Origin of the sequence: Peribacillus sp. S4, from assembly GCF_046715815.1 — a bacterium.
Classification (GTDB): Bacteria; Bacillota; Bacilli; order Bacillales; family DSM-1321; genus Peribacillus; species Peribacillus frigoritolerans.
Map to the genome: position 1 here is coordinate 2,664,532 of NZ_CP175708.1, position 230,686 is coordinate 2,895,217.

Below are 230,686 nucleotides of genomic sequence, written 5' to 3' on the forward strand. Positions count from 1 at the left end.
CGGGATCAAGATATAGATAATGGCCAAAACGGCAACTGCGACCCGCAGGCCGCCAAACGTTTTCATCATCGGAATACCTCCTTGAATTTCCCTTTTTCAAACGCTCTGGTAAAGACTGTTACCGATATGACAGTGGTTGCTAATAGAATATAAGAAAGAGCAGATCCGAATGTCCAATGCAGCAGGTTATTAATTTGATCATAGATGACAACAGGCATCACGGGCACGTTGGCTCCCCCCATTAGTGCAGGCGTCACATAAGCACTCATTGACAAACTGAATACGAGAATGCAGCCAGATACGATACCTGGGATGCTTAGCGGCAATGTAATGGAAAAGAACCTTCTGAATGGGTTTGCCCCAAGTATGGCTCCTGCCTTATCAAGAGAAGGATCGATATTATAAAGACTTGCTACGATGGATAAGATCATGAAAGGAAGATATGCATTGGAAAGTCCAATCACAACTCCTATCTCCGAAAACAATAGTTTCAATGGTGCATCTATTATGCCAAGGGCCATCAAGGTTTGATTAATCGTTCCATTAGGCAAAAGCAAAAGGTACCAGCCAAAATTACGGACAACTATACTTACCAAGAGCGGTGACACGATCAAGAGAGTGATATACCCTCTGATCCGCGCTGAACTTTTGGCCATTGTCAAAGCTACTGGATATCCAAGAAATAAAGCAACCAAGACCGAATATAAACTGATCTTCACTGTCAGCCATAATGAAGATAAGTAATAGCTATCGGAAAATAATTGTGTATAGTTTTTTATGCTATAAACTGCCTCCGCTCCTCCAAGATTATCTGTGGATATGAAGCTTAAATATAAAATGTATAACATCGGTATGACAAAGAAACCAAATATGAAAAGCAGAATCGGCGTTAAAAGAAGTAATCCCGGCACCCAGACTTTCCTTTTCTTGCTTTTAGGCTTCTTTTGCGGCTCGATAGGACTCGTTTGCTGTTCTATTTCTTGACTAGCATAACTTCTGATGGGCTCCATCCAATCAACACCTCACTTCCATTTTGCCATGATGAATCGAAAGCGGAAGTCAATACTTGAATACTTTTCCCCTGTAACAGAACATTGATTTCCCATGAGGTACCGAGATAGTTCATTTGGCTGATCTTGGCACGATGGAAATCCAATGGAGATGAAGATTTTTCATCGAGAGAAACAATTTGCAGTTTTTCCGGTCTAATATAAAGTTTTACCTCATCCCCGGTTTTCAGATCACTTGCATTTCCCATGACGTTATTTGTGTCGACATGAGTGATATCAGAACCGATTTTGACTGCAACTTTCCGCTTATCGATAGCAGACACATTCCCTTCAAAACAATTCGATTTCCCGATGAATTGAAAGACGAACTCTGTCTTCGGATGATTGTATATTTCAGTCGGAGTACTGATTTGTTCAATTTTCCCTGCATTCATGACCACGACTCGATCAGACATGGATAGAGCTTCTTCTTGATCATGAGTCACAAAAATGGTCGTTACGCCAATTTCCTTTTGTAAACGCTTAATCTCGGCCCTTAGTTCATGACGCAGCTTTGCATCAAGGTTTGAAAGCGGCTCGTCAAGCAAAAGGAGCTCCGGTTCAACAACAAGTGCCCTTGAAATCGCCACACGCTGACGCTGACCTCCTGATAATTCCCTTGGATAACGATTCTCCAATCCTGACATTTTCACTAATTCAAGCGCTTTACTAATCTTCTTTTTTTGCTCAGCTTTCCCGACTTTGCGCAGTTTCAAGCCAAAACTGAGATTTTCATAGACTGTCATATGGGGAAAAAGCGAATAGGTTTGAAAAACCATTCCTAAATCACGCTTGTAAGGCGGAACCTTCGTAACATTATTGCCTTTAATATGGACCTCGCCCCGATCCGGATCGAGGAACCCGGCAATAAGGTTTAAGGTTGTGGACTTTCCGCACCCGGAAGGACCAAGAAGAGTGAGTAACTCTCCTTGTTTCACCTCCAAATCAATGCCATTCAGGACAACATTCGCTCCAAATTGTTTAAACGCGCCTTTTATCTCTACATCATTTTTATTTGAGCCAACCCCCTGAACTGCCTCCAGGTGTTGCCTATTAATTTCCACATCTTTTTTTAATACTTCCATGTGATCAACACGCTCCTTTTTATTTGAGTTTTTTCCCTAATTCAGGAGTAACCTCTTTCGCCCATCTGTCTGACACCTCTGCACGGATCTCGGCAAACTTGGCGAAATCAGGTTTGAATGTTTTATCACCTGCTTTAAGCCCGATTGACTCTTCATATTTTTCTGGAATTTTCATGCCTTCCACGGTCGGATAAAATCCTTTTTCGGAAATTAATGCTTGTGCTTCTTCACTGATTACATAGTTGATGAATTCTAGGGCTTCTTTGCTATTTGGCGTATTTTTCACTAGACCAGCGCTGAAAGCTTGAAGCGGCACCCCTTCTTTAGGCACGGCCATCTTAATCGGAATACCTGAAACGGCTAATTCACCGATGGAATAACTTCCCATGACCGTTACGTCAGCAGCTCCTTGTTGGATCGCTGGCATCATTTGCGTTGAGTTTTTATAAAATGTATTGGAATACGCTGCAAGATCTTTTGCCTTTTCGAGACCTGGTTCCATGTCTTCCGTACTGCCGCCGTTTGAAATCGCCAGACCATTAAGGGTATTGAAACCCCAATCATTCGTAATATCTGAAAATGCCGTTTTACCCTCGTAATCAGGAGAGACAAGATCATTCCATGATTCAATTGATTTTAAGCCTTCCTTTTTAAAGGTTTCCGTATTATAAGCTGGTGCAATTACCAAACCAAATGCTGGAGCGGCCGCATTTTCAACCGGAATGAACCGTGAATCCACCGATTTCATATTGGGAACATTGGACTCATCAATTGGTACGATCAGTTCCTTCTCCTTAGCGCGTATAACATCAACCGGTACAAAAAGGGCAACATCTATTTGCGGAGCATTCTTCTGTAATTCCACTTTGGATAGGATTTCACCTGATAAACCGGAAATATAATTAACCGTGATTCCCGTTTCTTCTTTGAATTTTGGGGCAATCACATCTCGGATAGCACTTTCGATGACACCGCCATTACCGGCTATCGTTATTTTTTTCTCTCCTTTTTCACCTGCACCCGTTTGTACGGATTCCCCCGGTTTTTGCGGAGTAGGATTACCACATCCCGCAAGAGCGATCAATACTATTATTGATAAAAGACTCATCAGCTTTTTCATAATCATTACCTCCCGTTTTTCATTGATTTCCAATAATTCCTTGTTCGGTGAAATAATTCACGGCCCCTGGATGAAAATCCAAGGGAACTTGTTTAGTTGCTTCCGTTATTGAAATATCAGAAGCAGCTGGATGTGTATGCTGCAGTTCAGGCAGATGTTCATATAATGTTTTCACAAGATTGTAAGCATGAGGATCAGACATTTCCTTGTAGGTTACCAGGACATTTTTAATTGAAATCGTTTGGACATTTTTTTTCATCCCCCTGTATGTATCTCTGGGAATTTCATTATGAGTATAAACTCCATATTGTTTTTGAAGGCGTTCAATGATGTCTCCCGGTATTGGAATGAAAGTTAGTTCCGTCTGCTTGGATATGAAAGCGATTTCATTATTAGGGATACCCGAAGAAAAGAAAGCTGCATCAATGGTACCATTTCGTAATGCTTCTGCAGATTGAGAAAAAGAAAGATAGGATAAATTCAATTGATCAGTCGGTAAATCGGATTCTAACAGTATCCGCTCTGCAATAAGCCTTGTACCGCTTCCAGCCGTTCCTACACTAATGCGTTTACCCACTAAATCTTCCAAGGAATCAATATCATTTTGTTTAGTAGAAACAATTTGAACATAATTGGAATATAGGGCCGTTAAAGCTCTTAACTTGGATTTATCCGTTTCAGGCAAATCCAGTACATCCACTGAGGTAAAACCAATTTCTGCCCGATGACGGCTAACCAATTCAGTATTTTCGATGGAAGCATCGGTGACTTGGGTACCTGACACAGCCCCGTTGTATTTTTCATACATATTTGATAATCTTTGTCCCAATGAAAAGTAAACACCTGTCATATCTCCGGTTCCAATGATTAACATCCTGTTATTTAAATCCTGTCCTTCAGAAGTTAGTTGCCTCTGGATCAAGGTAGTAGCAGGTTTAGATATTTCCTGCTGCTCATTCATAAAAGAACATCCTGTCATGAAACAAAATAACAAAGCGACTTTTATAAAGAGTGCTCCATTTTTCATCGTGACCCTCCTTTCTTAATGTATTTAGATGCAAATGCCATGCCAAGTCGATTTTCTGCTTTAAAACGCAAATCCTGCCGATTTCAAGAATGTCATACAAGGATAAACCGGCAATTTTTTCCGGTTTTCCAGAAAAAATTGCCGGTTTACGCGATGAACCCTTTATTCTTCTTTTGAAATGAGCTTGATTTTATCACGAAGGCTCCTTTCAGAAATTTTTAGGATTTGGGCTGTTTTTTGCCGATGATTATTACAATATTGAAGAGTGGCCGTTATGACCTTTTCTTCTATCTCTTTCATGGAAATGCCAATGGGAATCCTGAAACTGTTGAAATCGTCGTCCGTGCCATCCGGCTGAAGAATGAACTTCTGTTCTTGAACATATTGCGGCAAGTCGGTTTCTTCCATTTTTTTTGAGTTTGATAGGGCAACAGCATATTCTATAATGTTTCCAAGCTCCCGGACATTCCCAGGGTAATGATAATCCAGTAAAATCCGACGTGCGGTTGCCGAGAACATCTTTTCTTCACGATTCATATCCTTCGCGTGTTTTTTTATAAAATAATCCATAAGGATCGGTAAATCTTCTTTTCTATCTCTTAGTGGCGGCATCGAGATAGGAATGACATTTAGCCTGAAAAACAAATCCTCCCTAAATTCCCCTTCCATCACCATTTGTTCAAGGTTTTTATTGGCTGCACTTATAATACGGACGTCCAATGAGATTTTTGTATTGGATCCCAGAGGAGTCACTTCCCGTTCCTGCAATACCCTTAATAATTTGGCTTGAAGTGGAAGGGGCATTTCACTGATTTCATCCAGAAAAAGAATCCCTCCATTAGCAGCAACGAATTTCCCTTCCTTCCTCTGAGTTGCACCCGAAAATGCTCCCTTTTCATAACCGAACAATTCAGATTCCAGCAGCATCTCAGGAATTGCTGCACAGTTGACGATCTGCATTGGATTGTTTTTCCTTCTTCCCAACGTATGGATATTTCGGGCTACAAGCTCCTTTCCAGTACCACTTTCACCCGTGATGAGAACACTGGAATCAATATCTTTCACTCTTTCGATCATTGAGAAAATACGCTGCATCGCCTTGCTGTTACCAAGGAAGTTACCGAATCCCTTTTGAATCTCTAATTCTTCATGTAATGTCTCCAATTGATTGGACATCTGTTTGAATTCGGCTGCCCTCATCAACAACAAAGAAAGTTCTTCTATATTAATTGGTTTTTCAATATAGTAGTAGGCTCCTTTTTTTATGGCCTCAATGGAAGTTTCAATGGATGAATAGGCAGTCATCATGATGACTGTTACGTTAGGTGATATTTGTTTGATTTTCTGTAGGACATCAAGTCCACTTTTATTTCCTATTCTCAAATCAAGTAACACAATATCAAAGTGCTGATTTTCGATTTTCCGTAGACCCTCATCCGGGTCTGTAGTTGTCATGACATCATAAGAATCTTCCAATGCAAAGCTAAGAGCGGTGCAAATAGCAGGTTCATCATCAATCACCAATACTTGCATTTTCATATGACTCCTCCTCTTTCCAGGCTTCTATTCAATATATATAGGGAGTAAAATGGTGAATGTCGTTCCTGAATTAGGATAACTTTTCACATGGATATCTCCGTTATTTTCTTTAATGAGCCTATACGATAACGTAAGTCCCAAACCGACGCCCTTTTCTTTATTTGTGAAAAAAGGCTCGAAAATATGGTTCAGTTCTTCCTGCTTCATCCCTTTTCCCGTATCCGATATGGCAATCCGCCCTGTCTTTTCGTTCACTTTATCAATGGTGATTTTAATGGTCTTTTCCTTTGTTTCTTCAACGGCATGAATCGAATTCAACACCAAGTTAAGAAGTACTTGTTGAATTTGTTGTAAATCTATATAAAAAATAAAGTCCTCCTCAATCATCTGCTCGAAATTTATTTGGTTTTTTTCCATTGTCACCTTATGAAAAGCAAGTAAGGATATAAGCTCATGGGCGTGGCAATTTGTAATATTTGGCGGCCGCGGACGTGCATATTCAATTAAATCGGTAACAATCCCGTTCAAGCGGTTAACTTCAGTAGGTAAGTGTTCCATTAGAACTTGTCGGAATTGAGGATTATCATATTTACTCGGAAGTAAATCAATGAATGTTTTAATCGATGTTAATGGATTCCTTATTTCATGTGCGACACCTGCAACGAGTTGACCAAGAGCGTGCAGCTTTTCTTGTGTGACCAATTTTTTCTCCAATGTTTTCTTTTCCGTCTCATCATTCATGGAAAGTAAGTATCCGGTTTGTATATCTTCAGTATTGAACATCTTATGAAACGAATAAGAAATCACCTTCTGTTCATTTTCCTCATTTAATACCAAGATTCGAAAAGAACCCGTACAATTATTCTCATTTTGTTCCTGGTGTAAAGCTTCGAAATTCTTCATCAATTGCGAATGATTCGTAAGATTCAGAATCATTTCCTTGGAAATGTTAAGAATGTCCGATGCCTTTGCATTGCAGCTGGTAATCATGAAATCGAGATCGAATGTTATGATGCCATTATTGATATTGTTTAAGATTTGATCTTTGAACGCTTCAGCATTAGCGATGTTTTGCCGTTGTTTCTCTAAATCCTTATTTAATAAATGTAATTTCAAAGTCTGGTTATGTACGGATTTTTTTAGCTTTTGATTCCATATGTAAATGATTAGAAGGATAAGGGCCACGGCAGTTAAGATTATGATCAACCAAAATATGAATTGTTCGAGTCTGGCAATTTTCTGATTGGATTGCGGCATTACCCATTTATCGATTATCCCATTGATATTTCGGTTTGCCTTAAGTTCTGTGAGTGCATTGTCCATCATGAAAAGAAGCGATTGATTTCCCTTTTTCACTGCAATCGTATAATCCGCAGGTTCAATGACTTCATCAAGAATGATGTAATTCTTTTCTTGGCGGAATTTTTTTAAATAGAAATCAGCAGTCCATTTGTTTCCGATGAACACATCAGCTCGGTTGTTCAATAATGTTAAAATTCCGGAGTATTGATTTGAAACGGTCGTTAAGTTTGTATTCCTCATATTGAGAAATGTACTGATAACTGGTGTGTTATGGTCAAGGACAACATGTGAATCACGTAGATCCGTTAACGTATGAATATCCTGTTTCCTTTTACTAGGAATGATTATGGATTGGGACATTGTAAAATAGGATTGCGTGAAATCAAATTGGTTATCTTTTTCGGTATTATAGGTACTTCCAACAATTGCATCAATTGTTCCGTTACTTAAGGCTTTTTCGGCTTCTTCCATCCTCATCGGAATATATTTGAAATCTACGTCATTATATTTCGCTATTTCCTCCATTAAATCAATATTGATGCCTGTCAGTTCACCAGCTTCATTTTCAAATGAAAATGGAGGAAGGGCACTTTCTCCAGCAATTATAAATGTTTTTTCTTCAGCAAAAACAGCGGGAGACCATAATGTTTGAACAAAGATTATAAAGCAAAATATACTTAGTTTAAGCAGCTGCCTTTTAATTAAGAGCCCTCCTTCTACGTCAAAATCCTTGCAGTCAGTAATCCTTTGCTAAAAACATCATAATTATATACTTCTCCAATTAAGACTTGAACCCTTTAATATGTAAAGAATTCTTAGTATAATCTGACACAATATAACAATAACCTACAAAAGAGTGTGCTTCTGAATGCATAAGCTGCGATATCCAATAAGGATGGCAGTAAAAAACATGAAGGTTACTCTTGTCTTGTTTTTAGACATATACGAAGAAAACGCGTTTGCCTGCAGTTTTTTTCTTAAAAAAAATTTCACTTGATTTCAGAAATCCGCTCCCTTTCCGCCGACTGTCTGCTGAGCCTCCTCGACGCAAGCGCCTGTGGGGTCTCGGCTAGCCAGTTATTCGGCAGGAGTGTCGCAAATTTCTTCCATCCAATAAGGATTACAGTAAAAAAACATGAAGGTTACTCTTGTCTTGTTTTAGATAAGTACGAAGAAATCGCGTTCCCCTGCGGTTTTTTTCTTGAAAAAACTTCCCTTGATTTCAAAAATCCGCTCCCTTTCCGCCGACTGTCTGCCGAGTCTCCTCGACGCAAGCGTCTGTGGGGTCTCGTCAAGCCAGTTATTCGGCAGGAGTGTCGCAAATTTCTTTCATCCAATAAGGATTACAGGAAAATAACATGAAGGATAAACTAGTCTTAAACATGGTTCGGCATAAGATCAGCCTGCATTTTTTTCATTTAAAACACGTTAGTTGATAGGAATGGGTGTTCGAGACTCCTGCGGGAAAAGCGAGTCCAGGGGAGACCCCACAGGCGCAAGGCGCCGATAGGGCTCCCGGACCGCCCGCGGAAAGCGAGTGCCTGGAGTTCTCAAAAGAACTGTGGACATCTTTTAACACAAAGTTGATTGGAGCGGGTGTTCGAGAACCCTGCGGGAAAAGCGTGCCCAAGAATACAAAGATTGCCTAATTTTCCAATCATGTTAACCATCAAATTGTTATCTTATTTTTCCATTTCAAGGGTTTTCATCATTTGCCGTAACGTTCCAAGATGATACGCGAAGTGGGCCATGGTCATTACCATTTTCCTGAATTGAAATATTCGAAAAAAGCCCAATTTCTCAGTAGTAAAATTGAGAAATTGGGCTTTTTTGCTATTCCATAAAAGTACCATATTTTATTGGTGTTATGTTGAAATCATTACTTAAACCTTGTTCAAGATAAGCACCCGTTAGCCCAAAAAAAGTGACCTTTAAGCAAAAAACAAGGTACACTTTGGTGTGCAGTTTTTTTCTTTCCTTAGCTGCAACAAGTAGGCCTGTTACACGGCAGATCGCTTACACTCTATGGGTCACTTTTTTGTTTTTATCCATTTTATTATTCGGTTGAGTGGTTACTTGCGTTCCAAAAAGGAGTTCGAATGAACGCAAAGTGGGATGAAATCCAAAACATGATTAATTTATTTTCTCATCAAATATATTAATCTTTTAAACCCTTCCCATCGAGAATTTTCTGCATGCATTTTTCGATTCTTGACTCTCGGGTTTTGGATTGTTTGGCTTGTGAAAAATAAAGGATGTATGCTCTTTGCCTTCCTGGGGTCAATGCTTCAAAAGCAGTTTTCAAGGCAGGGATGTCATCGAATTTATTGTGAAGTTCTTTAGGGATTATGAATTCTTCGTTCTTTTTAAATTCCACTTCCAACCCGGCTTTTTCAACTTCAATGGCTTCATGAATATAGGCTTTCAGAATGGATTCCGTTGCAACTATTTCTTGAACATTAGTGAACCGAATCTGCCGCGCTCCCTGTACATTCTCCGTTTGTTGAATTAGAAGCCCGTGGGCATCCTGTAACAAGGCACCTTTGTGAAACAGAAGCGCACAATATTCTTTAAATCCATGTATTAAAACGATGTTTTTATTCTCAAACGTGTAACAGGGATGCATCCATTTAAATTCTTCAGTCAGTTCACAGTCAAGAACGATATTTCTTAATGTCTCATATTCTTCTTTCCACTTATTAGCTTTACCTAAAAATTCATCAACCTTAGGATTCGTTCTACTTCTTGTCATCACGGAACACTCCTCTTTCCGAGCAGTTTGCTTTTTTCTTATACGTTAGCTAAATACTAAAAAACAAGGCAGCGGTTTGGTCTTACAATACCTCTAACACGTTATTAAGTTCTTCGCCCATTTTCGCCCAACCATATTTCGCACCATTGAACGCTTGATCTTCTTTTTCGAATCCTGTTTGTTCGAGATGTAAGTGGGTTGTTCCATCCTCGTGCTTTAAGGTCCATGTGACTGTAGTGTTTATACCGCCACCTACCCAGGTGTAAGATAACTTATAAGGCTCCTCGACTTCAAGAACTTCGGAATCAATAATTAATTTCCACTGTTCATTTCGAAACTGGAATTTATGTCCGACGACAGGTTTAATATCATTAGCCATTACCCATTTCCCAAGAGTATTTGCATCCGTTAAGGCAAGCCATACCTTCTCGATCGGGCTCTTAAAATTAAAATCTTGTGTTACTGTTAAACTCATTTTTATTCCTCCTCTAATATTTGATTTAAAAGTGATATTCTTTCACTCCAGAATCTTCTGTAAAACGATACCCAATCCTCAATTTCTCTCAACGGACCAGCATTCAGTCGATAACGGGTTTCCCTGCCGACTTTTCTGCTGATTACTAGACCTGCCTCTTTAAGGATTGCCAAATGCTTTGAAACCGCAGTACGGCCCATTTCAAAATGTACGGTCAACTCATTTAGTGGCAATTCCTCCACGTCCGCCAACAAACGTAGCAATTTACGTCTTGTTGGGTCAGCAATGGCTATATAAATATCACGTTCTTGATTTTTCTCGTTCAAAATCACCCACCCTTTTAATTGGACACCAATTGGTGTCTTTTATTATATGACACTGATTGGTGTCCTGTCAATTTTATTATTGACACACTTTATTTGTTTTATTCTAATATCATCAAGTATATTATTAAATCCTTTTACAACTAAATTGGCCCCGTCAGTTAAAGTGATTCATATATGATCAATTGCTATTTTTGAATATTGGATATGCTCGTGTTTCAGCAAAGGAGTATTTTGGAATTATATCTTCATTGATAAGCAAAGCGGAAAAGAGTTTTATTGGTTTCCATATCTGGGATGCACTTAATCATTCGTGAAGGCGTTTACTATTCCTTGATTCACTAGACGGATTGGGTAGGGATTATGATGATTCATTCGGAGAATGGAAGTATATTACTTGAGATCTGAACTCAGATATTATGTATGGTACTTAAAAAAGAGATTCTTTTGATTGCGGAAATTCAGAGATATGGGTGTTACTGGGGATTTTATAAGGAGGCCCAATTTTTAACTCTGCTTTCATATGGGCTGAGCAAGAAAGTAAAAAAGCAAATGACAGGCAAATGGAATTGAAGGAGAAGAATTACGGCACGAGATTCGGACGAAGTAATATGAATCAATAATGGCTCATTCAAAAATATGAAACAGGAAATAAACTATCTGATATTATAAACCCTCAACTTAGGGATGAGATCGTTTGAACCCCTCTTATTGACTAAAACTAAAAGTATCTATCTGGGTTTTTCAAAAAAAGTTGATTGGAACGCGTGTACCTGACTCCCGCGGAAAAAGCTTGTCGAAAGGAGAATCCAGGCGCAAGAGTGCCGAGGGCGGACTTCCTTCGGAAAGCGAGTGCCATACGTTCCAATCAGTTTAAAAACTCTCAATATATTATATTATTTTTCTATTTCAAGGCTTTTTATCATTTGCCGTAACGCTCCAAGATGATAAGCTGAGTGGGCAATGGTCGCATTTACATTTGTCAGCCATTTTCCTAAATCGATTGTTTCGATTTCTGCGAAAAGAGATACATATTCTTTATGTAATTCCTCTCTGATTTCAGCCCATTTCACCTCATCAACAGTAGTGATGGTCCAGCTTTCTTCCCAATCTTTTTCAAAGTCTGTGCCATTGATCATCGATTGGATCACCCATAAATAATACCGGGTGTGGTCTGCGTGTGCCGCAATTGTCGATCCGTTTATGGAACGTGAAGCATCTACTGCGGTTAAACCATCAAGTGTACCAAAAACCCCGGTATTCGGTTTTGATTCAGTATAATAGCTTCCTTCATTTCCCGGTCCTTCAAACGTTTCCTTCAAAAGCGTTTTTATTGAACTTGCCAATGTCTCGCTCATCTCATTCCTCCCCAATGTTTAGTCGACTTCATTACTCTATAATATACTAAGACAAACCAATAAACATTTATATTTTGTTAAATTAATCCAAAAATATCGCGAGTTTAAAGAGTTACTCGCTTAACTTGCATAAGATAAGGGTTTCAATTACTTTCGAGTACAGTTAACATGTGGTATTGACGACTCTCTTAACGTGATGAAAAAAATACCTTAAAAAGGCCATTCCACTGGAACGGCCTTTTTAAGGTATTTTTGAAAATTTGATTCAGTTTTAGTAGCTTTTCAAACGCTCTTCCAGGGACACAATTCTAAACTTTAACTCTTGATTCGGATCCAAGCCCCCTATTACAATTTGATTATCTTCCGTAATGGTGACATATCTGAAGGTTTCTTCTCCATGAATCTTGATTTTAGTCTCCGATGTCGTTTCCATTTTTGCAAAAACTTCATCTGTGTATGTAAGCGGGAGAAGATCATCTAAACCTTCTTCGGGGCTGCCGAGCCACTTAAACATGAAATCTTTCAATGAATATTGTTCAATCATCGATAAATGATTTTTAAAAATTAATTTGTCAATTGTTATCTCTTTCAACTTAACCACTCCTCAATAGTATCTAAAGTTTATATGGATAAACTCCTAACATCAAGGGCATTCCAATGACAAACCATTACATTTTGATTACTTGCTTACTGAATTATCCCTTTCCTTCCGTAAAATGGAGTTCGCTAACCTTGAAAACCAATTTTAGATTGATATTTTCGGTAGAATACCCTCGGATTACCATGAGAGGGATTATCTCCTGTGGTTTGCACGTTTTGGTATAGATGATTATTCTTGAAATGAGGATGTTCATTTCAGTCAAAACAGCCCCATGTTCAAAAATGGGGCTGTTTTTATTATACGGATGTAAAACAACTTCCTGTTTAACAATAGTCCTTTAAATTACATATTATATGTCTTGTGTTCCTTTAACACCATTTATTGAATAGCTGATTTTAATGTTGGCATTTAATGAGTGATACACTGAACAGTACGTATTTTTGGATAATTGAATCGCACGGACGACTTTATCTTCAGGTAGATCTCCCTCTAATAAATAATGGATATGAAAATCGGTAAAACGTTTAGGATGATTTTCTGACCGTACCCCCTCTATTTCTATTTGAAAGGCCTTTGTTTCAAATCGCATTTTCTTTAAAATCATGACAATATCAATTCCTGTACAGCCGGCAAGAGAGTGTAAAAGTAATTCTGTGGGTCTTGCTCCACTATTTTTACCTCCTGCTTCTTCGGCGGCATCCATCTTTATTTCATGTCCCGACGGAGTTGTGCCAGAAAAGGCCAGTTCCCCTGTCCATGTAATCATTGTCTTCATATATTTCGATTCCTCCCTTTCTTGTTGCTTTGTTCTAAAAATGGACTACATTTCAATTAATGTAAATTTATATCATTTAAGTATTAAAAAATATTGCCGTAATGGGGTCAGTATGCAAATATACATCACTTGGATTCTGGATTTTTTATACCCTAACTTGTGATGTTTTCCATACCTTATATTCTTCCCACAAGTCCTGCTTAGTTAGTCATACTGTAAAATTTGAACGTTGATTACCTCTTCAGGCTTTAAAACCTAAAAAAATATTCCAGATGATTTCAGAAATCCGCTCCCTTTCCGCCAACTGTTTGCCGAGCCGCATCAAAGCAAAGCGGCTTGGCAGACAGTTATTCGGCAGGATTGTCGCAAATTTCTTTAATCTATTAAGGGATTGATGTATACAAAGCAGTAAAAAAACAGAAGGATATTAAGTTTACCAATCATGGTTGTGAGAGCATTCCGAACCACCTTATGTCGTCTGAATTTTAAATCATAGCCCTATTAACCCATTTACCATGCAGTTTTATAGTTTCCTTCTCCATTCAAAGGAGTTTTATACCTATTATTTTCGCCATCTTGCCAAGTGATATTGCCATTCTCATCTTTCAGAACGAACTTGAATTCATAGAATCGATCTGCAGCTAAACGAAATGTTCCACTCCAGCTGCCTTCTGTGTTTTGAGTGAGTTTATATTCGTAATCTTCAGGATTCCATCGGCCGATTTCCCCTCTGTTCCCAATTAAGTAAACTCCCTGTGTGGAAGGTACATTTTCAACTGTGAATGTAACGGGAATCGACTTGCCTTCCAATTTATCAGCCATCATCCTGAACTCATTAGTTGGATTTCCTTCATCGTCGAATAAATAAGACATCCTAAGCAATGTAAATCCCTCAAAACCATGGTTAAAAAGCATTTCTGCTACATTGTCAAAGCCCCATTCATTATCGATGAGAGGGAGTGCGTTTTCCCCGTTTAAAGAAATTCCTTTTTCATTAGCTAAAGAGGCAATATGGGTCACCAAAGTCTTAGGGGCGCTATAGGACGGTGCAGTATGTGCGTCTTGATCTCCCATTTCCAGACAGGTGAATGTGAGGGCCATATTCGATTTCTTAAATTGATTCAATAATTTGGAGTAGTTATGGTACCCGGCACTATATTCTGCTGAATGCGGCATTACTGGATCATTCATTTTCCAATGGACTCCTGAGATTTTAGCTCCAATTGGCACGCCAAAGACTTCATCAAAATGTTTATGGGCAAACTTCGAAATTTTTGCAAGATGCTTTTCGAGTGCCCCTTGATACCACTGCATAAAATCGTATCCAAATTTAGTGTCGATTGCTCCTCCCTTGGTGAAAAATTCATCCCCATTTCCTGGCGGCTGAATCTCATTCCAGTTTTTATACGTTTTGCCCCAAGCAGCATTTAATTTTTTTATCGTGGAATATTTTTCTCTCATGGCAAGCCTGAAATCCCGTTTTGCTCCTTCTGTATAAACTTGAAGCTGTCCCCTCTCAGGATAATCCCAGCCATCGGCATTTTGGTAGGAGGGATATCTTAATTCCCCTGCCGGTCCTGCACTTAGATATATTTTTGCTATTAAATCCTTCTTATCAGCAAAGTTCTCTGCAAAGGATTTGTACAATTCATTGTACTGACCGGCTGTGCCCTCCCACCAAGGAGCAAGTACTTCCTTATTCCAGAAACCACTTTCACTCTTGAAAGCCATGTTTTCGGCAGTGTCTTTATTCCAGAGCCAACTTGGGATGGGATAGTTGCAATCATCCCCCACATTACCGCCGCATTGATGCGTAGACAAAATGGGCACCCATTTTAAACCGGAAGCTTTCACGGTTTCCGCATATTTTTTATAATAGGACCAATCAAACTGATTATCTTTTTTACTCTCGACCAATCCCCACCAGATATCTGTCGTTATTGCATATACTCCATTTTCCTTCAACTGGGTCAGCTCTGCTTTAAATGCCTCCCAATCTGTTATTTCACCCAAGGGGGCCATCACATAAAGCTTGTAATCTGGTTGTACTTCTGCCATTCCAGGTGTATTTGATAAAGGAACAAAATACAGCATAAAGGTAAAAACGCCAACCGATAATTTGTTCATAAAACGCCAACCTTCCCCTATAACTTTATTCATTTGTTCTTCGAAATCGCTTACATTCATTCGTTTTAATAAAAGAATTCCTATACTTGAAAGTATATTGCCTTTGGAAATATTTATCAATTATTCTGCCGGGTAAATTTAGTTCAAAAAACTGCAAAGAAAAATGGATAGTCTTAGAGACTATCCATAGCAGCTGGTTATAAAACTATATAAACATTACCATCTTCTATTTCAACATGGAATGTCTTTACACAACCATTATCAGGTTTTTGGACTTCTCCATTTTTGACACTGATTTTCCAGTCATGCATCGGGCAAAATACGTGATCACCACTCACGATGCCTTCCACAAGTACCCCACCTTTGTGTGGGCAACGATTTTCAATAGCCCGGAATTCACCATTTGCTAAATGAAAAAGAGCAATTTCATGAGATCCTATGGTTACTGTTTTCCCCAGGTTTTTTGGCATTTCATTTACGGTTGAGACCTCTATCTTTTGAAGTGTTTTCCCCATTTAGGCTGCCCCCATATTCATTTATTTGATATAGCCGGAATTTTCACTTTTTGAAATAAACCGGTTTGGATCGCATTGCTCTCAATGATTTCTTTCCACGGTTCTTGCAATACGGATAAGGCCTCATCCAAACGTAGGTTAAGCTCCATCCTTTTTTGCTTATCACCAATAATCGCCTTAATGGTATCGAACCCGACACGCTCAACCCAGACCGACGTTCTTTCTAAATAATTGGCAGTCTCTCGATAATGTTGGATGTACGCACCCGTAATTTCAATTACCTCATCACTTGTTTTCACTTTACATAATAATTCAGCAGCTCGTAAATGGGTACCGCCATTGCCGCCAATATAAATTTCCCATGCACCGTCAACACCGACAACACCAAGATCTTTGATACCTGATTCAGCACAATTACGAGGACATGCCGACACAGCCATCTTAACCTTATGCGGTGTGCCAACACGTTCGAATTTCTTCTCCATGGCAATACCCAGACCGATTGAATCTTGGGTGCCAAACCGGCAAAAGTTTTCACCGACACATGTTTTCACAGTTCGAAGCGTTTTTCCATACGCATATCCAGAAGGCATATCCAGGTCGGCCCATACGCTTGGAAGGTCCTCTTTTTCAACGCCGAACAAATCTATTCTTTGACCGCCTGTTACCTTAAGTAACTTAACATTATACTTATCGGCAACATTTGCTATTTTCCGTAATTGATCGGGATTTGTGACGCCGCCATACATTCTTGGCACAACGGAAAATGTACCATCCTTTTGAATATTTGCATGTAGCCTTTCATTGACATAGCGGGATTCTTTTTCATCTTCATAGTCAACAGGATGGATCATGCCTAAGTAATAGTTCAGTGCCGGTTTACATTTCGAGCATCCATCACTTGTATTCCAGCCGAGAACATTCATGACTTCACGAGTATGTGTCAGATTTTTTTCGCGTATTTCGGCAACAACCTCATCTCTTGATAAAGTGGTGCACGTACATATGGATTCCTTCTGGTTTGACTTACTGAAATCAGCGCCTAATGTCAGCTCGAGAATATCACCGACTAACGGCTTACAACCACCGCATGATCTCGAAGCACTTGTGCAGCCTTTTACTTCCTCAATGCTTGTTAAACCATTAGATTCGATAGCCGTCACAATATCACCCTTCGTTACACCATTACAACCACAGATGATTTCTTCATTTGACATCGAAGTGACAAGGCTGACACTGGGTTCACTTGTTCCAACATTCAAGTATTCCGAAACGTCGGCATTTTTATTGATCATGCTCAATAGGATATTGCTTTCCTTTGTATCCCCGAATAATACCGCCCCAGAAATTTTCCCATTTCGAATCATTACTTTTTTGTAAGTAACATTCCATTCATTAAATTCCTTGATTGATTTGGCTTGTTCATCCTCGAAAATTTCTCCAGCCGAAAATACATCAACACCAGATATTTTTAACTTAGTAGAAAGCACGGACCCCTCGTAAGGTTTGCTTTCCAGTCCGCAAATCCTTTTGGCTAATACTTTGCCCTGTTCATATAGGGGAGCGACCAAACCATACACCATCTCACGGTGTTCCGCACATTCACCAACCGCAAAAATATTCGGGATCTTTGTCTCCATATAATCATTCACGATAATTCCTCGATTGACAGGGATGCCGGAATTTTGGGCCATTGCAACATTTGGTTTAATCCCAACTGCCATGACCACTAAGTCGGCGCTAATTTCCTCGCCATCACTAAAGCGTAATCCTTTGACATCAATTTCACCTAAAACCTCTTGAGTCTGTTTCCCGAGATAAAAATTCATTCCCTGGCTTTCAAGTTCCCTTTGCAGCATTTTTCCTGCTGCTGGATCTAACTGCCTATCCATCAAATATTCCGAAAGGTGAATTACATCTACCTGCATACCTAGATTCAAAAGCCCCCTTGCTGCTTCAAGACCCAGCAATCCTCCCCCAATGACTGCAGCCTTTTTGTTATTTTTCGAATATTCAATCATCTTTTCGCAATCTTCAATATTTCGAAAGGCGGTCACTCCTTTTTTATCAGCTCCCTTTATCGGAAGTATGAAAGGGATTGATCCGGTAGCTAAAATTAATTGATCATATGCGACTTCGCTATTAGCATCTGAATATATGATTTGCTTAGTGGTGTCGATGTTCTTGACTGTTTCACCTGAAAAAAGTGTAATATTGTTCTCTTTGTACCAGTTCCAATCATTTATTGTAATATCATCTATCGTCGTAGCCCCTTGCAATACATTCGATAGTTGGATTCGATCATAATTCGGATGCGGCTCACTTCCGAAGACAGTCACCTCAAACCTTTCCGGTTGAATTTTCAAAATTTCTTCTATACATCTTACTCCAGCCATACCATTCCCAATGAGCGCCAATTTCTGCTTAGACATGTTTTGTCCTCCAATAAGATTTTTTTGAAAGGATGATATGATTGATTATAGGTGACGTCACTTTTTATCGCCACAATCATGTAATAAAATCTTACATAGTTTTTAAAAATTAATATTTAATGTTAGTTTTTATTACAAATATTCAGAAAATTAGGATATAATATCCTTATTGATTCAGCATAAATCCAAAATGAGGTGATTTTCATCGTCCAGCAAAAAGAATCTTATATAGATAGAAAGGTAATTTCCATAGGTGTGGTCAGAGAATTAACCGGACTATCCGATAGACAAATCCGGTATTATGAAGAAAGAAAACTAGTTTTCCCCGAAAGGTCTAAGGGTGGTAACCGTAAATACTCTTTTTCCGACGTCAAGGCATTAGTGGAAATCGCCGATAAAATAGAGGATGGAGTGCAAACCCATGAAATTAGACAGGAAAAATTAAAAGAGAAAAGAAAAATTGAACAGGAAAAAATGCGAAAAAAAATGCTGCAGGGCCAATTAAATGCACACTTTGGCCTGCGTAATTGATTTTCGCCTAGAAACCCGAATTATTAGCTGTTCTATGTCCATATTTCACTCTTCGACAAAATTTTCACATTGCAATATTAAAATAGCTGTTAACATTTTTAAACTGGACATGATGACTTTCATGTCCAGTTTTCCAGTTTCATTACAGTAAAAGTTTTTTAGGTAATCATTCCTCTCTAAGCGAACTCCTTATCTTTTGTTTTCTCGGAAAACCATGATAATTTCCCGGATAAATTCACCACTTCTCCTATTACGATCATGGCGGGATTGGCAACCTGCTCTCTTGTAACGATCGCCACTATTGAATCGATTGTTCCTGTAATAGTTCGTTGAAAACCTGTCGTTCCTTGTTCGATGACTGCAATGGCAGTTTCAGGCTTCATTCCGCAGGAGCGTAATTGTTTACAGATATATGGAAGGTTTTTCATACCCATATAAATAACAATGGTGTCAACACCATGTGTTAAATGATGCCAGTTGATGTTATCAGGTTTGCCAGTCACGCAGTGTCCTGTGACAATTGCGAAGGAACTCCCCCATTCCCTGTGAGTCAGGGGAATTCCAGCATAAGCTGGCGCAGCGATTCCAGATGTGATTCCAGGGACTATTTCAAATTGAATTCCGTGCTTTGCCAGCGCTTCTGCTTCCTCACCGCCACGGCCAAAAATGAAAGGATCTCCCCCTTTTAGACGAACAATCGTTTTTCTCTCCATTGATTTACTTATTAACAATTGATGAATGTCCTCTTGGGGGACACAATGTATACCAGGCGCTTTACCGCAATAAATGTATTCAGCTTCAGGTTTGCCGTATGAAAGCAATTCACGATTTACCAATCGATCATACAAGATGACATCCGCTGCCGCGATGCATTTGATTGCCTTGACAGTAATTAAGTCCGGATCACCAGGTCCGGCACCAACAATATAGACCTTACCTTTTTCCATCCTTTATCCCCTTTTGTTGTTTAGTCATGAAATGTGATTAGGCTCCATTTTTCGATTATGATTGAATCAAAAAAATATGGTGAAGGGGAAGATACCTTCCCCTTAATGAGACGTTAACTCTAATATAGGATGTACTTTTACAGCGCTGACTTTAAACCCGGGCATTTTGCATGTCGGGTCTAAATCCTGTGAAACGAGGCGATTGACATTTTGGGAGTCTGCCCAATGAAAAGGAACGAATATAGTATCATGGCGAATCGTTGCGGACCATTTGCTTCTTACAACAATACTTCCGCGCCTTGATTCAATTTTCACCAAAGTATTGTCTGAAATATGATATTTCTTGGCTGTTTCCGGATGGATTTCCATATATGATTCAAAATTTCTTGCGGCTAATGATGAGCTTTTTCTCGTTTGTACTCCAGTTAAATAGTGTGACATGATTCTTCCTGTTGTTAAATAAAGCGGAAATTCCGTACATGGCTTTTCTTTTGGAACATGAGGCACGTTATTAACCACAACCATGGCCGCCTTTCCGTCCGGGTGGGCAAAAGACGATTCGAATAACCTTTTAGTCCCTTTATGGTCAATGGATGGACATGGCCACAAAATACCTCCTTCTTTTCTTAACCGATCATACGTTATACCATAATAATCGGCGGTTCCCCCGCGGCTTGCCACTCTTAGTTCTTCAAATATCTCATTTGCAGATTGAAAGGGAAAATGCTCCCCTTTCCCAAGAGCTTTAGCTATATCACAAATGATTTGCCAATCATGCTTCGCTTCCCCAGGTGATGAAAAACTTGCTTCCCGCAACGTTACCCGTCCTTCCAAATTCGTCATCGTTCCTTCATCCTCTAAATAAGACGAAGTAGGTAAAATCAAATCAGCCAATCTAGCAGTTTCAGAAACGAACATATCTACTGCGACAAGAAACTTTAATTTTTTCAAAGCCTTTTTGACAAAGTTAGCATTGGGATTTGAAACAATTGGATTGGAACACATTAAAAACATGCCGGTAATTTCACCTTCATTTATCTTCTCTAACATTTCGTATGCCGACACACCTTTACGCGGCAAATCAGACTCATCAATTCCCCATATACTTGCAATATGTAATCTATGTTCCTCATTTTCAATCATGCGATACCCCGGCAGCTGGTCTGCCTTTTGGCCATGCTCCCTTGCTCCCTGCCCATTTCCCTGTCCGGTGATAGCTCCATAACCCGAATTCACTTTTCCAATTTTCCCTGTAACAATAAGAATATTAAGGAAATTACGGACAGCAGCCGAACCATCTGTTTGCTGCTCAACTCCCCTTGCTGTAAAAATCATTCCTGATTCTTCTTTCCCGAACATGGCAGCCGCTTTTTGGATTTGTTCACTTGGAACCCCTGTCATTTCTGCAATTTCCTCCAACTCTAAAGATGTGACATACTCTTTAATTTCTTTATAGCCATTTGCACGTTCCCGGATAAACGCTTCATCAATAAGATCCTCTTCAATGATCACTTTCAATAATCCGTTTGCCAAGGCGGCATCCATCCCAGGTTTCACCTTTAGATGTAAGTCGGCCATTTTCGTTGTTGCGGTTTCCCGGGGATCTACAGCAATGATATATGTCCCATTTTGTTTCGCTTGCTCAAAGTACGGCATGATTGTGGGCTGGCATTCCGCAATATTCGTACCCGCCAAGATTATGCACTTTGTGAACGGAACCTCTGATAAGCTGTTGGTCAGGCCCCTGTCGATACCAAATGTTTGGTTGGCTGCCGAAGCAGCTGCAGACATGCACAAACGGCCATTATAATCTATATACTTTGTTTTTAAAGCCACCCTTGCAAACTTCCCAAGCAAATAGGCTTCTTCATTTGAAATGGATGCACTCCCATAAACAGATAATGCATTTACACCATCTTCTGCTTGTATTTTAGTGAAATTCTCCTTAATGTGGCTTAATGCTTCCTCCCATGATATTCGAACAAATTCTCCATTTTTTTTCAATAATGGGTATTTAATTCGATCTTTATGCAAAGCATGTTGATGTGCATTCATTCCTTTAATGCATAAGCGCCCCTCTGAGGTTGGATTATCTTTTCCAATCGTCATATACTTTTTTCTTGTTACTATTGTTTGTTCCAGCAGCTGCATCTTACATTGCATGCTGCAAAATGGACATTGTGTATCATATCGTTTTTCTGATTGGACCTCTTGTTGCTTCGTGCGGAAATACTTTAATAATAATTCGGTCAAGGCTCCTCACCCTTTACTCATGGATTTCTATGGATTTTTCATGGCACAAACATTTAACCGCTTACTAAGACTTGCATCTAGTTCTCCCCTTTGTTCACTCCCTGATCTAGGCCAGTTCCAATCGTTGAGATAGTTGCTGATTAAGTTCATCATCAAACAATATTTCTCTAACATGAATTAAACCCAATCGTTCAATCCATTGCCAAGTCCGTTCTAAATAGTTGGCTGTTTCCCGATAATATTGAATAAAGCCGATGATGATTTCAATGGCTTCTTCATTTGTGCCGGCTACACATAATAGTTCACCTGCACGTGCATCACGCCCGCTGCTTCCGCCCACATATATTTCCCAGCCCCTGTCAATGCCCATAACACCTATATCTTTCGTTGTTGATCCTGCACCGTTATGCATACAAGCGGATATGCCCATCTTTATACGGTATGGTGTTGATACTTGCTCCAATCTTTTTTCCAAATCTACAGCAAGTAATAGGGATTGCTGTTTATCACAAGAGCAAACATGTTCACCGATACATGTTTTGACGTTTTGAACGGTGTTACCATATTTCGAACTTAACGGCATATCTAAATCAGCCCACACACCTGGGAGATCTTCTTTTTTCACCCCCATTAAATGAATCCTTTGTTCACTTGTTATCGCAACCTGGGATATTTCATATTTATCGGCAACATTAGCAATTTTTCGCAAGTCATTTGCATTCGTCATCCCGCCGTACATTTGCGGGATAACTGAGTATCGGTTATCACTTTGAACTGTTGCATTCTTTTTTTCGTTTATGAAAAGAGTTTGCTGTCTGATCTCGTACTCTGGATGAATCATCCCTAAATAATAGCTCAATGCAGGCCTGCAAGTCGAACAACCTTTTGTATTTTCCCATTCAAGAGCATCCATCGCTTCTTGGACAGTCGATACGTCTTGGAGCTGCATTTTATACACAACTTCATCTTCCGTTAATTTCGTACATGAGCAAAATGCAGTTTGTTTCTCATCCTGAGTAGTAAGATTACTTTGAATATAGGTCAAAAGCTCGGTCACTGCCGGCTTACATCCGCCGCAAGAACCGGAAGCCTTTGTGCATTGTTTAACTTGTTCCACTGTCGTTAACCCCTTATTTTGAACCGCTTCAATGATTCCGCCCTTTGAAACAGCATTACAATGGCAAATGATTTCATGATTTGCCATCGAAGCGATTAATCCCTCAGCCGTATTTGGTGACTGGAACATTGAACGCCTTTCCTCTGACGATACTTCTTGCCGCTTTACAATCATATCGAGTAATCGTGAGCTGTTGTTTGTATCTCCATAAAGTACAGCACCTATGATTTTTCTTCCTTGAAAAACCAACTTTTTATAAACACTATCCAATTCATCAAAAGTTGTGATGGATTTCGTTGTTTCGTCACCAAGGAAATCACCAACAGAAAATAGCTCAACTCCTGATATTTTCAACTGGGTCGAAAGGACCGAGCCTTGGTATCCGCTGCATTTCATCTCACAAATATGCTTTGCCAGCACTTCACCTTGTTCGTAAAGAGGTTTAACAAGCCCATAAACCATGCCTTGATGTTCAGCACATTCGCCAACCGCATAAATATCTGGGATGCTGGTTTCTAAATAGTCATTTACAATGATTGCACGATTTGTATCAATTCCGCTTTCTTTGGCCAATTGAATATTCGGTCTGACTCCCGCAGCCATAACGACCAAATCTGCATCCAGCTCCGTTCCATCTTTAAAACGGACGCGCTCTACACGCTCGTTACCGATTAACTCCTGTGTTTCCTTTTTTAAAAGAAAGTTCATTCCCTGGTTTTCCAACTCTTTTTGCAGTAAAAGTGATGCCGTTGAATCGAGCTGCCTTTCCATTAAATAGTCAGCGATATGAACGACATGCACTTCCATACCAAGGTTTAACAGCCCTCTCGCTGCTTCCAAACCTAACAAACCGCCTCCGATTACGACTGCTTTTTTATGTTTGCGTGAAGTTTCAATCATCTTTTGGCAATCTTCAATCGTCCGAAATGCAATGACGCCTTCTTTATCTACACCTGTGACAGGAAGAATGAACGGGACAGAACCTGTGGCAATTATCAGCTTATCATAGTAAACTTCCCGTTCTTTGTCTGTTTTTATTTTCCTAGTCTCTTTATCGATTTTTACTACCGTTTCACCTGTGAACAATTGGATATTATTCTCCGTATACCAGTTTCGATCATTTATCGTAATATCTTCAAAAGAGCTGTTGCCTTGAAGCACAGTCGACAATAAGATTCGGTTATAGTTAACGTGCGGTTCACTTCCGAAAATAGTAATCTCAAAGGCAGTCGGATCCTTACTAATGATGGATTCAACACAACGTAATCCTGCCATTCCGTTCCCTACTAAGATCAGTTTTTGTTTATACATTTTATCCCCCCAAAAACAAGTGCTGTAAAAAGCCAAACTAAGTAAACAAAGTTCTAGATCTTAACTGAATTCTTTCCGAGTACCCACGTTTTTCTCCATGAAAGCTGAGCTAGGCCCAGGATAAGCAAAGCCACGATTCCAACTGCGGAAAATACTAAAAATCCTGTAGCATATGTGCCAGTGATCTGTTTCAACGTACCTAGTATGTTTGGAACCAAGAATCCGCCAACACCTCCAGCAGCTCCCACAATCCCTGTGATAAAACCTATTTCTTTAGAAAATCGCTGTGGAACTAACTGAAAGACAGCTCCGTTGCCCATACCGAGAAATAGCATTCCGATGAACAGAAGGATCGTAACTGCAGTAAGAGAATAAAGAAAACTAATTCCAAACATACATATAGTGAGTCCAATAAATAGAAACATAAGCAGTTTAACTCCACCTATTTTATCGGCAATAAATCCTCCGACGGGACGAAAGAAACTTCCGGCGATGACACATAATGTTACGAATTCCCCCGCCCTTATTCGTGTTAACCCATACTCATCAACAAAAAAGATGCTTAAAAAGCTAGTGAACCCGACAAAGCCCCCAAAAGTCACACTGTAAAGAATACAAAAATACCAAGTGTCCGTTATTTTAAATACGTTGAAATATTCCTTTAGTGGTTTTGCCGGCGGTTGAGATGGCGCGTCTTTTGCGATTAAAATATAAATGATAAACACGATGGTTAAAGGAATCAAAGCTAATCCCATAACATTATGCCAGCCAAGAGATTCTGCAAGACGAGGTCCGAACAATGTCGCAAAAAGAGTTCCGCTGTTACCGGCACCTGCAATGCCCATCGCAAGACCCTGCAAATGCGGGGGATACCAACGACTGGCCATAGGAAGTGCTGCAGCAAAACTTGCTCCTGCCACCCCTAGTAATATCCCTATTAAATAAAGCTCTGCTAAACTTTCACCGAATAACCATCCCCAAAAAAGTGGAATCATCGTTACAAGCATCCCGCCGATTGCGGTTTTCCGCGGGCCGATGCGGTCAGTCAAAAAACCAAGGACGATTCGAAAAAACGAGCCTCCCAAAATCGGAATAGCCACAATCAAGCCTTTTTCAGCTGGGGAAAGTCCGAAATCCTTTGTAATATAGACACCGAGTGCCCCTAATAATACCCAAATCATAAAACTGATATCAAAATAAAGGAATGAAGCTAATAATGACGGAGCATGACCGCTTTTTTTCAATTCAGATATTTTCATTTTTCATCTCTCCAATACTTTATTAATTGAATATTCGTTTATTTTACTCTTATAAAAGTAAGATTTCTTTGTTTATGTAAGAAAACATCACACACTTTTTTTGTAAGTTATTAAATTGTTTAAAGTAGTTATTGGTCAAAATTTAATAAATTCATTTCCTTTTTCTTATAAAAATCGCATGATATTGTGGTTTACTTAGGTGATGTAAAGTTACAGGCTTGTTTAACTTTTCATTTATGGCCGCAATAAACTCCAAGAACATTTTGAAATATTCTCCATACAAAAAAAGAGAAGCCTAATGCTTAAGCTTCTCTTCCGGCCTGTAGATAAACCCGACTATAATGGAGTTTTTTTTTCAGTTTTATATTTGTCCGTTAATTCATTCCAGCCACCCGCTCCCAAACAACTTTGTTTAACATAAGATAGAACTCCTTTTACCTACAGTCTTTTTAGTTTAGGCTGTTTTCGCATACTTTGTTGCTATTTACTAAGTAGTGCGGTGTGGTTGATTTCCCCTCCAGATGCTCGCTTTCCTTGGTTGCGGGCGGTGAGCCTCCTCGGCGTAAACGCCTGTGGGGTCTCACCTGTCCCGCTGCTCCCGCAGGAGTCTCGCACTTCCGCTCCAATCACCCTTAAATAGTTTCGTTTTAAAAACAACAATCTTTACGAAAAGAGCCTTTGTTTAAAATAGAAGAAATAAAACTTGAGGTGATATCCATTCAGCGAGATCAACTTTAAATGATGACTGCCTCTTCTTTAGAGGCGGGTTCTTCCCACGGCACGAAACAAGGACCTCTTTCATATGATGTGTTATGAACGGTATGAGATATTTAATAATCTGATTCTATCCGGGGAAAGGTTGGGTACGATAATATGAAGCAATATCCATTTCAGAACATCCCATTTCAAAATCTTCAGAAAAAAGATATGTCCTTTGAAGAGGTATTCGTTCATATTGTTGAGTTTATGGAATTAAATCCTTCCGGTAACTATCAATTAATGGTCGGGACAGATTCGCAAGTACATAAAAAACATACGGTTTTCATTACAGGCATCGTAATACGGCAGGTCGGAAATGGTGTATGGGGTTGTATAAGAAAAGTGATGATCCCTAGAAGGATGCTGCATTTACATGAACGTATCTCTCAAGAGTTGTCGTTAACAGAGGAAATCGTATCACTGTTTACGGAAGAAAGAAAAAATCAATTAATCGATATTGTCCTGCCTGCTGTATATCAAGGTGCGACGTTCACAATGGAAGGTCACATTGATATCGGGGTTGGAAAGCGAAACAAAACCAGTGAGTTTGTAAAAGAAATGGTAGCCAGGATGGAATCCATGGGGGTGGAACCAAAAATCAAACCGGATGCTTTCGTAGCTTCAAGTTATGCCAACCGTTATACAAAACAAGAGTGAATGTTTACAAAAATATGTAAATGCACAATATGGTTTGGGAATTTTCAGACGGCAAAGCGTTACATACTTTTTTTCGGTATGCAATTTTAAATAAGCAAAAAACCGGCCTCAGACCGAGACCGGCTTTAACATTTTAAGATATAAGCCGCCAATGCCGTATTCAGTAAGAAAGTTTTAAACCACCACTCCTCAAAGTGGGTGTTTGCAGAAAAAATCCTGTTGTCCAAGTCAGTGACGAGGCATAACATTCCTGTTTCAATATAAAACTCCCTATTACAGCTTAAAGGTTAAAACTTTATTATCATTACGAACAGTGCAGCTTGTATAATTATCATACCTGAATTACTCACATGTTACAATGTTAATAATTACCATTTTAAAATCGCTTATGGCTATGGAATGGATGGAAGCTGGATTCGTTATAATCAACTATTGATCAAAATAACCGATAAAATCCCCTTGGTCCTCATTTTGAAGATATAATACCGTTTCTTTGTCAGAAATGGTTGGCAGTCCGAATTTTTGATCATACCTCTCAATTCCTTTACCTGTAATGATAATCCAATCCCCTTCTTTTCCTGCTTGTAACGCCTCCTGGATAGCAAAGGTACGATCATGAATAACCTTTCCATTTCCAGTTGAGTAATCGCTAAGCAGTTTATTTAGTGTGGATTCCATCCCGTCCGAATTCAGATCATCCATTGTCAAAATCAAAACATCACTATGTTCCGAAGATACTTTAACCATTTCAGCCCTTTTGGTTGTATCTCGTCCACCCCGGAAACCAAAGATATGATTTGAAGCATGTGATGAATGGCATCTGCAGTATGTGCATAATCGATGACTATAGTCGGCCCAGATGCTTTCTTATATATTTCAAACCTTCCTGGTACACCGGAAAATCGTTTCAATGAAGTGAGAATTTCCTGTTTTGAAATTGGAAACATCTTCGCTACGGAATAGGCAGCTGTTGCGTTATATAAATTATGAAGTCCAGGTAAAGGTAACTCAATTTTCACAAAGTCTTGTTTCTCATTCAATAAAATAAAGGGGTTCGTTGCGGTATTATAATTGGTTATGGCTAAATCGCAGCGATTGGATTTTCCAAAAACAAAGGCTCTGACATTCTTCTCCCATAAGTATTCTTGCAGTTTCCCCCCCCAGAAATCATCTCCATTAATAACCGCAAGACCACTAGGTTTCAATTTTTCAAAAAGCAGTAATTTTGCCAGGAAATAATCCTCCATCGTACCGTGGAAGTCAAGATGGTCATGATACAAATTCGTGAAGACACAGAAATCAAATTCAATTCCTTCTAAACGGTATTGAGCTAATCCATGTGAAGACACTTCCATTATGACAACCATGTCCCTACTTTCAACCAGCAAGGAATTCAATTCCATGGTACCTGGAGTCGTATTATGCGAATCGACTTTGTTCCCATTGATAATATGCTGTAACGTACCAATGACTGAACAGGTTACTCCATTCTCTTCTAATATTTGCTGAAGCATATAGCTAGTTGTAGTTTTTCCATTTGTGCCCGTAATTCCTATCATTATTTTTTGATTGCTGGGATCTCCATAAAACCTTTTGGCGATTTGTCCTAATGCTTTACGGCTGTTCTCCACTCTTAAATAAGGAACTTCCAAACCCTTAATATCTCGATTGCCAATCACAGCCGATGCCCCTAAGCGAATTGCATCATTGATGTAATTATGGCCATCGGACTTATATCCGGTTACGGCAACAAAAAGGAATCCTTTTTTTATTTCTTTAGAGTTATCGGTTACACCTGTTATGGATATATGTTCAACGTCCTTCGGCAAATCCCCGTTTATCGCTTCTTTCAATATGTCTTTAAGGATCATTAACTTTTCTCCTTTGTAAGCTATTCACTTGCATAAGTACAATAAGCCCATTTTTAGTATTAACCAGTACTCCTAAAATAAATGAAAATCCAGAATTTGTCAGTTTCAATGACAGTATGAAAAAAAAAGAAAGAAAAGCAGCCAATTTTGGCTGCTTTTCTAATGGTTGTAGCTGTATTTGGGTGCTGGCACACCGCAAGATGCTTACGATTGAACTTCCAGAGGTTTCGTTTCGGCCTTCTGATTGTACAATGGCAATATGAAAAACATTCCTAGAATAAAAAAGAAAGCGGCGGTTTCAAATATGGCGACGAGTGAAAATTGCTCTTTCAGCACGCCTGCCGCGCTCATGGTCAACACCATCGATCCAGTGAATAATGGGCTTAAGATTCCATTGACCCTTCCGATGAACTCTCCCTCGGTCCTCTGCAAAATCAATGTATTGATCCCGATTTGGATACAAGGAAGCATTAGCCCATTAAAGAACTCGGCAGTAAGTGTAATCCAAAGATTTGTCGAAAGCCCCATTACCGCCAACCCTATGGCATTCACAAGCATTCCGAAAGCTAATAATCTTTGAGGTGCCACCTTTTTGGCAAAGATCATTACACCGGCTCCGCCTAAAATCATACCAAACCCATTCACCATAAATAACCATTGGAGATTTTCCTTAGGCAGTTCCAGTTGTTCTGTAACAAGGAATATCGAGAGCGGCTGAATGAAACCCAGTCCGAGCCCGGCAGCCAGAAAACATAAACCAAGCAAACTTAGTTCTTTTTTTCGTAATACGTAGCTCACACCGCTTTTCATTTCCTGCCATAATGTTGTTTTTGCTGTCCCCTCATTCAGTTTGCGATCTTTTGGAAGAAAGGCGAGTGCGCCAGCTGAAAGTAGAAACGCCAGGCCAGTAATCGCAATCGAGGTGTTGATCCCGAAAGATTGGAAGGCAAATGTACCAAGAATCGGACCTAAAACCATAAATACTGCGAAAACGGTCTGATAAACTGACATCCCTGTCTGGATTTGACTTTCTGGCAAATGCATCTTAAATAGCTTCATGCCCGATGGCTGAGAAAATTGAGAAAGTATCGCCGAAATTAAAGTTGCGAAGAAAACCATTTTCCAACTGCCGAAGATTAGCGAGATAAGGACAGCAAATACAGACATTGCACTTAAAATATCACACCAAACCATCGTTTTTTTCGGACTCCAGCGGTCAGCAAATGTGCCTCCAATAAATGAAAAAATAAAAATGGGTGCGAATTCTGCTACTGATATCATGGAAATGGCAAAGGCATCTCCATTTGTCTTTTCCATGACGAATAACAAAACGGCAAAATTCCGTACCCATATCCCTATTTGTAAAAACAACCCTGAGAAGATAATGGCCTGGAATACTCGATTTTTAAAAATGTTAAGTTCCTTTTTATTTAATGTTTCAGATGTGTTATTCGCCAATATAAAAACCTCCTGTGAAATATCTGGACAGGAGGTAGTACAATACAAATATAACAAGGAAAAATATCCCAATCGAAGGACACAATGATCTTTGTTTGTATTTTAATGTACAGACTAATCCTATCCAGAAAAAAATTCGTTTTAAGCACGCATTTTTTCTTAAAAAATAGGATTAAATGATCATTGTTTAAAGGTCACCCTTCCATTTTATGTTATTTTCATAATAATTTATTTAATCTGATAAATCAAGGGAAAAATTAATAAAATAAAACTATTTTTTGGGATGGGTTTGTTCTATTTATCTAATATAAAAAATGGACTTCCTTTAAAAGAAAGCCCTTTAATATCCTTAAGCTTCAAAGGGCTGCCGCTGAATATGGCTTCTGCCCTTTGTTACCTTATCCATCATTTTTTCATGATCTTTTCCCGGATTATCTCAAGCAAATGTGTTTCTTCTTTTCAGTTTTCCAATAAACGTTCTTGATTAGGATTGCCCTGTACAAGCAAATGGGAAGATGGCATTAGAATTTGATGTTCATGTAAAGCAGTCATCATTTCAAACCTCACGCTTCTCGATGTTTCAAAGTAATCATCAGGTTTCACAAGTCCCACTATGCATAGTTCATATCCAACATATTTTAGATTCGGATTTAAATCCGTAATGCCTATGTATCTAAAATCCTCTTCGGGTGTACCATCTTCTAGCCTTAGAAGGCTTTCACCATACTTATCATTACAGATAATACATATATCCTCCAACAGCCGTTTTACCTTTTCAGGATTTTCCTGGTAACTTACTGTAATGCGTTCAATGATTCGCATTCTCCCTTTATTAAAATTTTGAATCGTCCTGATTTCACTATGTGGGATGGTCAGCAATTTTCCTGACCATTCCCTGATCTGCATGAACCGGATACCGATTTCCTCAATCGTCCCGGAACTTGTCCCGTTGAATGTCACGAAATTCCCGACTCGGAATTCATTATCCGAAAGCCTTACAAATCCCAATAAGATATCCTTAAGCATTTGCTGAGCGGCAAATCCGATCACGACCCCTAAAATACCAGCTCCAGCTAAAATTCCTTTTAGGTCTATAAACTGTCCAATCAAATATATAAGGAAAAGCCCGGATATACCGTACCTAAGAGAAGAACGAGTAACCCCCTGTATTGTTTTTTCGACTTCTTCGTCGAAAAAATTGGATCTTCTAAAAAACCATTCAACCAGTTTATTCAAAATATAATAAACAGCCAATAACAGTATAGCCAAAATGAAAAGCCTCAATAATAAAAATTCTTCCCAGTAATCCACAGCAAGCTCAGAAAGTTTCAAGATATTCATGTTTTCACCTCCATTTTCACGTTTATTCAGATTCGATTAAAATCCAGTCATCATCCTTTCCGATTATTCCTTTATCAAGGATAAGTCTCGTTTTAAGGCGATAGGATACCCCTCGCTTATAAGGCTCCTTCAATATAGGCAGACAAAAGTTGAAAGGAATTTCGTTGCTTTCCCCTGAATTTATCTCCCTTGTAGACAAAATGGTGCTCGTTTTAAGGATCTCTTCCATTCCCGTAGAATGAGTATCCATGATCAAATCACATTCAATCCTTCTTATTCTTTGCGCAAGGGTACCACCCTTAATCAAAAAATATCCATTTATGCATTCACCGGATTTATACGTATTTTTCGGAAGGATTAAATCTATTTGTGCAGAACCTATTCCTAAAAGTAGCAAAGATTTTCTAAGTATCAAAGAATACACTCCATTTATATTTATTTGTTTTTCTATTAAAACCTACATGTTTATACATTTCCTTAAGGGGACTACAAAAAAACCTTTACCACTTTGGTAAAGGTTTACTAAAACAAAATAGACCTTTACCAATAGGTAAGGTCTGGCTAACAACAATATGCTGCCAACAACACCGAGAGCAAAGAGCTCCGTAATGACGACATTGTTGTAAAAGCTACTCCCCTTTGGAGAATGTATTCAAGTATATAATTTATAATACGGTAGAATTAGAAAGTTTGTCAAACCATTATATTTTATTTTTTTCGGGCTCTGCCCGGGTAATTCGGGTTATTTGAACATATCTTGTTATTAATGAAAATATAATGAATGAACTTGTCCGTTGAAAGTATTCACTTCTTGGTTTTAAAAAGGTCAGTTGGTGGAATAGGAAGTATGTAACCTCATTCTATTGCAAATCTGTGAACGCCCTTTCAAAAAGAATATAGTGAACAAACTATGAATATGTAATAAAACCTAAAATTTATTTAAAAATTTACAAGATTTCTCTTTTACTTATGCCAAACATGTTGTAATATAAATGTAACAATTGTAATATTTATTAAACTTTCGTTACATAAGTATCCTATTAAGGATTGGGGAGATATGATATGAAAAAACTTTTAGGTATGTTATTATCCATTATCATTTTATTTTTCACATTAAGTGGTCCGGTTACCGCAAAAACGACATCATTGTCTGACGCAAATGCATTAAAGATAGCCGATAATGCCAGCAAACATTTTTGGAATGCTTTATATGGATACAAAACCCGTTCATGTTCGCAAAAAACTTTCAATTATAAAGGGACAGAGTATTCATACCTTTGCCAAGAGTTTAATACAAAAGATAAATTGACTGCCTACTTAGCAGAGACATTTACTAATAATGCAGTTGAAAAAGGGCTGACTAAATATAATTACATTACCCATAAAGGGAAATTAGCCCGTCCAGTCGGAGACGGCTTTAGCATGTTAGAGTGGAAAAAAGCAAAAATTAAATTAGTCTATCAAAAACAAAACGTTAGGTCATACAATTTAACAGTACCTACAGTCGACGGTGAGTCAGTAAAAAGAACGGTGACCTTTTATAAGTCCGGATCTACTTGGAAAGTCAATCAGTTCGATGCAGTTCAATAAAATATTGGTTTAAATGTAACGCCTCATATGCTGTATAGTTAGTTAAAAACTATATGACATATGAGGTTTTTTTTGTTGACCATTATATCTTGTGAAATAATCTTTCTGGCTTGTATCAGCTCACCTTTCACTTCACAAAACATTCAAAAAAAAACACAGCTAGGATGCTGTGCCTTAACGGATTTTTGCCTTTCGGAAGCCTTGATAGGTATCGTAGGCGGCAAAAATGATGGAGAGGAGTATGAGACCCCAGTATATCGAGCTTTTCCATTCATCGATTGAGAATAGTGTTCTTTGGTATGCAAGGAATTCCGGGTTCAATAAATCAGGATTACTAATGATGATGATGAAGGCCAGAGTGTACAACAGCTGGTATATGGCATGAAAAAAAGCTAATTTCAGGGTCCATCGACCTAAAAATAATTTATATATCGCTAAGAGCACCCCAATGATAATGACGCAAGATACCAGCAGCCAATAGGAATTCAATACATCTTGATTAAAAGAAGGTGTCACGAAAATGAGACTGCCATTTCTTTTTTCATAGACGCCTAACAGGTTTGCTGCATTGAAATAAAGGGCTGCGAATACGGAAAGGCCTAACAAACTTGCAAAAACCTCGATCATAGGGACCGCTTTTATCTTTGAAATGTTCGGAATATCTTTTAAGTTTTCCGGTGTCCATGGTTTCAAGTCTTTTGTTACGGGCGACTGGTCTTTTGAAGTGTCCAAGCGTTCTAAAATGGCAAATGAAAGCGTTAACCAGAAAAACACTTGGATACCTGTACTGATGATACTTGAAATTCCTTTCCCGATTATTTTTAAAATTGCTTCCATAACCGTATTCCCCGTATCCCGAAACGGATTGTCCCCTACTAATGCGATCAGTGAAATGACTGCAGCGATTGGTAAAATCATCTTCAACAGACTGATATAAACATCATAATAACGAGGTCCGATCAGATGCATTGGCCGATCACGATAACCACTTGCCAGTGTAACCGGATCTCCTAATTTTAAAAGTACCGCTTTCACGTCTTGCTCCGTATGATCATCCGGAAGCATATCTTCGATTGTGGATTGAAGCTCAAGCGCAATATCCGCCCGGTTTTTTTCTGGCAGCCTTCGGGTCACTTCCTGAATATAAAGTTCAATCAGCTCCATCTTCTCCCTCTCCTTTTAATAATATATAAAGCTCTTGAGAAGTTTTTTCCCATTCTTCCTTTAACTGCGTGAAGATTTCTCCCCCATAATCACTTAAAGAATAGTACTTGCGCGGTCTACTTTCAGAAGTATCCCAGCTGCTGGTCACCAATTCTTGTTTTTCCAGGCGGCGAAGCAAAGGATATAAAGTACTTTGATCAATGGTAATTCCAGACTTCTCTAAACGCTGGACAAGCGAGTACCCATACTGCGGAGTTTTGAGCTGACTTAAGACAGCTAACGTCAAAGTGCCTCTGCGCAGCTCAGTGGTTAATGAATTCAGTAAAGTGCTCATCCAAATCACCCCTTCTCTATACTATGTGACGTACACCATACCTTATACTATGCATCATACACTATTTTAGTTCTTACACCAACATAAAAATGAAAATATATTTTATTTAAAGCATAAAAAAAGAAGCGGTTCACGCCTCTCCGTTTTTCCAATATTAATATTACACAAGAATGACCCACAATATCATCGTCGTGATAATCGTGACCACTCCTTGTATTAAGGTTGCCATTGTTTGAGCTTTATAGGCATCCGTCACTTTCATCCCGCTAAATTGGGTGACCACCCAGAAGAAGCTATCATTTACATGACTTACTGTCATCGCACCTGCTCCAACAGCCATGACTACCAATGCAAGAGGAACAGCCCCTTCAATACCCAACGTTGGAAGCATGGGGGCAATCAAAGATGAAGTGATGACCAGTGATGCTGTCGAAGAACCCTGAGCCGTTTTCAACCCAGCAGCAATTAGGAACGGGACCAACAGGAACAAGGAACCGCTAAAGATGCTGCCCATATCCCAACTTTGGATGATGTCTGCAATCCCCGTATTTTTAATGACGGTACCAAATGCTCCGCCCGCCCCGGTGATCAATAAAATTGGCGCAGCATCCAATAAGGCGGCTCCTATCCAGTTTGTTAATGTTTCTTCATCATACTTAGGCAACAATGTCAAAGCGGAAATTACTCCTACGAGCAATGCGATGACCGGCTGGCCCAAGAATACGAAAAATGCTGCAATCCCCCCTTCCGTTCCAAAGAGCGTTAATACAGAACTGGCTCCAATCAAGACAATCGGTAAAACAATCGGTAAAAATGATTGTAAGGCAGGAGGCATCTTGCCGAATGAACGGACAATTTCATCATAATCGTAATCCAGGTCACTTCGGTCATCTTCAACTTCTATCTTGGTCGCTACTTTCATTGACCATATATAACCAGCAAGTGCAGCTGGTATGGCCGTAATAAGACCTATCAAAATGACAGTCCCCAAGTATCCGTCCGCTCCGATATTTCCGGCTGCCGCAATTGGCCCTGGAGTTGGAGGTACAAGTGTATGTGTTGCATACAAACCAGTTGCAAGTGCAACTGACATGGAAGCAACTGCTACTTTTGCGCGTCTTGCCAACGCTTTTCTTAAGCTCGATAAAATAACGAAACCTGAATCGCAAAAAACGGGTATGGATACGATAAAGCCAATCACACTCATGGCAAGCTGCGGTCTTTTAGGGCCGACAATCCTCAATACAACTTCGGCCATTCTTAATGCGGCACCGGCCTTTTCCAAAATGGTCCCGATTATTGTACCGAAAACGATTACAAGTCCAATGCTTGTCATCAATCCGCCAAAACCGCCGTTGATATTCTCAACAATCTGATCCAGAGGCATTCCAGAAGCAAAACCCACAAATAAAGTGCCTAATAGAAGCGATAAGAACGGATGCAGCTTGAATTTAGTTGTCGAAAAAACAATTAAGAACACGCCGATGGCCAAAACAATAAATAACATAAGATTACCCCCTATTTTTGATCGCTGCCAAAAAAGCCCGCATTACTTGTTCGGCTGAAACTTCCAACAATTCAGCTCCTCTTTCCATTGCTTCCTTTAAAGGCATCGGAGCGTTCACCAAACTATGAACACTCGTTATTCCGTGGTCATATAAAACTTCAATACCTGTTCCGATCGATCCAGCCAAAACAAATACCGGAATACCATGCTTTTTGGCTTCTTGTGCAACTCCCATGGGTGTTTTGCCTGAAGCAGTCTGGTAATCGATTTGGCCCTCACCGGTAAAGACACAATCGGCACCGGACAATTTTTCACCCAGTTTCGTATACTCCATGACAATATCGATGCCCCTTTTTGTTTCTGCACGGAAAAAGGCTTGAAATGCACCTCCAATTCCTCCTGCAGCACCAGCACCTGCTTTATCATGCAAGTGTATGCCTGTTTTGATTTCCACCAAATCAGCCCATGATGATAAAGCCTTATCAAGCATTTCAACCATGTTAGAAGTCGCCCCTTTTTGAGGTCCGAATACCCTTGATGCCCCATCAGGACCGACTAACGGATTTTGGACATCCGAGGCAATCAAAAATTCGGAATCCGCTATTCTGGAATCAAAATCCTCCGTATTAATGCTTGATATCCGTGATAATTCGGCACCTCCGTATCCCAGAGTTTTACCTTCTTCATCAAACACCTTCATCCCCAAAGCCTGGAGCATACCGACACCGCCATCATTGGTAGCGCTTCCGCCAATCGCTAAAATGAACTTTCGACAGCCATCATTCAATGCCTTTTGAATAAGCTCCCCTGTCCCGTATGAAGTAGTGATCAATGGGTTCAACTCAGCTGGATCGACAAGGCAAAGACCAGATGCACTAGCCATTTCAATCACACAAGTTTTTTGATCGCCCAAGATTGCATATGCTGCCTGAACATCTTCAAGTAAAGGTCCTTTAACGGTCACTTCAACTTTTCGACCATTTGTAGCTGCTACAAGACTATCCATCGTGCCTTCCCCGCCATCCGCCGCAGGAACCAGTACTGTCTCTGCATCCGGCAGTGCCTTCCTGATTCCTCGCTCAATAGCCTTTGAAGCTTCTGTTGCTGATAAACTTCCTTTATAGGAATCTGGTGCAATAACAATTTTCATGCTCAGTTCCCCTTTGAATATATTTTTATATCAATTAATTATAATCTTCGGAAATATTTTAATCATCGTTCATTCTAAACGAAAATAAGTATGACATATTGGTTTTTTTTGGTTATACTATACAGAAAAAATAATCTGTCTGAAAAGTTTTCTGTTATTTTCCTATTTTCCTAAAGTATAAGATAGCTAAAGGCTTAAACTATCGACGATCCCCCTTTACATGAAAAATCATAGCTTGTTTGCATAAAATATGATCACCATTCTGTTAGCATATAAAAAAACTCTAGAAGGATGACTTGAATGCTGACCCAAGAAATTGCAATGGAAATTGTCAAACAAACCACCAATAGACTTAACAGAAACATTAATATTATGGATGATAAAGGAATCATCATCGCTTCCGGAAATCATGAACGCATCGACCAATTGCATTTAGGAGCAAGGGAAGTACTGAAAACGGGAAAGCCGTTAATCATTCCCGAAAATGATCGTCATCAATGGGTAGGTGTCCTTCCTGGAATTAATTTGCCGATTAATTTTCAAAATGTAATTATAGGCGTCATCGGGATCACCGGAGATCCGGCTGAACTTTTGGAATTCGGCGAATTGGTGAAAATGATAACGGAAATGATGCTTCATCAAGCTTTTATGGCGGAACAACTCGAATGGAAACAACACTTGAAAGAATTGGTATTTGAAGACTTATTAAAGGAAGATATCAATCAGCATTCGATTGATCAGAGACTTGAACTGATTGGAATGAAATTAGAACCTCCCTATCAAGTGGGGGTAATGGAAATGAAATTAAATCCGTTAAATAAGAATGAGCTGATTCAGATGACTGAAACTGTTTTTGGTTCCCAGTATGCCCTTGTTGGGTTCCTGAGTGTGAATCGGGTTTTCATTCTCACTACGGCGCTTAGCGGAAATAACATTGACAAAAGACTGGATTCAGCCATCAAACAATTAAAAGCAAAAGACTTCGTTATACGAATCGGTTTGGGCTCTATCGTGGATAAGGAATCATCCATCGTCCACTCTTTCCGCGAAGCTGAAACAGCACTTTTACTAGGTGAAGCAAAACAAGCTTTATCTAGATATACTGATGTGGAAACAAAAGCTCTGTTGGAAAGGATAGATGAGCGGACGAAACAGCAATTTCAGGAAAGAATTCTAGGCAACTTATCTGAGAAGTTGATTGAGACACTGCATCAATTTTTCCTTAGTAACTTAAATATCGGGGAATGTGCCAAAAGAATGTATATCCATCGTAATTCCCTTATATACCGATTAAAAAAAATCAAGGAAATTACCGGATATAATCCACAAGTGCTGCATGATGCCATAACTTTGCAGTTAGCCATTTGGGTAAGCCAATCGAAAAGGAGAAGTTGAAAGATATTGTGAGAACGATAATGCCTATTTAATTTTTTTCGTTCAATCCTATAAAAGCTTGCATTGGAATTTTGTATAATTGATCGAATTACCGAGTAGATTAAAAATACATGATTTTTTTGCATATCAGGAGGGATTGAATGAGTGGCATCGCAAATGTATTAATTATCCTTGGATTTACCGTTATTTTCATCATTATCATCATTTTGGTTTTACTATTAATTTATATGATTTTCTTTGATCGCATGCAGAAGCACCATGCAATTTTAAGAAATTACCCCGTGCTTGGGAGAATACGATACTTTCTGGAAAAAATCGGACCTGAGATGCGGCAATATTGGTTTAACAGTGATAACGAAGGAAAACCCTTTTCCCGCGATGACTATGAACATATGGTGAAAAGTTCAAAATATTTACGGGATGTCATAGGTTTTGGTTCAAAGCGGGATTTTGATGAGGAAGGCTTCTTTGTTAAAAATAGCATGTTTCCAAAATTGGCCGAAGAAGAAAAATATGATCGTGAAACCAAAGTGACGACAAAAAGATACATTCTATTGAAAGACCCGCTTTTCTCACAACGAGAAGAAAAATGGGAAGATGAAGCTTCCTCTGCATTCTTATTGGATGATGAGGATGCCGTAATCATCGGCCCAAACACTAAGAATCCCTTTCGGCTAAAAGGTCTTATCGGAATGTCCGCCATGAGTTATGGCTCTTTGGGTAAGAACGCAATCACTGCGCTTTCTGAGGGATTGGCTGCAGCAAAAGGCACCTGGATGAATACAGGTGAAGGCGGACTATCTCCTTACCATTTAATCGGCGGCGTCGATATCATCATGCAAATTGGTCCAGCCATGTTTGGGGTTCGGGATAGTACCGGCGAAATGGATTGGGATGAATTAAAGAGAAAAAGTGAAATACCCGAAATCAAAGCATTTGAAATCAAATTGGCCCAAGGCGCCAAAACTCGCGGAGGGCATATCGATGCTGAAAAAGTGAATCCGGAAATCGCTGAAATCCGTAAGGTCGTTCCGTACAAGGCAATTGATAGTCCGAATCGGTTTCACCAATACGATGACGTAAAATCCATGTGCGATTTTATCGAAAAAATCAGGGACCATACAGGAATCCCGGTCGGCATCAAAATGGTAATCGGCGGAACTGACAGTGTTGAAGAGCTTGCTAGCTACATGAAAGAAACCGGGAAAGGTCCGGATTTCATTACATTGGATGGCGGTGAAGGAGGAACCGGTGCTTCTTATCAGGAGTTGATCGATAGCGTAGGATTGCCGATAAAATCCGCTTTACCGATTTTAGTATCGACACTGGAAAAATACGGAGTCCGTGATAGGGTCAAAATCATCGCCTCCGGTAAATTGTTCACGCCTGATAGAATTGCGATCGCTCTAGCCATGGGAGCAGATCTTGTTAACATAGCCCGGGGTTTCATGATTGCGATAGGATGTATACAGACGATGAAATGCCATTCCAATGCTTGTCCTGTCGGGGTAGCCACCACTGATCCGGAATTGCAAAAAGCACTTGTCATCGATGAAAAGAAATACCGTGTGGTTAACTTTCTTGTAACCCTTAGAAAAGGATTATTTCGGATCTCAGCCGCAGCTGGTTTAGAATCGCCTCTCCATTTTCAGCCTAAGCACATTAGCTATAAGGACGATAAAGGAATTGTCACATCTCTTGAAGATATTATGAAAGAAGTTAATGGACAAATAGGGTCCAGGCAATGAAAAGACCACCGCCCAAGTATGATGGGCGATGGTCTTTTTTTCGATCAATGAATCCGTTATAGGCTGCCAATTGTATCAGGCATGTATTCGAGTATCCCCTGTCTCCGCTTTTCCCTTACCCGCCAGCTTTCCATAGCGATAATAAACATAAGATGGAGTAATTAGCGGCTTTAGATGGCTTTACTATAGTTTGGAAAAAATTTCAGATGGATTGATAATACCATTTGCCATCACGTTTAAACTTTCTGCATTGGTCATTCAAAAGAAGGTATTCTAGGTGTGCCAATGTTTCACCTACAGCAAATCTGGTTTCGTGAATGGACAGATTTCCAAATAAGATCTGGCAAGCACTTTTTACAGAAATCGGCTCTTTCATGTTTTCATGAATTACATGCAACCGGTCCTGGTGGTGATCCAACAATTCAACAATTCTTTTATTGGCATATTGAAACGGTTTCCCATGAGAAGGGATGACATATTCAACGTCAAGCTTTTGTATTTTTTTCAAAGAATTAAAAAACTCTTCCAATGGGTTGCTGAAACCTTTAAACCAATAAGATATATTTGGAGATATCTTGGGCAATATATGATCTGTCGAGAAAAGGACGCTATTTTCCTTATTATATAAGGAAATCAGGCCGTCCGAATGTCCCGGAGTGAAAAGCACTTCATACTCATATTTGCCAAAATGCAGCTTCATTCCTTCTTCAAGATGATGATTTACGGTAGGATAGGGTTTTACTTGGGGCATGAATCCGCTTTCGTCACTGGATAAGGCCGCGGCGACATCTTCTTCCATACCACACGCATTGTAATTATCTTTAAGCAGATTCAACGAATCGGCTTCCCAATACGTAGTTCCCGCATGCTCATCCACTTCTGTCATCCATACATCCGCACTGGTCAATTGTTGTAATGTCCCTGCATACCCGAAATGATCTGGGTGATAATGTGTGATGATAATATCGGCAATATCGTGTTTTTCGATAAGTGGGTTCCATAAATCTCTGGTCGTTTTGTTATTTAATCCCGCATCAATGATAGTCCATCCTTTTTCACCTTCCGCCAAGTAACAATGGACATGGTCCAATCTAAAAGGCAATGGAATCGTAATTTGAGTAACTTTCAATTCATTCAGCAAGTATAACTTCCCCTTCCGATGTAACTACATTTACATGAAAAAAATCGAAATTGCTAAAAACAAAACATTTAAGTTTATTAAATAACGTATACCATTAATCAATTCGACGAATTTTCTCAGTTTCCTTTAATCATATCCACAGCCAATCGATTAAAATCCAGAAGCCATATCCTGGGCGCAATGGTTAATTCATGAAAATTAAAAAAACGCCATTAAAATTAATGGCGGCAGACTGTAGACAAACTCGATGAAAATCGAGTTTGTCTATTTTTATGGCTTGTACAATTTGGACGTTGATTGGCACGTAGGGCACTCGCTTTCCGCTGGCGGTCGGCCCTCGGCTTTCGCCTGCGAGGTCTCCCCTAGACGCGCTTTTCTAAGCAGGAGTCTCGTACACCCGCTCCAATCAACTTTGTCTTACCTTTTACGGCACTTCGTTTTACATATCTTCCTCGATCGTTTGAACAAGGTTGAAAAGAAAATGATAAATTAAATGAAAAGCTTCTTCCAATGACATGTCTTCTTGAAACCCTTTAATGTTATCCAAGGCTAAATTCACATCCCATAGCCCGTCGCCCTGGTTAAACATTAAACTGAACGAACCAATTTTTTCTGCTTGAAGTTCCTTGGTTAAATACGTTTTTAAAACTTCTCCCATTTTTTTCTGGAATTTCAATCCGAACATCGCGTTATATGTACCGAAAACATCATCGACTTCTAACGAAAGTGCCTCAACGCCGATTAATTCGAACCATCGTGATTCAAAGTAAAGGAATTCATCTTTGTTTTTTTTCAAATACTCAATCGGTTGTGATAAAAATGCAGAGTTCTCTTCAGAGATTAATTCTTCGCTCTCTTTATTACTGCGCTCTATATAAGCATCCGTAAAACGCGATGCATTCTCTTTTTCCACTATGATGATATCCTCGGCGAGTAATTTATGCTTTTCTACATAATCCTTTTCTTCTTTAAATAACTCAATCTTGTTTTCGATTACGGATTCTGATATGTATGATTCCATTTGTTTTTTTAGCATGATATGTCCTCCTAGTGTCTTTTCAAGCTTTCACAATTTCAATCATAGCATATTCAGTATAGATAAAATAACTTTGTGAAAGAAATTACAATATCAAATGTGGAAATCATTTCTGGTCTCCGATATAGTAGTGGTAAGCGTTTATACATATGAAAGAAATGAGATGTTGAATCATGCAAAAAATCATTGTAGTTGGTGCAGGAATTTTGGGAGCTTCCACTGCCTATCAATTGGCTAAAAATCAGGTTGAAGTGATCATTATTGACCGCCAAGATGCCGGTCAGGCAACATCTGCAGCTGCAGGAATCGTTTGCCCGTGGATATCGCAAAGGCGCAACCAAGCTTGGTATCTTCTTGCCAAAAATGGTGCGGCCTTTTACCCGGGCTTAATTGAAGAACTAGAACGGGACGGTGAAACCGAGACTGGGTATGCCCAGGTCGGTGCCATAAGTCTGCATACAGATGAAGCTAAACTGAATGCCATGAAGAACCGGGCGGCAAAACGGCAAGAAGAAGCACCGGAGATGGGGGCGATCACCTTACTTTCCGCAGAAGAAACACGTGCCTTATTCCCGCCTCTTTCCAGAGAATATGCAGCCGTTCATGTGAGTGGTGCAGCGCGGGTCAATGGACGCGCACTACGTGATTCCTTATTGAGGGCTTCACAAAAATACGGTGCAAAACTTATGTATGGCGAAGCTAAACTTACATATAACGGTACTCAAGTGTCAGGTGTAACACTTAGAGATGAATTCATTCCTGCTGATAAAGTAATTGTTTGTGCTGGCGCTTGGGCACCGGAATTACTGAAACCACTGGGCGTGAATTTTCAAGTCACTTTCCAAAAGGCTCAAATCATTCATCTGGAAATGGCAAATGAAAATACAAATAACTGGCCTGTAGTCATGCCTCCTAGTGATCAATATCTTTTGGCTTTTGATCATAATAAAATCGTTGCTGGGGCGACTCATGAAAATACGGAAGTTTTCGATAACCGAATGACCGCAGGAGGGCTGCAGGAGGTTTTCAACAAAGCCTTGCAAACCGCCCCCGGTTTGACAGATAGCACGTTTGTTGAAGCAAGGGTCGGATTCCGTCCATTCACGCCGGGATTCCTTCCCGTCATGGGACCTTTACCTGGCTGGGGAGGCATAATCGTAGCCAATGGTCTTGGAGCTTCAGGTTTAACTATGGGCCCATATATAGGCTCACTATTGGCAAACCTCGCACTTGACAGAGAAATTGAAATCGAAATCGATAATTATGATGTAAGAGGTGCGCTATAAAAATTTAACTTCCCTTTAATTAACTTGCTGTATGAACTCGACTGATCAGAAAATGATCAGTTCCGTTTTTTTCAAATGGTCCTTTTCAAAAAAAAAATCAAGGACCTTTAATGGGTCCTTGATTCAGACTGTAGACAAACTCGAGGAAAATCGAGTTTGTCTATTTTTATGGCTTGTCCAATTGGGACGTTGATTGGAACGTAGGGCATCGCTTTTCTAAGCAGGAGTCTCGAACACCCGCTCCAATCAACTTTGCTTGAACTCTTAGATAAAACACTTCTGCCTAGGGTCATTTTAAAATAGAAGTATTAAAACATGAGGTGATGAAGATTCTTTCTAAACATGATTCTATTCAGCGAGATCAACTTGAAATGATTACTTTAGATTTAGTTCAACTGGTGCCACCGAACCATTTGGTTCGTAAATGGAGGCTGCCATTGACTTCACTTTCATTTATGACTTGGTGAAAGATATGTATTCAGAGTTAGGACGCCCAAGTATTGATCCAGTTATTTTAGCCAATATACCTTTGGTATTCGTTCCATGCGTAAAACGATTGAAGAAGCGGAAACAAATAAGGCTTACCGTTGGTTCTTAGGCTATGGTTTTCATGATAAAAAGTACCTCCTACTCCACGTTCAGGAAAAAACATGCTGTTCTTTGAAATGAAAAAATAAGAATCTTCCATTTCAATTTATTTCATCTATTTATTAATATCAGGTTCACTTACTTCTTCATAAATAACTTTTAACTCTTCAATAGTGAGTGTTTTTAAAAATTCCTCTAATTCATCCATGTTAATGCCTCCTATAATTAAGAACATTAGTTCCTATTATAATCACCATAATATCAGTAGTAAATAGTTAATTTTACTTTTAACACAAATAGATGAATTATAGAATTCCACATCCTTTCATACCTACAAAAGCTTCAATGAGCATACAGCACTCCTTTTTAACCCACGGTCATTTCCTTTGAAAAATAGTGCTGTAACATCATTTTCATTTGCTCTCTATTTGCTGCAAATTGCTTATGACGATGACCATTTCCTCCAGATGGATGAGGAAATCCTAGAAGTATGTTATTGGCATCCAAATAATCTTGACCCGCTAAATAGTTTAAGACCTTGGTAACATTAACGCCTAAAGGAATAATAAGCGGACGATCAATGGTACCTATTTCGGTAGCAAAGCCTTCCATTATATTTTTTTTAAGCAACTCGGTCTTTAAAATGTTCGGAGTTGTTCCACTATAGTTTTTTCCGTTATAAAAAACTGGGTAGGTTAAAACTGAGGTAGTATGAACGAGGTGACTCGCTTCGTCAAAAAGATCCAGTGTGGACGAAATGTTTAAGTATGTGTGTAATCCAAGCTCATCCAACATTTTAACTAAATTTTTTCTCATCGTTCCTTCAAAACTGGAATTTTTTTTTACTTCGTGCAGGATCTCTTCGTCACCATGCAGGTGCCCTCTTGCATTAATTATGGTAGAATAAGATTTTTTCATTTGATGTAAACCAGGAGTGATTCCGACAATCACCACTTTGGCCCGTTCATTTATATATTCGAAAGGAGCATAATATATTTCGAGTTTTTTCTTTTCTTCTCTTTCAAGCAAAAATTGCTCACTCTTTATCATTTCATCTGTATAGACAGCAGGTAAAGCTTTAATTAAGTCTTTAAATTGTGTAAACTTAGAAAAATTAGCGATCCCCATAAATTACTACCCCTTCTTCCCTTTATTTATTTTGGCCAATATAGTATATCAGAAATTCAGATTTGCCACCGACATAGGGGCATTATGAACCTTGTTGGAAACCTCTCAAAAAAAAGATAAATTGCTTTCCAACCCTTGGATTGAAAAGAATTTATCTTGAAAATGGTATTTGGGGATGAAAAAAATGTTTGGGTTTACAAATTGAAACTATTGATTGAATCTTCCGCGTTGGCGAAGTAATTCACGATTCAGGTTCGGATCCTTTTCAAATGCAGCGCGGCCGTGAAGCCAGAATATGTTGTTGACAACAACTAAATCTCCAACAGGCAGTTCAAGTTCGAGTACACTTTCATCACTTTCTAATGAATTGGATAAATCGCGCAAGTATTTGGCTTGTTCGATTGATTCAGGATAAACAAATTGATCGATAAAACATACACCAGGTTTGTTATTATGATTGAAGAAGGTCAATCTTTCAATTTCCTGGTCAACGTTCTTGCTTTTTGGAGCTTTATACGTGAATTTGTGGCTGGATAATGGATGATTCACATACATATCAAGCTCTTTCCAATCGTCTAAATGCAATAAACGTGATTCGCCACCGCGTGCATTTTGTTCGATCATCTTCATCATTAGTAACCAATCCGTTGGTTCATCTACAAAGGTGCCATCCGTATGAAGTGTAAATAAACGATAAGCCTGACGTAAATATGAATCACTGCTATCCGTGTCTTGAACACTGAAGCGGGCATAATATTTCCCTGACATGGAATCATGGTTTGGAGTTCCCAGCAAGTATGAAATGGCCGTTGCAAAAATGACATATTCATCTGTATTCTCCGTGACACCCTCCAAGCCAAGGGTGAAGCCGCCGGATTCCCGATCATGAACGATGTTACGAAGCAATTCACCAAAGTCTTCCCCTACTTGATCCAAAAGATATGAAGCAATGATGAGTCGTGCATATGGCGTATATTCCAGATGTTGAACAGACTGATTATCCTTGGATACCGTTTCTAAAAAAGCAGCAATCGCCTCTTTTGAAATTTCAATATGATATAAACGGCTGGATTGAGGGTGAACTTTCACCTCGTATTTTTCTGTTTTCCTTTCAAACTTCGCTCTCTTTTTTTCTGCAATGTTCATGAATGATTCCTCCTGTTATTTGTAATATAGTGACAAGGTTAACAGGAAATATAAAAAGCCAGTCGCACATGATTCCCAAATAAAATGGGAATCCAACTGTACAACTGGCTTATATTCACTTCACTGCTCTATGCAAATAGAGTCACAGCGAATATGCAGTTTATGTATGATTTATTTTTCCTGTTTCCAATCATTAAGATCTTTACACGATTCTGAAAAGGTAGTTTCCAAAAGGTGTTAATGTCATAATATTGGCTTAATTACATTAAAACGTTTTTTCATATAATTGTCAACACCTTTTACAAATTATTCTGATAAATTATTTTACTAACTTGGTAGTTTCGTTTTTTCTGCCGCTTTAATTTGCTGAAAATGGAGATCCAGGTCCTTCAATGCAGCAATCAATGCATTAGCCGCTTTCCCCCGATAATAAGATGTAATCGATTCTATCGCTTCATCAACACCATCATTTAAACTGATACCTTTTAATAAACGCCCAATAAATTCCCGTCCATGCTCTGTTGCCAGTGTACAAGACGCCTCCAGGATAACACCATATTTAGCATCGACTTCTGCAGTGATGGTCAATGTTTCAAAGACACTTTTCGCCGCCATCCCTTGAGGTAAACGTGCATGACCTGCAATAAAAATTGTTTTACCATTGAACATGAGGCCTCTTCCTCTCTTTAACAATATTATTTTGTCAATACAGCTTCCAATAAGTGTGTTTGTTCCGGAATGCGGGTAACAACCTCTTTTCCAATTTCAATGGAGGCTGTTGCTGCAGGTGACGGTGCATTACAAACATGAATGGTCCGTTTCCCCATTATAATATGAAAATCATCCACCATATTACCATCATCCTGTAACGCCTGTGCTCGGACTCCGGCAGGTGCAGGGATTAAATCATCTTCTTGAATTTCCGGAATCAATTCCTGAAGGCTTTTCGTAAATTGCTTTTTACTAAAAGAACGGACATATTCTTCCATCCCTTCCTTCATGAATTTACTGGCCAGTTTCCAAAAACCTTTATAGCTTAAAACTTCAGTTAAATCCTTCGCATTGAAATCGGTTTTTTTATAACCTTCACGTTTGAAACTTAGTACAGCATTTGGGCCAGCATCTACTTCGCCGCTAATCATCCGTGTGAAATGAACTCCTAGAAATGGAAACTTAGGGTTAGGTACCGGATAAATTAAATGATTGACAAGAAAGCGCTTTTCGGGCTTCAATTTAAAATATTCACCGCGAAACGGGACAATTTTCATATCAGTTTTATACCCCGCGGCTGCTGCGATACGGTCACTGTGCAATCCAGCGCAATTAATGACTATCCTTGCTTTTATTGTCCCGTTGTTCGTAGCGATGATGACTTCATCAGAATCCTCGTCAATCTTCTCCACCTTTGTATTCAGCTTGATTTCACCGCCGTTGCCTCGGATGATATCCGCCATCTTTTCACTTACCTGACGATAATTGACGATGCCAGCTTGCGGGACGCGAATCGCTCCAAGTCCATTAACATGCGGTTCAATTTCCTTTAACTCTTCCACACCGATTCTTTGGATAGCTAGCTCATTTTGTAAACCGCGTGAAAATAAATCATCTAGAAGGGGCAACTCTTCTGGTTTTGTTGCAACAATGACCTTGCCGCAAATATCATGATCAATTCCATGCATCCTACAGAATTCCGTCATTGATTTGCTTCCTTGACGGGCAAACCGTGCCTTGAAACTGCCTGGTTTATAATAAATTCCTGAATGGATGACTCCGCTGTTATGCCCCGTTTGATGATCTGCAACAACAGCCTCTTTTTCAATGACTACCACTTTAGCATTAGGAAACCGCTGATAAAGGGCCATTCCCGTCGATAAACCTACAATTCCCCCGCCAACAATTGCGAAATCATACACAATTAACACTCCTTTTATTAATGATTTTTAGTATTCAGCAACTTCATATACGTAATTAAATTGTTCTTAGTCCGTAAGATGTGAAATTCTACTGCTGCCCTTAGTTCTGCAGGATCCCCTCTTAGTGCCGCTTCATATATCATCCGGTGTTCCCGTTGCGTTTCTGGGTAATAATCAATCAGCAAATTCGGCGCAATGGGTGAGATACCCAACGTTTCTACCATTTTTTGAACTCTTGGCCATGGGCACCCTTTTCGGAGGGTTTCATGAAAAGCCGCATTCAAAAGGATATAATGTTCATTGGTTTCATCAGATAACTGAATCCCTTCCATTTCAATCAAAATTCCCTTTAATTTTTCTTTATCCTCCTTTGTTAAATAAGGAAGCGACTTTTCTACAGCAAGGCCTTCAAGCAGAGACCTGGTATGATAAATTTCTTCAATATCATCCCGGGTAATCGGTGTGACGATTGCTCCTTTATGAGGAACCATTTCCACCAACCCCTCCATTTGAAGTTGTGTAAGGGCTTCACGAATGGGCATTCTGCTTACTTCCAGGCGATCTGCCCACTCCTCTTGGATGAGTCGCTCCCCCTTTTTTAACGTCCCATTCAAAATCGCCTTCCTAAGACTTTTCGTTACATTTTTTACGATTGTAGATTTATCTCTTTTAGAATTAGCATTATCCAATCTAGCGTCCACCTTTCGATATTGGATACAATTTTAACTATATCAACTTAATGAAGCGATTACAATACAGAAAATTAAATAAATTGTATCCAATTTAAAAAACACTGGATACAATACTAGGTAAACATCTACTTTTCTCATATAAAGATAATTTATGGCATTCATTTATATGTAGCTATACACTAGTGATTTAAAATAATCATCTTATATTGTTCAGTTCAGTATAGAGAAGTTTTTTTAGGATGAAATTCGATTCAAACCAAGTCTTTTTGTATCAAGATACATTAATATCTTATCTGCAGGCTCCAAGCGTGTTAAAATCAAACAAATATAGTTATGAAGTACAAAATATGAAATTGGTAAAAGTCATTAGAATAAAGGGGAAAATTGCATGGCAGAATTAATCGATTGGAAAAATAGTGCTCACGGGCATAAATTCATAGCATCTTTTAGCGGAGGAAAGGATAGTGTATTAGCCTTATATAAGGCATTGAAGGTTGGAGAAGCTGTAGGACTGATTGTTATGTTGGAGGAGGAAGGAAAACGTTCCAGATCCCATGGAATGCCTCCGGAACTCATAAAAGCCCAAGCTGAATCAATAGGTTTGCCTGTATATACTGCGGCTGCGAGTTGGACTGATTATGAAAAGGTATTTATGCGCCTTTTAGAAGATGCAAAGAATCAAGGAGCAGAAGTGTTGGTAACTGGAGACCTGGATATGCCTGCCCATGGTTGTTGGCATGAAAAGGTTACGAAGAATGCCGGATTGAAGCTTGGAATGCCTTTATGGGAAATGAACCATCGTGAAGCTGTCGAAGAGTTCATGAATCTAGGATTCGTTACGATCATTGTAACCGTTAATTTATCATTGGGAATGCGAGAGGATGATTTAGGACGAACATTAACCCATGAATACGTGAAGGAACTTGAAGCTCGCGGCATTGACCCCTGCGGAGAAGGTGGAGAGTTTCATACCACAGTAATAAATGGGCCTATTTTTAAACAGCCAATTCCTGTTCGTAAATGTGAGATTATTAAAGACGGGGAGTATGCTTTTTTACCTTTGGAGCTAGATAAGATGACGAATAAGAGTACCTTATAACCGAACTTATTATCAATATTCCTGGCAACAACTCTATACTGCACCCCAATTATGTGATTTTCTTTAAGGATTGAGGTGCAGTTCATCTGAGGAGTCCTTTAACAATAGGATAAGATTATTTTAGTTAACATAATAAAATTATAGTAACTTAACTTTGCAGCAATCATTTATTGCTGATAACTTTCTGATTCATTATTTGTTAAATAGGAGAACAACAGACTTTTAGAAGAAAAAATATTTCTAATATACCATTTTAATAAGAAATTAAGCGATAAAAATCAGTACTGGTGACATCAAAAAAAGACTATATATTCTAGTCTTTTTTGAAAAGTATTCGGTTGATTTAAAACTGTTGCCTTAACAAAACTCTTATATTTTTCAAAAATCCTCAGTGAAGGCGATTTTCTTAGTATAAGGAGCTTATCCCCCTCCGAAACCCCTTTCACCTCTCCGCATCAATGATGCCGGTTTTATCTCCCCTTTCAGATATAACGAAATAATGTTTCTCTATAATAATGCTCTATTTAAGGACTGTGTTATCCATATAAAAAGAATGAAAAATACAGGAGTTGTCTTCGTCCGTTCAATTAATAATAGAAATCCATTAATGTTTCGTCCATTAAATCCTGTGTGAGTCCTATGTAAATCATCGTATCTTTGGGATTGGAATGATTAAGGATTTGCTGCAGTAGAGCGATATCCTTGAATTTTTGGTAATGCAAATAGCCGAAGGTTTTTCGGAGGGTATGTGTACCGACATCCGGAATGTCTGCCATTTCAGCCGCTTTGTTCAGAACTCTATAGGCCTGCACCCTGGTGATTGGACCATTACCTTTTCGACTTGGAAATAAATACTGTTCATTTTTCAGGTTCGATTTGCGGACATATTCCCTAACTTCCTTACGAAGCTGAGGATTGACAAGAAACCGCTTAATTTTATCTGTTTTTTGCTCCACAATGACTATATGCGTACCCTCAAGGATGTCTTTCACTCGCAATTGTAAAAGATCCCCTATACGTAATCCGATGTTTATCCCGATTGAAAACATCATATAATCCCTGTAGCTGCAATATTTTAATAGTGATTTTTTCATCTTTTCTATGTGATCCAACCTGCGTATCGGCTGAACATTTTTAATTCTTTGAGAGGTTGCTTGCATGAACGGCTCATTCCCCTTTCTCCTTCTTTCATTGTACGTGAACAGCTTAAAAAAAGGCAAGTTTTATAAATTTTGATACGCTTATAAACCTTGATTTAACGGGATTTCGAATGTATCAATAGAGGTCCTTTGTTACATTCGGAATATTCTAACAAAAGTGACCCGGGAAGAGCTTGTAATCTACTATCCTCCTTTCGCCGTCTTATAGCTTCATAGAGCGCTTTTAATCTGTTCTTGACTTATGACTCCAATGAATTAAAACAATAGCTTTAAAAGCCAAATATGGAGCTCGTTTTTTTGACTTTTTTAATATTTTTGTAAAATAATGTATACTACCCCTATAACCCAATCAATTTTCCATTCATTTGGCAATTCATTTAATTTACTATAATTTAATTATGTAAACTATTGTTTTAAACATTTCTTCATTTTAAATTTAACAAAGAGAATTCAATTTACTTCCCTTTGTCAAATATCCCCCAATCCATTAATGAATATAAAAACTGGCACCATCAATGATTTCTATGTCTTTGTGACTTTTCAGCTCCTCCATCAGCTGGAAAAGCGCTCCATCTTTTTGTTTTGCTTCAATCATGCAGTCGAGATGTGGTAAGCTTCCCTTTATTTGTTGCAAAAATTCCATGAACATCCCAGTATCCACAAAGTCAGCATGTGCTCGAAATTCTTTATCGGACCTTGGACTTGAAATATGCATTTTAGGGTGTAGTTTGGAATTACTCCAGGTAGTCAATATTCGGTCCCAATGATTTTTCCAATCTTCATTTGGTAAATGATGTGCGAGGTGATGGTGATAATCAAAAACCATTGGTATTCCCAATTTTTCACATAAATAAAGGGTTTCCGACAAAGTAAAGGTAGTATCATCATTCTCAAGAATGACCATTCTTTGAATCGATTCCGGAATCAAACCCCAATTATGGATAAACTGCTCTAATGCCTGTACATGCTCGCCGTACCCCCCGCCAACATGTAAAACACAGCGATGTTCGGGATCCACTCCCATTTTTTTTAATAATGTATAATGCATCCTTAATGTTTTTAAGGATGTCTTCAGAATATCGATATTTGAACTATTCAAGATGACAAAATGATCTGGATGAAAATCTACCCTTATTTTGGGGTGATTCTTTATGAATGTTTTTAATTTAGCCAGTTCTTCTGAAATAGCTTCTATGTAATCCCATTCTGGAATTTCCGGATGATTGGCTAAAGGGATAAGTTTTGAAGAAAGCCTAAAGAACTGAATATTATTGGCTTCGTTATGAATCAGTAAACGCCAGCAATTATGAAGATTGGATATTGAAAGGCGTTCGAGCTTCCTTATCGCTGCATCTCTGTCCTTAATCTTCGAAAACTGAGTATAAGTCATCGTTTGGGATGGCGAACAGTTTGGCACATGATTACTCATGGCTACATAACCAAGGCGAATTAATGTCAAGGTGATGGCTCCTTTACGGTTGAATGTTTAATGGAAGTATTCCCCTTTTTGACCAATAATATATATGTGAAAAATCCACCGTTCCAAGAAAATAAAAAAATGGCCTTTTTCCGAAAGAATATCGGGCCAAAACCATTTTTCCAAGTTATCATTTCAGTCTAGAATTTCATACTTTTTTTCACTTACACTTCAGGGGTAGGAGTTGGTTTGGAATACCCACTTTTATATTTTTCATCGACTTTATTCCGGATCTCTTTGACGCTCATGCCATCATTCAAGTCCAATATGGATTGCGCAGCAATTTCCAAGCAAACTCCGCATCTTGTCCCGTGGTCATCCCAAACCACTTCCCCATTTTTTTTATTCTCATGGATAAAGCAATCATAATTATTTTTATGGTTAGCTGACTCTCCGCAACCGCAATAACAAGGTATTTTTTCTAGTAAATCTTTATTTTGTGCAACAGCTAAATAGATTGTCTTCATATCCTCTGGTTTTTCAGCTAAGAAATCCGGTGCTATTTCCTTACTGCTTGTCTCTTCCTGAAGATCTCCGGATACCGTATGCTCTGAATGTCCTTCATGGCCGCTTTCTTTTTGTACAACACTTTCCTCTTCACTTGAACAACCTGAAAGTATTATCGAAAAACAGATTCCCATAGTGACCGTCATTAATTTCAAATTCATTTTTACACTCCTTGCTCCTTTTAATACTCCCATTTTATGGCACGTAAGCTGTTTCTACAAGCATAAGTTTCCTTAATTATTAGGATTTAAAATGTCAATTATACTAAAATGGCTTTCTGGTACGACTTTCGTACATAATTTTAAAGTATTTACCACGCTTTAAGATAAAAGAATGAGGTGATACTGTGATAAGAGTGCTACCATCTTTGTGTTTTTTAGGCACGTATTTACTTATTATACTCCTCGACAACCTACAGGTCTTGAATATATGGCTCTTTCTTTAGAATCAAACAATATTTGATCGTAGGTCGTGGAGAAGATTACTTTCTGCTCTTGTTATTTACCATATTTTTTTATATTTGTTTATATCCTCAGCTATCAAAAACCGGCAGCCTCCCTCTTCATGAAGCAGCTGGTTTAATTTTTTGTTTTTTATATGCGGTTATCAATAAGGACCTAATACGGACAAAGAACGATCGAATGAGGGTTAAGGAAACCCCACCTATAATTATGCAAAGAGGCCCACTTTAACGACAGAACTCTTTTTATTCAATACGGAAGGATCATCGTAATCGTAATCAACTTTCCAAAAGGCACGGTGATACCTGTAGGAATCAACTCTTTCCATGCCATAATGATGTTACCATCCGCCAATCCGTCAAGATGGATTACAGTTGGCTTTACCGATTTTTGGTGTGGAGATTCAATCATTCGCACGGACATATCTGAACTATGACCGAGCTCTTTCATAAATCTCTTTACATTTTCACTCCCTCACATAATAGGTGCCATCGGTTGTAGGTTTTTCTTTAGCTCTTTTTAGAGAACGTCCTATCCTCACTTTTCCGCCCCTTACTAATTAAGTGTGTGTTCGTTTCACCAATGATCGCTTTTATTATTTGGATCTAAGATAAGTATATGTAATAAAAGGATGGCGAGAAAAATCTTGATAGCACGTTCAATGAAAAAAGCCGATGCATTCCCTTTTGGCGATCATCGGCTTAAATATTTTTAGTGGGTTCTCAAAAAACAAAGTCAATTTCTCAGACGATTCTACGTCCATTTCAATAAGTTTAACGAGCAAGGCACTTTATTTCCTACTTTTAGCTAAGGTTAGTGGAATCGTTACGAGTGAAACTCCAGCTGCAATCCAAAACCAACCGGTGTTTCGTTTTTTATCGCTTCCGCTTTTACTGGGAATACTTGATCCGTATGATTTTCTGGAGGTGGGCCGTTCTATTTCCGCTGTTTCATTCGTTTTATGCAAATGCTGATTCTCCGGTAATTGGGTGGTTCTTTCTAAATCGCTTGTATCTTCTCCCATTCCTTTAATAAAAGTCATCAGGAAGGTCATGGCTTGTTTGACTTCTTGGTCATTCAAGGAACGCAGTAACGCTAAATAACTTGGCTTTTCTGGCGTTTTATCAGCTTCGGCCACACGGGCAATCCCTGAGTTGACTTTGAGGATTAGCGGTTCAAGCTGCTGAACATTAAGTGTCCCTAATGTGCCAAGTATGAGAAGCAGATTTTTCAACGTATTTGCCGTTTCTGGGGTGTCCGCTGTCTTGACAAGAATGTTCAGCACTTTATCCCCTTCCTTCAACAAGCTGTTAACCATCGATAATATCCCACAATCCTGCATGCCCTTCATGACTTCAAACGTTTCTTTAATCACTTCTTTATTTTCCAATAGGGTACGCTCGATATCCTCGAGTTCAATCCTTCTTCTTTCTTCATCGCTAATGGAGATTCGATTGATCACTTTTGTCGCTTTAGCCACGGTTCCTCTCCTCCTTTTTGATCTTCAAGAGGTCACCAGGGAATATATAATCTTCGCGGGCCCATTTTTTTTGTACTTGTACACCCATTTGCGGTTGAGGATTCCCATTACGATGGTTGATGCTTGGCAATGGATTGTCTCCTTTGACCCTAAGAACTTCCATTTTTGCTTGAACTTCCTTATAGGCGGGAGTATCAGTATCTTTATCTGAATGGCTGCTTGTCAATTGGTTGATGGCCCCGTCACCTGAATCGTTCATCGGAAGATAAACTTCTTTACCTTTTACACGATCCGTAATCAGACATTCCACTTTTGCATGTCCATACGGTGAAGTGAGCCGAACAAGAGTGCCATCCTCAAGCCCTCTATCTTTTGCCAATTCCCGGGATACCTCAAGGAAGACCTTTGGCGTTTTGGAAGTGATGCCTTTTGATTTATATGTCATGTTTCCTTCATGGAAATGTTCCAATAAACGGCCATTATTCACATGGATATCGAACTCATCCCCAAAGTCAATCGGTTTGGTCCATTCGACTGGAAATAACCTCGCTTTTCCATCGGGAAACGGAAAAGCTTCCGTGAATAACAGTGGCGTATCTTTACCATCTGGCGTCACTGGCCATTGAAGACTGTTATAACCCTCCAAGCGTTCATACCTTACTCCTGCATATAACGGTGATAGTTTAGCGGCTTCTTCCATAATTTCACTTGGATGCTCATAATTCCAGCCGGCTCCTAACGAATTAGCGACATTCATTATAATTTGCCAATCAGGCTTTGAGTCGCCAAGCGGTTCAAAGACTTGATAAAGACGTTGAATACGGCGTTCCGTATTCGTGAAAGTACCTTCTTTTTCAAAGCTTGGGCTTGCGGGAAGGACGACATCCGCGAATTCAGCCGTTCTTGATAAGAAGATATCTTGTACCACAAAGAAGTCCAGTTTTTCAAATGCTTTATGGACATGATTGATATTCGAATCGACCAGACCCATATCTTCACCTTTTAAGTACATGGCTTTAATGGTATCTGAATGAATCCCTTCGACCATTTCATGATTATTAAGGCCAGGGTTTTCAGGAATTTTTGTACCCCAGATGTTTTCATATTTCGCGCGTACCTTTTCATCCGTTACTTTTTCATAACCTGGCAAGCGATCCGGCATACTGCCAAAGTCACTGGCACCTTGTACATTATTATGTCCGCGTAAAGGGTAAGTGCCTGTTCCTGGTTTACCGTAGTTGCCCGTTATGAGCAAGAGATTGGAAATTGCAGTACTCGTATCACTTCCTCCGCCATGCTGGGTAACGCCCATGGCCCAAAGCGCTGCAACGCTTCCCGCTTCATGAATGGCTTTTGCCAACGTAATTAACTCTTCCTTAGTTACGCCTGTTACTTTTTCCGCATATTCCATTGTGTAGGGTTCTAAAGTCTTGATATATTCCTCCATCCCATTTACACGATTTTTGATGAAGTCTTTATCTGTCCAACCTTTATCGACGATATATTTAGTGACGGCCGAAAGCCATATCATATCCGATCCCGGAGCAGGCTGGATGAAGAGGTCGGACCGGTCAGCCATTTCATGCTTTCTGATGTCTGCGACTATCAGCTTCTGTTTCCCCAGTTTATGGGAACGCTTAATTCTTGTAGCCAACACGGGGTGTGATTCGGATGTATTGGAGCCAATGATCAATACAAGTTCGGACTTTTCGATATCCTTTATGCCCCCTGTATCCCCGCCATATCCAACCGTTCTGAATAGTCCCAAAGTAGCCGGTGTCTGACAATACCGGGAACAGTTATCAACATTATTCGTGCCGATGATGCCCCTAGCCAGTTTTTGCATTAAATAGGACTCTTCATTGGTGCATTTGGAAGACGTTATGAAAGCCATCGAATCCGGACCGTGAGAATCCTTGATGTCGGTGAATTTACGGGAAATCAATTCAAGGGCTTCTTCCCATTCAGCCTCTCTGAACGCATCCCCTTCTCTAATTAAAGGTTTTGTTAGTCTTTCTTCACTATTCACAAAATCCCATCCGAATTTCCCTTTAACGCAAGTCGAAATTCCATTTGCAGGTGCCTCCACTTGCGGTTCGATCTTAAGGATTTTACGGTCTTTGGTCCAAACGTCAAAGCTGCATCCTACACCACAATATGTACAAACCGTTTTTGTCTTCTTGATCCTTGCATCCCTCATGGCGGATTCCATATCTGAAATCGCTAAAATCGAGCCATAACCCGTTTCAACATTTTTCGTAATTTCTATCATAGGTCGAAGAGTTTGTTTAGCGATGCCAGTTAAAAATCCGGCTTCACCCTCCATCCCTTTTTCCATCATTGCATTACACGGGCAAACTGTGGAACAGTGCCCACATGACACACATGAAGATTCATTGATCGGAACATTATCATCCCAAATGACACGCGGACGTTTTGCTTCCCAATCAATAGTCAATGTTTCTGTGACCTGTACATCTTGACAAGCTTCAACACAACGGCCGCAAAGGATGCATTGATCTGGGTCATATCGATAGAATGGATTTGTCCGATCCACTTCATAGGGTTTTTGATCAAAAGGAACACTTTGATGATTTACCTTCATTTCCTTAACGGTATTGTGTATTCCACAAGTGCCATTATTATAATCGCAAACCGTACAATAAAGCTCATGGTTATATAATATCTTGTCCATCGCCATGACCTGTGCTTCTTTTACCTCTGCTCCGGCTGTATCGATTACATCTCCATCTTTGATCTTGGTGGAACAAGATCTAACTAGTTCCCCATTAACGCTCACTAAACATGTATCACATGTTTCGATAGGACCTAGGCTAGGGTGGTAACAAACATTCGGGACTTCAATGGAGCTATCCGTCAGCATTTGTAATATTGTTTGATTACCTTCCAGACTGGTCTCAGCACCATTGATTTTTACATGCACTTTCTCTGGCAAAATAATCGCTCCCCTCTTAAAAAACGATAAAATTCATCATTTGGTATTTTCTACCCTCGCACAAATTTTCTCAAACTTGTGAAAGTGAATAATGGAAGTCTTCATTTGACCAATTTCATATTAGAAAATGAACCAAAGCCGAAGTGAGACATGTATTCACTCACTTCGACTTTAGTATCATTGATTAGTGTTTGCTTTCAATACAAGCGAACTTAAAGGGGCAACGGTTATCTGACTCCCTTTAATCCTATCAATTTCTTCCAGGCCCGAACGCTGACCATCCACTAAAACGGACCAATTACCTTCGTGCGGAAGAGTAATGGTTATCGCGTCCCAATTTGCATTATGAATCACTGCCATTTTATAATCTTGATGTTGTAAGGTGAATGCAACCGCATTTGGCGGAGCATCAATGAATTGTAATTGCTCCTCAATTTCTTCGGGTGTGCTTAACCTAAAAACAGAATGATTTTTCCTGAGAGAAATCAGCCCTTTCATATACTCCACTTCCCGATCTAACTCCGCTCTCCTTTTCCAATCCAACCTGTTAATCCAATCAGAAGATTGATAGCTGTTTTCATCTCCATCCTTCGTGCGCATAAACTCTTGTCCAGCATGTATCATGGGAATTCCCTGTGACAGTAAGACAATTGCCGAAGCTAATTTATGCATCTGTTTCCGTTTTTCTTCCGTAGCATCTGGATTAGTGATGAGCAGCTTATCCCATAACGTATAATTATCATGTGCTTCAACATAATTGATCACCTGATCTGGTCTTTGATATGTGGCGATATCTTCATCATATTTCAAACCACCAGCGATGCCCTTTTTTACAATATCTTCCATTCCTGGTTTGCCATTGACGAATCCCTTATCATGTTCATTCATGACAAACCCTTTTAAACCATCACGGATCGCATCATTAAAGTGAGCGATTCCAGGCATTTTAAAAGCATTCTTTTGATTTGCTTTCAGCTCTTGGGCCAAGGGGGTATCCATATCCCAGCCTTCGCCCAAAACAATGAGGGTCGGATCAATTTCTGCCAGTGCCTTTTTCACTACATTCATCGTTTCCACATCGTGAATACCCATTAAATCAAAACGGAAACCATCAAGGTTAAATTCCTTCGCCCAATAGGTTACAGATTCAACGATGAATTTTCGCATCATTTTACGTTCGGAAGCAGTATCATTTCCTACACCAGTTCCATTCGATAAGGTGCCATCGGCGTTATAGCGAAAAAAGTATTTGGGAACGAGTTTATGGAAGTTTGAGTCTTCCACAGAATAAACGTGATTATATACAACATCCATGATCACTCGTAACCCGTGGTCATGTAAACCTTGTATCATTTCCTTTAACTCCCGGATCCTTACTTTTGGCTGATACGGATCAGTCGAATAAGAGCCTTCGGGAGCGTTATAATTCTGTGGATCATATCCCCAGTTATATTGTGGTTCATTCAATTTCTTTTCATTGACTGTAGCAAAATCAAATATCGGGATAAACTGAACATGGGTAACACCTAGATCTTTAATATGATCAAGACCCGTTTTCGCTCCTTCTGGACCTTTGGTTCCGGCTTCAACTACTCCTAAGAATTTACCTTTATGATGGATTCCGCTTTCAGGATGAATCGATAAATCCCGTGTATGCAATTCATAAATGACTATGTCCTCAGCTTTTTCAAGAGGTGGTTTATCCCGTGTCCACCTTTTTGGGTTCGTATCTGTTAAATCTATAACGACCCCTTTTTCACCATTAACAGTAACTGCGCGAACATAGGGATCGACGGCTTCGCTCCAGGTTTCTCCCACTTTCACTTTATATGTATAAATCAATCCATCCTGATTTCCGTTCAGCTCAATGGTCCAGGTCCCCTTTTCCGAACGAACCATTTGAATCTCCATTCCATCTGTATCATCCCAATGTTTATAAGTAACTAGCTTGGCTTCAGATGCAAGTGGTGCCCATAACCGGAATGCCGTTTTATCTTTAAGATAGGAATTCCCTAAATCTTTGCCTTCATAGAAATATAAATCATCCAATTCTGACGGGATATTAGCAATCGGCAGGGATTCCAACTGATTTTCCGTTTCATTATCCATAGGTTTTTGATTATTTTTATTTTCCTCTTCAAAATAAGAAAGTGAATCTTTAATAGGTCATTCCTCCATTGAAATTCCCATTTTAGAACAGGAATTATTCATTTTTATAATCATGAGCGAATCTTCCATTATGTTATGATTCCACAGGCATTACCCATCAAAACATCCAATCTGCAAATTATGTCGAAAATTCAGAAATCTATATTTAATAATCGAAAGCAGCAGGTCATTTGGCTGGACCTTACTTATCGTTTAACGAAAAGTGAATCCAAAAAAAAGAAAAAAATGCCTCCATAACAGTTTTACGGTCTTGGAGGCATTTCTAGTACTCTTTATGGTGTTTTAATAATTTTCACTGAGCTATCTTCAACAATTGCAGTGAAGTTCTTAACTTCAGGCTGCTCAAAGATAAAGTCAGTGATGCCATCTTCGAGCTGTTCTTGAAGAACACGGCGGAGCGGTCTCGCCCCGAAAGTTGGGTGATATCCGAGTTCAATTAGCCTTTGTTTCGCTTCATTGGTCACATCTAAAGATAAACCATTTGCAGCAAGTGTTTCGTCTAGCTCGTGAATCATGATATCAACAATTTGCAGAAGATCTTCTTTCTTCAATGCAGAGAATTCAATGATGCTATCGAACCGGTTCAAGAATTCCGGTTTGAAGAAGCTCCCTAAAGATTGCAGGATTGAAGCCTCTTCCACAGCTGAACTTGTACCGAATCCCATTACTTTTTGTTTCTCACCGACTCCTGCATTACTCGTCATGATGATCACGGTATCTTTAAAAGTAACGGTCCGGCCTTGACTGTCGGTTAAGCGGCCATCTTCCATGATTTGCAGGAACATATGCATGACATCCGGATGTGCCTTTTCGATTTCATCCAATAAGATGATACTGTAAGGCTTGCGGCGAACTTTTTCGGTCAATTGTCCAGCTTCCTCATGTCCTACATATCCAGGAGGAGAACCAATTAATTTGGAAACACTGTGTTTCTCCATGAATTCACTCATGTCAAGACGAATCATAGCGTCCTTGTCCCCGAATAATTCCTCGGCAAGAGTTTTCGCCAATTCGGTTTTACCGACTCCTGTCGGACCGACGAAAAGGAAAGAACCGGTAGGACGATTTTTGGATTTTAACCCGGCACGACTTCTTCGAACGGCCTTGGATACCTTTTTGACAGCCTCTTCCTGCCCGATTACTTTTTTCATCAGCTCCGCTTGGAGATGAATCATTCTTTCTTGCTCATCTTCTTGGAGCTTACCTACAGGAATGCCGGTTTTTTGTTCGATGATATTTTGAATGTCTTCAATGGTTACGGTTGGCTTAATTGCATCTTCCCCTGCTTGCAATGACTTTTCCAGTTTTTCTTCTTCATCACGAAGAACGGCAGCCTTTTCATATGCTTCTTCTTTTAAGGCCATTTCTTTTTCTTTATAAATTTGCGCCAGTCGTTCTTTCATGTTTTCTACCTGGCCGTCTTCGATGGTCAAGTTCAATTTGGAACCAGCTTCATCCATTAAGTCTATTGCCTTGTCAGGGAGGAACCGGTCTTGAATGTAGCGGTTCGAAAGTTCAACAGCCGCTTTTAGGGCTTCCTCACTATATGTTACACCATGATAAGATTCATAACTTTCTTTTAAACCGCGTAAGATGACCAATGCCTCAGCCGTTGTAGGTTCGTTAACCTGTACAGGCTGGAAACGTCTTTCAAGGGCACCGTCTTTTTCAATTTTCCGATATTCGGATAAAGTGGTTGCTCCGACAAGCTGAAGTTCGCCGCGTGCAAGTGCAGGCTTCAAGATATTTCCTGCATCCATTGATCCTTCGGCCGAACCTGCTCCCACAAGTTGATGAATTTCATCGATGAATAAAATGACATTTTTCCTTTCCTGTAATTCGCTGATCAATTGCTTCATTCTTTCTTCGAATTGCCCTCTAATTCCAGTATTGGAAACAAGGGATGCTACATCAAGCATATATACTAGTTTATTACGTAATTTAACTGGCACCGAACCTTCAACAATCGCTAAAGCAAGACCTTCAGCAATGGCTGTTTTACCGACACCAGGTTCACCGATTAAAACTGGATTATTTTTATTGCGTCTGTTTAGAACTTCAATGACGCGTTTGATTTCTTCATTTCGTCCGATTACCGGATCAATAAGTCCTGCTTTAGCAGCATCGGTCAAATTGCGGCCATACTCCTCAAGCAATCCTCCGTCCTCGCCATTTTCAGCTGAATCCGGTTTTGGTACACCATTATAATTAAATGGATTGAATGAATTTGGAGATCCGTTAAATTGGAATTTCCCCATATCCATTCCGCCCATAGCTGCTCCAAGTTTGTTTCGTTCTTCTTTATAACAAGTGGAGCACAGTTTCACATCATGCTCCTGACCATTCATATTTAGGTGAACTTGAATATTAGCTTGGTTTACATGGCATTTTTCACAAAGCATGTAGTACTCCTCCTTTAAAAAATTAAATTGAAAGCAAATCTTTGACCTTCTTTGACTTTCTGACTTTATTATACATTGACCTTCTTTGACTTTCAATAATTTTGTCTGGGAATTTTTTTGAAAAAAAGGAATTCCTTCGATTTGGTTTGCTTAGCATATTAAACTATCCATTTCCAGTCAACTAAAAAGCTTTCATGAATGCTTCATACTACCGATTACCCAATTCAGGAATCACCATAACCTTAAACTATTAGCAAAATGCCAATTCTCTTGTCCATGTGCCTCATTCACTCTTATTTTTTGGCTGTTTTCGCATACTTTGTTGCTATTTACTAAGTAGTGCGGTGTGGTTGATTTCCCCTCCAGATGCTCGCTTTCCGCGGGGCGGGCGGTGAGCCTCCGCGGCGTAAACGCCTGTGGGGTCTCACCTGTCCCGCTGCTCCCGCAGGAGTCTCGCACTTCCGCTCCAATCACCCTTAAATAGTTTCGTTTTAAAAACAACAATCTTTACGAAAAGAGCCTATTTTTTAAAACAAAAAAAGACTTTATTAAGTCTCTTTATGGTTAGTACAATTTTTAAACGTTGGATTTCCACTCCAGGTACTTGCTTTCCGCGGGCGGTCGGGGAGCCTCCTCGGCGTCTTCGCACCTGTGGGGTCTCCCCTTGACGCGCTTTTCCCGCAGGAGTCTCGCACCTTCCGTTCCAATCATCTTTGTTTTAATTTTAAGATAGAATACTTTTTTGTTTTTAAGTAGTATTAATACTTGAGGTGATATCGATACTTTCTTAAAAGTCCCCTCGTTGTTCAACCCATGCCATGCTTTCCTTTCCGCAATAGCTGCTTCAATTCCAATAAAAAACCAAAAAGGTTTCGGAATGAAACCTTCCGAAACCTTTTTGTCTACAAATTGAAAGAGACTTCATTAAGTCTCTTAGCTTTTTTATATTAAGATTGATTTTCTTCTATTATATACGTTTCGCACCGATATACTTTGGCTTCCAATAACTATTATTGGTTTTAGCGTATGACACTCCTTTTGATGATGACGAGTGTATGAATTCATTGTTTCCTATGTATATGGCCACATGTGTAGGTTTTTTCGCTTTATTTGGTGCAAAGAACATTAAGTCACCTTTTTGCAGGCTTTTAACTTTCTTTCCTTTTTTATATATGTCAGCAGCAGTTCTTGGTAAATTCTTACCAGCCTTTTGATATGAATACTTCACTAAACCCGAACAATCAAAACCTGATGAAGAAATGCCACCCATTTTATATTTTGTACCTAGTTCACTTTTAGCCACTTTAATCGCTTTTGTATGATATGAAGCAGCTTCCACTTGGTTTCCGGCAAAGGATGCGGTTACAAGCGTGATAGCCAATGACAATCCGACGACAATTTTCTTAAACAAATTATTTACCCCCTGATGTGATTTGCTAAACCTAATATACTAGAAAAGCTATATCACTCGCATCACAGGATCTTTACGAATATGTTACATTTAGTAGATTTAGGAAGAATGACCATATAAAACATAGAAATAAGTCGAATCAAGTGTCCATTCAATATATTGAAAAGCACCTTTAATAAAACTATCTTTTCTTCATAAAAAAACAGCGGTAAAAAACCACTGTCAAAATTCTTTTGAGAAAAATGGAAGAAATAATTTCACTCCACGTTTATTAAAAGGTAAACATTTCAAATCTGCAATTAAATGACTTATGTATCCTAATGAACAAGTGGCGAAAATTCCGTCAATCCCCATAAAGGCTTCGAATTGAAAGGCAATGATGCCAAAGAAAGCGATACCGGCAATCGAATGGGTATAACTTCTATGTGGTGTAAAGGATGCCAGGATAATATAGACTCCAAAAAGCCACAACCAGCTTTCCTGCAAAGATAAACCGCCTCCTAATACCGCTAATCCAGTCAAGGTCAGCATATGCCTTTGCCTAATGAAAGATGAAATAATGATGATTCCGATTCCTGCTCCTGCACCGATCCACTTTTCCGTTTCAGAGCCTTCCAAAAGACTATAAATGATCATTAAAATTCCAATCGTTTGTGCTATCGTTCGGATAAACTTATGTGAAAAGGTAATCCTATTACTTAACTTCCCATCAATATCCATATCGGGCATCAGCCCTGAAACTCCCCCGATGCCCACCAAGAATAAAGTGGTGGTTGGATCTGTTTGAAGTGTGTTTGCCGTCAAGAATCCAACTGTTGCCCCTATGGCCATGTGTGCTGTCCCGTTCACTGTCTCTCTCCTGCCTCTAAGAAGTAATCTGCTCAAGAAACGAATGTTTGTTCGAATCTCTGCATACCTAACTATACAACATTTTGGGGGGAATTTCTTTAGTTCTTATAAATAAAGCCAAAGAAATCAGTGATTAGAGCAAATATAATACCTTTTCGTACATTTAAAACACTTTTTCTAAATGTCTATAATTGCTTTGTTTAGGTAATTTTCATTACTCTAAATACGCAAAATATTTTTCAGTAAATTGAGGTTTTTCATGAAATTTTATCCAAAATATGAATATACTAATCTATAAGGGGAGTGATTCAGATAGCTTTTTTAAATGCCTTCAATAATTTTAAAAATGGGAAAAAGTCCAAGAAAATAAAGAACATGGATTTTCGGGAACAGCATGTAAATAAATCGTCAGAGCTCATTGGTAATAATGTAATTGTCCAAAATATAATTAACAATCACCTTTCCAAAAAAAATAACCACTTGTAGGGTGGTTTTTTTAATTATTGGGGGAAATGGTTTCATTCTTTTCCAACTTCTCACTTGCTTCGTAAATATAGTTATATTGTAAATAGTAATCGTATATGACGTTTTGCAGGATTTTAAGCAGTGATTTATCGAATGTATCGAATTCAGTTTGATAACTATTTAAGACGGTGACGAATTTCCCGTCCATGTTTTCGAAATAATGGATAAGAAAGTTCTTGTAATATTCACTATCGCTATTGCTTTTATTCGTAATGCACGGATCGCCGGTTTGAATGGACTTTTCAAGCATCGCTTTGATGGATTTAGGCAGCTTTGCTTTTTTGAACTGGTTCAGGGTATAGATATCATAGGTAAAGGAAAGACCTAATTGATCGGAATAAAAATCCACGGCACAGTCCAATGTATAGATTAAGGGTGTTTTAAAGTCTTTGCTGTTGGCAATTTCCTCTGATATCTCCAATTGAAATTCCTCGGATGTTAAATAGGCTGCAAATTTCATTTTTGAACTGCTCATGCTGAATACTTCATAAACGGCTGCATCTTGTTTTTCAATTTCAATTTCGATATTAAAGAATTTAAAGTGTTTTAAACGGTAAAAAGCAATCGGGGCTAATAGGAATAGCAATATCCAAACTAGGTAAAGGAATAATGTGTTAAAGATGATTTGATAAAATTCAGATGTTACGATAGGTTCGATGATTAACGATATCAATGTATGTTCAAATCCCTGAGAAACAGGGGGGGCAGGTACAATGGTTTCCTCTGGCTTTTTTAAAGTTTGGATACCTAAATGAGCCATCGCGACTAACGTGTAAACAAAAATTAAAATTGTCCCAATCACATAAAATTTTGGCATGAATCCTATAATCCTGTCGAAAACAGAAATCCGTTTATCTTTCTGCTCCTCTATAGCCAATGTGGTTGCTCCTTTTAAGATTATTAATATCAGGAAAAGTCTACAGGGGCTTAGAATTTCCTGGAGACTACCTATTTAATTTATATGTTTGCAATTATGTTAAAATACGTAAAATTCGTTTAAACATTGACATATTCCAAATTACTTTCGACGTTTTCATTAAAATTAATAATAATTCGTCGTTAAAAATGCCCAACCTCTTCATTGAAAATGAAAGGATGAGCAAATGTTCAGGGTTTTATTTAGGACGGCCCTTTATCGCAAATTCTTCGACCTTCCTTAGAAACAGCTCCATGGCTTTTGATGCTTCAAAGTCCAACTTTTTCACGATCGAAAAAGGTCTTATTAGGGGCTCATTTTTCAAATGGAAAGTTTTCAATTCATTGGACTTCAATTCTTTTTGTACTGTCAATCGGGATAACAAGGCAATGCCGAGTCCAGCCATCACCGCTTCTTTCACTCCTTGGATACTGGTGAAAATAAAGGTTTTTTTTATGTTTAACTCCAGACTGCTCAGAAGTTTATCGGAATATGTACGGGTCCCCGATCCTTGCTCCCTAAGTACCCATGTTTGGTTTTGGAGCATATTGCCCTCGATGAGATCCATCTGTGAAAGTGGATGATCCGGGGGAACGACCACAATCATCTCGTCATTCATGAAGGGCCTGACATCTATATCTTTATAATCCGTTTCCCCTTCAATCAAGCCTATATCAAGCTTATTCGAACGGATTCCTTGAATGACATCATTTGAATTAGAGATGATGATTTGTATATCCACCATCGGATATTGTGCCGCAAATTCTGCCAATACTTTTGGAAGGTAATATTCTCCTATCGTGAAGCTTGCACCTATTTTCATCGTTCCGCTAACCACGTTATTAAATTCATTTATTTCTCTTTTTGCTGTTTCATAATGATTAAGCATTTGCTTTGCATGTCTATACAAAATTTTTCCCGGCTCTGTTATTTGAACTTGTTTGGGGGAACGATAAATTAATTTCGTTCCTAACTCATTTTCCAGATTCCTTATGTGAAGACTGACTCCTGGCTGCGACAGGTTCAGGATATCCCCAGCCCTTGAAAAGTTTTGCTGTTCGATTACAGTTACGAATACTTTTAACGGATCCATTGTTACCTCCTTATTTTCCTATGCGTTTCATTTTATCATAAGTAGAAGTAATCATTGAAATAGCAAAAATATATTTCACTTATTTTTAATTTAGTTTTAAAGTTAAAAGCATCAACATAGATGGAGTGATCACACTGGAACAAATAAAAGTTGAAACTAGAAAACTCGGATTTATAAAAGGAATAGCATTGACTTTTCTAATTGCCATTGCAGCAAAATACTTAGCAGAGCTTCCATTCCTTCATATAATGGGACAGTTAGTCATTGCAATTCTGATTGGTGTTGTTTGGAAATCGCTAATCGGTGTCCCGGCTTACGCCGTTGCAGGGACCAATTATTCAAGTAAAGTCCTTTTGAGAGTGGGCATTATCTTATTGGGTATGCGCTTGAACCTAAAGGATATTATTTATGCCGGTCCGAAAACATTTGCAGTTGGTGCCATTAGTCTTGCATTTGGTATATTGGTAGTTTATGGATTGACCCGCCTATTTAATGTTGAGAAAAAGCTTGGCATATTGACAGCTTGCGGAACGGGAATTTGTGGAGCTGCTGCCATACTGGCAATTTCCTCCCAAATAAAAGCAAAAGAAAAAGATACAGCAATAGCTGTAGCGACGGTTGCTGTATTAGGTACAACCTTCACTTTCGGATATACGATCCTATATCCATTATTGGAGTTATCCGATCAAGGATATGGTGTTTTTTCGGGTGCAACACTCCATGAAATTGCTCACGTCATCGCTGCTGCGGCACCAGGGGGAAATGAGGCTGTCGACTTGGCAGTGGTGGTCAAATTGACTAGGGTGGCCCTGCTCATTCCCGTTGCCATTTTAATTGGATTCATCATGAATTGGAAAGAACGATCAACGGTTACCGGAAAGGAATTTTCCTGGAAATCCATTCAGATACCGTGGTTCATTTTTGGATTTTTATTGATGAGTGCCATTTATTCTTCAGGTGCAGTTCCTGAACCTTTGGCCGAAATGCTTGTTATGCTTTCCTATATCCTCATGGCAATGGCGATGGCGGGACTAGGATTGAGCATTGACCTTGTCACTTTTAGGAAATATGGCGGTAAACCTTTTATTGCTGGATTAGTCGGCTCTATATTTTTGACTTGCCTCGGGTATGTATTGGTTCAGGCTTTCCATTTAAATTAACTTTTCAATTTAAACAAGCATCCCTTAATCGGCATGCTTGTTTTTTTCTATTGGATGTGGAACATTGGCACCATAAAAAATTTCATCCATTTCCGTTTGAAGCCTTTCTATAATTTCCTGCCTTTCCTCTTTATTCAGCTTTTCCTCTGTATAACCGAATAAGTAATTATTAATATCGAACCTTTTCAGCTTACATTTCGTATGGAAAATATTTTCCTGGTATACATTTACATCGATCATGTCATATAAACCTTTTACTTCATCAGGAATATAGTTTTGAATGGAATTTATATCATGGTCAATGAACAATTTTCGCCCATCTTTATCTCTCGTAAATCCTCTTACTCGGTAATCGATCGTGATAATGTCGGTATCGAAGGAATGAATGAGATAATTAAGGGCTTTAAGGGGTGATATTTCTCCACATGTAGAGACATCGATATCTGCCCTGAATGTGCTAATGCCTTCATTTGGATGGTATTCAGGGTAAGTATGTACGGTAATATGGCTTTTATCCAGTTGCATGACCACATTATCAGGTAAAGGCCCTGGTGATTCCTCATAAGTCCCCATAGGCACTTCGACGACAGGCCCTTCTGAAACAAGAATGGTTACACTGGCGCCTTGAGGGACATAATCCTGTTTGGCCGTATTTAAAACATGCGCCCCTATTAAATCCGCAACATTGTGCAGGATCTTCGAAAGCCGCTCTGCATTATATTGTTCATCGATATAATCCAGGTAGGACTCCCTCTCTTCCCTCGTTTTTGTGTAACAAATATCATACATATTAAAGCTTAAAGATTTCGTAAGATTATTAAAGCCATGAAGTTCAATACGCTGCTCAGGTGTAAGTTTCATGAATGATTCCCCTTATACTTTTTTTAGGACTACCCTTATAGTTACCCTTTTCGTGAAATAAAAAACTAAATCTGCCAGTCTAAGCTTCTGACTTCTAATCGGTAAGCTAAGAAAAAGCCATTGCATTAACATGCAACGGCTTTTTTATTTTCCTGATTTGTTCTAGGCAGTATGAACTTTTTTCTTCTTTATCGGTGAAAGAATCCGTTCCAGCCATCCGAGTAAAAGATCCGAGAGAATGGCCATCAATGCCGTCGGAATTGCTCCTGCAAGTATGATTGCAGTTCCATTTGACGCATTCGTTCCCCTGACAATGATATCTCCCAGTCCGCCTGCCCCTACGAATGTACCGACAGCAGTTACCCCAATTGCAACGACAAGTGCTGTACGTAAGCCAGCCATGATGACAGATAGAGATAATGGCAGTTCGACCATTCTTAGTAACTGGAGCTTTGTCATTCCCATTGCCTTGCCAGATTCTAAATAAGCATGATCTATACTTGTAATCCCGACATACGTGTTTCTCAGGATTGGCAATAATGAATACAAAAACAACGATAAGATTACCGTATTTGTCCCCAGCCCCATCACTAGCATCAGGAGTGCAAGCATTGCCAATGCTGGTATGGTTTGTATGACATTCGTTATCGAAAATACCCAATTACTCAATTTCTTATGTTTCGCGATGAAAATGCCTATCGGGATGGCTACAATTGCTGCAAATAACACTCCATAAGCAGACATTAAAAAATGGCGATAAAATTCAGTAAGAACATAAATCCAATTTTGGGAATAATAAGTTCCCAACTGTTGCAAGGTTTCCATTAGTTTGCACCTCCCAATTATTCAAAATATTTATGTGCTTTAAGGAATTCCGATGCTACGACCGATGGCTCCTTCAAGTTCCCATCCACTTCATAATTCAGTTCCTGCATGGTTTCAGTAGTGATCTCGCCAATTAACTTGTTAAGTTCCTCTTCAATTTCAGGATACCGTTCCAACAATTCTTCAGTAACGACCGGTGAACAGTCATATGGAGGGAAATATTGTTTATCATCTTCTAAGAGCTTCAAATCATTAACCTTAATCCGTCCATCCGAGGAATATGCAAGGACAATATCCATCTGACCATTTTTGACTGCATCGTAAACCAAGCCAATCTGCATCGGATAAGTTTCGCCAAACTCCAATCCATATGTATCGACGAATCCTTTATAACCATCCCCTTTTCTTTTCAGCCAAGCACTATCCACACCTAACCTTAAATTATCTGCATCCTTTTCCAGATCCGATATACTCTGATACCCTTTTTCCTCAGCCAATTCATTTGAAATCGTAAAGGCATATGTATTATCGAATCCATAAGAATCAAAAAATTTGAACCCATATTGTTCCTTGAATTCCCTTTGAACAATTTCCATCGCCTTTACTGGGTCCTTTTCGATTTCCTGTCCCAGGACACTCGTTAAATCAGTCCCTGTATATCGAGTTGCGGCTATATCTATATCACCGGTCTCCATCGCTTTTTGCTGAACGAAATTCGAACCTAGATTTTTGATGATTTTCGTATCAAGTTCCGTATTCCTTTCAAGGAGTTGAGCGATCATGTTCGCCAGGATTTCAGATTCGGTCATGCTTTGGGCACCGATCTTTACAGTAGTCTCAGAAGATGACCCTAGACCAGGCAAAGAACAGCCGGTGATCATTAATGCACAAACGATAAGAGCCATTAAAATTGTATTTCTTATTTTTTTATTCATGGTAATCCTCCTCAAGCAACTTCCTTCATGCCTTTCAAGCCTTTTGGTACGACTTTTCGCTCTATGATCGAGAATACATAATCAACCAGGATAGCCATGATGATTACCGGAACTGCACCAGCGATGATATATTCTGTTTGGTATAAATTCAAACCGATAAAAATGTAATCTCCCAAGCCCCCGCCTCCAATAAAGGAAGCTAAGGTGGCCCATCCAATTAAATAGACGGAAGCCGTACGGATACCAGCCATAATGACGGAAAGTGCAAGCGGGAATTCTACCAGACGAATCCTCTCCCAGCTTGACATCCCGATGCCCCGTCCGGATTCCAGCAGATTTTCATTTACTCCTTTAATGCCTGTGTATGTATTCCTGAGTATGGGTAAAACGGAATAGAAAAATAACGCAATGATTGCGGGTGTTTTCCCAACGCCAAGGAAAGGAATGAAAAAGGCGAGAACCGCTAAGCTTGGCAATGTCTGCATAATGTTCGCAATTCCGATTATAATAGATGCGCTCCTTTTCATTCGTGTCAACATTATCCCTAGTGGTACAGCGACTATTATTCCAAGGAAAACAGCGATCATGGAAATATATAAGTGCTCCCATGCTTTAAAAATCAATTCTTGCCAGTTCGTTTGTAAAAAATCGAGCATTGTTACCATCTCTTACACCTCCTAAAACATTTCTACTACTTCTGCCACTTGATTTTCTTCCTCTCCCCAAATGCTGTCATATACGATGTCGACCAATGTAGCCCTAGTGACAATTCCGACCAAATGTTTATTTTGGTCAACTACAGGCACGTATTTGAAACCTCGTTTTAAAATCTTTTGAACGGAATCACGGATTAAAGTATCCTGTTTCACTGAATAGACTTCAGTATTGATGACTTCGCTGATAAATTTAGCTTTTTTTCGATATTCACTGATCGTTTCAACATCTACGAACCCTTTCAAAACATTTTGCTCATCGACCACAAGTAAAGAATCGACCCTTTTCTCGCGCATTATCGTAATAGCATCGGTAAGGGATTTTTCTTCTGTAATGGAAATTGGGTTTCGACTCATGATTTGTTCAACCAACTCAACATTAGGTCTAGTTTGAAGCAAACGATCTTTGCCGATGAATTCTTCAACAAACTCATTGGCTGGGTTTCTGAGGATTTCATCCGGTGTTCCCACTTGGACGATTTCACCAGCCTTTAAGATGACGATCCTGTCGGCTAGCTTAATGGCTTCATCCATATCATGCGTAACAAAAACGATTGTTTTATCAAGTGTGCGCTGCAGATTTTTAAACTCCTCCTGAAGGGCATCGCGGGTGATTGGATCTAGTGCGCCAAAAGGTTCATCCATTAAAATGAGTGGAGGATTGGAAGCAAGCGCTCTGAGAACGCCTATCCTTTGTTGCTGCCCGCCGCTCAATTCGTAGGGATACCTTTCCAGGTATTCAGGTCCCATATCGACAAGCTGAAGCAATTCCAGTGCGCGTTCCTTTTTCTTCTGTTCATTCCATTTAAGAAGTTTTGGAACGAGGGTAATATTTTCAAGAATGGTCATGTGAGGGAAAAGGCCGATTTGCTGGATAACGTACCCGATCTGTCTTCTAAGCTCGACTGGGTCTTTATCCATGATATTTTCACCATTAATAAGTATCTTGCCTTCAGATGGTTCGATAAGACGGTTAATCATTTTCATTGTCGTTGTCTTTCCACATCCACTCGGACCAATGAAGCAAATGAACTCCCCTTTTTTAATATCCAATGATATATTTTTTACAGCTTTCTTTCCTCCCTTATAGATTTTCGATACATTTTCGATTTTTAACATAAAAAGCACCTCCATCATTCGCATACAATTACAAATTTTACAAAAATATTAATTTTTCATATGCACAGTCTCTTGTACCCATAAGGTAAACTGCTTAAACCATTTTTTATAAAAAACTAGTTCATTGTATTTATATTGAAAAAATGGTAAAAAAAACTGCCCCCATTTTAACTGAGGCAGTTTGATAGATTTATAGTATTAAAAATGAATTAAAATCCTATATTTTTAGCAATCAGGGTTTTTATAGTATCATCTGTCCCTGTAAAGAATGTTGGCAAAGAAATGTCCCGATGACGCCGGGCAATTTTATCGTCACCCATACTTCCGTAACGATCATGCAGCTGCATGCACTTATCAGATATTCGCTTAGACATCTCCGTTACCCATTGTTTAGCCATCGATACTTCAGTTATGATATTCTCCCCAGTCATATGTTTACAGATCAACCCATCAATAAACGTTCTTCCCAGTTGAATATCTGTCGCAATTTCAGCGATGGTAAACTGAGCATTTTTAAATGCACTTCTTTTCTTATCAATTGCTTTTTGACTTTTTATAAAATTCATCGTCAAGTGAAGCATGTCTTTTGCTGCCATTATAGAACTGATCGCACAGATTAGTCTTTCCTGCTGCATTTTTTGCATGATATATAAAAGGCCCTTCCCTTCCTCCCCAAGGAGGTTGCCAACTGGAACTGAAGCATCATCGAAAAATAGTTCGGCTGTACCTAGGCTTCCCTGTTCTGGTTTACTAAGCTTTCTACCCCGTGATAACCCTGGTGTATCTTTATCAATGAGCAGTAGACTGATTCCGTCCTTGGGAGGAACAGCATTTAGATCTGTTTTGCATGCTACTATCATGAAGTCAGCTTTAAAGCCATTTGTAACGAACGTTTTGGCTCCATTGAGAAGATAATAGCCATCTTTCTTGATGGCTGTGGTTTGAATATCAGCTAATTCCGATCCCATTTCCGGCTCTGTCCATGCAAAGGCAGAAATCATTTCCCCTGTAATGAACTTTGGTAAATATCTTTGTTTTTGATCTATTGTTCCGAATGAAGCAATATAAGGGGCTACAACATCAGAATGAATGGATATTCCCCCCAAGGCTGAACCCACCCTCTCCAATTCCTCTGCCAGTACAACAGAATATCCAAAATTTGCTCCTATTCCACCGAATTCCACTTCAATCCATGGACATAAAAATCCATTATCTCCTGCCTTTTCCCAAAATGAGTAAGGTATTTCTCCCTCTTTTTCCCATTGATCATAAAAGGGGACAGCCTCCTTGGCGAGAAATTCACGAATTGATTGTTTAAATAATAGGTGTTCTTCCGTTAGAAAGGAACGGGAATCATCCTTATTGATTGCCATCGTGCTAACCATGGGCTAACCTCCATTCTTTTATTACTGATAATTACTACCATGAACAAATAAAATATGTTAAACGCTTCGATGTAAACGATTACAATTCCAAACAATTAAAATGTTCCTCAATATTCATGTTCAACAAAAGTATGGAATTTCCTTTTAAAAATCTATTTTTTTCCATTTTTAATGATTTGATTATGACTTAACGGCTTTGATTTTAGTTTTGAACTTATATTCTGTCGAGGTTGTTCTTGGAATACAAAATGTAATAAATAGACAATTCTACTTTTTACGCTCAAATCTCATTCTTTTTTTGCTTAATACAATGGTTGCTTTAACAGCCCTCGTTAAAGCAAATAAACCAGCTAATAGCATGTCAAATCCTACTCTAAAATTTTCATTTTCCACTATTTTGGGCCATGCCCAATAACCCTCCAAAACCTTTTTGGAAGGATATTTCTCTGATTCAGTTAATTAGGCAAAAGCTAGGAACGCTTCTTTTCTCTTTAATAAACTATAATTAGTAATAATACAGATTGAAATTACAGTTTTTTTAACACGATTTTTGACTAGTAAATCTTTCTTGGTTTATATTAATTCCTTCATAACATCTTTTTTGGTAAGAACAGCTTTTGCAAACTGCTAAGGAATCCGTCTTCAAATACTTTTTGGGTTCTTGTAAAAGATTCTTGATCATGTTGAGGTATTCCATTCCACCAGAAACATCCTTCTTGGTCGGTATAAATGTTTCTTTTTTACCTTCCATAAGCGAGTATATCTCTATTCTTTCCGGTAATTGACCAAATGCCTTTTCACAAAATACCGAAATCTTATTATTAAATAAAAGATTCATTTCTTCATCTGTATCAACTAAATACTTCTTTATGATGAATGAGTTGCCTGACCATTCTGCCACTTCAAAAGTTAAGGAAAGTTCGGTACCCAACTCATCCATATTCATGTTAAATTTTTCATATAAAAACAAAGGTGGATTTTCAATTCTTTCAGTAGTTAAACATTGGAGTAAATGAGCTGTAATATTAGCAAGAGTCTTATAATAATGAATCTTCGACTCGAACTGACGTACTTCAATGGCACTCCAATGATCATCTATGAACTCCAAAACCTTCTTAGTCGTCTGACTTTTTGGAGGAAGTTTATAATATCGACTTACAACTTGATTAACCACAACTTGAACCATCTTCCTCCAATCCGATTGAGTGGTGATTTTTCCTTCTATATGAAAATAGTAAAAATGATAAGGACATCTTATAAAATCCTGTAAATGATAATCAGTTAAAGTAGCAATGGAAATCCGATGTTCCATACCGATCATTCCCTTCTCCTCTCTCTCCTCATAAAATTTCAAATTCTATATTGAAGTGACAAAACTATTCTTTATAAATTCCCTTCCGAAATTTTGGCAGTTCTTAATATCCTCATCCTCTGGGGTTAATTCTACTTTTAACCCTTCCAGGACGATAACAGCACCCTGTTCCCTTAATTTTTCTGTTAAAATATCTACGGCTGCACCATATTGTGGGTAAGATGAATCGCAGGAACCAAACGCCGCAGCTTTCTTTCCAGTTAGATCAATATGATCCATATCCTCATAAAAGTCTAAAAAATCATCGGGTAACTCTCCGTCTCCCCACGTATATGCTCCTAATATGATCCCATCGTAATCTTCAAGCATGGAAGTTTCAGGACCCTCCATAATATCCACCTTTTCGATACTCACATCACTGATTTCTGTGATTCCTTCTGCAATGGTATTCGCCATTTCTTCTGTATTTCCACTCATACTGGCAAAAATTATAATGATTTTAGACATGAGTTCCCCTTCCAACATCTCGAACGATTTATTGTTTTTATGTTATATGTACATGAAATTTGTTTTCTTAAAAAGCATGTACATCACCAGAGTTCATTTTATTCTTAATTTTTTGTACATTGCTCAGTTCATCGGAAAATGAAAGAAATGACTCCCTATCATGTGCATCGAGTGCTTCGTTTACTTTAAAACTCAAATGGTTAATTTTAAGGTTCAAATCTAAAATGGAGCAAATGCTGCCCTTGGAATACAGTTCCTCGATATCTTCCACGTGCATAAAAAACTGAAACTCGTTATTGACAACTATTAAAGAATGCCATCCTAGGCAATCAATGTACTTCCGTTCATTTGTAATTGTCCAAACATCTCCTTGAAGAAACTCAATTATATGTTGGTGCCTTTGACCCGGGCAGCAGCAGCTTACTTCATGCTGAAATAGTTCTAATATTATAAAATTTTTATCCATAGGTGCTCCTCCTTCACTCACATTCAGTTTTTTTGAATTCTTCTTTAAGCTTGGCACTAGGGTCAGTCCGTTCGTTTTTGACAGAGGTACCGCCTATTCGAAATTCATTTTATAAACATGCAGAAACTCAATCGATATTGATAATCATTTTCAATTATTATTTTATGTGATAATGATTATCATTGTCAATCTGTTTTAGCTAAGTTTTCATATTTTTGTTTTGTTGCCTCGGAAAAATAGATGCCTAACTACCGCTGCCAAGTACAAAAAAAATACTCTGGAGAATAACTCATCCCAGAGTATTTTTTACGCTATACAACTATTTTATCGTCTTTATCCCTTACCAGGTTTAAAAGCAGGAAACTGTCCTGCCGCTATATTCCTTCGCATTCTAAAAAGTGCCTTCTTTGTTCCTACACTACTTTTTATCCTTGTATTTTCCCATTAATGACAACACACTTCCCATTTGTTTGCTTCTTTATCATCCTTCCATCCTTGATGTATACAGTGTAAGTATTATTGACTTTAGCATCTAATCTTGCTAGGTCTCCCGTTATTGCTATGATATTTTTGACAGCTTCCCTCTTCAGATTTTCGATAACTTTCTTTTTCCATTGTTCCCGTTTTATTTCATCAACCATCAGGATCACATCCTTCTTGTTTGATTTATTTCTTCTCCCTGATATAGAGTATTACATTTTTATTATCTTGTTACCCTTATGCTTTTCCTTATTAATCCGTTTCGAATTCTTTTTTTGTTTTAATATCATAACAGGTTACGGTAAAATGAGTGAATGATTCAGGTACAAGCTTTTTTAGCAGGAAATAATCATGGGTACTATGCATGCAAGAGTTTTCCTCATAAAAATGTTTTATGGTATGATAGTTAGATTGTTTTTCCACCCTGTGACAACTTTACATTCATCAAGGAAAGAGGTATTTATGCACACCACAGAATTAACCAAGCGGCATTGGCTGCTCATCTTAACACTTACTTTATTAACATTTGTTCTCGGGACAAGCGAATTTGTTATCGTCGGGATCTTAACCGATATTTCCTCGAGTCTCCATATTACAAATGCAAAAGCAGGCATACTCGTTTCTGCGTTTGCCATTACGTTTGCCATTGCCACACCGCTCGTGATGTCGGCAACCAGCCATTTTCCAAAACGGAAATGGATGTTGTTTTTGATAGGTTTGTTCATCATCCTGAATGCTTTGTGCGTGATTTCGACGACCTACGTCATGCTCCTTGCACTTCGGATGATGACTGCGATTGTAACAGGAGTTTTAATTTCTCTTGCCATGATCGTTGCTAGTGAAAACATGCCAATCGCAAAACGTGGACTTGCTATTTCATTCGTTTTCGGTGGTTTTACACTTGCAAACGTGATCGGAGTACCAATTGGAACTGTCATCGCTGAAAGGTACGACTGGAATGCAACCTTCCTGTTAACGACTTTACTCGGAGCTATTGCATTTTTGGCATCTTTCTTCATTTTGCCTACTATGCACAGTCCATTCCGCAGTTCAATGCGTGATCAATTTTCTTTGTTGACACACCCGCGAATCTTAATGGCTTTTTTCATTCCATCACTTGGATTTGGAGCGACGTATGCCGTTTATACGTATCTTGTTCCGATCCTGAAAGGAATGGAAGCACCAAGTGGTTCAATCAGTTGGATCTTGTTTGGCTACGGATTCATTTCCATTTTCAGCAACATACTCGCTGGTAAAATTGCCAGCTACAATGCCATCGGACGCCTCCGGTTTGTTTTTCTCGTGCAAGCAGTGGTCCTGATCAGTTTATATTGGACGACAGATAATTTTATCTTTGGCTTGGTTAACATTAGCTTGATGTCATTAATGGCCATCCTTTTAACAACATCTACCCAGCTATATTTGATAGACCTAGCAGGTATTTATCAACCTAAAGCTACAGGATTGGCCGCTTCACTGATGCCTGTGGCAAGCAATGTCGGTATCGCCTTTGGTTCCGCATTAGGCGGAATTGTTTACCATCAGGGAAATTTGATGAGTGTCACATGGGTAGGCGGGCTGATTGCTATCTTGGCAAGTCTTTTAACTTTCCTGAGTCATCGCTTAGACCAGAAACAAAAGCAGGCAGCATAAGATGTTAAAGGATTGAGGCGATTAGTATATAAACATCCATGATCAAGGCAGTTTTCACATACTTTGTTGCTATTTACCAGGTAGTGAGTTGTTTTTGATTCCCCACCAGATGCTCGCTTTCCGCGGGGCGGGCGGTGAGCCTCCTCGGCGTAAGCGCCTGTGGGGTCTCACCTGCCCGCTGCTCCCGCAGGAGTCTCGCACTTCCGCTCCAATCAACCTTAAATAGTTTCGTTTTAAAAACAACAATCTTTACGAAAAGAGCCATAATCAAAAAGAAAACCGGTCATTTGAGTTCGGTTTCTTTTTTTAAAGAAGGCTTTTTTGAATTCATCTACTTCTTTATAGTGAAATATTAAAATTGTAGTTCATCATATAGAAGATTTGTTTTATACAGAATAGATCTTTGGGTGAAATTTCTCCATTACTCAAAATTTATTAATCATGCTGTCAAACTTCTTTTGAATTAATAACTGAGGAATATGGCTTGGCATAATTTAAAAACCTCATGACTTATGGTGCGGTTCCACTACTGCAAGGCCTGGGTGTAGCCTTTGTTAGGAACGGAGAAAAGTTAAATATAAGTTGACCCTTCAAGAAACCTGCCTCTCTAGTTGCATAAGAAAAGGAGCTGCTGAGCTTCCGGTAATGAAGGGAAAACACCATGTTCGTTTAGTAAAACTCTTCACAATCTTCCTAGCATAATCAATATAAATACCCCTTTTTAAAAATTCACCTCCAAGAACTAGAGGTGGGGATAGGAATCAATTAAACTTTACATAGTCCCCTTCTTTGATTTGATTCTTTTCAAACCATCCAAGATTCACTTCAATTGCATAATAATAAAAAATTCCTGGATCATAGGTAGGGCAATAATCATCTATACAAGGTTCCATATCAAGTATTTTTAGAATTACCCCATATGAATCAAGAAAAGCGATGGATAAAGGGATAAATGTGTTTTTCATCCAAAATCCACCATATGTTTCTTCTGAAAACACAAATAACATCCCCTCATTTTCGGGTAATTTTCCGACAAACATCAAGCCCTTTTCTCTTTTTCTTTGAGTATCTGCAACTTGAACAGTTAAACCAGTTACCTTGTTTCCACTGATTATTTTTATCACTTTTGTTTTAATTCTATTTTTCATGTTCACTCACCTTCGCAGGGAATAGACCTTATTTCAAAAAAAGAAAATGTCAATCTCATGAACTTCTTTTAAAAAGACAGCAACTTTCTTTCCCTGCTTTTAAAGAATAAAAGGGAAGAAAGTTGATCATGAAGCGAATATAGGAAAAAAATAACTAAGCAGGGTCCATTTGACTTCTAATACTCTATTCGATGACTTTTAAATTTAATACCCTGTTTTTATCAAAACCTGCTGTCCGTATAGCAACTCGAAGGACTGAGTGACGGTTACTCCAGTTCCTTTATGATTTCGCCAAGTCAACCGGAAAGTGATGGAGACACCGTAGGGAGCCAGATCGGGTTCCAGGTTATATAAATATATCTTATAACATTACTATGCCATAGTTATATTGGCAGTTTTTTGTTTGAATGTACGATTATGTATGATTATCAATGTACTTGTCTTACTTTTTAAGACTTTATGGCCTCAACATGAGTGCCGATGAGGATCCTAAAAAAATCCTCCCTATTTAGCACCTTTCATAAGGCCCATCCTAGGGCCTGTACAACTGTACTACGTAACGTCATACGGTATCAGCAAGGCTACTATCATAGGGGGATTTGGTGGATTGGAATAGTATATTATATGCTCAATATTTCAGTTAGTGTCTAATGGTCATACATATCCGCATAAGCCCCCGATCCCCTGAACATGTTTGGATAAACCCTATTCAGCCACAAAAACTTAATTCGCCCCGCCGTAATTCTTGATTTTTAAGAAGGGTTTTTATGATACCGAAAGGATGGGTGCTATCCATTAATGGACAAAAAAAGGTCAGCATTTCTTGAATGCTGACTCTAGGTTTTTATGAAAATCCTCTGAATGAGGGTACTTCTTTAAAGCATTTTATTGATACTTTTCATAAAGTCTGTCGTAACGGCGGTTAATTTTCCCTGAGCTTCCTTCATCGAGCTTCCTTGAACACCGAAATAAAATTTTATTTTAGGTTCTGTTCCGGAAGGGCGTAAACATACCCATGTCCCATCTTCAAGAAAGTATTTTAATACGTTCGACTTTGGGAGTTTGATGTCCTCTTCCCTATTTGTCCCATACATGTATTTTTTACTGCTGAGATAATCCTCTTGAATCACGACTTGATGACCAGAGATTTGATTTGGTGGATTACTCCGGAATTCATTGAGAATCGCTTGAATTTGCTTCGTACCTTCAATTCCTTTTAAAGTCAACGACCGTAAATCTTCCATATAGTATCCATATTTATCGAATACATCCAGTAAACCTTCGTACATCGTTTTACCTTGCTTTTTGTAATAGGCACAGACTTCCACTGCCAGAATAGTAGCCTGTATGGCATCCTTATCACGAGCAAAATCTTTGATCAAATATCCATAGCTTTCTTCATAGCCAAACAGGAAAGAATGTTCTCCACTTGTCTGGTATTCATTGATTTTTTCTGTAATGTATTTAAATCCAGTTAAAACATCTACAGTTTTTAAACCATTTTGCTCAGAAATCGCCCGTCCTATTTCTGAAGTCACGATGGTCTTTAATACGACTCCATTTTGAGGAAGGGTCCCTTTCTTTTGTTTTTGTGAAATTAAATAATCCAAAAAGAGAGCGCCAGTTTGGTTGCCTGTTAATACGACATAATTTCCAGCATTGTTCTTCACGCTAATTCCAAGCCTATCCGCATCCGGATCGGTGGCAATCAATAAATCAGCATTAACACGGTTCCCCAGCGCAATGGCCAATTCAAAAGCATCATGTTCCTCTGGATTAGGCACTTTAACAGTAGGAAAATGAGCATCAGGCATTTCCTGTTCCTTAACAATATGGACATTTCGATATCCTAAATCATGCAAAGCACGTTTTACTGATTTATTGGCTGTACCATGAAGCGGTGTAAACACGAGCTTTACATCGATTTCATCTGCTAACTTTGAATCTTCCGGAATAGTGAGCAAATGCTCGTTATAAGCAGTATCCAGCTCCTCGCCAATGATTTGAATGAGCCCTCTGTCCTTTAGGGCTTCTTCTTCCTCCACTACAATGGAAAGCTCACTTTCAATCTCGTTCACGTAATTAATGACTTGATCCGCCGCCTCAGGAAGCAGTTGTGCCCCATCTGGACCATACACTTTATACCCATTATATTCAGGCGGATTATGACTTGCTGTAATGACGATCCCTGCAAATGCACTCAGCTTACGTACAGAAAAAGAGAGCTGTGGGGTAGGGCGTAATTCATCAAATACATAAGCTTTAATTCCCTTTGTGGCCAAAGTCTTGGCTGCTTCCAATGCAAATTCGGGAGATTTATGTCTTGAATCGTAAGCAATTACGACTCCTCTGGATTTTGCCTCATTCCCAAACGATTGAATATATTCAGCAAGTCCTAAAGTCGCTTTACGAACAGTATAAATGTTCATCCTATTCGTACCTGGACCCATTTCCCCTCTCATACCACCTGTCCCGAATTCCAAATTTTTATAAAAGGCGTCCTCAAGTGATATTTCATCATCCTTCATTTCTTCAAGCATTAAACGCATTTCATTATTTAAATTGGGATAACTAGTCCAAATAGTATATAAAGACTTCCAGTCCATGAAAATAGAGCTCCTTCCTGCCTGTATGTTTTTGCTTTGTTTGGCATTTCTTTTTGATGTAGTACACACTGCAAGCGATCAATTGAATATGAAGTCTAAGCATCGTTCCTAGAGCATTAGCTCCCTTTTCTCGTCCTTCATCCCGTAACGGACGTGGTAGCATCACCAAATGCGCTACCTCCAAAGTTGTTGGTTACACTCTAATCATTTTACATACCAATACTTTGGAAGAGTGTCATTTATTCTTCTTTTCCTTCACGCACTGCTGTTTCCTAACTTGATTTATTTTTTCTTTTTACTCTTTTCCGTTTTCGTTTTTGTTTTCGATTTCTTTTTCATTTCCTTTTTCTTTTCCGATTCCGCTTTAGTTTTCTTTTTATTTTCCGTTTCCGTATTCGTATTTTTTTCCGATTCCGCTTTGTTTTTCTTTTTCGTTTCCGTTTGCGTATTCTTTTCCGATTCCGCTTTAGTTTCCTTTTCCATTTCCGTTTCCGTATTCGTATTTTTTTCCGATTCCGCTTTAGTTTTCTTTTCCGATTCCGTTTGCGTATTCGTTTTCTTTTCCGATTCCGCTTTAGTTTCCTTTTCCATTTCCGTTTCCGTATTCGTATTTTTTTCCGATTCCGCTTTAGTTTTCTTTTCCGTTTCCGTTTGCGTATTCGTTTTCTTTTCCGTTGCATTTTCTGTTTTCACCGTATTTACAAGAGAATATAGTCTTTGTTGCTCAATAATTTGTTTATTGACATCAAATTTTTCTTCAATGACTTTCCGTGCTCTTTCCGTATAGTCGGTCCAAACATCTGGATTTTCTATAAAGAATTGTATGCCTTTCGCTAACTCCATATCATTTTTTTCTGGCGCTAGGTATCCTGTTCTCTGATGTTCAATTAATTCAGGGATTCCTGCGTGTCGAGTGGAAACGACAGGTAAACCGCTAGCCATTGCTTCTTTTAAGGCATTAGGAATACCTTCGATATCACCATTATTAGCTGTCTGACTTGCTAGACAGAAGATATGGGCTTTTTTCAATTCGTCCGAAACCTGTTTTGAATCCATAGCTCCTCTAAGAATCACAACATCTTTAAGGTTATATTCTGCAATGGTGGATTTAATTCGTTTCTCATCTTCACCTGCTCCAATAATATGCAGTCTAGCATTTGGATATTGTGAATAAATGTGTTTAAATGCTTTTATAAGAGTTACAAATCCTTTTTTGTCTACAAGTCTACCTACCGATAGGACTCTTATTTCGCCTACTGTAGGAAGAGTGCGGTTAGCATAGGGGAAAAGATCTAATTCGATACCACCATATAATACATGCATATTCTTAGCCGGAATTCCTAACCTTCTTAATCCTTCTGCAAGATATTGGCATACAGGGTAATAGTGTGCACCATGTTTATTTAAAGCTGAATATCGCTTAGCATTTTTTTTGAAAATTTCCGGTCTGTCCGAACCATCTCGTCCTCTAATGCTAACAATCAAAGGAATATTATATTTTTCACATACAGGCAAAATCTCTTGTCCGTGTGATCCGTGATGAGCATGAATGGCTATGATATCTTGTTCTTCGAAGAACTTTTTTAAATCTTTAATTTTGTTTATATTATAGTAGTTTTCAAAGGGGAATTCTGTACGGTCGGTATTGTCGAATGGACCGATTACGATTGTGCGATAGTTAGTTATTTTTACGATTTGATTATATATAAAACGTTGGTGTGTTTTAATGTTTTCACTTACAAAATAAGCAATGGTTTTCATGCCACCTCAGTCCCTTTAATAAGAAATTTTCTCTTTTCGCGTTCTGCTAAAACTGAAAGTTCATGATATTTGCCTGATTTTTTTAATTTTCCTCGTTCTGCAATTTGTTTCACTTGTTTGTGAAATTCTTGAGGGAACATAGAATCGGCTTTATAAATGTCTTTATATGGCAGATCTTCAGAACAAACTTTAAAGTAGTTTTCAAACAGAGGATTTAATTTGAATAAAGGCTTTTTTGTAGAATTTCGTTTAATGGATGTCATGAGAAAATCTGACAAATTATACTCATTAAGAACTTCCAATGGAGTTTTCATATTTTCAGGATTCAAATTACTTTCTCCTTTTAATAACTTACAAAATTTTTAATTTATCTTTTTCACTTGCATTATTCGTCCATATACCCATTCTTTGGTTTTGCGTTTTTACATATTAAACTTTAAATTTATTGATTATTGATCAGTGCTGCCTAATATGCACATTGAAGTTTGACAACACCTATTTTTCACATACACCCATGACTAGTAATATTTCCTCAAGGATGGACTTCAAAAGAGATTCCTACTTTTATTTTTTATCGATTAATATCCCATTTGGTAAAACTCACTGTTTCTTTTTCCTTATTTATTGTACTTTTTGTACCAATTTACAAAATGAGCTAAACCTTCTTCTATTGTTGTTGAAGGATGGAACCCCACATCAGCATGTAAATCGGCAATATCTGCATATGTCTCCTTAACATCCCCCGGTTGCATTGGTAAGAATTCTACTTTTGCCTTTTTGCCAATTAGTTTTTCTAATGTGTTAATGAAATCCATTAATTTTATAGGTTTATTGTTACCAATATTATAAATTTTGTATGGGGCATAGCTTGAACTTGAATCAGGGTTAGCTCTGTCCCATCCAATAGTATGAATCGGTGGTTTATCAAGTAACCGGACTATTCCTTCAACAATATCATCAATATAAGTGAAGTCTCTTCTCATATCTCCATTATTAAAAACCTTTATTGTATTCTCTTCGATAATATTTTTAGTAAAAGAATAATAAGCCATATCAGGTCTCCCCCATGGGCCATACACTGTAAAGAAACGGAGTCCTGTGGTTGGAATATTATATAAATGACTATACGTATGAGCCATTAATTCATTAGACTTTTTAGTGGCAGCGTATAAACTTACTGGATGATCCACTGGGTCTTTGGTTGAGAAGGGGATATTAGTATTTGCTCCATATACAGAACTAGAGGATGCATAAATTAAGTGCTTTACGTTATTGTGTCGACAAACCTCCAAGATATTGACAAACCCAACAAGGTTGGAATTAACATAAGAATCCGGATTTTCTATGCTATAACGTACTCCAGCCTGGGCTGCTAAGTTAATGACTATATCAATGGTTCTGTCTTTGAATAATTGATTTAATTTTTCTTTATTTGACAAATCCATTTTGTGGAATTCAAAATCAGGGTTTTCTTCTAATATCTTCAGTCGATTGTTTTTTAAAATAACATCATAATAATCATTAATATTGTCTACTCCAATAACCTTGTTATCTAGGGCTAACAAACGTTTTGTTAAATGGAAACCAATGAATCCTGCTGCCCCTGTTACTAAAATGTTCATAGCATTAATTTCAATCCTTTCTATTACATTAGGATTCTGACACTTTTTAGGAACACTGACTACATTATTTATAAAGTGTGATACTTTCGATTCTTTACACCAACAGAAAAGAATTCATGACGGATAAAAAGAGGAAATAAACTCAAAATTCTCATTGGAGAGAGACTTACGTTTTATTCGTAAACCACTAATGTCATGCTATCTTTTTCGCTTTAAGCCACATGAGTTATTCTCTCTTATACCCGCTGTGAATTAGCACTTACGTAAGTGAGTTAATGCTAAAACCATCTTGGAAACCGGTGAATGCGAAATCATCATCGGTTTTTTATATGCTCGGTTACGGTTAGATAACTATGACTATACAAGGGTATTTTCATTTTCATCTAATGGGATTGGTGTTTTTGTCCATTCAGCATACGTACCGGGATCTATCGCCTTTACTTGTTCTAAAAAGGCATCTAAAAAATTTCTTTCCCGCAGGTCTTTAAATAACTCGAGAGGTCTTTTTTGTTCACGTGAAAAAGAGTACACATGGTCGACTAATTTAAAACCATTCTTGGTTATAATGATATGTCGTAATGGGGCATCAATTTGTTTGAAACCTGATTTTTCCATTGTTTTCAATATATAGAGTAACCGTTTTGTGATGTCCTCAGAAAGTACAGATTGTTTTTTAAGAAACGTATTTAAATCTGGTCCTAATAGATATTCCATTAAAATATAATTGGGTCCTGTTTCAAAGACTTTCGGTATAAAGGGCAAGTCTTGACTTGATAAAAGGACCATTTTTTCCTGATTTGCATGTTCAGTTTTTCCATAAAGTTTGACGCAAGTCTCTTCAGACACTCGATAAACAGCACCTTGATGCCCTTTTCCAATGAGGGTTTGTGTTATGGCGCTATCCACTTTCACTCCATTACCTGAACCTCCTGAGTGGACTGGAATATTTCTAAAGTCCAAACTATTTTGATTGAAATAATCCTCCCACTCATTGAAGGTGTCCGGTTCAAGCTTTTTCACTTGAGCTAGGAACGAGTCCTTTAAAAGGATTATTTTCAAATCTCTTAATAATTTTAATGGTACAGGGTGTATCCTTTTGAAGGAATTCACATGGTCAATCACCTTAAGTTCCTCATTACCGACGACAAAAATATGGCGTAGAGGGGCATCTATCATGGTGAACTTTGCTTGTTTTAATTCCTTTAATATATAGAGAAGTTTCTTTACTATAGAATCAGGGATATACGTACAATTTCTCAGATATTCTTTTAAGGTCGGGGCATTAAAATATTCCATGACTATATAGTTTGGTCCTGTATCATATATCAAAGGCATAAAGGGTAGATGTTTTCCAGCTGCAAGAGCTTCTTCCTCCATTTTCGCTTGTACTGGGTCTGAATAGATTTTTACACATTTATCTTCTGAAAGTTGAAAAACTGCACCTTGAGCTCCCATTCCAATCAGCGGATAGCTTGTTGGATTGTGAATTTCCAAAGATTTTTCACCTTTGGTAACAGTAATGGTTTTAAAGTCCTCCATGATCTCCTCCTAACTGCTCATCTATGGCCTGCTGTTGAAATTTTTGAATTTTATAAAGGGCCTTTTTTACTTTTTCGGCTTTCTGAGCCTTTTTTTCTTTTTTACGAAAAGCTATTTTTTCATCTTGATCCTTAGCTCCCTGTTGAACTTTAGCTTCTTTTTCTTTTTTAATAGATGTTACAAGTTCATCTTTGACTTTATCATTAGTCTGCTGTTGTAGCTGCTGAAGCTGCGGAAACTGTTTAAGTTGTTGTAACTGTGGAAGTCCTTGAAGCTCTTGAAGCTGTTGCATATAAATAAGGGCTTTTTCGGCTAATTCGGCTTTTTTTCTAGGCTTTATCCTTTCGCCATCATACTTACCTTGCTGTTGAGACTGTAGAGTCTCCTTAAGGACTTTTTTATCTTCTTGGCGCGGTGTTACTAAATATCGTTTACCTACTTTATAAGGGGCTACAAGTTCATCATAAAATTCAGCTTGTTGTTGAAGTTGTTGGGCGAGGTTAAAGTTTTGTTCTACTTTTTGACGAGCCGCTACTGTATATGTTTCCCATATCTCTCTGTTCGTCAGCATAAATTCAAGAGCATCTGCCAGTTCATCTACATTGTTTTCTTGTACTAAAACCCCTTCTTTGTTATTAGTTATTAATTCAGGGATGCCGGCATGATTGGTCGAAATCACTGGTACTCCAATCGCCATAGCTTCTTTTAATGTATTAGGTATACCTTCTACATCTCCATCGGCAGCTTCTAAGCTCGCGGCGCAAAATATATCTGCTTTGGTCATTTGTTCTCTAACTTGATCTTTAGGGAGATGGTTTAATAGGCGAAAAGAGTCTCCTAAATTAAGTTGATTTGCCAATGAAATGAGATATTCTTCAAGCCCCCCTCTACCGATAATCGTCAAGGTTGCATTTGGAAATTTACCTCTGATTTTTTGGAAAGCTTGCATTAAGATGTGATGTCCTTTTTTTTCCACCAACCTACCGATGGATAGAATGTTTTGAGAATCCCCTTTATGTGGTGCCCGGTATTTGAATTCGTTAAGGTCAACGCCCCCATATAGCACTCTAATTTTTTCTGAAGGACAACCCCAAGCAATTAACCTATCTGCTAAATACTGACAAACTGGAAAAAAACGCTCCCCTCGATCAAATAGCATTCTCATGTTATCTAGATAGCCAATGGGCTGATTAGCCAGGGTTGCATCCCTGCCTCTAATACTTGTTACCAACGGAAGGTTTGTTTCCTCTTTAAAAGGAAGTAATAACATCCCTAATTGGCCATGATGAGCATGTAATAGGGAGATATTATTTCTTTTGACATATTCTTTTGGTGAGAAAACTTCATTGAGATAATGAACCTTCTCATTTAAAAGGGAAAGATCTAACATATACTTAGGTTGTCGTACCATATGAATATAATCATAATCAGGAACTTCTCGAATCTGTGAGATATATTGGGTCGGATCAACTCTTAAATTCAAATGCATAACTGTGTGCAAATAAATGATCTCCTTTCATGCATAGTAAGCAAATTTCCTGGACCTTTTCAAGTATATTATGCAGGACTCCCTAGGTACGCATGGACTAATAACATACAGTAAAGCTAAATGACCGAGAGTATGCGTTTGTCTAATACAAAGGGGGATTTAAGTAGGTGCCATGACACAAGATCATTTACAAACAATGATAATAAAACAACATGTTATAGTTGATGTTAATCTAAGGTTTTAATCGTCGATGATGATTTTTCTTATATTTAAGAAATATAAAAAAGCACCCAAGATACGATCAAAGGTGCTACATTGCCAGTTTGAACCTAATATACGTTTTCAACATGTCTGAGTTAAAGAGGTATTAGAAAAATTTTTTCGCTTTATGTCATTCCAATAACAATTGCTGGTCTTCCTATTGGGTAATATTCAATTTTCTTGCACGCCCTGATTCGATCTTCTTCAAGACAATTTCTACCATCAAAAACGATTGGCCGTCTCATTGTTGTCATCAATGTTTTCAAATCTAAAAGTCTAAACTCTTTCCATTCGGTAACAATGAATACAGCATCCGCATTCACTGCCGCTTCGCGGACTGTGCTTGCAAAGCTGATTGTATCCCCTAATATGTTCTTCGCATTATCCACTGCAACCGGATCATAAGCTACCACTTCTGCTCCAAGTTTGGTTAATGAACGCGCAATTTTGATTGATGGAGCTTCCCTCATGTCGTCTGTCTCTGGCTTGAAAGCGAGACCAAGCATTGCAACTTTTTTCCCTTTTAAATCTCCTAAGCGATTTATCGCGTTGGTTACAAGGAGCTCCTGCTGAAAATCATTGATCGCTACTGTTTCTTTTAACAGGGAAAAATGTACTCCATTTAAATTGGCAGTATGAAGCAACGCTTTAACATCCTTTGGAAAACAAGATCCTCCATAACCAATGCCGGGCTGTAAAAAAGCTTCTCCGATCCTTTTATCTTTTCCCATTCCCTTTGCTACATCTTTAACATCTGCCCCCACTACTCCGCATAAATTGGCAACTTCATTGATAAAGCTAATCTTGGTCGCCAAAAAGGCATTAGATGCGTACTTAATCATTTCCGCACTTCGAATGCTTGTTAGTATAAATGGTACATTTAATGGACGATACATTTCTTGTACTTTCTTAGCAGCCTCATCATCTTCAGAACCGATTATGATTCGATCTGCTTGCATCGTATCCATGACGGCAGACCCTTGTCTTAAAAATTCAGGATTTGATACCATATTAAAGGTGACACTTTCGTTACAATGTTCTTCAATGATGCTTTTAATAAAATCATTCGTACCAACAGGCACAGTACTCTTTATAACGACTACTGAACTCTGTACCAGGTTCGCAGCAATATCCTTCGCGGCCTGCACAATATAAGATAAATCTGCTCCCCCATCCTCCATTTGCGGTGTTCCTACGGCAATTATGATAATCTCGGCACCATTTAGCGCTTCTCGATGAGATGTAGTAAATAGCAGTCTACCCGCTGCAGCATTTTGAATAAGCAAATTCTCCAGACCAGGTTCATATATTGGAGAAATCCCTTGACGTAGGCTTTTAATTTTCTGTTCATCTGTATCGATACAAATGACATTATGACCTATTTCTGACAAACAAACACCAGTGGACAGCCCGACATAACCTGTACCCAAAACAGCTATTTTCATATCATTCAAGCTCTCTCTTTATAATTTGGAGGTTTTCTTTCTTATTTACATCCCTTAAATAGGAAAGTACCTCGTCTCTTATATCATCCCTGCGCAAAGCAAAGTCTATTGTTGCCTTAATGAATCCAACTTTATCACCAATATCATATCGGTTTCCCTCAAAGTTATATGCTAATACAGCCTGCTGTTTATTTAGCTCATTAATGGCATCAGTAAGTTGTAATTCATTACCATGTCCAACCGGAAGCTTGGAAAGCGTTTCAAAAATCTCGGGTCTAAAAACATAACGCCCCATTATCGCATATCTGGAAGGCGCCTCTTCCCTTTTCGGTTTTTCCACCAAAGAATCTATATGAAAAAGGTTTGGCTCAATCATTGTCCCTTTTGGCTTAATAATTCCATATTTACTGACATCCTTTTCCGGAACATTCTGAACAGCTACGACTGAACTGTTGCAATACTCAAAAACACTGATGATTTGTTTCAGACAGGGTGTATTAGACATAACGATGTCATCCCCTAACAAAACGGCAAAAGGTTCATTTCCAATGAAGCTTTTAGCACAGAGAATTGCATGTCCTAGCCCCATCGGTTCCTTTTGGCGGACATAATAGATATTTGCCAAGCTGGATATTTTCTGAACTTCCTCTAAAATATCGAGCTGATTTTTTCTTAAAAGTGCATCTTCCAACTCATAGGATTTATCAAAATGATCCTCTATTGATCTTTTTCCTCTACCGATTATGATAATTATTTCCTCTATGCCCGAAGCTACTGCTTCTTCAACAATATATTGAATCGTTGGTTTATCAACAATCGGCAGCATTTCCTTAGCCTGAGCTTTTGTAGCAGGCAAAAATCGGGTCCCTAGACCTGCGGCCGGAATAATGGCCTTTCGGATTTTCATAAGCTGCCTCCCTTTTATCATTCATTAATCCTTTATATGCAATAGGACAACTTACGGTCTAGTTAGTAGCCCAATTCGTCCATTTTTATTTAACAGGGGCCAGTAGGCTATATATGGAAGAATTCCAATCAGGCTGTGGCCGGGCCCCGCATCCTGTCGGTTAGTGCCCTTTAAAACCTGCATTACACTTTTTATGTAATGGAGGTTGAAATGATCGATATACGGTTTGGATTAACCACTGTAGAGCTTTTTCCGGTACAGTAGCCTAACCGATTTCCCTTTCCCTTTCTTTGAAAAACTCCATCGCAGGATCAGTTTTTTGTTTAATTTTAAAGGCTCTTTTCGTAAAGGTTGTTGTTTTTAAAACGAAACTATCTAAGGTTGATTGGAGCGGAAGTGCGAGACTCCTGCGGGAGTGGCGGGACAGGTGAAGACCCCACAGGCGTTTACGCCGAGGGGGCTCACCGCCCGCACCAAGGAAAGCGAGCATCTGGAGGGGAAATCAACCACACCTCACTACTTGGTATATAGCAACAAAGTATGTGAAAACAGCCATTTTAAAATATATGACGGACTGTATTCATGATTTTGAGGTGGGAATTTTCAAATGAAAGGGGAGGTTTTTTTAACCCCATCCATTTTTAATAAGAATTCGATCTATGTTGAATGGATATAGTTAAGGAATTTCACTCCTAAAGCAACAACACTTATCATCCTTTTAGAGGCTAATGCAACACTTTTACTTTCTCGGTACGTGAAGAGCAAAACTTAGCATATTGGATACAATTCTAATGAATCATTTCGCTCCATTTGCAACCTTCGTCTAGTTTCGACGTATGGCAACTACTGTGCACCGAAATCCGATGGAAATGAACTTGTTTTCAAATAAAGAAGAAGAGGCTTTAACAGCCTCTTCTTCTTTATTGAGTTTCATCTTCATTTTTATTACCACTACTGCTATTTGCTATAAACATCGCAATTTGCGCCTTTTTTTCTACATCTAAATCAAGGGTATCGATTATGCTAAAAGGTGATTTTAATAAGGGGGGGTGTGGTTGTGCAATCTTCGTTATTTCTTGCAAGATTTTATCTGAAGTTTGATCTTGTTGTTTAATTAACTGATTCTGAAGTTGAATCTGAAGTTCCTTCTGTTGTTCTTCTTGGTGTTGGAGTTGGTCTTGAATTTTCTCTAGTGGCAGTGAACGCTTCGATATTTCGTGTAAGACTTTATCTAAATGCTCATCTTGTTGTTTAGATAATTTATTCTGGAGTTGAACCTGAAGATCCTTCTGTTTTTGTTCTTGGAGTTGGAGTTGGTCTTGAATTTTTTCCAGTGGTTGTGAAATCTTCGTTATTTCTTGTAAGATTTTATTTAAAGTATCATTTTGTTGTTTAATTAATTGATTCTGAAGTTGAACCTGAAGATCCTTCTGTTTTTGTTCTTGGAGTTGGAGTTGGCCTTGAATATTTTCTAATATATGGTTATATTTTTTCCTGTTGTCTTCCTTGTGATTATCTGTTTGATCATTTTTACCCATTAGGTTCCCACCCTTTTCACTATTTATTGGTTATGGAGGCACATTTGTATTACATATTGTGTAGTTGGAAAAATCGTCTTCCCAATTGAAATTACTTTCACCTTTTTATGTTTCAAATAACTTTTGTTGCAGAATCAGTATATGGACAATCGGAGATAGGCTATTTCACTATTTCTTAGTATTGTCGACATGATTGTGTTGCCGTTGCCGATCATAATGATAGCAATGTACTTGTAATTTATTGTGTCGGGACAACAACTGATCCATCGTAATCATTCCGGTCTATACTTCAAGAGTAATGGAAGCCCAAAAAATGGTACAGTTTAAGCAGTCTTAATCTAAATGTTTGGTATCAAATTTAGGGATGTTTGAAAATGATTCACCTCATTTTAGTTTAGGAAACCATACATGTGGTTTCCGATTTTCTTATTTGCATAGACAGATCTTTCATAGATAAATAACCATCACTTTCTTTCTATAGTTATTCAACACGCCTTTGAATGACTGAGCGTTTGTCATGTGTAGACGTTAAACTTATACCATCATCCAAAAAAAAATAAAAAAACCACTTTAATAAGGAAAAATCGTTATCTGGTTGTAAAAATGGTTTTACGAATATTGTAATTTGTCCTAATAAATGCCGAACGTGCACTTTTAGGAACGGGAGAAATAATGCATTTCCGCCCATATTGCGAATTTTAGAGTCTGGAGAATTCCAAACTAAAAAGTCGAACTCCTTTATGTTAAGGGTTCGACTTTCCTCTTTTAAGTTTCCCTGCTTGTACGACATAATTGGATTTGTAGGAAATCATCATAGATTTTTTGCGATATTGGCCCACTTAACATTTCGCATATTCTCATTTATATCGCATTGAAGTCGATATTTTTTTGCCATTCTTCATACGATTCAGGATCGATTTTCTTTGCTTGTTTCAGGAAAGTATCCAATAACCCCAATTTCTTTAAATCACGAAACATCTTTGGATTATATGGATCATTCATTGTGAGGCCATCTGAATGATCGATTGCTTTCAGCACATTTCCCTTTGTTACAACAAAATGTCCGATTGAGGTCTTGATTCTAATAAATCCAACTCTCTTCAGTTCCTTTCGAATCATTATGATTTGTTCTGTAATCGATTCGGGAATATCTTGCTTCCCTTTCAAAAAATCTTTTAGATTAGGACCTTTTAAATATTCCATAATTACATAGTTTGGTCCGACTTCATATAACCTCGGAACAATATGAGTATCCTTAGCTGCTTCAAGTGCTTTCCCCTCTTTAGTTGCTGCATTTGGATTGACATAGATTTTTACGCAAATATCTTCATCAAGCTGAAAAACTGCACCTTGACTTCCTGCCCCAATTAGTTTTAATGTGGTTGGATTATGAATAAGAAGTTCCTTTTTACCGTTCTTTTCAATTCTTTCAACCCTAATTAATTTAAAATCATTCATCTGATCTACCACCTCTTTGCTGCTTATTAATAACCATAATATCTATACTATGAAATCATCGAATAGTTGCTTTAGGATAATAACACTTTTTCAAAAAATTAAGTCATACCTTCTTTTATTGAGTTCTTAAGGAAAGCCTTTCCTAGCATTTCTTCAGGTTCTTATGCTCATACACATACAAATAAGAACTTTACAAAAAACAAACAAATATATGTACTTGTCCGTTTCAAATCTTTTCCATTTTGCATTTACTATAAAAGTGGATTAACCAGAAAATATCAGAAAGGGGACTTGAGATGGGATACATTGAAGATTTACGTGCTCTCGTTGGAACTAGAGCTTTGATACTTACTGGGGTCACCGTTTTGGTTATCGATCAGAACAGCCGTTTTCTAATGGTACAATCCGAAAAAATGTGGAAATTGCCGGGCGGCTTCATCGAATTAGGAGAATCTGCGGAAGAGGCATGCAGACGTGAAATTTTGGAGGAAACAGGAATTAACATCGGAAACCTTCAATTAATTGGCGTTTTTTCAGGGAAGGACTATTTTACGAAGCTGCCTAATGGTGATCAATACTTTTCAGTCAACATTGCTTACGTTACCGAAGAAATACTCAGCGGAGATTTAAAACCTGATGATATAGAAATACAAAAAGTACAATTTTTTAAATGGTCCGCTTTTCCGAATGATCTTTCTGAACGAGATCGCCAAATATTTCAAAGTTTTATCGAAAATTTGATTTTAGATAGAAGAAAGGGATTGAAATAGTGAAGACAATCGCTTTTTACATTAGAGAACCTATAAAAATCAATCAAGGATTTATGTACAATCAAATCATTATGCTGGATCAATATCGCCCTATTGTTATAGGCCCATACCCAAATTGCGACAATGTTCAATATCAGTTTGAACACTATTATAATTTGAACGAAATTCAAGACCTTGGAGCCTTCTTTAAGGAGCAAAATGTCGTAGCGATTCACGCTCATCAGGGGAAACATTCCATCGATATATTACCAGCAGCTATAGAGTATGATATACCTTTGGTTGTACATTTTCGAGGACGTGATTCTTCCACTCAAACATTTAAGAGATTTCGCAAAAATGTCCTCCGATATCAAAATTTAGTAAAACATGGAGCTGCTTGTTTTTCAGTCTGCCATTTTCTTGCAGATGAATTAAAAAAATTAGGATTTAAAGAAGATAAAATACATGTACTATATGGGGGGCTGGATTTAGATTTATACCCATTTGTCCAACGTTCCCTACCTAATGAAGGAGAAATCCGAATCTTGTCCGTAGCCAGACTTGTCGAAAAAAAGGGATTCCTTACACTTTTGAAGGCTTTTCAACGGATTCATCAGGAATACCCAAGAACGACACTGCACATCATTGGGACAGGTAAAGATGAAGAGAAGTTAAGAATTTTCATTGATGAAAATCAATTAAACGAGCGCGTTTTTCTTAGAGGACCAATGGATTCAAACCAAATTTCTAACGAATTAAGAGATTCCCACCTCTTTTGCCTTGCCAGTGAAACAGGCGAAGATGGTGATGTAGAAGGGATTCCAAATGCACTAAAAGAAGCTATGGCAAGTGGTTTACCAGTCATCTCCACCTTTCACGCTGGGATTCCGGAATTGATTGAGCATAAAAAAACAGGTTACCTTGTTCCTGAGAAAGATGATTTAAAATTGGCTCAAGGTCTAAAATATTTCCTGAGTCATCCAAGAGTATGGAAGAGATATACCAGAAGTGCAAGACAGGTAATTGATGAAAATTTCGATTTGAATAAACAAATCATCGAACAACAAAGGCTATACAGCTTAATAGAAAAAAACAACGAAATTAATTAACCATGAGTCAGTCCAAAATAACCTGTTGAGCTCGTAAAATCATTAATTTGTGGAAAGGTACATGTCATGCTTTTTAGCGATGGTAAAAAGTTTGTAATTAAATGAATGGCACTGAAAATAAAAGAACCAATAATAGTAGTAATTGAGTATGTGTGCAATAAATTAGCATTGTTCCTTCCTTTTGTCCCCGTCGGACTAATTTATACCCATGACGAAATCATAAAAATACTCCCAAATTACATTCCAAAAATACAAATTTAGTTCAGATCCACTATTCGTGTTTATTTATCGAGAATAGTATTTTACTTGAACTTAGTGAAGGCGACAATTTTGTCCATATGATTGATCCCAGAATTCGGGTGATATCGTAGCATGCAAAAATGAGTTCTCAGGTACTGTATCAGTTACCAAGAAACTTATCCATTTGCCGTCTCTATGCTAAATGATGGATTTTAACATCATTTGTATTCCTTCCCAAAGGAAAAAAGTGAAGTGCTGTACAAATTTCTTTTAAGAAAAGTCATTTACCGAAACTTATAATGAATTTCATCAATCAATACAGAAGCAATAATGTTAATGAAAAAGATAAGGTGAAAATGAAAAAGAGCTAGACAAATATTTTTAAAGGAGACAAAGTGATATGACAAAATATCCAGTTAAATATGTACAAACATTAAGGGGCGGAACCGCACATGTCATTCTTTTCAGCGATGGTAAAGAATATGTCGTGAAGTGGTTCGATACTAAGAAAGACAGAGAAAAGGAAGTGGTCAATGAATACCTGATCGGAAAGTTGGCAGAGCTCCTTTCACTTCCCGTTATCCCATTTGATCTTGTATATATACCGGAAGATTTCATCAAGAAGACGCCTGAATTACAATCCACTCAACACAACTATAGTTCTGGATACCAATATGGCTGTGTATTTATTAGAAACAGTACCGTTTTCGAGAATGTTAGAGAAAATCCTCCCACAAAGACGGATGTTAAAAACCGGGATATGCTTGCCGGTATAACGGTATTCGACCAATGGGTGAATAACTCTGATCGAGGTACGATGAATGTCATTTTGGAAAATCTCAGCGATGGCGGATATTATGTCCATATGATTGATCATGGCAGAGTTTTTCCAGGACGCTACCAATGGTCTGCTCAAACATTAAGTGAAACACCAGTATATAACTACCATTGGCCTTTTTATAAGTGGGCCTTCTCTCTTCTCGATGATCACAAAGAGCTTACATCGTTTATAGAAAAAATTGTGAAATTGCCGAACAAATCGATCTATCAAGTAATCGAATCCCTCCCTAAAGAGTGGAATGTGAAAACGAAGGATAGAGATGCTCTCTACAAGTTTCTTTTAGAACAGAAAAATAAATTGCCTGAAATCGTTGAACGTATCATCCAGCATCATAGCAATCCCAAATAACGCTGGTTATTTCCATAGAAAAAAGTAACTCTTATTTGCTTTAAAGGAGTTACTTTTTTTATTTATAAATTTTTCCATTCTATATAGGATTCGGGAGCCATTTCTTTTAACTCTTCCATGAACATTGGTAATAGACCTAACTTTTTTAGGCCTTTGAATATCAACTCTGGTTTGTTTCGAATCCGTGTAAAGGAGCTATAATGATCTATTACTTTTAACTCTTCTTCCTTAGTTACAATAATGTGGCGCAAATCGGCATCCAATCTGGTAAACTTTAATCGCTTCATTTCTTTTAAAACAAAAAGAATTTGCCTCATCAATTTTTCGGATAGGATCCCCCCAGATTCTAAATATTGAAATAAAGTTGGCCCTTCAAGTTATTCCATAATAATATAGTTATACCCCACCTCATAAAGCCGTGGAATAGTGGGAGACTCCTGTGCAATTTTTAATACATTTCCCTCTTTAGCCGCAAATTCTGGTTTTGCACAAATTTTCACACATTTATCTGAAGAAATTTTAAAAACGGCCCCTTGCGCCCCCTTTCCGATCAGTGGAAACGACGTCGGATTTTTTATCACATCCACTTTTTTAATTCCTTCAGTAACACAGATAGATTTAAAGTTCTCCACTTTCAATCACTCCTTAACATTCACTATCGTACTATTACTTTTTATCCTTTGTCTCTTTTTCTCTAAGATTCTTGGTTTGAATCCTCCGTCCCCTTTTCATTGTGCTCATTCTGAAAGAAAACGGCTTTGATAGGGTTAAGAGAATAGCTTTCATCCAGTAATTTTTACTTGTCGACGGAAATAAGTAACAGATACATAACAATGTTCATGGTATAATTAACATAGGAAAATGCTTACAGAATAATCCAAACTTTTTGTTCTGAAAATTCATTCTTTTGGGAGTCGATGAAAGTTGACAGTGGATAATAAAACAAGTAAAGAACAAACGATTTTTAATCATATTGGAAATAAAATCAAAACTGAAGACAGAGAAATAAATGTAGTTGCTAGATTAGAAGAACCTCTAATTGTAGTTTTAGAAAATGTTTTGAGTGACGAAGAATGTGACGGACTTATTGAAATGTCAAAAGACAAAATGAATCGTTCCAAAATTGGAGTTACGCACGAAGTAAATGAGATAAGAACAAGCAGCAGTATGTTTTTTCAAGAAAATGAATATGACATCCTTACCAAAATTGAAAAAAGGATATCAACAATCATGAATATACCCGTTGAACATGGAGAGGGTATTCAAATTCTTAAATACACTCCTGGACAAGAGTATAAAGCTCATTTTGATTTTTTTACATCTTCAAGTATTGCAGCAAAAAATAATAGAATTAGCACAATCATCTTGTACTTAAATGATGTGGAGCATGGAGGGGAAACTTTTTTTCCTAAATTGAATTTTTCAGTATCTCCGCGAAAGGGAATGGCTGTGTATTTCGAATATTTTTACAACGATAAAAACCTAAACGAACTAACTTTACACGGTGGGGCGCCCGTTATCACGGGGGAAAAATGGGTTGCAACACAATGGATGAGGAGACAGAGTAGCCGCTCATGATGTGTATACGATAGACTTTAAAAGCCTCAATTTTAGGTGCCTAATGAACAATGGCACCTATTCGTTCATTTAAAATTCTCCTATTTAAAATCGCCAAACATAAAATAATGATTAATAGTCTAAATTGACACTGTTTCGTCCCATCAAACTATTTCCGACGTTTCAAATTACGCTTTTCCCCTAGGTTTTTCTTTAGGTTTGATGTAAAAATACCTTTGCATACATTCACTATTCATTTACCTTTGTTGCTCTTTCTAAAATTATCGTAATCAGTCTTAATGTAATGAAATACCTTCGCGTTGCCATTATGGTCTGGATGAGTTATTTTTAGTAACCCTTTATATTCTGCCAATACTTCTTTATCGCTCGCCATTTTAGAAAGCCCTAATTTTTCACTATAATCATTGGATTGAATAGTGGAGTCCATCATGTAATTGTTTCTGATTTTTTCTTTTAATTTTATCAATTCATTACGTAATTCAATATTTTCTTTTAATAAATCCTTTGATTCATTTTGTAATTCACTTTTCTCATTCTTTAGAATGGCAACTTCCTTTTTGAACATATCCCTTTGCTGAATCAATATTCTTTTTGCTGTCTCATGAAGCTCTTCGATACCTTCTATATGCTTTTCTTGAGCTTGTATTTTTAATTTTAATCGGTGTATGATTTCGTCCTTATTTTGATTTATACTATCATTTATAGCCAGCTTTGAAGCTGTGTCATCACTTATGTATCCGGTGTTCCTCTTTCCGTTCCCGGCGTATTTAATCTTACCTTCGCCAAGCCAGCGCCTGACAGTCTGTACACTATTACTTTCTGTTACTCCTGCATCTTTTAACATTTCAAATGCTTGATCTGTGTCATCCATTATGTATCCGGTTTTCCTATTCCCGATGCCTCCCTCATATTTAATCTTACCTTCACGAAGCCAGCGTCTAACAGTTTGTATACTACTGCTTTCTGATACTCCTGCATCCTTTAGCAGGTCGAAAGCTTGATCTGTGTTCACATTGTTTCCCCTTTCCCCTTATTACGCAATGAATTGTTACTTCGAATGATATGATAGTACCTTATTAAAAGGAAAAATTTTTACAAAGAAGGAGCCTAATTTGTATGTCAATGTTTTAAATAATAGCATAGGCATATTCTAAACAAAGAACAAATAGATGAAGAATATATGACGAATATCACAGGGAGATAACGATAATGTATCAGAGTAAAATTGTGGAACCAGAAAACTACGTATTCATGATATCATTGGTGGAGTGACGAGCTATATATATACATTCAGATTGAATATAGAATCCAGTGACAGTGAGAATGAACGCCTACTTAATCTATAAACGTGATGTTATCTTATATGCTTCCGTGGGGGGATCTTTTGATGCCCTATGAAAAGAGATAAGAGTCATACTTAAAAATCCCGGTCTCTCAGTAATATTAATGAGAAATCGGGATTTATTTATTCACACATTACAGCTGCAACTATTCACCAAAACAGCTGTTATTATTTAACAAATTATTTTTCACCCTCTGTATAAATTTGAAAGGTTACACCGAATTTGTCTGTTACAATCCCATAAGCAGGGCTGAAAAAAGCTTCCTGCAGAGGCATTTTTACTTCTCCACCTTGCGACAAAGTTTCAAAGATTCGTTTTGATTTTTCAATTTCGTTAATTGAAATGCAGATCGTGACTTGATCTCCAGATTGACTGGTTTGACCTGGAAACGTATCCGAAAACATGAAGTCCGTTTCCCCAACCTTTAACATTGCGTGTGCCACAAGATCCTTTGCTTCTTCTGGCAGAGGAAATTCAGGATTTTCTGGCATTTCTCCAAAAGTTTGATTAAAGAGGACTTTTGCATCCAATGCTTTTTCGTAAAATTGAATCGCTTCCTTCGCATTTCCGTTCATCATTAAATATGGAGATAATCGCATGGTCATAATTAGATGACTCCTTTTGTTTTGATTTTTTTACTAAGCTTGGAAATTTCCAAGCTTGCTTTTGAACTGTCAATGGCAATAATCACTATACCATTATTACCCATGATTGAATTTTATAACACAGAACATGCGTTCGTCAATGGGAATTTACAGAAAACTATCAAATTTTCTACATGTTGAATTGAAAATTCCAAGGTTATTGATGTATAGACAAAGTATGTCACGTTATGGCAGTTATGGAAAACTTCTTTTATTCGTGGTTTTTCAAATCATGAAGCATTTCAAATAAGAATAGGTGAAATGAAAAAGGCATGACCCTAGTAGATTACCGGTATCATGCCTCAAGAAAAAAGTGTTGGAATTTTTGTAATGTCGCTTAATCTTATTAACTTGCTATCCTTTCTGAATCCTGTGTTTTTTTAAGTTTTGGTAACTTAGAGTCTATAGATAGGAAGCGGCTTCCATTCAATACTAGGTGAAGCGCAATAATCATAAGAACGAGATCCAGTTCATACCCTGAGCCTTCCCCATTCCCCATAAAACCTGCTGGGAATTTCACATAAACAATTGCACCAGCCATGATGAATACAAGGAGGGCAGAAATTATTCTTGTTCCAAGACCTATTATTAAAGCAATTCCTCCAACCAATTCAATCATACCGACTACATAGGCCATGAATCCGGGAATGCCTATACTTTGAAACCACCCTGAAGTGTTTTCCAATCCACCTTTGAATTTTGACAAACCATGCAAGAAAAATGAAATTCCCAACATAACCCTTAATAAAAAGGTACCGATTTCTTGTTTATTCATGACACATCTCCTTTTTTATATTTAACACTACAAAGTGTAGTGTAAAGTGGTAAAAAAATCAAGTGAAAGTCATCAGACAATCACTATAGTCATTCCTATAAGGATAACCAAAACATAAATGGAAACAAAAATCGTGGTAGTTTCAGCCCTTAAAGGAATTGTTTTATGGGGATCAATTAATTGCTGAAGTCTATAGTTAACTGATTCATTCGAGAAATGAACAAGGATAGGAAAGGATTTATCAGTGCACCCATGTTTAATTAACTTCAATAAAGCGGCACTTATTCCTAATTCAGTCCCCATTTTATGAATCGCATTTTCGTCGGCTGATAATTCACTTATTATTTTGTAATTTTTATGACACCATTTTGTCAATGGGACAAACCATAACGCATTTGAAATCAACTGTAAAATAAAGATGACCAGTGGATCATATTTCTTTTGGTGAAAGGCCTCATGCTCCACTACCGCTTCTAGTTCATCAAAGTCCAGTAATCGAATTAAACCAGTACTGAACACAATGAAAGGCCTCCTGAAACCAATCGTAAACGCAAGCGGCTGTTCAGCGTTCACAACTAAGATATCATTGTTGACCCGATTGAATGTTTCATTTACATTCCTTGTCATATCAACGTTTTTTGAAAGAAAAAGCTTTTGTTTAAACCTTCTGGATAAGAAATATTGCTCTGCAATTTTGAATAAGGTGCTCAATATACTATAGGATATTATTATACTGAGCAGTGTGACGACCACAAAGTAGTATACTGAATCTTCCTTGAATAAACTAAAACAAAATTTAAAGAAATTAGCTTTAATATTCACGCCAAAAAAGATGTGCACTAAAAAGGCTCCCATTTGGCACCATACTACACAGGCTATTAAAAGACTCAAGCTTATCACAAAATAAGACTTTCTCTTCCACATTATAATTTATCCTTTTTTAACGATTGAATTTTTTGTTCCAATTTTTCAATTAAACCTTGGTCAGCGTCTTTCATGGCATCCAGCATATGGCTTATGACCGCTCCACCAAATTCATCCAGCAAGTTCTCAGTCAGTTTCTTTGACTGCTCTTCAAAAAACTCCTCTTTGGACTGCACCGGGCGAAATAATGAAAGCCTTCCTTCAGACCTCTTTTCAAGAATGCCTTTTTCGACTAAACGATTCATGACGGTCATTACTGTGTTGAAATTGATAGGTTTGTCAACTTCCAATGATTGTTGAACCGCTTTAATGCTTTGTTCATCTTTATCCCATAAATATTCCATGATATTTGCTTCCAATGGACCAAAGAAACGATTCAGTCCAACTTCATCATATTTAAAATTTTTAATATTCATCCTTTTCCACCTCCCACTACAAATTGTAGTGGAAATCACTGTTACAATCAAGTTTCATCCGGAAGATTTGAACGTTGATTTCCACTCCGGGTACTCGCTTTCACCCCAGGAGTCTCTTACCTTCCGTTCCAATCAACTGAAACGTTTATAAATAAAAAAATGTAGGTAAACTGGCTTTTCTTCTAGTTTGACTACAGTCTAAAACGAGCCTTTTACAGGCAAGTTTTTATAATTAATAGTAATCCATTGTCCTCCATTTCCTCAAATTTATAAATGCTTTATAAAAAAGGAAGTCAATTTTATCTAGGGCTTCATTATTTAGATAACCAGCTGAAAGGAACACAAAGTGCATTGGATATAATTATGACGATTAGTAGCAAAACCGGTAGCAGTCGAATAGTACTAAACAAGAAGCAATTTAAGAAGATTTTTTATAGCTAAGTACAAAACTTGCAGGAGGATCCTTCGAAAATTTGCCAACTTCCATATTGAATTTGCAATCATAGGGGATTTTTCATCTTATACCAGTAAGCCACTGAAAGATTTCATTTATGAGTTTAATAAAGGGAACAATTTTTTTTTGTTCCATCAGAACAAGAAGCGATCGATAACTTGTCTAAAGCACTATAAACATTACCAGAAAAATTTCTAAAAAAGACCTGGATCTTTATACTCGGTTTTCTTATTGAGCTAACTCAGCTATAGAAACAACTAAAAACCTTTAGCATTGCTTATTACCAAGTCCTTCTGGTTCTCCACCTTTATTACACAGGAATTTAAAAACGAGCCTATTGGGGCCCGTTTTCAGTATATCGTCGGCATGGTCTTCTAAAAACCTTCATTTTTACAGGAAACTTGTATCTATTTTTTTACTATTTTATCCGGATGATCACTATTAATCGTAACTCTTTGTGCAAGTTCCTCTATTTCAGCAGAATCATAAAAATGATATCCTTTTGCCGTCGTTTGTGCCGCAACGTACATTGCAGCAGCTACTTTGTTTGCTTCTATTGCACGATATGGACGTAAAGGGCCTACAAAGACAAATTTTGCAAAAGTACTTAGCAGCCCAGAAATCTTTTCACCTGCCCTGAATTCCTTTCGTTCTCCAAGAAGTAAGGAAGGACGGAAAATATGTACAGTATTCAATGCCAGATGTTGTAATGTACCTTCCACATCACCTTTAACACGGCTGTAGAAGAACTTTGATTTGGAATTGGCACCCTTGGCCGTAATGACGAGTATTTTTTCAACATTGGATGTCTTCGCCAATCTAGCTGCTTCAATTACATAATCATAATCCACTTTACGAAATGCTTCCTTCGATTTAGCCTTTTTAATAGTTGTACCCAAACAAATGAACACATCGGTGACTTTGAACAAATCGGCATACTTGGATAAATTACCGAAATCCACAACATGACCTATGCATTTGGGATCGGCGAGTTTCAGTGCCCTTCTTGTCAGCAAATGGATTTCACTATAGAGTTTGCTTTTGCCTAGCTCTTTAACCAACTGGGTGCCTACCATACCTGTAGCGCCTAAAATCAATGCCTTCTTATTAGTCATGATTTCCTTCTTTCTATAATTAGCTTTTCAATCAACCATTTCCTTTTTAACTAACCTACCTTAATAGGACTAAGATAAATGATTCACTTGATTGAAATCATCAATTATCCAAGAATCAACTTCAAATCTAATCGTACTCAAACATGCATTGAACAAGCGCATTTCGTTGGATACGATTGACTCATTTGACATCAAGCGTAAAATAAAATGAATGACTGCTCCATGTGCAACAAGTATAACTTTCTTCTCAGGATACTCCTTCTGAATTTCCTGGAGCCCATACATCAGCCTGTTTCGTAGAGATTCCTGATTTTCCTGACCAGGATAATCTTTATCCCTGAATGCAGACTTCCTTTCCGCCGCAGTCATTCCTTCAGCGACGCCAAAATTCTTTTCTATGAATTCCATTTTTTCAATAACCGGTACTTCAATATAGTGCGAAATGATATCCGCCGTCTCCCTTGCCCTCTTCAGGGGGCTTGTAATAATTACATCCCAATCATCTTTTGACAAAAATTCACCACATTGCCGTGCCTGTATCTTTCCAAGTTCATTTAAAGGAATATCAGTCTGCCCTTGCAGCTTTCCTAGTGCATTCCAATCTGTTTGACCATGCCGCACTAAACAAATAGTAGTAATTGTCCTCAAACCCCTCTAAGTAGATTGTTATTTTCTCACTTCTTCAATGATGGAATGTCCTTCAGTCCGTTCGAGATCTGACCATTTCCACTTTTCATGTAAGCGCAACCTTCCATCAGGCAGCATTTCAGGGGTGGAAAGGCAGCTGCCTCCTCTAATTTCTCCTTTTTCATTGATATGATTATATCTGAATTCCAGAGTTCCATCCAGATTGACCAGCCCTATTAAAGTCCCTTTAACAATCTCTCCCCCCTGATAACTTGCTGAAAGAATTGAGCCGTCTTGTGAATAGTGGAAGGTAGTATTTCCTGACACTTCTCCATTTTCAGAATTGATTTTAGCTTTGAATATCCGACCATCATAATTAAACATCATCATTCCCCCATATGAATTAATAAGGATAATGATACCAAATTTATTAAAAAAAGAATATTGAAAAATCTTATGAGATTTTTAATTCTGTGTCCATGGAAATGACACAAAAAATACATAATATTCCCCATTGAATTCTCCTATTATGATGTGGTTATATTAGGGAAGATGTTACTTATGGAATGAACAATTCCTAATTTGAAACGTCTAATCAAACTGGAAGATTTTGGTGAGGTGCTCAAGTGAAAGAAATACTTCTGATTCTACTATTACAACTTATTTATGTTCCGATTTACACATTGCGAACCATTTTCTTAGTAAAAAATATTACCATACTCGCCTCGATACTGGGTATCGCAGAAATGTTAATATACGTTTTTGGATTATCCCTCGTATTTGGCGGTGACCAAAGCATACTCGCCATGGTTGTATATGCAGTCGGTTTTGGAATCGGAATAATTTTTGGTACGAAAATTGAGCAAAAACTTGCCATCGGTTTTATTAATGTAACCGTTAATACTCAAACCAAAAATGAACATTTGGTAGATACATTGAGGAACAACGGATTTGGTGTAACTCTTTATACGGGCGAGGGCAGGGATAGCAACCGTTATCGTATGGAAATCTTGACCAAACGCAATCGGGAACAAGAATTGATAGCAACCGTTGAAAAGTTTGAACCTAAGGCTTTCATCATTTCATATGAACCACGTTATTTTAAAGGTGGATTTTTATTGGATCGGTTGAAAAATAAAGCAAGCTGAAAATGAAAAGCAAAAGCCCATCTTATTAAGATGGGCTTTTGCTTCAGACTGTAGACAAACTTGATCTGACCCAATAAAGTTAGACATATAATTTAAGCAGCTTCTAAGACATGAGTTCGGTATTCTATCGGACTCAGGTCTTTTAATTTTACCTTCATTCGTTTGTGGTTATAGTAATGTATATAATCATCTAATTCCTTTTCAAAGTGCTCCATACTTTCAAACTCTTGGAGATAAAGCAATTCAGACTTTAACAAGCCAAAAAAGTTTTCAATGACTGCGTTATCTAAACAATTTCCCTTACGGGACATGCTTTGTATAATGCGAGAATCTTTTAAGGTTTTTTGATACTTCTTCATTTGATAATGCCACCCTTGATCCGAATGGAGGATGACCGTATCTTCTGGTTTCAGGTGTTTAATCGCCTCATCTAACATATCTCCAACAAGTTTATAAACAGGGCGTTTCATCACTTTGTAGGCAATAATTTCACCATTACATAAATCAAGGATAGGGGATAGGTAACGTTTCTCCCCAAATAAATGAAATTCCGTTACGTCTGTTACCCATTTTTGATTCATTTTCTCGGCTTGAAAATCACGTTGTAAAATATGGGGGGCAATTCGACCAACACGCCCCTTATACGAACGATACTTTTTCATACGGACTAAACATTTTACGCCCATTTCATTCATGAGGCGGTTGATGGTCTTTGGATTGTGAGAAAACCCATATTTTTTTAACTCTTTTGTGATACGACGATAACCGTAACGTCCTTTATGTTCATGATAGATAGACTGAATAGTGGCTTTTACCTTCGAATACTTATCTTCTCGATTCAAGCGTTTTTCCCAATAATAGTACGTGCTACGTGGAATATCAGCGACTTTAATTAAGGCCACAACCTCATAAATGGACTTTAGTTCATAAATTACTTGCGCTTTGATTTGGGTTGTAATTTTTCCTGCATTTGAACTAAAGTATTTAACTTTTTTAAATACGCATTCTCCATTTCTAGTTGTTTAATTCGTTCTTCAAGCTCTTTAACCGAACCTTCAATTTGTTTGGATGGATTGATATCTTTTTTCATGGATGGTCTCCCCTTTTTCTTAGAAATTAGGGCATCTAATCCATAGGCATTAACATTTATTCTCCACGTCCGAATTAGTGCTGGAGATGAAATATTAAACCTTGCGGCTGCGTCGTAAGAAGATATACCCGTTTCATTCATATAATTAAGTACATCCATTTTAAACTCCGTAGAATAACTTGTATAGGATTTCTTAAATCCATCGGCTCCTTGAATTTGGTATAAACGAACCCATCCTTGAATTATTTGATACGAAACTTCAAATATTTTTTGAAGATCCATATAGCTGTGCTCACCTTCAAGGTAAAGTCGTGTAATGAATATTTTCTGTTCGGTAGAAAAATTAGCCATAAAAAACACCCCGTAAATGTAGTTTGGTGTCTAACATTTACGGGGCAGTTCAACTCGATGAAAGTTGAGTTTGTCTACAGTTTTTTATGGCTTGTACAATTTGGACGTTGCTTTCCACTCCAGGCACTCGCTTTCCGCGGGCGGTCCGGGAGCCTCCTCGGCTTTCGCCTGCGGGGTCTCCCCTGGACACGCTTTTCCCGCAGGAGTCTCGTACCTTCCGTTCCAATCAACTTTGTTTTAACTTTTAGATAGAACACTTTTGCCTAGAGTCATTTTTGTTTTAAAATAGAAGTATTAGAACCTGAGGTAATGAGGATGCTTTCTAAACATGATTCTATTCAGCGAGATTAACTTGAATAGAGGCTGCCATTGACTTCACTTTCATTTATGACTTGGTGAAAGATATGTAATCAGTAGGACGCCCAAGTTATTGATCCAGTTATTTTAATTAAACTGACTTTCATTCAATATTCCTTCGGTATTCGTTCCATGCGTAAAATGATTGAAGAAGTTGAAACAAATATGGCTTACCATTGGTTCTTAGGTTATGGTTTCCATGATAAAGTACCTCCTACTCCACGTTCGGGAAAAATTATAAGCGACGCTTTAAAGATACAGAACCTGTTTGAACAGATTTTCAATCGCATTTTAATGACAGCTACTAATAAAAAGTTAATAAGTGCTGAACACGTTTTCGTGGATTCCACACATGTGAAAGCCAGTGCGAATAAACGGAAATTTGAAAAGAAAACGTCTTCAAGAAGAAATCATTCCAGATCGTGAAAACCATGGAATTACAAGCTACCTATTTAAGAGAGAAATCATACCCGCTTTACATTATACACATCCTCGCACAAACTTCCGCAAACAGAACTATGTCGATGAATATATTGATTGTTACCTTTGCCCTTCGGGAGAGCTATTAAAGTACTCAACAACAAATAAATAGGGCTATCGCGAGCATAAATCCCCAAAACACATCTGTGCAACATGCTCATTTTTATCTCGGTGAACAGAAAGCAAAGACGGTCAAAAAGTGGTGACTCGGCATATCTGGCATACATATGTGGAAGAAGCAGATCATCTGCGTCATCATCAAGATGTAAAACCTATATATGCGAAACGTAAAGAAACGATTGAGCGTGTATTCGCAGATGCAAAAGAAAAGCATGGTATCCGTTGGACTTCTTTAAGGGGACTTAATAAATTGTCGATGCAGGCGATGCTTACTTTGGCTGCCATTAATTTAAAGTAGATGGCCATTTGGACATGGCAAGGTCCAAAAATGTTCTAACATAGTGGGCTCGTAGAGCCCCAATCTCTGAACATTGGGGGAAAATTCAATGGGAATTTCAAAAGGGGTTCGGAATTTTTAATTCCGAACCCCTTTTGAAATTCCCATTGAATTTTCTTATTTTCACTGCCCTTGTTACCGGTTGTTTTTTAATCCACTTTAAATATTTTTTTAATGCTTCATCATCTTTTAACAAAAGCACGGTATTTAGTCGGATGGCCAGTTCTCGGTTTGAATACAGTGCGTGAATCTGTTTGTGGCAAGATTTACAGAGATAGGCTATGGGTAAATGGCTTCCGCCAAATTCTCTAGGTGTTAAATGATGGATGGTTAGTTCTATCTCATCCCTGTCACAAAGCTCACAAGTACCTATCATTACATTACTCGGCCAATTATGGCTTTACGGATTTTCCTTCTTCAACAATATGAAACATCAAATGGGCAAGATGATGGATTGGTCCGTACTCTTCATTGTCATCATCTTCTTCATCCTCCACTTCCACTTCATCCATCCCTTGTAAATAAAGTGCCATGAACTCATAAAAATCATTTTTAGTAAAGGAGTAACAATCACTTGGATCCTGATTATCTTCTTCATACTGTAAAACTAGATGGGATAAATCACCCTCATCATCTTCAGCATCAAAAAATACGAAATAACCGATATTTGTATCCAGTTCAAATAATCTGCGAAATCCGCGTGATGTTGCTTTTTCAAACTCAGCCGACGTCAATTTTTGCACTTGCATGCTGTCTACATTATCTTCTTGATGAAAGCCCACGATAAATGTGTTCATAATCAAACCTCCTGTTGAATATGGATAACCATTAGTATCCCCATTTAACCGAATTTATTCCATTTAGAGGTTTGTTTCTAAAACGACCGGGCAATGATCGCTGCCCATGACATCGCAGTGAATGTTTGCCTCTATTAAAGAATCCGCCAGACGTTTTGAAACAATGAAATAATCGATTCTCCACCCAATATTCCGCTCCCTGACTTTTGCCATATATGACCACCAAGTATAAGAGCCTTCCTGGTCTGGATAAAAATGCCGATATGTATCGATAAACCCTGAATCAAGTAATTCAGTCATCTTTCCACGTTCTTCATTTGTAAAACCGGAATTCCCAATATTGGGTTTTGGGTTTTTCAAGTCGATTTCCTGGTGTGCGACATTGAGGTCACCACAAAAGATAACCGGCTTCACCAGGTCCAGTTCCTTAAGATATTTTATCATCTCATCTTCCCATTCGAGACGGTAATTCAATCTTGATAAATCCCTTTTTGCATTGGGGGTATAAACATTAACCATATAAAAACTCTCGAATTCCAGTGTTATGATCCTGCCTTCCGGCTCCTCATCCAGCTCTCCTACACCATATTTCACTGAAAGCGGTTTTTCCTTCGTGAAAATGGCTGTGCCTGAATATCCTTTTTTCAGTGCATAATTCCAATATTGATGGTACCCTTCCAACTCAAGTGAAATCTGCCCTTCTTGAAGCTTAGTTTCTTGAAGGCAGAAAATATCTGCATCCACGTCTTTAAAGTAATCTAAAAATCCTTTTTTAACACAAGCCCTAATTCCATTTACATTCCAGGAAACCAATTTCATATTCTCTTAAATTCTCCTTATGGCCAATTAATTTCTTTACATTTCAACTATACTATTTATCTGCTTTTTTTCCCATTAGAGTACATTCGAAAACAATCTGGCAAATGATTCTTTTGAACGTTCCAGTAAACCACGATTGTTATACCCGATAGGATCTAGTTTGTCACTATCCATCATATCCTCTTTGTAATGAGTGATGAGATCTTCAATGGTACGGCTACCCATAAGAAAGACATTCACTTCAAAATTCAGGTGGAAACTCCTCATATCCATATTTGCCGTTCCTATGGAAGCCAAATCACCATCTACGATAATAAGTTTCTGATGTAGAAAACCTTTTTTGTACGAGTATACCTCTACGCCGAATTGAAGCAGCTCACCGAAATAGGAGCGACTGCCGTATTGGGTTAAAAACCCATCATTTACTGCCGGAACCATGACCCTAACTTGTATCCCCTTAATTGCGGCATGTTTAATTGCTGCTTTAATCGCTTGATTTGGTACGAAGTATGGACTTGCAATCCAGATTGATTTTGTGGCGTTCGTGATAAGTGAATAGTAAAAGTCACTCATGATCCCCTGTTGTGTATCAGGTCCGCTCGCTACCACTTGGACAGCTCCATCCCCTTGTACCACTTTATTCTTGAATTCTGGACGTCCTTGCAATACATCTTCGCCGCTGACATATTCCCAATCCAAAAGGAAAACGGTATGAAGCATATATACCGCTTCACCTTTAAGGATCATATGTGTATCTCTCCAAAAACCAATGCTTTTATTTCGGCCTAAATATTCCTCTCCTACGTTTAAACCTCCTACAAAGCCAACTTCCCCATCTATGATGATGATTTTGCGGTGATTCCTAAAATTAAATTTTTGATTGAAAAAACCGTGTTTCAATGGCGAAAAGGGATAGGCTTTAACCCCTGCATTTTTCATCCGTTTAACCTCATTATTTGAGAGGCTTAAACTTCCTGCCGCATCAAAAATGAATAAAACCTCCACACCATTTTTTGCTTTTTCAATAAGGATATCTATAATTTCAGTACCAAGCCTGTCGGAACGAAAAATATAGTATTCAATATGGATGAATTTCTCAGCTTTTCTTAATTGTTTTATGATTTCTGTAAACGTTTCGTTGCCATTTTTCAATACTTCCGTTTTCGATGATGTACTAATGGTGGTCTCAGATGCATTTTTGGCAAAAGCTGCGAATGATTTCTGATGATCATTCAAGAACGATAAATCTGGAGAGGATACCCGTGTAACAAGACTCTTCCATTCTTCTCGATCTTTTTTCCTTTTACTTCGGAATAAATACCCCTTTAAATAGAGCTGACCTGAGAATAGATAAAATACATATCCAAATACCGGGAAAAACAAAAGCACATACATCCATAAAAGTGTCTCGTGGGCAAATCTATTTTCGAGCATTAGTGAAAATAGGGTGATAAACATGACCAAAATATATAATCCAATAAAAAATAGCTTCACGTCGAAGCTAACTGAAGTGAACAGGATCATATAAACTGAAGCAATTAATATAAATAAAAATACAATTTCCATCCTTCTTCTTTTCATCTTTTCATTCTCCTACACAGCAATATTTTATATATAAATATCATATACCCATATTTGATGGTAAAAGAAACAAAACACTTACGAAAACCATGTTCGCAAGTGCTTTGTGTATTACCTATCCAGTTATCACTTCATGACAGGAATCAAACTTTCATACAGCTCCATATACTTTAATGACGATGACGTCCAACTGAAGTCTAACTTCATTGCATTTTCGGCCATTTTCCTCCATCTTTTCGGCTGGAATTTGTACAGGCCAACAGATTGCTCAATTGTATGGAGCATATCGTGTGCATTATAATTCGTAAAACTGAAGCCATTGCCTTCACCAGTAAATTGGTTATACGGTATGACCGTATCACGAAGTCCGCCAGTTTCCCTCACTAAAGGCAGTGTACCATAACGCAGTGCCAAGAGTTGGCCGATACCACATGGTTCGAATTGTGATGGCATCAGGAATAAATCAGAACCTGCATATATCCTTCTTGCTAACCCCTCATCAAAATATGTATGGACTGAAACCTGATTTGGATATTGGTCAGCTAAATGACGAAATGCCGATTCATATTGCTCTTCACCCGTACCTAAAAGAATGAATTGAACTCCTTGGTTCATCATTTCATGAAAAACATGGAGAACAAGATCTATTCCTTTTTGATCAACAAGCCTCGTTACCATTGATAAAACCGGGACGTCATCATTGACAGGCAGACCCAGCGATTCCTGAAGCTGACGTTTATTCTCTATCTTACCCTCATAAGAATCGAATGGAACAGCAAGATGTTCATCTGCTGCAGGATTATATTCCTCATAATCGATTCCGTTGATAATACCTTTAAGTTCACCTTTTCTCTTACGTAAAAACCCATCCAGATTTTCCCCGAAATAAGGTATCTGAATTTCTTCCGCATAACTTGGGCTTACCGTTGTGACTATGTTAGAAAAAGCCAGGCCGGCTTTCAAATAACTTACATTCCCATGAAATTCAAGACCATCGATATTAAAATATAACTCACTCAAATCGAGTAATTCAGCTAATACAACTTTAGGATAAACTCCTTGATAGCGTAAATTATGTATCGTAAATATCGTTTTAATATCCTGATAGAATGGATGGTTATGATAATGGGCTTTCATCAAAACGCTGACAAGGCCCGTTTGCCAATCATGGCAGTGTATAACATCCGGTTTTTCTTCCAAATAGGGTAATGCCTCTAAAATTGCACGGGAAAAGAAGGCGAACCTTTCGCCATCATCGAAGAAACCATAACTACCATGCCTTTTGAAATAATATTCATTATCTAGAAAATAATATGTAATTCCGTTAGCAACAAGTTTTTCGATGCCACAAAATTGCTGGCGCCAGCCAACAGGAACTTCAATACTCGTCATATGTTCCAATTCCTGTTTGAATTGGTTTGGAAGATCCCCGTATTTAGGTAGGATGACACTTACATGGACTCCCTGTTTTTTCAGCGCTTTCGGGAGCGCGCCTATAACGTCTCCGAGCCCTCCCGTTTTTATAAAAGGGGCGCATTCTGAAGCAGCAAATACAACATTCATTGCCGCACCTCCTCTATCCTCTATTAAATTACTTCCGCTTTTTTTATTACAGTAGGCTGCTTTAAACCAATGACTGATTTTTCACTAGTAACTCTCACTTCTTTATCAGTTATGATATTTTCAACGATGGCTCCTTCTTCAATCACGCCTTTTTGCATGATGATGCTATTCCTTACTATCGCACCCTTTTTCACCTTTACCCCACGGAAGAGTATACTGTTTTCGACAATCCCTTCAATATCACAACCGTTGGCTATCAATGAATTGGTAACCTTCGAAGAACTTGAATATTTGGTCGGTGCCTCATGTTTGATTTTCGTATAAACATCCCAAGTATCCCCGAAGAAAGAACGGATTACCGAAGGGTTCAGGAAATTCATATTACTGGCATGAAAGCTTTCAATGGAATGGATGAATGGCATATCACCTGTAAAGTTATAGCCTTTTACGGTAAAACGATGAAGATTTGCTTTCACAGCGTCTTTCAAAAAGTCATATTCCCCACTGGCAACACAGCTTTTGATCAAATTCACCAATAGCGATTTACTTATGATGAAAGTTTCTAGACAAACATGGTCACCAGGTCTAGGGATTGTATAAAAGCTAATGTCAGTTATGTCTTCATCCGAATCTACCGAGCAGGTGTGATAGATTGGTTTTTCAATCAATTCCCCTACATAATCCTTATATACCACCGTGATATCCGCTTTATGTTTTTTGTGATAATCAAGTACTTCATTAAAATCCAATTTGCATACATGGCTTCCTGGGGAAATGATGACAGTATCTGCCTCTGCACGTTCGAAAAAGCTGAGATGGTCATAAAATTGCTTCATATCGCCTGTTACCGTTTCATCCGGATGGATAGGGGGCAAGATGTATAAGCCTCCTGAACGCCGATCCAAGTTCCATTCTTTACCTGAGCCAAGATGATCCATAACTGAAAGATACTTTTCTTTTGGGAAAACGGCTACTTTTGATACATCTGCATTAATGAGATTCGACATAGTAAAGTCAATCAAACGGTAGCGTCCACCAAATGGCACAGATGCTACATTACGGTGAGCAGTCAGATCTTTTAAATGTTGTCTTTCATTGATTAAGTTTATAATACCCAACACATTTTCCATAGCATCTTCCCCTTTTTCTAGTTAAGAGTGATCTTTTTTTTGTTTGGATTGATAATGGTCTGATTTTCACCAATTAAGGTAATATCGGATGTCACCGCTGAATTGCCAACTACGGCACCATCTTCTATAACACAATTACTGGCTATGATGCTTCTTTCTATATGAACGTTTTTACCAATCGTGACATTAGGCATGATGACTGAATCTTTTATGGTTGAACCATAGCCCACCTGTACATTATAGGATAAAACCGAATGTTCAATGTTCCCATGTATCATGCAACCTTCATTGATAAGCGACTGACTGACCTCGGCATCCGGTGATATATATTGCGGTGGATGATTTGCATTGCGGGCAAAAATTTTCCATTGCTGATCATTTAACTGGAAATTTGGCGTATCCTCCAATAAGTCCATATGTGCCTGCCAAAGACTTTCGACCGTTCCAACATCTTTCCAATAATCATTAAAACGGTAGGCATATAGCTTTTTTCGATCTTCAAGCATTTTTGGAATGATGTTGCTGCCAAAATCATTGGAAGAATTTTCATCTTTTTCATCATTGATTAAATACCGTCTTAGGGTTTTCCAATTGAAAAGGTAAACTCCCATGGAAGCAAGATTACTTTTTGGGTATTTTGGTTTTTCGTCAAATTGTGTGACTTTATCATCATCATTAGTATTCATGATTCCGAAACGACTTGCTTCCTGCCACGGCACTTGAATGACCGCTATTGTTGCCTCTGCATTTTTTTCAATGTGATAATCCAGCATCTTACTGTAGTCCATCTTATAAATATGGTCACCAGAAAGAATCAGTACATGTTCCGGATCATAGTTATCAATGTATTGGATATTTTGATAAACAGCATTTGCCGTCCCTTTATACCATTCACCGCCTTCTTTCCCTTGATAAGGGGGAAGTACGGAAACTCCGCCAACATCCAAATCAAGGTCCCAAGCTTTGCCATTACCAACATAATCATTTAGAATCAATGGCTGGTATTGGGTCAGTACCCCAACCGTATCTATACCAGAATGAGTGCAGTTACTTAATGGAAAATCGATGATTCTATATTTACCGCCAAAGGGTACAGCTGGTTTTGCCAAACCAATTGTCAATTCGCCTAACCTTGAACCCTGGCCTCCTGCCAATAACATTGCTATCCATTTTTTCGCTCCCATTATTCGGTCACTCTCCCCCGTCTTTTTTTTGTTTGCTTCATAAAAATAGAAATGCCTAATGGAGGTACAGTTATTTCCATGCTGTATGGTTGATTATGGTATGGTATCTTTTTGACATTAATGGGTTCTTCATTGATCTGACCCGATCCTCCGAAAGCTGCTGAATCACTGCTGAAAACTTCAATATATTTGCCTTGCGATGGTACACCTATTTGATAGTGAGCATGAGCCTGTGCAGAAAAATTACAGACAACAATGCAATAATCGCCTTTGCGTTTACCTTTTCTCATAAAGGTGATGATACTTTGTTCACTATTGTTCGGATCGATCCATTCAAAACCTTCCTGGACATGATCCAGTCTCCAAAGGGAGGAAGTTTGGCTGTAAAATTCCTGAAGGGTACGGAAGTAATATGCCATCTTTTCGTGGGATTCATATTCCAAAAGCAACCAATCCAATTGTTCCTCATCTTTCCATTCTATGAATTGGCCAAATTCTCCTCCCATAAAGAGAAGCTTCTTCCCAGGATGCGTCATGAAATACCCAAAAAGTAACCGTAAATTTGCAAACTTCTGCCAATAGTCACCTGGCATTTTATTCAATAATGACTTCTTGCCATGAACCACTTCATCATGTGAAAAGGGCAAGACGAAATTTTCTGAAAAAGCATAGAAAAATGAAAATGTTAAAAGGTTATGATGATATGGCCTTTCATTTGTTTCAAGTTTCATATAACGAAGGATATCGTTAGTCCATCCCATATTCCATTTGTAATTAAAGCCCAGGCCGCCTATATCGGTAGGTGAAGTTATAAGTGGCCGGTCTGTCGCTTCTTCAGCCATCATTAATGCATTGGGATATTTCTTAAAAACCACTTCGTTAAGTTTTTGTAAAAATTGTATGGCTTCAAGGTTTTCCTCACCGCCAAACTGGTTTTTCAGCTTGACCGGCAATGGATTATCATGATTCAAGTAAACCATTGACGATACCGCATCGACACGGACCCCATCAATATGGTATACATCCATCCAAAACATTACATTTGATATAAGGAAACTTATTACTTCTGGTTTAGTAAAATCAAAGTTGTATGTCCCCCATAACGGGCGATCTGCTCTCGTGTAATCAATTGGTTCATAGAGAGGCGTACCATCAAAACGAGAAAGTCCATGCGCGTCTTTACAAAAATGGGCGGGAACCCAGTCAAGGATTACACCTATGCCCTTTTGGTGGCAAAGGTTAATTAAATATTTAAAATCTTCCGGTGAACCGTACCGACTGTTTACGGAATAATAACCTGTGACCTGGTATCCCCACGATTTATCAAAAGGGTGTTCCATTATGGCCATGATTTCAATATGTGTAAAACTATTATCAATCACATATTCAACTAATCTATCAGCCAATTCACGGTACGAATAAAATTCACCATCTTCTTTCTGTTTCCATGTTCCTGGGTGCACTTCATAAATGGACATGGGTTTTTGATAAATATTTTCCTTTTTCCTATCGGCTATCCACTTCGAATCTTGCCATTCAAAATTATCCAGCCTTTTAATGACCGAAGCAGTATTTGGTCTGACCTCCGAATAAAAGGCATATGGATCGGCTTTTAGGATACGTTTATTTCCGGGTGTATGTATTTCATATTTATAGATTTCCCCTTCTTGTAATCCTGGTACGAACAACACCCAGATACCTGAACGCTCGATCCGTTTCATCACATGATCTTTTCCGTCCCAATTATTAAAATTACCGACTACTGAAACTTGCTTGGCATGGGGGGCCCAAACGGTGAAGCGTACTCCTTCATTACCTAATGTTGTCACAATGTGTGCACCAAGCATTTTATAGCTTTCATAAAGGGTGCCTTCATGAAACAAATACAAATCGAAATCGCTTGGATAAATCTCTTGTAGCTGGTCAATAATTGTACTCAATAAAACCCCTCCATCAGTATTAACTCGATAGTATTTTACCCATCCTTCCCCAGTTATTATATATATTCGATGAAAATGATATTAATCCTTCAAATGGAGGTGAAGTTATTGTTATAAATAGCCGTTTTTTTGTAAATTTAAACACTTTTTTAAAGAAAAAAGACATTTATTGTAAAAATATTATTATACCAAGAAAAACTCTTCCCTTTTTTTGGGAAGAGCTTTAAGGAATCCAGTATGAATGCTTCATGTTATTTGTTCATTTCGAATCATGGAAGTCTTCGTCAAGAATAAATAGGATAATGAGACTGACCATGCCAAAGGAGTATTCCCGTTTGGTATATTACTGCCTCCAATATATAACTCAGGAACTTCCCAATTTTCCGGAATGATCATTTTTGTTTTATCTATATATTCATTGACTTTGTTCATCATGCCAAGTTCAAGGTAGCATAAGCCCAACCATGGAAGCCCGAAACACCATTCCGCTTCTTGACCGTCATTATAATAAAGGTCCTTCTCATATCTAATGCAACCATTTGTTCTTTCTAGTCTTTCTGTGACATTCTTCAATATTTCAAGTGCTATTTCACGGTCTACCAGCCGATACGGATAAATCAACGATAAAAGGGCTAAATCCGTCTCTTTTGAATAACTTTCCCTTGGAAGCAGGAAACGAAGTGTTTCTTCTCCCTTTTTAATCAGTTCTTCCTTGACGTTTACCAGCATTTTGACTGAATTCAATCCAGCAACACATGCACCTATGCTTGAAGCGTGGATTTCTATATTTTCTTCCCACATCCCGTTATCTTCCGACTGCCAATATTGCAGGCATTCCAAGTAATTGACCAGCTTTTGGACAATTTCTAAATCACGTTGGTTTCTTATCACCTTTTTACCATGCCTATATCCTTCACCGACACCCCATAAAAAGGCACCTACCGCATCATTTTGGGCATGCCCCCACTCATCGGGCAGTTCTTTTAGCTCAGTGGAATACCTTGCATGGATATGTTCAAATAGAAACTGGGGTTTCTGCACCGTATGAATATCTATCTTCCACTCATAGGTTTGAAATAAGTCGAATAAAGCATGATATGCTTTTTCGTAACGATTGGACGGATCATTTATAAAAGGTATTACTGTATAAACGACATCCCTTATCCAGACATAATTATAATCATCGGAAACGCTTGCAGTATATGCACCATTAGGAAGCCGCATGCGATCAAGAACCTCTAGGGCACCATTAACATTCATCAATTGAACACCTCCATAGTTATTTGCTTATTCCCATTGTAGACAGACTCCCGTTTTCTAAACGTTGGTTGTTTCATTTTCAATTAGAAGCGCTTTCATTTCTGCTAACCAAAACGACCATTCAGAAGTACATTCACCCTAGTTTATGTAATCACTGGCCATTTTGATAATCAAGCTTCCAATGTTCATTAAAAAACGTCATTTGCCTAACCGTAATGAACGAACTCAAAAAGGTGCGGTTTATGAAATATGTTCTTGGGAAATGAAAAACCAGTAATGGCAATCCATTACTAGTTATATCGGCCTATCATTAAAATGTTTAGTAATCATTAAAAGAAATTCAGTAATTTCATCAAGGAAAGCAAGCCAATCATAACCGTAGCCAATCGTCTTCTCGTAAAAACGGCAGCCAGGAAAGCTGTAAAAAGATTTTGCCAAATCCAACCCATTATCCTAAAGTGAAAAGACCTGTTCTATATGCAAAAAGCGCCGCCATTAAGGCTACTTGCTCATGCTTTAGCCAAATGATGCCCCATTCAGGAATCTGCGCATTATTACTAAGCAACGCCAAAAGACCGATTCTAGGTATGAACGAGCCTGTTAGCAAAACCGATACTTAGGTATCCCATAAAATAGGTATACAATTCTTTACTCCTTGGCAATAATTCACCATCATTGACCTCGGAAAAGCCACCGCTTTTCCATTTTAGCATTATCCTGACTCGTATAATTTCACCGTTGTTTTAATAAGTTTCTTCAATTGCTTTTCAGCTGGCGAAGCAGAATGGGCAACTCACTATATATTTCGATGATCTCATTTATCGGCATTCTAACTAAACCGCTGGAAGAAGGGGCAACGAATTCCATGGTCTCATTGGATGTGGTTTCTTCTTGCAGCCCCCATGAGATTTTTCGTAATTGACGATATTCCTGATAGACACCCTTTCCTACAAAACAGACAAGTTTAGGTTTATACTTTTTTATTTTCCTTTTTAATTGTTTCCTTCCTTTTATGTACTCTTCTTTAGTGATATCGTCCGCTCCTTTTGTAGGCCTGGAAACGATATTGGTAAAACCATAACCTAAATCCAGCAATAAAGAGTCTTCAGTCGGTTCATATTTCCTTGGTGTCAGCCCGGACTCGAAGAGGATTTTCCAAAAGCGATTATTTGGATTCGCATAATGATGACCAGTCTCACCTGAACGAATACTTGGATTGAAACCTACGAACAAAATATCCAAATTTTCCTTTAAATGATCAGAGATGCCTTCCATATTAAAACTCCTTTTCAAATTTGCTATTTAATCATTGTACAAAACTGAAAAATATTTAACTACCTTTTGAACGGTGACTGCTACATAGTATGGGTGCATACCTGACAAATTGTATTTAGAAGACCTATTGCTCCTAAAACATTATGTTCGCCTTCACTGGACAAACTGCCAGACATTAGATATGAATAGGATACCATAGTGGAGGTAAAGATTTTTTTCCAAGGAATAAACAGGTTTTTCCGATGTCCCGGCATAAAGCAAAAACCTGCATGCTTTTCAAAGCTTGCAGGGATTTAAATTAAAGGATATCCGCGATTTTTTTTCATGTACTCATCGTCGGAAATGACAGAAAGCTAAAGGACATTAAGAATATGGCTGAGTGCATTCAATTTGCCCAGTCATTTACTAGTAGTGATTTGAAGACCAATTGTAGGCACGGGGAGGGTTATTGGGGAAACCAAGACAAGCGAAAGACCCGTTATTTCTGGTGGAAATCACGGGAATTTTTGGACGCTGAATTAGCCTCCATCAATCAAATGCCGATATCCAAACAGGCAGGGATTTAAATTCGATAGAGTAAAAGAAATAGTTCCCCCTATTATATTATGTGAAAGTGTAAATCACTCATTTGAACAGTAGGAGCTATAAATTATTGATTCTGCTTCTGTTCTAAAATCATTCAAATCTCTCCGATGGCTTACTTTAGTAAGGGGTACTATGAATTCTTATACATTGGAGTGATAAGTCTCTCGATTTTTAGGAACCCTTAAAAATGGTAATGAATCTATTAAATAAGATCAAGATCCTTTATTAAAACCGCAGCAACTTTATAGTCGCATTCCATTTGGCAAACGACTTTACTCGTAGGCACATACATACCTACGAGTTTATTTACGCATCTGAATTTGCAACTTGTGTACATTCGCTTCTTTCAAACTCGGAAATCAGGAAACATTCTGGCGGTGTTCGATATGATCATCTTTTCTCGCATTGGCCATTTTATTGATGGTAAGGAGAATTCCAGAAAACCATATTATCACGATGCCAGTATAGATGTATATATGGGCTTCAATCGGAATCCATGCAGCTAATAATGTTCTTACATTGATTAAGATAATGAAACCGCCCACTAAAACACCCATTAATTGAGCAGGAAGCATCCTGACGAGCCAGGCTGCAATTGGTGCGGCAACCACTCCTCCAATTATCAACGCTACGACCCAAAGCCAATTGACAGCTTCCCATCCAAGAGAAATGATAAAGCCAAGACTTCCAAAGAAAGCAATGGCAAATTCGCTCGTATCTACAGTTCCTACAGCTTTTCTTGCCGTCATGCCTTTTTTTGACAATAAAACGGGTGTTGCAATGGGTCCCCAACCGCCTCCGCCTGTTGCATCACAAAAGCCTGCAAAAAGGCCTAACGGAATGGATTGTTTTGCTGTCAATGGCTTTACGGTTTCATTTTCCTTTGACGGTTTAAAAATAAATAAAAAGCGGAATAAAACGTATACACCAAGACCAAATAAAAATATGGCAATATACGGTTTTGCTAATTCGGCTGGCAGGTTACTCAGGAAACATGCACCTACAAATGCACCAACAGAACCTGGAATGATCAAGCGATAGACCATATTTTTATCAACGTTCCCAAACTTTATATGTGAGGCTCCGGATACTGCTGTGGTCACTACTTCCGATAAATGAACGGATGCTGATGCTACTGCAGGGGCAATCCCGAATGTCAACAATAAGGAAGTGGAACTCACTCCATACCCCATTCCAAGCGAACCATCGATTAATTGGGCTAAAAACCCGATAAAGGCCAAAACGATTAACTTTTTCATGACATTCCCCTTTTTTCACTAAAATAGAACCTATATCATCGACCCGATGGTACCGTTTGCCTGTATACATCATTTAGATTTCCTTTAAGGCACAAAGAGGCACCTAACCAAAATGAAATGACATGTTGGTTAGGTGCCTTCAGTTTTTCTGATCAGCCCAATGATATATTTTCTTCAGCTTCTACTGGTAAAAGCCTAGCTAAAAAACGATATCTTTCTTTTAAGGAATATTTATAAATATCCTCTATTGAATCTTTCAATAATTTAGATTTTTCTTCTTTTGAAAATGACCCATTCTTTATAATCATTCTTGCTTCAAAAAGGAATTCAAGATATTCTTCATATGATTCATCATATACTTTACCTAGGTCATTCCGTATTTTTTTTGCGAGCGTTGGACTTGCTCCATTGGTAGAAACACTTATGGAAAGCATGCCTCTATTCAATGTGGCCGGTATATGAAAATTACCCAACTCATGATTGCTGATTACGTTAACCAACTGACTTTCGGATGCATTCTCGTAAACTCGTTCATTTACTTCAGTAGAATTGGTAGCAACAATGATTAAAAATGCATCATTATAGTCAGTTTCTTCCACTTCTTTAAGTAAGACCCGAATCTTACCTTCTTTCTCCAACACTTGAAAACCTGTGCATATTTCGGGGCTTACGACGGTAACTTCAGCACCAGCTTCCAATAAGGGGCCCGCTTTAAAGTAAGCTATTTTACCACCGCCAATTATGACACACTTTCTGTTCTCGATATTAAGCGTAATTGGATACATAGGCTCCCTCCCCACTCACTTCATGAATTCGTTCTGATATTGCTTGTTCAATCTTTGGGTGATAACCTAAATATTGGCAAAGTATGATTCTTTGCTTCCCCTTTTTTTGGATCTTTTTTATACTATTTTCAATCGACTGCATTAAGAGACCTGTAAACAATAAGTAAGGAATGATAAATACTTGGTTTGATCGAGATTCCACCGCAAATTCTAACGCTTCTCCAAAGCTTGGTGTGGCAGCTGTCAAATAACACTCTTGCACCCGGATTTTTGGAAACCTGTTCCTTAGCAAAACGGCCAATCGAGATAAATCCCTTTTCACGTCGGGGTCACTGCTGCCCCTTCCAACCAATAAAACCAAGGAATCCTCTGTAACACTTACATTTGTTTCCTCCAACCGTTCCACTAAAATGTCAACCATTTTCTCGCTGACACCAATCGGCCTTCCGTATTTCAATTCAACGGCGGGGTACCGTTCTTTCATTTTATTCAATATGACTGGAATATCATGTTTTGCATGTACAGCTGTCAGCAATAGAACTGGAATGGCCAATATTCTCGTGGCACCTTTTTGGACGCATCGTTCGTAGGCCTCTTCAATCGTAGGAGTTTCCAATTCCAAGAAGCAATACTCTTGAATGGAATATGGCTGTGCTTGCATACAAACTTTAATAAAATCAATGGCTTGGGCTGAAGCTTCTTTAACACGGCTGCCATGGCAAATATATAAAATGGCTTCCATTAAAAGGCCTCATTCGCCAACAAATTTTCGGTTTGTTTTCCTTCAAACCATTTGATTTTTTCCCGTAAATTAACGACATCCCCCACGACTATCATGCAAGGATTCGAAATTTGTTCGTTATTGGCGGTTTCCACTACTTTAGCCAACGTACTGACAGCTGTTTTTTGCGTTGTTAATGTACCCCAATGAATAAGGGCTACCGGAGTCTCGGGGCTTTTTCCATGTTCCAAAAGTTTTCCTTGAATATATGGCAGGTTTTTAACACCCATATAAATGGCTAATGTATCGATTCCTTTTGCAAGGGATTCCCACTTTATATTATCCTCTTCATCTTTTTTCCGATGACCGGTAACAATTGCAAATGATGAAGCATGGTCCCTATGTGTAACTGGAATTCCCGCATAGGCTGTAGCAGCGATTCCAGCCGTAATTCCTGGTACGATTTCAAAGCTCACGCCACTTTTGGCAAGGGCTTCCGCTTCCTCACCGCCTCTCCCAAAGACGAATGGATCGCCGCCTTTCAAACGGGTGACTATTTTTCCCTTTTTTGCATATTTAACGAGGAACCGATTGATGGTATCCTGCTGCAACAAATGATAATCCGGCAGTTTACCGCAATTAATCAGCTCGACACCGTCTTTTGCATGATTCAAAAGTTCTTTATTGACAAGTCGATCATATAAAATGACATCAGCTTCTTGGATGCATTTTAATCCTTTTAATGTAATTAAATCTGGATCTCCGGGACCGGCTCCTACTAGATATACTTTCCCCATTTTTGCATCCTGCCTTCCCTTAGAGAATTGTTTCGAATTCCGATAAAACGAAACCTGCTCCATTTTTAATTTTCCTTTTTTCATATAATGAGATGTCATCCACTTCAGGCATTTTCAAATAATGCTTTTCCAGCTCGATATCAACAAGATCAAACGCCTTTTCATCTGAATCGGCAACAATGATGACATGAATTGGTTTTTCCTTGATAGTGACTTCAAAACGGTATAGATTCATGGAATGCTTACCTTCCCCTATTAAACGGCCACTTCCGCTAATATATCATCAAGTTTACTTTGTAATTCGTCTACCCCTACCCTTTCCACAAAGTCGAGAAAGGTTTCGGAAAGAAGTTTAGTTTCTTTGAAAAATAGGATCATTTCTTTCAAAACATGATGGAGCTTTTCAGCTTCCACTTTTCCTTTAAGCTTTTCATTGAACTTCCCGCCCTCATTCAGCGTTCCTCCAACGTATATCTCAAAAGCCTCGACCATCTTTTTATCCTGATTTTTCATTTTTATGCCTTGCAGCCCTATTTCGGCGATGGCTCTTTGACCGCAATTATTCGGACAGCCGACCATATGCATCCTTACAGGCACATCGAGATCTATTTCCTTGTCCAGTGATTCAGAAATGGTCCTCATTCGGTTTTTCGTTTCAACAAGAGCCAGGTTGCAATACTCGATGCCTGTACACGAAACGGAGTACCCAATGAATTTCTTTGGTTGATATGGAAATCTTTCGAAGATGGATTCCTGCTTTAATTCCTCAAGTTTTGCATCCGGCACATTAGGAATGATTAGATTTTGAGAATTACAGTTGCGGATTTCACCATTTCCATATTTTTTTGCAAGTTCGGCAAACTCGATCACTTCGTCTGGGTTTAGACGACCAACTGGTATATTGACGCCAACATAATTCAGACCATCTTGCTTTTGTTTATGGATGCCGTAGAAATACCCTGCATTCCATCCCTTCACCGCACTTTCTCCCTTTTCAGGAAGCGGACCGGTGTATTCCAGCAATTTTTCCTTGAATTGTTCAGGACCCCAGTCAGCGACAAGGAATTTCAAACGTGAGCGATGACGCTTTTCACGGTACCCAAAGTCACGGAATATCGTAGTGATGGCGGCAGCCACTTCCACCGTTTTTTCAGGTAAAATGAATAAGTCAAGTTCTTCTGCCAGCATCGGAACGGAGGAAAGCCCACCCCCTACTTTTACGTGAAAACCGACTTCCGTTACTCCATCAATTACTTTAGTAGCTGGATTGAAGGAAACACAGTTGATTTCAGCATTTGAAGCATTATGGATATTGGCACTTATGGACATTTTATATTTCCGCGGAAGGTTCGAATAGTCTTCGTTAAGGCGGAAATACTCAAATACATCATAAAGTACCTCGCGTGTATCAAAAAGTTCATCAGGATCGATGCCTGCCAATGCATTACCGATGATATTACGGGTTATATCACCACAAGCTCCAGCCGTAGTCATTCCAACCTTTTCTAAACGATTCAATATATCCGGGACCTGTTCGATGGTCAGCCAATGGAATTGAATGGCTTGTCGGGTTGTAATGTCATATACGTCCCTCCCGTAATCTTTAGCGATGTTAGCTAGAGTTATTTGTTGATCATAAGTCAGGATACCTCCGGGAATAACGACTCTCATCATCCAATAACCAGCTTCTTTTGGCCGTTGCAGGTATAAACCTGCCCACTTGAACATATCCCATTTCTCTTTAGGGATGGAATCAAACCCATTTGCTGCGTAATGTGGAATATCATCAAATATCTTCAAGCCGTCTTTTTCCAATTTCCAGATTTCCGTTTTATTTTTAGCGATTAGTGGATTTTCCGACCAAAATTTCTCGTAAACCATTACATTTCCTCCTTGATTAAATCGCTTTCTTTGCTGTTAAATAACCGATTACCTGTTCAACGCACTCTTCAATGCTGTATTGGTCGGATTCTAAAATGATTTCCGGTTGTTCAGGTTCTTCGTATGGAGAGTCGATTCCGGTAAAATCTTTAATGATGCCTTTACGGGCCTTGTCATAAAGTCCTTTTGGATCACGCACTTCGCACTCTTCGATCGGACACTTTATGTATACTTCAATAAACTCCCCTTCTTCGAGTAAATCACGTACAATCTGCCGATCTGCCCTGAAAGGTGATATGAAAGCGGTCAATACGAACTGCCCACTATCCACGAATAACTTGGAAACCTCACCGATCCGCCTAATATTCTCGGTTCTATCTTCTTCAGAAAAACCTAAATCTTTATTTAAGCCATGACGGATATTATCACCATCCAAAACATAACTTCGAATATTCCGATTGTATAACTCTTTAGCGACCGCGTTTGCAATCGTTGATTTTCCGGAACCCGATAGTCCTGTAAACCATAGAACCGTGCTTTCATGCCCGTTCTGCTTCCGTCGGTGCTCCTTGGTCAATGACGTCTCATGCCATGTGACATTCGTACTTTTACTCATTTGATAATCCCCCTCTTCATGTGGCCCTTCCATTTATGTCCAATCAGTTATAAACTTCATTTTTTTTTAGACCTTCTATCAACACCTCGATGACTTCCTTACGGCTAAAGGTAGCTGGAGGAATTTCTCCATTACGCAACATTTCCCTTACCTTCGTTCCAGACAGGATGACATGATCTTCCTTGCCATGCGGACAAGTTTTAGCGGAAGCCATATTGCCACATGCTTTACAGTAAAAACTATGTTCAAAGAATAATAGCGTGATTCCTAACTCATCTGCGTTAAAGTTCCCAAAGATTTTTTGGGCATCGTATGTGCCATAATAATCGCCCACACCAGCATGATCACGTCCGACGATAAAATGGGTGCAACCATAATTTTTACGGACCATCGCATGGAAAATGGCTTCTCTAGGTCCTGCATAACGCATGGCAGCAGGAAAAACTGCAAGGGAGACGCGATCCTTAGGATAATATTTGTCAAGCAGCACTTTATAGCTTTCCATTCTTACATCTGCCGGAATGTCATCTGATTTAGTGGCACCGACGAGAGGATTTAAGAATAAACCGTCGACGATCTCCAATGCTGTCTTTTGAATATATTCATGTGCACGGTGAACAGGGTTCCTCGTTTGGAAACCGACAACCGTTTCCCATCCTTTTTCAGCGAAAGCCTTCCTTGTCTCGACTGGGTCCAAATAATGAGCTTGAAATAGCGGACGCTCTATTCTCTTGATCAACTTTATTTCCCCGCCGACATATACATCCCCGCGGTTATATAAATTTTTCACTCCAGGATGCTTCTCATCCGCTGTTTGATATACCAATGTCGCTTCCAATTGCTTATCTGGAGTGTAAATGTCGGACACGGAGAGAACCCCGTATGTTTCACCATCATGGGTTAATGTTACTTCTTCACCTATAGTAAGGCTTCCTGCAGTTTCTTCGGTCAAAGGCAACGTAATCGGGATGCTCCATACATGTCCGCTGCTAAGCCTCATATCCTTTACCACTGTCTCATAGTCACTTTTTGTAAAAAATCCTTTAATCGGGCTGTAGGCACCAGTCCCTATCAATTCAAGATCGCTTAAAGCAATTTCATCGATTTCGATTGACTTCGTTATTTTACTAAAATCATATTTTGGTTCCCAAAGATCGATTAATGTTCCTCCGTGCGGTAAACTGATTGTCATGCTAATTTCCCCCTATGGTTTCTATTTATTTAAGCCTATAATTTCTATTTATTTAAGATAAATGCAATCCGCATTCCGTTTTTTGAGCCCCTTGCCAACGGCCTGAGCGTAAATCATCTGCATTGAAGGCAGGTGCAGTACACGTTTTACATCCAATGCTCGGATATCCATTATCATGCAGGACATTATATGGAAGTCCATTTTTGTGGGCATAGCGCCAAACATCTTTCCATGTCCAATGTATGAGCGGGCATATTTTAACTGATTTGAACTTATTATCCTTATTGATATACTCGGTCTTAGCCCTTGTTTCGGATTGCTCCCTCCGCAGTCCCGAAAGCCAGGCTGTTGCCGATGAAAGCACATCTGTAAGCGGAACGATTTTACGGATGTTACAGCATTTATTGGAATCACTAAGCCATAATTCATCGCCATATTCCGCCGCTTGTTCCTCAAGCGTCAAGTCAGGTTTCTTCATTTCGATCAAAAGCTTCGGATATCGCTTCTTCACTTCCTCGATCAATTGGTAAGTTTCCTCAAAATGAACATCTGTATCTAGGAAAACTATTTTTGCCGAAGGATTGACCTTCGCCAATAAATCCGTAAGCACGATGCCTTCAATACCAAAACTGCAAGCATAAATCAGTTTGTCTCCATAATGGTCATTCGCCCATTGCAGAACTTCCAAAGCACCTTTTGTCTCAGTGTCTTCAGGAAATACGGGGAAGTCCCCTGTATTGAAATTTTCATAGTTTATTAATGCAGCCAACTTTGTAGCCCCCTCTAAAAACTTGCTGTATCAGGTTAGAGTAACTGTTGATCAATTCCCGTTGTAATATCCCCCGGGTTATTTGAATCTAGGAAAAAGAGACGAATCTAACCAATACTCTCTTTATATCAGTTAAACCCGCCTCTAGTTTTTCTAGTCAGCAGATACCTTATTTAATTCTTAGTTTTTCATTTCTCTCCATTTGAATGATTTTACCATCCTGGACAATAAGTGTAATGGATCCATATTTCATTGAATTAAGCATTTCTTGAAGTCGTTCAAAAATTTCTTCAAGCTGATTCTCTTTATTCAAACCAGTTCCTCCTTTAAGAAAACCCGCGAATATTTTATTTTAATTTTTTTAGATTTATATAATTCCATACAACCTTACATTGTTATGGTCTGCCTAAAATTTTCACAAAAAACAAAAATCTTTCCATGATGGAAAGATCGCAAGGTAAATATCTTTACCTTATCTTCCAAAATGATCAACATTTTGTTGGAGTTAGCACCTTGCATCCATCATGCAGGTTGCCGGACTTCAAAGGGCCAATTCCCTCCGTCGCTCTGGATAAGTTTTATTATTTTAAATATTAACATATATTTAATCCTTGTCAATGGAGTTTTCTTATAAAATAACTTGGTTTAATATTATGGATGAACTGTTATTTTTATACACACTATTCAATTTATGATTTTATGTTCATATAAATACGAAAATAGACTCGTCTTTTTAGATAAAATCTCCAAAAAAATGAGTCTATTTTCATTAATAGGCCTAATATTGACGCGTATTATTCTAAAAAAATTTCTAAGGTTCCAGTCTTTTTATAGAAGGAATTAATTTATTGAAGTCATTAATTTCTTAACTGTATCGCTTCTACAAATTCTTGAACCTGACTCTGGACGCGATCAATTAAATGCAAATCATTGATTGGATTTTCTGGATTCTGTTTATCTATTTCCTTATCAACAAAATAAATCCCCTGCAGCGGCTCGCCTTTTAATATTGAAATTAATGGTTTAAGCGCATAGTCAATCGCCAATAGATGCCTGTTACTTCCACCAATCATGATTGGCAACACCGGCTTACCCTTAAAAGCACCTTCTGGCAGCAAATCAATCAATGCTTTCAATACACCTGTATAAGAAGCCTTATAAACCGGTGAACCTATAATGACTCCTCTGGCTGCTTGAATTCGCTCTGAAAGCTTTGAGATATCCTCGCTATTATATTTCCCTTGGAATAAATCATCTGCTGAGAAATCCGTAATCGAGAAATAAGCTGTAGTAAATCCTGCATTTTCGACTAATGATTGAATATGTTTTAGTGAAATGTCCGTTCTTGATGGAATAGCCGGACTTCCTGATAAAATTACGATATCGCTCATTTGATACCCTCCAATGTTACAAGATTTCCAGATATAATTTTCTTAAAGCATTTCGTGAAGTATACATTTATCGTAATTGTCTGAAAAATATAAGTCAAATCTTACACTCTGGACTCCTACTCTTAATGAAAAAAGAAACGGTCATATTTACGGCTTGATGCTCATGCCCTTAAATATGACCGTTTCATTATGTATGATTTTGTTTCCCATGAATACCATATACCAAAAGTTGAGCAATGCTCTTAATTCGTTCAGAAGTAAAATATGGCTCCTTTTTTTGTTGATGGATCTCATAATGTGTAGATAAAGCCAATGTGAAAGAAATGATCCCTACATTAAATAAAATAATATCAGAGATATATTGTATCTCTCCGCTATCTATTCTCTTCTGTATTTCAATATGCCTGGCATTTGGCTTGAAAATCTGATCTACATATTGCTTTGAAATATCTTGATCGAATTGTGTTTCCCTAAATAATATCGAAAACTGTTCTTTATTTTCAAGAATTTTTTTTATCATGGTAGTAACATGATTCTCCACTAGATCATCCGTGGATAGATGGCTAGTCCCATCTTCAGATTCCTCTTTTTCATTAGGGGTAATTGTAGCCAAAAGCAAATCTTTTTTGCTGTCAAAGTATTTGTAAATAGTAGCTTCGGAAACATTGCATGCAGAGGCAATTTCATTCGTTCTTGTCATGTCAAAACCTTTAGTGGCAAAAAGAGTCCGGGCTACATTTATGATTCGTTCTTTGGTTTGCTGCCCTTTTTTCAAAAATATCAACCTTCTTTTATAAAGATAAGACCGGTTTCACCCATCTATTTCCCATGATATATCGCTGGTATCAATCGGTCAATATTACCTTTGATCTATTAGAATTCAATATTCCCATATATCATAAATAGAAAACATCATCTGGTTGGGACATGTTTTCTATTTATGAAAAAAATCACTTAAAAGATGCATAGCCATCATCGACCATGACTACACTTCCATTGATCGCATCCGCTTCCTCTAACGATAATAGATAGACGGCATTTGCAATGGCTTCTGGCTTAATCAATTCACCGCGCATTTGACTTGCTTTCAATTTATCGATGATTCCCATGTCTTTATAACCTTGTATGATAGGAGTGTCGACCCCGCCCGGCGCAATGCCCACAACGCGTATGCCATGAGCACCCAATTCCAAAGCTGCTGTCTGTGTCATCATTCTTACAGCGCCTTTAGTCGCCTGATAGGCAAAAGTCCCATGGGAAGCTAAGTAGCCAAACACGGAAGCGGTATTTATAATGACTCCCTTGTTACCCAGTTCCTTCATTTTCCGTCCTGCTGCCATGATTCCAATGGCCACTCCGTACTGGTTCACCCCAATCGTTTTGTAGTAACCTTCCATATCTTGGTCTAGGATCATACCGCCCGCACCAATGCCGGCATTATTAAACATGATATCGAGCCTTCCGTATGTTTCCACTGCTTTATTGATTAACGATTCAACATCTTCCTACTTAGAAACATCCGTTTTAACATAAATCGCCACTCCACCATTAGCTGTTATCTGATCAACGGTTTCCCGACCCATTTCTTCATTAAAATCCGCAACAAACCTTGTCCCCTTTTGCTGCAAATTTCAGGCATGTGGCTCGGCATAAACCGCTTGCTCCCCCTGTGATAACTGCAACTCTTGCTGTCATATACATTCCCCTTCCAAATAAGTAAGTAAACACTTACTTTTTAATATAAAAGTAAAGAATAGTAAATTCAAGCAATATGTATTTTTATAGAGTTTTGAGCTTTCAAAAGTAAAGCTGTCCTATTAATAGGACAGCTTCATTTGTTTAGCAGGTTTTCAATTCGGCCTTACTTACGGATGTCTTCACCATTTCAATGAAAAGTTGAAGGAAGCGATCATCACCTGTCAATTCTGGATGAAATGCACTTACGAGGACATGGTCTTGTCTCGCAGCCACTACATTCTCTTCATAAACAGCCAATACTTCTACACCTTCTCCAACTTCATCAGCAAATGGCGCCCGGATGAATACTGCCTTATATGGGGCTTCCATTCCTTTGATGGATAGGTCAGCCTCGAAACTTTCCCGTTGACGTCCAAATCCGTTCCTTTTCACGGAAATGTCCATTAGTCCGAGATAGGCCACCTCATCGCCAGTCAATTCATTTGCCGCCAATACCATCCCAGCACATGTACCGAAAATTGGTTTTTTATCTTCGAAGAAAGTTTTGATCGGTTCCATAAATCCATAACGATCCATTAGCTTCCTCATCGTCGTGCTTTCTCCGCCTGGAATGATCAAGCCATCGATTTCCCGCAACTGTTCCGGTTTTTTTACTATAATCGCTTGTTCGCCGGCAGCTTTGATTTGGTTCAAGTGTTCTTCAACCGCTCCCTGTAATCCCAAAACACCGATCGTTATCATATTACCATCCACGTTCCTGCATCCGTTCTGCCGGAGCTAGTTTGGAAATATCAATGCCCTTCATTGCACTGCCCAATTCTTTTGACAACTTGCCAATCAATTCATAATCGGTGAAATATGTAGTCGCTTGAACGATTGCGGATGCGAATTTTTCTGGAGTTTCAGATTTAAAAATACCAGACCCAACGAAAACGCCATCTGCTCCCAATTCCATCATCAATGCAGCATCTGCTGGAGTGGCAATTCCGCCCGCTGCAAAGTTAACTACAGGCAATTTACCTGTGCGTTTGATTTCTCTTAAAATTTCAAATGGGGCTCCAAGATTTTTTGCCTCTGTCATTAATTCATCATCACTCATGATGCTAACTTTGCGAATTTGTGACTGTACCTTTCTCATATGACGCACAGCTTCCACAATATTACCTGTTCCTGGTTCTCCTTTTGTACGAAGCATGGATGCTCCTTCACCAATACGGCGCGCAGCTTCGCCTAAATCACGGCAGCCACAAACGAAAGGTACTGTGAAATCACTTTTTAGAATATGGTATTCTTCATCCGCAGGAGTCAGCACTTCACTTTCATCGATATAATCCACTCCCATGGATTCCAGGACCCTTGATTCAACGATATGGCCAATCCTTGCTTTAGCCATGACCGGGATTGAGACTGCATTCATTACTTCCTCGACAATTCGCGGATCTGCCATTCTTGCTACGCCGCCAGCCGCACGGATGTCGGAAGGTACCCTTTCCAATGCCATGACAGCGACCGCACCAGATGCTTCTGCGATTTTTGCTTGTTCTGCGTTAATGACGTCCATGATTACGCCACCCTTTTGCATTTGTGCCATTCCTCTTTTTACTGTGTCAGTTCCTAATAATTTTTCCATTTTTTTCTTCCCCCTAATATTTTCATTTTTTAGATTTGTTAGGCTTAGTATAAAAAAGAGTTGACCACATTGAAAGTGTCAGTTTTAATAAGTTTAATGAGGTCAGTAAAAATTTATCAAAAAGGTGGCAACAAAATGAATATGCTTTCTTGCGATTTAAATCGGTTAAGTGAAGTACCTTTGTACGAACAATTATATTCATATATTAAAAAAGAAATCATTGAAGGCCGTCTTCTTTACGGCACAAAACTACCTTCCAAGCGGAAATTGGCAGAGTTCCTTCAAATAAGTCAAAATACCGTGGAGACTGCATATGAACAATTGACTGCTGAAGGATACGTTGAAGTCATACCAAGAAAAGGGTACTATATTCAAACTTTCGAGGATTTAGAGTATACACAAACTAACCAAGTATCAGTGGAACAAATCAATCATAAACAAGGGGAATTGCTATATCATTTTCATCCCAGCCAAATTGACACGGAACATTTCCCATTTGAAAAATGGAGAAAATACATGAAAAGCAAAATCGATGAATCACATCAAGATCTTCTTTTACTTGGGGATTCTCAAGGGGAATATGAATTACGATGTGAAATTGCCCATTATTTGTATCATGCACGTGGTGTTCAATGTGTCCCAGAACAGATCATCATTGGTGCAGGAATGGAAATTTTATTACAGCAGCTTGTCCTTCTATTCGATAAAAATGCCATCTATGGTGTTGAAGATCCCGGGTATCACTTGATTCATCGGATTTTACGCAGCTACCCAAATGAAGTCCATCCACTGCAAATTGATGAAGAAGGCGTAAAGGTGAACCAAATTGAAGATTCAAACATCGACGTTGTGTATGTCACTCCCTCACATCACTTCCCCAATGGGACAATCCTATCCGTTAACAGACGGACGCGATTGTTGAACTGGGCTCAAGGGGCAGCAAACCGCTATATTATCGAAGACGATTATGATAGTGAATTTCGTTATAGTGGAAAAACAATTCCTTCCTTACAAAGTATGGATGCTGGTGATAAGGTGATATATTTAGGGTCATTTTCAAAATCATTGATGCCATCAATTCGGATCAGTTATATGGTTCTTCCCGCTCCATTGTTACAAATGCATCAACAGGAATTGTCTTTTTACCATTCAACCGTTTCACGGATTGATCAGCACGTGTTGACACAATTCATGAAGGAAGGGGATTTTGAAAAGCATTTAAATCGGATGAGGAAAGTGTACCGTCGGAAGTTGGATAAAGTGATTGATCTATTTAAACCCCATCAACAAATAAAAATCATTGGAGAGCGATCAGGATTGCATATCGTCCTCATCGTCAAGAACGGCATGGATGAACAGACACTTATTCAAAAGGCAAACGAAGACCATATTAAAATTTATGGATTATCAACATATTCAATCGAGAAAATTGACGAACATCCTCCAAAAATTATATTGGGCTTTGCAGGGATTCCTGAATCCGAATTGGAAAAAGCCATTCACCTTTTATTGAACTCATGGGGGTTATAAATATAAAGAAGTTCACTGTCATGAACTTCACGAACTGTAGACAAACTTTCGCTCGAGTTTGTCTACAGTTTTTTTAGCTTTTACATATTGAACGTCGATTTCCACTTCAGGCACTTGCTTTCCGCCGGCGGTCGGCCCTCGGCTTTTACCTGAGGGGTCTCCCCTAGACGCGCTTTTAGTAGTGGCACGGCATTTCTGACAAGCATATCGTGGAAGATGCAGATCATCTGCGTCATTTTTAGATCTATAACCTATATATGCGAAACATAAATAAACGATTGAGTGTGTATTCGTAGATGCAAAAGAAGCATGATATGAGTAAGACTGCTTTAAGGGGACTTAAAAAGTTGCCGATGCAAGCGATGCTTACTTTCTCTGCCATTAATTTAAAGAATATGGCCAATTGGACATGGCTAGGTCCAAAAGTGGCATAACATAGTGGCTCATAGAGCCCCAATTTCTTAACTTTAGGAGATATTTCAATGAAAATGTCAAAAGAGGTTCGGAATGGTCTCATCCTGATTCCCTCTCACGATTGTATCGGGATGATTACCCTGATTTTAATACAAGACTTTTCTTTGTGATGAAATTCGGATTGAATGTCTGGAGCCCAGCCACTGCTTGAAGCATGCGGTGAGGAGTATTTGGCAGGACGTCGACCTTAAGGGAACGGAATCATCATCCGGACCGCAAAATTTATGCTCCGGGGTTCGAATAATTCGTTGTCGGTCAAATAAAGTGCGGTTTGGACGAAAAACGGCTTCGTCTGAAAACAACTGAGAGGTTTTTCAAATAAAAATAATGCAGGCAAACTCATTTTTCTACGAGTTTGCCTGCATTCTGACCACTCTTGTGGATTTTTTTAACTTTTAGATAAATACAGTTCCATCATATCTTTTGGTACCATGCTCCCTCCGGTAGCCCAGATGACATGCGTCGACTGGTTCATTTTATCCAGCAGTTTTTGATCCATAAGATATTCCCTTCCTTCTTTAGCTGACAAAAGTTGTATCGGACCAAATGCTCCTGCTAGGGCAGATGGCTCTAAATAATGGCCTTCGGTCTCTGCCATTTCCTTGAGTAGTTCGAATAACCTTCTATCCTCAATGGTATAGCTCCCGCTTAACATGGTCGTCATCATACTGGAAACCAATGCTGAAGGCCTTCCTACTGCAAGACCATCCGCTTCCGTCTTATTATCGATGCCAAAGTCCTGAACCGAAACTTTGTCATGAAGTCCTGTCATCAATCCGAGCGTCATGCATGGTGAATGTGTCGGCTCTGCAAAAAAACAATGTACATCATCTTCAAAGGCTAACTTGAGCCCATATGTTATGCCGCCTGGCCCGCCGCCGACACCGCATGGTAAGTACACAAACAAAGGATGATCTTCATCTACGGCAATCGACATATCTTTCAATTGTTTCTTCAGTCGCGTTGCAGCTGTCGCATAACCTAGCAGCAGATCCATGGAATTTTCATCATCAATAAAGTGGCAATCGGGATTAAGTGATGCTTCTTTACGGCCTTCTTCTACAGCTTTACTATAATCATCATCATATTCCTTTACAATGACACCCAGACTAGTTAATTTATCCTTTTTCCACTGTTTGGCATCTGCAGACATATGGACCGTTACTTTAAATCCCAGCTTCGCGCTTATTATTCCAATACTCATTCCTAAATTGCCGGTTGAACCGACAGCAATCGAATATTTTGAAAAAAGCTCCTTATATTCATCACTCGCAAGTATTCCATAATTATCAGTCCGCTTTAAACCGCCATGCTTCATTGCTATTTCCTCAGCACGTTTTAAGACCTCATAAATACCTCCGCGTGCCTTGATTGAACCTGATATAGGTAAATGACTGTCACATTTCAGCAAAAGTTTTCCCGCAATTTTAGTTCCATAGGATTTTTCCAAGTTTTTTTGCATGAAAGGAATCTCTACTAGAGGTGATTCAATGATCCCCTCCATTGGTTCAGTTTCTGGAAATGCTTTAATTATATAATTGGCAAATCTATTTAATATTTCTTCAGCCGATTTAACTTGTTCAGCTTGGACGATTGGATTTTCTTGTTTGTTACCGTAATCTGGATTCTTCCAGAAGACTTCATTCATCTTTATCACATTATTAAGTATAGGATCTTTCGCTTTCCATTCGTTAATCGATAATCCTGCGATTTTATGCATCTCCTCAGCAGTCCCTCCCCCAAATGTAGTATTCATCATCTACTATAACTCAACAAACTGTAATAAAGATTACACTTTTCACTTTTTTACGAATTATCAGCTTAGAAAGTTAACTTCACTTTTAATTTCCCTCGCACACTATTAATGAACCAAATTTCCTCAGCGTTATTGAGGTCAGCCTTTGAAATGTTTTTTACCTTGATTTCCTTCTTCCTGATCAATTCTTGACGAAATGTTCCTGCAAGCAAACCTGATTCCACCGGAGGGGTATAGAGGTCACCATTTATCTTTACCACTACATTTCCGTTCGTGAATTCCGTAATGTATCCTTCTTCATTCCAAAGCAGAACATCCTGGAAGTCGGGATTATTCATTTGAAAGCCTTCATAGACATCACGATTGGTGGTCTTATGAAATAGAAATGGATTTGCCCTTGATATTGGAGCTTCAGCTAGTATGGCCTTGAATTCTGGATCAAGGGGCTTGATTGCTTGTCCCAAGACTTCAATTTCACCATTTTCATGTAGTAGTACCCTAACTTTTTGGAGCGTCCCATGGTTTATTTCCGCATACTTTTGGAGTCGATCTCTAAGATACAATTCAGAGAATCGATAATCGAAGTACTCAGCGGATTGTTTCATCCTGTCGATATGATCATTCAACAAATAATATTCGCCATCGCTGAGCTTTATCGATTCCAATAGTTTGTAAGCAGGCCGTTCAACCGTTAATAATTTGGCTTTTAAAAAGGCTTCATCATATTCTTCCGATAACTCGGAATCCCAAGTGATCCCCCCGCCAACCCCATACTCGGCTTTCCCTGTTTCCTTATCAATCACGACCGTACGAATCGGCACATTAAAAACGGCTTCGGATTCAGGAGTGATAAACCCGATTGCACCGCAATAAACTTCACGCGGTGAATTCTCGATATCAGCGATGATTTCCATCGTTTTAATTTTAGGTGCCCCTGTTATCGATCCACAAGGAAAAAGGGCCTTGAATATATCAATGATTGTTGTTCCTGGATTCGTATCGGCTGTAATCGTGGATGTCATTTGCCAAACGGTCGGATATTTTTCAATTGCCTTAAGTTGTGGAACTTCGACACTTCCTGGTTCCGCAATCATTCCCAAATCATTTCTTAGCAGGTCCACAATCATGTAGTTTTCAGCCTGATTCTTTTCCGAGGCTGCCAACCATTCAGCATTGAGCTGATCCCCTTTCAGTGTCGTTCCCCGCTTTACCGTTCCCTTCATGGGCCGAGTAATCAGCTGACCATCTTCCCAACGAAAAAACAACTCGGGTGAAGCCGATAGGATTCGATGTGAACCCACGTTCAAATATGCACTATAGTTCGAGCGTTGGGCTCTCTTCAAACGTTCAAAAAAAGCGAAGTCATCTCCTTCGAACTGAGATTGCAAACGCATCGTATAATTGACTTGGTATGTGTTGCCTTTCTTGATTTCTGATTTTATTCTTTGAAATCCAGAACGATAGGCATTTGAATCCGTTTCTGATTGCCATTCAGCTAAATGAAAAGCCTCGGTCACTTTTTCAGGTATTTCCGCTTCCGGTTTATCAAAAATCCCGAACCATAATAATGGCATTTTGGCTCCATCTTTTACTTTAAAGGATTGTTCAAAAGCAGGTGCCGCTTCATAGGAAACATATCCCGCTGCATAATTCCCCTGTTCGATCGCTTCCTGGACTTTTTGGAATTGGGGAAGGACATCCTCAATTGAATGGGCGGTGATCACTTTTTTCGGATTCGCAAAATATAGTGGCCTGCTGTCACCTTGTTTATCTGTGAAGTGAAATATTAAGAATAAAGGATCTTCTCGTTTCATTACTCTCTCCTAACTATGTTTATGAAGCCAATCGGTATGTATTTTTATAAAAAAGCTTGCAGACACGGGATCTGCAAGCTCATTCTTTAACAATTATTTCATTCCAGTAACCTCTGCAATGATTTCATAAGAACGAAGGCGTGCATCCTGATCATAAATGGCAGAGTTTATAATCATTTCATCCGCCTGTGTTTCATTTAAAAATCCCTGCAACTGCTCTTTTACCTCTTTTGGATTACCTATAATGGAAGCGTTCAGCTGCTTCATGACAATGGCTTTTTCATATTCTGTCCAAAGGCCTTCCATCGTATCAACTGGAGGAGCTAGTTGACCGGGTGTGTTCCGTATCAAATTCAAGAACTGCTGTTGATATGAAGTAGCAATCCTTTGCGCTTCTTCCGTAGTATCGGCTGCAAAAACATTGATACCAACCATGACATAAGGTTTATCTAGAACGTCGGATGGTTGGAAATTATTGCGGTAGCGGGCTAAAGCTGGTTGAGTATTTTCAGGGGAAAAATGGCTTGCAAATGAAAATGGCAATCCCAGCTGTGCTGATAATGCTGCACTGAACCCACTTGAACCAAGCAGCCAAATCGGGATGTCCTGCCCTTCTCCAGGAATGGCGCGAACACGATTATGTTTAGAATCCGCATCTAAATAGCTACGGAGCTGCGCCAATTGTTCAGGAAAATCCTGACCGTTATTACGTACATCACCCCGAAGTGCCATGGCTGTATATTGGTCGCTTCCCGGAGCACGCCCCAGTCCTAAATCTATTCTACCAGGATACATTGCTTCCAATGTTCCAAATTGTTCTGCGATAACCAGCGGTGCATGATTCGGTAGCATTATGCCTCCAGAACCTACCCGAATCCTTTCCGTCCTACCTGCAACATAGCCTATAAGTACTGACGTTGCAGAGCTTGCAATCCCAGGCATGCTATGATGTTCTGCAACCCAGAAACGGTTGTAATTCCATTGCTCTACATGTTTAGCTAATTCTACTGTATTTTTAAAAGCTCCCGAAACTGTACCACCTTCAACAATAGAAGCCAGGTCCAGAACGGAAAAAGAAATGTCGCCAAGTTTTTTTGCATATTGATCAGCATTCATATCTTCATCTTCTTTCTTTCAATTATGATAAATCGGACGCAAAGCCATCATATAGAAAATACACAAAAAATGCACATAAAATGCTTAAGGATTAACTGTTAAGAATTTCCCTGGCAATCAATCGAAACGAATTAAGCCGATCCTCCAACTTATGAGTGATGGTTATCAACATGATTTCATCTGCCTGATATTTCTCCTGAATCGTCAATAGGCGATCCTTAACTTGTGAAGGGGTACCAAGAATCAGTTTTTTATGCATGGTTTCCATCTGTGTTTTTTCTTTTTCAGTCCATTCATGATTCCTTACTTCTTCTATACTTGGAACTTGCTTTCTTTCCCCATGTCCACTTTGAATTTTCCACAGGGTGTTGCTGAGGGCGATTTCTTTCGCATATTCTTCCGTTTCAGCACAAATGGCCGATACCGTAATAATCGTTTTAGGTGCTTTGAGTAACCCTTTTGTTTGAAAATTCTCACGGTACTGTTTAATACTCTGCACGCCATCATTTTCGCTCATGAATTCCCCAAACGCGTATGCAGTTCCATTCTCAGCGGCTAGTTTTGCACTTTTCCCGCTTGTTCCCAATATCCATGGTTCAGGGGATAGTATTGGGATAGGAGCAGCAGAGACATTTGAAAACGGATGTTCTTTCGGAAATTCATCTCTTAGAAAATTCAACAGTTCTTGAACAAGTTCGGGCATTTTATATACATTTTGAAGGAAATTATCGGATAAGGCCATCGTTGCTTCGGCAGATCCACCAGGAGCACGTCCCATTCCGATATCAATCCGGCCTGGAAAAAGCGTGGCTAGCATATTATATGTCTCTGCTATTCGGTATGGCTTATAATGTGGAAGCAGTACTGCCCCTGATCCAATCCGGATATTTTTTGTTTGTGAACCAATATAGCTTATCAAAACCTCTGGAACGGAACAGGCCAAGCCAGGCAAATCATGATGTTCAGTAAACCAGATTCTGCTATAACCCAGCCTATCTCCTTCTTGAGCTAGTTGAAGTGAAGCCTGCAAAGCTTCTTGTGCTGATTGCCCGGATGCAATCGGGGATTGATCCAATATGCTCAATTTCAATTTGTTACCTCCTTTCTTGGCTTTCGTAACTTAATCGTAAATCATAACCAGCCGAAAGTCGCCTGAAACGCTTGCTTTGTTGTTTAGTTTGCAGCCTTTAGCAGAAAATATAAGGAGTTGAATCCAAATTAGGGAGTATAAGTGAATTATGTATTCTAGCGAGGTGTTTGGTTTAATACACTAAGGACGCAAGTGGCTCAAATGGTTATCATTTATTCTAGCGAGGTTCTTTTAGGGATTTATGTAAAAAAGAAAAGCCCTTTTAAGGGGCTTTCCAGTTTGTAGACAAAAGAAGTTCGGAATTAAAAAATTCTGAACCCCTTTTGAAATCCCCTTTGAATTTCGCCTAAAGTTAAGAGAAAGTGGGCTCTACGAGCCCACTTTCTTATGCCATTTTTTGTCCTCGCCATGTCCAATTGGCCATCTTCTTTAAATTAATTGCAGCGAAGGTAAGCATCGCCTGCATCGACAATTTTTTAAGTCCCCTTAAAGTAGTCCAACGCATACCATGCTTTTCTTTTGCATCTGCGAATACACGCTCATTCTTTACGCTTCGCATATATAGGTTTTACATTTTGATGATGACGCAGATGATCTGCTTCTTCCACATTTGTTTGCCAGAAATGCCGTGTCACCAGGTTTTAATACTTCTATTTTAAAACAAAAATGGCTCTAGGCAAAAGTGTTCTATCTAAAAGGTAAGACAAAGTTGATTGGAGCGGGTGTACGAGACTCCTGCTTAGAAAAGCGAGTCTAGGGGAGACAGACCCCGCAGGCGAAAGCCGAGGAGGCTCCCGGACCGCCCGCGGAAAGCGAGTGCCCTACGTTCCAATCAACGTCCAAATTGTACAAGCAATAAAAATAGACAAACTCGATTTTCATCGAGTTTGTCTACAGTCTAAAAAGCCCTTATAAGGGGCTTTCCAAAGCTATTCACTTTTTTTGAATTGAGAGAGTAATTCATCTGCCATGATTTTTGAATCCAAACGAGCCGCTAAATATGGGGGCTGAACCCGATTATTGGACTCCACGGGCAAACCTAGCCAAATAACTCGATGATCAAAGATGATAAAGGCAAAGGAAATAGGTGAACAAATAAAATGATCCGAGTTGATATCAGGATTTCTTTTTGCTGATATGATCGTCAATTTCACTGCAGGGTTCCGTTTCATTAAATATTGCTGCCATTCTTCTGACAAACTGTTCAAATCCGGTACAGCGATAACCATGTCATGTTTTGTTGTTTCAATATCTCCCTGAAAGTCCCCCAATTTACGGGCATGCATCCATCGTAATTTCGGGTGCTGGTGGTTAACCCATTTTCCAATGTCTTTCTTTGATACAATCTGATCATTTTGAATTTGATGATCGACAAGCTGACGAAGTGTTTTACTGCGATAAACGTGTTTGTTAACAAACGAAGTGTCACATACATGTACGAACTTACCTTTAGTCCTTGTTATTGCCACGTTAATCAGCCTTTCACTTTCTCTCCCTGTCAATAACATTCCAGCCCTGTTTTGCGGATAACTATCTACTGTGTCAAAGATCATCATCTCACGTTCACTTCCCTGGAAACGATGTACAGTTGCAGCGATGATATCCGCAGTTTGCCGTTCTTTTTCATATAAGTCATCCAATAGCTTTTCCATCAATTCTGCCTGAGCCCGATATGGTGCGACATAACCAATTGACCTTGAACCGCCCACATAAGCTTCATGAATCAACTGAAAAGATAAAAGCAATTGCCATAAATTCATTCTCGAGTGGGATGTCCGTTCAGTGATGCAATATTCCCCTGCTAAGCTAGTATCAAGAAGTGCCGATGCCCTATTGGCAAACGGTTCCGCCAGCATTATGCCCTCCCTGCTAGTCGCAACACTTTTATGATCGCCAACAAAATTGTTATAGACGACACGATTAGTGAATGCTGAAATATCCGGATGCATGCGGCGTTGTTCCTTTAATAGGAATAGATGGGGATGGAGTTCTCCTTCTTCAACAGACTGGGCGACACCGGCCCGATGAAATATGTCTTCCTTCAGCCAAAGTTTCACGAGGGAATCACGAGCCGAAGCAATGGGCGGCAATTGTTTGAAATCACCACAAACGATAATATGCTTGGCTAACGCTGCAGCAAAAGCCACCTGAGGAACGTAAGCCATACTCGCTTCATCCAAGATGACCAGATCATACTCCTTTTGATAAACCGTTTCGTCATTTGCGGCTTTAGCTAAGGTCGTCCCGATTACTTTTGCTTCTTTTACGAATTGAATCTCTTTTTGGCGGATTTTCTCCAATACTTTGGCCAGCTTTTTCTCTATCTCAATTAACTGATCTGTATCCCTTTTACTGAAGGAACCTGCCAAATCATATTTTAAAAGACGTTTTTCTTCGCCAAGTTCTTCTTTTTCTTTAATTAATGTCGGTTCATGTTTACCTAATAATTGCCCCGTAACAATATCATCATGGATAGCTAGTGATTCACCGATTTGAGATCCATAGCGAAGCACATCGCCTTCTTTGAAACGATCTTTCTTTTTAATGAATGATGAAATTTCAGCCATCAAAACATCTACAGCCTGGTTGCTATGGGACAAAACCAGAACTTTTTTAGCTTGTAAATAATGATTGGCTACTGTACGAGCCAAAGTATAGGTTTTTCCTGTTCCAGGCGGTCCCCAAACAAAAGTGACAGGATTGAACTTCGAACGGGAATATAATTCTTTCACACTGCTTTGTTTTTCAGTTAAAGGATGTTTTTGCGGCATGGACGGATCCATCAGGCGCTTGATTCGAAGCCTTTTCCTTTTACTCCTCTTGATTTCATCCAAGCGGATAATCAATTGCTCCAGCAATTCCCAGGGATCATGGTATAAAAAGGCTTCACTGATGATATCGCCTAACGAGCGATCAAAAACAATGATTATACTTTTCCCTTCCGATGAGAGGATCCTTCCATCCTGTTTAATCCCTCCCCATTCAAGTCGAACGAGGGAACCGACAGGGATTTTTATGGATGAACCTGTTTCAAAATAATAGTTGAAGGAACCGTCGCTTGTAAGCAGATGGCCGTTCGAAACCAAGTATTTTGTGCTACCATATTTTTTCAAATGCAGGATTTCAAGTTGAAGTGCCTGCTGCCATTCTTTTATATAATTAACTGTCGAATTCATTTTTCACTTTCCTCACAAAATATGCCATTGTAGTACGAAGAAACTGGCCCATTGGCTAGGCTCCGATGTTGAAAATAACGCTGTCATCATGACTTTTTTCGCGAAATACCTGTTTCTTTTGCATATAAAATAAGGCCCAATCTATTGATTGGGCCTTTCATACGCCAATGTTTTAACTATAGCATTTTTTATAACATCATACCATGGGCTCTTTTGGAAGAAATGGTTTAGATTAGCCTTCTGTCAACTCACTAAATTGGTCGACGAGATCACTGAAAATCTTCATTGCATTTTCGATCGGCTCAGGTTTCGTTAAATCCACTCCTGTTTTCTTAAGCAGCTCCAATGGGAAATCGGAACTCCCGCTTTTCAAGAAAGTCAAATAACTTTCAAGTGTTTTTTTGTCCCCAGAAAGGATCTTATCAGCGATCGTAATGGCTGAAACGTAACCAGTAGCATATTTGTAGACATAAAACGGACGATAAAAGTGTGGGATGCGTGACCAGCCATACTTCACTTCTTCATCGAAACTTATTTCATCTCCATTATATGCACGAAATATCGTTTCATAGGCTGTATTAAAAACCTCGGCATTTAGAGGTTCTTCATTTTCAGCTTTTTCATGTACAATCTTTTCGAACTCCGCAAACATCACTTGTGTGAAGAATGTCCCTTTAAAACTATCTATGAAATGGTTAAGTAAATGTTTTTTCTTTTGTACGTCTTTTGTTGTCTTAATTAAATGGCGAATCAAAAGGATTTCATTCACAGTGGAAGCAACCTCAGCGACAAAAATGGAATACCCAGCACTTATTTGTGGTTGGTATTTTGAGCTATAGTATGAGTGCATACCATGTCCAGATTCATGTGCAAGTGTAAATACACTGTCTAAATCATCACGATGATTTAATAGGATGAAAGGGTGAACACCATAAAGTCCTAAATTGTAAGCACCTGAACGTTTTCCAGGTGTTTCCCTGACGTCGATATACCTGTTTTCCTTAAAGGTTTTAAGGATTGTGATATACTCTTCGCCAAGTGGCTTTAGTGCCTCCACCATCAAAGCAAAACCATCATCGTAAGAAATCTCCTCTTTAGCCCCTTCGACTAATGGTACACTTAAATCATAAGCACGTAATTCTTCTACACCCAGCAATTTTTTTCTTAAATGAATGTATTTATGCATGGGGCCGATATTTTGCTTAGTAGACATAATCAAATTATCATAAACCTCTTTTGGAACTTGATCTCCAAATAAGGATTTTTCCAAGGCAGATGGATAATTTCTCAGCTTTGAAAGATTCACATTATTTTTGATTGCCGTTGCAAGTGTGGAAGCGATTGTATTCTTCAATTGTACATATGGCTGATAATATGCGAAATAAGCCTCTTTTCTTTTATCCCGATCATCATCTTCAATCAATTTGGAATACATTCCTCGCGTCAGCTCTACCCTCTTGCCGTCTTCATTCGTAACTTCCCCAAATTTTATATCCGCATTGTTGATCATTCCGAACGTTTTTTGTGGAGCTGAAAAGGCTTCGCCTATTTGCGAAAGCACTTCTTCTTGTTCTTTCGTTAATACATGGGCTTTATAGCGGAAGGAATCCAATAAATCCTCTTCAAAATATTTCAAACCCTCGACTTCTTTTATGTACCCTTTTAATGTTTGTTCTTCCAGGCTTAGAAGAAACGGCATGAAGAATGCAGAAGCATTACTTATTTTCTGCCCTAACTTACCAGCTCGATCCAGCAATGCTTGTGATGAGGTGACCCGTGTATCCAAATCGGCTTGAAGCATGGCAAATACATAAAGCTTGTTATAAATGTAGCCAACTTCCTCACTTAACCGTAAATACTCGAATAAATCTTGGGCTGACTGAATATGGCCATCGTAAGTTTTTAATTTTTCTGTCATCTTCAGGACTTCTTGATAATCTTTTTCCCAATTAGCCTGATCTTCGTAAATATCCTTTAAATTCCAAGTTTCTTCTATCTTTAATTCGTCACGTGATTTAAACGTTTGCATATCCTCTGCACTTCCTTTCATGCTTATAGCTTACCCTTTATTATAATCGACTTTCAGAAAAATCTGCATAGAAAAACCAGTATGCTAAAAATACATACTGGTTTTCCTTTTAAAAAATTAGAATCTTGCTGCAGTTTCAGCAACTTTCGCCAATCCTTCTGCAACGATATCCTGTGAGCGATCTGGGTATTGATTATGTCCCTCGATTACGACCGTTTCTGGGTTTTTAATGCCCCATAAGTTTAGATTCATCGTTACGTATTTCTCAGCCATTTCGCCAGCTTCCATTCCAGGCAATGCATAATCGGATCCGCGTGCATTAAGTAAGGCTACTTTTTTATCTCCAGCTAAGCCAACTGGGCCTTCAGCTGTATATTTGAATGTTGTTCCCGCTTGGGCAAGATAAGAAATATAAGTTACCAATGGTGCCGGAACCGTTGCGTTCCATAGCGGGAAGGCAAATACTACTTTATCGGCAGCGAGGAATTGATTCAAGTATTGTTGCACGATATCAGCAATTTCCACTTCTTCTTCAGTCAATTCCATGCCTTGGTTGCGTTTATATAAGGCAGTGATTGCAGTATTTCCGTAATATGGCAAATTCAATTCAAATAAATCCAATTCAGTTATTTCATCGCTACTATTAGCTTCCTTATATGCGTTCAAAAACGTTTCATACATTTTGACACTGATAGCTTGATCCGCTGGGCGGTCATTTGATTTAACAAACAATACTTTAGACATTTTCGTTCCCCCAATTGTTAATTTTGTATATTTAATAAAAATAGCATTTAATCCATATATCTCGAATTAACTGCAATTGCTACTTTCACATTATAAAACTGAAAATCCAATAAGGCAAGGATTATGTTTTTTATTTTCAAACGCAAAAAAACCGAGAGCAATTTGCTCACGGTTACGTTAATTGTTTATGATGGAAGGGACACTTACCTTTTATCGGTTCTATATCATCCCCTATGAAAAATTGTTTCCATTCATTATGATTTACATCGCCAAAGTGACTGATATCAGGATGCTTCGGGAGATTATCCCATTTCTCCACCCGTTCCCGGACCTTTTCCCGTGACATGATTCCGCCTTTTTCCGTTCCTTCCAATCCTTCAAAGATCATCCTGGGCTGGAAACCAAGGACGAGGCTATTTCCTAAATCGCGAGTTTTACGCTGTTTATAAGCAGGTGCATTACCAAAGACAAAGATTGGTTCCCCGGCAAAATGATAGTCCCATAAATAATGATCCGGATCTTTCGGCTTTTCAATTGGCCAAGGTTTTTCATCCGCTTGATGCAGGTATTGAAGGATCTCCCAAAACCTTTTACGGTAAAATTCTATATCACCCTCTATCGAATCAGGCTCCATAAAAACGAAAAGTCCATGCCTTATATATGGTGGTTCCTGAAATAAATCAAGAAAGCTTTCCACTGCTTTAGGGAGATTGGACCAATCTTCCTGTGTGATATAAGCATAACGAAGTTCCCCTTTATTTTCAGCTTTCATACCAAAATAACAAGGAAAGGTTTTATCGGTCACTGTTTCATGGAATGTTTGATATTCCTTGATTAGCCATTGCGGCACTCGATCGGGATTTGTCATATCTTCTTTTGTTAACAAACTTGAATTCGCAGTCAGCATCATTTTCTCCTTAAATCGTCGTTTTATTATATGTTACCCGCTTTAAATAAACTAAAACTTCTTCGAATTGCAAATCAGGTTTATCATTTTCATTTCATTAGGATAACCTAAGAAAAAAATAGGAGGAGGTTGCTAAATGGCAAGGAGAAGGAAAATATTAGTATCTGAAGCGCGACAAGGCCTTTATGATTTAAAAGCCAAAATCGCTGGCACAAAGAATCCCGAAGAGGCAAAGTTCGAAGTAGCAAAAGAAATGGGCGTACCGTTGAAAAAAGACTATAACGGTGAACTGACATCCAAGCAGAATGGAAAAATAGGCGGAAAGTTAGGCGGAGGCATGGTCAAGGAACTTATAAAGATGGCACAGGAAAACTTAGGAAAAAAACATTAACCAGAGTCTATCACTGTAGTTCTTAGACATCAGATAAAGAAATGAACTTTTGAATGGTAAAATTCGGGACTTAACACGTTACAACGCAATAAAAGCCAACCTTTACGGGCTGGCTTTTTTAGATCAGTTAATTCTTACGGGTGAAACTCTTGAAACAACTGACATTATTAATTCCTCCGACATCGGGTAATTAGCGGCAGCTGGGTCGGTCATTACTGCTTTCAGAATTCTTTCCATATCCGACTGGTTAATTTCATAGGCGCTGAAGTCGGAGGGCAGCCCAAGATCAGATAGGAAAACACGTAGCTTTTCTACCACTTTCGCTAAGATCCTTTTTGAATCTTCATCCTGTACTTTCACACTAAAGGCTTCAGCTATCAAATGGGCCTTTTGAAGATATAAATCCGGGATTGATTCCATGACGACCGGTAATAATACGGCATTGGCCAGTCCATGCGGAATACGGAATAACGCCCCATATGCGTGGGCAAAGTTATGAACAGGAATCGCATTCAATGCACTACAAAATGCAGTGATTCCCATCATGCTTCCATGCAGCATTTCCATTCTAGCCTCAATATTCATTCCATCCTTTACGGCCCTCGGTAAATTTCTTTCAATAACTCGAATGGCCTGATATGCATATGCATCGGTTATTGATGTCGCAGCAGGTGAAATGATCGCTTCAATTGCATGTGTCAATGCATCGGCACCAGTAAACGCCGTAATGTCAGACGGCAGTCCGACTGTTAACTCGGGATCTAGAATCGCAACATCCGAACTTAAAAAAACATTGTATATATTCATTTTGACATTTTTATGTTCATTATATATGACTGCGATCGGGGATACTTCAGAACCGGTTCCTGCTGTTGTGGCTACGGATATATGCGGGATATTCATGGATTGTGCTTTTGGAAAACCCTCATATAAAAAACCGCTTGGTATTGAATCATTTATATCCGTAATTCCTTTATATAATCCGTATTTCAATGCTTTTGCGGTATCGATGACACTCCCTCCACCAATGGCAAGTATGGCATCGGCATGAACTTCGCGTGCATATTTCAATGCTTCGTTTACACATTTACTCGCTGCGTCTTGTGTTACACCCAGAAACTGTCCAACTATTTCAGCTTTGGCACCCAATTTCTGCTGCTCAAAAGTTTCGGCAACTTTTTTAACGACGCCTGCATTTTCCAAGCCAGCATCGCTCACGAGCAGAATCCTTCGTGCCCCCAGACCATTGAATAGGCCCGGTATGAGTGAACGAGTGTTAGTGCCACTGTAAACCGAAGACCTTAACCAAAAATTCGAATGAGCATTTACCTTCATATCGTTTCACCTCGGATTTAATAGTCTATATTCGCAGTTAAGAATCGTTCATACGTTGCATTCAAGTTCCCAATGGCCATCCATTAACGAATGTAAACTTACAGTATGCTTGTATCTTATTTCGGCATTATAACACCCCATATTCCTTTTCATTGCTTTGATAGATTTCTTCAATCCCTTTCCCTTTTGCCCTGGCTAATATCTCCATCCGCACTGATAATTGTTTCAGGGTAAAATTCAATACAGCTTGTTGGTCATTACCAAAGGGATTTCCTAACCGATCATATCCCTCCGTATTTAACGTGATGGCCAGTGGTGAAAGCTCCTCCATCCTCTTTTCAACCTGTTTAAAGATATGTGGATGTTCACTGATGATTCGCTGCAGCAGGAAAGTCCCATATGCAATATGGCGTGATTCGTCCTTTTTCAAAAAACCCACACCTTTTAATAAACCAGGCATCATTTTATTAGCTTCGAGAGTCTGATAGAACCCGAAATATCCAGTTTCTGCAAGAACGCCTTCGGTAAACATATTATAAACAGTGGCTGCTTCTGCCAAGGCTTCTGGTGATTGATCGGTTAAAAGTTTCTCCATCGTTTCAGGCAAAATTTCATAAAAAATCGATTTATAAGTGTCTGAGTGATAACCCGTCAAATCACCCGTTTCACCAATTTGATCTAATGTATAGCGAAAGAACTCCATATGCTTCGCTTCCTCGAACAGAAATGTCGTTAAGTACATTTCTTCTTCAATCCGGCCTTCTTTGGCTATTGTCATTATGAGCGGCAGCAAATCCAAAGTCACGGCTTCTTCCCCACCCTGAAAAAGGGAAATGATCCGTAATAACACTTCCCTTTCAATGTCAGTAAATGACTTCCAATCTTCTTTATCCTGGCTGAAATCAATGTCCCGAGGATTCCATATACCGAATTTCTTTGCCTTTTGGTAAAGTTTAAATGGTAGGGTATCTTCTCTAAAACTCCTGCTTGTGGTCGTTAAACTCTTTCTTTTCATGGTAATGCCTCCTTGAAATTATGAACTTTAAACTTTTGAATCTCTAAGGATTTTTAAATTTGTAAGAGTTTTCATTATATTGTAAGATATTAGTAGCATTTATCCTAGTACTGAAAATGTAGGGAGGAATTAAGTCGAATGCTTGAGGAAACTCTGATGAAACATGTAAAAAAGATTTCCCAACAAAAAGATATGGCAAATAAATCACAAATGATCGTAAAGGGCTGTGTGGATTTTTTTTCATTTCAACGAGCATCTTTATTCAGTTACTCATGTTTAACAGGAATGGGTGAAGGAATTTGTGCATGTACAAGTGAAGATACTTTTTCATTACATAATGTTAGGGAAAATATTCATGATATATACCCGATTCACCAAGCAGTCATCCATAACAAGCCCATATACTTAACCATCCAGCATGCGAAATCCTCCATCCCTGCAAAATACGTTAAAAGATTTTCCATCTCTTCATTGGCAATCATTCCGATAATTGTGAATGACTTGGCCATCGGTTTAGTGTTGGTTGACCCCATTCACACTAACGAGCCCGTTACCAAGAATGATTTAATGAAGCTTTCCCATTATTTGAAGCTGGCTGTCAGTTCAACATTCGATTCCGCCCCTCCCACTCACCTTCTAAGCAAACGTGAAGTGGAGGTACTTCAATATTTAGCGAATGGGATGGGATTAAAGCAAATGGCACCAAAAATGAGCGTTAGTGAATTTACTGTCAGAGATCATATTTCTTCTGCCATCAGGAAATTGGGAGTGAATCACCGGACCGAGGCCGTCGCAGTTGCCATAAGGCACAAAATGATTATCTGAAAGCAAAAAAAAACCTTCAAAGAAGGTTTCAGACTGTAGACAAACTCGATGAAAATTGATTGTCTTTTTTATGGCTTGTACAATTGGGACGTTGATTTCCACTCCAGGCACTCGCTTTCCGCGGGCGGTCGGGGAGCCTCCTCGGCTTTCGCCTGCGGGGTCTCCCCTAGACGCGCTTTTCCCGCAGGAGTCTCGTACCTTCCGTTCCAATCAACTTTGTCTTACCTTTTAGATAGAACACTTTTGCCTGGAGTCATTTTTGTTTTAAAATAGAAGTATTAAAACTTAAGGTGATGAGGATGCTTTCTAAACATGATTCTATTCAGCGAGATCAACTTGAAATGATTACTTTAGATCAACTGGTGCCACCGAACCATTTGGTTCGTAAAATGGAGGCTGCCATTAATTTAAAGAAGATGGCCAATTGGACATGGTGAGGTCCAAAAATGGCCTAACATGTGGGCTCGTAGAGCCGCAATCTCTTAACTTTAGGCGAAAATTCAAAGGGAATTTCAAAAGAGGTTCAGAATTTTTTAATTCCGAACCCCTTTTGTCTACAAACCTTCAAAGAAGGTTTTTTTAAGTATCATTGAGTCACTTTTTCTTCAACTTTCGTAGTCCAGCTCAACTCGTCTGTGACTTTACCTGTTTGGACACCTGTCAGTGTATCATAAAGCTCTCTGGAAAGTTCGCCCGTTTCTCCGCTTTGAACAATCATTTCTTCACCATTCCACAAAAATTCACCAATTGGTGATATGACCGCGGCTGTTCCCGTTCCAAAGGCCTCTTCCAAGTGACCCAATTTATAGGCTTCATGAACTTCCTCCATCGAGATGCGTCTTTCCGACACGGGAAGACCCCAATGTTTCAGCAATTCTATAATGGAATCACGAGTAATACCCGGAAGGATACTTCCATTTAAAGCAGGGGTGATGATTTCACCATTAATTTTGAAGAAAACATTCATGCTTCCAACTTCTTCGATATATTTTTTCTCCACTCCGTCTAACCAAAGAACTTGAGCATAACCCATCTTTTCGGATACTTCCTGGGCTTTTAGGCTCGATGCATAATTACCGCCCGTTTTGGCTTCACCTGTACCTCCATTAACTGCACGTGTAAAAGCTGACTCCACTGCAATTTTAACTGGATGGATGCCTTCTTTATAATACGATCCCACTGGTGACATGATGATGATGAACTGATACTTATTCGATGGAGATACTCCAAGATAAGGCTCAGTAGCTATAATGAATGGCCTGATATATAAAGATGTCCCTTCTGCCTGGGGAACCCAATCCTTATCAACGCTAATTAAAGTCTTTAAGGCCTTCAACGCGAAATCAACGTCGACATCCGGTATGCATAATCGGCTATTCGAACTATTTAAGCGTTGGAAATTCTTTTCCGGACGGAATAAGATAATTTCATCCTCAGGTGTTGCATATGCCTTCAATCCTTCAAAAACGGATTGACCATAGTGAAAAATCATAGCTGATGGCTCCAATGAGAGCGGTTGATAAGGAACAATTCTTGGATCATGCCACCCTTGCCCTTGTGTGTAATCCATAATAAACATATGATCGGTAAACTGCTTACCGAACTCAAGCTGGTCCGCTTGTGGTTTTTCTTTCTTTGTTGTACTAAGCGTGATTTGCATGTCATGTTCCTTCATTACCAAAACCCCTTGTTGATTAAATTTACAAGATTTCACTTCCATAAAATCTATCTTTCATTAGTTTACTCCTATAAGGAATCATAGTTCAAGCCTTTAAGACGAAATTTTCGGAATTTTTTAAAATAAATTGGTTTTTCTTTGATTTCCAGACTATGATTCCTGAAAAAAGAATCAATTATTCCTGAAACCACTAAAAATATCAATTCCGAGTGGTACGCTAATATGTCTTGAATATTAGATTAATTTTATCAAAATAATCACTATAAAGCCAATGAGAATAATTTTGGTTCATCGCACCTATAGAGTAAATTCAATCATTTGCCTTTTGTAACCAGGAAAATCGATAAATGAAAAGACTTTTGGCAGATTCGTGAATAATACACCAAAGCAATACCTGCAAACCTTATATGTATATTAAATTCCTTAGAATATATAACATTTTTAATCCGAATCCATAAAGTGTTTTTTCCCAACTCTAAGCCCAGAGGAAAATTTTACATGAATTTCAATTTAGTAGTTTACTACTAAATAATATTCTTATATACTTATCCCACGAGATAGATAAAACGCATGCAAAACGATATATTATAGACAAAACGCATGCAACTTTCTAATTCTTTAACGAAAAGGGGTAACAACATGACAAAAAACAGATGGTTAATCGCTTTATCCGCTATCGCCATTCACCTATCCATTGGCGGTGCATACGCATATAGCGTTTACAAAAAACCATTAGTCGAGACCATGGGGTGGTCAGAAACTGAAGTAACGTTAGCATTCACAATAATGATGGCGCTTGCAGGAACTTCTGCTGCCTTCTTTGGCAAGTTCGTAGAAAAAAATGGACCACGAAAGTCAGCTATGGTCGCGGCTGTATTATTCGGATTAGGACAAGCCGGTTCCGGTTTAGCGGTAATGGTCGATTCACTTCCGCTTTACCTAATGACATATGGGGTGTTAAGTGGACTTGGTATGGGGATTGGGTACATTTCACCAGTATCCACTTTAGTCAAATGGTTCCCAGATCGCAGGGGATTGGCAACAGGAATGGCAGTATTAGGTTTCGGTGCCGGAGCTCTCATTACAGCCCCAGTAGCTGCAAGCCTTATGGAATCCGTTGGCATTTATACTACATATTATATTTTAGGCGCAGGCTATTTCATACTGATGTTCTTAGGGGCATCCTATATTGCACCTCCAAAAGCCAACTGGCTGCCTGAAGGAATGAAGAAAGATATTGAGTCCGGTAAGAAAGAACTGAAGAAAGACCTAAGGCAATTAACTGCAAAAGAAGCGGTTAAAACTAAACACTTCTGGATGTTATGGTCCATGAAATTGATCAATACAAGTGCAGGGATCATGATGATTTCGGTTGCTTCTCCTATGGCTCAAGACGTTGTCGGGCTGTCAGTGGCAGGTGCAGCAACATTAGTCGGTATAATGGGAATCTTTAATGGCGGAGGAAGACTTGGCTGGGCAGCGGCATCTGATTATATGGGCCGTCCAAATGTTTTCGTCATTTTCTTCATCATTCAAATCGGCGCCTTCCTTTTACTTCCAACGACTACAAATACACTATTGTTCCAAGGACTCATCTTGTTGGTCGTTAGTTGTTATGGAGGAGGATTTTCTAATCTCCCTGCATTTGCCGGGGATTTATTTGGCACTAAGGAAATTGGTGCCATCCATGGTTATCTTTTAACTACATGGTCTCTAGGCGGGGTTTGCGGCCCAATGTTGGTTACTGCAATCAGGGAAAGTACGAACAGTTACATTCCGGTATTCTACGTTTTCGCAGCATTAATTGCGATAGCATTCGCCATTTCCATCTGGTTGCGTCTGGACATCAAAAAAATGCAAAAAGAACAGAAACAAGGTGCAACGAACACATTAAGTAAGATATCCTAATTTAATAACCTTTAAAAAGGCATGATCAAGTAAACTTCCATAACCGGAATTTACCTTGATGATGCCTTTTTAGTATGTATATGACCGTATCGGTGCTTTTTGAACTGTAGCACATTGGAATATCATATGGATTAGGTCATCTCACCTGGGGGCAGTTGTGAGCATAAATTCAGATTATCGACTTATGCACGTAAAGACAGGTTAAAGTCAAAATGGCCGATATATTTTTTTAATATGGCCTTCTTTTTACAGTGAAAGTCTTTTTTTGTTTCCATATATCACCTTCGTTTGTTCCGGCTATAGCTATTTGAATTCCAAAGATGTTTAAACAATACGAACTCCCATTTAATAAATAGGTGGTCAGTTAATATTGCTTTTAAGATTCAAAATTGAAACACAACCGAATAAAAGCTGAATGACAAACGGTCATCCATCTAAAAGTTTTGCACCGAACATTTAATCAAGTTATTTAGTTTAACATTAAGCTAAATCAGGGAATCAAGTAAGAGATGGAATTAGGGGGGATTGTCTTGTGGATCAATAAACCGTTTTTCAAATATGCTTGCGCGATCATTTTGATCATTTTAATTATTTTTTTACTGGGTAAGATTGATTATGTTCTCCTGCCGCTGCAAAAAATCATTGCTGCCATGTTTTTCCCTATTATTTTGGCTGGGCTTTTATACTATATATTACGGCCGGTCGTTAACTTGTTAACTGAATTTATCCCGAGGTCAGCTAGCATCTTCACCGTGTTTTTGATTATATTTAGTATGATTGGGATGGCAGGTTACTTTGGCAGTCCTGTAATCGTTGACCAATTTCAAAAATTATCTGAAAACCTCCCCAGCAAAGTCAAGGAATTCTCTAAAGAATCTGAAGTCATGATTGAAAAAAATGATTTTGGCATGGTAAATATGGAAGAGTTGAAAGAAAAAGCGGTCACGCATTTGAAAGATTATTCGGAAAAACTCATCGTGAATGTCAATACCATTTTATCCACGATAACAAGTGTATTAACAGTATTGGTCATTACACCATTCATTTTATTCTATTTCTTGAAGGATGGAGATAAATTACGACCATTTCTATTAAAATACATACCGAACGATGTAGAATCAGAGGGGAACACAATTTTAAAAGACGTCGATAAAGCACTCTCTACTTATATTATTGGTCAATTCATCATATCAATTGTCATAGGGACTTTGATGTATGTTGGCTACCTTATTATCGGTCTCGATTATGCACTCGTATTGGCCTTATTCGCCATGATTTTTACCGTTGTACCATTCCTTGGTCCATTAATAAGCATCATCCCCGCCCTTTTCATTGCCTTACAGCAAGACATTGGGCTGGCAGTGAAAGTACTCATTGTCCTTATTGTTGTTCAACAGGTCGAAGGGCACTTGGTTACACCGAATATTATGGGGAAACGGCTTAACATTCACCCGCTTACCATTATCCTATTGCTGCTTGCTGCTGGATCAATATACGGATTCATTGGCATTTTAATCGCTATCCCTACCTATTCTGTAGTAAAAACGATTATAGGGAATTTCAGGAAGTTTTACAGGTTACGGAATAGGGTTACATAAACAGGAAAAGTTGTCTACACACTTAATTAAAAGAACGATTAAAAATAAAAACAAAAAGCACTCGTTTCAGACTGTAGACCAACTCTTAAGAAAGAGAATTTGCCTACAGTTTTTTCTTTCAAAAAAAGTTCCAGTTTATTTCATAAAACCATAAAAAACCATTATGGAAAACCTATTCTTACTATCATGGTTCGGAATAGTCCATCCCCCCCTTTTTTTTGTAGACAAACTAAAAACGTTGATAGTTGCATCAACGTTTTTTTAATAATTTTTTAACACAGCGTTTAAAAAAGGCTGTGAAGCTTTTCTTTTTGATGACTTGCTGGGTATGAATTTGCTTCTGTATATAAATTTCTTCTTTGTTTATGGCGTTACTTTCCGCTAACACCAGACCCAAATCGGAGTTATGATCTTTGTTTAGGACGATTTTGTAAGGAATATCATGACTCATTGCCAATTTAATATATTTTCCTAGATATTGATAGTCCATCTGACCATTTAAAAACAAATTTGAACGGGGATACTGCTTCATCATTTGCTCTATCTCCGGGTATACATTCGTTTCAAAGACTTGGCTTCTTTTTAAGACGATGACTACGCGTTCCCGTAATGTGCCCAGAAATTCCCTTCGTTCACCAGCCTTGATTTCTTTTGGACCATGGATGCCTTGTTCTAGATAGTCCTCCACCTTTAGGCGTGACAATTCTTTCCCACCTCCGCTTTCCCTTCAATAATGTATGTAATATGGCCAAAAATAGTGCCCATCATTCTTTTGATATGCATAAAAGTGAAATTGGATCTAAGTTTGACTTTTCCCATAGTTAATTAGTCTACCCTTTTTTTAATAAATTGTCACTTTAGCCTCGCTTCATGCATAGGATAGTATATGTGTAAATGTAGGTTGCTTAAATGAGGGACGGGGAAAAACATGAAAAAAATAATTGTATTTGTATTGATTTTCGCCTTTAGTTTTTTGGGGTTCAGTAATGCTTCAGGTGCGGCAGCAAGACAACTGATTATCATCAATAAAGCCAATAATCAGCTTGCCTATTACGAAAATGATAAATTGGTGAAGGTATTCATCGTGGCGACAGGTAAGAAAGCCTCCTACACTCCTGAAGGAAAGTTTAAAGTAGTGACAAAGATTGTGAATCGTCCCTATTATAAAGGCAACATTAGAGGCGGAGACCCAAAAAACCCTCTAGGTAAAAGATGGCTGGGGATCAATGCAAGGAATACACCAGGAAATACGTACGCAATACACGGCAATAATGATTCTTCAACAATCGGGAAATATATAAGTGCCGGTTGTATCCGTATGTATAACAATGATGTACAATGGCTTTACGATAGGGTGAGAATGAGCACTGTAGTCTTGATTGCCAGTTCGAATAAATCATTTGCCAACATAGCTGCCACAAATGGATTCAAAGTGAGCGGATCTGTGAGCCTGCCGGTGAATACAAACGCTACCCTAAAGAAAGGAAGCAGTGGCCCTCAGGTTATCGAACTGCAAAAAAGATTAACTAAACTTGGATACAGCACTAAAGGAGTAGATGGGTCATTTGGAAAAAACACCGAAACAGCCGTAAAGAAATTCCAAAAGTCCAAAAAACTTACTTCTGATGGAATCGTCGGACCAAAAACAAAAAAAGCACTAGGACTTAAATAAATTTCTCAATGATATCCACTGATTAGAGGATATCTTTTTTATATTTTAACTGTACAACCTATACATTATTACCCATATCGTCTTTAATTTCCCACCATCAGATATTGACTTTATGTTATAATTTATACATCAACAGCTAATCATAATCGCACTGTCATTACATACAAGGAGGTAATACAAATGTACGATGAAATTCTAGTGAATTCCATTAAAGCAATTTTTGTTATCGGCACCATTTCAATGTTTGTGATTTTAGGATTCGTAAAAGGACGCAGGTTTTAACTTTATCCAATCGTTAAAATATCTGCACGTGCCTGGTTTCTTGTATTATTTTCATACAGGTAATCAGGCTATTTTCTCTTTAAAAAAGGCTCTTTTCGTAAAGATAGTTGTTTTTAAAACGAAACTATTTAAGGTGATTGGGGCGGAAGTGCGAGACTCCTGCGGGAGCAGCGGGACAGGTGAGACCCCACAGGCGTTTACGCCGAGGAGTTTCACCTCCCGCCCTGCGGAAATCGAGCATCTGGAGGGGAAATCAACCACAACTCACTACCTGGTAAATAGCAACAAAGTATGTGAAAACAGCCTAAAAAAAGCATATCCTCTATGGGCATGCTTTTCTTTACCAATTCCAATTATCCGTATTATCTAAAAGTTGGTCGATGTCAAATGTATCAAGATGGAATGGAACTGACTCTTCTGCTATCGCTTCAGTGGCTAACAATAATTGGTCGATATCAATAATGGCCAAAACAGCCCTCTCCCTTTTTTAATGGTCTTTACCCTCATTTTTAATACTTTAAACAATTCGTTCAAAAGAAATTTTATTAGAGGGTCTCCTTAAAATTTTACATTTGACATTTATTTAAGAGGCAGTGAATCTTTTTCAGATCCTTCCGGAGAAAGCGTATGTATCAATTTAACCAGCTTATAAAAGGTCCCGCTGCAGATTGTTACCTCGGGCAGATTATGAAATATTGATTTTTTATTAATATGATAATTTTCTTTCTCAGGAGAATACACAATTATTTTCTTATTTAATGATAAAGCATAGCCAAGCTCATATAGATTACCTTTTCCTGCCGTTAGGAAGATCAGCATGAAATCGGCTTCCTCTATCCCCTTTTTTTCATATTCTCCAATGTCGTCCGTTAATTGGTTTTTCTCATCATTCGTAATTAAATTCATGTCATTCACACAAGTAAATCCTTTTGAAGTCAATTTCTTGATCAATGATTTTACTTGCTTCAAATTTTTTTCGTCTGATGCTATATAATATTTCACACATACACCTCCAAAATATATAACTATTGATACTTTTTACCTACGTTACCTATACTATACATATTCGTTATAAAGAACGCAATATCCTTTCCCCAAAAATAAAAAATAATTAAATGGGGAATTTTTTAGCGAAACTAAAAACCATCATTCCTTTTACAGGTAATGATGGTTTTTTTATTTTATGAGTGCCACTATTATCCCCATCGACTTCAGCTTACTAAAAAAATAATAAAATAATATAATATGTACTGGTCTGACATTCCGGGTTACAAATTCAAGTAATCCAAAATAAAAACCTTGTCCTTTAACCGGCAAGGTTTTTTTATTTTTCATATGTGATATTTTCTATTTCAATTCTGAAGGGTGCAGCCTCGCATATATTAATTCCCCGATCCAGATTCACCTTTTCCATTTCGCTTGCATCCGGGATTGTTTTTTTATCGTGTATAAAATGTTCGACCATGGATTCCAACAGTTCTTGAGCACAAGCTAAGGCATCTAACCGATTCCTGCCGCTAACGGAAGAAATAATTCCTTCTCGCCTAAAATCCGGGAAACAAACTTGAACGGAAAAAGAGTCGATAATCAACGGGTGCTTTTCATAATAGAATACGGCTGGGTACTCAAAGATTTGAATGGTCAAAATATCATCCCTTCATACAATATTTAGATATTTATAATAATTATAACATGAATTTCCATTTTATATAGGTTTAAATTACTTTTCTTTGTTTGTCAAATTAATACTTACATTCAATAGGTTGATATATCCGTATTGACTACGAAATAAAAAAACACCATGAAAATCAAAATCATGAGAACATTCAAGATTATTCCAATAATGCTGCACACTTTTCCAGCTGTCACTAAACCATTTCCAGATTCACCAGTAAGGTTCATTTCTTGTTTACTTTTCGATGCAAATATTAACCCTAAAATACCTAATATGATGCCGATGATTGGAATAAACAGGGATAATACCCCCATGATCAATGATACAATCGCTTTGCTATTGCTTCTTTTAATTTCCGACATATTTTCCACCTTCTTTCTTCCTTTATATATACGGTTATTAAAAGCAAAAGATTCATTTTTTGTGTACTCATTCATCATTATTATTCTATTTGATTAAGAAGTCCGCTCCCTTTCCGCCGACTGTCTGCCAAGCCTCCTCGCCACAAGCGCCTGTGGGGTCTCGGCTAGCCAGTTATTCGGCTGGAGTGTCGCAAATTTCTTCCATTTATTAAGGATTACAGTATAAAATCAAGAGGATCCCCTTGTTTCAATTTGTTTGGGATGAGTCCAGCCTACGGTTTCTTCTTAAAATAACATTCCGGTGATTCCAGAAATCCGCTCCCTTTCCGCCGACTGTCTGCCAAGCCTCCTCGCCACAAGCGCTTGTGGGCTCTCGGCTAGCCAGTTATTCGGCTGGAGTGTCGCAAATTTCTTCCATTTATTAAGGATTACAGTATAAAACCATGAAGGATAACTTAGTTTCAACGTGTTTGGCATGAGTTCAGCCTACGGTTTCTTCTTAAAATAACATTCCAGTTGATTCCAGAAATCCGCTTCTTTACCACCGACTGTATGGATCATGGAGTATAAACAAGCTTTAAAATAAGGTTGAGGGTGAGACACTTCCGAATCTCCTAGACAAATAGAAAACGACTCATTTCTGAGCCGTTTTTTTAGGTGCGTTTCAATTCAAGTCTCTGGGCTACCAAAGAAAGGCTATAGTTAACTATGAAATACATGAGAGCTACCAGGATCAAAATCGGTATTAAATACTTTTGACTTTGTCCATATATGATTTGACCATGATGTGTCAGCTCAGGCAAAGAGATGACAACCGCTAAAGAGGTATCCTTTAATAAAGAAATGAATTGGCTGACAATGGGAGGAACCATGCGGCGCAGCGCTTGGGGCAGAATAATATGTATCAATGCCTGTGTATAGCTCAAACCTGATGAACGGGCAGCTTCCATTTGACCTTTATCAATGGATTTCAGTCCACTTCTAATGACTTCAGAAAGCATGGCTGACTCAAAAATTGTCAAGGCAACTATGGCTGCTGGAATGATTTCCAGTTTAATCCGTATCTCCGGCAAAGCAAAATACGTAAAAAATATGATTAATAACAGAGGTAAATTACGTACCGTTTCTACAATCAAAGCTAGTATTTGTGATAACACCGGCACTTTTGCGTATCGGATTATACCTACAAGCCCGCCAATAATGAAACTTAGAATAATGGATATAAAAGCTACCTGGAGCGTTACCCAAAATCCTTCTAATAAAAACTTAAGATTATCTGGTGTATATGCACCTGCAAAATCCATATCTTATACCTCCCTCAATTACTCTTAGCCAGACGTTTTTCCAAATAACCAACGCCAAAGCTTAAAGGAATGGTAAGAATTAAGTAAAAAGCTGCAACGAAAATGTACACATCAAACACGACAAATGTCCTTGAAGAAATCAAATCTCCGTGGTACATAAGATCGAGTCCTGCAACGACGGCCAATATGGAAGAATTCTTTACTAAATTGATAAATTGGTTCCCTAAAGGAGGAATGACGATTTTAACGGCCTGCGGCAGTATGACGAGCCTCATGGCCTGCCCATATGTCAGGCCTGATGAACGGGCAGCTTCCATTTGACCCTTAGGCACGGAGAGTATGCCTGCCCGAATTGCCTCAGCTATGAAAGATGAAGTGTAAATGGTCAAGGCTAATGTCCCTGCATATAGACCGCTTAGTTTAAGACCAAGAAAGAAGAAAAAGGTAATGATCAATAACGGTATGTTCCGAATGAACTCGACATAGGCGGTACCCAGCCAGTTCAGTGGCTTTATTGGCGCAATCCGCATGATGGCAATTAGCACACCAAGAATCAAACTCGATACCAACGCGATCAAACTCGACATGATCGTATTTTTAAAGCCTAATAAATACATATCCAGATTCTCTGTTAAAATGGAGAAATCAAGCACGGCATACAACTCCTTTAACTAGTAAGGATGAGCAATACGCTCATCCTCACAGACAAATGTTCAAATGTTATTCAAGGTCAGCTGCCCATATACATTTGCTAAAATGTTTAGTGTTTAATCCATTTATCATGGATTTCGTCGTACTTGCCTGAATCTTTAAGTGACTTAAGGGCTTTATTCAACTCTTCCACAAATTCAGTATTCCCTTTTTTTACGGCAATTCCATATGGCTCTTCGGTAAATGTACCGCCAACAAGCTCATAGCTTGGATCTTCATCTGCCATTCCATAAAGGATGGAATCATCCGTTGTCAATGCATCCCCTTGTCCGGATTTAAGTGCAGCGAACGCTTCGGAATAGTTTTCAAATTCCAGCACTTGTGCTTCAGGAGCTTTTTCACGGATATTTATGGAAGAAGTAGAGCCCTTGACAGCCAATACCTTTTTCCCTTTCAAGTTATCAATACCCTTGATATCGCTGCCCTTTTTGACTAACAAAGATTGTCCCGCGTCGAAGTAAACATCAGTGAAGTCAACTTCTTTTTTACGATCTTCCGTGATTGTCATAGTTGCTACAATTGCGTCGATATCACCATTATTCAATAAGGCCATCCTAGTTTTAGAAGTCACTTCTTTAAATTCAACTTTATTCTCATCACCAAGGATTTCTGCTGCAAGAGCTTTGGCAATATCAATATCAAAGCCTTCTACCTCTCCAGTACTAGGATTCTTCAAACCGAATAGCCTTGTATCATTTTTCACCCCAAAAACGATCTTATCCTTTTCCTTCACTTGTGCTAGAACATCTTCTTCTTTGCCTTTACCTCCACCCTCTTCAGCTTTGTCGGTATCATTCCCCCCGCCGCAACCAGCTAATAAAATGACGGCCAGTAATGATAGCAAAGATAATTTTAACCATTTCTTTTTCTTCAACATGTAATTCACCCCTGTTTTTTATTTAATGATTTAATATACGGCTAAGGAATAAACGAGCCCTCTCTTCACGAGGATTGGCGTAAAACTCAGCCGGAGTTGCCTCTTCTAAAACCCTGCCTTCGTCCATGAATACGATTCGATCCGCCACTTCACGGGCAAATCCCATTTCGTGCGTAACAACCACCATCGTCATTCCTTCATGGGCAAGTGCTTTCATAACATCCAGTACCTCGCCAATCATTTCCGGATCCAAGGCTGAGGTAGGTTCATCAAAAAGCATGATTTCCGGTCCCATTGCCAAACCTCTGGCAATCGCTACCCGTTGCTGCTGTCCACCTGAAAGCTGGGAAGGAAATGAATTTGCTTTATCTCCAATCCCCACTTTGTCCAAATACTTCAGTGCAATTTTTTTTGCTTCCTCTTCGGATTGTCCCAAGACCTTCCTGGGAGCAAGCATGATATTCTCGAGCACGGTTTTATGGGGATACAAGTGAAAATGCTGGAAAACCATACCGATATTACGACGGAGTTTGTTTATGTCCGTCTTTTTATCCGCTACATTCAAACCATTTATTGAAAGGGATCCTTCCGAAATGGTCTCTAGACGATTAATGCATCGAAGCAGTGTACTTTTTCCTGATCCGGAAGGTCCGATGACCACTACCACTTCCCCTTTCTTGATTGTTAGATTAATTTCTTTCAATACATGGAAATCGCCATAATACTTATTCACTCGGTCAAAAACTATCATAATTAGCACCCCGTCCATAATCAATCTTCGAAACTGAATATTTATAATAATCAGAATTATAAAAGCGTACTATAACATTCTCTTAACTCGAATCATAACTTATGTATAATCCTTTCTTCCAATATTATTTCCCAATATTTCGATAGTGTTAGGGAAGCGACCATTTTTATTGTTATTTTAAACTAGTAATTTAAATAATATATTCAATATTCACACTTTTTATTATATATAATATTTCTTAAAATTACCATCTAAACTTTAAATTGTTAAAAACGTTATCATATTTCATGATATTATTGCTATATTCCATATAAATGCTAAATTTTAACTTATTTCCCCTTGGAAAAATCCCCTCTTTTTGTAAAAAATCATTTATTTCCCGAAAGCTGAATACGCTTTTAATAATACAAAAAGACAGCATTTGCTGTCTTTTCGTATTATTCCTTTATCGCATCTTCAAATGGTGCTGAATACAAACCCCTTGGCGCCAGCATATCCGTATCTGATTCATGAATTTCCCCATTGTGGGTATATGGACCTGCTGGAAAAAAATCAAACAAATCACTTTCCTTATGTATGATCAAGAAATAATCGTATAAATCATCCATAAGTTCCTGATGTTCATCTATTTTCATGATTTCACCACATTCATCAAGTTCAAAGTTTTCATTAATCGCATCTTGAAGTTCCTCATTATTTGAATAAGCGATATAAAAATCGACATCTCCGCACTCCATGCATAGCAAAAGTTTTTCTTCCAGTGCTTCTTCAAAGGTTTTCAGGACGATTTCCTTTAGTATGGCATCAATCTTTCCAGGATTAATCAATTTAATTTTAGTCTGGAACACAAAACCCCTCCAATCAAATACTGGCATTAAAATACCAAACGCCGGTTTAATAAGCTTCTCTTTAATATTAAAATGAAATTGTTGAAATCATTTTTTCATCAACACCTAATAAAGGCCATAAGTTCATGTACCGCGATGGGTACCCAGCCCAAGATTTGGTCATCAAGGGCAATGCCTATAATTAGGCCGGATCTCGTTTATTGGATAGGAAACGTCCGATTCGTGTTTAAAATAAGTTTGCCCACATAATTAGAATCATAATCTTCTATAATACAAAGAAAAAGATGATGGGAAGCGTAATCAGGCTTAATGATGTACTGATGAATGTAGCACTTGAAACGAATTCAGGCTCCGTATTGAATTGGAGCGCATACATTGTAGTGTTAGCCGCCGTTGGCATGGCAGCTACGATGATCATGATATGCCTGACCATTTCACCCACTGGCAAGGCAAGTGATAACAGGAAGGCAATTGCTGGTGAAACGGCAAGTTTAAGGAGTAGCGAAACTGATAGCTTTCGATAGGCAATTTTTTTCAGGGAAATGTTGGCCAGCTGCATTCCCAGTGTAATCATGATTGTCGGGATCGCTGCGTTTGCAACAAGATTAATAGCTTCCATAACCGAATTGCTTAAAGGTATGTTCACGAACTGAAAGGCTGTTCCTGCAATAGCTCCATATACAATTGGCATTCGACATACCGCTTTAATTGCTGTTTGAACTCCGTTTCCTTCAGGACTGCCCTTTGCTGCAAAATAAATGCCGATCGTGCACATCACTAACTGCTGTCCCACCATAAGGATGATTGCATAATCGAGTCCTGCGGCTCCGAATAACAAGAAAATGACGGGTGTACCGTAATTCCCGTTATTCATGAATGCCGATGCCAATATCATGCCGCTTGTTTCAGTGACTGTATAATTGCGAAAAAAAGATATAATGTAGACTACCAGTATGAGAGAAAGGCAAAGTACTATCGTGAATAAGAACAGGTAAAAATAATTAATCGTAAACTCTGCGGAATAAAAAGTCCGGAACACGAGAAAAGGTGACATTAAATATAATGCCATCGTGGAAATCGATTTTGTATCAAGATTAAACTTTTTCTGACCAATGAAACCTAAAACAAATATACCGAATATCGGTAATAGAACTCCCAAAAAACCCATGCATATCACCTTCATAATTCTAATGATTTTCTTCTAACAATATCAGTTTTATAATTATTTGTAAAAATTCTTTTAAATCCTTTCGATCGCACGTCATAAAATTGATTTTTCTTTATTTTCAGAAAACGATATTCTGTTTCCCCAGACATATGGTATATTGTTTATTATATTTACGTTAAAAAACGTAACATTAACACTTTTTGGTTATTAATATATGAAGGGGTGTTTTTTAGTGGATGTAAAATTCATGGAGATGGCTGTTCGGCTTGCAAATGAAAATGTACTGGCTAAGAACGGAGGTCCTTTTGGTGCTATAATCGTAAAAGATGGCAAAGTCGTGGGCAGAGGATGTAATAATGTGACAACGGCCAACGATCCAACTGCTCACGCCGAGGTACAGGCGATTCGTGATGCATGCAGGAATCTCGACAGCTTCCAACTTACAGATTGTGAAATTTACACTAGCTGCGAACCATGCCCCATGTGCATCGGTGCTATTTATTGGGCACGTCCAAAAGCCATTTATTACGCATGCACTAAAGAAGACGCTGCAGTTATTGGCTTTGATGATCACTTTATCTATCAAGAACTTGCCCTGCCAATGGAAAACCGCACAATTAAAATGAAACAATTGTCTTTTAATGACCATGACTTACCATTCCGAACATGGGAAACCAATACGGAAAAAGTGAAATATTAACTGGTTTTTATGGCCAAAGGGGTTATGAATATGAAAAAAAACTTGCTTAAAAGGAGAATTGACGTTGCATCAGGAAGAACACCTGCAGATTGCGTCATTAAGAACGGGCAAATCATAGATGTATTCAATGGTGATATCTATACTGGCGACATCGCGATCTCCGATGGTTATTTTGCTGGAATTGGGCATTATGAGGGTACTTCGGAAATCGATGCTTCAGGGAAATTCGTATGCCCTTCCTTCATTGATGGCCATGTTCATATAGAATCATCAATGGTCAGGCCTTATGAACTTGCAAAAATCCTCCTTTTACATGGTGTGACCTGCATCGTTGCAGATCCTCATGAAATTGCCAATGTTTCTGGCAAAAAGGGCATGGAATATATGATTGAACAATCCGATCAACTTCCTTTTGATTTTTACTTCATGATGCCCTCTTGTGTACCTGCTACGGAGTTTGAACATTCTGGTGCTATCTTAAGAAGTGAAGATTTAATTTCCTTTTATCAAAACCCGAGAGTGCTTGGTTTAGCCGAAGTAATGAATTTCCCTGCCGTTTCACATACAGATGAAGATATGCTGCAAAAAATATACGATGCAAACAGACTGGGCAAAAGCATCGATGGTCATGCAGCTGGATTATCTGAACAACAGCTCGATGTTTATCTAAGTGCAGGCATTAAAACAGATCATGAATGCACTACAGCGGAAGAGGCAAAAGAAAGACTGCGTAAAGGAATGTATCTTATGATCAGGGAAGGCACCGTCGCCAAAGACTTAATTAACCTGATTCCAGTTATTAATGAGAAGAACTCCCGCCGTTGTTTATTCGTCACCGATGACCGGCACCTAGATGATATAGTTTCTGAAGGAAGTATCGATCACAACGTTCGACTTTCCATAGAAACAGGTGTCCCGCCAATTACCGCCATTCAAATGGCGACCATTAATGCAGCAGAATGCTTTGGATTAAAGGAACATGGTGCAATTGCACCTGGATACAAGGCAGACTTCCTACTACTGGATGATCTTGATTCAGTCATCCTCCATTCGGTCTTCAAAGATGGAAAGCTTATGGTACAAAATAATCGATTGCTTAACTATCCAGCTGATGAGAAACAGGTTATTACCGACGAGTTGAAGCACTCTGTTCAATTTCATGAAATAACCGGAGATAATTTCGCGATACCTTTTAAAAATGTGTTCGCCAATATTATTGAGATAACTCCAAACAGCTTGATTACAAAGCATTCGATTGAACCGGTCACACTTAATCATGATGGTCTATTTCAGTTCTCCGAACATGTTGATCATCTAAAACTTGCTGTTATTGAACGGCATCATATGACCAAACAAGTGGGCCTGGGAATCGTCAAAGGGCTCGGGTTGAAATCAGGAGCCATTGCCACGACAGTAGCCCATGATTCACATAATTTGATCATTGCCGGAACGAATGACCAGGATATGCTTCTGGCAGCTAAGGAAATCAAAAAAATGCAGGGTGGATTGACTGTAATCCAAAATGGGGAAATACTAGCTTCCCTTCCCCTTCCAATAGCTGGATTGATGAGTGAATGCAATTATATGGATGTGGTCCATTCATTGAAGCACATCGATGAAGCCTTATTGAAACTCGGTGCTAACAGGCATTTCAACCCTTTTCTTACACTTGCCTTCTTGGCGCTACCAGTCATCCCTGAAATCAAACTGACGGATCAGGGTTTATTTTCCGTTTCTGAGTTTAGGCATATACCCATCGAAGCTTCAAAGCCAGTCGATTTAAATTAACCCGCTAGGCGGGTTTTTTTCATATCACCCAAAAAAATTCTAAAAGAAAAGGTTCCGACTCAACATAAAATGGGAAAAGGATATATGCGCATCATCTATGTTAAAATAAAAATAAACACAATTCTTTCTTGGAGGAGATAAATATGGCAAAACATAATCAACAGAACATCATTGGATACATAGGCACTTACACAAAAGGAAACAGCGAAGGTATTTACCGATTTACTTTAGATACAGCAGAAGGAAAGCTCAGTACACCGGTACTTGCAGCAGAATTGACCGATCCGACTTATGTCGCCATCAGCCAGGACAAAAAGAATCTCTACGCCATTTTAAAAGAAGCGGGCAGCGGTGGGGTTTCAGCCTATTCGATTAATGAAGATTCAGGTGAGCTTACCTTCTTAGGCAAACAACTTACACCAAATGGCTCTTCCTGCCATATAAGTGTCGACAGCAAGAAACAGGTTTTGGTCACTTCCAGTTATGGAGAAGGCGTGATTGAATCATATCCGCTTCATGACGATGCGACACCTTTGCCTGTATCATCAACTGTTCAACATGAAGGGCATGGACCGAATGAAGAACGTCAGGAAAAAGCACACACTCACTTCGCTGGTTTCACGCCGGATGAAAGGTTCATTGCTGTTGTCGACCTCGGAATAGATAAAGTAATAACCTATAAAATACATAATGGGGTTTTGGAAGAAGTAAACAGCTTATCTGTTGCTCCCGGCAGCGGACCACGGCATCTGACCTTCCACCCAAACGGTAAATTTGCGTATGTCATGGCAGAACTTGTACCAGAAGTGATTGTTTTGAGCTTCGATAGTCAAACCGGTAGTTTTTCTGAATTGCAAACGGTACGGACCGTCCCTGAAGATTTCAAGGAAAATAACCAAGGAAGCGCCATTCATATTTCTGATGACGGGCGATTCATATATGCCGCAAACCGCGGACATGATAGTATTGCCGTTTACGAAATCAATGAAGAAACAGGCAAACTGGCATTCGTGCAGCTGGTTTCCACCGAAGGACATTGGCCGCGTGATTTTTCATTGGACCCTAGCGGAAAATTCCTGATCGCTTCTAATGAACAATCAGGAAACTTGACACTATATGCCCGGAATGAACATGACGGAAAATTAACATTATTGCAAAAGGATGTTCAAGTTCCCTTCCCTGTTTGCGTAAAATTCTTATAATCCATAATAAAAGAGGATTGAAGCTTTCACTGCAGCTTCAATCCTCTTTTTTATGCCCTACTTTAATTCCAATTCTCTGCCATTTCGGGAAAATCTATATACGGGTTACGATTACCCTGCATTTCATGTATAGCGAGGTTTCTATGTTTTTCATAAGTGCTGACGGGAAAAAGCCGATGCCATTCCAAAAGCAGTGAAAGATCGATATTGCCGCTATCGATGATTCCCTCATATCTGAGTAAAAAATACAAAGTTGCCCTCGCCACGATCCCTTTTCCGTATTCGGGCTCGAATTTACTTTCGTCTGATTTCCCGCAACCCGCTTTTATACCGGCAGCCGATCTTTCAGGGATATAATCCTCAAAATCATGGTATGGATAGTTACTCCGGCTGCTATTACACGTTGGTTCACAGGCAAACAGATGATGCAAATCCCCCCTCATCGGTTCTTTTTTATCGAACCATGATTGAGGTACTACATGTTCACAATTAACGAGAATATTCTCCGAATTTGTTGATTCAATACCTCTTGACAATACTTCCAGTATACGAATATCTTCCTCAATCACTTGTGCAGGATCCATCCCTTTACCGGAATACAGACTTTTCAGCTGGCCATTTTCCTGTAAGTCCACCCATGGGTAAACATGACGATGCGGTGAGTAGTTCAGCTGGTTTTTATGGGTTGCCACAAGTAGGTCCTTCAATCCTTCCCGGTCCAAGGAACCATCTTTGTAGTATGCTAGCTTAAGTTCCTTATCTTTGGTTTCATCATAGTATTCGCGGTTTTCATTGAAGTTGACTAGTGCAGCCATTGCCATTTCCCGTTCTTTTTCAAGTACTTCAAAACTATACTTCATCCACTCATCCCCCCGCTTCTATTAAAAACCTAACTTTTACCATAATTAAAGCTTAATAGAAATAGACCGAAAAAAAAAGGTGCTTTAGAAGGGTCTAACGAAGAATTTCAATAAAATGGGTAAGGATTTTCGCTGTCATTCCCCAGATTACCCGACCATTATATAAGTAAAAATACTCTTCCATCTGTTTTGGCTGCCATTTATAATTCTCCCCGCCAACGACTAAATCATGGGGGAAGTTTGCATGCGGTTCCACTTTATATTCCACATGATAAATTTCTGGCGGTTTTTCCATGAAAAAGGAAAGCGGGACCGTAAAAATGGTTTCTACCTCAGCTGGATTAGGTATTATCCGTTGATGGTTACGAACAAATCCTGCATAAGGATAGACAATCATCCCGAATGGAGATACCAAATAATCGATCGGAAAGACGTTTTCGATATCTTCTTTTCGCAAATTAAGCTCCTCATATGTTTCCCTTAGGGCAGCAGCCTGTTCATCTTGATCCAGCTTGTCTATTTTCCCGCCCGGAAAACATATATCCCCCGGCTGCCTCCTCAGTTTGTGCGAACGCTCTTCGAAAAGAACATGAATTCCATCTTCTTTCTCTATAAGTGGTACCAATACAGCATACTTTGAAAAATTCCCACTCCCTAAAATTTCAGGGATATGTAATGTTAATTTTTTTGTTATATCTTCATTATTCATGTCCCTCACCTCTTCTGCCGGATAATATAGATATTCTATCACTACTCCTTATCATTCCATTTTCGAACATCCGCTATAACTAAGCAAGGAAAACGATTCCAAAATATCGCCTATAATTTCTATTAGATTCCTTTACCTCTTATTCTTCCTTGATCATAGACAAAAGCACCGTTCAAAGTTCCGAACGGCGCTAAAACTGACGTATCAGCCTCATTTTAAAAGCAAGTTATGTGTATCAACAGGCACATGCGTGAAATTGTTGAATATTCAGTTTCTTTATTTTATTTTCATAGTTCAGCTAACGTTCGCTTTACCGTCGCTATGATGAATGCGAAATCCTCTTCAGTTATACTAAGCGGGGGAGCAAGAGTCAGGATATTATTGAAACCTGCTACTGTATCGCCATTTTTCCCTATGATCAGCCCCTTTTCTTTGCATGAAGCAATGACTTTATTGATTTTGGAAAGTTCGATCGGCTGTTTTGTCAGTTTATCTTCCACTAGTTCGATGCCTACCAACAAACCTTTCCCGCGTACATCCCCAACATTGGGATGAGATTTGATTTCTTCAAACTCTTGCAGAAAGCGTAGCCCTAACTCCTTGGACCGTTCAATTAGTTTTTCATTTTCATATATTTCAATATTCTTCAAAGCGACAGCACAGGCAGCAGGATTGCCGCCAAATGTATTTACATGCCGAAAGCGGTCATAAACGTCTGAGCCAATATACGCTTCATAAATTTCACGTTTGACTGCTGTAGCTGATAATGGCAAATAAGCGCTCGTGATTCCTTTAGCCATTGTTATGATGTCTGGTTTTACATCATAGTTCATAAATCCGAATTTCTTACCAGTTCGGCCGAACCCGCAAATGACCTCATCCGAAATGAGAAGGACACCATTTTTCTCACAAATTTCTTTGACACGTTTCATATAGCCATCGGGCGGCATCAAAATTCCGCCCCCGGTGATGATTGGTTCCATGATGACCGCAGCCACCGTTTCGCTCAGCTCCCATGTAATGGTATTTTCAATTTCCGCTGCACTTTTTTCACCGCTTTCATCCTCTGGATTTCGGTAAGAATCTGGCGGTGATACATGAAGAAACCCTGGGGCGAGAGGTTCGTATTTATATTTTCGCTGTGCCTGCCCGGTAGCTGACAGGGCTCCCATTGAATTGCCATGATAGCCGCGATAACGCGAAATGAATTTATAGCGTCCATGTTCACCCTTTTGCAGATGATACTGCCGCGCAATTTTAAAGGCCGCCTCATTGGCTTCTGAACCGCTGTTAGAGAAGAAAATCACGTAATCCCCACCAAGCCATTCATTTAATTTCTCCGCTAGCTTAATAGCCGGGATGTGGCTATTCGTTAAAGGGGCATATGGAAGTTCCTTCAGCTGCTCGTAAGCCGCTTCAGCCAGTTCCGTGCGGCCATAACCGACGTTAACACACCATAAACCAGACATCCCATCCAGGAAGCGATTCCCATCAACATCCGTTATCCATGCTCCTTGCCCGTTTTTAATCACCATTGCACCAGGGGTGGGTTCAGCCCCTTTCATATGATGCCACACATATTTACCATCCATCGCTTTAAGATCCTGACCCTGTTTTTCAACCTGCATAAGCTACACTCCTCCTAAAATAATGTATAAAGGAAGGCCGACCACAAATTGCGCCGACCCCCTTTTTCCTATCAGTATCTTGCCGTTAACATTTTCTTTCTCGTGTAAAATTCCACGCCGTCTTTCCCATTGGCATGAAGGTCCCCATAAAACGAACTTTTATATCCGGAAAATGGAAAGAATGCCATTGGCGCGGGTACCCCAAGGTTAATGCCAAGCATCCCTGCATCAATTTCTTCGCGAAATTCCCGGATGGCTTTTGCACTATCCGTATAGAGGCAGGCACCATTGGCAAATTCGGATTGATTGGTCAATTCAATTGCTTCTTCAAGAGTATTAACTCGTACTATGGATAAGACAGGAGCAAAAATTTCATCACTCCATATTTTCATGTTTGTTTTTACATGATCAAATAATGTCGGTCCAACGTAATAGCCTTTTTCCTGATCGCCTTCATTCCTGCCATCACGAAGGAGGACAGCTCCTTCTTTTTCCCCGATTTCAATATATTGTTCTGTTCTTTTTTTATGAGTATCACGGATTACAGGTCCCAGGAAAACGTCCTTATCCATTCCATTTCCAATCTTGATGTTATCCGCTGCAGCCTTTAATTTCTTAACGAGCGTATCTCCCACTTCTCCCACCGCAACAACCACTGACGCAGCCATGCAGCGCTCGCCTGCAGATCCGAAAGCTGCATTCGTTATGTTCGTTACGGCATTATCCAAATCTGCATCAGGCATGACGATCGAATGATTTTTCGCACCCGACAAAGCCTGGACACGTTTTTTATTGGCAGCTGCCGTTTTGTATACATACTCTGCGACAGGCTGGGATCCCACAAATGATACCGCTTTAATGTCTTCATGTTCCAAAATCCCATTCACGACATCGTGGGCACCATGGACAATATTGACAACACCATCCGGAACACCGGCTTCTGTCAATAATTCCACGAGACGGTTAGCCAAAAGCGGTGTCCGTTCTGAAGGTTTTAAGATAAACGTATTTCCACAAGCTATTGCCAGCGGGAACATCCAACATGGCACCATCATCGGGAAATTAAACGGCGTAATCCCGGCAACGACACCCATTGGATAACGATACATGCCAGATTCAATGCCTGGGGAAATATCAGGAAGCTGACTTCCCATCATCAAGGTAGGGGCACCTGCTGCGAACTCCACGCATTCAATCCCGCGCTGAACCTCACCATATGCTTCTGTATAGCTTTTTCCGTTTTCGATAGTGACCAGCTTTGCAAGCTCATCCCAGTGTTCAATCAGTAATTGCTGGTAACGGAATAAGAAGCGAGCTCTTTTTGGAACGGCGACCTTTTTCCATTCTTTATACGCCTTTTTAGCAACCTCCACCGCTTGGTTTACATCTTCCTTTGTTGAAAGGGGTACGATTGCCAATGCTTCTCCTGTTGCCGGGTTAGGCACTTGTTCATGTTTCGAAGTTGTGGAATCAACCCATTTGCCACCGATATAATTTTTCAACGTTTCTACTTCATTGATAACTGTCATTAAATAAACCCTCCATTTCAACACGATTTCATAGTTTCATTATATTTTTCAAAACGACTTTTTACATTAGACGTTTTGTATAGTTTTTGATTCAATATTTGCACATATTGTTTGTTTCTGGCTTTCCACCATAATCAACAACAGAAATTCACGATTTCGCAAACGATGTATATTTTTCTTATACTATCCCTTTAATCAGCTGACTACGCGGCCATCATTTTATAATGGAATATAGCTTTAGATCTTGATGCTTCCCCTTGACGAACATTCCTTTTCTGATGATTCCCTCAAAAGACATACCAGCCTTTTGCATGACTCGCTCTGAACCTGAATTTTCAACGAAGCACCTTGCTTGTATTCGAACTAGGTTCATATTTTCGAAGCCAAAGGCGATTATCTTTTGGGCTGCCTCCGTCATCAAGCCACTCCCCCAATATTCTGGTGCAAGCACATACCCTATTTCCGCACGATGATGGTCAACCTGCCATGAAACAAAATCAATGGTACCTATCAGCTTACCGCTTTCCTTGTGTTCTATGCCCCATGGAGCGATTTTCTTATCCTCATAATTTTGAAGTATAAATCGGATAAAATCTTTTGTATCACTTAGGGAACGATGGGCTTCCCATGTGACGTAACGGGAAACTTCATTGTTGGATGCATAAGCGAACATGTCTTCGGCATCATTCATGGTGACTTTCCTCATGATCAATCGTTTTGATTCCAGGGCAGGCAGCTGTCCATATATCTCTTTCACGTTCATGATTACACCCCATTCCATTGATTATTAGTATTATAGCAAGATTGGTAAGCAATCGCCCTTCCCAATTGAAATATTATCGAAACTTACGTATAATTCAGAAAAAAATATCCTGGAGGATAATTATGACAAAAAGAAAACTCATAATAAGCCAAAATTTGAATGAAATCTTATTACAGAAGATCCAAGAATTGATTCCCGAGTGGACTGTTATCACCGGGAGATCCCCGGAAAAATGGAGAGATCATATTGCCGATGCAGAAGTCATCGCAGGCTGGAAAGCGGAAATGTCTGTATCGATTGCTGCAAGCGATGTTAAATGGATCCAGACATGGAGTGCAGGAGTGAATGCTTTACCCCTGGACAATTTAGAACAAAAGAATGTTCAGATTACAACTGCAAACGGCGTTCATGCGTATCCCATTTCAGAGACAATTTTCGCGTTTTTGCTTGCCTTAACAAGAAAAGTAGATACATATATTAAGCAACAGCAGACAAGGACCTGGCATCACGCACATATGAAGCAGGAAATTCATGAAAAGACCATCGGAATCATCGGTGTCGGGAAAATCGGAAAGGAAACCGCAAAAATTGCCAAGGCTTTTGGCATGACCGTATTAGGGATGCGCCATTCCGGTAAATCAGAAGAATTCGTAGATGAGATGTTCACACAAAAACAATTGATTGATCTTCTTCCTAGGTGTGATTATATTGTCGTGACATTACCATTGACCCCAGAAACAAGGAATATGTTCGGTAAAAACGAATTCAAGTTAATGAAGCGCTCCGCATTTTTCATTAATATAGGAAGGGGAAACCTGGTCATTCAAAACGAATTGATTCAAGCGCTTAAGGACAAAGATATAGCAGGTGCTGGTCTTGATGTGTTTGAAACGGAGCCACTTCCTGAGAATAGCCCTTTATGGGAGTTGAACAACGTAATCATCACGCCGCACACATCCGGAAATACGGAATTTTACGACCAAAGGCTAATTCAGGATATTTTCATGCCGAATTTAAAGGACTATCTAAATGGTAAAACACCTTCAACAAATTTACTTGATTACAAAAAAGGGTATTAAGAATTGTTCATTTTCTGTATACATTAATAATCTTTCCTTGTTAGCTTGCAGATTCCGACATTATCTGTTATATTTAAAAAGAATTATTTTTGTTCGGGAAGATTGATAAGTGAAAAACTTTTCGTCTAATGATTGAGCAAGGGTAGTAACACAATGTGTGGATTCACACTAGGAGGCAACAACAATGGAACAAGGTAAAGTAAAATGGTTTAACGCAGAAAAAGGATTTGGCTTCATCGAACGCGAAAACGGAGACGATGTATTCGTACATTTCTCAGCTATCCAAAGCGAAGGATTCAAATCATTAGACGAAGGTCAAGAAGTTACTTTTGAAGTTGAGCAAGGTCAACGTGGACCCCAAGCTACTAACGTTCAAAAAGCATAATTTTAAATACAATATATAACAGACCCTACTTGTAGGGTCTGTTTTTTTTGATCAAAAAAACAATCATAAAAAAACCCTATTCACAGGGAATAGGGAACATGAAACAAGTTTAGTAAATGGTAAACCTAGTATAACACACTAAGAAAAGAAACCCTAATTTATCCGAAAAGTAAAAATTATCAAGCACTTCCGAAGCCCTCGATACCGACCTTACCATTCATTCATTTCTTATCCGCTTCATATGTTCGATCCGTTCCCCACGGATAAAACGGAGGCATATCCGTGCTGCTTTTCATTTTGAAATCGGCTTTCCTTTTTTCGAGAAAAGCTTCAATTCCTTCTAGTGCATCAGCTTGTTTTCCGGTCCAATGAATCATTTTCGATTCTATTTTGTGTGATTCAACAGGATGGTTCGCACCGAGCATGGACCACATTAATTGCCGGGATAGCGTCACAGAGACGGAAGATGTATTTTCCGCAATGTCTGTCGCAATCTCCATTGCTGCAGACATCAATTCTTCTGGCTCGACGATCTTGTTTACCAGCCTTCCCTCAAATGCTTCACTGGCCGTAATCATCCTACCGGTAAAAATCCATTCGGAAGCTTTGCCCATTCCGACAAGTCTAGGCAAGAACCAGCCGCTGCATGCCTCCATCGTTATCCCCCGCCTTGCAAATACAAAACCCATCTTTGCATCTGTTGAAGCAATTCTAATGTCCATGGGCAAAGTCATTGTTATCCCAATCCCGACTGCCGCTCCATTAATGGCTGCTATCATAGGTTTCTTCATCTCAAAAATCCGTAATGACAACATTCCTCCTGCATCGCGATATTCAACCAAAGGAGTGTGATCCATAAACGTTTCTGCACCTTTTTCCAAATCCATTCCAGCACAAAAAGCATCCCCAGCGCCAGTTAATATGACGGCTCTTACGTCATCATTTTCATCCGCTTCATTAAAAGCGCGAATCATCTCCTCACACATCTTTTCATTGAAAGCATTCATTCTCTCTGGACGATTAAGAGTAACAATCATGACACGATCGACGATCTCACTAGTTATCGTGGAATACAATAACAGTCCCTCCTTCTCTCACAAATTGAAACATTCAACAGAATTTTATATTTACATATAATTACATTTTATATGTTTTAATTTCAGATTCCTAGTTTTTTATTTTGACATGCTGATAAATAATTTGATAATCGTTTCTATTCTAAAAATATTTTACATAAATGTGTAAAAAAAGACCAGTCGCAAATGCAACTGGTTTTTTTGTTTACCAATATAAATGACAAGCAACGAAATGCCCTGGTTTTTGTTCTTTCCATTCAGGTACAGCACTGGAGCATATCTCCATAGCCTTAGGGCAGCGCGTCCGAAATACACAGCCGCTCGGCGGATTGATCGGACTTGGTACATCGCCTTTAAGGACGATCCTTTCCCGTTTAATAGTCGGGTCTGGTATCGGCACTGCGGATAGCAAGGCCTGTGTGTATGGGTGTAGCGGATCTTTCGTTAAAGAATCACTATCCGAAAGTTCCATCATTCTTCCAAGGTACATGACTAAAATGCGATCTGAAATATACTTGACCATCGATAAATCATGCGCGATGAATAAATAAGTCAATCCCATTTCTTTTTGCAGTTCTTTTAATAAGTTGACCACTTGGGCCTGTATCGAAACATCCAAGGCAGAGATTGGTTCATCACAAACGATGAATTTAGGATTTAAAGCCAATGCCCTTGCAATTCCAATACGCTGGCGCTGTCCTCCACTGAATTCATGCGGAAAACGAGTGATATGTTCCGGACTTAAACCAACCAGCTTTAATAGGTCTTCCACCCGTTTTCTTCGCTCTTTACCTTTTGATATCCCATGAATGGCAAGTGGTTCCCCAATCAATTCCTCCACCTTCATCCTTGGGTTCAAGGATGCGTAAGGATCTTGGAAAATCATTTGTATTTCACGGCGGATATGTGACATTTCCCCAGGTTTGTAATCGAAAATATTTTTCCCCTGAAAAAGAACTTCTCCATCTGTCGGTTCATATAATCGAGTGATTGTACGACCTGCAGTCGACTTACCGCAACCGCTTTCCCCAACAAGACCGACAGTTTCCCCTGGATAGATTTTGAGATCCAAACCATCTACCGCTTTCAGCGATTGAGAACCGATAGGAAAATGCTTCTTCAGATTCTTTATTTCAACAAGAGGAGAATTTTCGTTGTATGTCTTTTCTTTTACGGCCTTATTTTTCAGTGAAACCATTGGTTCTCCTCCTTTATACGTTAGTCGGTGCTTGTACCTGTGCTGCCTTGGCCATCGGGTGGTGCAGCCAGCATGCGGCTGTCTGACCTTCTTCCACTACTTCAAGCTCCGGATCATGGTCTTTGCACACTTTCATTGCTGATTCACATCTCGGGTAAAATGGGCATCCTTTTGGCGGATCCAATAAATCAGGTGGTGATCCGATAATCGGAACCAACGGAGCCGTTTTTTCCATATCCAGCCTCGGCACCGTTTTAAGCAAACCTCTTGTATAAGGATGCTGCGGGTTTGAAAATATTGCCTCTACCGTACCCGTCTCCACAACCTTGCCTGCATACATGACGACTACCCGTTCACAAGTTTCCGCAACCACACCTAAATCATGAGTGATTAAAATGATGGAAGTATCCATTCTTCGTTGGATATCTTTCATCAGTTCCAAAATTTGCGCTTGTATCGTTACATCCAATGCAGTTGTAGGTTCATCGGCAATCAGTAATTTCGGTTCACAAGCAAGGGCCATCGCTATCATTGCCCTTTGGCGCATACCACCTGAAAACTCATGCGGATATTGCTGCATCCTTTTTTCCGGCTGTGGAATACCTACTAGTTTCAGTGTTTCCAACGCCCGTTCGTATGCATCATTTCGGGACATATTTTTATTATGCTTTAAAATGCCTTCCATGATCTGGCTGCCGATTTTTGTCGTTGGATTGAGCGAAGTCATCGGATCCTGGAAAATCATGCTGATTTCATTCCCGCGAATCTTCTGCATTTCCTTTTCACTCATTTTAAGAAGGTCTTTACCGCCAAAGTTTATCGACCCTTTTCCATACTCTGCCGGGGGTGTTTCCAATAATCTCATGATAGATTTCGCTGTAACACTTTTGCCGCATCCGGACTCCCCAACAATCGCAACGGCTTCCCCCTTTTTCACGCCAAAGTTCACACCGCGAACCGCTTGCACTTTACCTGCATAAGTATGGAAGGTGATTTGTAAATCGTTGACTTCTAATAGGTTCTCCATCATCGTCCCTCCTATTCTAGTAATATCAAATCATTATGTTAGGTCTCATTTATTTCCGTAGTTTTGGATCTAAGGCATCCTGCAATCCGTCACCAGCCACATTGAACGCGAACATCGTTAAGGAAATCAATATTGCCGGGATTAACAGTTGATAGAAATTCCCTACCAGAATGCTTCCCAGTGCATCACTTGTCAATGTTCCCCAGCTTGCCTGAGGTGCCGGAACTCCCAGTCCCAAAAAGCTAAGTGTAGCTTCGGCAAAAATGGCAGTAGGTACAGTCAACGTTAAATTGACAAGGATCGGTCCCATTGTATTTGGAATCATGTGTTTTCTTAAAGTCCAGCTCGTATTGGCTCCAGAGATTGTTGCAGCATGGATATATTCATTCTCTTTCAGTTGTAAAACCTGGCCCCGTACCAGTCGCGCCATCGGAATCCACCCCGTAATCGACATCGCAATGATGATCGGCAGAATACCAGGTTTTAATACGACCATCATTAAGATAACCATCAATAGGTATGGAATCGCATAGATCACCTCAGCGAAACGCATCATGATATTATCCGTGCGTCCACCGCGAATGGCAGAAATCCCGCCATAAAGGACACCAATTAAAAAGTCGATCAGCGCTGCCATCAATCCAATGAACAAGGATATCCTTGCACCGTACCAGGCTCGCGTAAATAGATCCCTTCCTGATGAATCCGTTCCAAACCAATGCTCGCTATTTGGGCTAAGATTCTTTTTATCGAAATCTTGTCCATAATAAGTATATCCGTTAATGTACGGACCAAAAATCGCCATCAAGACCAAGAGGATTATAAGAATAAACCCCGTCATCGCCAGCTTATTTTCTTTAAATCGACGCCAGACGTCAGACCAATATGAAACTGTAGGTCTTGCTATTTTTTCAGCTTCCTTAAAGTTGCCGTCGGCGGGTTGGAACATATCTTCGGTTAAATGCACTTTATCTGCCATTATTTCTTCTCCCCCGTCACTTTAATTCTAGGATCAATCAACGTATAGGCTATATCAACGATGAATATCAATAAAATAAGCACCGCACTATACACAATTGTGGAACCAAGAATCACCGGGTAGTCCCTGTTGGATATTCCCTTTACGAACATATCTCCCATGCCAGGAATACCAAAAATTCGTTCAATGATGAAGCTTCCTGTCACGATATTAGCCGTAAGGATGCCCAGAACCGTGATAATCGGCAATAACGCATTCCGAATCGCATGTTTGATTATGACACCGCTCCGTTTCAATCCTTTGGCTTTTGCTGTCAAAATGTAATCCTGCCCCATTACTTCAAGCATGCTTGTCCGCATCAGTCTCGCGATGAAAGCAAGCGGCATCATGGAAAGGGCAATGGATGGTAAAATGGTATGCTGCCATGTCGCCCATGTAGCAACAGGGAATATATTCCATTTAATTGCAAAATAATTGATTAAAATAGTCGCCAGGATAAAGTTAGGAACGGAAATCCCTACGATGGCAATGATCATTGATAAATAGTCGGGCCATTTATTTCTTTTCAGTGATGCCACGACACCTAGAATGAGGCCAAAGAAGATGGCAATCACCAAGGCTTGTGCCCCTAAGTGCAAGGACACCGGAAACCCCTTCAAAATGTAATCATTCACGGAAATGGATGAGGATTTCAATGAAGGACCAAAATCAAATTGAACGACTTCCAATAAATAATTCCCATATTGGGTCAACAACGGCTTGTCCAATCCATAGTGGACTTGAAGGTTTTCATAAACAGCAGGAGGCATGGCTCCTTCTTTTGCAAATGGATTTCCCGGAATCGTATGCATTATGATGAACGTTAATGTAATAACAGCCCATAAAGTAATAATCGCCCATTTAAAACGGTTTAATGTATATCTCAACATGGTAATCACCCCAATCATCGATTTTCTAAGAAGTTGAAAACGGAAATGAATGCATGAAATATTCAAATTCGCAATTGAAAAATGGGGTATGTCCTTAATCGGACATACCTCTCATTTCACTATTATCCTTCTATTATTTTTTATCCGCGTAAATAAAGTTCGGATAAGCGTTAATTGGAGCAAAAACTCCAGTAACATTCGATTTAACCATATATGGTTTTGTATAGAAGTAAACCGGAAGGATCGGCATTTCGTCAATCATGACTTTCTCTGCTTTATGCAAAGCATCCATGCGTTCTTTTGGATCCATTGTAGATTTTGCTTCTTTTAATAAATTATCATATTCTTTGTTTGACCAACCTGCATCATTATAGGCGCCGTCCGTTTCCCAAAGCATGAATGTCATCGGGTCAACATAGTCACCAACCCATCCTGCACGGGAAATTTCAAAGTCACCAGCTTTTTCACGGTCAAGCTTAACTTGGAATTCCGCATTTTCAAGTGTCACTTCAACACCCAGGTTATCACGCCACATTCCTTGAACCGCTTCAGCAATTTTCTTGTGTGAATCTAAAGTGTTATACAAAATTGAAAACTCAGGTAATTCTTTCATGCCTTCTTCAGCAAGTCCTTCTTTTAACAATTTCTTAGCTTCTTTAACATCTTCCTTAAATAGGTTACCTGTATTTTCCTGGAAATCTCCAGATGCATCAGGAATACCCGGAGGGACTACGCCGAAAGCAGGCTTTTGTCCGCCTTGAGCAACATTTTCGGTGATTTTTTGACGCTCGATAGCCATTGAAAGCGCTTTCCTTACTTTAGCATTATTGAAAGGTTTCACTTCTGTATTAAAGTTGTAATAGTAAACGGCAAGTTCTTTGCCCATTTTGAATTCTTTATCATCAGAATTGACCATTTGACCTTGAATATCCACTGGCAGCGGATAAGCGAGGTCCAATTCGCCACTCTGATACATTTGCCATGCTGTATTTTCATCTTCAATTAGAGCAAAGTTAACCGCATCCAATTTGATTTTATCTTTATCATAGTAATTTTCATTCTTTTCGATTTTCAGGCTTTCTTTATGTTTCCATTCCGTTAATTTGAACGGCCCGTTTGAAACGTGAGTTTTTGCATCCAAAGCCCATTTTGGATTTTCTTCCTGTACCTTTTTATTGATTGGATAGAAAGTATAGAAAGAAGTCAAGTCAAGGAAATATGGTGTAGGCTGTTCCAAAGTAACGACTAATGTATGTTCGTCTGTCGCTTTAACCCCTACGTCCTCTTCCTTCCCTTTCTTACTGTTGTATGCTTCCCCGCCTTTAAGATAATAAAGTTGGTAAGCATAATCTGCGGCCGTCTCCGGTTTCAAAGCATATTTCCAAGCGTATTCGAAATCATTGGCTGTAAGCGGATCTCCATTTGACCATTTCAAACCATCTTTCAATTTGAATGTCCAAGTTAATCCATCTTCACTGATTTCCCATGATTCTGCAGAACCAGGGACGATTTTGCCTTCCTCTGTTTTCTTTGTCAGCCCCTCGAACGTATGTTCAAGGATCCATGATTCATGAGTACCTTGAGCATTTGCAGGGTGAAGCGAACCAGGTTCACTCGAATTGTTTACGTTTAATACTTTTAATCCGGATGAGTCACCCGAGCCCCCTTCTTTTTCATTCGAAGTTTCCTTCGAACCGCCGTTGCATGCCGCAAGCATAAGCATGATGGCCATAAGAAGAGCAAGCACTGAAAATTTAGACTTTTTCAAAAAATATTCCCCCTCATCTTTAATCTTTCTTAGAATATTCCCATTTAAGAGATTATCCTTCTAACACCTATTAATCTTCCGTATAGTACATATAATGATTGCGAGGAAAAGCAGAAGCATTCATTGCAGGAATTCACCAAAAACAATTAGCGAACCGTTTGCATAAATCTTAATTTCTACCTAAAAAAAGCAATTAATGCAGTTTACTAGGTATAAAATCACCTTTTTTTCACCTCGCCAAGGATACTATACCTCGAATTAAAGATGTTGAATTTTAAGTATATTACGAATAAACCAAAAAATCAATAAACCGGTGAGTACTTTTTCACAATATAGTAATTAATTGCTAATCAATTCGATCTAGATACTAGGTAAATAGAAATGATCACCTAAAAGGACTTCCGACTTCCAGGTGTTTTTACAAACCCTTCTAAATCAGTATTCATATAGGTTCTCTTGTCTATTTATTTCTCAATATTCTAATAATTCACATCAGGTTGATTACTAAGACAACTTTCCTAGCAAACCATCCCCTCTCAAATAATATATTTTAGCAGAATAATGCATTACTTGATTAAAATATTTAGTTCTCTTTAATCAATCTCCAAATAATAGACATTAACTATAGGGGAATAGAAATATTCCCCTATATGTACCCGTCATTTCATTGAAAAGTGCCCCTTCTTCATTTATGATTAAACAAATATAATGACACGAAAAGTAAACAAATTCCTGCCACCTTTTTCGCATCCAATGGGATGCGAACGCCTCCGAATAAACCGAAATGGTCAATGACTGCCCCAATAATTATCTGGCCTGCTATAACCCCGACCAATGCCGGTGCCACTCCAATCCGAGGCACGACCAATACGATCACAATGACATAAATAGCCCCTAACAGCCCGCCTGTTAATTGCCATTTGGGTACAGACGCGATGGCAGAAATATTTCCATTTCCCGCAAACAAAACAATAAATAATAAAGCGAGAGTTCCGATTCCAAACGAAATGAAGGAAGCTTCAATTACCCCCACTTTTTTTCCTAATCCACCATTGATTTGTCCTTGTATGGCAATGGTGATTCCGCCCAGGACCGCAAGCAACGGAAATAATATCTTCACAGTGATTTTGCTCCTTTTTATGTCCATCCGGACTGATTAATGAATTCGCATACCATTTTAACATGAAAAATATGTATATTGTCCTTTACTGATATAAAATCATCTGCAAATAAAAAAACTGGCACTTTGGGCCAGCTGCAATCTTCTATACCAAACTAAAATCTATATGATTCCTGAACACTTTGTTGCCTTAACTGGCTATACTCCGTACTCAACAAGGAAAATACCAGGGCATCATGGTACTGGTCACGAAGAAATAGATAACTTCTGAGGCTGCCTTCCTCTTTGAATCCAAATTTCTTCAGAAGGTTTCTGGATGCAATATTATCCTTGAAAGTTAAAGCGGCGATTCTGTTTAGTCTCAATTCCTCAAAGCAATAGCGCAATACTACGTTGACAGCTTCAGACGTAAAGTGTTTCCTCCAATATTCAGGATGGATTTCATATCCTATTTCGGTGCGTTTGTTGGCTAGGCTCAATTGATGCAGGCCAACAGTACCGATGAACTTGCCTGAATCCTTTAGAATGACCCCCCACCGCATCCCTCGTTTGTTTATATAAGCACTTTTAAACGAGTCGATTAAGCGGCGGGCATCTTCTACTAGAGTTAAACTTTCTATCCCATCATATTTGGTCACTTCATCTTTAGAGAGGATTTCAAACAGACTCTCGGCATGATGGTGACCTATTTCGATTAAATGCAGTCTTTCTGTTTCCAATTCCTTAAACCACATCGAAGAATCCCTCCCGTATATTCAGCTGTCTACTTAATTCTATTCAAGATGAAGAGATACCTGTCTTAATGGACAATACTTTTTGAAAAATGCCTTAATCCCTGAATATTTTGGGAACGGTTGACACTGTAAACCGTCACATTCCCGCCATAACCCAATAAGAAGTAGAATTAGGATGGTCAGGATACATTCCTATTGTCGGTAAACCATCATGGATCTCACAAAATAAAGCTCCCCAATAATAATCAGCCCAGATCCGATTCTCTAATTCTGGAAACAGATTGACAAGCTGCTTTATTAATTTATCTCTATTGTTCAAAATCATTGGATCCCTTTTCTCCAGATAACCGCTCGATTCATCAAGGCCACCAATGATAATTCGATTGTCAGGAGTTTTTCTTGCATATAATTAAGGCCGTGCCCTTTCCCAAATCATCATATTATCATGCCATTGAGCTTGATCGGCTATTTGATTTGTTGCTATGGCATATGAACTGAGAACCACTGCATTTTTATCCTTCACTTCTTTTTGGGCTTCATAACCAGTTGCGAAGATGACCGTCTGTGCATGTACGGTATGACCCGTTTCGATAAATAACTGGGTTTGATTCTCTTTTAGTATCTTTCCATTGATTTTTGTTTTTGCATAGACACGTACGCCTTTCGAAACTGCCTTTTCAATCAATAAATGTACATGTTTATAAGGATTGATTTCAGCATCATTATCTGTAACCAGCGCTCCTGCTTTCGAAAACGAAAATTTCCGATTAATCTCTTTTTCAGTATAATATTCAACAGGGAAATTTCGGGTTTTAAGATTCCTATATTCTCTTTAAGCTTAGAAACATCCATGGGGTTGGATGCATAGTACAAGCTTTTTCTACTCATTTGAAAACTGTAAAAGTCCAGTGTTCGCAACCGTACTTCCTTCACTAGCATCCCTTTTATCGATCAGGAAAAAAATTAGACCAGTCTCTGTCAAAAAATAGGCACAGTGTGCATAAACCGCTTCCTTCTATACAAACATCACATAGAAGGTCTTCCTCCAACATGGGATATTTTCTCGCTTCAAATGTATCTTTGCAAAACACTTTCCCTGCCTTTAAATCCATACAAGCTCCACCCTTGGGATAATTAATTAGTTTCAACCTTTTTAGTTCCATATAACTATATCGTTTTGATGTACTTGTTATTTCCCTGAAAAACATTGCCTGCAAACGTAAAATGATTCTTTTTTTCCAGAAATTCAGCATTCCAATTTATCAAATAGACCTATGATTTTCATTTACCATATAATCTGCCAAGTTATATGGACCCTTATTATGTATATTCTTATACTATCCTTTTTCCTAGTCCTATAAAGAATGAGAATGAGCTAATTTTACACAAAACTATTTTTATAGGATACTATATTACCAATCCAGATATTCTACTAGGAGGAATTAAAATGAAGAAAATCATCCTTTTATCAGCACTGTCACTATCACTTCTATCTCCAAAAGTTGCTTTGGGAGCGAATACATACGAGGTGGCAGAAGGAGATACCTTAACGAAAATCGCTTCTGAATATGATGTCAGCATTGACGAATTACTTAAATCGAACTCTGCTATAAACGATGCAAATCAAATTCGAATCGGACAAATCATAAATCTTCCCGAATCATCCATTACCGCGGTTAATCGCAAAGAAAGTCAATCAGTTGAACAGCAGGTCCTTAGTTTAGTTAATGAAGAACGGGCAAAATCGGGCCTCCCTTCACTTAAAATGGATACAGCCATTTCCAACGTAGCCATTCTAAAATCTGAGGATATGCGTGATAATAATTATTTCAATCATACAAGCCCCAGTTATGGATCGCCTTTCGATATGATGAAATCCTTTGGGATCAGTTACGAGTACGCAGGGGAAAATATCGCAGCAGGTCAACCTAGTGCGGATGCTGTCATGAAATCATGGATGAACAGCCCCGGACATAAGGCGAATATCCTTAACAAGAACTATACGCACATTGGAATCGGGCATGTAACTGGAGGGAAATACGCCCACTATTGGACCCAACAATTCATTGGAAATTAAAAGCTTCAGAGGCGGCAGATTGCCGCCTCTAAGTTTGTCGACACAACTCTCCCCCGGACCATGATAATTTAAGGAAACTTGGTTATCCTTCATGTATTTTTACCTATTTGGAATGAAACCTCATTAGATTGAAGAAATTTGCGACACTCCTGCCGAAAAACTGGCTAGCCGAGACCCCACAGACGCTTGCGTCGAGAAGGCTTGGCAGACAGTCTGCGGAAAGGAAGTGGATTTCTGAAATCAACTGCAACTTTTTTCAAATTAAAAACTGTAGACTAGCTCGATTTTCATCGAATTTGTCTACAGTCTGAGAGGCGGCAGATTGCCGCCTCTTTTTATTTATTCTTATATTCCAAGTCTAATGATTGCTATTATCAATGATTATATACCTTTCTCACTTTATATCGAAAAGACGTAATTTCAGTTTGATCGCTTCAATAAGAAAACATTCTTCGTTATTTTTTAGTTGGATGGATACCCAAGGAATACACGTAAAGTAGTTATATCATACTATCTTTCAATTATCTTACTGATAAAAATTAAATTATGTTAAAATAGAATTCTAGATATAGGTACAAAGGGGCAATTGTAATGAAAATAGAGGTTGGCTCTGTCATCAACGAATTACGAATTAAACAAAATCTTACACGAGAAGAACTGGCTAAGGATATATGTGAACCTAATGCCCTGTCAGATTATGAAAGAAGCATCACTTCTCCAACCATTGATGAATTGGCACTTTTTGCGGATAAACTTAAAGTTGACCTGCCGTATTTCTTCACTACCAAAAATGAACCGATCTATAATTACATAGAAACCATTAAACTTTTGATTAACAAATACAAACGCACACGTAATTATGAAGCAATTTATGAAATCATTCAAAAAGAAATGGCAACTGCACCGGAAAAATCGATATCATTTCATCAATTCTTAAAATGGCATGAAGGTATCTCTTTTTTTATTTGTACAATGACAAACAAAAGGCTATTGAATTATTGAATGAAGCCATGCAGGTTACCATGGGTAAACGGGTCATTCTTCATCAACAGGAGATAGAAGTTTTAAATAGTATCGGGATCATCCATTTTAAAACGAAGAATTATGAAGAGGCCATCACCATCTTCAATGATGCACTGGAATTTATCGAGAATATTCCCCATGTGAACCAAGAAGGTACCATTATCGTGAAGATCATTCATGGATTAGCTCGAACATTGACTGAACTTCATTATTATCAAGAATCATTAAATTATACTCTTAAAGGGATCAACATTTGTAATTCGATAGAATCATTATATTTATATGCGGAACTCCATCTTTTAACTGGTAAGAATCTGGTTCATCTGCAACAACCTGAAGAAGGACTGCACTATATAAAGCAATCCAAAAACATTTTCAGTCTTCAAAAAAACGAAGAATTCGTACAAATTGCCGAACATGAAATGGAAAACATTTTGCACTGGATATGAACATGGATAAAAAAGATAGAGATTGCTTAAAAATCTCTATCTTTTTTTAGTATCGTTAGTTCACCCTTACCTTCAATATTTCAAATCCTTTGAAACGATCATAATGCTTTCAATAGCCATTCTATGTCAGCTATAATAGAAGAATGTAACCCAACTGGAGGAAAAAAAATTGACTAATAGATTAGGTTTAGTACTGGATGTAGAAACCACTGGTTTACGTCCCTCTTCAGATGAAATTATCGAGCTTGCCCTTATACTCTTTACATACAGCAGTGAAACAGGGGAAATCATAAATCTTATTGATCAAGAATCATTTTTAAGGGAGCCTCTCTCCTATGGAGCAAGAAGGAATTATGATCAAGCATACAGAATTCATGGAATTCCATACAGCTCCGTAGAAGGAAAGAGTTTTCATGATGAAAAAATTAAAACCTTCATTGACCGTACCGATTCTATTTTCGCACACAATGCTTCTTTCGATAGAAGTTTTCTCTACCAAATGTATCCGGAAATCAATGATCAAAAGTGGTACTGTACGATGCGTAATGTACCTTGGAAGCAATATGGATTTGAGAATAGTAAACTCTTAACATTACTGCAGGCACATAATATCACCAATTTTCAAACACATAGGGCCATGGACGATATATCTTACCTAATGGAGCTTATGAGAAAACCAGGTCCTTCTGGCCATCCTTATTTGAAGGATGTCATTGCAAAAAATCCAATGAAGAAATATGCACCTGCTTCCCAAAAAACAAGGGTATAGCCGTATAAATAATTACTTCATTGTCATGGTGCACCAATGTTTTGTCACAAACAAACCGTGGCCCATTCCATGAGAACAGTAATGCATATCTTTAAGGTGGTTTTTATTTTAGGAAGCCTTTTATTTTCCTGCATTTCACTTATTACTTGATATTTATCAAAAAACAGCGACCCAGACGGGTCGCTGTTTCAGTTTATTATAAAAGGATACTTAGTTATCCTTCATGTATTTTCACTTTTTTATCTGGATGAAATCAACAGGAACGTTATTTTGAGGGGTTTAAATTTGAACATTGATTGGAACGTAGCGCACTCGCTTTCCGCGGGCGGTCTTTACGTCTGTAGTGTCTCCCTTGTACACGCTTTTCCAAGGAGTCTTGAACGCAAGCTCCAATCAACTTTGTTTTAAAATATAGATAGAAACCCCGTTGTCGACAAAAGTGGAGCCGAAACGGCATTATCCCGAATCTGAAATTATTACCATTATTTTAAAACGAGACTTGGTTTTACTCCATAATTTTTTACTGTTTACTATATGGGGTGAAATCCTATCAAGATTGAAGAAATTTGCAACACTCCTGCCGAACAACTGGCTAGCCGAGACCTCACAGACGCTTGCGTCGAGGAGGCTTGGAAGACAGTCGGCGGAAAGGGAGCGGATTTCTTCAATCAACTGGATTTTTTTAAAAAAAACTGTAGAAAAACTAGTTTTCCTCGAATTTGTCTACAGTTTGAAACAGCGACCTAGACGGGTCGCTGTTTTTTTGATCATTGTACAATTGCTTCTTCCTGTTTTTCATTCAATGTGCCGTTCATTTTCTTATACCTATAAATAAAGTAAAGAAGAGATAATATTAATGCCGTAACGAGGAATATCGCCAATATAGCAAGATTGTGCCACATGAAGCTATAATCTCCTGTTGAGATGACAGCACGAAAAGCATTAATGGAATAAGTCATCGGCAGGAACGGTGTGAATCCTTGCAAGAAGCCAGGTACTAATTCATTGGGGAATGTTCCGCCACTGCTGGTCAGTTGGAGAATCAAAATCAATAATGCTATGAACCGGCCTGGATTGTCAAAGGCTGAACCCAGGAACTGGATGATTGCCATGAATGTGCAGCTAGCAAGAATGCTTACTGCAAAAAACAACGGCAGGCTCGTAACATTGATTCCAAGACCTAAAATTAAAATCGAGTCCACCAATATGGCTTGACAGATTCCGATGAGTGCCATGACACTGTATTTACTAATAAACCAGCTAAATCCACTCGCAGGTATAACAGCAGGATCTCTTAGCGGGAAAATGATCGTCAGAACGATAGCCCCGATAAATAAACTTAATGAAATTAAATACGGTGCAAAACTGGTGCCATAGTTCGGTACATTATTAATTGGTAATTTATCTACTTTAACTGGGCTTGCAAACATGTCATAAACTTCTTCATTGGATTTGATCTTGCCTGCCTCATTTGCCCCGTCATTCAATTCGTCATGTAATTCTGCAGATCCATCTGAAAGTTTGGCGATACCATCTTGTAACTTAATGGCTCCATTCGCCAGTTCTCCCATTCCGCTAGTTAGGCTGTTTGAACCCTCCTTCAATCTATCCGTTCCTGTAACCAGGCCTTCCGAACCTTCGGAAAGCTGTGAGGTTCCACTTGATAATTGCTTGGAGCCATCTTCAAGCTGATCAAGCCCGCTTACCAAGTTATTGCTGCCTTCAGTTAATTGTCCAAGTCCACTCTGCGCTGAATCTATACTTTCGCCAAATGTTGTCAAACCAGACACCAATTGACCTTGGCCATTTTTCAGTTCATTCGCCCCATTGGCAAGTTTATCCTGAGCTTGCTTCAATTGCGTGAAACCGCCGCTTAATGCACTAGTGCCTTCACTTAACTGATTGGCTCCATCACTAAGGCTATTTGAGCCTTTAGCAATTTCGGTTGCACTGGCCGATAGTTTTCCCACTCCTTCAGATACTCCTTTACTACCTTCACTGATGCGTGTTAGAGAAGAAATCACTCCCTCCAAACGCGCTTTCTCTGCAGGATCATCCGTAGCTTCAGATTGTTGTTCCAATCCGGAAATAACCTCATTCAAACCTGCCGAAACTTCAGATGCCCCCGCTTTTGCTTCGTTCGATGCTGCGCTCCATTCAGACAATGAACCTGAAAGCTGGGCGGCACCAGCCGCTACACCATTTGCTCCCTCAGTTAAAGCGGGCAGCTTTTCATCTATTTGATTGAAGCCCTCTAATGACTGTTGCAATCCAGAAGCCAATTCACCAGTTCCCGCTTCAGATTTCTTGGCCCCTTGCAAAAGCTCGGATTGACCATCTTTCATTTGCCCAACACCAGAGCTGAACTGTTGTAACCCTTGATTAAGTTCCTTTGATCCTGCAGCTGCCGAACCGACCCCATTCGAAAAGGTCAATGATTTTTCAGCTAATTTTTCCAGGTTTTCATGGATTTCGACAGAACCTGAATGAAGGGAGTCAATTCCTTCATCCACTTTTTTGGAACCTTCTTTTGCTGAGATAATCCCTTCACCAAGTTCACTGGAGCCGTTTTTCACTGTATCTGTTCCGTCTTTCAATTCTCCAGCTCCATCACTGGCACTTTTGAGTCCGTCACCCACTTCGTTCAAATTATCGAACATTGACTCCGCATAGGTTTTCGTAACCGCTGACGAAACCTCCCCTTTGATTCTCTCCGAAGCTGCATCACCTATTTTAGTGGATATATAATTAAACCCTTCATTGGACGTATAAATTAAATCAAGTTTTTTCGGATTGTCCTCCTGCAAAGTCGTTGCATTCTTCGAAAAGTTTTTCGGAATTTCTATTTTCATGTAATAATCTTGATTTTCCAGGCCTTCATTGGCTTCTTTTTGACTGACGAAATGCCAATCGAAATCCTTCTTTTCCTTTAACTCCTTGACTAAATCTTTTCCTATTGTAAGTTCCGTTTCATTGAACTCCGCACCCTCATCCAAATTGACAATGGCTACAGGCAATTGGTCCACCTTACCATATGGATCCCAAAATGCCCAAAGGAATGTGCCGCTATATAATAAAGGAATCAGTATGATCCCTATTATGGAAATGAGTATCATAGGATGTTTTATTATGGCTAAAAATTCACCCTTTAAAGATTTTAACACGCCTACCAAGCCCTCCTATACGACGAATATGCCGTTTATTTAATCTATCTCGGGAAAACGCATGAAAGAATGTTAAATTAAGTTATATGCTTCTGCAATGTAAATTTAACATTCTTCATTTTCACCTAAATATATATTACTTTTAAAACAAACAATAATTTATGACTAAATTGTTCATTTGGTCATTATCACGAAAATAATATAACATTTATCCATCTTTTTATCAATATTTTTTCACAGCGATACATCCTATCTTTACTGCTTTTATCTTTAAATCCATTTAGATTGCCTTTTAAGCTGAAAATACTTTATTATGAATTAGCTCTGATATTACATGGCAAAAAAGGGTACCCATAATGGGTACCCTTTTTTGCCATGTAAGCACAATTAAATAAAGCGCTTTCATATCATTTCGATATAATTCCTTTTAATTTTTCCGCCTGCCCGGTCAATTTCTTCAAGGACTCCTGATACTCTTTTTCTAATTGTCTTATGATGCCTGCAGCGGTATCTATTTTTTTAATCGCCCCCACACCATGACCCGCTGACCAAATATCACGCCACGCTTTAGATTCAGACGATTTGGACATGCTGTCAAAATCGACTTTTTCTTTTTTGGCTAATTGTTCTGGGTCCAAGCCTTCCTTCCTGATGCTCGGTTTAAGCATATTACAATTAACGCCTGAAAATGCATCGGTCAAGATGATGTCATCATGGTCAGAATCGACAAGCATTTCACGATATTCATCATTTGCCCTGCTCTCTTTCGCCACGATAAAACGTGTACCCATATATGCAAGATCCGCTCCTGCCGCCTGAGCTGCCAAGATACTGTGACCAGTACTGATCGATCCGGCGAGCAAAATGATTCCATCCCAGAATGTCCTTACGCTGTCCACGAAAGCAAAGCTATTTATCTCACCAGCATGACCGCCTGCTCCCGCAGCAACCAAGATCAATCCGTCCACACCAGACTCCGCAGCTTTTTTTGCAAAATCCACAGAGCTGACATCCGAAAAGACCAACCCGCCATAGCTATGTACGACATCCACCACATATTTTGGTGAACCTAATGATGTAATGACGATGGGAGGCTGATGCTTTTTGACCAATTCCAACTCTTCTTCAAGCCGGCTATATGTACGGTGAACAACCATATTCATTGCCCATGGAGCGATCTTTGAGCCTGGTTCTTTATCCTTTGCTGCAATCAATGTATCGTTTATGTCACCCATCCATTGATCCAGTACCTCTATCGGCCGCGCATTCGGTGCTGGAAAAGAGCCGATCACCCCATTCAAACAGCATTCTTTCACTAACTCAGGACCGGATATTAAAAACATAGGTGCTGAGATAACCGGTAAAGATAATTGATTCCACCACTGTTCAGGCAAACTACTTGTCATCCTTAAACCTCCCATTATTAATATATTACCAAAATATAACACTACAAGATTATCATACTTCTAAAAGACGCAATTTTCAAGAAATTAATTCAGCAGCTAAAATTTAATTGTCATTCAGCGTCATTTAAATAAAAAAACTGTATATGGAATTGATCTGACCCAATAAAGTTAGACATATAATTTAAGCAGCTTCTAAGACCTGAGTTCGGTATTCTATCGGACTCAGGTCTTTTAATTTTACCTTCATTCGTTTGTGGTTATAGTAATGAATATAATCATCTAATTCCTTTTCAAAGTGCTCCATACTTTCAAACTCTTGGAGATAAAGCAATTCAGACTTTAACAAGCCAAAAAAGTTTTCAATGACTGCGTTATCTAAACAATTTCCCTTACGGGACATGCTTTGTATAATGCGGGAATCTTTTAAGGTTTTTTGATACTTCTTCATTTGATAATGCCACCCTTGATCCGAATGGAGGATGACCGTATCTTCTGGTTTTAGGTGTTTAATCGCCTCATCTAACATATCTCCAACAAGTTTATAAACAGGGCGTTTCATCACTTTGTAGGCAATAATTTCACCATTACATAAATCAAGGATAGGGGATAGGTAACGTTTCTCCCCAAATAAATGAAATTCCGTTACGTCTGTTACCCATTTTTGATTCATTTTCTCGGCTTGAAAATCACGTTGTAAAATATGGGGGGCAATTCGACCAACACGCCCCTTATACGAACGATACTTTTTCATACGGACTAAACATTTTACGCCCATTTCATTCATGAGGCGGTTGATGGTCTTTGGATTGTGAGAAAACCCATATTTTTTTAACTCTTTTGTGATACGACGATAACCGTAACGTCCTTTATGTTCATGATAGATAGACTGAATAGTGGCTTTTACCTTCGAATACTTATCTTCTCGATTCAAGCGTTTTTCCCAATAATAGTACGTGCTACGTGGAATATCAGCGACTTTAATTAAGGCCACAACCTCATAAATGGACTTTAGTTCATAAATTACTTGCGCTTTGATTTGGGTTGTAATTTTTCCTGCATTTGAACTAAAGTATTTAACTTTTTTAAATACGCATTCTCCATTTCTAGTTGTTTAATTCGTTCTTCAAGCTCTTTAACCGAACCTTCAATTTGTTTGGATGGATTGATATCTTTTTTCATGGATGGTCTCCCCTTTTTCTTAGAAATTAGGGCATCTAATCCATAGGCATTAACATTTATTCTCCACGTCCGAATTAGTGCTGGAGATGAAATATTAAACCTTGCGGCTGCGTCGTAAGAAGATATACCCGTTTCATTCATATAATTAAGTACATCCATTTTAAACTCCGTAGAATAACTTGTATAGGATTTCTTAAATCCATCGGCTCCTTGAATTTGGTATAAACGAACCCATCCTTGAATCACTTGATACGAAACTTCAAATATTTTTTGAAGATCCATATAGCTGTGCTTTCCTTCAAGGTAAAGTCGTGTAATGAATATTTTCTGTTCGGCAGAAAAATTAGCCATAAAAAACACCCCGTAAATGTTAGTTTGGTGTCTAACATTTACGGGGCAGTTCAAATACGCCCCATATACAGTTTCGATTCAATTTGAAAGCACCCATTTCCGAATGGCCTTAGCTACACCATCTTCTTCGTTTGTCGCTGTAATCCAATCTGCTTTTTCTTTCACAATTTCTTGGGCATTTCCCATTGCCACACCCACTTTTGCTTCAGAAATCATTGCAAGGTCATTAAGGCTGTCACCCACTGCCATTACATTTTCCATGGTAATGTCGAGCAGTGAACATACGAGCTTTATCGCTTTCGCTTTATTGACGCCCATGGCATTCACTTCAATATTCGTTGGGCTTGAATTGCTTATTTCAAAGGTTCCTTTTGATGCCAGTTCATCCATGATGATTTGGCGGATGCTTGCATCATTTGTATCAAAACCGAATTTAAGCCATTGCGAATCATGGATTTTCTCAGGCATTTCAGCCCTGTAAATATTATCGCAGCTAATGGCCCAAAAATGTGTACCATGTTTTTGGCTTAATTCCCACATCCATTGTATGGATTCACTATCGACGATATTCCTTTCCACCAGTTTTCCTTGGTTATCGTAAATTTCGCTTCCGTTTACTGTAATGAGGTATGATTGGAGTTCCATTGACTTTGCAAAATCACTGCACGTCGCATAGGATCTTCCTGTGCTCAATACCACAAAAACCCCTTCATTTTCGGCTTCTTTTATCGCTCTCCGGTTTTCTTCAGATATCTCTCCAGCCTTATTGAGAAGTGTGCCATCCATATCAAGTGCAACTAGCTTAATATTTTGTTTCTCCATTCTTATTCACCCTTCCATAATCCTTCATTATGTAACTAAGTCCATGATAGCTTATAATGCATACCCAAGGAAAGTACGTGATGAATTGAACAGCATTATCATTAGTGTCTTGATTTATAATCACACAATAATCCTGATCATGACATTTTGTATTCTGCCATTATTTCTACTCGCTGTCTTTTTTGATTTCATTCAATGCTTTTTTTATCTGACCTTCCCATTTTGGGATACCATCATTTTCATCAAATTCTATAATGACGTCCGTTACCCCTCTTTCCTTTAATATTTGATTAAACAGACGATCTTTAATGTCGTCCGCCTGTGCGATTGAAATATGGGGATCCAGTTCAACTTCAAGTTCAACATGAAAATCTTCCCCTTCTTTTATTACGGCCAGTTTCTGTATATCCCTTACGTCTAGATCATCCATGACCATCGCACCAATTTTTTGCCGCATTTCAATATCGGCTTCCCCAAGAGCACCAGCAGCATTGTCAAGAAAAACCCTTCCAACCACATAGAACATACCAAGACCGATCATGACGGAAGCAACTCCTTCCGCTTGGATAAAAGGCGTGAAGTTTGCTAATAATATGGCAATTATCGCAAGGACGCCGCCACCTGTCGCTACCATATCTTCCATAAATACTAATTTCGTCGCTGGTTTTGCCCTTTTTAAACCAGAAAAGCTCTTGAATATGACGGCTGCCCCTTTAGCTTCGATTCCAGTCTCATGGACCACTTCTTTCATCGCTTTAAATAATACATATGATTCCAACACAACCGCTAACGAAAGGACTGACAAGTTAATAAGGATACCAGTTGATTCTGAAGGGTGTAAAATGTGATGGAACCCTTCTTTAATCGTTTCATAAGACATGATCCCGACAACCAATACTGCCCCTAGTAATACAAGGTTAACCAAACGTCCAAAACCATCAGGGAATCGATCAGTTGGTGACTTTTTACTTAATGCAGAACCAATGAAGACGAAAAACTGATTCGCAGCATCACCCAAAGTATGTAAAGTTTCAGCAAACATAGCGACATTTCCTGTCATGAAATAGGCAATCCCCTTTAGCACTGCGATGATACTATTCACACAGGCAGCAATGAACGCCGATTTATTACCTTGTTTCAATAATCGAAATAATTCTTTCATATGGAAATCCCCCCTTATTTTTTTATAAATGCATGATCATAATGTATTATCCCCAACACTGGAAAATATGAAACCACAAACGCAAAACCAATACGATTGGAGAAAGGTTATACGGTGTATCTCCCACAAACGAATATATTCCAGTGGTGGACGCATCTATTCTAATAAGTTCATGTAATCATTCATTTCTTTAGATGCCTGAATACGGCAAATAAAAAAAGGAGTAAGCGGCTGCTTACTCCATATCATCCAATAACTTCGAGTGTTTATCCTTCTTTTTTCACTAACTTGGATGGATTATTTACTTTATAGCGTATTTCTTTATTGTATTTTTTGTCGACCACTTTTCCATCAAATTCGATTGCGTCTCCTTCTTCGAGCTCAGCTTTTTTTAATGTCTTGCTATATCCACACCAAGCATCGCCGATAGTCAATTCAGGCTCCGTTGTCACTTTGACATTCTCCAAGAGTATGACTTCATCTTCTTCACCAGTGAAATGGTTCATTTTTGCCGTGAACTCCTTGATAGTCGCGGTGAAATGCACTTTTTCCCCAGGCAAGTCCAATTTAGGTTTTGCTGTCGTCTTTTTAGTTTTGGTTTTTGCCTTTTTTGGTTCTGCACTTGGCTGATCGGCGTTTTCCGTAATTGGTGCTTCATCCACCTGCTCAATTTCACTTGAAACTGCGGCGGTTTCGGAAACCGGGCCACTCAACAATTCTTTTCCGAAACTGGAGCTTTGCATTTCCTTTAAATAGGAAGGGTTAATGCAGCTAAGCTTACCATTTTCAAATTCAACGACAATAGTGTCAAGTCCGTTGCCATATTGTTCATAACCTGCCAATTTGACTTTTGCTTGAAAACTTCCGCTTTTATATAATAGTTCTCTTTTAACCGAACGGGCAGTGAATAATTTCCATTCCAATCCTTTAGCGATATAGTCCGTATCATCTAAAAAAGGGATATACTCTCCTTTTGGTGCAATATAATGAATCAAACCTTCAGCTGGAGTTTCAGCCACAGTCACCACTCCTAATCTTTTCTATAGATTATATTCTAGCAAAGGATTTCAAAGTTGCAAATGAATGAGTATCATAATTGTACAGAGGGGGTGGCAGTCAAGGTTACGATTATATATAAACGCCCCCATGCAATGAATGCAATCATTTTTGGAACCAGAAAAAAAGCTGCCCACTAAGGGCAGCCCAGGCTGTAGACAAACTCGATGTAAATCGAGTTTGTCTATTTTTATGGCTTGTACAATTTGGACGTTGATTGGAACGTAGGGCACTCGCTTTCCGCGGGTGGTCGGCCCTCGGCTTTCGCCTGCGGGGTCTCACGTTCAAAGTGTACAACCCCCGTAAAAAAGTAAAAACATGAAGTATAACTTAGTCTTCTTTTAAAATCATAGTTTGGGTAGAGACTATTTCGAAACCCCTATAGTCGACAACGGAGCTCCCCACTAAAGGCAGTCTTTTATTAGAATAGTCAATCTTTTTTCTCTATAATCGGACAAAGCGACTACATTCCTCACCCTTCCTTAACGTGGATATTTTTTAGTTTTCCTTCTTGTTCAGCAGCAATTACGTTTTTCTTATGATAAAACAGAAAGTATGACCCAATAACTAGAATCGTGAGAAGGGTTGTAAGAAAGAATTGCAATCTCATGGAATCAATAAACGCCTGAGCAACGAATATAATAAATAAAACGGCAATGGTCGCATAGGTTAAATAAGGGAATAGCCACATTTTCACTTTGAGTGTCCCGGGATTTTCTTTTTCCGTCTTTTTCCGTAAATATAGATGAGAAAAGGCGATAAAGATATACATGATCATCGTGACCCCTCCCGAGCTGTTTGCGAGAAAAGCAAACAATTTATCAGGGGAAACAAATTTAAATGTCGTGAACACATAAGCAAAGAAAACACTTGCCATTAACGCCCAAGTCGGGATTCCCCGCTTATTCACTCGGGAAAGGATTTTCGGTGCATCACCTTTTTTTGATAAAGAATATAACATACGAGAGCTAGTATATAGGCCTGAATTCAAAACAGAAAGCAATGAAGTGAAGATTACGATATTCATGATTTGACCCGCTGCCGGCAGGCCTGCCATGTCAAATACGCTGGCATAGGGGGTTTTCAGTAAATCTTCAGCACCTTGGGGGATTACGAGAACCAACACGGTCACTGAACCAACAAAGAAAAGAAGAAGACGCCATACGACACTGTTTATGGCTCTAATAATGTTTTTTTCAGGGTTTTCAGACTCTCCTGCAGCAATGGCAGCTACCTCACTTCCCGATAAAGAGAAAGTGATGAATATCACACTAAGAAGGACAGGCAGAAAACCTTTTGGTAAAAATCCTTCCGCTCCAGTTATGTTTGAAAGGCCTGGTGAATCAAATCCCGGAACCAATCCAAAAATCATGGCGGCACCAAGGAAGAGGAATATTACAATGGCAGCCACTTTCATGAAAGCTAACCAGTATTCAAATTCCCCATAAGCTTTGACTGAATAAATATTCGTAATCGTCATTAATATAGGGAAAGATAGACTGGCAGCCCATATAGGTATACCAGGAAACCAATCATGAATCATAGTTCCCAATAACGTAGTTTCAATAGCAATGATGATAACCCAGTTGAACCAGTATAACCAGCCGATCGTGTATCCGGCCCAAGGACCGAATGCTTGATGTGCATATGTTGAGAAGGATCCGCTATCAGGATTTACAACAGCCATTTCACCCAGCATACGCATTATAAGCACGATCATCAATCCTGCGATTATATACGATAAAATCGCACCAGGACCAGCTGAATCAATTATGGTTCCGCTTCCGATAAATAACCCTGCCCCAATTACCCCGCCAATAGAAATCATTGTGACATGCCTGGTCTTGAGACCATGTTTCAATTCATTTGTTTGAAGTGCCACTATTGTCACCATCCTTAAAAACTGTCAATTTAACGTTTTGTACGCAGTAAACCACTGCTCATGGGTACCCTAGTAGAAATCTTTCATTCAAAAAAACAATGTTAACAGTCCTTTACCCGTTTCATCATTCGTTTTCATGAGGCCAAATTCACAATCGTTATATGTATATTGAACAGCGTATATTCTATTAACCGGTAATGCATTTCTATTTATACTGTCTCTTTACTACCATCAGCCCCTCAATGAATTACACGGAACGTACAATGGTCCTTGTTGATATTTCACTTTCGCTTTTTGTTGAGTGAAGTTCTTTTCTGTAAAATAACCAGCTCTTATTCTTTCTTTCCTCAATCTTCGTTTTTTATAAAAGCACCCTCTCTCATTAAAATTTCATACCTATATAAAATAAAAGCAATATCCATGCCAAAAAAAGGATAGTTAGTTAATTAGGGTTTAACGCTTTTACGGATTAAAAACGATTCATTGTTGCATCATAAATGCATTTTTTGATTCATATATTAATTATTCACCCTTTTTGATTCACAATTGAATTAAAAATGACAATTTAACTGATTTCATTTTAGATTTCGACACCTTTACATACCGAAAAATAACAGAGATAAAAAGAAGATGCCAAAAACCAAATTATGATTTTGCATCTTCCAAATATATTTATTTTCTTGAGAATGATTTTATGTAATACCGGCAGTTCCGAAACAGCCTTTCCCATTAATCAAAAATCTGTACATGCTTCGAAAAATATCGATATGTATACTATTTTACTTTATGAAAAGTCACTATATGATATGTATTATACCCTTTGAAGCTCATTCTGGACTTTAGGGAAATTGATGCTGAATGTGGTTAAATTTTCATTGGAGACACAATTCATATATCCATCATTACTTTCAATGATTTTTTTACATACGTATAACCCAATTCCCGTTCCTAACTCTTTCGTCGTGACAAAGGGTTCAAAAATAGATTCAATCAATTCACTGGCAATGGCCGGTCCATTATTTGAAATTCTAATTATTCTCTCATTCGCCTCGATTAAAGAGTTTATCCTCAAAATTCTTGGATGTTCCTTATCCTTTAAGGCATCAATCGAATTTATAAAAAGATTCAAGAACACTTGTTTTAACCCATCCTTGCTCGCTGTCATGACGAAGTTTGGATAAATATCTATTTCCACATTAACACTGGCATCCACAATATTTGCATAAGTCAGTTCTTGAATTTCTTCAATTAGCTTTAACACTGAAATTTCCTCTCTTTGTTCCTCATTAAAATCTGATTTAGAGGTATGGAGGAATTGGGTTATCCTGAAATTCAGCTGATTTAACTCATAATCAATGATATCCAAATACTTCAAATCCGGATTCTCCCTCTTCAGTAATTTATTGAACCCCATGATAGCTGTAAGAGGATTTCGGAATTCATGTACAAAGCTTGATGATATCTGGCCCAATACCGCTAATTTATCTTTGTGGTTTTCACTTATATAAGACTTTTTTTCCTCAATCACTTCATTTGTAAGATTCGTATATCTCGTTACTGCATGGTAGCTGAACGTATCAAAGTGCAAGTTGATGTCATTAATGAATTTCTGCATATAATTAATCGGGATATTTGCCCCAAAAAGATTTCTGATTATGATATTTCTCCCCAAATTGATATTATATAGAAAATCCCCAATGTTGATATTCGCTTCAAGACGTTCTTTTGCAACCTGGTAAGCCAATTTAATCAGCAAATCTTCAGATAGTACTTCCTTGAAAGTTTGGATCACCAGTGAGTACATTCCATAACCATTTTCTTTAATCTTTTCTTTGTAGGGATCTATTTCATTGATCTTAATAGTCTCGTTCCATTCATTTAAAAACTCAGATTCTTTTTCTTCCAAATATTGGATCAATACAAATTTATACTTCTTATGTTCAGATGACAACTTCATACTATTGACCACACATCCCCTTACGGAAATTTAGATACTATATCAATAACATCATTCTATATGAGATTTTGATTTCCTGCACTTCATTATTTATAGTAGTGAAATGTAGCTTATAAGGAGACAAGGTATGCATGTTCGCATATAGTTACTTGCAATAACAAGAACCGACCAAATCAGGTCGGGAATCTGAGAGATTTTAAAAGAAAAATTATCATACATATTTTTTATATACTAAGGAACTCTTACTTTTGAAAGTTGATTCCATATTTTTTCATTTTTCTATAAAGCGTATTTCGGCCGATGTCGAGTTGTTTCGCGGCGTTACTGATATTTCCACCTGTTCGTTCCAATGCATTTCTGATAAGCTGGGTTTCTTGTTCTTGAAAGTTTCTTGGTTCTCGATCGGCAATTGCCCCTTCCTCATTTGTAATGGAAGAAACAGGACAAAGTGCCACAAGCATGTCCCTTGTAATCGGGCCCTTATCAGCTAGGAATGCAGCCTGTCCGAGAACGTTTTGCAATTCACGGAAATTTCCTGGCCACGAATATCCCAAAATGAATGTTTTAGCTTCGACTGTCAGTTCAGTATGTTCGCTCTTATAAGGTAAATCCGCTAAAATGTATTCTGCTAAGAGCAATAAATCTTTACGACTCCTCAGATTTGGAAGTTTTAAAGATAATCCACAAAGGCGGAAAAATAAATCTGCACGGAATTCTCCAGCTTCCATTTCTTTTTGTAAGTCTTTGTTGGTGGCAGCAATGACCCTGACATCGATTGGAATGGAAGCATGTCCGCCGACACGCGTCACACATCGTTCCTGAAGCACACGGAGCAGAGACGCTTGAGCTTGAAGCGGCATGTCCCCGATTTCATCCAAAAACAGGGTTCCGCCATCTGCAGCTTCGAACTTCCCCTTATGCCCGCCGCTTTTTGCTCCAGTAAAGGCACCCTTTTCATACCCAAATAACTCACTTTCCAATAAGTTTTCTGGAATTGCGCTGCAATTAATGGCGATGAATGGCTTATCACTTCTTAAGCTATACCCATGAATGGATTGAGCGAACAGTTCTTTTCCCGTTCCGCTTTCTCCAGTGATTAGCAAGCTGATATCAAGCGCTGAAGCTCTTTTAGCAATGGATATGGTTTGATTCATTTGCGGATCATTACTTATTATATCGGTAAATTGATAACGATTGGTTGTTAATCCATCAATCAATTTCTGTTTTTTTAACCGTACGATCACGGATGATTGATGTTCCATATTTTTGCCAAGGGTTTGAACCAAGAATTCCTGGTCTTTAATGGAAACCCTCCGTTCTAAAACGAGTGGGTCAGTTCCTGATACAATATTCGATACCGGTTTTTCCAATGTGCCGATAACATCTGACGCCGCTGAATTGAGATCTGTAACTTTCCCTTCTTTATCTAGGGTAATTAACGGATCAGGGTATGAATCATATATAAAATAAAGGTTTTTCTCCCTTTTTTGTGTTTGGGACAACAAGAGTGCTTGTTTGATGCTATCAGCCACCCTCTGAACTAAGCTAATGGAAAAAGGATGATAATTCTGTTGATGACTGCTTAAGTTCAAAACACCAAGCAGGTGCCCATCAGGGTGATAAATGGGTGATGCGGCACAAGTAAGAAAATGGTTATCCTGATGAAAGTGTTGACTGCCATGAATCAATACAGGATTCCTCTCCACTATGGCTGTTCCTATTGCATTTGTTCCTTTTGATTCCTCTAGCCAATTGGCCCCTTTTCTTAAGGAAACATTATCTGCATGGCGGATGAAAGCTGGATCCCCAACTGTTTCGATGATATATCCTTCAGGAGCAGCAAGTAATAAAATGGACTCCAAACCATTAATCGAATGATAAACTTCTTCTAAAATGGGAGAAGAATGGTACAGAAGTTCCGCATATCGATCGTGGTATTCGGCCAACTCAAAAGCACCAAGCATATCTTCCTTTTCCATCATGCTTGGCTGAAGTCCCTTCGAAATGCACCGCTGCCATGATTCTTGAATAAATGCCGGTATGGTTCCTTTATCCGCGCTTATATTAACAGACATTGAATAATCCTCCCGTATGTATAATCAAGTAAATCGGCTTCTGTTTTTTATTCAATTTCATTAATGAAACTCTAAGTGATCCAAAGTTTTAGAGCATTCAGGGTTCGTTCCTTCAATTTAATTATAACAGAAAATTCAGATATCCACCAAAATGAAAACAAGCTTATGTGAACTACTAAACTTTTTTGTTCCATATTGGAACACCTGCCTGTTCCAATATGGAACAGTAAGGCACCTTCCCTTTTCCCTCCACCACCTTTTTAACTGATTTCATCGGTTTTTTGTTATGGCATCAGTCTTGCATAATTACATGTCGAGATATTGATTCCTTTTGATAAAGGGGGGAAAGAAAGAAATCAAGCAATCCAGTTTTAAAGTGATTTGATGCAAGTCTGCCAAAGGAAATTGGAAAAAAACATAATAGTATGTCTGATCCTTTTACTTAGAGCCATTGTCCAAACAAATATCGAACATATAATCCAATTGAAAAGGGGTATTATACATGGAACAAACTATTAAACTCAATCCACGTGTGCAAGAATTCTTGAAGGGCACCAAAAAGCTTTTGATAAATGGGGAATTGGTGGAAGCTGCTTCAGGAAAAACCTTTGAGACTCTCGATCCTTCAAACGGCAAGGTTTTAGCGGTTGTGAGTGAAGCGGGTCCGGAAGATGTAGATAAAGCAGTCAAAGCAGCACGTACGGCGTTCGACAAAGGTCCTTGGAAAAAAATGAGTGCATCTGAACGCAGTCGCCTCATTTATAAATTAGCGGACCTCATGGAGGAACATAAAGAGGCGTTAGCGCAATTGGATACCCTGGATAATGGCAAGCCAATTGGCGAAACCACTAATGCCGATGTCCCCCTTGCAATCGATCACTTCCGTTATTATGCGGGATGGACCACTAAGATAGTAGGACAAACAATACCTGTTGCTGGGAATTACTTCAATTATACCCGTCATGAAGCGGTTGGAGTGGTAGGTCAGATCATCCCTTGGAATTTCCCCCTACTTATGGCCGCATGGAAATTAGGCGCAGCCCTTGCCACCGGATGTACGATCGTTTTAAAACCAGCGGAGCAAACGCCGCTTTCAGCCTTATATTTAGGACAATTGGCGCTTGAAGCAGGTTTTCCTCCAGGCGTTCTCAATGTCATACCAGGATTTGGTGAAACAGCAGGGTCACCGCTTGTAGATCATCCTGATGTCGATAAAATTGCCTTTACCGGTTCAACCTCAGTAGGGAAAATGATCATGCGCCAAGCTTCGGGAACCGTGAAAAAAATCTCGTTGGAATTAGGCGGGAAATCACCTAATATCATTTTACCGGATGCAGATATGAGTAAAGCCATTCCTGGAGCTTTAATGGGCATCATGTTTAATCAAGGACAAGTTTGCTGTGCCGGTTCCCGCCTGTACATTCAAAAGAAATCCTATGATAACGTGGTAGCAGACTTAGTGTCCCATGCAAAAAACATTAAACAAGGGGCCGGTCTTGATCCATCTACCCAGATAGGGCCTTTGGTATCCAGTGAACAAATGGAAAGAGTCGGCGGTTATATTGAAAAAGGAAAGTCTGAAGGAGCTGAAGTGGTTACCGGGGGCAATTACGGACAAGGAGAGGGTTATTTTGTAACTCCTACAATATTTGCAGGCGTTGAAGACGAAATGACAATCGCTAAAGAGGAAATCTTCGGTCCTGTTGTAGCTGCGATGCCTTTTGACGATTTGGATGATGTGATAAACCGTGCAAATAACTCAGAATACGGATTGGCTGCAGGTTTATGGACACAGGATGTAAGAAAAGCCCATTATGTCGCTAATGAATTAAAGGCGGGTACAGTTTGGGTAAACTGCTATAACGCATTTGATGCAGCTTCTCCATTTGGCGGGTATAAACAAAGTGGAATCGGTCGGGAAATGGGCAGTTATGCTTTGGATAATTATACGGAAGTCAAAAGTGTCTGGATTAACTTAAACTAAAATAACAGAGTGAACGCTCCATATGCTCATTTGGCTAAGATATCATGATTGAAGTGCATGTTATCGTTTGCTAATTCGCAAAAGGACGAACCAAAGTGCGGACTTTGGTTCGTCCCTTTTCTTGTTTTGTACTTATATGGCATAGACAAAAAGAAGAGACCTTTCATCCGAAAGGTCTCTTTGTATCGATTATCCATTACGTTCGATTTGCATTTTTTCTCTGTTTGCTTTTTCTTTTTCGATATTTTTCTGTCTTGAAATCCCGGCAAACAGGATTCCAATCACCACTATCGCTTCAAATCCATATTTAATGAAGGGATTTGCAAAGTAGTCGTGCATGAAAGGTTCAGCTACGATCATTTTAGCAGCTGTCCAGCCTAGTATTCCCGCACCAATTATTATGATGAATGGGAAGCGTTCGATCAGTTTCAGGATCAAAGTGCTTCCATACATCACTACTGGAATTGATACAAGTAAACCGATCACCACTAAAATGAAATTACCATGAGAAGCACCTGCAACCGCTAGGACATTGTCCAATCCCATCAATGCATCTGCAATAATGATGGTTTTTATGGCAGCCCACATCGAGTCTGCAGGCTTCACATCATGTTCTTCTTCATCGATAAGGAGCTTATAAGCAATCCATACAAGAAGTAATCCCCCTATTAAATGCAGTCCTGGCACCTCTAATAGCCAAACAACTAGCAGCGTTGCAATGATCCTTATCACTATTGCCCCGACCGCTCCCCATATTATCACCTTTTTTTGCTGTTCTTTTGGAAGCTTTCTTGCAGCCAATCCAATAAGGATCGCATTATCACCGGCTAGAACCAAATCTATCATAATGATCGCTAAAAGTCCTGAAATGAATTCACCTGATAAAAAATCCAACACAAATTCCTCCTTTTTACAAAAATAAAGAGACCTCTGCCATAAATGGCAAAGGTCTCGCTAAGCACTAAATGAATTAGGCCAATAAAGCCGGTGGGGTTCCCACGTAATGACGACTTTATTTCAGGTTATCCCTGACGCTACTCCCCTTCACGGGAATAAAAGAATATGTAATTCTTTTAATATCTTTCCATTAGGAAACTACCAAGAAAAAATATCACTAATTCAGTATACCAAAAATACAAATAAAATAAAGAAAAAAATAATAGATAGTAATGTTATTCATGAACTTAACCTTGTTCATATCCTTTCAACGGATTATTTTAGTCGATCATCCCTTCTAGATATTGACATATTTTATTTCCTAGGCTCGGGATATCGCTCAAATCCTTCCCCCATAGATATTGATTACTTAAGATTGCCTCTATCAATTGTCTAAGCGGGACTTCCCCCTTATCATAACGAAGCCATTGTTCCTGGAAAAATTCAATTGCCTTTATATCATCTTTAACGACATAGTCTTTACCCGCAAAGCTTTTACCAATATAACTCCCCTTCATTTCATTAACCCTATAAAATCGGATCAGGCCCGAAAAACCTCTTACGATACAGTCGGGCAGCGTGCCATTCGCCTCATGATATTCCTCTAGGGTAGGAAGGAGACGAGCCTTGAACTTCGAAATGCTGTTCAGCGAGATATCGGCCAGGAGGTGATGTACAAAAGGATTCTTAAATCGCTCAAGAACGCTTTCCCCATATTGCATCATCTCATTTTGATCAAAAGGTAATGAAGGAATTATTTCCTTTTCGATGGCATTGCTTAGAAATTGGTTGAATTCCGGATGATCGATTGCCTGTTTTACTTCTTCCAATCCAGATAAAATACCTAAAGGAGCCAACAAGGTATGTGAACCATTAAGTATCCTTACCTTCCTCATTTGATAAGGTGTCAAATCTTTTACCCAATGCACATTCAATCCGGATTGTTGTAAAGGAAGACGTTGATCGATACAAGGGTCACCTTCAATAGCCCATAAATGGTAGGGTTCTGCCGTATTTAGCAGAGTATCCTTGTATCCCCATTCAGCGAATAGGGTGTCCGACTCATTGGCTGGAAATCCTGTAACGATACGGTCTACAAGCGAGTTTAGGAATAGGTTGTCCCGGTCCACCCACTCCATGAATGGCTTTGGTAAATCCCAATCCCTGCTATGCCTAAGAACATATTGCTTCAATGAATCACCATTTCTCTCTAAAAGCTCACATGGAAGCATGATCAGTCCCTTTTTCGCATCCCCGTTGAAATGCAGATAGCGATGATACAAAAAAGCAGTCAGCTTTCCTGGAAAAGATTCCATCGGCTTTCCTTCTTCCAAAGGAATCGGCTGGTATTTGAGTCCTGCTTCAGTCGTGTTGGAAACTACAAATTCCAATTCAGGATTTTCTGAAAGTGCTAAAAATTCCATCCATTCTTCATATGGATCAATTACCTTTGAAAAAACGGAAATGATCTCTGTATGTTCCACTTTCTTCCCTTGGTGAAAACCACGTAACATTAATGTATACAGTCCATCTTGCCGCTTCGCTTCCTCTATTTTCCCTTTCCCGGCGCGGCGGGGCTGGGTAACTGCAATGCTTCCCTTGAAATGACCTTGTTTATTACACTCATGAATCATCCAATCAAAGAAGCCCCGAAGAAAATTCCCCTCACCAATCTGCAATACTTTTATGGGGAAATCCATTTTATGTGAGGATTGGACAGCTTTTGTATCTTTACTCAAACGCTTTAGTGGACTTTTATTTATGTTCATGATCAAAGAATTCCTTTCTTATTGAAATATCCAATTCAGAGTGCGATTTAACAGCATACTGCTTATATTTCGACAATCGCCTTGATCACTTTAGCTTCAGGAGTTAACCATCCTTCAAATTGATTGATCATTTCATCCAAATGTGTGCGGTGTGTAATATACTGGCTCATATCCAACAAATCATTTTTCAGCGTATTCACGACATAATCAAAGTCATCCCTTGTTGCATTGCGGCTTCCCATCAATGTAAGCTCTTTACTGTGGAATTCAGGATCATTGAAGGAAATATCAGCTTTAACTAAACCGACATAAATCAATCTTCCGCCGTGAGCAGGATATTTAAAAGAATCCATCATTGACTTAGCATTACCTGTCGCATCAAATACCACGCTTGGCATATCTCCATTCGTCAATTGGGCCAATTTCTCCATTGGATTCTCCAAAACATTCAAAGTATAATCGGCATTTGCCCATTTGCCAGCAAACGCAAGGCGTTCATCATTTACATCCATTGCGATCACCTTCGCACCCTGTTCTTTAGCGAATGCCATGACTCCCAAGCCAATGGGACCAGCACCAATCACTAGTGCAAATTCCCCTTTATGAATAGCGGCACGCCTAACTGCGTGAGCCCCGATACTTAATGGCTCTATCATTGCGGATTGATCAAGTGTGAGACCCTCTGTTTTCACCAAATGATTATAAGGAACCGTAATCCACTCACTCATGCCGCCTTCAGCATGTACACCCAACACTTTCATATCCGTACAGCAGTTCGTTTTTCCACTTCTGCAAGCCAGGCATTCTCCACATTCCATATAGGGGATGATCGATACCTGATCCCCGACATTAAGCCCAGATTCATTTTCCGGTATGGACTCAATATAACCGGATAATTCATGGCCAAGTATTCGGGGATAGCTAAAAAAGGGTTGATTGCCTCCATAGGCATGGATATCCGTACCGCATATACCTATTCGCCGCACACGAATCAAAGCTTCCCCTGAGTTTGGTACGGGTTTTTCCGACTGTATCATCTTAAATTCAAAAGGTTGTTCACAAACGATACTTTTCACTGATTAACACTCCTTTTTTATAGCTTAATAGAAACCTTTAACTATTAGAGAATGACACCTTCTTTAAAGATGCTAATCTCCCTATATCCGAATTTTTCATTATTCGTTTTCTTTTTACCGGATGAAAGCTCAAGAATGTAATGGAATAAATCGTCCTTTAATTCATCCATCTTTTGACCTTCAATTAACCGGCCGGCATTATAATCAATCCAGTGCTTTTTACGATCGGCTAAATCCGAATTAGTGGCTATTTTTACAGTTGGCACCGGTCCGCCGAATGGTGTTCCTCTTCCCGTAGTGAATAGAACGATATGTGCGCCGGCTGCTGCCAAAGCCGTCACCGAAATCAGGTCATTTCCAGGAGAATTGATTAAATTCAAACCATGCTTCTCTACTCGTTGTCCATATGGGCTTACATCCACTACAGTGGCATGTCCCCCTTTTTGTGTACATCCAAGTGATTTTTCCTCCAGTGTACTTATGCCGCCTTCCTTGTTTCCAGGTGAAGGGTTTTCATAAATTTCTTGATCATGGCGAATGAAATACTGTTTGAAATCATTTATAAGGCCAACGATTTTCTTAAAGGTTTCTTCATCCCTCGCCCTGTTCATCAATATCGTTTCCGCTCCAAACATCTCAGGAACCTCTGTCAATATCGTGGTCCCGCCATTTTCCACAATTAAGTCGGAAACCGCACCAACCAATGGATTAGCAGTAATGCCTGAAAAACCATCGGAACCACCGCATTTCAAGCCTATTTTCAACTTTGAAACTGGTACGTTCTGGCGTACGAACCCTTCTGCATAGTCCACTAGTTCCCCCATTAAACGTAAGCCGCTCTCCAATTCATCTTGAACCTCCTGGGCTTTTAAAAATTTAATCCGACTTGGAGGAAATTCGCCTATAACTTCTTTAAATGCTTCGATTTGATTGTTCTCACACCCTAATCCTACAACTAAAACCCCTGCTGCATTTGGATGTTGAGCCAAGGCTGCCAATAGTTTCTGCGTATGGGTCAAATCATCTCCCAATTGAGAACAACCGTAGGGGTGGGAAAAGTGATGAACTCCATCGATTTGACGATCTTTAAATTGCTCACTGCCCATTTTGGCGAGAAGTTCACATGTTTTATTGATGCAGCCTACCGTATTGATGATCCAGATTTCATTCCGGATACCCACTTCACCATTTTCACGGATATATCCTTGGAAGGTATGATTTTGACTGGGTTCTTTTGTTTTTTGTCTGCTAGGTTGATAGGAGTAATCCAATATGCCATGCAAACCTGATGTCAGATTATGGGTGTGAACCCAATCTCCAATGGAGAGATCTTCTTTAGCTTTTCCGATCGAGTAGCCAAATTTGATTACGTCCTCCCCTCGCTTAACCGGATTCACTAACATTTTATGCCCTTTAGGAATGTCATCACGTGCCTTGATATGGATCATTCCCCTATCTTTTGTTTGAATCTGGAGGCTCTGTCCTTTCTGAATCCCCTCCAAGGAAATAACAACATCATCGTTCGAATGCAATTGAACAAATTTTTTCATTTTGTTCCCTCCTTATCATGAGTGAAGAAGTTCTAAAGGTAACGTCAATCCATTCCGAAAGCCCTTTCATTTTTCCCTTGAATTTTTTTAATTTTCAAATCCTCTATTAATTTTAACATCAATTTTTGAAATATTAATTGCGTATTTTGCTATAAATATACTCATTCTTGTTGTATTATACTTTCAGGAGATGAACAAATGAAAAAAATCCATAATGCATTAAATCATGATTTACTCTTCCCATTTTCTTTTGTCTATCAAGATACGAAAAGTCCCCAGAATGAATTGTCCGATCATATGCATGACCATTATGAAATTGTTTATGTTTATAACGGTAAAGGGACCTTTTTTATCGGTGATGTGTTTTATGATATGCAGCAAGGGGATGTATTCCTGATCCCGAATAATACCATTCATAGGGCTTTACCGAATAAGGACGACCCTGTTACCTCCACCATTATCTTTTTCAGTCCCACATTAATATATAAAGATATGGTTGATGATTCTTTTTCATATTTACATTTGTTTGATCTGACAAAAAAGAGTAAGAATTATAAATTATCATTGCCGCAAAAGAAACAAGTTAAGATGGAAGAACAGTTAGAACTTATCCTGCAAGAAATGAATAGCCGATCGATAGGCTCGAGGCATGGTTGTTTGCTGACCGTTCACCAGATCATACTTGATTTATACCGTATCCGGATAAATGGCAAACAAGAATTATCCGAGGGCAAGAGCTATAGTTCAGAATGGATGAAAGATATTTTAATCTATATTAATGAACATATGGATGAACCATTGACGCTGACGATACTTGCACAAAAAGCTTTGGTCAGTCCCGCACATTTTAGCAGGGTTTTTAAGGAAACGACTGGAATTGGGTTAGTCGTGTATCTAAACACGAAAAGGATCATCAAGGCAAAGGAACTTTTACTGGAAACGAATCACACCATTGCCCATATTGCCGAAATGTGTGGTTTTGAAAGCATGCCCCAATTTTATCGTACCTTTAAGAAATACAATGAAAAGACACCAGCTACATTTCGAAAAGAAAATAGGGTCCGCTAGGCATGCCTAATACAAATGAAAAAATGGAAGTGTCTTCCCTTTGGGAGACACTTCCATTCTAACAATCTATTACGCAGGCTTTACTATCGGCCGTACAAAATGGATGACCGCTAGCGATGCAACAACTGCCAATCCACCTGCAAGCAAGAATGCAACTGTGTATGTGCCTGAGGTATCGACAATGTATCCTGTTAACGTCGGTCCGATGATTCCTGCTGTATTTGCCAAGAAATGCATAAAACCTCCAACAGAACCAACATTACCAGGGTCGACGACATCGTTGACGATGGCCCAGTAAATGGCACCAGTCAAATATAGGAAGAAGACGGAAAGTGCGACAAGCGTTACTGCACTGACTGTTGTGGATACAAGTCCAGCAAAACCGATACATAACGCCGATAAGAACAAACATGTTACTAGCACTAGCTTACGTGAGAATAAAACACCTTTTTGTGCAAATTTTTTATAGAAGAAATCTGACACGAATCCACCCAAAGCTAGTCCGATGAATCCAAAAATCCAAGGAATCACTGTAATGATACTCATATTTTCTACACTTAGCCCGCGTGCATCCACCAAATAGCTTGGGAACCAAGTTAAGAAAAAGAAGAGAATGTAGTTGTAAGAAAAAAAGGCTAGAGCTGTAAATAAAACCGTTTTTTGTTTTAAATAGAAGGTGAATTTCAATTTCCCTTCCGATGTTGCCGCTACATAAGATTTTCCTGTATGCTTCTGTTCCTTTGACTCTTCTGGTTTTTCTTTAACGAACTTCCACCAGCAAATCGCCCATATAAGACCAATTACCATTATGGCAATGAAAGAAACTCTCCATCCATAAGAGAGGGCAATGAATCCAACTATCGGACCTGCAATGGCGCCACCAAGCGGCGTCCCGCTATTCGTCAAACCAACGACAGATGCCCGTTGATTTGCCGGGAACCAGTTATTCACCATTTTATTGATGGTTGACGAAAGAGGGCCTTCGCCCATCCCAAACAGGATACGGATGACGATCATACTGGCAAAACCGACAGCAAGTACAAGCGCACCACTGAATAAAGACCAAACGATCATCGCCACGAAAAGCGTAAGCTTCGCTCCCCATTTATCGGACGCCATGCCTCCAAGAAAGTTAAATACGGCATAACCAACGGAAAAGCTACTAAAGATAATTCCCATCTGTGTGGCTGTTAAAGATAAATCATCTTGAATGAACGGAGCTGCAATGGACAGTGCAGATCGGTCCAGATAATTTATTACCCCTGCCAAGAACAAGAATACGATAACCATTCCTCTACCATTTGAAAACATAAAGTACCCCCCTATACATTTCTGAAAATGCAGCAGCATTTTTGGAAACGTTTCCATTTAATAACCAAGAGTAAAACCTATATGACCCAAAAACTAAATCGGTTTAGAATCCCCGTAAAAAAAGCGCTTTCTTTTTCACGGGGATTCTTACATCCTAATCTAGCAAGAATTCCTTGAAAGCAAAGTCGGTTTCAAGCGATGCACGCTTGTATCCTCTTTTCCTGTTTTATTGATTTGACTAAGCAGTAACTCAGCTGCCAAGTTGGCCATTTCAATGGCTGGCTGATTAACCGTTGTGATGGTCGGTGTATAGAAACTGGCATATGGTACATCATCGATGCCTATGACCGCTATGTCATCAGGTATATGGATTTCATGCTGTTTCATATAACGCAATACTTCATTAAGTACGATATCATTTCCTGCCAATATGGCTTGAGGCGGCTTTTCCAATTCGAAAAATTCTGAAAGCGCAAGCGGAATTTCGTCTGCATTCACGGTTTTTATATATTCAGAATTGACTGGTATCCCATGTGACGCGAGTGAATCCTTATACCCTTTGATCCGTTCGATTCGAGGGCTGATATCGCGTATTATTGAAGTGGTTATGATTGCAATGTTTTCAAAACCCTTTTCAATAAACCGATCGATCGCTAACTTGGAAGCAAGGTGATTATCGAGCATGACTGTAGCGATATTCAATTCTTGGATTGTCCTATCCATGAATACAATCGGGAATTGATCACTCTTCATCCGTCGATATAAATCAAGATTGTCCCCTGTGGGGAAAATGATGATCCCATCCACTTGTTTAGCTCTTAGCATTTCAATATAATTCTTTTCCTTTTCAGGATTGTCATCCGCATTGCATACGATAATATGGAACCCTTGTTCATAAAAGTAGTTTTCTATCGCTCTAATAACTTGCGTTGAAAACGTGTGAAGGATATTGGCAACCACTACCCCAACGGTAAAAGTGGACTTTTGTTTTAAACTGCGCGCTATTATATTAGGCTGATAGTTTAACTCTTCGATTGTTTCTTCAATTTTTTTCCTGGTTTTTTCACTCATATATTCATAGCGTTTGTTCAGGTATTGGGAAACTGTGCTTTTTGATACTTTCGCGTGATTGGCGACATCAGTAATTGTAATGGTTTTCATTTCATTCATCCCTGTCGTGTGATTTCAATATATAAGGAATATTCTATTATAATAAGTAAAGCTTTACAATCACCTTCTGATGCAGTAAAAAAGTCAATTTCCAATACCATGGAACTAATTTATCACGTTAACTTGTTTGCCTTTTTATAGGAGCTGAATTCAGACGCCGGAGTATGCCATGAAACCACCATCGACCGGTACCGTAATTCCAGTGACAAAGCCCGAGTAGGATTCATCAGCGAGCCAAAGCAACGTTCCAAGTAAGTCTTCAGGCTGCCCAAAACGCTTCATGGGTGTTGAAGTAATGATTTTATTAGACCTTGCTGTCAGACTGCCATCTTCATTAAGCAGAAGATCCCGATTTTGCTTCGTCAAAAAGAATCCTGGAGCAATGGCATTTACCCGTAAACCTGCTTCGGCAAAATGTACAGCCATCCACATCGTAAAATTATTTATCGAAGCTTTGGCCGCACTGTATGCTGGCACTTTAGTCATCGGAGCGTAGGCGCTCATGGAAGATATATTTACGATAACTGGTGCTTCCACTTGCAATAATTCTTTTCCAAAAACCTGACTTGCCAAAAATGTACCGGTGAAATTACTGGCAAAAACTTGGGAGAAACCATCCTCATCCAGATCAAAAAATGATTTTCCTTCCGCTTCTTCCCCATATTTCTCTGGAGCTGTAATGGCATCAGGATGATTGCCTCCAGCTCCATTTATTAATAGATCCACTCTTCCGAACGCTTCTATTATTTTTCCTCTTGCATTCTCCAATGAGGCTCTATCCAAAACGTCTGCTGCTATGGATATCGCAGTGCCCCCTTTTTGTTCAATGAGTTCGACCACTTCTTGCCCTTTTTCGGCCGATCTGTTCAATATAGCTATCCTGACACCATGACGGGCCAATTCCACAGCCATTTTCGAACATAAAACACCGCTGCCTCCAGTGATCACTGCCACCCTATTCGATAAGTTTTCATGGATGGGAATCATGATTTCCCACCTGATTTACCAGCTTCATATGCATCCCATAATCCGAGCAAATACATGATGCCCAATGCTCGGTCATATAAACCGTAACCTGGGCGACAATCTTCACCCCAAATATGGCGGCCATGATCTGGCCTGACATAACCAGTATAATTCTGCTTATTCAATTCTTCCACGACGCCCTGTATATTGATGGATCCATCCTGGGTATGATGGGACGTTTCCACAAAGTCACCATTTTCATAAATCTTCACATTTCGAATATGGGAGAAAGGCGAACGGTTTGCATACTTTTTAGCCACTTGGACCATATCATTTTCAGGGTTTGCCCCCATCGATCCAGTACACATGGTAAATGCATTCGAGGGTGAGTCCGAAATCGAGATCAGTTTTTCATAGCTCGATTCTCCGGTGATGATTCTTGGCAAGCCAAAAATTGACCATGGCGGATCATCCGGATGAATAGCCATTTTAATGCCGCAAGCCTCGGCAACAGGTAATATTTCTTTTAGGAATATTTCAAGATTCGCCCATAACTGCTCTTCGTCGACAGTTTTGTAAGCTTCGAATAATTCAGAAATTCGATCCATCTTTTCTGGTTCCCAACCTGGTAAAGTTAAATCGGAAGCTTCCGTCACAGTACGAATCAAATCTTGCGGTTCTAACGTATCCACTTTCGCCTTTTCATAAAATAGGGCAGTTGAGCCATCTTCCAAAGGATGGAACATTTCCGTACGAGTCCAATCAAAAATCGGCATGAAGTTATAGCAAATGACTTTCACTCCAGCTTCCGAGAGATTTCGGATCGTCTCTTTGTATTTCTCAATATATATCATGCGGTCTTCGTTACCCAATTTAATCGATTCATGGACATTTACACTTTCTACAACATCCGTATGAAAACCAAATGATTGGATATATTCGATTTCTTCTTTAATTTCTTCCTTTTCCCATACCTCACCAACAGGTTTTTGGTGTAGTGCCCAAACAATCCCTTTCACACCAGGAATCTGTCTAATGTGCTCCAAAGTAACGGTATCATTGTCTTTTCCATACCATCTAAAAGTAATGTTCATCATGCACCTCCGTCATTCCGCAATCTTTTGCATATATTTTCCGCTTAATTCCACTGCTGCTTCATAGCCGCCATTTTGATAGGCTTTGTTCAAATCACTGCCGATCCCGATTGCCACCGCACCTGCATTCAGCCAGTCCTTCATGTTATCCAAATTAATTCCGCCGGTTGGCATGATTCTTACATTAGGCAGTGGACCATTAACCGACTTGATGAAAGAAGGTTCAAAATGGTTTGCCGGAAATAACTTCAAAACATCACAACCTGCTTCCATTGCCGTAGCCATTTCTTTGATTGTCATGCAACCAGGCATATAGGGAATGCCGTATCGATTACAAAGTTCGGCTACTCCATTGACAAAATAGGGACTGACGATAAAATTGGCACCAGCTAAAATCGCATGTCGAGCCGTTTCAGAATCAAGTACCGATCCTGCTCCTAAGAGTGCATCCGTATTCTGCAGTTCATTGAAAGCTTCTTCAATTCCCGGTGTTGTATAAGTCAATTCTATTGCCCGAACACCGCCTTCCACAGCTGCTTTAGACAGTTGTGCCGCTTCCTTTGCATCCTGTCCCCGGATAACAGCTACAACTTTCGTTTCCTTTATTCGATGAATGATTGAATGTTTGTCCATAAATCCTGCCCCCCTTTAATTAAAAACGATGATCGCTTTTCGAACTTGTTCGGGATGATTTTCCACAAAATTAAATGCTTCCTGGATATCATCCAGCGAAAATGTGTGGGTAATTAAACCTTCATGTCTGAGTTTTCCTTCATTTAAAAGTGTAACTACTTTTGGGAACTGATTGGTTTGCAACCTAGACCCTTTAACCGAGACTTCCTTTTTAGTGATTGGGAGTTGGGAAACTGATGCAGGCCGTTCATCAAAACCGAGTACGACAATCCGGCCCGCCGTTGATACGACATCAAAGGACAATTCAAATGTCATCGGCAAGCATACTGCATCAATGACGACGTTGGCACCTTCTCCATTCGTCCATTCTTCCACTCGTTTTTGAACATCTTCTTTTCCCGCATGGACAATGATATCAGCGCCGCTTTCTTTAGCGAATTCCAAACGTTCCTCGCTTAAATCCGTGATCATCACTGATGCTCCTTGAAGCTTTGCCATCTTTAATATGCAAATCCCAATAGGCCCAGCTCCCTGGATAAGCACTGTTTCCCCTTCCTCCACTTCACCTCTCCAAACGGCCTGTGCTCCGATTGTATATGGCTCAGCCAATACTATTTCTTCCCAAGCCAACGCGGAATCCACAACATGTAATTGTTTCTCGGGAAGGACGAACCATTCTCTCATACCACCATCTTCATGTACGCCAAAAACGGACAGTTTTTCACAAACATTTTGGCGGCCTTTGCGGCAGGCGTAACACTTCCCGCAGTAACTTATGGGCTCAATAACAACATGGTCCCCAACTTTTATGCCCACGACGCCTTGTCCAATCTCCACAACTTCTCCCGCTACTTCATGCCCGACGACTCGCGGCAGCGTAGCAAGAGGATTCGTACCATGGTAAATATGCATATCCGATCCACAAATCCCGACTCTTTTTACTTTTACAAGGACATCCGTCGAGTTCGAAATCCGTGGTTTTTCCACTTCTTGTATGATAAGTTCATGAGCTTTCCGTACTTGAACCGCTTTCATTTCTCCCACCTACTTTGTAAGAAATTCATAAACACTTGATGCTATCGTAATACCATGTTTCAGGTTTTTTTCTTCATTGATCTGTTCAATCTCACCCGGTACATATACGCGATCGAACCCTGGAGCAGGTTCAACCTGTTTCAGCTCTTCAATCATTTGATCCATTTGCTCTAAAAATATATCAGTATCAGTAAAGAATGAAGGATTAATTACACAAAAATAATGCCCCAGCTTCCGTTTCTTATCAAGATCGTCATACATTTTCCCAATGTGCGGGCCAAATGCCGCACCGGCCAATAATCCAGAAAACACATCTACAATTACCGATAGACCATAGCCTTTCGGGCCTCCGAAAGTGGAAAGGGAAACGACTTTATTCGGATCCGTGACTGCAGCTCCATTTTCATCGACACCCCATCCTTCAGGGATTTCCTTTCCTTCTTCGCGTGCCTGGAGAATTTTCCCCCATGCAACATTGGATGTAGCCATATCAAGAATATAGGGTTTCTTCGTTTTGGCAGGAACTCCGTAAGCGATTGGGTTGGTACCAAGAAATGATGTTTTTCCCCCGAACGGGACGACAATTTTATCGGTATGTGACATCGCGATGCCAATCAACTTTGCATCAGCGGCTTTTTGAACGAAATAACTTAGTGCTCCGCAATGGCTGCTATTAAAAACAGTCACCATGCCCACGCCATTTTCTCTCGCCATATCGATTGCATGGTCCATGGCCACGTCGCTGATCACATGCCCAAATCCATCATCTCCATCAACTACACCGGTAACGGGCCCTGTCTTTTGGAAGGAAATCTGGGCTTCGGGATTTATACCCCCTGCCTGTAAACGGTTCACATAATGCTCTGTTCGCAAAACACCATGGGAATTGACATTTCTGAGATCAGCATGAACCAATACTTCCGCAATTTTCCCGGCAGTTTCTTCATTCAAACCCACTTTGGTCAGCTGCTTTATAACTAATCGTTTTGCTTCCTCTGCTTGTATCGTTACTGTTGCCATTTTCTCTCCCCATTTCTTTCAGCCTACTATCTTTCTATTACAATCTCATTCTGTATGAAAGGCATTACTTCATCCAAATATGGTAATCCTTCATTGTCCCCTGCAACAGTGGTGACAAGAGCTCCTACACCATTTGCGAATGCCAATCTTTCATCAATTGATAAACCATTAAGGTATCCGTAAATATAACCGGCATCATAACCATCACCTGCACCAACTGTATCTACAGGTATTACAGGGAAAGCTTCTTTTTCATGCCATTCACTTTTAGTATATAGTTTTGAACCTTGTTTCCCGTCCTTAATGACAAGCTGATCAATAGCATTCACCTTCGCGAATTCAGCCAAAGATTCTTTTGAGTCAGTACCGATGATCAATCTTATTTCATCTAAACCTGTAAGCAAAATATCAACATATGGAAAAATATCATAGTAAACTGACCTTGCTTCCTCGATGGACCATAGCTTTAAGCGGATATTCGGATCAAAAGAAACAGGTATATTTTTTTGTTTTGCAATTTCCATTACCCTCTTGGCAATGTTGACATTTTTCGGATCTATAGCCAAAAATACTCCAGTAAGGTGGACTATATCAATCCCTTCAAACATCTTCTCTGTTATATCTCCAGGCTTTAAAGTTAAAATGGGAGATTGATAGCGGTAATAAAATGTCTTTCCGGAACCATCTTCCCGAATTTCTTTAAAGTTAAGAGATGTTGGATATCCATTTACATAGGCCACATCACTCATGTCCACGCCTTCTCCACGAGCGAAATTATAAATAACTTTACCGAACTCATCCTTGCCTAAACGGCTTATCCATTTTGACCGCAAGCCTAGCCTTGCACAGCCAATCGCAAAATTCAGTTCAGCGCCTCCTACTTTTCGCTCAAAACGGTTAACGAATCTTAAAGGTCCTGTCTCTTCCGGATTTAGCGTGATCATGGCGTCGCCCAGCGTTAAAACACCATATTTTGATGACAATACAGTACCTCCTTCTTGCGAACATTCACAAATGGAAACAAAAACATTTGATCATATCACTTTCATTATGCTTATTAGCTAAATCGATTTAGTTAATTACTAAACCGGTTTGGTAAATCATAAGGAAATTGTAAATGAAAACCCTATCAAAAACAATAGAAAAGTTTGATAATTTGTAATTTTATTTTTATTCGATACTATTTCATATGATATTTCAGCTAAATTTAAGATAAATAAACCTTATTATGGAAAATGAACAAGCACTGTTTCATCTTTAAATGATTGACAGTTTCAGATTTTTTTCGATCAAATTTACTCTTTGCTATTAATTTGGGAGAAAGTTGTATAATATATCAATTGTTAAATAAGTTTGAAAGGTTGTTTGGAATGAGTTTTTTGAAAATATACATCTTACTTACCGGAATAATGATTACATGGGGGTTAAATGTCTCAGTTATTAAAATTTTAGTTGCGCATACGCAGCCCGTAACGATAACATCTATGAGAATTTTTACTGCTTCTCTTATCGTCATTATTATCCTTTTCTTCTTTGGACTAATACGCCTTCCTAAAAAAAGTGAACTTTTTTACGTTTTTGGAGGAGCACTTTTGAGTGTCGTTTTTCATCATTATTTTTTAGCTGAGGGATTGACGAAGACATCCGCCTCGAATACTGGATTGATTTTGGGCATGGGGCCAATATTGACTGTCATTTTGACCATGATTTTCTTTCGAAAAAAACCTACGTTAATCAAGCTGCTAGGCTTTATATGCGGTTCCCTGGGTGTGAGTTTTACCGTTATGGCAGGAAGCGGAGGAATTCATTCTATTAATCTTGGGGATGTGGATATTTTGCTTTCCATTCTTTCACAGGCATTGAGTTTCATCCTCATAAATAAAGCCTCAAAAACAATGGATCCACGATTATTAACCGGCTACATGATGCTGATCGGGTCTTTTATTCTTTTTGCCATCAGCTTATGGAAGGAACCAGAGGGCTTATCTTCCCTGGCAACCGCACCGCCATCCATCTGGGGAGCTTTCTTTTTCTCCGCTATTTTTGCCACCGCCCTCGGGCACATGAGCTATAATTATGCCATTGGTAAGGTAGGCGCAGCCGAATCATCCATATTTCTTAACTTAAACACCTTATTCTCTTTGTTAGGGGCAGCATTTTTCCTTAATGAAGCCCTTGTACCTGCACATTTCATCGGACTTATCTTCATTGTTTCAGGAGTATTGCTTGGCTCTGGTGCAATTGAAATATGGATTCTCCAAAAGAAAAATAAACGTTTATCTGCCTAGCGGCCGGAGCGGAACTAGATTTCGTGACTTTCTATGTAACATGATAACAGATCCTACGACACTGCCATTCTTATAAAAATGGCAGTGTCGTAGGATCTTATTTTTATTGTCCTTCCCTTCTTTCAACTACAAATAATTGCAGAATAATAATTGGAGATTCATATCTGTTACAATATACCCAAAAATTTGCTTGAACATGTCCATTGAAGTGTTCCTGTAAAGACAAGCTTATTGTCGGTTGTGGCCTTTTCTTTCTGAGGAATCAAGCTTGGTTTGATGAACTTATATAATAAAAAAGACTGACTATTCGTTTTAGACAGTCAAATATCATGCTTATAAAATAAATCAACTAGCCCAGAGCGCAAACAAGCCTTCTGTTACACCCAATTTGTATATATAATAAATTCCGAATGCAAAACTTATAGCTCCCGCCATTTTGATGAAGATTCGGTTTAAAACGATGTCCTTCCCATTCAAAGCAAACGGTATGCCTAGAATGGTAGTAAAGCACAGCATGCCAATAATTGTCCCTGCACCAAATATAATGATATAGATAGATCCTTCGCCAATACCGGTTACGGTCGACATCGTTAGAATGACCATTGCGGCACTGCCAGCGAGACCATGGACGAAACCAATTAAAGCAGACACCAAATAAGGACGAAATCTATCTTTCTCGTTCTTAATATCAGGGCGTGCTTTAAATAAACTTCTCGCCCCTAGCATAACAAGCATAATGCCAACGCCGAATTCCAGTGTCATGCTTAACGACTCTGGAATTTCCCCCTTCATCCAAATGAATAGCACACCTATAAGAAACAGCGTACTTGTATGGCCTATCCCCCAATACACCCCCGTTAGAGTGGAACGGGATAATTTTTTCGTGTTTCCTGCCGTCGTTGCTACGGCAATAACATGATCCGGTTCTAACGAATGCTTTATCCCCAATAGGAATCCTAATGTAAGAATCGACACCAAACTCATTTCTCTTTGACCTCCCCGAGACACTTCCAAACTTCTTCATACACCCTTTTAAGAGGTATATTGTTCTGTAAGGCAATTTTACGGCAATCTTCATATTCAGGTGCCTGTTGCAAGGTCAATCCCTCATGAATACCCCTCTTCATCGTCACTTTTCCCCATTGTGTATGTACATGTAAAAATGATCGTTCGAGCCTGTGCACGGTAAGTGGATAGTAGCGTATCCCGAGAGTCGTCGTTTCAGCAAATAATATCTTCTTCATTTTCGAAATCACCTGCTGTGAACAAAGAAGCTGCAATAACACCCCCGGTCGATTTTTTTTCATATAGATTGGCGTATAAAATACATCATTTGCTCCTGATTCGAACAACAAATCCATAACATGCCCAAGCCATTCACCGGAAATATCATCTAGATTCACTTCCATTTTCACCATTTGTTCATCAAGATGCTCATGATCAGGCGGGCGGTTCATTGAGTCTCCCCTATGATAACTCGAAGGACGTTCGGATGATTTTCGAATGTTTTTGTGCCCGCACCATAGCCAATCGATTCGACAGTCATAGATGGAAGCGAGCCGAAATTTCCAGCTAAAACCGCAGCGATGGCAGCACCGGTCGGCGTTGCTAATTCAGAACGAATATCGTTTGAGGCAATCGCTACCCCCTTTAATATTTCAAGGGTGGCAGGTGCAGGAACAGGATATATTCCGTGATCAATATGTATATGTCCAGATCCCGTTGGAATGGCTGATGACTGAACTGATTCAATACCTAGCTGATCGATTAAAATTGCAGCCCCGATTATATCTATTATTGAATCTACCGCCCCTACTTCATGAAAGTGTACTTTTTCCAGTGGAAGCCCGTGTATATGTCCTTCCGCTTCACCAATCTTCTTAAAAATGGCGAGTGACATGTTAGCTACCGATTCAATAAAGTTCGCCTCATTGATAGCTTCTACAATTTGTTTGTAGGTACGGCTGCCGTGATGGCTGTGTGGTACATGGCAATGGTTGTGTTCATGTCCAATACTGTGCTCGTGTTCATGACTGTGGTCTTGTCCATGACTGTGACTGTGTCCAAGACTGTGCTCGTGTCCATGACTGTGACTGTGTCCATGTCTGTGCTCGTGTTCATGACTGTGACTGTGTCCATGACTGTGCTCGTGTTCATGGCTGTGGCTATGTTCATGTGTTTGGTCTGATTTACTGGTAAGAATGACATCAAATTTAGTACTCGTAATGCCATTTTTGACGACCTTCCCCCATGACAGATTATATTCTTCATCCATGTTCAACTTTTTTAACTCTTCTTCCATTTGTACAGGGTCTGCACCTGCATCAATCAACGCACCAATAACCATATCTCCGCTTATGCCGGAAAAGCAGTCAAAATATAAAGTCCTCATCACAATTGACCTCCTTTTTATGTACAAGCTTGTATATAATCGCTGCATTGTAGGCTGCACCAAATCCATTATCGATGTTCACCACACTTACACCAGATGCGCATGAATTGAGCATTGATAAAAGGGCCGATAAACCGTTAAAATTAGCACCGTAACCAATACTTGTCGGCACAGCAATAATTGGATTCGTGACAAGGCCTCCTAACACACTTGGAAGTGCCCCTTCCATTCCCGCGACACAAACTGATACGGTAGCACCCCTTATTTCGTCTATATTGTCAAGGAGGCGATGAAGCCCAGCAACGCCAACATCGTATATACGCCTGACAGGAATACCTAGAGTTTCGGCCGTCACGGCTGCTTCTTCAGCAACAGACAAATCTGATGTCCCGGCGCATACAATTGCAATATATGAATCAACGGTTTTCGGCTTTTCTCTAACCCAAGCAAGTGTCCGTGCAATCTCGTTATACTCAAAATCACTACATTCTTCTTGTACAAATACCGCTTTTTCCCGAGAAATACGAGTCACAAGCACGGAATCATTCCTTGTCCGCAGCGATTGGACAATCGTTAAAATTTGTTCAGCTGTTTTCCCTTCCCCAAACACAATTTCGGGAAAGCCTTGTCTCCTTTTGCGATGATGATCGATTTTTACAAACCCTAAATTTTCATAGGATGCAAGTTTCCCCTTCGCTTCCGCAACTGTTAATGAACCCTTTTGAACCTGCTCCAAAATATCGTCAATCATGACATCTCTTCCTTTTTAAGCGCCATATTCATACTTCCGCTTGTATAGCCCGTGAGATCCATTGATACATACTTATAACCAAATTGCTTCAGCCGTTTCGTGATCGCCGCATGGTATTGAAGCACTCTTGGCATATCATCGGGTTCAACTTCAATTCGGGCAGTATCCTCATGCGTCCTTACTCTTACCTGATGAATATCCAGTGATTTTATGTAAGCCTCTGATTTATCAACTTTGGTCAATTTTTCCTTCGTAATGATATCGCCATATGCTATTCGTGAGGATAGGCAAGCAAATGACGGTTTATCCCAGGTTGGCAATCCGGCTTGCTTGGACAATACTCTTATTTCTTCTTTGAATAAATCGGCTTCTAGAAGAGGTCCCCTGATTCCTTTTTCTTTAGCTGCTTTCATGCCTGGACGAAATTCGTTAGCATCGTCAGCGATAACTCCATAAATAATATTATTAAATTCATATTCTTCAAGAATAGGAAGCAGGTGGTCAAATAAACTACTTTTACAAAAGTAACAGCGATTCTGATTGTTTTCTTTATATCCAGGAATGGCCAACTCCGAAGTTTGAATGACACGATGGTTGGCACCAATCCATTTTGATAGCATAATGGCTTCTTTCAACTCACTCGATGGATAGGTTTCCGAATCCGCTGTAACGGCTAACACATTATCATAACCCAGAGTATCAATAGCGACTTTTAGCAAAAACGTGCTGTCCACCCCTCCTGAAAAAGCGACCACAACCGACTCCATTTTTTGAAGAATATCCTGCAGATTTCTGTACTTTTCTAGTAACATATCACTTTTCCCCTTTCTGGTTTAGCTGAATTTATCCACTGCCCACCAGCATTATCACACCCTTGATGGATTACAAAAAAATTGAAAAGGAGGAAATAAAGCAGTCGTACTTTCATTCCCAGCGCTTATTGAAATGATATTCATATAAGCGCTGGACGGCTTTAGCTTTTTTGTACGATAGCCGAGAATTTTTTTGCCGTTTCTGTCAGCCTGGTGTAATCTTCACCTGTAATCAATTTCGCAGGATTGATCAATGAACCGCCTACTCCCGCCGCGATGGCCCCTGCCTTAAAAAATGACGCGAGGTTGTCAAGGTTGACACCGCCAGTTGGCATAAGGGGAATATGAGGAAGCGGTCCTTTAAGATTTTTAAAGTAGCTAACACCCAAAGCATCTGCCGGGAAAACTTTGATAATGTCAGCTCCATGCTCATAAGCAGTCAATATTTCTGTTGGTGTGAGCGCACCTGGGATGCTAATAACGCCATAGCGCTTCGCCAGTTTAATCGTTTGGACATTGACGGTTGGAGAAAAGATAAATTCCGCCCCTGCCATGATGACCGCACGGGCCGTTTCAGGATCCAATACTGTACCGGCACCCGCTATGATATCATCACCGAACTCCTCTTTCACTCTTTCAATCAAATGGCACACTTTGGGAGTTTCCACTGTTATTTCTAGCGTTCGGATGCCGCCCTCTTTCAGGGCCCGGGCGATTGGTATAATTTGATTGGGGCGTGCACCGCGGATGACGCCGACCAGCTTCCCATGTTTAAGCTCTTCAAGTTTAGTCATTTTTTCCACCTTTCTACCTCTTCACATCATCAGCGCCGCCACTCATGAACAAAGCGAGGTCGGCACGGGCCGGCAAACCCTCCACATCGCCATTTACCATCGTTGCCATTGCTCCCATGGCATTTCCACGCCTTGCAGCTTCATCTAGCGGCAGTCCATCAAGCAGTCCGGAAAGTACACCGGATGCAAAAGCATCCCCAGCACCGATGGGATCAACGACCCGTTCCACATAGAATCCAGGAACGTATGTTTTCGGTACAGACGGGGCTGAAATTAAAGAGCCTTCTTTGCCCAATTTAAGTAAAACTGTTTCGACACCGAGTTCATGAAAATGATCGGCAAATTTCTCCGGAGTATGGGAGCCGAATAAAAATTCGGCTTCGGCCACCCCAGGCATGACGATATCACTTTTCGAGGCGTACTTTGTTATGATGTGACGTGCTTCATTTTCATCACCCCATATTTTCAAGCGAATATTCGGATCGAAGACGATTTTTGTTCCGTTTTCTTTAGCAATGCGGACCGCTTTATCCAAGAGCGACTGACAAGAATTCCCTAGTGCAGGGGTAATCCCCGTAATATGGAGATAAGCGGCATCTTGGATGGCAAGATCAGTTAGTAATTCCGCCGTCATTTTACTAGCTGCCGAATCTTTCCGGTAATAATAAACCCGGGTATCATTCAGCCGTCTGAATTCTTTAAAAAAGACGCCGGTAGGCGCATCAGGGTCTCTTGTTAC

At 39.0% G+C, this 230,686-nt stretch carries 204 protein-coding genes, 1 other RNA gene, 7 pseudogenes and 1 riboswitch (2 of these 213 running past the window's edge); of the genes and pseudogenes, 39 read left to right on the forward strand and 173 right to left on the reverse strand.

Annotated features, from left to right (window positions below; genetic code table 11):
• From ACJ9PY_RS12680 to nirB (ACJ9PY_RS12755), 16 genes are all read right to left on the reverse strand, one after another.
• On the reverse strand, positions 1-66 hold the 5' end (the start) of the coding sequence (locus tag ACJ9PY_RS12680) for an ABC transporter permease (RefSeq protein WP_095678476.1). 741 nt of this gene lie to the left of the window's left edge; 66 of the gene's 807 nt are visible here — the first part of the coding sequence; it begins with the start codon at positions 64-66; the stop codon falls past the left edge of the window.
• On the reverse strand, positions 66-1,010 hold the full coding sequence (locus tag ACJ9PY_RS12685; RefSeq protein WP_411740176.1) for an ABC transporter permease: 945 nt from the start codon (positions 1,008-1,010) through the stop codon (positions 66-68). The genes ACJ9PY_RS12680 and ACJ9PY_RS12685 overlap by 1 nt, the downstream gene beginning before the upstream one ends.
• A complete protein-coding gene (locus ACJ9PY_RS12690; RefSeq protein ID WP_098865829.1) occupies positions 974-2,134 on the reverse strand; it encodes an ABC transporter ATP-binding protein in 1,161 nt (386 codons plus the stop codon). Before ACJ9PY_RS12690 ends, ACJ9PY_RS12685 begins: the two co-directional genes overlap by 37 nt.
• 19 nt (positions 2,135-2,153) lie before the next feature.
• A complete protein-coding gene (locus ACJ9PY_RS12695; protein WP_034306740.1) occupies positions 2,154-3,254 on the reverse strand; it encodes an ABC transporter substrate-binding protein in 1,101 nt (366 codons plus the stop codon).
• Between the two features lie 19 nt (positions 3,255-3,273).
• Positions 3,274-4,281, reverse strand: coding sequence for a TAXI family TRAP transporter solute-binding subunit (locus ACJ9PY_RS12700; protein ID WP_106026368.1), 1,008 nt, complete (start codon positions 4,279-4,281; stop codon positions 3,274-3,276).
• 162 nt (positions 4,282-4,443) lie between these two features.
• Positions 4,444-5,820, reverse strand: coding sequence for a sigma-54-dependent transcriptional regulator (locus ACJ9PY_RS12705; RefSeq protein ID WP_411740177.1), 1,377 nt, complete (start codon positions 5,818-5,820; stop codon positions 4,444-4,446).
• 24 nt (positions 5,821-5,844) lie between these two features.
• Positions 5,845-7,866: a transporter substrate-binding domain-containing protein gene (locus ACJ9PY_RS12710; RefSeq protein ID WP_411740274.1), complete on the reverse strand. Its 2,022-nt coding sequence runs from the start codon at positions 7,864-7,866 to the stop codon at positions 5,845-5,847.
• Between the two features lie 1,414 nt (positions 7,867-9,280).
• On the reverse strand, positions 9,281-9,874 hold the full coding sequence (locus ACJ9PY_RS12715; RefSeq protein ID WP_411740179.1) for a YdeI/OmpD-associated family protein: 594 nt from the start codon (positions 9,872-9,874) through the stop codon (positions 9,281-9,283).
• A gap of 82 nt (positions 9,875-9,956) precedes the next feature.
• Positions 9,957-10,349, reverse strand: a complete 393-nt coding sequence (locus ACJ9PY_RS12720; protein WP_278089441.1) for an SRPBCC family protein — start codon at positions 10,347-10,349, stop codon at positions 9,957-9,959.
• Between the two features lie 2 nt (positions 10,350-10,351).
• Positions 10,352-10,675: an ArsR/SmtB family transcription factor gene (locus ACJ9PY_RS12725; RefSeq protein WP_189337287.1), complete on the reverse strand. Its 324-nt coding sequence runs from the start codon at positions 10,673-10,675 to the stop codon at positions 10,352-10,354.
• 893 nt (positions 10,676-11,568) lie between these two features.
• The gene (locus tag ACJ9PY_RS12730; protein ID WP_057277629.1) at positions 11,569-12,030 is read right to left on the reverse strand and encodes a hypothetical protein; all 462 of its coding nucleotides are present in this window, start codon (positions 12,028-12,030) and stop codon (positions 11,569-11,571) included.
• Between the two features lie 271 nt (positions 12,031-12,301).
• On the reverse strand, positions 12,302-12,622 hold the full coding sequence (locus ACJ9PY_RS12735; RefSeq protein WP_057277628.1) for a hypothetical protein: 321 nt from the start codon (positions 12,620-12,622) through the stop codon (positions 12,302-12,304).
• 358 nt (positions 12,623-12,980) lie between these two features.
• Positions 12,981-13,406 carry an OsmC family protein gene (locus ACJ9PY_RS12740; RefSeq protein WP_098864514.1) on the reverse strand — a complete coding sequence of 142 codons (426 nt, stop codon included), beginning with the start codon at positions 13,404-13,406 and terminating at the stop codon, positions 12,981-12,983.
• A 510-nt stretch (positions 13,407-13,916) separates the two neighbouring features.
• Positions 13,917-15,533 (reverse strand): family 14 glycosylhydrolase, encoded by a 1,617-nt coding sequence (locus ACJ9PY_RS12745; RefSeq protein WP_411740180.1) that lies wholly within the window; start codon positions 15,531-15,533, stop codon positions 13,917-13,919.
• Between the two features lie 197 nt (positions 15,534-15,730).
• Positions 15,731-16,048 carry a nitrite reductase small subunit NirD gene (gene nirD / locus ACJ9PY_RS12750; protein WP_411740181.1) on the reverse strand — a complete coding sequence of 106 codons (318 nt, stop codon included), beginning with the start codon at positions 16,046-16,048 and terminating at the stop codon, positions 15,731-15,733.
• A gap of 17 nt (positions 16,049-16,065) precedes the next feature.
• Complete coding sequence (gene nirB, locus ACJ9PY_RS12755; RefSeq protein WP_411740182.1) at positions 16,066-18,480, reverse strand: nitrite reductase large subunit NirB; 2,415 nt, start codon at positions 18,478-18,480, stop codon at positions 16,066-16,068.
• 255 nt (positions 18,481-18,735) lie between these two features.
• Here nirB (ACJ9PY_RS12755) and ACJ9PY_RS12760 point away from each other — a divergent pair, with 255 nt between their 5' ends.
• On the forward strand, positions 18,736-19,011 hold the full coding sequence (locus ACJ9PY_RS12760) for a MerR family transcriptional regulator (RefSeq protein WP_269450004.1): 276 nt from the start codon (positions 18,736-18,738) through the stop codon (positions 19,009-19,011).
• A gap of 176 nt (positions 19,012-19,187) precedes the next feature.
• Here ACJ9PY_RS12760 and cobA (ACJ9PY_RS12765) read toward each other — a convergent pair whose 3' ends face one another.
• The 4 genes from cobA (ACJ9PY_RS12765) to ACJ9PY_RS12780 form a co-directional block, all read right to left on the reverse strand.
• Positions 19,188-19,958: a uroporphyrinogen-III C-methyltransferase gene (gene cobA, locus ACJ9PY_RS12765; RefSeq protein WP_278089437.1), complete on the reverse strand. Its 771-nt coding sequence runs from the start codon at positions 19,956-19,958 to the stop codon at positions 19,188-19,190.
• 102 nt (positions 19,959-20,060) lie between these two features.
• On the reverse strand, positions 20,061-22,211 hold the full coding sequence (nasC, locus tag ACJ9PY_RS12770; protein ID WP_411740183.1) for an assimilatory nitrate reductase catalytic subunit NasC: 2,151 nt from the start codon (positions 22,209-22,211) through the stop codon (positions 20,061-20,063).
• 106 nt (positions 22,212-22,317) lie between these two features.
• Positions 22,318-24,639: a nitrite reductase large subunit NirB gene (gene nirB / locus ACJ9PY_RS12775; protein WP_411740184.1), complete on the reverse strand. Its 2,322-nt coding sequence runs from the start codon at positions 24,637-24,639 to the stop codon at positions 22,318-22,320.
• A gap of 53 nt (positions 24,640-24,692) precedes the next feature.
• Positions 24,693-25,898: a nitrate/nitrite transporter gene (locus ACJ9PY_RS12780; RefSeq protein ID WP_034306778.1), complete on the reverse strand. Its 1,206-nt coding sequence runs from the start codon at positions 25,896-25,898 to the stop codon at positions 24,693-24,695.
• A gap of 873 nt (positions 25,899-26,771) precedes the next feature.
• On the opposite strand from ACJ9PY_RS12780, the gene ACJ9PY_RS12785 reads away from it, so the two are divergent.
• Complete coding sequence (locus ACJ9PY_RS12785; RefSeq protein WP_034306780.1) at positions 26,772-27,314, forward strand: ribonuclease H-like YkuK family protein; 543 nt, start codon at positions 26,772-26,774, stop codon at positions 27,312-27,314.
• Positions 27,315-27,452: 138 nt separating this feature from the next.
• On the opposite strand, the gene ssrS is transcribed toward ACJ9PY_RS12785, so the two are convergent.
• From ssrS to ACJ9PY_RS12815, 6 genes are all read right to left on the reverse strand, one after another.
• A non-coding RNA gene (gene ssrS / locus ACJ9PY_RS12790) (6S RNA) lies at positions 27,453-27,639 on the reverse strand.
• 104 nt (positions 27,640-27,743) lie between these two features.
• Complete coding sequence (locus ACJ9PY_RS12795) at positions 27,744-28,061, reverse strand: hypothetical protein (RefSeq protein WP_411740185.1); 318 nt, start codon at positions 28,059-28,061, stop codon at positions 27,744-27,746.
• Entirely contained in the window at positions 28,025-29,185 is a 1,161-nt protein-coding gene (locus ACJ9PY_RS12800) for a Mur ligase family protein (protein WP_411740186.1), read from the reverse strand. Before ACJ9PY_RS12800 ends, ACJ9PY_RS12795 begins: the two co-directional genes overlap by 37 nt.
• Before the next feature lie 204 nt (positions 29,186-29,389).
• Positions 29,390-30,643 carry an MFS transporter gene (locus ACJ9PY_RS12805; protein WP_411740187.1) on the reverse strand — a complete coding sequence of 418 codons (1,254 nt, stop codon included), beginning with the start codon at positions 30,641-30,643 and terminating at the stop codon, positions 29,390-29,392.
• A gap of 459 nt (positions 30,644-31,102) precedes the next feature.
• Positions 31,103-31,984 (reverse strand): mechanosensitive ion channel family protein, encoded by an 882-nt coding sequence (locus ACJ9PY_RS12810; RefSeq protein ID WP_098864525.1) that lies wholly within the window; start codon positions 31,982-31,984, stop codon positions 31,103-31,105.
• Positions 31,985-32,006: 22 nt separating this feature from the next.
• The gene (locus tag ACJ9PY_RS12815; RefSeq protein ID WP_063576204.1) at positions 32,007-32,399 is read right to left on the reverse strand and encodes a sporulation protein; all 393 of its coding nucleotides are present in this window, start codon (positions 32,397-32,399) and stop codon (positions 32,007-32,009) included.
• 647 nt (positions 32,400-33,046) lie between these two features.
• On the opposite strand from ACJ9PY_RS12815, the gene ACJ9PY_RS12820 reads away from it, so the two are divergent.
• Entirely contained in the window at positions 33,047-33,574 is a 528-nt protein-coding gene (locus ACJ9PY_RS12820) for an IseA DL-endopeptidase inhibitor family protein (RefSeq protein WP_057277613.1), read from the forward strand.
• A gap of 174 nt (positions 33,575-33,748) precedes the next feature.
• Here the strand turns inward: ACJ9PY_RS12820 and ACJ9PY_RS12825 are convergent, their stop codons facing one another.
• From ACJ9PY_RS12825 to ACJ9PY_RS12840, 4 genes are all read right to left on the reverse strand, one after another.
• A complete protein-coding gene (locus ACJ9PY_RS12825) occupies positions 33,749-34,738 on the reverse strand; it encodes an HAAS signaling domain-containing protein (RefSeq protein ID WP_098864526.1) in 990 nt (329 codons plus the stop codon).
• On the reverse strand, positions 34,725-35,072 hold the full coding sequence (locus ACJ9PY_RS12830) for a PadR family transcriptional regulator (protein WP_034306796.1): 348 nt from the start codon (positions 35,070-35,072) through the stop codon (positions 34,725-34,727). The genes ACJ9PY_RS12825 and ACJ9PY_RS12830 overlap by 14 nt, the downstream gene beginning before the upstream one ends.
• Before the next feature lie 160 nt (positions 35,073-35,232).
• A complete protein-coding gene (locus ACJ9PY_RS12835; protein ID WP_411740188.1) occupies positions 35,233-36,579 on the reverse strand; it encodes a GntP family permease in 1,347 nt (448 codons plus the stop codon).
• A gap of 4 nt (positions 36,580-36,583) precedes the next feature.
• Complete coding sequence (locus ACJ9PY_RS12840; RefSeq protein WP_411740190.1) at positions 36,584-37,729, reverse strand: glycerate kinase; 1,146 nt, start codon at positions 37,727-37,729, stop codon at positions 36,584-36,586.
• 300 nt (positions 37,730-38,029) lie between these two features.
• Here ACJ9PY_RS12840 and ACJ9PY_RS12845 point away from each other — a divergent pair, with 300 nt between their 5' ends.
• Positions 38,030-39,124, forward strand: coding sequence for a CdaR family transcriptional regulator (locus ACJ9PY_RS12845; RefSeq protein WP_411740191.1), 1,095 nt, complete (start codon positions 38,030-38,032; stop codon positions 39,122-39,124).
• 140 nt (positions 39,125-39,264) lie between these two features.
• Positions 39,265-40,872 carry an FMN-binding glutamate synthase family protein gene (locus tag ACJ9PY_RS12850; RefSeq protein ID WP_057277607.1) on the forward strand — a complete coding sequence of 536 codons (1,608 nt, stop codon included), beginning with the start codon at positions 39,265-39,267 and terminating at the stop codon, positions 40,870-40,872.
• 202 nt (positions 40,873-41,074) lie between these two features.
• Here the strand turns inward: ACJ9PY_RS12850 and ACJ9PY_RS12855 are convergent, their stop codons facing one another.
• Together ACJ9PY_RS12855 and ACJ9PY_RS12860 are read right to left on the reverse strand one after the other, a co-directional pair.
• Entirely contained in the window at positions 41,075-42,013 is a 939-nt protein-coding gene (locus ACJ9PY_RS12855) for an MBL fold metallo-hydrolase (protein WP_411740192.1), read from the reverse strand.
• Positions 42,014-42,452: 439 nt separating this feature from the next.
• Positions 42,453-43,049: a branched-chain amino acid aminotransferase gene (locus tag ACJ9PY_RS12860; RefSeq protein ID WP_098864531.1), complete on the reverse strand. Its 597-nt coding sequence runs from the start codon at positions 43,047-43,049 to the stop codon at positions 42,453-42,455.
• A gap of 173 nt (positions 43,050-43,222) precedes the next feature.
• On the opposite strand from ACJ9PY_RS12860, the gene ACJ9PY_RS12865 reads away from it, so the two are divergent.
• Both ACJ9PY_RS12865 and ACJ9PY_RS12870 read left to right on the forward strand, forming a co-directional pair.
• Positions 43,223-44,335 carry an NAD(P)/FAD-dependent oxidoreductase gene (locus tag ACJ9PY_RS12865; protein ID WP_411740193.1) on the forward strand — a complete coding sequence of 371 codons (1,113 nt, stop codon included), beginning with the start codon at positions 43,223-43,225 and terminating at the stop codon, positions 44,333-44,335.
• A 323-nt stretch (positions 44,336-44,658) separates the two neighbouring features.
• Positions 44,659-44,953 (forward strand): annotated as a pseudogene (locus ACJ9PY_RS12870) (transposase); the annotation flags it as partial.
• Between the two features lie 336 nt (positions 44,954-45,289).
• Here ACJ9PY_RS12870 and ACJ9PY_RS12875 read toward each other — a convergent pair.
• The 5 genes from ACJ9PY_RS12875 to ACJ9PY_RS12895 all read right to left on the reverse strand — a co-directional run bounded on the left by ACJ9PY_RS12875 (position 45,290) and on the right by ACJ9PY_RS12895 (position 49,799).
• Positions 45,290-46,051 carry a uracil-DNA glycosylase family protein gene (locus ACJ9PY_RS12875; RefSeq protein WP_411740194.1) on the reverse strand — a complete coding sequence of 254 codons (762 nt, stop codon included), beginning with the start codon at positions 46,049-46,051 and terminating at the stop codon, positions 45,290-45,292.
• Between the two features lie 207 nt (positions 46,052-46,258).
• Complete coding sequence (glaH, locus tag ACJ9PY_RS12880; protein WP_095392070.1) at positions 46,259-47,197, reverse strand: glutarate dioxygenase GlaH; 939 nt, start codon at positions 47,195-47,197, stop codon at positions 46,259-46,261.
• Positions 47,198-47,524: 327 nt separating this feature from the next.
• On the reverse strand, positions 47,525-47,866 hold the full coding sequence (locus tag ACJ9PY_RS12885; RefSeq protein ID WP_034306813.1) for a DUF3870 domain-containing protein: 342 nt from the start codon (positions 47,864-47,866) through the stop codon (positions 47,525-47,527).
• A 26-nt stretch (positions 47,867-47,892) separates the two neighbouring features.
• A complete protein-coding gene (gene lhgO, locus ACJ9PY_RS12890) occupies positions 47,893-49,110 on the reverse strand; it encodes an L-2-hydroxyglutarate oxidase (RefSeq protein WP_098864534.1) in 1,218 nt (405 codons plus the stop codon).
• A gap of 17 nt (positions 49,111-49,127) precedes the next feature.
• Entirely contained in the window at positions 49,128-49,799 is a 672-nt protein-coding gene (locus ACJ9PY_RS12895; RefSeq protein ID WP_098864535.1) for a GntR family transcriptional regulator, read from the reverse strand.
• Positions 49,800-50,190: 391 nt separating this feature from the next.
• Here ACJ9PY_RS12895 and ACJ9PY_RS12900 point away from each other — a divergent pair, with 391 nt between their 5' ends.
• The gene (locus ACJ9PY_RS12900) at positions 50,191-50,901 is read left to right on the forward strand and encodes a diphthine--ammonia ligase (RefSeq protein WP_063576190.1); all 711 of its coding nucleotides are present in this window, start codon (positions 50,191-50,193) and stop codon (positions 50,899-50,901) included.
• Between the two features lie 587 nt (positions 50,902-51,488).
• Here ACJ9PY_RS12900 and ACJ9PY_RS12905 read toward each other — a convergent pair.
• The 12 genes and pseudogenes from ACJ9PY_RS12905 to ACJ9PY_RS12960 form a co-directional block, all read right to left on the reverse strand.
• Positions 51,489-52,061, reverse strand: coding sequence for a site-specific integrase (locus ACJ9PY_RS12905; protein WP_411740195.1), 573 nt, complete (start codon positions 52,059-52,061; stop codon positions 51,489-51,491).
• A 487-nt stretch (positions 52,062-52,548) separates the two neighbouring features.
• Positions 52,549-53,520: a UV DNA damage repair endonuclease UvsE gene (gene uvsE / locus ACJ9PY_RS12910; RefSeq protein WP_187049417.1), complete on the reverse strand. Its 972-nt coding sequence runs from the start codon at positions 53,518-53,520 to the stop codon at positions 52,549-52,551.
• Positions 53,521-53,702: 182 nt separating this feature from the next.
• The gene (locus ACJ9PY_RS12915) at positions 53,703-54,206 is read right to left on the reverse strand and encodes a PCYCGC motif-containing (lipo)protein (RefSeq protein WP_411740196.1); all 504 of its coding nucleotides are present in this window, start codon (positions 54,204-54,206) and stop codon (positions 53,703-53,705) included.
• Positions 54,207-54,755: 549 nt separating this feature from the next.
• Complete coding sequence (locus ACJ9PY_RS12920; RefSeq protein ID WP_369316442.1) at positions 54,756-54,956, reverse strand: hypothetical protein; 201 nt, start codon at positions 54,954-54,956, stop codon at positions 54,756-54,758.
• Between the two features lie 508 nt (positions 54,957-55,464).
• A pseudogene (locus ACJ9PY_RS12925) lies at positions 55,465-55,986 on the reverse strand (DUF1641 domain-containing protein); the annotation flags it as partial.
• Positions 55,979-58,942, reverse strand: coding sequence for a formate dehydrogenase subunit alpha (fdhF, locus tag ACJ9PY_RS12930; RefSeq protein WP_411740197.1), 2,964 nt, complete (start codon positions 58,940-58,942; stop codon positions 55,979-55,981). The gene fdhF and the pseudogene ACJ9PY_RS12925, both read right to left, overlap by 8 nt.
• Before the next feature lie 177 nt (positions 58,943-59,119).
• Positions 59,120-60,994 (reverse strand): annotated as a pseudogene (pulA, locus tag ACJ9PY_RS12935) (type I pullulanase); the annotation flags it as partial.
• A gap of 389 nt (positions 60,995-61,383) precedes the next feature.
• The gene (locus ACJ9PY_RS12940) at positions 61,384-63,513 is read right to left on the reverse strand and encodes an ATP-dependent Clp protease ATP-binding subunit (protein WP_411740198.1); all 2,130 of its coding nucleotides are present in this window, start codon (positions 63,511-63,513) and stop codon (positions 61,384-61,386) included.
• A gap of 967 nt (positions 63,514-64,480) precedes the next feature.
• Entirely contained in the window at positions 64,481-64,924 is a 444-nt protein-coding gene (locus ACJ9PY_RS12945; protein WP_063576181.1) for a C40 family peptidase, read from the reverse strand.
• Between the two features lie 222 nt (positions 64,925-65,146).
• Positions 65,147-65,773 (reverse strand): metal-dependent hydrolase, encoded by a 627-nt coding sequence (locus tag ACJ9PY_RS12950; RefSeq protein WP_098185970.1) that lies wholly within the window; start codon positions 65,771-65,773, stop codon positions 65,147-65,149.
• Between the two features lie 496 nt (positions 65,774-66,269).
• On the reverse strand, positions 66,270-67,175 hold the full coding sequence (locus tag ACJ9PY_RS12955; protein WP_057277591.1) for a hypothetical protein: 906 nt from the start codon (positions 67,173-67,175) through the stop codon (positions 66,270-66,272).
• Positions 67,176-67,413: 238 nt separating this feature from the next.
• Entirely contained in the window at positions 67,414-68,307 is an 894-nt protein-coding gene (locus ACJ9PY_RS12960; protein ID WP_063576179.1) for a selenium metabolism-associated LysR family transcriptional regulator, read from the reverse strand.
• A 134-nt stretch (positions 68,308-68,441) separates the two neighbouring features.
• Here ACJ9PY_RS12960 and ACJ9PY_RS12965 point away from each other — a divergent pair, with 134 nt between their 5' ends.
• The gene (locus tag ACJ9PY_RS12965; protein WP_411740275.1) at positions 68,442-69,467 is read left to right on the forward strand and encodes a YeiH family protein; all 1,026 of its coding nucleotides are present in this window, start codon (positions 68,442-68,444) and stop codon (positions 69,465-69,467) included.
• A gap of 24 nt (positions 69,468-69,491) precedes the next feature.
• On the opposite strand, the gene speD is transcribed toward ACJ9PY_RS12965, so the two are convergent.
• The 10 genes from speD to ACJ9PY_RS13015 all read right to left on the reverse strand — a co-directional run bounded on the left by speD (position 69,492) and on the right by ACJ9PY_RS13015 (position 78,231).
• Positions 69,492-70,328, reverse strand: coding sequence for an adenosylmethionine decarboxylase (gene speD / locus ACJ9PY_RS12970; protein ID WP_054395755.1), 837 nt, complete (start codon positions 70,326-70,328; stop codon positions 69,492-69,494).
• Between the two features lie 162 nt (positions 70,329-70,490).
• Positions 70,491-71,153 carry an ABC transporter permease gene (locus tag ACJ9PY_RS12975; RefSeq protein WP_411740199.1) on the reverse strand — a complete coding sequence of 221 codons (663 nt, stop codon included), beginning with the start codon at positions 71,151-71,153 and terminating at the stop codon, positions 70,491-70,493.
• Positions 71,154-71,170: 17 nt separating this feature from the next.
• Positions 71,171-72,088, reverse strand: a complete 918-nt coding sequence (locus ACJ9PY_RS12980) for an osmoprotectant ABC transporter substrate-binding protein (RefSeq protein ID WP_057277589.1) — start codon at positions 72,086-72,088, stop codon at positions 71,171-71,173.
• A gap of 11 nt (positions 72,089-72,099) precedes the next feature.
• Positions 72,100-72,753, reverse strand: a complete 654-nt coding sequence (locus tag ACJ9PY_RS12985) for an ABC transporter permease (protein ID WP_411740200.1) — start codon at positions 72,751-72,753, stop codon at positions 72,100-72,102.
• 12 nt (positions 72,754-72,765) lie between these two features.
• On the reverse strand, positions 72,766-73,920 hold the full coding sequence (locus ACJ9PY_RS12990; RefSeq protein WP_053535096.1) for a betaine/proline/choline family ABC transporter ATP-binding protein: 1,155 nt from the start codon (positions 73,918-73,920) through the stop codon (positions 72,766-72,768).
• A 209-nt stretch (positions 73,921-74,129) separates the two neighbouring features.
• Positions 74,130-75,305 (reverse strand): acyl-CoA dehydrogenase family protein, encoded by a 1,176-nt coding sequence (locus tag ACJ9PY_RS12995; RefSeq protein WP_411740201.1) that lies wholly within the window; start codon positions 75,303-75,305, stop codon positions 74,130-74,132.
• Positions 75,306-75,843: 538 nt separating this feature from the next.
• Positions 75,844-76,626 (reverse strand): hypothetical protein, encoded by a 783-nt coding sequence (locus ACJ9PY_RS13000; protein WP_411740202.1) that lies wholly within the window; start codon positions 76,624-76,626, stop codon positions 75,844-75,846.
• Between the two features lie 36 nt (positions 76,627-76,662).
• Positions 76,663-77,124 (reverse strand): flavodoxin, encoded by a 462-nt coding sequence (locus tag ACJ9PY_RS13005; RefSeq protein WP_411740203.1) that lies wholly within the window; start codon positions 77,122-77,124, stop codon positions 76,663-76,665.
• Between the two features lie 67 nt (positions 77,125-77,191).
• Positions 77,192-77,590: a hypothetical protein gene (locus tag ACJ9PY_RS13010; RefSeq protein ID WP_063576171.1), complete on the reverse strand. Its 399-nt coding sequence runs from the start codon at positions 77,588-77,590 to the stop codon at positions 77,192-77,194.
• Positions 77,591-78,015: 425 nt separating this feature from the next.
• The gene (locus ACJ9PY_RS13015; RefSeq protein ID WP_034306869.1) at positions 78,016-78,231 is read right to left on the reverse strand and encodes a hypothetical protein; all 216 of its coding nucleotides are present in this window, start codon (positions 78,229-78,231) and stop codon (positions 78,016-78,018) included.
• A gap of 301 nt (positions 78,232-78,532) precedes the next feature.
• On the opposite strand from ACJ9PY_RS13015, the gene ACJ9PY_RS13020 reads away from it, so the two are divergent.
• Positions 78,533-79,723, forward strand: coding sequence for an MFS transporter (locus tag ACJ9PY_RS13020; RefSeq protein WP_411740204.1), 1,191 nt, complete (start codon positions 78,533-78,535; stop codon positions 79,721-79,723).
• 761 nt (positions 79,724-80,484) lie between these two features.
• On the opposite strand, the gene ACJ9PY_RS13025 is transcribed toward ACJ9PY_RS13020, so the two are convergent.
• From ACJ9PY_RS13025 to ACJ9PY_RS13080, 12 genes are all read right to left on the reverse strand, one after another.
• Positions 80,485-80,871, reverse strand: a complete 387-nt coding sequence (locus ACJ9PY_RS13025; RefSeq protein ID WP_411740205.1) for a DUF192 domain-containing protein — start codon at positions 80,869-80,871, stop codon at positions 80,485-80,487.
• A gap of 875 nt (positions 80,872-81,746) precedes the next feature.
• On the reverse strand, positions 81,747-83,477 hold the full coding sequence (locus ACJ9PY_RS13030) for a phospho-sugar mutase (protein ID WP_411740206.1): 1,731 nt from the start codon (positions 83,475-83,477) through the stop codon (positions 81,747-81,749).
• Positions 83,443-83,646: a hypothetical protein gene (locus ACJ9PY_RS13035; RefSeq protein ID WP_098864556.1), complete on the reverse strand. Its 204-nt coding sequence runs from the start codon at positions 83,644-83,646 to the stop codon at positions 83,443-83,445. The genes ACJ9PY_RS13030 and ACJ9PY_RS13035 overlap by 35 nt, the downstream gene beginning before the upstream one ends.
• 113 nt (positions 83,647-83,759) lie before the next feature.
• Positions 83,760-85,238, reverse strand: coding sequence for a glycosyltransferase (locus ACJ9PY_RS13040; RefSeq protein ID WP_411740207.1), 1,479 nt, complete (start codon positions 85,236-85,238; stop codon positions 83,760-83,762).
• Positions 85,235-85,567: a hypothetical protein gene (locus ACJ9PY_RS13045; protein WP_063576167.1), complete on the reverse strand. Its 333-nt coding sequence runs from the start codon at positions 85,565-85,567 to the stop codon at positions 85,235-85,237. Before ACJ9PY_RS13045 ends, ACJ9PY_RS13040 begins: the two co-directional genes overlap by 4 nt.
• Positions 85,568-85,855: 288 nt before the next feature.
• Positions 85,856-86,860 carry an NAD-dependent epimerase gene (locus ACJ9PY_RS13050; RefSeq protein ID WP_063577735.1) on the reverse strand — a complete coding sequence of 335 codons (1,005 nt, stop codon included), beginning with the start codon at positions 86,858-86,860 and terminating at the stop codon, positions 85,856-85,858.
• A gap of 357 nt (positions 86,861-87,217) precedes the next feature.
• Positions 87,218-88,399, reverse strand: a complete 1,182-nt coding sequence (locus ACJ9PY_RS13055) for a hypothetical protein (RefSeq protein ID WP_278089122.1) — start codon at positions 88,397-88,399, stop codon at positions 87,218-87,220.
• Positions 88,386-89,900 (reverse strand): glycosyltransferase, encoded by a 1,515-nt coding sequence (locus ACJ9PY_RS13060; RefSeq protein ID WP_411740208.1) that lies wholly within the window; start codon positions 89,898-89,900, stop codon positions 88,386-88,388. Before ACJ9PY_RS13060 ends, ACJ9PY_RS13055 begins: the two co-directional genes overlap by 14 nt.
• A gap of 374 nt (positions 89,901-90,274) precedes the next feature.
• Positions 90,275-91,594 carry a UDP-glucose dehydrogenase family protein gene (locus tag ACJ9PY_RS13065; RefSeq protein WP_411740209.1) on the reverse strand — a complete coding sequence of 440 codons (1,320 nt, stop codon included), beginning with the start codon at positions 91,592-91,594 and terminating at the stop codon, positions 90,275-90,277.
• Between the two features lies 1 nt (position 91,595).
• Complete coding sequence (gene galU, locus ACJ9PY_RS13070; protein ID WP_214768371.1) at positions 91,596-92,501, reverse strand: UTP--glucose-1-phosphate uridylyltransferase GalU; 906 nt, start codon at positions 92,499-92,501, stop codon at positions 91,596-91,598.
• Positions 92,502-93,421: 920 nt separating this feature from the next.
• Positions 93,422-94,039: a hypothetical protein gene (locus ACJ9PY_RS13075; RefSeq protein WP_057277581.1), complete on the reverse strand. Its 618-nt coding sequence runs from the start codon at positions 94,037-94,039 to the stop codon at positions 93,422-93,424.
• Positions 94,040-94,900: 861 nt separating this feature from the next.
• Positions 94,901-95,497 carry a hypothetical protein gene (locus tag ACJ9PY_RS13080; protein ID WP_052137250.1) on the reverse strand — a complete coding sequence of 199 codons (597 nt, stop codon included), beginning with the start codon at positions 95,495-95,497 and terminating at the stop codon, positions 94,901-94,903.
• Between the two features lie 296 nt (positions 95,498-95,793).
• Between ACJ9PY_RS13080 and ACJ9PY_RS13085 the strand changes: the two genes are divergently transcribed.
• From ACJ9PY_RS13085 to ACJ9PY_RS13095, 3 genes are all read left to right on the forward strand, one after another.
• Complete coding sequence (locus ACJ9PY_RS13085; RefSeq protein WP_057277580.1) at positions 95,794-96,267, forward strand: NUDIX hydrolase; 474 nt, start codon at positions 95,794-95,796, stop codon at positions 96,265-96,267.
• Positions 96,267-97,355: a glycosyltransferase gene (locus ACJ9PY_RS13090; protein WP_222619818.1), complete on the forward strand. Its 1,089-nt coding sequence runs from the start codon at positions 96,267-96,269 to the stop codon at positions 97,353-97,355. Before ACJ9PY_RS13085 ends, ACJ9PY_RS13090 begins: the two co-directional genes overlap by 1 nt.
• 640 nt (positions 97,356-97,995) lie before the next feature.
• Positions 97,996-98,784 (forward strand): HipA family kinase, encoded by a 789-nt coding sequence (locus tag ACJ9PY_RS13095; protein WP_057277578.1) that lies wholly within the window; start codon positions 97,996-97,998, stop codon positions 98,782-98,784.
• Positions 98,785-98,846: 62 nt separating this feature from the next.
• Here ACJ9PY_RS13095 and ACJ9PY_RS13100 read toward each other — a convergent pair whose 3' ends face one another.
• Positions 98,847-99,104 carry a hypothetical protein gene (locus ACJ9PY_RS13100; RefSeq protein WP_411740210.1) on the reverse strand — a complete coding sequence of 86 codons (258 nt, stop codon included), beginning with the start codon at positions 99,102-99,104 and terminating at the stop codon, positions 98,847-98,849.
• 57 nt (positions 99,105-99,161) lie between these two features.
• Positions 99,162-99,416, reverse strand: a complete 255-nt coding sequence (locus ACJ9PY_RS13105) for a hypothetical protein (RefSeq protein WP_283928555.1) — start codon at positions 99,414-99,416, stop codon at positions 99,162-99,164.
• A gap of 292 nt (positions 99,417-99,708) precedes the next feature.
• Here ACJ9PY_RS13105 and ACJ9PY_RS13110 point away from each other — a divergent pair, with 292 nt between their 5' ends.
• Positions 99,709-100,362 carry a 2OG-Fe(II) oxygenase gene (locus tag ACJ9PY_RS13110; protein WP_063576161.1) on the forward strand — a complete coding sequence of 218 codons (654 nt, stop codon included), beginning with the start codon at positions 99,709-99,711 and terminating at the stop codon, positions 100,360-100,362.
• A gap of 232 nt (positions 100,363-100,594) precedes the next feature.
• Here the strand turns inward: ACJ9PY_RS13110 and ACJ9PY_RS13115 are convergent, their stop codons facing one another.
• The 5 genes from ACJ9PY_RS13115 to ACJ9PY_RS13135 form a co-directional block, all read right to left on the reverse strand.
• Positions 100,595-101,374 carry a hypothetical protein gene (locus ACJ9PY_RS13115; RefSeq protein ID WP_063576160.1) on the reverse strand — a complete coding sequence of 260 codons (780 nt, stop codon included), beginning with the start codon at positions 101,372-101,374 and terminating at the stop codon, positions 100,595-100,597.
• Between the two features lie 510 nt (positions 101,375-101,884).
• Positions 101,885-102,310 (reverse strand): VOC family protein, encoded by a 426-nt coding sequence (locus tag ACJ9PY_RS13120; protein WP_057277574.1) that lies wholly within the window; start codon positions 102,308-102,310, stop codon positions 101,885-101,887.
• A 385-nt stretch (positions 102,311-102,695) separates the two neighbouring features.
• Complete coding sequence (locus ACJ9PY_RS13125; RefSeq protein WP_057277572.1) at positions 102,696-103,124, reverse strand: DoxX family protein; 429 nt, start codon at positions 103,122-103,124, stop codon at positions 102,696-102,698.
• 72 nt (positions 103,125-103,196) lie between these two features.
• Positions 103,197-103,964 (reverse strand): M56 family metallopeptidase, encoded by a 768-nt coding sequence (locus ACJ9PY_RS13130; RefSeq protein WP_411740211.1) that lies wholly within the window; start codon positions 103,962-103,964, stop codon positions 103,197-103,199.
• An 83-nt stretch (positions 103,965-104,047) separates the two neighbouring features.
• Positions 104,048-104,464 carry a BlaI/MecI/CopY family transcriptional regulator gene (locus ACJ9PY_RS13135; protein WP_057277570.1) on the reverse strand — a complete coding sequence of 139 codons (417 nt, stop codon included), beginning with the start codon at positions 104,462-104,464 and terminating at the stop codon, positions 104,048-104,050.
• Between the two features lie 460 nt (positions 104,465-104,924).
• On the opposite strand from ACJ9PY_RS13135, the gene ACJ9PY_RS13140 reads away from it, so the two are divergent.
• Entirely contained in the window at positions 104,925-105,116 is a 192-nt protein-coding gene (locus tag ACJ9PY_RS13140; protein ID WP_411740276.1) for a DUF4180 domain-containing protein, read from the forward strand.
• A 209-nt stretch (positions 105,117-105,325) separates the two neighbouring features.
• Here the strand turns inward: ACJ9PY_RS13140 and ACJ9PY_RS13145 are convergent, their stop codons facing one another.
• From ACJ9PY_RS13145 to ACJ9PY_RS13155, 3 genes are all read right to left on the reverse strand, one after another.
• Positions 105,326-106,033 carry an NAD(P)H-binding protein gene (locus tag ACJ9PY_RS13145; RefSeq protein ID WP_411740212.1) on the reverse strand — a complete coding sequence of 236 codons (708 nt, stop codon included), beginning with the start codon at positions 106,031-106,033 and terminating at the stop codon, positions 105,326-105,328.
• 69 nt (positions 106,034-106,102) lie between these two features.
• Positions 106,103-106,672 (reverse strand): histidine phosphatase family protein, encoded by a 570-nt coding sequence (locus ACJ9PY_RS13150; protein WP_098864598.1) that lies wholly within the window; start codon positions 106,670-106,672, stop codon positions 106,103-106,105.
• A gap of 27 nt (positions 106,673-106,699) precedes the next feature.
• On the reverse strand, positions 106,700-107,050 hold the full coding sequence (locus ACJ9PY_RS13155) for a n-acetylglutamate synthase (protein ID WP_375541151.1): 351 nt from the start codon (positions 107,048-107,050) through the stop codon (positions 106,700-106,702).
• 236 nt (positions 107,051-107,286) lie between these two features.
• Between ACJ9PY_RS13155 and ACJ9PY_RS13160 the strand changes: the two genes are divergently transcribed.
• Positions 107,287-107,808, forward strand: a complete 522-nt coding sequence (locus ACJ9PY_RS13160; protein WP_034306915.1) for a DUF2179 domain-containing protein — start codon at positions 107,287-107,289, stop codon at positions 107,806-107,808.
• Between the two features lie 92 nt (positions 107,809-107,900).
• On the opposite strand, the gene ACJ9PY_RS13165 is transcribed toward ACJ9PY_RS13160, so the two are convergent.
• Positions 107,901-109,249, reverse strand: a protein-coding gene (locus tag ACJ9PY_RS13165) for an IS3 family transposase (RefSeq protein ID WP_411740213.1) whose coding sequence is annotated in 2 segments (ribosomal slippage) — positions 107,901-108,790 and positions 108,790-109,249 — 1,350 coding nt in all. Because the reading frame shifts where the segments join, the coding sequence is not laid out codon by codon here.
• A gap of 489 nt (positions 109,250-109,738) precedes the next feature.
• Between ACJ9PY_RS13165 and ACJ9PY_RS13170 the strand changes: the two genes are divergently transcribed.
• Complete coding sequence (locus ACJ9PY_RS13170; RefSeq protein ID WP_063576156.1) at positions 109,739-110,032, forward strand: IS1182 family transposase; 294 nt, start codon at positions 109,739-109,741, stop codon at positions 110,030-110,032.
• A 253-nt stretch (positions 110,033-110,285) separates the two neighbouring features.
• Positions 110,286-110,504, forward strand: coding sequence for a transposase (locus tag ACJ9PY_RS13175; protein WP_082854623.1), 219 nt, complete (start codon positions 110,286-110,288; stop codon positions 110,502-110,504).
• Between the two features lie 97 nt (positions 110,505-110,601).
• On the opposite strand, the gene ACJ9PY_RS13180 is transcribed toward ACJ9PY_RS13175, so the two are convergent.
• The 11 genes from ACJ9PY_RS13180 to ACJ9PY_RS13230 all read right to left on the reverse strand — a co-directional run bounded on the left by ACJ9PY_RS13180 (position 110,602) and on the right by ACJ9PY_RS13230 (position 122,092).
• Positions 110,602-110,919: an HNH endonuclease gene (locus tag ACJ9PY_RS13180; protein ID WP_411740214.1), complete on the reverse strand. Its 318-nt coding sequence runs from the start codon at positions 110,917-110,919 to the stop codon at positions 110,602-110,604.
• A gap of 16 nt (positions 110,920-110,935) precedes the next feature.
• Complete coding sequence (locus ACJ9PY_RS13185; RefSeq protein WP_034306917.1) at positions 110,936-111,340, reverse strand: hypothetical protein; 405 nt, start codon at positions 111,338-111,340, stop codon at positions 110,936-110,938.
• 63 nt (positions 111,341-111,403) lie between these two features.
• On the reverse strand, positions 111,404-112,159 hold the full coding sequence (locus tag ACJ9PY_RS13190) for an exodeoxyribonuclease III (RefSeq protein ID WP_403189145.1): 756 nt from the start codon (positions 112,157-112,159) through the stop codon (positions 111,404-111,406).
• A 75-nt stretch (positions 112,160-112,234) separates the two neighbouring features.
• Positions 112,235-113,740: a cardiolipin synthase gene (cls, locus tag ACJ9PY_RS13195; protein WP_411740215.1), complete on the reverse strand. Its 1,506-nt coding sequence runs from the start codon at positions 113,738-113,740 to the stop codon at positions 112,235-112,237.
• Positions 113,741-113,866: 126 nt separating this feature from the next.
• Positions 113,867-115,303: a glycogen synthase GlgA gene (gene glgA / locus ACJ9PY_RS13200; protein WP_411740216.1), complete on the reverse strand. Its 1,437-nt coding sequence runs from the start codon at positions 115,301-115,303 to the stop codon at positions 113,867-113,869.
• A 23-nt stretch (positions 115,304-115,326) separates the two neighbouring features.
• Positions 115,327-116,433 (reverse strand): glucose-1-phosphate adenylyltransferase subunit GlgD, encoded by a 1,107-nt coding sequence (glgD, locus tag ACJ9PY_RS13205; RefSeq protein WP_057277565.1) that lies wholly within the window; start codon positions 116,431-116,433, stop codon positions 115,327-115,329.
• A 17-nt stretch (positions 116,434-116,450) separates the two neighbouring features.
• On the reverse strand, positions 116,451-117,617 hold the full coding sequence (locus ACJ9PY_RS13210; RefSeq protein WP_057277564.1) for a glucose-1-phosphate adenylyltransferase: 1,167 nt from the start codon (positions 117,615-117,617) through the stop codon (positions 116,451-116,453).
• Entirely contained in the window at positions 117,617-119,557 is a 1,941-nt protein-coding gene (gene glgB / locus ACJ9PY_RS13215; RefSeq protein ID WP_063576152.1) for a 1,4-alpha-glucan branching protein GlgB, read from the reverse strand. The genes ACJ9PY_RS13210 and glgB overlap by 1 nt, the downstream gene beginning before the upstream one ends.
• Before the next feature lie 246 nt (positions 119,558-119,803).
• The gene (locus tag ACJ9PY_RS13220; protein WP_411740277.1) at positions 119,804-120,817 is read right to left on the reverse strand and encodes a glycoside hydrolase family 15 protein; all 1,014 of its coding nucleotides are present in this window, start codon (positions 120,815-120,817) and stop codon (positions 119,804-119,806) included.
• A gap of 581 nt (positions 120,818-121,398) precedes the next feature.
• Positions 121,399-121,530, reverse strand: a complete 132-nt coding sequence (locus tag ACJ9PY_RS13225; RefSeq protein ID WP_283928563.1) for a hypothetical protein — start codon at positions 121,528-121,530, stop codon at positions 121,399-121,401.
• Between the two features lie 43 nt (positions 121,531-121,573).
• On the reverse strand, positions 121,574-122,092 hold the full coding sequence (locus ACJ9PY_RS13230) for a mismatch-specific DNA-glycosylase (RefSeq protein ID WP_411740217.1): 519 nt from the start codon (positions 122,090-122,092) through the stop codon (positions 121,574-121,576).
• A 371-nt stretch (positions 122,093-122,463) separates the two neighbouring features.
• On the opposite strand from ACJ9PY_RS13230, the gene ACJ9PY_RS13235 reads away from it, so the two are divergent.
• Complete coding sequence (locus ACJ9PY_RS13235; RefSeq protein ID WP_106028195.1) at positions 122,464-122,658, forward strand: hypothetical protein; 195 nt, start codon at positions 122,464-122,466, stop codon at positions 122,656-122,658.
• A 378-nt stretch (positions 122,659-123,036) separates the two neighbouring features.
• Here the strand turns inward: ACJ9PY_RS13235 and ACJ9PY_RS13240 are convergent, their stop codons facing one another.
• The 15 genes and pseudogenes from ACJ9PY_RS13240 to pdxS all read right to left on the reverse strand — a co-directional run bounded on the left by ACJ9PY_RS13240 (position 123,037) and on the right by pdxS (position 135,416).
• A complete protein-coding gene (locus ACJ9PY_RS13240; RefSeq protein WP_098864581.1) occupies positions 123,037-123,936 on the reverse strand; it encodes a sulfite exporter TauE/SafE family protein in 900 nt (299 codons plus the stop codon).
• 152 nt (positions 123,937-124,088) lie between these two features.
• On the reverse strand, positions 124,089-124,721 hold the full coding sequence (locus ACJ9PY_RS13245) for an NAD(P)-binding protein (protein WP_052137252.1): 633 nt from the start codon (positions 124,719-124,721) through the stop codon (positions 124,089-124,091).
• A complete protein-coding gene (locus ACJ9PY_RS13250) occupies positions 124,702-125,463 on the reverse strand; it encodes a sirohydrochlorin chelatase (protein WP_411740218.1) in 762 nt (253 codons plus the stop codon). The genes ACJ9PY_RS13245 and ACJ9PY_RS13250 overlap by 20 nt, the downstream gene beginning before the upstream one ends.
• Positions 125,463-126,239, reverse strand: coding sequence for a uroporphyrinogen-III C-methyltransferase (gene cobA / locus ACJ9PY_RS13255; protein ID WP_057277558.1), 777 nt, complete (start codon positions 126,237-126,239; stop codon positions 125,463-125,465). The genes ACJ9PY_RS13250 and cobA (ACJ9PY_RS13255) overlap by 1 nt, the downstream gene beginning before the upstream one ends.
• Positions 126,240-126,258: 19 nt before the next feature.
• The gene (locus ACJ9PY_RS13260; protein ID WP_063576145.1) at positions 126,259-126,474 is read right to left on the reverse strand and encodes a DUF3906 family protein; all 216 of its coding nucleotides are present in this window, start codon (positions 126,472-126,474) and stop codon (positions 126,259-126,261) included.
• A gap of 20 nt (positions 126,475-126,494) precedes the next feature.
• Positions 126,495-128,120, reverse strand: a complete 1,626-nt coding sequence (locus ACJ9PY_RS13265; RefSeq protein ID WP_034306938.1) for a nitrite/sulfite reductase — start codon at positions 128,118-128,120, stop codon at positions 126,495-126,497.
• A gap of 16 nt (positions 128,121-128,136) precedes the next feature.
• Positions 128,137-128,736, reverse strand: a complete 600-nt coding sequence (gene cysC, locus ACJ9PY_RS13270; RefSeq protein ID WP_048680807.1) for an adenylyl-sulfate kinase — start codon at positions 128,734-128,736, stop codon at positions 128,137-128,139.
• A gap of 43 nt (positions 128,737-128,779) precedes the next feature.
• Entirely contained in the window at positions 128,780-129,928 is a 1,149-nt protein-coding gene (gene sat, locus ACJ9PY_RS13275; RefSeq protein ID WP_057277555.1) for a sulfate adenylyltransferase, read from the reverse strand.
• A 52-nt stretch (positions 129,929-129,980) separates the two neighbouring features.
• The gene (locus ACJ9PY_RS13280) at positions 129,981-130,697 is read right to left on the reverse strand and encodes a phosphoadenylyl-sulfate reductase (protein ID WP_057277554.1); all 717 of its coding nucleotides are present in this window, start codon (positions 130,695-130,697) and stop codon (positions 129,981-129,983) included.
• 169 nt (positions 130,698-130,866) lie between these two features.
• Positions 130,867-131,010 (reverse strand): YezD family protein, encoded by a 144-nt coding sequence (locus ACJ9PY_RS13285; RefSeq protein WP_082609336.1) that lies wholly within the window; start codon positions 131,008-131,010, stop codon positions 130,867-130,869.
• Positions 131,011-131,166: 156 nt separating this feature from the next.
• A riboswitch (SAM riboswitch) is annotated at positions 131,167-131,275 on the reverse strand.
• A 279-nt stretch (positions 131,276-131,554) separates the two neighbouring features.
• Positions 131,555-132,088 (reverse strand): NADPH-dependent FMN reductase, encoded by a 534-nt coding sequence (ssuE, locus tag ACJ9PY_RS13290; RefSeq protein WP_048680796.1) that lies wholly within the window; start codon positions 132,086-132,088, stop codon positions 131,555-131,557.
• Positions 132,089-132,275: 187 nt separating this feature from the next.
• A complete protein-coding gene (locus ACJ9PY_RS13295; RefSeq protein ID WP_034306949.1) occupies positions 132,276-132,863 on the reverse strand; it encodes a TetR/AcrR family transcriptional regulator in 588 nt (195 codons plus the stop codon).
• Positions 132,864-133,038: 175 nt separating this feature from the next.
• Positions 133,039-133,783: pseudogene (locus ACJ9PY_RS13300) on the reverse strand (SDR family NAD(P)-dependent oxidoreductase).
• Positions 133,784-133,927: 144 nt separating this feature from the next.
• The gene (pdxT, locus tag ACJ9PY_RS13305) at positions 133,928-134,527 is read right to left on the reverse strand and encodes a pyridoxal 5'-phosphate synthase glutaminase subunit PdxT (protein ID WP_063576142.1); all 600 of its coding nucleotides are present in this window, start codon (positions 134,525-134,527) and stop codon (positions 133,928-133,930) included.
• 1 nt (position 134,528) lies between these two features.
• Positions 134,529-135,416, reverse strand: a complete 888-nt coding sequence (pdxS, locus tag ACJ9PY_RS13310; protein WP_034306956.1) for a pyridoxal 5'-phosphate synthase lyase subunit PdxS — start codon at positions 135,414-135,416, stop codon at positions 134,529-134,531.
• 135 nt (positions 135,417-135,551) lie between these two features.
• On the opposite strand from pdxS, the gene ACJ9PY_RS13315 reads away from it, so the two are divergent.
• Positions 135,552-136,946 carry a PLP-dependent aminotransferase family protein gene (locus ACJ9PY_RS13315; RefSeq protein ID WP_063576141.1) on the forward strand — a complete coding sequence of 465 codons (1,395 nt, stop codon included), beginning with the start codon at positions 135,552-135,554 and terminating at the stop codon, positions 136,944-136,946.
• Between the two features lie 253 nt (positions 136,947-137,199).
• Positions 137,200-137,380 (forward strand): annotated as a pseudogene (locus ACJ9PY_RS13320) (transposase); the annotation flags it as partial.
• A gap of 428 nt (positions 137,381-137,808) precedes the next feature.
• Here the strand turns inward: ACJ9PY_RS13320 and ACJ9PY_RS13325 are convergent.
• The 9 genes and pseudogenes from ACJ9PY_RS13325 to ACJ9PY_RS13365 form a co-directional block, all read right to left on the reverse strand.
• A complete protein-coding gene (locus tag ACJ9PY_RS13325) occupies positions 137,809-139,140 on the reverse strand; it encodes a D-serine ammonia-lyase (RefSeq protein WP_411740278.1) in 1,332 nt (443 codons plus the stop codon).
• A gap of 101 nt (positions 139,141-139,241) precedes the next feature.
• On the reverse strand, positions 139,242-140,990 hold the full coding sequence (gene pabB / locus ACJ9PY_RS13330) for an aminodeoxychorismate synthase component I (protein ID WP_411738329.1): 1,749 nt from the start codon (positions 140,988-140,990) through the stop codon (positions 139,242-139,244).
• Positions 140,991-141,083: 93 nt separating this feature from the next.
• A complete protein-coding gene (locus ACJ9PY_RS13335; RefSeq protein ID WP_098864587.1) occupies positions 141,084-142,106 on the reverse strand; it encodes an LLM class flavin-dependent oxidoreductase in 1,023 nt (340 codons plus the stop codon).
• A gap of 91 nt (positions 142,107-142,197) precedes the next feature.
• On the reverse strand, positions 142,198-143,196 hold the full coding sequence (locus ACJ9PY_RS13340) for an LLM class flavin-dependent oxidoreductase (protein ID WP_411738330.1): 999 nt from the start codon (positions 143,194-143,196) through the stop codon (positions 142,198-142,200).
• A gap of 385 nt (positions 143,197-143,581) precedes the next feature.
• Positions 143,582-143,834 (reverse strand): annotated as a pseudogene (locus tag ACJ9PY_RS13345) (transposase); the annotation flags it as partial.
• A 291-nt stretch (positions 143,835-144,125) separates the two neighbouring features.
• Positions 144,126-146,372, reverse strand: coding sequence for an AAA domain-containing protein (locus ACJ9PY_RS13350; protein ID WP_411738331.1), 2,247 nt, complete (start codon positions 146,370-146,372; stop codon positions 144,126-144,128).
• Between the two features lie 232 nt (positions 146,373-146,604).
• Positions 146,605-148,401 (reverse strand): oligoendopeptidase F, encoded by a 1,797-nt coding sequence (gene pepF / locus ACJ9PY_RS13355; protein ID WP_411740279.1) that lies wholly within the window; start codon positions 148,399-148,401, stop codon positions 146,605-146,607.
• A 117-nt stretch (positions 148,402-148,518) separates the two neighbouring features.
• A complete protein-coding gene (locus tag ACJ9PY_RS13360; protein ID WP_187049447.1) occupies positions 148,519-149,145 on the reverse strand; it encodes an FMN-dependent NADH-azoreductase in 627 nt (208 codons plus the stop codon).
• Positions 149,146-149,317: 172 nt separating this feature from the next.
• Positions 149,318-150,052 (reverse strand): YqcI/YcgG family protein, encoded by a 735-nt coding sequence (locus tag ACJ9PY_RS13365; protein ID WP_034306969.1) that lies wholly within the window; start codon positions 150,050-150,052, stop codon positions 149,318-149,320.
• Positions 150,053-150,188: 136 nt separating this feature from the next.
• Here ACJ9PY_RS13365 and ACJ9PY_RS13370 point away from each other — a divergent pair, with 136 nt between their 5' ends.
• Complete coding sequence (locus tag ACJ9PY_RS13370) at positions 150,189-150,443, forward strand: small, acid-soluble spore protein, alpha/beta type (protein ID WP_411738332.1); 255 nt, start codon at positions 150,189-150,191, stop codon at positions 150,441-150,443.
• Between the two features lie 123 nt (positions 150,444-150,566).
• On the opposite strand, the gene ACJ9PY_RS13375 is transcribed toward ACJ9PY_RS13370, so the two are convergent.
• Both ACJ9PY_RS13375 and ACJ9PY_RS13380 read right to left on the reverse strand, forming a co-directional pair.
• Positions 150,567-151,778 (reverse strand): iron-containing alcohol dehydrogenase, encoded by a 1,212-nt coding sequence (locus ACJ9PY_RS13375; RefSeq protein WP_411738333.1) that lies wholly within the window; start codon positions 151,776-151,778, stop codon positions 150,567-150,569.
• A gap of 127 nt (positions 151,779-151,905) precedes the next feature.
• Positions 151,906-152,793 (reverse strand): R2-like ligand-binding oxidase, encoded by an 888-nt coding sequence (locus ACJ9PY_RS13380; protein WP_278089542.1) that lies wholly within the window; start codon positions 152,791-152,793, stop codon positions 151,906-151,908.
• 138 nt (positions 152,794-152,931) lie between these two features.
• Here ACJ9PY_RS13380 and ACJ9PY_RS13385 point away from each other — a divergent pair, with 138 nt between their 5' ends.
• Both ACJ9PY_RS13385 and ACJ9PY_RS13390 read left to right on the forward strand, forming a co-directional pair.
• Positions 152,932-153,618, forward strand: a complete 687-nt coding sequence (locus ACJ9PY_RS13385) for a helix-turn-helix transcriptional regulator (protein ID WP_369316466.1) — start codon at positions 152,932-152,934, stop codon at positions 153,616-153,618.
• A 299-nt stretch (positions 153,619-153,917) separates the two neighbouring features.
• Entirely contained in the window at positions 153,918-154,055 is a 138-nt protein-coding gene (locus tag ACJ9PY_RS13390) for a hypothetical protein (RefSeq protein WP_156500305.1), read from the forward strand.
• Positions 154,056-154,204: 149 nt separating this feature from the next.
• Here the strand turns inward: ACJ9PY_RS13390 and ACJ9PY_RS13395 are convergent, their stop codons facing one another.
• Positions 154,205-155,293, reverse strand: coding sequence for a branched-chain amino acid aminotransferase (locus ACJ9PY_RS13395; protein ID WP_411738334.1), 1,089 nt, complete (start codon positions 155,291-155,293; stop codon positions 154,205-154,207).
• 642 nt (positions 155,294-155,935) lie between these two features.
• Between ACJ9PY_RS13395 and ACJ9PY_RS13400 the strand changes: the two genes are divergently transcribed.
• Together ACJ9PY_RS13400 and ACJ9PY_RS13405 are read left to right on the forward strand one after the other, a co-directional pair.
• The gene (locus ACJ9PY_RS13400; RefSeq protein ID WP_098866704.1) at positions 155,936-157,204 is read left to right on the forward strand and encodes an OFA family MFS transporter; all 1,269 of its coding nucleotides are present in this window, start codon (positions 155,936-155,938) and stop codon (positions 157,202-157,204) included.
• Between the two features lie 530 nt (positions 157,205-157,734).
• Entirely contained in the window at positions 157,735-158,802 is a 1,068-nt protein-coding gene (locus ACJ9PY_RS13405; RefSeq protein ID WP_063576131.1) for an AI-2E family transporter, read from the forward strand.
• 250 nt (positions 158,803-159,052) lie between these two features.
• Here the strand turns inward: ACJ9PY_RS13405 and ACJ9PY_RS13410 are convergent, their stop codons facing one another.
• Complete coding sequence (locus ACJ9PY_RS13410; RefSeq protein WP_034306989.1) at positions 159,053-159,505, reverse strand: YueI family protein; 453 nt, start codon at positions 159,503-159,505, stop codon at positions 159,053-159,055.
• 225 nt (positions 159,506-159,730) lie between these two features.
• Between ACJ9PY_RS13410 and ACJ9PY_RS13415 the strand changes: the two genes are divergently transcribed.
• On the forward strand, positions 159,731-160,474 hold the full coding sequence (locus ACJ9PY_RS13415; RefSeq protein ID WP_268565722.1) for a L,D-transpeptidase family protein: 744 nt from the start codon (positions 159,731-159,733) through the stop codon (positions 160,472-160,474).
• 622 nt (positions 160,475-161,096) lie between these two features.
• On the opposite strand, the gene ACJ9PY_RS13420 is transcribed toward ACJ9PY_RS13415, so the two are convergent.
• The 10 genes from ACJ9PY_RS13420 to ACJ9PY_RS13465 form a co-directional block, all read right to left on the reverse strand.
• Positions 161,097-161,225, reverse strand: coding sequence for a hypothetical protein (locus ACJ9PY_RS13420; RefSeq protein ID WP_255256757.1), 129 nt, complete (start codon positions 161,223-161,225; stop codon positions 161,097-161,099).
• A 110-nt stretch (positions 161,226-161,335) separates the two neighbouring features.
• Positions 161,336-161,785, reverse strand: coding sequence for a nucleoside 2-deoxyribosyltransferase (locus tag ACJ9PY_RS13425; RefSeq protein WP_411740280.1), 450 nt, complete (start codon positions 161,783-161,785; stop codon positions 161,336-161,338).
• 295 nt (positions 161,786-162,080) lie between these two features.
• Positions 162,081-162,401 carry a hypothetical protein gene (locus tag ACJ9PY_RS13430; RefSeq protein ID WP_053535156.1) on the reverse strand — a complete coding sequence of 107 codons (321 nt, stop codon included), beginning with the start codon at positions 162,399-162,401 and terminating at the stop codon, positions 162,081-162,083.
• 110 nt (positions 162,402-162,511) lie between these two features.
• On the reverse strand, positions 162,512-162,793 hold the full coding sequence (locus tag ACJ9PY_RS13435) for a DUF4190 domain-containing protein (protein ID WP_063577730.1): 282 nt from the start codon (positions 162,791-162,793) through the stop codon (positions 162,512-162,514).
• 653 nt (positions 162,794-163,446) lie between these two features.
• Entirely contained in the window at positions 163,447-164,097 is a 651-nt protein-coding gene (locus tag ACJ9PY_RS13440; RefSeq protein ID WP_034307000.1) for an amino acid ABC transporter permease, read from the reverse strand.
• A gap of 14 nt (positions 164,098-164,111) precedes the next feature.
• The gene (locus tag ACJ9PY_RS13445; protein ID WP_034307002.1) at positions 164,112-164,750 is read right to left on the reverse strand and encodes an amino acid ABC transporter permease; all 639 of its coding nucleotides are present in this window, start codon (positions 164,748-164,750) and stop codon (positions 164,112-164,114) included.
• Between the two features lie 107 nt (positions 164,751-164,857).
• The gene (locus ACJ9PY_RS13450) at positions 164,858-165,685 is read right to left on the reverse strand and encodes a transporter substrate-binding domain-containing protein (protein WP_063576128.1); all 828 of its coding nucleotides are present in this window, start codon (positions 165,683-165,685) and stop codon (positions 164,858-164,860) included.
• A 22-nt stretch (positions 165,686-165,707) separates the two neighbouring features.
• Positions 165,708-166,436 (reverse strand): amino acid ABC transporter ATP-binding protein, encoded by a 729-nt coding sequence (locus tag ACJ9PY_RS13455; RefSeq protein ID WP_057277533.1) that lies wholly within the window; start codon positions 166,434-166,436, stop codon positions 165,708-165,710.
• Positions 166,437-166,873: 437 nt separating this feature from the next.
• Positions 166,874-167,284 carry a hypothetical protein gene (locus ACJ9PY_RS13460; protein WP_057277532.1) on the reverse strand — a complete coding sequence of 137 codons (411 nt, stop codon included), beginning with the start codon at positions 167,282-167,284 and terminating at the stop codon, positions 166,874-166,876.
• Positions 167,285-167,549: 265 nt separating this feature from the next.
• Positions 167,550-168,452 carry an AEC family transporter gene (locus tag ACJ9PY_RS13465; protein WP_057277531.1) on the reverse strand — a complete coding sequence of 301 codons (903 nt, stop codon included), beginning with the start codon at positions 168,450-168,452 and terminating at the stop codon, positions 167,550-167,552.
• Between the two features lie 214 nt (positions 168,453-168,666).
• Between ACJ9PY_RS13465 and ACJ9PY_RS13470 the strand changes: the two genes are divergently transcribed.
• From ACJ9PY_RS13470 to ACJ9PY_RS13480, 3 genes are all read left to right on the forward strand, one after another.
• Positions 168,667-169,152: a nucleoside deaminase gene (locus tag ACJ9PY_RS13470; RefSeq protein ID WP_095679507.1), complete on the forward strand. Its 486-nt coding sequence runs from the start codon at positions 168,667-168,669 to the stop codon at positions 169,150-169,152.
• A 24-nt stretch (positions 169,153-169,176) separates the two neighbouring features.
• Positions 169,177-170,940, forward strand: coding sequence for an adenine deaminase (gene ade / locus ACJ9PY_RS13475; RefSeq protein ID WP_411738335.1), 1,764 nt, complete (start codon positions 169,177-169,179; stop codon positions 170,938-170,940).
• Between the two features lie 143 nt (positions 170,941-171,083).
• Entirely contained in the window at positions 171,084-172,142 is a 1,059-nt protein-coding gene (locus ACJ9PY_RS13480) for a lactonase family protein (RefSeq protein ID WP_063576125.1), read from the forward strand.
• 62 nt (positions 172,143-172,204) lie between these two features.
• On the opposite strand, the gene ACJ9PY_RS13485 is transcribed toward ACJ9PY_RS13480, so the two are convergent.
• From ACJ9PY_RS13485 to ACJ9PY_RS13505, 5 genes are all read right to left on the reverse strand, one after another.
• The gene (locus tag ACJ9PY_RS13485) at positions 172,205-173,002 is read right to left on the reverse strand and encodes an endonuclease I family protein (protein ID WP_278089729.1); all 798 of its coding nucleotides are present in this window, start codon (positions 173,000-173,002) and stop codon (positions 172,205-172,207) included.
• 94 nt (positions 173,003-173,096) lie between these two features.
• Positions 173,097-173,711 (reverse strand): NUDIX hydrolase, encoded by a 615-nt coding sequence (locus ACJ9PY_RS13490; RefSeq protein ID WP_034307027.1) that lies wholly within the window; start codon positions 173,709-173,711, stop codon positions 173,097-173,099.
• A gap of 287 nt (positions 173,712-173,998) precedes the next feature.
• Positions 173,999-175,339, reverse strand: a complete 1,341-nt coding sequence (locus tag ACJ9PY_RS13495) for an aspartate aminotransferase family protein (protein WP_411738336.1) — start codon at positions 175,337-175,339, stop codon at positions 173,999-174,001.
• A 71-nt stretch (positions 175,340-175,410) separates the two neighbouring features.
• A complete protein-coding gene (locus ACJ9PY_RS13500) occupies positions 175,411-176,868 on the reverse strand; it encodes a CoA-acylating methylmalonate-semialdehyde dehydrogenase (protein WP_328135178.1) in 1,458 nt (485 codons plus the stop codon).
• 214 nt (positions 176,869-177,082) lie between these two features.
• Positions 177,083-177,631, reverse strand: a complete 549-nt coding sequence (locus tag ACJ9PY_RS13505) for a GNAT family N-acetyltransferase (RefSeq protein WP_057277525.1) — start codon at positions 177,629-177,631, stop codon at positions 177,083-177,085.
• Between the two features lie 122 nt (positions 177,632-177,753).
• On the opposite strand from ACJ9PY_RS13505, the gene ACJ9PY_RS13510 reads away from it, so the two are divergent.
• Together ACJ9PY_RS13510 and ACJ9PY_RS13515 are read left to right on the forward strand one after the other, a co-directional pair.
• The gene (locus ACJ9PY_RS13510) at positions 177,754-178,710 is read left to right on the forward strand and encodes a D-2-hydroxyacid dehydrogenase (RefSeq protein ID WP_411738337.1); all 957 of its coding nucleotides are present in this window, start codon (positions 177,754-177,756) and stop codon (positions 178,708-178,710) included.
• Positions 178,711-178,894: 184 nt separating this feature from the next.
• Positions 178,895-179,095: a cold-shock protein gene (locus tag ACJ9PY_RS13515; RefSeq protein WP_029714163.1), complete on the forward strand. Its 201-nt coding sequence runs from the start codon at positions 178,895-178,897 to the stop codon at positions 179,093-179,095.
• A gap of 221 nt (positions 179,096-179,316) precedes the next feature.
• Here ACJ9PY_RS13515 and ACJ9PY_RS13520 read toward each other — a convergent pair whose 3' ends face one another.
• The 9 genes and pseudogenes from ACJ9PY_RS13520 to ACJ9PY_RS13560 all read right to left on the reverse strand — a co-directional run.
• Positions 179,317-180,171 (reverse strand): crotonase/enoyl-CoA hydratase family protein, encoded by an 855-nt coding sequence (locus ACJ9PY_RS13520; RefSeq protein WP_411738338.1) that lies wholly within the window; start codon positions 180,169-180,171, stop codon positions 179,317-179,319.
• A 205-nt stretch (positions 180,172-180,376) separates the two neighbouring features.
• A complete protein-coding gene (locus ACJ9PY_RS13525; RefSeq protein ID WP_048679436.1) occupies positions 180,377-181,369 on the reverse strand; it encodes an ABC transporter ATP-binding protein in 993 nt (330 codons plus the stop codon).
• Positions 181,370-181,382: 13 nt separating this feature from the next.
• Positions 181,383-182,396, reverse strand: a complete 1,014-nt coding sequence (locus tag ACJ9PY_RS13530; RefSeq protein WP_057277523.1) for an ABC transporter ATP-binding protein — start codon at positions 182,394-182,396, stop codon at positions 181,383-181,385.
• A 49-nt stretch (positions 182,397-182,445) separates the two neighbouring features.
• Positions 182,446-183,375: an ABC transporter permease gene (locus ACJ9PY_RS13535; RefSeq protein ID WP_057277522.1), complete on the reverse strand. Its 930-nt coding sequence runs from the start codon at positions 183,373-183,375 to the stop codon at positions 182,446-182,448.
• Complete coding sequence (locus ACJ9PY_RS13540; protein WP_034311122.1) at positions 183,375-184,304, reverse strand: ABC transporter permease; 930 nt, start codon at positions 184,302-184,304, stop codon at positions 183,375-183,377. Before ACJ9PY_RS13540 ends, ACJ9PY_RS13535 begins: the two co-directional genes overlap by 1 nt.
• Before the next feature lie 133 nt (positions 184,305-184,437).
• Entirely contained in the window at positions 184,438-186,072 is a 1,635-nt protein-coding gene (locus tag ACJ9PY_RS13545) for a peptide ABC transporter substrate-binding protein (RefSeq protein ID WP_223255883.1), read from the reverse strand.
• Positions 186,073-186,757: 685 nt separating this feature from the next.
• Positions 186,758-187,192 (reverse strand): DMT family transporter, encoded by a 435-nt coding sequence (locus ACJ9PY_RS13550; RefSeq protein WP_098865135.1) that lies wholly within the window; start codon positions 187,190-187,192, stop codon positions 186,758-186,760.
• Positions 187,193-187,347: 155 nt separating this feature from the next.
• Positions 187,348-187,926 carry a GNAT family N-acetyltransferase gene (locus tag ACJ9PY_RS13555; RefSeq protein WP_106027348.1) on the reverse strand — a complete coding sequence of 193 codons (579 nt, stop codon included), beginning with the start codon at positions 187,924-187,926 and terminating at the stop codon, positions 187,348-187,350.
• A gap of 136 nt (positions 187,927-188,062) precedes the next feature.
• Positions 188,063-188,740, reverse strand: a pseudogene (locus tag ACJ9PY_RS13560) (NAD(P)/FAD-dependent oxidoreductase); the annotation flags it as partial.
• Positions 188,741-189,373: 633 nt separating this feature from the next.
• Here ACJ9PY_RS13560 and ACJ9PY_RS13565 point away from each other — a divergent pair.
• The 4 genes from ACJ9PY_RS13565 (at position 189,374) to ACJ9PY_RS13580 (ending at position 192,244) form a co-directional block, all read left to right on the forward strand.
• Positions 189,374-190,003: a CAP domain-containing protein gene (locus ACJ9PY_RS13565; RefSeq protein WP_411738339.1), complete on the forward strand. Its 630-nt coding sequence runs from the start codon at positions 189,374-189,376 to the stop codon at positions 190,001-190,003.
• 591 nt (positions 190,004-190,594) lie between these two features.
• The gene (locus tag ACJ9PY_RS13570; RefSeq protein WP_411738340.1) at positions 190,595-191,005 is read left to right on the forward strand and encodes a helix-turn-helix domain-containing protein; all 411 of its coding nucleotides are present in this window, start codon (positions 190,595-190,597) and stop codon (positions 191,003-191,005) included.
• Complete coding sequence (locus ACJ9PY_RS13575; protein ID WP_411738341.1) at positions 190,969-191,475, forward strand: hypothetical protein; 507 nt, start codon at positions 190,969-190,971, stop codon at positions 191,473-191,475. The genes ACJ9PY_RS13570 and ACJ9PY_RS13575 overlap by 37 nt, the downstream gene beginning before the upstream one ends.
• Before the next feature lie 169 nt (positions 191,476-191,644).
• Positions 191,645-192,244, forward strand: coding sequence for an exonuclease domain-containing protein (locus ACJ9PY_RS13580; protein ID WP_048679624.1), 600 nt, complete (start codon positions 191,645-191,647; stop codon positions 192,242-192,244).
• 767 nt (positions 192,245-193,011) lie between these two features.
• Here ACJ9PY_RS13580 and ACJ9PY_RS13585 read toward each other — a convergent pair.
• The 9 genes from ACJ9PY_RS13585 to ACJ9PY_RS13625 form a co-directional block, all read right to left on the reverse strand.
• Positions 193,012-195,408 carry a YhgE/Pip family protein gene (locus ACJ9PY_RS13585; RefSeq protein ID WP_411738342.1) on the reverse strand — a complete coding sequence of 799 codons (2,397 nt, stop codon included), beginning with the start codon at positions 195,406-195,408 and terminating at the stop codon, positions 193,012-193,014.
• A 407-nt stretch (positions 195,409-195,815) separates the two neighbouring features.
• Positions 195,816-196,814: an NAD(P)H-dependent flavin oxidoreductase gene (locus ACJ9PY_RS13590; protein WP_411738343.1), complete on the reverse strand. Its 999-nt coding sequence runs from the start codon at positions 196,812-196,814 to the stop codon at positions 195,816-195,818.
• A gap of 181 nt (positions 196,815-196,995) precedes the next feature.
• Positions 196,996-198,344, reverse strand: a protein-coding gene (locus ACJ9PY_RS13595) for an IS3 family transposase (RefSeq protein WP_411738344.1) whose coding sequence is annotated in 2 segments (ribosomal slippage) — positions 196,996-197,885 and positions 197,885-198,344 — 1,350 coding nt in all. Because the reading frame shifts where the segments join, the coding sequence is not laid out codon by codon here.
• A gap of 78 nt (positions 198,345-198,422) precedes the next feature.
• Positions 198,423-199,166 (reverse strand): Cof-type HAD-IIB family hydrolase, encoded by a 744-nt coding sequence (locus tag ACJ9PY_RS13600; protein WP_176526331.1) that lies wholly within the window; start codon positions 199,164-199,166, stop codon positions 198,423-198,425.
• Positions 199,167-199,332: 166 nt separating this feature from the next.
• The gene (locus tag ACJ9PY_RS13605) at positions 199,333-200,328 is read right to left on the reverse strand and encodes a cation diffusion facilitator family transporter (RefSeq protein ID WP_411738345.1); all 996 of its coding nucleotides are present in this window, start codon (positions 200,326-200,328) and stop codon (positions 199,333-199,335) included.
• A 266-nt stretch (positions 200,329-200,594) separates the two neighbouring features.
• A complete protein-coding gene (locus tag ACJ9PY_RS13610; RefSeq protein WP_082854619.1) occupies positions 200,595-201,347 on the reverse strand; it encodes a hypothetical protein in 753 nt (250 codons plus the stop codon).
• A 509-nt stretch (positions 201,348-201,856) separates the two neighbouring features.
• Positions 201,857-203,275: an amino acid permease gene (locus ACJ9PY_RS13615; protein ID WP_411740281.1), complete on the reverse strand. Its 1,419-nt coding sequence runs from the start codon at positions 203,273-203,275 to the stop codon at positions 201,857-201,859.
• An 802-nt stretch (positions 203,276-204,077) separates the two neighbouring features.
• Entirely contained in the window at positions 204,078-205,223 is a 1,146-nt protein-coding gene (locus ACJ9PY_RS13620; RefSeq protein WP_411738346.1) for a histidine kinase N-terminal domain-containing protein, read from the reverse strand.
• Positions 205,224-205,465: 242 nt separating this feature from the next.
• Entirely contained in the window at positions 205,466-207,298 is a 1,833-nt protein-coding gene (locus tag ACJ9PY_RS13625) for a sigma-54-dependent Fis family transcriptional regulator (RefSeq protein WP_278089719.1), read from the reverse strand.
• Positions 207,299-207,800: 502 nt separating this feature from the next.
• Here ACJ9PY_RS13625 and ACJ9PY_RS13630 point away from each other — a divergent pair.
• Positions 207,801-209,282, forward strand: a complete 1,482-nt coding sequence (locus ACJ9PY_RS13630; protein WP_278089720.1) for an aldehyde dehydrogenase family protein — start codon at positions 207,801-207,803, stop codon at positions 209,280-209,282.
• Between the two features lie 189 nt (positions 209,283-209,471).
• Here ACJ9PY_RS13630 and ACJ9PY_RS13635 read toward each other — a convergent pair whose 3' ends face one another.
• From ACJ9PY_RS13635 to ACJ9PY_RS13650, 4 genes are all read right to left on the reverse strand, one after another.
• Entirely contained in the window at positions 209,472-210,176 is a 705-nt protein-coding gene (locus tag ACJ9PY_RS13635; protein WP_057277507.1) for a TerC family protein, read from the reverse strand.
• A 323-nt stretch (positions 210,177-210,499) separates the two neighbouring features.
• The gene (locus ACJ9PY_RS13640) at positions 210,500-211,987 is read right to left on the reverse strand and encodes a tagaturonate reductase (protein ID WP_411738347.1); all 1,488 of its coding nucleotides are present in this window, start codon (positions 211,985-211,987) and stop codon (positions 210,500-210,502) included.
• A gap of 62 nt (positions 211,988-212,049) precedes the next feature.
• Entirely contained in the window at positions 212,050-213,063 is a 1,014-nt protein-coding gene (locus ACJ9PY_RS13645; protein ID WP_063576106.1) for a zinc-binding alcohol dehydrogenase family protein, read from the reverse strand.
• Positions 213,064-213,107: 44 nt separating this feature from the next.
• Positions 213,108-214,613 carry a UxaA family hydrolase gene (locus ACJ9PY_RS13650; RefSeq protein WP_145505445.1) on the reverse strand — a complete coding sequence of 502 codons (1,506 nt, stop codon included), beginning with the start codon at positions 214,611-214,613 and terminating at the stop codon, positions 213,108-213,110.
• A gap of 198 nt (positions 214,614-214,811) precedes the next feature.
• On the opposite strand from ACJ9PY_RS13650, the gene ACJ9PY_RS13655 reads away from it, so the two are divergent.
• Positions 214,812-215,681, forward strand: a complete 870-nt coding sequence (locus tag ACJ9PY_RS13655) for an AraC family transcriptional regulator (protein WP_098864371.1) — start codon at positions 214,812-214,814, stop codon at positions 215,679-215,681.
• Between the two features lie 69 nt (positions 215,682-215,750).
• Here ACJ9PY_RS13655 and ACJ9PY_RS13660 read toward each other — a convergent pair whose 3' ends face one another.
• The 8 genes from ACJ9PY_RS13660 to ACJ9PY_RS13695 form a co-directional block, all read right to left on the reverse strand.
• Positions 215,751-216,992 (reverse strand): MFS transporter, encoded by a 1,242-nt coding sequence (locus tag ACJ9PY_RS13660; protein ID WP_411738348.1) that lies wholly within the window; start codon positions 216,990-216,992, stop codon positions 215,751-215,753.
• A 159-nt stretch (positions 216,993-217,151) separates the two neighbouring features.
• Positions 217,152-218,153: a LacI family DNA-binding transcriptional regulator gene (locus ACJ9PY_RS13665; RefSeq protein WP_063576102.1), complete on the reverse strand. Its 1,002-nt coding sequence runs from the start codon at positions 218,151-218,153 to the stop codon at positions 217,152-217,154.
• Between the two features lie 159 nt (positions 218,154-218,312).
• Entirely contained in the window at positions 218,313-219,149 is an 837-nt protein-coding gene (locus tag ACJ9PY_RS13670; protein ID WP_411738349.1) for an SDR family oxidoreductase, read from the reverse strand.
• Complete coding sequence (gene uxuA, locus ACJ9PY_RS13675; protein ID WP_411740282.1) at positions 219,146-220,222, reverse strand: mannonate dehydratase; 1,077 nt, start codon at positions 220,220-220,222, stop codon at positions 219,146-219,148. Before uxuA ends, ACJ9PY_RS13670 begins: the two co-directional genes overlap by 4 nt.
• Positions 220,223-220,234: 12 nt before the next feature.
• Entirely contained in the window at positions 220,235-220,855 is a 621-nt protein-coding gene (locus tag ACJ9PY_RS13680) for a bifunctional 2-keto-4-hydroxyglutarate aldolase/2-keto-3-deoxy-6-phosphogluconate aldolase (protein WP_034307107.1), read from the reverse strand.
• Positions 220,856-220,870: 15 nt separating this feature from the next.
• Positions 220,871-221,890, reverse strand: a complete 1,020-nt coding sequence (locus ACJ9PY_RS13685; protein WP_411738350.1) for a zinc-binding alcohol dehydrogenase family protein — start codon at positions 221,888-221,890, stop codon at positions 220,871-220,873.
• A gap of 9 nt (positions 221,891-221,899) precedes the next feature.
• Positions 221,900-222,910 carry an ureidoglycolate dehydrogenase gene (allD, locus tag ACJ9PY_RS13690; RefSeq protein WP_098864367.1) on the reverse strand — a complete coding sequence of 337 codons (1,011 nt, stop codon included), beginning with the start codon at positions 222,908-222,910 and terminating at the stop codon, positions 221,900-221,902.
• A gap of 26 nt (positions 222,911-222,936) precedes the next feature.
• Positions 222,937-223,893, reverse strand: coding sequence for a sugar kinase (locus ACJ9PY_RS13695; protein ID WP_063590996.1), 957 nt, complete (start codon positions 223,891-223,893; stop codon positions 222,937-222,939).
• A gap of 387 nt (positions 223,894-224,280) precedes the next feature.
• Between ACJ9PY_RS13695 and ACJ9PY_RS13700 the strand changes: the two genes are divergently transcribed.
• Positions 224,281-225,198 carry a DMT family transporter gene (locus ACJ9PY_RS13700; protein WP_411738351.1) on the forward strand — a complete coding sequence of 306 codons (918 nt, stop codon included), beginning with the start codon at positions 224,281-224,283 and terminating at the stop codon, positions 225,196-225,198.
• Between the two features lie 345 nt (positions 225,199-225,543).
• Here ACJ9PY_RS13700 and ACJ9PY_RS13705 read toward each other — a convergent pair whose 3' ends face one another.
• From ACJ9PY_RS13705 to ACJ9PY_RS13735, 7 genes are all read right to left on the reverse strand, one after another.
• Complete coding sequence (locus ACJ9PY_RS13705) at positions 225,544-226,182, reverse strand: hypothetical protein (protein WP_063576096.1); 639 nt, start codon at positions 226,180-226,182, stop codon at positions 225,544-225,546.
• On the reverse strand, positions 226,179-226,655 hold the full coding sequence (gene larC / locus ACJ9PY_RS13710; protein ID WP_098864364.1) for a nickel insertion protein: 477 nt from the start codon (positions 226,653-226,655) through the stop codon (positions 226,179-226,181). The genes ACJ9PY_RS13705 and larC (ACJ9PY_RS13710) overlap by 4 nt, the downstream gene beginning before the upstream one ends.
• Positions 226,652-227,590: a nickel insertion protein gene (gene larC, locus ACJ9PY_RS13715; RefSeq protein WP_411738352.1), complete on the reverse strand. Its 939-nt coding sequence runs from the start codon at positions 227,588-227,590 to the stop codon at positions 226,652-226,654. Before larC (ACJ9PY_RS13715) ends, larC (ACJ9PY_RS13710) begins: the two co-directional genes overlap by 4 nt.
• Positions 227,571-228,341 carry a nickel pincer cofactor biosynthesis protein LarB gene (gene larB, locus ACJ9PY_RS13720; protein ID WP_063576093.1) on the reverse strand — a complete coding sequence of 257 codons (771 nt, stop codon included), beginning with the start codon at positions 228,339-228,341 and terminating at the stop codon, positions 227,571-227,573. The genes larC (ACJ9PY_RS13715) and larB overlap by 20 nt, the downstream gene beginning before the upstream one ends.
• On the reverse strand, positions 228,338-229,153 hold the full coding sequence (gene larE, locus ACJ9PY_RS13725; protein ID WP_098864362.1) for an ATP-dependent sacrificial sulfur transferase LarE: 816 nt from the start codon (positions 229,151-229,153) through the stop codon (positions 228,338-228,340). The genes larB and larE overlap by 4 nt, the downstream gene beginning before the upstream one ends.
• Before the next feature lie 161 nt (positions 229,154-229,314).
• Complete coding sequence (locus tag ACJ9PY_RS13730; RefSeq protein ID WP_063577725.1) at positions 229,315-229,947, reverse strand: bifunctional 4-hydroxy-2-oxoglutarate aldolase/2-dehydro-3-deoxy-phosphogluconate aldolase; 633 nt, start codon at positions 229,945-229,947, stop codon at positions 229,315-229,317.
• 13 nt (positions 229,948-229,960) lie between these two features.
• Positions 229,961-230,686, reverse strand: partial view of a sugar kinase gene (locus ACJ9PY_RS13735; RefSeq protein ID WP_411738353.1) — the 3' portion only. 231 nt of this gene lie beyond the right edge of the window; 726 of the gene's 957 nt are visible here — the last part of the coding sequence; its start codon lies off the right edge, out of view — the gene reads right to left on this strand; its stop codon occupies positions 229,961-229,963.

Excerpts from the sequence above, each read along its gene's own strand:
- ACJ9PY_RS12685 (WP_411740176.1), bottom strand. The coding sequence starts at position 1,010 with ATGGAGCCCATCAGAAGTTATGCTAGTCAAGAAATAGAACAGCAAACG.
- ACJ9PY_RS12690 (WP_098865829.1), bottom strand. The coding sequence starts at position 2,134 with ATGGAAGTATTAAAAAAAGATGTGGAAATTAATAGGCAACACCTGGAG.
- ACJ9PY_RS12695 (WP_034306740.1), bottom strand. The coding sequence starts at position 3,254 with ATGAAAAAGCTGATGAGTCTTTTATCAATAATAGTATTGATCGCTCTT.
- ACJ9PY_RS12700 (WP_106026368.1), bottom strand. The coding sequence starts at position 4,281 with ATGAAAAATGGAGCACTCTTTATAAAAGTCGCTTTGTTATTTTGTTTC.
- ACJ9PY_RS12705 (WP_411740177.1), bottom strand. The coding sequence starts at position 5,820 with ATGAAAATGCAAGTATTGGTGATTGATGATGAACCTGCTATTTGCACC.
- ACJ9PY_RS12715 (WP_411740179.1), bottom strand. The coding sequence starts at position 9,874 with ATGACAAGAAGTAGAACGAATCCTAAGGTTGATGAATTTTTAGGTAAA.
- ACJ9PY_RS12720 (WP_278089441.1), bottom strand. The coding sequence starts at position 10,349 with ATGAGTTTAACAGTAACACAAGATTTTAATTTTAAGAGCCCGATCGAG.
- ACJ9PY_RS12730 (WP_057277629.1), bottom strand. The coding sequence starts at position 12,030 with ATGAGCGAGACATTGGCAAGTTCAATAAAAACGCTTTTGAAGGAAACG.
- ACJ9PY_RS12740 (WP_098864514.1), bottom strand. The coding sequence starts at position 13,406 with ATGAAGACAATGATTACATGGACAGGGGAACTGGCCTTTTCTGGCACA.
- ACJ9PY_RS12745 (WP_411740180.1), bottom strand. The coding sequence starts at position 15,533 with ATGAACAAATTATCGGTTGGCGTTTTTACCTTTATGCTGTATTTTGTT.
- nirD (WP_411740181.1), bottom strand. The coding sequence starts at position 16,048 with ATGGGGAAAACACTTCAAAAGATAGAGGTCTCAACCGTAAATGAAATG.
- nirB (WP_411740182.1), bottom strand. The coding sequence starts at position 18,480 with ATGTCTAAGCAGAAATTGGCGCTCATTGGGAATGGTATGGCTGGAGTA.
- cobA (WP_278089437.1), bottom strand. The coding sequence starts at position 19,958 with ATGGAAAAAGGTAAGGTCTATATTGTTGGTGCCGGACCTGGTGATCCG.
- nirB (WP_411740184.1), bottom strand. The coding sequence starts at position 24,639 with ATGTATAAACAAAAACTGATCTTAGTAGGGAACGGAATGGCAGGATTA.
- ACJ9PY_RS12780 (WP_034306778.1), bottom strand. The coding sequence starts at position 25,898 with ATGAAAATATCTGAATTGAAAAAAAGCGGTCATGCTCCGTCATTATTA.
- ACJ9PY_RS12785 (WP_034306780.1), top strand. The coding sequence starts at position 26,772 with ATGAAGCAATATCCATTTCAGAACATCCCATTTCAAAATCTTCAGAAA.
- ACJ9PY_RS12795 (WP_411740185.1), bottom strand. The coding sequence starts at position 28,061 with ATGGTTAAAGTATCTTCGGAACATAGTGATGTTTTGATTTTGACAATG.
- ACJ9PY_RS12800 (WP_411740186.1), bottom strand. The coding sequence starts at position 29,185 with ATGATCCTTAAAGACATATTGAAAGAAGCGATAAACGGGGATTTGCCG.
- ACJ9PY_RS12810 (WP_098864525.1), bottom strand. The coding sequence starts at position 31,984 with ATGAATATCTTGAAACTTTCTGAGCTTGCTGTGGATTACTGGGAAGAA.
- ACJ9PY_RS12820 (WP_057277613.1), top strand. The coding sequence starts at position 33,047 with ATGAAAAAACTTTTAGGTATGTTATTATCCATTATCATTTTATTTTTC.
- ACJ9PY_RS12825 (WP_098864526.1), bottom strand. The coding sequence starts at position 34,738 with ATGGAGCTGATTGAACTTTATATTCAGGAAGTGACCCGAAGGCTGCCA.
- ACJ9PY_RS12830 (WP_034306796.1), bottom strand. The coding sequence starts at position 35,072 with ATGAGCACTTTACTGAATTCATTAACCACTGAGCTGCGCAGAGGCACT.
- ACJ9PY_RS12835 (WP_411740188.1), bottom strand. The coding sequence starts at position 36,579 with ATGTTATTTATTGTTTTGGCCATCGGCGTGTTCTTAATTGTTTTTTCG.
- ACJ9PY_RS12840 (WP_411740190.1), bottom strand. The coding sequence starts at position 37,729 with ATGAAAATTGTTATTGCACCAGATTCCTATAAAGGAAGTTTATCAGCA.
- ACJ9PY_RS12845 (WP_411740191.1), top strand. The coding sequence starts at position 38,030 with ATGCTGACCCAAGAAATTGCAATGGAAATTGTCAAACAAACCACCAAT.
- ACJ9PY_RS12850 (WP_057277607.1), top strand. The coding sequence starts at position 39,265 with ATGAGTGGCATCGCAAATGTATTAATTATCCTTGGATTTACCGTTATT.
- ACJ9PY_RS12860 (WP_098864531.1), bottom strand. The coding sequence starts at position 43,049 with ATGCTAAAAAAACAAATGGAATCATACATATCAGAATCCGTAATCGAA.
- ACJ9PY_RS12865 (WP_411740193.1), top strand. The coding sequence starts at position 43,223 with ATGCAAAAAATCATTGTAGTTGGTGCAGGAATTTTGGGAGCTTCCACT.
- ACJ9PY_RS12875 (WP_411740194.1), bottom strand. The coding sequence starts at position 46,051 with ATGGGGATCGCTAATTTTTCTAAGTTTACACAATTTAAAGACTTAATT.
- glaH (WP_095392070.1), bottom strand. The coding sequence starts at position 47,197 with ATGAACATTGCAGAAAAAAAGAGAGCGAAGTTTGAAAGGAAAACAGAA.
- ACJ9PY_RS12885 (WP_034306813.1), bottom strand. The coding sequence starts at position 47,866 with ATGTTCAATGGTAAAACAATTTTTATTGCAGGTCATGCACGTTTACCT.
- ACJ9PY_RS12900 (WP_063576190.1), top strand. The coding sequence starts at position 50,191 with ATGGCAGAATTAATCGATTGGAAAAATAGTGCTCACGGGCATAAATTC.
- ACJ9PY_RS12905 (WP_411740195.1), bottom strand. The coding sequence starts at position 52,061 with ATGCAAGCAACCTCTCAAAGAATTAAAAATGTTCAGCCGATACGCAGG.
- ACJ9PY_RS12915 (WP_411740196.1), bottom strand. The coding sequence starts at position 54,206 with ATGAATTTGAAATTAATGACGGTCACTATGGGAATCTGTTTTTCGATA.
- ACJ9PY_RS12920 (WP_369316442.1), bottom strand. The coding sequence starts at position 54,956 with ATGAAAGAGCTCGGTCATAGTTCAGATATGTCCGTGCGAATGATTGAA.
- ACJ9PY_RS12940 (WP_411740198.1), bottom strand. The coding sequence starts at position 63,513 with ATGCTTTGTGAAAAATGCCATGTAAACCAAGCTAATATTCAAGTTCAC.
- ACJ9PY_RS12960 (WP_063576179.1), bottom strand. The coding sequence starts at position 68,307 with ATGGATCCGTTAAAAGTATTCGTAACTGTAATCGAACAGCAAAACTTT.
- speD (WP_054395755.1), bottom strand. The coding sequence starts at position 70,328 with ATGAAACTTACACCTGAGCAGCGTATTGAACTTCATGGCTTTAATAAT.
- ACJ9PY_RS12975 (WP_411740199.1), bottom strand. The coding sequence starts at position 71,153 with ATGGAAACCTTGCAACAGTTGGGAACTTATTATTCCCAAAATTGGATT.
- ACJ9PY_RS12980 (WP_057277589.1), bottom strand. The coding sequence starts at position 72,088 with ATGAATAAAAAAATAAGAAATACAATTTTAATGGCTCTTATCGTTTGT.
- ACJ9PY_RS12985 (WP_411740200.1), bottom strand. The coding sequence starts at position 72,753 with ATGGTAACAATGCTCGATTTTTTACAAACGAACTGGCAAGAATTGATT.
- ACJ9PY_RS12990 (WP_053535096.1), bottom strand. The coding sequence starts at position 73,920 with ATGTTAAAAATCGAAAATGTATCGAAAATCTATAAGGGAGGAAAGAAA.
- ACJ9PY_RS12995 (WP_411740201.1), bottom strand. The coding sequence starts at position 75,305 with ATGGTTAGCACGATGGCAATCAATAAGGATGATTCCCGTTCCTTTCTA.
- ACJ9PY_RS13000 (WP_411740202.1), bottom strand. The coding sequence starts at position 76,626 with ATGATCGGTATGGAACATCGGATTTCCATTGCTACTTTAACTGATTAT.
- ACJ9PY_RS13005 (WP_411740203.1), bottom strand. The coding sequence starts at position 77,124 with ATGTCTAAAATCATTATAATTTTTGCCAGTATGAGTGGAAATACAGAA.
- ACJ9PY_RS13010 (WP_063576171.1), bottom strand. The coding sequence starts at position 77,590 with ATGGATAAAAATTTTATAATATTAGAACTATTTCAGCATGAAGTAAGC.
- ACJ9PY_RS13015 (WP_034306869.1), bottom strand. The coding sequence starts at position 78,231 with ATGGTTGATGAAATAAAACGGGAACAATGGAAAAAGAAAGTTATCGAA.
- ACJ9PY_RS13020 (WP_411740204.1), top strand. The coding sequence starts at position 78,533 with ATGCACACCACAGAATTAACCAAGCGGCATTGGCTGCTCATCTTAACA.
- ACJ9PY_RS13025 (WP_411740205.1), bottom strand. The coding sequence starts at position 80,871 with ATGAAAAATAGAATTAAAACAAAAGTGATAAAAATAATCAGTGGAAAC.
- ACJ9PY_RS13030 (WP_411740206.1), bottom strand. The coding sequence starts at position 83,477 with ATGGACTGGAAGTCTTTATATACTATTTGGACTAGTTATCCCAATTTA.
- ACJ9PY_RS13040 (WP_411740207.1), bottom strand. The coding sequence starts at position 85,238 with ATGAAAACCATTGCTTATTTTGTAAGTGAAAACATTAAAACACACCAA.
- ACJ9PY_RS13050 (WP_063577735.1), bottom strand. The coding sequence starts at position 86,860 with ATGAACATTTTAGTAACAGGGGCAGCAGGATTCATTGGTTTCCATTTA.
- ACJ9PY_RS13055 (WP_278089122.1), bottom strand. The coding sequence starts at position 88,399 with ATGGAGGACTTTAAAACCATTACTGTTACCAAAGGTGAAAAATCTTTG.
- ACJ9PY_RS13065 (WP_411740209.1), bottom strand. The coding sequence starts at position 91,594 with ATGAAAATAGCTGTTTTGGGTACAGGTTATGTCGGGCTGTCCACTGGT.
- galU (WP_214768371.1), bottom strand. The coding sequence starts at position 92,501 with ATGAAAATCCGAAAGGCCATTATTCCGGCCGCAGGTCTAGGGACCCGA.
- ACJ9PY_RS13075 (WP_057277581.1), bottom strand. The coding sequence starts at position 94,039 with ATGGGTAAAAATGATCAAACAGATAATCACAAGGAAGACAACAGGAAA.
- ACJ9PY_RS13080 (WP_052137250.1), bottom strand. The coding sequence starts at position 95,497 with ATGAATGATTTTAAATTAATTAGGGTTGAAAGAATTGAAAAGAACGGT.
- ACJ9PY_RS13085 (WP_057277580.1), top strand. The coding sequence starts at position 95,794 with ATGGGATACATTGAAGATTTACGTGCTCTCGTTGGAACTAGAGCTTTG.
- ACJ9PY_RS13095 (WP_057277578.1), top strand. The coding sequence starts at position 97,996 with ATGACAAAATATCCAGTTAAATATGTACAAACATTAAGGGGCGGAACC.
- ACJ9PY_RS13120 (WP_057277574.1), bottom strand. The coding sequence starts at position 102,310 with ATGACCATGCGATTATCTCCATATTTAATGATGAACGGAAATGCGAAG.
- ACJ9PY_RS13125 (WP_057277572.1), bottom strand. The coding sequence starts at position 103,124 with ATGAATAAACAAGAAATCGGTACCTTTTTATTAAGGGTTATGTTGGGA.
- ACJ9PY_RS13135 (WP_057277570.1), bottom strand. The coding sequence starts at position 104,464 with ATGAATATTAAAAATTTTAAATATGATGAAGTTGGACTGAATCGTTTC.
- ACJ9PY_RS13145 (WP_411740212.1), bottom strand. The coding sequence starts at position 106,033 with ATGACTAATAAGAAGGCATTGATTTTAGGCGCTACAGGTATGGTAGGC.
- ACJ9PY_RS13155 (WP_375541151.1), bottom strand. The coding sequence starts at position 107,050 with ATGATGATGTTTAATTATGATGGTCGGATATTCAAAGCTAAAATCAAT.
- ACJ9PY_RS13170 (WP_063576156.1), top strand. The coding sequence starts at position 109,739 with ATGCGTAAAATGATTGAAGAAGTTGAAACAAATATGGCTTACCATTGG.
- ACJ9PY_RS13180 (WP_411740214.1), bottom strand. The coding sequence starts at position 110,919 with ATGATAGGTACTTGTGAGCTTTGTGACAGGGATGAGATAGAACTAACC.
- ACJ9PY_RS13185 (WP_034306917.1), bottom strand. The coding sequence starts at position 111,340 with ATGAACACATTTATCGTGGGCTTTCATCAAGAAGATAATGTAGACAGC.
- ACJ9PY_RS13190 (WP_403189145.1), bottom strand. The coding sequence starts at position 112,159 with ATGAAATTGGTTTCCTGGAATGTAAATGGAATTAGGGCTTGTGTTAAA.
- cls (WP_411740215.1), bottom strand. The coding sequence starts at position 113,740 with ATGAAAAGAAGAAGGATGGAAATTGTATTTTTATTTATATTAATTGCT.
- glgA (WP_411740216.1), bottom strand. The coding sequence starts at position 115,303 with ATGAATGTTGTATTTGCTGCTTCAGAATGCGCCCCTTTTATAAAAACG.
- glgD (WP_057277565.1), bottom strand. The coding sequence starts at position 116,433 with ATGGAAAATGTGTTGGGTATTATAAACTTAATCAATGAAAGACAACAT.
- ACJ9PY_RS13210 (WP_057277564.1), bottom strand. The coding sequence starts at position 117,617 with ATGGGAGCGAAAAAATGGATAGCAATGTTATTGGCAGGAGGCCAGGGT.
- ACJ9PY_RS13220 (WP_411740277.1), bottom strand. The coding sequence starts at position 120,817 with ATGAATGTTAATGGTGCCCTAGAGGTTCTTGATCGCATGCGGCTTCCT.
- ACJ9PY_RS13225 (WP_283928563.1), bottom strand. The coding sequence starts at position 121,530 with ATGCTAAAATGGAAAAGCGGTGGCTTTTCCGAGGTCAATGATGGTGAA.
- ACJ9PY_RS13230 (WP_411740217.1), bottom strand. The coding sequence starts at position 122,092 with ATGGAAGGCATCTCTGATCATTTAAAGGAAAATTTGGATATTTTGTTC.
- ACJ9PY_RS13235 (WP_106028195.1), top strand. The coding sequence starts at position 122,464 with ATGGCTGAGTGCATTCAATTTGCCCAGTCATTTACTAGTAGTGATTTG.
- ACJ9PY_RS13240 (WP_098864581.1), bottom strand. The coding sequence starts at position 123,936 with ATGAAAAAGTTAATCGTTTTGGCCTTTATCGGGTTTTTAGCCCAATTA.
- ACJ9PY_RS13245 (WP_052137252.1), bottom strand. The coding sequence starts at position 124,721 with ATGTATCCAATTACGCTTAATATCGAGAACAGAAAGTGTGTCATAATT.
- ACJ9PY_RS13250 (WP_411740218.1), bottom strand. The coding sequence starts at position 125,463 with ATGGAAGCCATTTTATATATTTGCCATGGCAGCCGTGTTAAAGAAGCT.
- cobA (WP_057277558.1), bottom strand. The coding sequence starts at position 126,239 with ATGGGGAAAGTATATCTAGTAGGAGCCGGTCCCGGAGATCCAGATTTA.
- ACJ9PY_RS13260 (WP_063576145.1), bottom strand. The coding sequence starts at position 126,474 with ATGAATCTATACCGTTTTGAAGTCACTATCAAGGAAAAACCAATTCAT.
- ACJ9PY_RS13265 (WP_034306938.1), bottom strand. The coding sequence starts at position 128,120 with ATGGTTTACGAGAAATTTTGGTCGGAAAATCCACTAATCGCTAAAAAT.
- cysC (WP_048680807.1), bottom strand. The coding sequence starts at position 128,736 with ATGAGTAAAAGTACGAATGTCACATGGCATGAGACGTCATTGACCAAG.
- sat (WP_057277555.1), bottom strand. The coding sequence starts at position 129,928 with ATGACAATCAGTTTACCGCACGGAGGAACATTAATCGATCTTTGGGAA.
- ssuE (WP_048680796.1), bottom strand. The coding sequence starts at position 132,088 with ATGAGCGATATCGTAATTTTATCAGGAAGTCCGGCTATTCCATCAAGA.
- pdxT (WP_063576142.1), bottom strand. The coding sequence starts at position 134,527 with ATGATAACGATCGGTGTTTTGGGATTACAGGGAGCGGTTGAAGAACAC.
- pdxS (WP_034306956.1), bottom strand. The coding sequence starts at position 135,416 with ATGGAAAAATTATTAGGAACTGACACAGTAAAAAGAGGAATGGCACAA.
- ACJ9PY_RS13315 (WP_063576141.1), top strand. The coding sequence starts at position 135,552 with ATGAATATGCTTTCTTGCGATTTAAATCGGTTAAGTGAAGTACCTTTG.
- ACJ9PY_RS13325 (WP_411740278.1), bottom strand. The coding sequence starts at position 139,140 with ATGCATAAAATCGCAGGATTATCGATTAACGAATGGAAAGCGAAAGAT.
- pabB (WP_411738329.1), bottom strand. The coding sequence starts at position 140,990 with ATGAAACGAGAAGATCCTTTATTCTTAATATTTCACTTCACAGATAAA.
- ACJ9PY_RS13335 (WP_098864587.1), bottom strand. The coding sequence starts at position 142,106 with ATGAATGCTGATCAATATGCAAAAAAACTTGGCGACATTTCTTTTTCC.
- ACJ9PY_RS13350 (WP_411738331.1), bottom strand. The coding sequence starts at position 146,372 with ATGAATTCGACAGTTAATTATATAAAAGAATGGCAGCAGGCACTTCAA.
- pepF (WP_411740279.1), bottom strand. The coding sequence starts at position 148,401 with ATGCAAACGTTTAAATCACGTGACGAATTAAAGATAGAAGAAACTTGG.
- ACJ9PY_RS13360 (WP_187049447.1), bottom strand. The coding sequence starts at position 149,145 with ATGTCTAAAGTATTGTTTGTTAAATCAAATGACCGCCCAGCGGATCAA.
- ACJ9PY_RS13365 (WP_034306969.1), bottom strand. The coding sequence starts at position 150,052 with ATGCTGACTGCGAATTCAAGTTTGTTAACAAAAGAAGATATGACAAAT.
- ACJ9PY_RS13370 (WP_411738332.1), top strand. The coding sequence starts at position 150,189 with ATGGCAAGGAGAAGGAAAATATTAGTATCTGAAGCGCGACAAGGCCTT.
- ACJ9PY_RS13375 (WP_411738333.1), bottom strand. The coding sequence starts at position 151,778 with ATGAAGGTAAATGCTCATTCGAATTTTTGGTTAAGGTCTTCGGTTTAC.
- ACJ9PY_RS13380 (WP_278089542.1), bottom strand. The coding sequence starts at position 152,793 with ATGAAAAGAAAGAGTTTAACGACCACAAGCAGGAGTTTTAGAGAAGAT.
- ACJ9PY_RS13385 (WP_369316466.1), top strand. The coding sequence starts at position 152,932 with ATGCTTGAGGAAACTCTGATGAAACATGTAAAAAAGATTTCCCAACAA.
- ACJ9PY_RS13390 (WP_156500305.1), top strand. The coding sequence starts at position 153,918 with ATGCTTTCTAAACATGATTCTATTCAGCGAGATCAACTTGAAATGATT.
- ACJ9PY_RS13395 (WP_411738334.1), bottom strand. The coding sequence starts at position 155,293 with ATGAAGGAACATGACATGCAAATCACGCTTAGTACAACAAAGAAAGAA.
- ACJ9PY_RS13400 (WP_098866704.1), top strand. The coding sequence starts at position 155,936 with ATGACAAAAAACAGATGGTTAATCGCTTTATCCGCTATCGCCATTCAC.
- ACJ9PY_RS13415 (WP_268565722.1), top strand. The coding sequence starts at position 159,731 with ATGAAAAAAATAATTGTATTTGTATTGATTTTCGCCTTTAGTTTTTTG.
- ACJ9PY_RS13435 (WP_063577730.1), bottom strand. The coding sequence starts at position 162,793 with ATGTCGGAAATTAAAAGAAGCAATAGCAAAGCGATTGTATCATTGATC.
- ACJ9PY_RS13440 (WP_034307000.1), bottom strand. The coding sequence starts at position 164,097 with ATGGATTTTGCAGGTGCATATACACCAGATAATCTTAAGTTTTTATTA.
- ACJ9PY_RS13450 (WP_063576128.1), bottom strand. The coding sequence starts at position 165,685 with ATGTTGAAGAAAAAGAAATGGTTAAAATTATCTTTGCTATCATTACTG.
- ACJ9PY_RS13455 (WP_057277533.1), bottom strand. The coding sequence starts at position 166,436 with ATGATAGTTTTTGACCGAGTGAATAAGTATTATGGCGATTTCCATGTA.
- ACJ9PY_RS13465 (WP_057277531.1), bottom strand. The coding sequence starts at position 168,452 with ATGGGTTTTTTGGGAGTTCTATTACCGATATTCGGTATATTTGTTTTA.
- ACJ9PY_RS13470 (WP_095679507.1), top strand. The coding sequence starts at position 168,667 with ATGAAGGGGTGTTTTTTAGTGGATGTAAAATTCATGGAGATGGCTGTT.
- ade (WP_411738335.1), top strand. The coding sequence starts at position 169,177 with ATGAATATGAAAAAAAACTTGCTTAAAAGGAGAATTGACGTTGCATCA.
- ACJ9PY_RS13480 (WP_063576125.1), top strand. The coding sequence starts at position 171,084 with ATGGCAAAACATAATCAACAGAACATCATTGGATACATAGGCACTTAC.
- ACJ9PY_RS13485 (WP_278089729.1), bottom strand. The coding sequence starts at position 173,002 with ATGAAGTATAGTTTTGAAGTACTTGAAAAAGAACGGGAAATGGCAATG.
- ACJ9PY_RS13490 (WP_034307027.1), bottom strand. The coding sequence starts at position 173,711 with ATGAATAATGAAGATATAACAAAAAAATTAACATTACATATCCCTGAA.
- ACJ9PY_RS13495 (WP_411738336.1), bottom strand. The coding sequence starts at position 175,339 with ATGCAGGTTGAAAAACAGGGTCAGGATCTTAAAGCGATGGATGGTAAA.
- ACJ9PY_RS13500 (WP_328135178.1), bottom strand. The coding sequence starts at position 176,868 with ATGACAGTTATCAATGAAGTAGAAACGTTGAAAAATTATATCGGTGGC.
- ACJ9PY_RS13505 (WP_057277525.1), bottom strand. The coding sequence starts at position 177,631 with ATGAACGTGAAAGAGATATATGGACAGCTGCCTGCCCTGGAATCAAAA.
- ACJ9PY_RS13510 (WP_411738337.1), top strand. The coding sequence starts at position 177,754 with ATGACAAAAAGAAAACTCATAATAAGCCAAAATTTGAATGAAATCTTA.
- ACJ9PY_RS13515 (WP_029714163.1), top strand. The coding sequence starts at position 178,895 with ATGGAACAAGGTAAAGTAAAATGGTTTAACGCAGAAAAAGGATTTGGC.
- ACJ9PY_RS13525 (WP_048679436.1), bottom strand. The coding sequence starts at position 181,369 with ATGGTTTCACTGAAAAATAAGGCCGTAAAAGAAAAGACATACAACGAA.
- ACJ9PY_RS13530 (WP_057277523.1), bottom strand. The coding sequence starts at position 182,396 with ATGGAGAACCTATTAGAAGTCAACGATTTACAAATCACCTTCCATACT.
- ACJ9PY_RS13535 (WP_057277522.1), bottom strand. The coding sequence starts at position 183,375 with ATGGCAGATAAAGTGCATTTAACCGAAGATATGTTCCAACCCGCCGAC.
- ACJ9PY_RS13540 (WP_034311122.1), bottom strand. The coding sequence starts at position 184,304 with ATGTTGAGATATACATTAAACCGTTTTAAATGGGCGATTATTACTTTA.
- ACJ9PY_RS13555 (WP_106027348.1), bottom strand. The coding sequence starts at position 187,926 with ATGTGGTTTAAGGAATTGGAAACAGAAAGACTGCATTTAATCGAAATA.
- ACJ9PY_RS13565 (WP_411738339.1), top strand. The coding sequence starts at position 189,374 with ATGAAGAAAATCATCCTTTTATCAGCACTGTCACTATCACTTCTATCT.
- ACJ9PY_RS13570 (WP_411738340.1), top strand. The coding sequence starts at position 190,595 with ATGAAAATAGAGGTTGGCTCTGTCATCAACGAATTACGAATTAAACAA.
- ACJ9PY_RS13590 (WP_411738343.1), bottom strand. The coding sequence starts at position 196,814 with ATGACAAGTAGTTTGCCTGAACAGTGGTGGAATCAATTATCTTTACCG.
- ACJ9PY_RS13600 (WP_176526331.1), bottom strand. The coding sequence starts at position 199,166 with ATGGAGAAACAAAATATTAAGCTAGTTGCACTTGATATGGATGGCACA.
- ACJ9PY_RS13605 (WP_411738345.1), bottom strand. The coding sequence starts at position 200,328 with ATGAAAGAATTATTTCGATTATTGAAACAAGGTAATAAATCGGCGTTC.
- ACJ9PY_RS13620 (WP_411738346.1), bottom strand. The coding sequence starts at position 205,223 with ATGAAGTTGTCATCTGAACATAAGAAGTATAAATTTGTATTGATCCAA.
- ACJ9PY_RS13625 (WP_278089719.1), bottom strand. The coding sequence starts at position 207,298 with ATGTCTGTTAATATAAGCGCGGATAAAGGAACCATACCGGCATTTATT.
- ACJ9PY_RS13630 (WP_278089720.1), top strand. The coding sequence starts at position 207,801 with ATGGAACAAACTATTAAACTCAATCCACGTGTGCAAGAATTCTTGAAG.
- ACJ9PY_RS13640 (WP_411738347.1), bottom strand. The coding sequence starts at position 211,987 with ATGAACATAAATAAAAGTCCACTAAAGCGTTTGAGTAAAGATACAAAA.
- ACJ9PY_RS13650 (WP_145505445.1), bottom strand. The coding sequence starts at position 214,613 with ATGAAAAAATTTGTTCAATTGCATTCGAACGATGATGTTGTTATTTCC.
- ACJ9PY_RS13655 (WP_098864371.1), top strand. The coding sequence starts at position 214,812 with ATGAAAAAAATCCATAATGCATTAAATCATGATTTACTCTTCCCATTT.
- ACJ9PY_RS13660 (WP_411738348.1), bottom strand. The coding sequence starts at position 216,992 with ATGTTTTCAAATGGTAGAGGAATGGTTATCGTATTCTTGTTCTTGGCA.
- ACJ9PY_RS13665 (WP_063576102.1), bottom strand. The coding sequence starts at position 218,153 with ATGAAAACCATTACAATTACTGATGTCGCCAATCACGCGAAAGTATCA.
- ACJ9PY_RS13670 (WP_411738349.1), bottom strand. The coding sequence starts at position 219,149 with ATGATTCCCATCCATGAAAACTTATCGAATAGGGTGGCAGTGATCACT.
- uxuA (WP_411740282.1), bottom strand. The coding sequence starts at position 220,222 with ATGAACATTACTTTTAGATGGTATGGAAAAGACAATGATACCGTTACT.
- ACJ9PY_RS13680 (WP_034307107.1), bottom strand. The coding sequence starts at position 220,855 with ATGGACAAACATTCAATCATTCATCGAATAAAGGAAACGAAAGTTGTA.
- ACJ9PY_RS13685 (WP_411738350.1), bottom strand. The coding sequence starts at position 221,890 with ATGAAAGCGGTTCAAGTACGGAAAGCTCATGAACTTATCATACAAGAA.
- allD (WP_098864367.1), bottom strand. The coding sequence starts at position 222,910 with ATGGCAACAGTAACGATACAAGCAGAGGAAGCAAAACGATTAGTTATA.
- ACJ9PY_RS13700 (WP_411738351.1), top strand. The coding sequence starts at position 224,281 with ATGAGTTTTTTGAAAATATACATCTTACTTACCGGAATAATGATTACA.
- ACJ9PY_RS13705 (WP_063576096.1), bottom strand. The coding sequence starts at position 226,182 with ATGAGTTTGGTGTCGATTCTTACATTAGGATTCCTATTGGGGATAAAG.
- larC (WP_098864364.1), bottom strand. The coding sequence starts at position 226,655 with ATGAACCGCCCGCCTGATCATGAGCATCTTGATGAACAAATGGTGAAA.
- larC (WP_411738352.1), bottom strand. The coding sequence starts at position 227,590 with ATGAGGACTTTATATTTTGACTGCTTTTCCGGCATAAGCGGAGATATG.
- larB (WP_063576093.1), bottom strand. The coding sequence starts at position 228,341 with ATGATTGACGATATTTTGGAGCAGGTTCAAAAGGGTTCATTAACAGTT.
- larE (WP_098864362.1), bottom strand. The coding sequence starts at position 229,153 with ATGTTACTAGAAAAGTACAGAAATCTGCAGGATATTCTTCAAAAAATG.
- ACJ9PY_RS13730 (WP_063577725.1), bottom strand. The coding sequence starts at position 229,947 with ATGACTAAACTTGAAGAGCTTAAACATGGGAAGCTGGTCGGCGTCATC.